Origin of the sequence: Mycobacterium tuberculosis complex sp. N0072 (assembly GCF_030323725.1) — a bacterium.
GTDB lineage: Bacteria > Actinomycetota > Actinomycetes > Mycobacteriales > Mycobacteriaceae > Mycobacterium > Mycobacterium tuberculosis.
This window is the reverse complement of sequence record NZ_CP040689.1, coordinates 2,414,399-2,642,104: the sequence shown is the minus strand read 5'-3', so window position 1 is coordinate 2,642,104 and position 227,706 is coordinate 2,414,399. Positions and strand designations below refer to the sequence as shown.

The following is a 227,706-nucleotide window of genomic DNA, read 5'->3' as shown; positions in this document are numbered from 1 at the left end:
ACGGCAGCGCGAACGTATTCACCGGGTGGCGCACAGGCTGTACTCGGGGGCGCCGCAGACGCTCGACCCGGTTTATGCCGCTGCGTTCAATACCGCCGCCGACGACGCTGCCCGGTTGCGGGTCGTCGTTGATCAGATCGCCTCCTATACCGAGGGTCGGTTAGAACGCATCGATGCCGATCAGCTTGGCGTCAGCAGGAACGCTTTAGACTGAGCCGATGTCCGGCCGGATCTCCGATCGCGATATCGCGGCAATCCGCGAGGGGGCTCGTATCGAGGATGTCGTCGGCGACTATGTCCAGCTCAGGCGTGCCGGTGCCGATTCGCTGAAGGGGCTGTGCCCGTTTCACAACGAGAAGTCCCCGTCCTTTCACGTGCGGCCCAACCACGGCCACTTCCACTGCTTCGGCTGCGGCGAGGGCGGCGACGTGTATGCGTTCATCCAGAAGATCGAGCACGTCAGCTTCGTCGAGGCGGTTGAGTTGCTTGCCGACCGGATCGGCCACACGATCAGCTACACCGGTGCGGCCACCAGCGTGCAGCGCGACCGCGGCAGTCGCAGCAGGCTGCTGGCCGCCAACGCGGCCGCGGCAGCGTTCTATGCGCAGGCGCTGCAGTCCGACGAGGCGGCACCGGCTCGCCAGTACCTGACCGAACGCAGCTTCGACGCGGCGGCCGCTCGTAAATTCGGCTGTGGGTTCGCCCCGTCGGGCTGGGACTCATTGACAAAACATCTGCAGCGCAAGGGTTTTGAGTTCGAGGAACTGGAGGCCGCGGGACTGTCCCGGCAGGGCCGGCACGGCCCGATGGACCGGTTTCACCGTCGGCTGCTGTGGCCCATCCGCACCTCGGCCGGCGAGGTGGTCGGGTTCGGTGCCCGGCGACTGTTCGACGACGACGCGATGGAGGCCAAGTACGTCAACACGCCCGAGACATTGCTGTACAAGAAGTCATCGGTGATGTTCGGCATCGACTTGGCCAAACGCGACATCGCCAAGGGACATCAGGCCGTCGTCGTCGAGGGCTACACCGATGTCATGGCCATGCATCTGGCCGGGGTCACCACCGCGGTGGCGTCGTGCGGGACCGCATTCGGCGGCGAGCACCTGGCGATGCTGCGCAGACTGATGATGGACGACAGCTTCTTCCGCGGCGAGCTGATCTACGTTTTCGACGGCGACGAGGCCGGCCGCGCCGCCGCGCTCAAGGCCTTCGACGGTGAGCAGAAGCTGGCTGGTCAGTCTTTCGTCGCGGTGGCTCCCGACGGCATGGACCCCTGCGACCTACGACTGAAGTGCGGCGACGCTGCCCTGCGCGACCTCGTGGCACGACGAACCCCATTGTTCGAGTTCGCGATTCGCGCCGCGATTGCCGAGATGGACCTGGATAGCGCCGAGGGCAGGGTGGCCGCGCTGCGCCGTTGCGTACCGATGGTGGGCCAGATCAAAGACCCCACGCTGCGTGACGAATACGCCCGTCAGCTCGCCGGCTGGGTCGGGTGGGCCGACGTCGCACAGGTCATCGGTCGGGTGCGGGGTGAGGCCAAACGAACCAAGCACCCCAGGCTGGGCAGACTGGGATCGACGACCATCGCCCGGGCAGCGCAGCGGCCCACCGCCGGCCCCCCGACCGAACTCGCAGTCCGACCTGATCCGCGTGACCCGACCCTGTGGCCACAGCGTGAGGCACTCAAATCGGCGTTGCAGTACCCGGCGTTGGCCGGCCCGGTGTTCGACGCGCTGACCGTCGAAGGCTTCACGCACCCCGAGTACGCGGCTGTGCGCGCGGCCATCGACACGGCGGGCGGTACCTCGGCTGGCCTTAGCGGTGCGCAGTGGCTGGATATGGTGCGCCAGCAGACGACATCAACCGTGACCTCGGCTTTGATCAGCGAGCTGGGGGTGGAGGCGATTCAGGTCGACGACGACAAGCTGCCGCGCTATATCGCCGGCGTGCTGGCCCGTCTGCAGGAGGTTTGGTTGGGGCGGCAGATCGCCGAGGTGAAGTCCAAACTGCAGCGCATGTCGCCGATCGAGCAAGGCGACGAATACCACGCGCTGTTCGGCGACCTGGTCGCCATGGAGGCCTATCGGCGCAGCCTGTTAGAGCAGGCCAGCGGCGACGATCTCACCGCGTGAGGGTCAGCGCGCGGTTTTCGGCTGCCGCTCGACCCCGCGCTGGACAACGGCGGTCTGGTTGTCGATCTCGGCCAGGGTCACAAACCCAGCATCGGGTGAGATCCGATTGGCGATCTTGCGACGCCCGCCTTCGATCATCGACCTGGCCACGGGGCTGCCGGTGAGTGCGCGATAGGTGCTCGCGATCTGCTCGTAGCGGCGGCGCCCGGCTTTTGCGCCCAGCACGTAACCCAGTCCCAACACGGCGACATACCCGATCAATGCGGTCCCTCCGACTAACGGTGCGGTTGCATCCATCCTGCCTTACACGCCTGGCTACGCGCGCCCGATCCGGTTATGCGGTACCCGATGTCCTATTTGCAGCCTTCGACGCAATCGAGGTTCCACTTGGTCACCCAATTCACGACGCCGAGCAGATACTCCGCGGTTGTTTCGGCGTGATGCGGGCTCGGCTTTGGTATCGGCTTATTGCCCGTCAGGTACGTCTTGGATCACGCGATGGTCACCGCGTCATCGTCATGGTGCCAGAGATGGCGAAGTGGGGCGTGTTGCGATAGCAACCATCGCCGCTTGATAGACCTGATCGACGCTGCCCGAGATCTGGCCTTCGTCGACCGTGAACCGCACTGTGGCGTGGAAGTTGCAGGTGCCACCACACACACCACCGGACTGGGTTGCGGCCGCATCATAGCTGCCGGTCCAGGTCTGGATGCGCGACCCGTTGCCGTTGATCTCAGTGGCCCGCACCACACACGAGGGGTCCGGTGTTGTCGAGCTGTCGGCCGCATCGATCGGCTCCGTGGGGCAGGTCGGTTCGCTGGTCTTGCCGGCGCTGCGGCCGCAGGCACTCAATCCAAGGAGCATGAGCGGCGCGGCGACCAAGCCCAGGATGCTGGCCAGCTTCTCGAAAACGTGCTGCCGACCACCTACTGGCATCGTGCCTGCTGCCATCAGCCTGCTCCCATCGGTAAGGAATCTCCCTAGTTGGGCGCCGTCACACCAGTACGCTAGAGTCGTCCCGCGACTGCGCCAGCGTTCGCACGGACCAGGCGGTCCCCTGTAGCTCAATTGGCAGAGCGTTCGGCTGTTAACCGAAGGGTTGGAGGTTCGAGTCCTCCCGGGGGAGCAGGGCGTTCGGCTTGAACTCGGCTTGTCCCGCCTCTTGTGTTGGGTTCTGATGAGCTAAGGTTCGGTTTTCCGACCGCGTGGCTGCGCAAGGCGTGTCACACCAGTCTCTGCAGGGCTTTTCCTTTTTCTCCCGGCAGACTCTTCCACCGGCCCGGCAATACACGTTCGGCGCGACGAGATCTGATCGTTCGGCCACGCCAAACAGCAGAACGTGTCCGACGAGAGTCGGGGCGGGTTCGGCTACGTCGACGTATGGGCCCGAACAGCTCTGTGCGCCGACACCAAGCTGGTGCCGAGCTGGCCGCGGTTGGTGAGTGCATGCCACTCGCCTGATGATGCCGGGACTCCGCCGACCTCGACACTTCAGTGTGAGGCGCAGTAGGCATGCCTGAATGCTGGGATGTTCCTGGTCGATCGCGATAGGATTCGCGGTGACAACGCGGGTCGACCAGCGATCCGGTCACAGCGAGTTGGCAACACGGGCAGGTGCTCGCTTATGTCGCACGTTACCGCGGCCCCGAACGTTCTGGCGGCGTCGGCCGGGGAGCTAGCCGCGATCGGCTCCACTATGCGCGCGGCCAACGCCGCTGCGGCCGCCCCGACGGCAGGAGTGCTGGCTGCCGGCGGCGATGACGTGTCGGCTGGCATCGCGGCGTTGTTTGGCGCGCGGGCGCAGGCCTATCAGGCCATTAGCGCTCAAGCGGCGCTGTTTCACGACCGGTTTGTACAGATCCTGCAAGAGGGCGCGGCGGCGTATGCCATGGCTGAGGCCGCCAACGCCTTGCCGCTGCAGAAAGCGCAGGGCGTGGTCAGCGAACTCGCCCAAGATCGCACTGGGGGGACGGGCACCGGGCAATCTCGCGGTGCCGGCGGGTTTGGCGGTGTCGGCCAGGCTGGCGGAAAGGGCTGGGACGGCGGACCGATCGGCAACGGTCAGGTCGGCGAGCAGCATGGGGCCGGCCAGCTCGGCAGCACCGACGGTAACCCCGGAGTGGCTGGCGCCGCGCACGGCAGCGGCGTTTCTGCTTCGCACGGCAGCGGCGCAACAGGTGCCGCCGGTGTCGCGGACCCGGGTGGCAGTGGTGCTGGGGTCGGTAGCGCAGCCGGCAATGGGACTGGGGCCGGCAGCGCAGACGCAGTCGGTGGTGCCGGGACTGGCAGGGACATCGTCGGGTCTGTTCGCGGGGACGGCGGAGTCGGCATGGCCAGCGGTGACGGCGGTCTGAGCACCGGCGCTGCGGGCGCTTCTGCTGAGGGCGGGTTGATGCCCGGCTTCGGTGGGGCTCCGTGGGTTGGCGGGCACTGGGGGCTCGGCGGTGAAGGCCATTCCGGTGCTATCGGCGGAGTGGGTGAACAGGTGGCACCTGCGGTAGCCACGGCACCTGCGGTGTCGCCGGCTACCACGTCTGCGGTGGCAGCCGAATCCGGCTCGACGCCGGCGACCAAGGCGCAGGCGATGCACGCGACGACCAACCCCGGCAACGCGGCACACCAGGGCAACCCGGCCGACCCGGGCAACTCGGCGCGCCGGGCTGATGGCGGGCGCGATGAGCAGCTACTGCTTCTTCCGTTGACGAGTCTTCGGGGGTTGCGCCACACGCTAAAGAAGTTGTCCGGGCTTCGAGCTCGAAATGGGCTGCTGACAGCATCCGGCGACAATGCTAGTGGCAGCGGCCGGCCGTGGGACCGCGACCAACTGCTGCGCGCTCTTGGTCTTCGACCGCCCGGGCACGAATGAGCGATCGCGCCTGTGCGCAAGGCCGCGTTGCCGGTCGCATGGTCGACGAACACCCCGGGCGCCGATCACGGCACCGAAGTGCATATCAACCCCGGTGCAGATGCGGCTGAATTCGGCGAGCGCCCTGGCGTGTGTGCGCCTCCGGGACGGTGGGTCTCGAGTGGATCATGTTCGGCCACCAGAACCAGCGACCTAGCAGCGCTGCGATGGATGGCGTCATGAACGATCGGACCACCAGGGTATCGAAAAGTAGACCGAGCCCGATGGTGGTGCCGACCTGTCCGATAACGCGGAGTTCGCTGACGGCCATGGACGCCATGGTGAACGCGAATACCAGACCGGCCGACGTGACAACTGCGCCGGTGCCGGCCATCGCCCGGATGATCCCGGTCTTTAATCCAGCGCCGACCTCCTCCTTGAACCGGGACACCAAAAGGAGGTTGTAGTCAGAACCGACGGCCAGCAAGACGATGACAGACATCGCGACGATCGTCCAATGCACCTGGAGACCGACAAAGTGCTGCCAGATGAGCACGGACAGTCCGAACGCAGTACCCAATGACAGAAGTACCGTGCCAACAATGACGAGTGACGCAATCAGGCTCTGGGTAATCATGAGCATGACAATAAATACCAGGCATACCGCGGCTATACCAACGATGAGGATATCGTACTTGGTACCGTCTCGAATGTCTTGGTAGGTCGCAGCCGTGCCACCGATATAGATTTTAGCGCCTTGCAATGGTGTCGCCTTGATGGCATCTTTGGTCGCGGCCCTTATCGCTTCGATGCGATCGATACCTTCAGTACTTGCTGGATCGCTCTCGTGGGAAATTACGAAGCGCACCGCCTTACCATTCGGCGACAAAAACAACTTCATGCCTTGCTGGAATTCTGCATTATCGAAGGCTTCCGGAGGAAGATAGAATGAATCGCCGCTTTTTGCGGTGTCGAAGGCCTGCCCCATCGCAGTCGCATGGTCTTGCATATCGGCCATTTGATCTTGTACGCCACTTATTGTTGATCGCATGGTCAACATCATGGTCCGCATGGTCTTCATGGTCGTGATCATTGGCGGCAGCAGTGCGAGAAATTGCGGTGTGAGCGCCTCCATCTTATTCATGTCGTCGGTAAGGGCCCGCAATTGGTCAGTCAGCGTGTCGACGCCGTCTAGGGTGTCAAACAGTGATCGCGTCGCCGAGCACAACGGAATGTCGAAGCAATGGTGCTCCCAGTAGAAATAGCTACGCAACGGCCTGACGAAATCGTCGATGTCCGCAAGGTGATCTCGCAGTTCGCTGGTAGTAGCTTTGATCTCGCGCGTCGTGGCTGCCATCTCATGGGTAACGTCGTTGAGCTGCTGCACCAAGTCGAGCATCTGTTCCATGGAATTGATCGCAACCAGCATTTCGTCGCTCATGGTCAACATATCGGCCATGCGTTCGCGCATGTAGGGCAGGCTCATCGTCTGGGTGGCACCCATCATGCTGATCTGAAAGGGAATCGACGCATGCTCAAGGGGCACCCCCTGCGGCCGGGTGATCGCTTGCACCCGCTCGACCCCGGACACGTGCAGGACCTCCTTGGCGATCTTGTCGATGACGAGCATCCCGGCCGGATTTCGCATGTCTTGATCGCTCTCGACCAGCAGCATCTCGGGGTTCATCCGGGCTGGGCCAAAGTGCCGGTCGGCGGCCGCATACCCGCGGTTGACAGGCGTGCCAGCGCGCAGGTAGTAGCGATCGTTATAGCCGGGCCGGTAGCCCGGTAGTGCGAGCAATCCCACCAGGGCAAGCGCGACCGACGTGGCCAGAATTGGCCCGGGCCAGCGCACGACTGCGGTACCCACACGACGCCAGCCCCTGGTCTTCAGTCTTCGCTTGGGGTCGAGCAAGCCGAAGCGGCCGGCGATGGCAATGATGGCGGGCGCCAGGGTCAGCGCGGCCGCGACCGAAACCAGCATGCCTATTGCCAACGGAGGCCCCATGGTGTGAAACAGCGTCAGCCGGGCGAAACTCAGACAATATGTTGCGCCGGCGATGGTCAGTCCCGATCCGAGAATGACGTTAGCGGTGCCCCTGTACATCGTGTAGAAAGAGGCTTCGCGATTCTGGCCGATATGGCGGGCTTCTTGATAGCGGCCGACCAGGAAGATCGCGTAGTCTGTACCGGCAGCAATGGCAAGTGCCGTGAGGATATTGACCACAAAAGTCGAAAGGCCGACCATTCCGTGGTATCCAAGAAAGGCAATGGTGCCACGCGTCGCGCCGAGTCCAATAAACACCATGGGAAGAATCAGCAGCGTGGTGGCGATCGAGCGATAGACGAGCAGCAGCAACACGGTGATTACCGCGAACGTTAATCCGGTGATCAGCTTCATGCTTCGGTCACCGGCGGCGATTTGGTCGGCAAACAAGGCCGCCGGTCCGGTGACATAGGTTCTGATGCCTTCCGGCGGTGTACTATTCGCCACAATTTTCCGGACGGCTTCAACGGATTCGTTTGCGAGTGCTTCACCCATGTTGCCGGCGAGGTAAAGTTGAACGTACGCCGCCTTACCATCTGCGCTGACCGCACCCGCCGCCGTCAGGGGATCACGCCAAAAGTCTTGAATGTGCTGGATATGGCTCTGGTCCAGTACGAGCGTATCGACCAGGTGGTCGTAATACCTATGGGCCTTCTCGCCTAGTGGTTGATCGCTTTCCAGGACGACCATCGCGATGCTATTGGAATCGAATTCGTTGAACACCTTTCCGGCACGTCGCATCGCACGCATCGATTGCGCATCGTCGGGGGCAACTGCCACGGCCCGGGTTTCACCGATCGCCTCCAACGGAGGAACGGCGACGCTGACGAAAACGGTAAATCCCAGCCAACACAGCAAGATGGGAATCGCGGCCAGGCGAATCGTCCGCGGGATGATTGGGTGCGGGCCTGACGGCGTATCACTCATGTGGACTTCGCCCGGCACCATGTAGGGTCCGGGACCCCCTCGCGGTTCCTTGTGACATCAGCACTGTGGCATCAGCACCTGCTTCGCACGCGGTGGTTGGCGCGGAGGCGCGCTCGCATCACAGGAGAAGACCAACCTGCCGGCACCCGATCGCCACCGGTGTTCAACGTACCTGACAACAGCCGCCGCACCGCTCATATGGAGATTGAATCGTACCGGTCTCCTTAGCGGCTCCGTCCCGTGAATGCCCATATCACGCACGGCCATGTTCTGGCTGTCGACCTTCGCCCCATGCCCGGAAGTTGGTAAACCCAGGGTTTGATCAGTAATTCCGGGGGACGGTTGCGGGAAGGCGGCCAGGATGTGCGTGAGCCGCGGCGGAATGCTCGAGCGTGCAAAGTTTCCGCGGCGCTTGTTTTGTCGTAATGAATACATCTTGTTTTCCAAGGTCAGCAGCCTCCATGCAACCCGGTGCGATTCCGCTATCGATGCGAAACCGGGTTTGCGACGGTTGATCAGAGCCCATCTCGACACTATTCACCGTGTGACACCGTGTTTGAATCGTCGCAGTGGCCTACCCGCAGCGCGGGGTATCAAGTACATTGAAATGGCCCAAGCTGATGAGCGGCCCGTCGTGGGAGGATGATGCGATGCGAGCCGGTGCGGATGCCCCCGACTCTGGACGGGTGAAAGAAAGCGCACCATGGTCTTATGACGAAGCTTTCTGTCGCAACCTTGGATTGATTAGCCCAACCGAACAACAACGGCTTCGGAATAGTCGCGTTGCAATCGCTGGGAGGCCAAGGCCAGGGACGTGGTGTACGAGTGAAGGTTCCTCGCGTGATCCTTCGGGTGGCAGTCTAGGTGGTCAGTGCTGGGGTGTTGGTGGTTTGCTGCTTGGCGGGTTCTTCGGTGCTGGTCAGTGCTGCTCGGGCTCGGGTGAGGACCTCGAGGCCCAGGTAGCGCCGTCCTTCGATCCATTCGTCGTGTTGTTCGGCGAGGACGGCTCCGACGAGGCGGATGATCGAGGCGCGGTCGGGGAAGATGCCCACGACGTCGGTTCGGCGTCGTACCTCTCGGTTGAGGCGTTCCTGGGGGTTGTTGGACCAGATTTGGCGCCAGATCTGCTTGGGGAAGGCGGTGAACGCCAGCAGGTCGGTGCGGGCGGTGTCGAGGTGCTCGGCCACCGCGGGGAGTTTGTCGGTCAGAGCGTCGAGTACCCGATCATATTGGGCAACAACTGATTCGGCGTCGGGCTGGTCGTAGATGGAGTGCAGCAGGGTGCGCACCCACGGCCAGGAGGGCTTCGGGGTGGCTGCCATCAGATTGGCTGCGTAGTGGGTTCTGCAGCGCTGCCAGGCCGCTGCGGGCAGGGTGGCGCCGATCGCGGCCACCAGGCCGGCGTGGGCGTCGCTGGTGACCAGCGCGACCCCGGACAGGCCGCGGGCGACCAGGTCGCGGAAGAACGCCAGCCAGCCGGCCCCGTCCTCGGCGGAGGTGACCTGGATGCCCAGGATTTCTCGGTAGCCCTCGGCGTTGACGCCGGTGGCGATCAAGGTGTGCACTCCGACGACGCGGCCTGCCTCGCGCACCTTGAGCACCAGGGCGTCGGCGGCGAGGAAGGTATACGGGCCGGCATCGAGCGGGCGGGTCCGAAACGCCTCTACGGCTTCGTCGAGCTCTTTGGCCATGATCGACACTTGCGACTTGGAAAGCTTTGTCACACCAAGTGTTTCGACCAGGCGCTCCATCCGGCGAGTGGATACTCCCAGCAGGTAGCAGGTCGCCACCACGCTGGTCAGTGCGCGTTCAGCTCGCTTGCGGCGCTGCAGCAGCCAGTCCGGGAAATAGCTGCCCTGGCGCAGCTTGGGGATCGCGACGTCGATGGTTGCGGCACGGGTGTCGAAATCACGGTGGCGGTAGCCGTTGCGCTGATTGGACCGCTCATCGCTGCGTTCGCGGTAGCCCGCTCCGCACAGGGCGTCGGCTTCAGCCCCCATCAAGGCGGCGATGAACGTCGAGAGCAGCCCGCGCAGCAGATCCGGGCTCGCCTGTGCGAGTTGGTCAGCCAGAAGCTGCTCGGTGTCGATAAGATGAGAAGAGGTCATTGCGTCATTTCCTTCGATTGACTTTTGCTGGTCGTTTCGAAGGATCACGCGATGACCGCCCACTACTGGGCTACGACACGCCCACCGGCCTTACCTGCCCGTACACCACACCCCTGGACGTAACTCGCTGGGATGGGTGGGGTTGGGGGAATTGACATGGTCGCCCTCGCAAGGATGGGAATAGGAAAGTTCACCATTGCAGACCCGGACGTCTTCGAAATACGCAACTCGAATCGGCAGTACGGCGCTATGCGCTCGACCAACGGCCAGGCCAAGGCAGAGGTCATGCGCAATATCGTTCATGATATTAACCCTGAAGCAGAAATCCGTGCTTTCTGCGAACCTATTGGGAAAGAGAATGCAGCTACCTTTCTAGAGGGAGCAGATGTTTTGGTGGACGGCATCGACGCGTTCGAAATCGATTTGCGTCGCCTGCTCTATCGTGAAGCACAGCAGCGGGGAATCTACGCGCTAGGCGCTGGCCCGCTCGGGTTCAGTACGGCCTGGGTCGTTTTCGATCCTAAGGGTATGACGTTCGATCGGTATTTCGATCTGTCTGATGCGATGAACACGGTGGATAAGTTCGTCGCATTTATAGCTGGAATAGCACCATCCGCGACGCATCGGCGCTCCATAGATCTGTCCTACGTCGACATCGAAAATCGCACGGGTCCATCGGTTGGCCTCGCCTGTCATCTGGCTTCCGGTGTGGTGGCGGCCGAGGTGTTGAAGATTCTGCTCGGACATGGGCGCGTTTACGCTGCTCCCTACTTTCATCAGTTCGATGCTTACCGCAGCATCTATGTTCGGAAGCGTTTACGGTGCGGAAATCGCCACCCTCTACAGAGAGTCAAGCGGCGATTGCTGGCCCGCTACATAAATCGACGATCGGCGGGGGTAATACCGGGACTGCGGTATCACAGGACGGAACCGAGCTACTAGTTGGGAGCTGCACCTAGAATGGTGTACTCAGATACTGCCAGCGCACCGCTGTTTGAGCGAACATGGGATAGACATATCGCTTCCGCACTGTTCGTCGGCGCGACCACTCTGCCACGGCAATGCGTGCCGGCCGCTGGGGCCCGGGTATGACGGGTCTGGATCCTGCTGAATTCCTGTCGCTCGTCGAGGCGGCGGCGCTGGCGCCATCCGCGGACAACCGGCGCGAAGTCCAGCTCGAACATGCCGGTAGGCGGGTGCGGTTGTGGGGCGATCAGACTTGGAGGTCCGCCCCCGAGCACCGCCGCATCATGAGTTTGGTCGCGATCGGTGCGGCTGTCGAAAACGTGAAGCTGCGCGCTGGACGCCTTGGTTTTGAAACGAAGGTGTGCTGGTTTCCGGATAGCGGGAATCCGGGGCTGGTGGCGGAGATCGACGTGGATCGCCTGCCACAAACCAGGGTGGATCCAATCGAGGTCGCGATCGAGCGAAGGCGCACCAACCGGCGTGTTCGCTTTCGTGGACCGCCACTTTCGCAGGGCGAATTGGGTGCACTCTCGGCGGAGGCCACCGGCATTGACGGGATCCAACTGCATTGGTTTGACTCGCCAGAGACCAGGAAACAGATCCTTCGGTTGGTCAGATTGGCCGAAACTGAGCGCTTTCGATCTCGTGAACTACACGAAGAACTCTTTTCGGCCGTCCGCTTCGACATTGGCTGGACCGCGAGCAGCGACGATGGGTTGCCGCCCGGGTCTCTTGAGGTTGAAGCGTGGATGCGCCCGATGTTTCGTGGGCTTCGGCATTGGCGGGTGCTGCGCCTCCTGCGGACCGTGGGCATGCACCACGCGCTCGGGTTGCGCGCGGCCTACCTGCCGTGCCGATTGGCACCCCATGTGGGCGCGCTGACGACGTCTCTCGACCTCGCGTCGGGTGCGCTGACTGCCGGCGCGGTTTTCGAGCGCATCTGGTTGCGGACGACACTATTGGGCGCGGAACTGCAGCCCTTTGCGGCTTCCGCGGTGCTTTCCCTGCCGGCCTGCGAATGGGTTGCACCGCATGTTCGAGCGGCACTGGTGGGGGGCTGGAACCTGTTAGCGCCCGGCCACTGGCCAATGATGGTCTTCCGGATTGGCCATGCGCGGGCGCCGTCAGTTCGCACAATGCGTCAATCGGTTGAAGCTTATTGCTATGCCCCTGCCGAGCGGTCTGGTTCGGATAGTGAATCCCGCTTCGCGTAAAAGCTCCAAGCTGTTTGTTGCCGGAGTTGCGCACGCCCGACCGCCCATTACCGCTTCCAGAACTCAGATGTCTTGGATTCCTTCGCTAAGGACCTGCCGAGTCAACGGCATGAAATAGTCATCAAGGCCGTCGGTCATATAGCATAGGGTGGCGAATCGCCTTCGCGCGGTCGGGCCGTCATCCGCTGTCACGACCCCGCGGGAAATATTCTCGAGAAAATTCGATGGCTCGACTATTGAGGGAACCAGCAAGAGATCATTCGATGTCCTAGGGTCATTATTTCTGTGCGCATAGAACGGTTCGCCCACTTGAGGCATCGCAAATCGACCAAAATTCATCACCATCTTGGCGTATGCTGGCATGGCAAATGTGATTATCAATTTTTCGCCGGTTCGGTGGTACAAGCGCAAAACCTCCCGGATGAGCGAATACGACACCGTGGGAGGGGCATCGGCCGTAACCGATAATGCCGCAATCTCCTTGACCCCGCCGTGACCCAGGTCTTCGATCGCGTCATAAAGCTTGCGTTGATGCGCCAGGCCCATCGACGGTTTGGCGGCCTTAAATGCACTGAGGTCGTCAATTGACCCCACAGCGGAAATGCCGACTATTCGCAGGCCTCCTTCGCCTTGGCTGCCGGAGAGGGGCTCCGCGGGAACCGCATGCAGGTATATGACCTCGGTTTCTCGGGTGCTACCGCGTGCCTTGTCGAGGATGAACTCGGCGTTGGAATTGTCCAGCCGGCCCAATTCATCGAGCGCAGATTCGTACACATGGCCGGCGGCGACATACGCTTCACCGTGGATCTGCTCCACACGGACCGCCCTGTCGGGATCCTGCTCACGGGTAAAGGAACTTACGTGGCACTCGGTGCCGAAAGCTTTAGCCTCAGTGATGTGGCGGGACGCGGGAGATAACCGCGGTTCGAGCCGTTCAACAGTGGTGGTTCCCACACCAGTTGTTTGCCTTTGCGAAGTAAAGCGATTCGATTTGCTCGAAGAGAGGGCTGGCTGCTCGTGAGGGACATCCATGGCCGATACCTCAGCGATCTCAACGGTCAAGCGACTGCATGTTTGGCGCAAGGTATCGCTAAGCATAGGTTCGTGACGGATTTGACAGCAAGAGCTTTCCAAAGATTGCTGTCCACATAGTGATTCGCATCTCTACACCTCTTCGCCGGTGCTGTCAAGAGCCAATTCGAATCAGTAATCTCGCTCGTGCTTGGAGAAGTTTTCCAAGCCTGCGTTGGACAAACCGCGTCGCAAAGCGGTCGTATCCGCAACCCACGTTTGTATCGCCCCGGTTTCGGCTGCCGAAGCCCAAGCAGCTCAACCTCCGGCCCGAGGTGAATTCGGCGAGGACGGAACCCGGTGCGGGGGCTAGCAGCCGATGATGCGCGTCGGTGGGCGGCGCCGAAGAAGGCATTGTCGGCGGCCGGGTATTGCCTCAGATCGAGAAGTCCTCGCCGTGCCATATCCCGGCTTCGGGTGGCCGGATGACTCCTGCTGCTTGCGGGCCGCCGCCGAGGGCCTCCAGCCTGGCCACCCTGGTGAGCAGCGAATCGAGGCTGGCTCCCACGAGATCGGGCAGCCTCCAATCAAACGGGCCGCCGGGACTGGGCTGGCTTTGGCCGATGACCTGCCCGGGCACCCCGACCACCACCGCGCTCGGCGGGACGGGCTTGACCACGACGGCATTGGCGCCGATCCGGCTGTCCTCGCCGATCTTGATCGGACCGAGGACCTTGGCCCCGGCGCCGATGATCACGCGGTCACCGACGGTGGGATGGCGTTTCCCGCCAACCATGCCACTGCCGCCGAGAGTGACGCCGTGATAGATCGTGACGTCGTCGCCGACCTCCGCGGTTTCTCCGATCACCACGCCGGTCGCGTGGTCGATGAACACGCGAGCACCGATGACGGCACCGGGGTGGATATCTACACCGGTCAGGATGCGAGTGAATTCGGCAGCTGCCCGCGCGAGCAGCCTGGCGCCACGCTGCCACAGCCAGTGGGCGAGGCGGTGGCCCCACACGGCGTGCACGCCCGGGTAGCAGAAGATGACTTCCAGCGCGGTAGGGGCCGCCGGATCCCGCTCCCGGGCTGCTCGGATGTCGCCCCGCATGGCCGTCAGCATGGCTTAGTCAGCCACGTCGGCGAACAACGGTGTGCTCAGATATCGTTCGCCGAAGTCGGGGAGCACTACGACGATTAGCTTCCCGGCGTTCTCTGGCCGGCGGGCCACCTGAAGAGCGGCCACTGTGGCGGCGCCCGAGGAGATGCCGACCAGCAAGCCCTCTTCCCGGGCCAGCCGGCGCGCCACGTTGAGCGCGTCTTCGTTACCGACGGTAATGATCTCGTCGACTAGGTCCTGGTCGAGTACCGGCGGGACGAACCCGGCGCCGATGCCCTGGATCGGGTGCGGTCCCTTCTGGCCACCAGAAAGGACCGGCGACGCGGCCGGCTCTACGGCCACGAACCGGGCCGACGGCTTGCGTTCCTTGATGACCTGCGCGACGCCGGTGATGGTGCCACCGGTGCCGACTCCCGCGACGACGATGTCGACCTTGCCGTCGGTGTCACGCCAGACCTCCTCGGCGGTCGTGACGCGATGGATGGCCGGGTTCGCCGGGTTCTCGAATTGCTGGGGCACGAAGTAGCGTTGATCGGTCTTGGCCAGCTCCTCAGCCTTGGCGATGGCACCTGACATGCCGTCCGCACCCGGAGTGAGGATGAGTTCAGCACCGTATGCGCGCAGCAACATCCGGCGCTCCAGACTCATCGTCTCGGGCATGGTCAGCACGCACCGGTAGCCGCGTGCCGCGCAAACCATGGCCAGGGCGATGCCGGTGTTACCGCTCGTGGGTTCGAGAATGATCGTGTCCGGCTTGATCAAACCTGCCTGCTCGGCCGCTTGGAGCATGGCAACCCCGATACGGTCTTTTACGCTGTTGGCCGGGTTGAAGAATTCCAGCTTGGCGACGATGTCGGCAACGGCGCCGTCGGTGACTCGGCGCAGTCGGACCAGCGGTGTGCGCCCGATGAGTTGGGTGATGTCCTCGGCGATGCTCATCTGCTACGCCCAACAGTGTCGGTCCAGGCCCAGTTGGCCTCCCAGCTGACGTCGAAGTCGATGGCTGCATCCGTGGGCACGGTCATGGCTGTTGATCTTTCTGAACGACTCGTGAGTGCGCGGCGGCTGTACGCCGCGGGCGAACACCGATTTCCACCCGTTTGCGGGCAAGAGCGCGAGGATTGCTGTGGACGCCAGGAATCAACAACAACAACAGCCCACGGCGAGGCGGCGCGGGAGGATAAAGCGCAGCTGTATGGCCTGTTGCATGGGCCCACTATAGGCCATGGGCCAGCGGGATCGGTTCGCCTAGCTGGCTTACACCCGCGGTGAACCTTTTGCCCCAGTTTTGCGGTCGGTTCCGCAGCCGTCGACCATTCGGCTCGAATCGACCGAAGCGGCTGACGCCGTCGCTGGCGCAGCCTAGTGTCTGGTCACAGATCGCCACCGAAATCCATGTAGATCGGGGCCCGCATGAACCGCACGCAGCTCCTCACGCTCATCGCCACTGGCCTGGGCCTGTTCATGATCTTTCTCGATGCACTGATCGTGAACGTGGCGCTGCCCGACATCCAGCGCAGTTTCGCGGTGGGGGAGGACGGCCTGCAGTGGGTGGTGGCGTCCTACAGCCTCGGAATGGCGGTCTTCATCATGTCGGCGGCGACGCTTGCCGACCTCTACGGTCGGCGCCGCTGGTACTTGATAGGTGTTTCGTTGTTCACGCTGGGATCTATCGCCTGCGGGTTGGCGCCCTCAATCGCGGTGCTCACCACCGCGCGGGGCGCGCAGGGCCTAGGTGCGGCGGCCGTCAGCGTAACCTCGCTCGCCCTGGTCAGCGCGGCCTTTCCGGAGGCGAAGGAGAAGGCGCGCGCCATCGGGATCTGGACCGCCATCGCGAGCATCGGTACGACGACGGGCCCGACACTGGGCGGTCTGCTGGTGGACCAGTGGGGGTGGCGCAGCATCTTCTATGTCAACCTGCCCATGGGCGCACTCGTCCTCTTCCTGACTTTGTGCTACGTCGAGGAGTCGTGTAACGAGCGGGCACGCCGCTTCGATCTGTCCGGGCAGCTGCTGTTCATCGTTGCCGTGGGTGCCCTGGTGTATGCGGTCATCGAAGGCCCCCAGATCGGCTGGACGTCTGTCCAGACCATCGTGATGCTCTGGACAGCCGCCGTCGGCTGCGCCCTGTTCGTCTGGCTTGAGCGCAGATCATCGAATCCGATGATGGATCTGACCCTGTTCCGCGACACCTCATACGCCCTGGCCATCGCGACCATCTGCACGGTGTTCTTCGCCGTCTATGGGATGCTGCTGCTCACCACCCAGTTCCTGCAGAACGTGCGCGGCTATACCCCGAGCGTGACCGGCCTGATGATCCTTCCGTTCAGTGCGGCCGTGGCCATCGTGTCGCCACTTGTTGGGCACCTGGTTGGCCGGATCGGAGCACGCGTTCCCATCCTGGCGGGGCTGTGCATGTTGATGCTGGGTCTGCTCATGCTCATCTTCAGCGAGCACCGGAGCTCGGCCCTGGTCCTGGTCGGGCTGGGCTTGTGCGGGAGCGGCGTCGCGTTGTGCCTGACGCCGATCACGACCGTCGCCATGACCGCGGTCCCCGCCGAGCGTGCGGGCATGGCGTCCGGCATCATGAGTGCTCAGCGGGCGATCGGCTCGACGATCGGGTTCGCGGTTTTGGGCTCCGTCCTTGCCGCCTGGCTTTCGGCCACACTCGAGCCCCATCTGGAGCGCGCGGTGCCCGACCCGGTCCAGCGCCACGTCCTTGCCGAGATCATTATCGACAGTGCCAATCCGCGAGCGCATGTGGGCGGAATCGTCCCCCGGCGGCACATTGAGCATCGCGACCCCGTCGCGATTGCGGAGGAGGATTTCATCGAAGGCATTCGGGTGGCGTTGCTCGTCGCCACTGCAACACTGGCTGTCGTGTTTCTCGCCGGCTGGCGATGGTTTCCGCGTGACGTGCACACCGCGGGCAGCGACGCTAAGCGAGAGGCTGCCTACAGCGATGACCGTCGAGTGCGCGGTTAGTCATATGCCGGGAGCCACATGGTGTCGACTATGGCCTGCCTGACGTCGTCGTGCGTCCTGGAAGCCACCCCGTCTTGGACGGCGGCCCGATAGACAGCTTCGGCGACCGTTGTCGAGATGGCCCGCAGATTTTGGACATCCGGCAACAGCGAGTCTCCGGGATTTGTCGGATTGGCCTGGTGCGCAATGGCCTTCGCTGCTGCATGCAGCATGCGCCTGGTTATCAACCGGGCACCAGCGACAATGACGCCCAGTCCGATGCCGGGAAACGCCAACACGTTGTTGGCCTGACCGATGACGTAGGTGGTTTCGTCGAATTCCACTGGGGCGACTGGGCTGCCGGTGGCAAGCAGCGCCCTGCCATTCGACCACGCCAGCACGTCGGCGGGGATGGCTTCCATGCGCGACGTCGGGTTGGACAGCGGAAAGATCATCGGGTGTTTGCAGGACGCCGTCATCGCCTCGACCACCTCTTTGGTGAACGCTCCGTAGACCGTTGAGCAGCCGAGCAGGATAGTGGGCGATGCGATCTTGATCGCGTCGCTCAGCCCGACCCGATCCCCGACGGCCACACCGAGCTGGTGGCGGTTTTTCGCGTACGGCACTTGGAAGTCGCGCAGGTCATCCATGTCGTCGAACAACAGGCCCGGCCTGTCGATCGGCCAGATCTGGGACACCGCCTGCTCGAGCGTGGCACCGTCTGCCACCATCGCGTCCCGGATCTGATCGGCGATCCCCATCCCTGCGGTGCCTGCGCCGAAGACGACTATTGTCTGATCGCGCAGCGGGATACCGGTAACCTTCAGACCGCTGTATACGGCGGCCAAGACCACCGCGCCGGTTCCTTGCATGTCATCGTTGAACACGCAGTAATCCGTGCCGTATGTGTCTAGGATCTTCCGCGCGTTCGCCGGCCCGAAGTCCTCGAAATGCAGAATGGCACGCGGAAATAACCGTTGAGCCGTTTCGATATAGCGACTGACGAACTCGTCGTATTCCCGACCGCGCCGCCGGGCGTGGCGATTGCCCAGATAGAACGGATCGGCCAGCAGCTGCTCATTGTCGGTGCCGACATCCAGAGACACCGCGAGGCAGCGGCGCGGATCGACGCCGCCGCCGGCGGTGTAGAGGGCCAATTTGCCCACAGCGATCTGGATGCCACCCACACCCCAGTCACCGATACCCAGGATCGCCTCGGCATCGGTGCACACGATCAGGTCGACGTCCTCGGGCCCCAGCCCCAACGTGTTGAAGGCTTCCTCGATTTCGTCGGGTTCGTCGATGCTCAGAAACAGTCCGCGTTGCCCGCGGTATTCGTCGGAGAAGCGTTGGATTGCCTCGCCAACGGTGGGCGTGTACACCACCGGCATCAGTTCGGGCAAATGGTCGGCCAGCACCTTGAAGTACAGCACCTCGTGGCGGTAGTGCAGCTGTTCGAGAAGCAGGTTGCGGCCCAGATCGGTGGCCAAGCTCTGCAACTGATGCCATACGCGTTCGGCCTGTTGGTCGAGCGTGAGCACGGCCGACGGAAGCCGGCCGGTCAGCCCCAGCCGCCGCCGCTGCGCGTGGGTGAAGCCGACTCCACGGTTGAGACTTGGTGCGGACAACGCGGCCGGGATCCGTGGCACGCGGGCGTCGCTCATCACAACCTCCGTTCGTGACCGTGCTGGGTTTAATGGACGTCGCGATGGTAACGCTGGTTGGCGAGCGCCGACCGGACTTGGGCTTTGGCCAGGTCCAGGTCCAGTTGCCGGCGTTCGGCCACGATTTCGCAGAGCGCACGATCGACGCCCTTGGCCATCGGGTCGGCGTTTGCCGCGAACGTACAGCGCTGCCCTGGCCGCAGAAGAGTGCCAGATCCAGTGCGGCGAGGAATCCTTCGGCATGCATCGCCTCGATCTCGTCCGGCTCCAGCAGGAAGCCGGTAGGGGGATCCCGGTTCCCGACTCAACCATGATCCTCGGTATGTCGGAAGCGCTGGGTGGCCGAATGTTGCTAGATGTCCTTTCATAGATGGCGACCCGATTGTCGGGGGCGCTCGGCGAGGCAGGTCGAGCACACCCCGAACTACGGCACACCGCGAAAGTTGTAACCGGTGACCGTCAGGTACACCTCCCCGGGGCGGCCCTTAAAGATGAATGAGATTGAATGCAGGCGCGGCCGAACTGGTTTGAGCACCGACAGCCGTTCGTCGACGGACGCGATGACCGGCAATCGGGAGCAGGTGGATCGACTGGCGCCCATGACCAATCGATCAACGCACCGCTGACCCGCTAGACCTGGTCCCAGGTAACCCATTTCGTCGCCCATCGTGTTGGGCTGGCCGATGAGCGAGCATGGTCGGCTGCCGATCCAGCGTGCCGCCATCGGGATGTCGTCGGCCGCGATGCCGATGGCTTCGCCGACCGCATCGGGTGTCAACCGACCGATTTGGGGCAAGAATACCGGCGGCACCCGCGCTTTAGGATCGACACCTGAGGCGTTGATGAAACGTAGGGGAAATTCCCAGTTTTCGCTAAGCTCGTGACGTGCGTCGTCAGCGTAGCGCCGTCCCGATTCTGGCACTGTTGGCACTGTTGGCACTGATTGTGGGGCTGGGCGCCTCCGGTTGCGCCTGGAAGCCGCCGACAACACGACCGTCACCACCGAACACCTGCAAGGATTCCGACGGGCCGACCGCTGACACGGTACGGCAGGCCATCGCTGCGGTCCCGATCGTGGTACCGGGCTCCAAATGGGTCGAAATCACCCGAGGACATACCCGCAACTGCCGCTTGCATTGGGTGCAAATCATCCCGACAATTGCCTCCCAGTCGACTCCCCAACAGCTGTTGTTCTTCGACCGCAACATCCCGCTGGGCTCGCCGACTCGGAATCCGAAGCCCTACATCACCGTATTGCCTGCAGGCGATGACACCGTGACGGTTCAGTACCAATGGCAGATCGGCAGCGACCAGGAGTGCTGTCCCACCGGCATCGGCACGGTGCGATTCCACATCGGATCAGATGGCAAGCTCGAGGCGCTCGGCTCGATCCCCCATCAGTAGTACTCGAGCACAATAGCTTTCGCTGTTTTCTTGCTGCGAGGACAACAGCGCAGCTTTACATGTAGGGTTTAGGTCTTCTCGGCTCAAGGGCGAGCCCAATTGTGTATTGCCTTCAGCACTTTTACAGGAGTTCTACAGGAGTTTCAGGCTGCCAGGAAACAACTTCGTACACGCAAGGCTGGCACCCTGGTAGGCCGGCCCGCATTCGCACCAGGGTGGGAACAAGGAGGGTGATGGAACAGCACACGCTGCTGCAACGCGAGGAGTCGCCGCGCAGTCCCGCGGCCCCTTCGCTCAGGCGCCTGGGTGGCTCACGTCACATCACGCATTGGGATCCCGAGGATCTAGGAGCGTGGGAGGCAGGCAACAAGGGCATTGCCCGACGCAATCTGCTTTGGTCGGTCGTGACGGTTCACCTGGGTTACTCGGTGTGGACGCTCTGGCCGGTGCTGGAGTTGCTGATGCCCCAGGACGTCTACGGCTTTTCAACCAGTGACAAGTTTCTGCTCGGCACCATCGCGACGCTGTTTGGCGCGTTCCTGCGGATGCCCTACGCGTTGGCCAGCGCGATCTTTGGCGGTCGCAACTGGGCGACTTTTTCGGCAATCGTGTTGCTAATTCCGGCCATTGGCACAACGGTGTTGTTGACCCATCCGGGGCTACCGCTGTGGCCGTATCTGGTGTGTGCGGCCCTGACCGGCTTAGGCGGCGGCAACTTCGCGTCGTCAATGAGCAACGCCAATGCTTTCTATCCACATCGGCTCAAGGGTTCGGCGCTCGGAATTGCCGGTGGGGTAGGCAATCTCGGGGTGCCGGCGATCCAGCTAGTTGGGTTGTTGGCAATCGCCACTGTCGGTGAGCGGAAGCCTTACCTGGTCTGCGCACTGTATGTGGTTCTGGTGGCAATCGCGGTAATCGGAGTGTCGCTGTTCATGAACAATGTCGAACAGCACCGGGTGCAGGTGAACCGGCTTCGGCCGATCGTTTCCGCGGTTCTGTCGACCCGCGACACGTGGTTGCTCTCGCTGCTCTACCTCGGCACTTTCGGCTCATTCATCGGCTTCTCCTTCGTGTTTGGCCAGGTGTTGCAGACCAACTTCCTGGCGTGCGGACAAAGCCTGGCGCGCGCGACGCTGCATGCCGTCGAGTTGGCGTTTGTCGGGCCGTTGCTGGCGGCGGTGGCCCGGATTTACGGTGGCCGGCTGGCCGATCGAGTCGGTGGAAGCCGCTTGACCCTTATAGTCTTTGTGGCGATGACGCTCGCCGCTGGGCTGCTGATCAGTGCCAGCACCCTCGAAGGCCGACATGTCGGCCAGCATCGGGGCGCTACCATGGTCGGCTACTTCGTCTGCTTCGTCGCGTTGTTCGTCCTATCCGGGTTGGGCAACGGGTCTGTGTACAAGATGATTCCGACGATTTTTGAGGCGTGCAGCCGCTCCCTGGATCTCAGTGAAGCCGAACGCCGCGACTGGTCACGCATCATCTCAGGAGTAGTCATCGGGTTTGTGGCCGCCTTCGGCGCGCTCGGCGGGGTCGGAATCAATATGGCGCTGCGTGAGTCCTACCTCAGCACCGGCAGTGGGACCGATGCGTTCTGGATCTTCATGATGTGCTACGCCGCTGCCGCCGTTCTGACTTGGAAAGTGTACGACCGCCGAACGGTCACCGACATGGGGATGTTGCAGGCGGCCTTGGTGCGGCAGCCGGCATCGACGCCAGCCGAACTTATCGGTCCCAGAACTCAATCGGACCGATTCTCCGGGTGCAGCATCTCGGCGTAACGTAGCGGCTCCGGGATGAAGCTCGACCGCCCGGCTAGGAGATCAGCACCGTGACAGCGGCATTGCCAGCCGTCGTCAGGTGGCCAATGCCTTGAGCAAAATGGCCACCGGCGGTCTGTAAGACAGCTATCCCAGGGGCACCGAGCTGAGCGGCCAGCATCGTGTGGTTAACACCCTGGGCAAACTGGGCACCGGCGGTCTGCAGTGCAGCGATCCCGGCAACAACGTTCGGCACAACCAACGACAGGTGTTGGACGCCTTGCACAAGCTGAACTACTGCGATCGCGAGCGAGCCAACTCCACCCAACGCGGTGGGCACAGCCAGTAAAAAGGCAGGACTGAACAGTTGCACACCGGCACTGCCCAGCAGACCAAGTCCGGTCGCGGCGGTCCCTGAAGCCAGCGCAAGGTTGCCAACGCCTTGACTGAACTCAACACCAGCAAGTGTGAGCAGACCCAGTCCGGTAGCAGCGCTCGTTCCGGCGGTCAAGAACGTACCGCCCGCCTGAACAACGCCGACCACGGCAGGTTGCAGCAAAGCAACACCGGTCAGCGCGCTCTGCCCAGCCACGATGAACTCGCCGCCGCTCTTGGCCAGCCAGGGCGCGGCGCTCTGCAGCGCGGTGGCAAGTTTGGCGGCGGAACCCTGTCCGGCGGTCACGACGCCGTTGACAACCTGAGCCAGTCCGGCGCCGGCGCTTGGCAACGGGGCAACCGCAGCCGCAGCCTGTTGTTCGACCGTCGCGACGGCACGACCGGCCTGTGCGGCAAGCCCAGCGGTCACGGTGCTGTGGCCACCGCCTAGCGTTGGGGCCGAGTTCTGCACGCTCTCAGCCGCGCTCGGGTGCCCCAACAGCGATCGGGCCGGTGCGTTCACTGCATTCAGCACGTTGCTTTGGGCGTTGGCGAATTCGGTGTTGCGGTATGCAGTCGCGCCAGTTTTCAACAGGTTGACGAACTCGTCATGAAACGCGGAGGCCTGGGCGCTGAGAACCTGGCACTGTCGACCGTAGGCGCCGAATATCGACGCAATCGCGGTCGACACCTCGTCCTCGGCAGCGGAAACCACCGCTGTTGTGGGTCCCGCTGCGGCCGCGTAAGACGCGCTCAGCGCTGAGCGAATGCCCGCCAAATCTTGAGCCGCGGACTCGACCTGCTCTGGAATCACGCTCAGGAACTGCATACTGGTTCCTCTCGACTCACTACGGTTGTTATCCAACGACGATCGAGGCACATTGATAGTAGTGAAATGCCGGTCTTTTCGGGCCAAGTTGGCGTTCGCCGTCAATCAGCCGGCTCGCATTGGCCTTTCGGAGTAGTCGGGATGGTCCGGACAACTCCAGCAGCAGGAGCCGCCAAGCGATTCCCTTTGCGTTTTCGGGCGCATCGATCCGACCCACACCGCCAACGGCGCGGCGTTCGACATCTCGATGCCTATTGCCGCGTCGCCCGGCCCGGCGTGGTGGCGGCATGGTCGAGCAGCCGGCGCAACACGTCTACCGCATCCGCCAACACCCGGCGGTCCGCCGGTGGGAGCAGGGCCAGCTGAGGCTCGATCGCAGCCGCGCGGTCTGCCCGCACCGCGGTCAACGTGCGGATGCCTTCCGGCGTGATGCGGATGCGGACCGCCCGGGCGTCTCCCGGGTCGGCGGTTCGGGTAACCAGTCCAGCGTCCTCGAGTCGTCGTACCTGCGTGGTCATCGTTGGTTGCGAGCAGTGATCGACGGCGGCCAAGTCGCCGATCCGGGCTTCCCCCTGGGCTTCGATGGTGGCCAGCAGTCTGGCTTGAGCCGCGGGCAGTGGCATCTGGATGCGCTGCGTGGCTAGGCGGTTGAGCCGCGCGACCACTGCCAACAGATCCGCTCCCAGGCCCGGTAGTGGCCCGCCGACCTCGCTGCGGTTGGCGGCGGCGGGGGAGGGACTCATCCCCCCATCGTTGCATAGCTTTGCTATGCGAGGCTAATCGATGTGCTGCGCCGTGTGCGGGCCTGAGCCTGGCAGAATCGGTGAAGTGACCCCGCTCGGCCCTTGCCCCGCGCAACATCGGGGCGGGCCGCTGCGGCCGAGTGAATTGGCGCAGGCGTCGGTGATGGCGGCGCTGTGCGCGGTGACCGCGATCATCTCCGTCGTCGTTCCGTTCGCGGCCGGTCTGGCGCTGTTGGGCACCGTGCCCACCGGCCTGCTGGCCTACCGCTACCGTCTCCGCGTGCTGGCGGCCGCGACGGTTGCGGCCGGGATGATCGCCTTCCTGATCGCGGGGCTGGGCGGTTTCATGGGGGTGGTCCACAGTGCCTACATCGGTGGGCTGACCGGAATCGTCAAACGCAGGGGCCGGGGCACCCCGACGGTGGTCGTCTCGTCGCTGATCGGCGGATTCGTGTTCGGCGCGGCGATGGTCGGGATGTTGGCCGCCATGGTCCGACTGCGGCATCTGATTTTCAAGGTCATGACCGCAAACGTGGACGGTATCGCCGCCACCTTGGCCCGGATGCACATGCAGGGGGCAGCCGCCGACGTCAAGCGGTATTTCGCCGAGGGACTGCAGTACTGGCCGTGGGTGCTGCTGGGCTATTTCAACATTGGGATCATGATCGTGTCGCTGATTGGGTGGTGGGCGTTGTCGCGCCTGCTGGAGCGGATGCGCGGAATCCCCGATGTACACAAACTTGACCCACCGCCAGGAGATGACGTGGACGCTCTGATCGGGCCGGTGCCGGTGCGGTTGGACAAGGTCCGCTTCCGTTACCCCCGCGCCGGCCAAGATGCGCTGCGGGAGGTCAGCCTCGACGTCCGGGCCGGCGAGCACCTAGCGATCATCGGGGCCAACGGATCAGGGAAGACCACCTTGATGCTGATACTGGCCGGCCGGGCACCGACGTCGGGCACCGTGGATCGTCCGGGCACGGTGGGTTTGGGAAAGCTGGGCGGCACCGCTGTCGTCTTGCAGCATCCGGAAAGCCAGGTCCTGGGCACCCGGGTTGCCGACGACGTGGTGTGGGGGCTGCCGCTGGGTACCACCGCTGACGTTGGCCGGTTGCTGAGCGAGGTCGGCTTGGAAGCGCTTGCCGAACGCGACACCGGAAGCCTGTCCGGTGGTGAGCTGCAGCGCCTGGCGCTGGCGGCAGCGCTGGCCCGGGAGCCGGCGATGCTCATCGCCGACGAGGTCACCACCATGGTTGACCAGCAGGGCAGGGACGCTTTGCTGGCCGTGCTGTCGGGTCTGACGCAGCGGCACCGGACCGCCTTGGTGCACATCACGCACTACGACAACGAAGCCGATTCCGCCGACCGCACGCTCAGCCTGAGCGATTCGCCGGATAACACCGATATGGTCCACACCGCCGCGATGCCGGCCCCGGTCATCGGGGTGGATCAGCCCCAGCACGCGCCGGCGCTCGAACTGGTGGGCGTCGGCCACGAATACGCTAGCGGCACCCCGTGGGCAAAGACCGCGTTGCGCGATATCAACTTCGTTGTTGAGCAGGGAGACGGGGTGCTGATCCACGGCGGCAACGGCTCGGGGAAGTCGACGCTGGCGTGGATCATGGCCGGGCTGACGATCCCCACGACCGGAGCCTGCCTACTTGACGGTCGGCCCACCCACGAGCAGGTCGGCGCGGTGGCGTTGTCTTTTCAGGCGGCCCGGCTGCAGCTGATGCGCAGCCGTGTAGACCTGGAAGTTGCTTCCGCAGCAGGTTTTTCGGCTAGCGAGCAGGACCGGGTGGCTGCGGCGCTGACTGTCGTTGGGTTGGACCCCGCGCTGGGCGCGCGACGAATCGACCAGCTCAGCGGGGGCCAGATGCGTCGGGTGGTGCTGGCCGGGCTGCTTGCGCGTGCACCCCGGGCGTTGATCCTCGATGAGCCGTTGGCGGGGTTGGACGCGGCCAGCCAGCGCGGCCTGCTGCGGCTGCTGGAAGACTTGCGTCGGGCGCGCGGCCTGACGGTGGTCGTAGTTTCGCACGACTTCGCGGGGATGGAGGAGCTTTGCCCGCGTACCCTGCATCTGCGCGACGGTGTGCTGGAATCGGCGGCGGCGTCGGAGGCGGGGGGAATGTCATGACCACAACTTCGGCCCCGGCACGCAACGGGACTCGTCGCCCGTCACGTCCGATTGTGCTGTTGATTCCGGTGCCGGGTAGCTCGGTCATCCACGACCTGTGGGCCGGCACCAAATTATTGGTGGTTTTCGGCATTTCGGTGTTGCTGACGTTCTACCCGGGATGGGTGACGATCGGGATGATGGCGGCTTTGGTGCTGGCCGCGGCCCGAATCGCGCACATTCCGCGCGGCGCGCTGCCGTCGGTACCTCGCTGGCTGTGGATCGTCCTCGCGATCGGCTTTCTGACCGCTGCGCTAGCCGGTGGCACTCCAGTGGTCGCCGTGGGCGGAGTGCAGCTCGGATTGGGCGGCGCACTGCACTTCCTGCGGATCACCGCGCTGTCGGTTGTGCTCCTGGCGCTGGGGGCGATGGTGTCCTGGACCACCAATGTTGCCGAAATCAGCCCTGCGGTAGCCACTTTGGGTCGGCCGTTTCGGGTGTTGCGGATCCCGGTCGACGAATGGGCGGTGGCGTTGGCGCTCGCGCTGCGCGCCTTCCCGATGTTGATCGACGAATTCCAGGTGCTCTACGCCGCGCGCCGGCTGCGGCCCAAGCGGATGCCGCCAAGCCGCAAGGCTCGGCGCCAGCGGCATGCGCGCGAGCTGATCGACCTGCTTGCCGCTGCCATCACGGTGACCCTGCGCCGTGCCGACGAGATGGGCGACGCGATCACCGCCCGTGGCGGCACCGGCCAGCTGTCAGCGCATCCTGGGCGACCCAAACTTGCCGACTGGGTGACGCTTGCGATCACTGCCATGGCCAGCGGGACAGCGGTGGCGATAGAGAGCCTGATATTGCACTCCTAGGTGGCGGCGCGGGCGGCGCGCGGACCGGCCAGCCGCTATAGCCCCGATGTTGGCCGCCACCGCCGCCGCCCAACGCGATGGTGAGCTTGGGCGATAGCTGGGCGTGGGCGCGCGCCCTAACGGCGTGTCGGTGTACAGACGCGCCGTTTCGCGGGTTGGCGGCGCGAGGACCTGCTCATGCTGCGTCTACGTAGCTCAGCAGGCCTTTTCTAGCATTGGCGCGGAACACTAGGGCGGCATGCGGTCGATGAGGTTTGACAGCACGACGGTGCTTTCGCTGCGTTCGACGTCAGCGCTGGACCGGATGCGCTCGAGGGCGGCCTCCAGATGCCGCATGTCATGAGCGAGCACGTGCAGGATCGCGTCGGACGTGCCAGTCACCGTTGCCGCGCTGACCACCTCGGGGATATTCACCCAGGCGGCACGCAGCTGATCAGGCGCAATCCTGCCGTGGCAGAAGATCTGCACGTAAGCCTCGGTGTTCCAGCCGAGCGCGTTGCGGTCGACCACCGTGGTGAAGCCCTTGATGACGCCGCTCTCGAGCATCCGGTCGACGCGGCGCTTCACCGCCGGAGCGGACAAACTCACCTTGTGACCGATCTCGGCGAAGGTGGCCCGTGCATGCTCGGCCAGCTCGGCGAGGATGCGTTCGTCGGTGTCATCCAGGCGGTCCATCGGCCCTCCTCCGTTCTAAGCACGCAACGAATCACCACAGATTCGAGGTTAACGCAATGTATCAATGGAAAATACGCAACGACCATCGTTTGATTGTGAAATCAGAGCCAAATATCGTTGGTTTATGACGGATTCCTACGTCGCTGCTGCCCGTCTAGGGTCACCTGCACGCCGCACCCCCCGGACGCGGCGGTATGCAATGACCCCGCCGGCCTTCTTTGCCGTCGCATACGCGATCAACCCCTGGATGGACGTCACCGCGCCAGTCGACGTCCAAGTCGCGCAAGCACAGTGGGAGCACCTCCACCAGACCTATCTTCGGCTAGGCCACAGCGTGGATCTGATCGAGCCCATTTCCGGGTTACCGGACATGGTGTACACCGCCAACGGTGGGTTCATCGCGCACGACATCGCCGTGGTCGCCCGGTTCCGGTTCCCCGAACGAGCTGGTGAGTCTAGAGCCTATGCCAGCTGGATGTCCTCGGTCGGATATCGCCCGGTGACCACCCGCCACGTCAACGAGGGACAGGGCGACCTGCTGATGGTTGGCGAAAGGGTGTTGGCGGGCTACGGCTTTCGCACAGACCAGCGCGCACACGCCGAAATCGCCGCGGTGCTTGGTCTGCCGGTGGTCTCCCTCGAGTTGGTCGACCCACGGTTCTATCACCTGGACACCGCGCTGGCCGTGCTCGACGACCACACGATCGCCTACTACCCGCCGGCGTTCAGTACGGCAGCGCAGGAACAGTTGTCGGCGCTGTTCCCCGACGCGATTGTGGTCGGCAGTGCCGACGCGTTCGTGTTCGGACTCAACGCCGTCTCTGACGGTCTGAACGTAGTGCTTCCGGTCGCGGCCATGGGTTTTGCGGCGCAGTTACGCGCAGCCGGCTTCGAGCCGGTCGGTGTCGATCTGTCCGAGCTGCTCAAGGGCGGCGGTTCCGTCAAGTGCTGCACGCTGGAGATACACCCATGACAAATCTCGCGGATGCCACTCAGGCCACTATGGCACTGGTCGAAAGGCATGCAGCGCACAATTATTCGCCGCTGCCTGTGGTGGCGGCCAGCGCTGAGGGTGCGTGGATCGCCGATATCGACGGCCTGCGCTACCTGGACTGGCTGGCTGCGTACTCGGCGGTCAACCTTGGCCATCGCAACCCCGCGAGCACCGCCACGGCTCATGCCCAAGTCGACACCGTCACCCTGCTGAATCGGGCCTTGCATGCCGACCGACTCGGGCCGTTGGGCGCCGCGCTTGCCCAGCTGTGCGGCAAAGACGTGGTGTTGCCAATGAACTCTGATGCTGAAGCGGTGGAGAGCGGTCTTAGGGTCGCCCGCAAGTGGGGAGCCGACGTCAACGGCCTCCCCGCGGGCCGGCACGATATCATTTTGGCAAACAACAACTTTCATGGCCACACCAGCAGTGTCGTCAGCTTCTCGTCGGACCCGGCTGCGGGCAGCGGCGTCGAACCTTCTACCCCGGGACTCCGCTCGGTACCGTTTGGCGATGCTGCGGCACCGGCGCAGACAATCGACGACAACACCGTCGCTGACCTGCTCGAGCCGATTCCCGGCCAGGCGGGCATCATCGTCCCGGCCGACGACTACCTGCCGGCTGCGTCGAGCACAACGTGCTGATGATCGCCGACGAAATCCAATCGGGGCTGGCCTGTACGGGTTACCCGTTCGCCTGCGACCACGGGGGTGTGCTGCCAGACATTTACCTGCTCGGCAAGACACTTGGTGGCGGTGCGGTTCCGTTGTCGGCGATGGTCGCGGACCGCGAAATCTTCGGCGTGGTGCATCCCGGCGAACACGGGTCGACGTTCGGCGGCAATCCGTTGGCCGCCGCGATCGGTACCCCCGTGGTTTCCATGGTCGTCTGGGGAGAATGTCAAGCTCGCTCCGCTAAATTGGGTGCGCATCTGCATCAGCGCCTGGCGGACCTGATCGGCGATGGTGCGGTGGCCCTGCGCGGCCTCGGATGGTGGGCTGACGTCGACATCGAACGGGCGCTTGCCATTGGCACAGACATGAGCATGCGGTTGGCCGATCGCGGTGTGCTGTTAAAAGACACCTACGGCGCCGCCCTGCGGTTCGCGCCGCCGTTAGTGATCACCGCGCAGGAGATCGACTGCGCGGTTCGCCGGTTCGCCGACGCGCTATGGGAGGCGGGTTCATAATTGCCGACAACGTCGATGAGCCTTCGAGAACTGATGCTGCGGCGCCGCCCGGTGAGCGGCGCCCCGGTCGCATCCGGGGCATCGGGGAACCTCAAGCGGAGTTTCGGCACCTTCCAGCTGACCATGTTCGGGGTTGGCGCGACGATAGGTACCGGCATCTTTTTCGTGCTTGCCCAGGCAGTTCCAGAGGCCGGCCCGGGCGTGATTGTTTCGTTCATCATCGCCGGCATCGCCGCTGGGCTCGCGGCTATCTGCTACGCGGAACTGGCTTCCGCCGTGCCGATTTCCGGGTCGGCGTACTCCTACGCGTACACGACGCTGGGCGAGGCGGTCGCGATGGTGGTGGCGGCCTGCCTACTGCTGGAATACGGGGTAGCCACCGCAGCGGTCGCGGTCGGCTGGAGTGGCTACGTGAACAAGCTGCTGAGTAATCTGTTCGGATTTCAGATGCCGCACGTATTGTCGGCGGCGCCGTGGGACACCCATCCCGGTTGGGTGAACCTGCCCGCCGTCATCCTGATCGGGCTATGCGCGCTGCTGTTGATTCGAGGGGCCAGCGAGTCGGCGAGGGTCAACGCGATCATGGTGCTGATCAAGCTCGGCGTGCTGGGCATGTTCATGATCATCGCGTTCAGCGCGTACAGCGCCGACCACCTCAAGGATTTCGTCCCATTCGGCGTCGCCGGCATCGGCTCCGCGGCGGGCACGATCTTCTTCTCATACATCGGCCTTGACGCGGTGTCGACCGCCGGCGACGAGGTGAAGGACCCGCAGAAGACCATGCCGCGTGCGCTGATCGCAGCGCTGGTGGTCGTCACCGGTGTCTACGTGCTGGTCGCACTGGCCGCGCTGGGCACCCAACCGTGGCAGGACTTCGCAGAGCAGGAAACCGCCGGGCTGGCCATCATCTTGGACAACGTCACGCATGGCGAATGGGCCAGCACGATTCTGGCCGCCGGTGCGGTGGTCTCGATTTTCACCGTCACGCTGGTCACCATGTACGGCCAGACCCGGATCCTGTTCGCGATGGGGCGCGACGGGCTGCTGCCGGCGCGGTTCGCGAAGGTGAATCCGCGCACCATGACGCCGGTGCACAACACGGTGATCGTCGCGATCTTCGCATCGACGCTGGCCGCCTTCATACCGCTGGATAGCTTGGCGGACATGGTGTCCATCGGCACGCTCACCGCGTTCAGCGTGGTGGCTGTGGGTGTGATCGTTCTACGGGTGCGCGAGCCCGACTTACCCCGAGGGTTCAAGGTACCCGGTTACCCTGTGACGCCTGTTCTTTCGGTGCTGGCCTGCGGGTATATCCTGGCCAGCTTGCACTGGTACACCTGGCTGGCGTTCAGCGGATGGGTGGCGGTGGCAGTGATCTTTTACCTGATGTGGGGTCGGCACCACAGTGCGCTCAACGAGGAAGTGCCGTGACCATCGTCGTCGGGTATTTGGCTGGCAAGGTCGGTCCGTCCGCATTACATCTAGCCGTCCGCGTCGCGCGGATGCACAAGACGTCGCTCACAGTGGCCACCATCGTGCGCAGGCACTGGCCGACACCGTCGCTCGCCCGCGTCGACGCCGAGTACGAGCTCTGGTCTGAGCAGCTGGCTGCCGCCTCCGCGCGAGAGGCCCAGCGCTACCTGCGCAGACTGGCCGACGGGATCGAGGTCAGCTACCACCACCGCGCACACCGATCGGTGTCGGCTGGTCTGCTCGACGTCGTCGAGGAACTCGAAGCCGAGGTGCTGGTGCTGGGGTCGTTTCCCAGCGGGCGGCGCGCGCGGGTGTTGATCGGCTCGACCGCCGACCGGCTGCTGCATTCGTCGCCGGTACCGGTGGCGATCACCCCCCGCCGCTACCGTTGCTACACCGACCGGTTGACACGGCTCAGCTGCGGCTACTCCGCGACGTCGGGTTCGGTCGACGTGGTGAGGCGATGCGGCCACCTGGCCAGCCGGTATGGCGTGCCGATGCGGGTGATCACATTCGCGGTCCGCGGCCGGACCATGTATCCGCCCGAAGTGGGGCTGCATGCCGAGGCTTCGGTTCTGGAGGCATGGGCGGCGCAAGCGCGAGAACTGTTGGAAAACTAAGAATTAACGGCGTCGTGAGTGAAGACGTTGTGCTGCAAGTGGTCACCGGGAACGGCTGGGCGCAGGCGCTGGACGCTGCGGACTGGCAGGACGGGGAGATCCTGGCCTTGGGCACCTCGCCGTTCGGTGATGTCGCGAGAGTATTCCTCGGCTCCTGGAGTGGCAAGATCATTCGCTACAGCCCGGTCCCCGTGCTAGTACTACCGGGCTAGATCGCAACTAGCGCTGTGTGGCAGCATTGGCCGCCGCCTGTGCCTGCCTCAGGGTTGTCGTGACATCGCCACGGCCGAGGAACATTTCGTCGAAGTAGGGTTCGAGGGCCTGCTGTCCGGCGGCGAAGCCGGCGCCGCCGGGGGCCGCAATGCGCGGACCGTTCAACACCGCGAAGAACGGCGTGACATCGACGCCCCTAGCAGACCAGTAGTCGAAGTAGACCGGTTGCGCAGACAACACCGCGGGGATGGCCGCACCGTGGCGGCCCAGGTAGGAGTTGCCCTCCGTGCTGCCCATCCAGGCCAGCACCTGACGCACCGCATCCGGATGTTTGGACGCCGAATTACCAGCTGCAGCAATACCATTGGTGACGCTTACCCGGCCTGCGGGGCCGGCGGGAAGCATCGCCACACCCCAGTGGAAGAGGGCGTCACGGGCTACCGGCGCCAAACTGTAGGTGCCGGACTGGAATAGCGCCATCTTGCCAGCCAGAAACTGGTTACGGGAGAAATCGCCGTTGTCGTTGGTGTCCGAGGCCGGCGGTGCGACGTGGTCGTCGTTGATCAGGCCGACCAGATAGCGGAAGGCTTCGATGGCGCCGGGGTTATCGAACGCGAACTTGCCGTCGCGCTGGAACACACCGCCGGCCGAGCCGATGTAGTTAAGGTAGATGGCCTGAGGATCGTTGGCGGCGTTGTATCCCCACTGGCGGACCCGCCGAGCATCGAATCCTGGCGTGTTGGCGGTGCGTCCATCGGCGTCGACGGTGAGCCTAGCCAGCATCGGGCGCAAGGTGTCGTCATCGCCGCGACTCCATCGCAAGTTGTCCACCTGCGTGGGGTCGACACCGGCGGCAGCCAGCAGATCGGCGTTGTAGAACACGGCAATTCCGGCGTCCGTCAGTTGCGGCACACCCCACAAGACGCCGGACCGAGTGAACTGGTCAACCACCGCCGGCTCCCAGTCGGCGGCATCGGTCTGAATCTTCATTAGCCGGCCACTGTCAGCGTAGGCGGCGAAGTAGGCGTTGGATAGCCAGAAGATGTCGTCCGCGCTGCCGCCAGCCACGTCGGTGCGCAGGGTTTCGAAGTAGGTCGAATAGGCCACCAGATTGGTGCGCACCTCGATATCGGGATGGCTGCGGGTGAATGCCGCAAACGACTGTCGATACGCCGCAGCAATCGGCTCGTCCCAGAGTCGCACCGTTACGACGATCTTTCCGCCACGCGGTTCGGCGGAGAGCCCCAATAGCACCGCCGTCACACCCAGCAGGATCGCCACCAGCACAAGGGCGGTGGCGACCAGCGTGGACTGGCGGGGCCGGGTCACTTGAGCCCCGAGACCACAATCGATGCGACGATGTGCCGCTGGAAGGTCACGAAGAGCGCAATCAGCGGCACGATTGCCACCGTGGTCGCCGCCATCACCAGCGTCCACTGGTCGTTGAACCGCGACTGCAGGTCAGCCGTCGCCACCGTTAGGACACGCCATTTGTGGCCGCTGGTGATCACCAACGGCCACATGAAGTTGTTCCACTGCGAGACCACGGTGATCATCGCCAAGGCGGCCAGGACCGGCCGGCTGCTTGGGATCACCACATGCACGATCACGTCCAAAGTGTTGGCACCGTCGAGGCGCGCGGCATTGATCAAGTCATCTGGGATGAGGCGAAAGTGCTCGCGTAGCAGGAAAATCGCGTACGGCGAACCGAACATAAACGGGAGCACCAACGCCCAGAACGTGTTGCGCAGGCCTAGCTGGGCCATCATCAGATACAGCGGCACCACGGTCACCGTCCCCGGCACCATCAAGGTTGCGACGTAGACCCAGAACAACGCATCACGTCCCCGAAATTGCAACCGCGCGAACGCGTAGGCGGCCAGCACCGAAAATGTCAGCTGGCCCAGCAGGATCACCGCCGTCATCAACGCGGTCACCACCGCCGCGCGGCGAAATCCGGCATCGGCGATATCGGCGTAGTTGGCCAGCGTGGGCGGTCGCGGCAACTGCAGCGGAGTACCCGTCGCGAACTGGTGTGCGGAAGTGAACGAGGTCAACAGGCCAAGCAAGAAGGGGGACAGCGTGATTACCGCGCCGATCGTCAGCACCGCGTAGACCGCAGTGTTGGAGACGCGACTAGGTGAGCTCATAGCTGATCCGCCGCCGGAAATACAGATGCTGCACCACGGTGGCACCGACCAGGATGACGAACAGCACCACCGCCATCACCGATGCCCGCCCGATTGCCGCGGCCCCAAACGCCTCGGCGTAGATGCGGTGGGCCACCAGGTCGGTGCTGCCCTGCGGCCCACCGCCAGTCAGCGCGTAGACGGTGTCGAAAACCTGTGCGGCGCTGATGATTCCGGTAACCAGGACGAAGAACATGGTGGGCCGCAACATGGGCAGGGTGATGCGCCAGAAGCGCTGCCAGGCACTGGCGCCGTCGGTGCGTGCGGCGTTGTGAATGTCCTGCGGAATCGCCATTAATCCGGCTAGGAAGAACAACGAGACATATCCGACGTTGGTCCACACCACGACGGCCGAAACCACAGGAAGCGCGAGGCCTGGATCGGTGAGCCATTCGATGCGGTGTCCGAGCACAGTGCTGATCGCGCCGTCGGTGGGCGCCAGAATCCAGCGCCACATCACCGCGATCGCCAGCGGTGCACAGATCCAGGGCAGCACGTACAGCGTGCGGAACAGGCCGGTGCCCGGCAGTCGCCGGGCCAGCAGGGACGCGGCCAGCAGTCCCAGTACTGTCTGCGCCGGGACCACGATCGCCACGAAGACGGCGGTGACCACCAATGAGTCTGCGAAGCCGGAATCGGTCAGCACCGACCGCCAGTTGGTCAGGCCGACGTAGCGCAGTGGGCCCAGCAAGTCCCACCGGTGCAGGCTCAGCCATACCACCACCAGGATGGGCAGCAACAAGAAGGCGACCACGCCCACCAGGCTGGGCGCCAGCAGGGCATATGCCAGTGCCGTCCTCCGACGTGGCGCGTCGCGCATGGGTGTATTAAAGCTGGTCGTTACGGTGGAGTCGTGACACCGAACCGGGGGATCGATGAAGACTTCCTGGACCTGCCGCGCCAGCAGTTGGCCGACGCCGCATTGTCGGCGGCCGCCACGGCCGGGGCCAGCCACGCCGACCTGCGGGTTCACCGCATTAGCACCGAGATCATCCAACTGCGTGACGGTGAGCTGGAGACCGCGGTGATCAGCCGTGAGCTCGGCCTGGCCGTCCGGGTAATCGTCGCGGGCACGTGGGGATTCGCCTCCCATGCTGAGTTGGCACCCGACGTCGCGGCCGCGACCGCTCGCCATGCGGTACACGTGGCTACCGTGCTGGCGGCGCTGAACACCGAGCGGGTCAGATTGGCGCCCGAGCCCGTATACACCGACGCGGAGTGGGTCTCGAACTACCGGATCGATCCGTTCGGCGTTCCCGCCTCCGAGAAGATCGCCGTGCTGCGCGACTACTCCGGGCGGTTACTGGACGCCGACGGCATCGACCACGTATCGGCCAGCTTGAACGCCGTCAAGGAGCAGACCTTCTACGCCGACACCTTCGGGTCATCGATTACCCAACAGCGGGTGCGGCTGCTGCCGTGCCTGGATGCGGTTGCTGTTGATTCCGCGGCGGGCAACTTCGAATCGATGCGGACGTTGGCTCCGCCGACCGCCCGGGGCTGGGAAGTGGTGGCCGGCGACGAGATCTGGAACTGGACCGACGAGCTCGCGCAGCTGCCATCGCTGTTGGCCGAGAAGGTCCGAGCGCCTAGCGTGATGCCGGGGCCCACCGACCTGGTGATCGACCCCACTAACCTATGGCTGACTATTCACGAATCCATCGGCCACGCAACCGAATACGACCGTGCCATCGGCTACGAGGCTGCCTATGCCGGGACATCGTTTGCCACCCCAGACAAACTCGGCACCCTGCGCTACGGCTCGCCGGTGATGAACGTGACCGCCGACCGTACCGCCGAATTCGGCTTGGCCACCGTCGGTTACGACGACGAGGGAGTGGCCGCGCAGAGCTGGGATCTAGTGCGTGACGGGGTGTTCGTTGGTTACCAGCTCGACCGGGCGTTCGCCCCACGGTTGGGGGAGCCACGTTCCAACGGCTGCTCGTATGCCGACTCGCCACATCACGTGCCGATCCAGCGGATGGCCAACATATCGCTGCAGCCGGGCATCGAAGACCTCAGCACCGCGGACCTGATCGGCCGGGTCGACGACGGGATCTATATTGTCGGCGACAAGTCATGGTCGATCGACATGCAGCGCTACAACTTTCAGTTCACCGGCCAGCGTTTCTTCCGCATCCGAGGTGGCCAGCTGTACGGGCAGCTGCGTGATGTCGCCTATCAATCGAGCACCACCGATTTCTGGAATGCCATGGAAGCCGTGGGCGGGCCGTCGACCTGGCGAATGGGCGGAGCCATCAACTGCGGCAAGGCCCAGCCCGGCCAGGTTGCCGCGGTCAGCCATGGCTGTCCGTCGGCGTTGTTCCGGGGCGTCAATGTGCTCAATACTCGTACTGAAGGTGGTCGATGATCGAGCCGCAGCACGCCGTCAACATCGTTTTAAAGGAAGCGGCCAGGTCTGGCCGGGCGGACGAGACCATGGTGCTGGTCACCGAAAAGGTCGAGGCGACACTGCGTTGGGCGGGCAATTCGATGACCACCAACGGCGTTTCCCACAGCCGAAACGTCACCGTGATTTCGATCGTCCGACGGGGAGATAGCGCCTTCGTCGGCTCCGTGGTCTCCGCCGAAGTGGACCCGTCGGTGCTGCCCGGTCTGGTGGTGTCCTCCCAGGACGCGGCCCGCTCCGCGCCGGAGGCCGGTGATGCCGCGCCGCTGCTTGCCGATACCGGAGAGCCCGACGACTGGGATGCCCCGGTTCCGGGCACCGGGGCAGGGGTTTTCACCGGTATCGCCGGCTCACTGAGCAGGGGCTTCCGCGGGGCCGACCGCTTGTACGGCTACGCGCACCGCAGTGTGTCCACGACGTTTCTGGCATCGTCGACGGGTCTGCGCCGCCGCTACACCCAGCCCACCGGGGCGATCGAGATCAACGCCAAACGCGGCGACGCCAGCGCTTGGGTGGGGATCGGCACACCCGATTTCGTCGAGGTGCCCATCGATCTGATGCTCGAGCGGCTGTCGACGCGGCTGCGGTGGGCGCAACGCACCGTCGAGCTGCCGGCCGGGCGCTACCAGACCATCATGCCTCCGTCGACGGTGGCCGACATGATGATCTACCTGGGTTGGTCGATGGCCGGGCGCGGCGCGCAGGAGGGCCGAACCGCTTTCTCGGCTCCTGGCGGTGGAACCCGGGTGGGAGAGCGGTTGACCGAGCTGCCGCTGACGTTGTTCACCGATCCGGCTGCGCCGGGTCTGGCGTGTACGCCGTTTGTGGCGGTGAGCAACTCCTCGGAGACGCAATCGGTGTTCGACAACGGCATGGAAATCAGCCAGGTGGACTGGATCCGCAGCGGTGTGATCAATGCGCTGGCGTATCCACGGGCCACTGCCGCCAAATTCGACGCCCCAGTTGCGGTCGCCGCCGACAACTTGATCATGACCGGCGGGTCGGCCGATCTCGCCGACATGATCGCGGGCACCGAGCGCGGACTGTTGCTGACCACGCTGTGGTACATCCGCGAGGTCGACCCGACCACGCTGCTGCTCACCGGGCTGACCCGCGACGGCGTCTACCTGGTCGAAGACGGCGAGGTCAGCGCGGCGGTCAACAACTTCCGGTTTAACGAAAGCCCACTGGACCTGCTGCGACGGGCCACCGAAGCAGGTGTCAGCGAGCCGACACTGCCGCGCGAATGGTCAGATTGGGTTACCCGTACCGCGATGCCGCCGCTGCGGATTCCCGACTTCCACATGTCCTCGGTGAGCCAGGCGCAGTAGCGTGTGAAGGGTGCCGGCCCCGGTTTCGGTTCGTGACGATCTGTGTCGGTTGGTGGCGCTATCGCCGGGCGACGGCCGGATTGCGGGGCTGGTGAGGCAGGTGTGCGCGCGGGCGCTGTCGCTACCGTCGTTGCCGTGTGAGGTTGCGGTGAACGAGCCGGAGTCGCCGGCCGAGGCCGTCGTTGCCGAGTTCGCCGAGCAGTTCAGCGTCGATGTCTCAGCGATCACCGGCGAGCAGCGATCCCTGCTGTGGACGCATTTGGGGGAAGACGCTTTCGGTGCGGTTGTGGCGATGTACATCGCCGACTTTGTGCCGCGGGTGCGCGCCGGGTTGGAAGCATTGGGCGTCGGCAAGGAGTATCTGGGCTGGGTAACCGGGCCGATCTCCTGGGATCACAACACCGATCTGTCCGCTGCGGTGTTCAACGGATTTCTGCCGGCGGTGGCCCGGATGCGGGCACTGGACCCGGTCACCTCTGAGCTGGTGCGGCTGCGTGGAGCTGCGCAGCACAATTGCCGGGTGTGCAAGTCGTTGCGGGAGGTCTCCGCGCTTGATGCGGGCGGTTCGGAGACGTTGTATGGCGAGATCGAGCGTTTCGATACCTCGGTCTTGCTCGACGTTCGCGCAAAAGCCGCCCTGAGGTATGCAGATGCGTTAATTTGGACCCCTGCGCACCTCGCCGTCGACGTTGCCGTCGAGGTGCGCTCCCGGTTCTCGGACGACGAGGCCGTCGAGCTGACCTTTGACATCATGCGCAACGCCAGCAACAAGGTTGCAGTGTCGTTGGGTGCTGATGCGCCCAGGGTGCAGCAGGGCACCGAACGGTATCGCATTGGGCTTGACGGTCAGACGGTGTTCGGTTGACGGCGGTCTGGCAGCTCCGCGACGCTGTGGTTCGTATACGTTGACTGATGTAGGGCCAGGTCAGCGCGCCAGGTACCGTCGAGGCGTGTCGTTTCGGGCGGGTAAGGCTCGATTCGAGGGCGCCGGCTGATTCCATGAGGCGCTATTGGAGCGTGCTGTGATGACTCCGGCCAGCCAGGCGGCGACCGAACGGCAGAAGTGCCACGGCGTCTGGGCGCGGCAGCCGAGGTCACGCGAGTCGGTGTCTTAGATCAGGCTGAAGACGTCGGTGTCGACCACCGTCGCCGCTACTTGATTCACGAACGCGCCGCCTGAAGAAACGCCTGGAATTCATCGTCAGTTAGGTCGATCCCGCCGTCGATGTCTGGCCCGGGGGCGCTGGCCAGTTGCGAGAGCTCTTCCATAAACTGTTTTGTGCGACCAGGCCCGGGCGTGTTGATTGGGTCGCGGCTGATTCGAGTCGTCAATTCCTGCAGAGCAGTCGCGAGGGCGGCTAGGTCCTTGATCGCAATCTCGCCGCTGGGGGCGGCAGCGTCAACCAGATGGAGCTCGATCTCCTTCATCATCGCAGCTACCTCCTTAGTCCATGCTTCGGCGAGTCGTCACCACGGTATAGCGCACGACGTGCACAACAATTCTGCCCTCACCAGCAGGAACGCTTTCCCCGATGATCGCACCGAGCTCCGACACGGCACCAAACTGGCGATGCGGATTTCTCGTCACTCATTGCCTCAGCTTTCCCACTCACCCAAAGGTCCCATCCGGCGAGATCCACTCGCGCGCCTTCGCCCGCCGTTCGCTCGCATAGGTAAGCGGTGTTCGACTCGCGTGCCGGCGTCATTGCCACGTACAGCGTTGCTCGGCTGGTGTTGTCGCCCAGCACAGCGTGGGTGGAGTGAGCCGTGGTGCCCTGGCTGGCGTGGACGGTGATGGCATATCCGTGGGTGATGTGCTCGTGCAGGTAGTCGCCGCTGAAGGCGGCGCGTGCGCCGTCGCCCAGGCGGCGGGCGGCGATCCGGTGGTGTTCGGTGTCGACCGCGATGACCCGCCAGCGGTTGCCGTTGCGCACCGGATCGTCGGCCGGAAGATTCTCTCGCTCGACGCTGTAGCCGACATCGCCGGCGCCTTCACGTACCGCGACGTCGACGGCCTGGCCTGTCGGCGCCACCACCACCCGCCCGTCGTAGTTCGCGGCGACGTCGCCAACGACAACAGAAAGTCGCGCTGCCGGCTTGACCACAGCAGCGACGTGTCGAGCATGCAGCGATGGTCTCAGGCGCGCCGCCGCTCAGTTCTACGGCGCGCGGCGACAACACGCCGCGCCTCACGCAACTGCTCGCAAATCACCTCGGGATCCTCGTCGGCGTCGATGTCCATTGCGCTCTCGGCAAGCGCGTCGTACTGGCGCTGCCGGCGGGCCTCCCGGTAGGCCAACACGTCGTCGAGCACGAGCCGGTGGCGATTCCCGATGCGCTCGGCGGCCAGCTCGCCGCTCTTGATCAGACGCACCACGGTCGGACGACTCACCCCGAGAAGGTCGGCGGCCTGCTGGGTGGTCAGCGTCATGCTCTGCGGCGCGATGGTCACCGCCTTGCCGGCGTGCAGCGCAGCCACCACCTGCCTTAGCGCCTGATGAACCTCGCGCGGCAGCTCGACGCGGTCGTGCTCGTGGCGCCCACCAGCGCGTAGCTGGGGGCCAGCGTGCGGCCGCGCCGCCGCTCATGGGCCGACAGGAAGCTCAGCACCGGCGCTAGGTCCACTGTCCGCTCGGGCATAAACGTCTTCGACTCGATACCCTGAGCCCCGATACCGCACCTTCTCGATATATCCGAATGAATCGAACTGGCTTTCGTAACGTTCGAATAATGCCCCAGCTTGCCTCTCTCTTAGGCCGTTGGCGAGTAGGCCCCGGCGCAGCGGAGACCGTCGGCTTTCGTCGTGGCGATTTACGGCGCAATTCAACGGAGGGTGTCGATTTATGGTGATGTCGTCGCTACTGGTGGCCAAAGCACATGATGGAAGACAACGAAAGCCACGCGGAGATGCTTACCACCATCTAGGTGCGGGAGATCACCGGTGTGCCAGTGTCGACCCTGCACGGCTGGGCTGCAAAGCGAGAGCGCGGAATTGACGCACCGGGACCCCATTATGTGCGCCTCGGCGGGCGGGATCGGCGCTGGACGCGGCGCGACATGTACGACTGGCTCGAATCAGCCCGAGTGTGACCGCCGTTCCTGCTACGGCAAACATCGGGATCTTGGTGTCGACTTCTCGGCGTTCTTCGGTTGTTAGATGCCATCGGGCTAATGGTTACTGTGCGGTCAATGGAAAGGATTTTGCGGTCGGCCCTGGGACTGCCAAAGGGATTGGGACATAAGCGCGTTGAGCGACGACAGGAAGTAGAGCGATGACGGCGACATCTGTGGTTCGGCTGGGCACCAAGGCCGCAGCCGAATACCTCGGCGGCCTACCTGAGTCGACGCTGAGGTACTGGCGTTACTGGGCACCAGTCCGCGCAGCTATCGCCTTGGCCGACACACGTTTTGCGATATCGCCGACCTGGATGCGTGGGTAGAGGCGGAAGCTGCCAAGACCGAGCGCGGGGGAGTGGGTGAGTAACGGATTCGTACCACGGATTGTTGCGGTACTGACGCTGACCCTGGTTCTCGGCTACTGCGGACTGCGCTTCGGCGAGGCAGCGGCCCTGCGTCGCAAGAACGTGGGGACTGGGAGTTGACGATTCGCTCATCTGTGTGACCGGCGCCGGGATTGTCGAGACGACGACCAACCGGGTGCGTCACGTGCCTGTCCCCGAGCCGGTATCGGAGCGCCTGCGTGATGAACTGCCAACCGAGCCCAATGCCCTCGTGTTCCCAAGCTACCGCGGCGGGCACCTACCTATCGAGGAGTACCGCAGAGCCTTCGACAAGGGATGCAAGGCGGTTGGCATTGCCGACCTGGTCCCGCACGGGCTGAGGCACACCACGGCGTCGCTGGCGATCAGTGCGGGCGCTAATGTCAAAGTCGTGCAGAGGCTTCTCGGACACGCCACAGCGGCCATGACCTTGGACCGCCATGGCCACCTGCTCAGCGACGACCTGGCGGGCGTGGCAGGTTTGCTTGTGCAGGCCATCAAGAGTGCTGCGGCATCACTGCGGTATTCCGACCCTGATTCAGTCGCGGTGGAGAACATATCTGCAGCTAGTTAGCACAAGGGGCGGTAGCTCAGTTGGTTAGAGCCGCGGACTCATAATCCGTTGGTCGCGGGTTCGAGCCCCGCCCGCCCCACATTTCGGACACGTTGATGCGCTTACTCGAAATCCTGTCATGCCCAAAGTCGCGCTCGATGCGGCGGCATTGCCTTCGATCGGGTCGCTGTCGTCCTACCACTGCGAGGTGGTCACCTTTCGGCCATCACCTCGAGGTCTTCACAGCCGTATCGTGGACATTTTGGGCAGCCATGTTGTCCGACGCTATGGTGTCGACGGCGCCGGGCGCGAACTCCATTACGGCGGTCCTGCTCCTCCGCACCGACAACCACCAAGGCCCTTCCGGTGCCTTCTCATATTGGTGCTCAATGGCCGGCCACCGCGCAGCCAGCCGCGTCAGCTGTGCCCACGCGGACTAGTCCGCCCACACGGCCATGCAAGTGCACGACTTTGAGCTTGTGGGCGACCGCCAGCTCGGCCTCCACTGGCCGCGTCCGGAGATGCCTGTCGTTGCTGATGACCACCCACCCGACCCCCGACGATGGGGATCCAGTCGGTGTCGAGGATGCCTTGCGGTAGCAGGTCGTCGACGGGCGGGCGGCCAAACCGGGCCGTGTCTTTTCTGACGGCGACAAGGCCACACCAAGCCGAAGCAGGTTTTCATCGACAACATGGGTGACTTTGTCGACTTCGAGCATCGCCGGGCCTTATGCCGCCACCAGTCGGGCCAGCCTGTACTTCTTGGTGTAGTCGATTGCGTCTTGAATCTGCTTCAGGCTGAGACCGTAGTCGGCGGCCAGGTCCTCGCGTTCCTCACCGCCGTCTACCATTTGGGCGATCGTCACCGGCGACACACGACGCCCAACGAACGTGGGCTGCCCGCTATATCGGCTTGGGTTGATGACGATTTCGGGAAAGGCCTTGTCGACGGGCAGTTCGACGATCACGGCTTCGCCAACCTCATCCCGACCGGGTGTCGCGATGCTGGCGAGCCACCGGGCATCACCAAGCAACGCTTGCCCAGTACGGATCGTCACTTCCGCATCCGGCAGACCAATCTCCTCGCCGCCCATCGTCAGATCCCGCTCGTGCGTTGACAAGAACGGCCGCAGATGTGCCAGCGGGTATCGGAGATTGAACCGCGCACGCAGTTCTTCAATCGCTGCGCGCTGCCGCACTATTGGCACTTTCCGGCGGTCGCGGTATTCAGCAAGCATGCGAGTCTCGACGAACTCGCCCCACGTAACCCACGGCGTAGCTCCCGGCGTGACGCGGAGGATCGGCGGGTGATCTTTGCCGCCACGCTCGTAGCCGTTGATCCACCGCTTCGCGGTGCCGGCGGGGAGGCCGATCAGCTTATCGACCTCGGCGTATACGTAGACCTCTCGGTCGAGCATCGAGGTGACGGACATGTCCGCACGCATGACACAACGTTATCGGCGGTAGCCGACAGTTCCGCTGTCTGTCGACGTTGCTGCTGTTTCGTTGCCCCGCGTCATGGTACTTTCAGCAGTAGCCAGGTCCACGGTTTACGCGACTGACCAGCCAGTCACAACCAAAGCCGTCTGGTACTACACGTAGGGCTCATCATGCAGCGTCCACCGGTCCTCGCAGCTGTGATCGCGGTCGGCGATGTGGCGCCACCTGTGGCTCATGCAGCCCCAACGCCGATACCCGCGTGGTTCCGGTACTACCAGAACTGCAAGGCGGGACGCGGGGGTGGCCCCGCTCTATGGGGTGAGCCGGGTTACCGTCTTGGCCTCGACCACGGCGACGACGGCACCGCCTGTGAAGAGTTTCCCTGACTTGTTGTAGCGCTGAGGGACAACGATGACAGCCCGTCCACGCCATTATGCGAAGCCGTCAGCCGCCCGCTCGCACAACCAACGCGCAATGATCTTCCGGCCGTGGAAGAAGTCCCTACTGGCCCGCCAGCGATGGGACACCGGGCATGTGGGGGCCAAAAGGCTGCATTCCCCACACGAACGAATTCAGGTGTTGAGAAAATGTATAAAAATAGTATTGCTATCGCAATCGGTACATTGACTATGGCAGTTGAATTTTCTATGGTTTCTGCCAACGCCGAACCCGCGCCACCGCCGGGACAAGATCCGCACATGCCGAATAGTGCGATGGGATATTGCCCTGGCGGTGGCTTTGGTGGGATTACCGGGTGGGGATATTGTGACGGAATCAGATATCCAGACGGCAGCTATTGGCATCAAGTGCGGGTACCAGCGCCGTTTGTTGGTACGACGCTTACCTTGTCGTGTGTTATTGACGATGGTAGCCCGGTGCCACCATTAGCCGCTCCCGGCTCTTGCGGAGGGGGCGCATGAATGCGAGTTGAAAAATATCGCCAGAACGGATGCAACGATAGGTAAGTATCGCGACGGTGGCTTCCTTGGTGCGCCCGAACGTGGGTGGCATTTGTTGATCTTCGCTATCCGTGGTGTCGTGGTGACGGTTGGATTTCTCCTCCCGTGGTGGCAGTGGCGCTGGGCTGGGCGATGCGCCGCAAGCCTTTCTCAAGGTTCAACGAATATGTTGGATCGGCGAGCAATACGTGTTGGTTTGCCAGAGCACTGGAACTGCGCACTCTGCTGATCCGCTAGTCGCGGGACCATATCCCTTCCCGGCTGGCGATGTACTCGGTACGCTTTGCTGGGACGCGGAGTCGTAAGCGTGATGATCGAAGGCTAGCAGTGTCTGCTCGGAGGCGGTTTGCCGTCGGCGTTGTTGCGGCGGCAGTTGGTTTCGGCTTCGTCCCGGCCATTTCTCCGTCGACGCCGACTTCGGTGTTTGCCTGTCCTAGCGGCTACTACGAGAACGTGGACGGTCAGTGCATACCTGCTCCCCGGCAAGTGCCGCCAGGTTCGGGGGCGCCACCCGGCGCCACCGCAATTTGTAGGGACGGGTCGTACTCGTTCAGCACACACCGGTCAGGCACGTGTTCGCGCCACGGCGGTGTACTGAGCTGGTTGGCGTGATGATTGGGGCGGTTGCTGGTTGTGGGTGTCTCGTGGCCATCGCCGGCCCGCCGCGTCGTTGAATTTCGTGTCGATTTTCTGTTTGGAACGGTGGTTTCGGTAATCCACTGGTCGCGGGGACCCCGCTTTCGATGCGTCGCACCGGTGCGGGGCTAGATGTCGCTAAAGAGGTGTCGCGCGTTGCCGGTGGTCGCTATCGTCGCGCTGGTGGCATCGGGCGTGATTACGTTCATCTGGTCGCAGCAGCGTCGGCTAATCTACTTCCCGTCTGCGGGTCCGGTGCCATCGGCTTCCTCCGTTTTGCCCGCCGGCCGCGATGTCGTGGTCGAAACACAAGATGGAATGCGCTTGGGTGGCTGGTACTTCCCGCATACTTCGGGCGGTAGTGGGCCCGCGGTGCTGGTGTGCAATGGCAACGCCGGCGACCGGTCGATGCGTGCGGAGCTGGCTGTCGCGCTGCATGGCCTGGGCCTGTCGGTGTTGCTGTTTGACTATCGCGGCTACGGCGGTAACCCGGGTCGGCCGTCTGAGCAGGGCCTGGCCGCCGACGCTCGGGCCGCGCAGGAGTGGCTGTCCGGCCAGTCCGACGTCGACCCCGCGCGCATTGCCTATTTCGGCGAATCCCTCGGCGCGGCGGTGGCGGTCGGGCTGGCCGTGCAACGGCCGCCGGCGGCACTCGTGCTGAGATCTCCGTTCACGTCGCTGGCCGAGGTCGGCGCGGTGCACTACCCGTGGCTGCCGCTGCGCCGGTTGCTGCTGGACCACTACCCGTCGATCGAGCGCATCGCCTCTGTACACGCGCCGGTGCTGGTCATCGCGGGCGGCAGCGACGACATCGTCCCCGCTACGCTTAGTGAGCGGCTGGTCGCAGCGGCCGCCGAGCCTAAGCGATACGTGGTGGTTCCCGGTGTGGGTCACAACGACCCGGAACTACTCGATGGGCGGGTGATGCTCGATGCGATCCGGCGCTTCTTGACGGAGACGGCGGTGCTCGGACAGTGAACCGGGCATGACGACGCCCGCCGGTGTCCGGTGACTCGTGTGGCGTTGCTGACTACCGGTCGTGAGCTGAGCCAGGCCGCACCGCCGGCGCGGGCGCGCACGCCACTTCCGGTACCAACGCCGCGCGGCGAACGCCCCGATGATGGCGGTCACGCACCACACCGCGATCGCCGAGTAAACCAGCGGCGACGACAGGTTGGTGATCGACGCGCCCAGCGCGGTGTAGACGAACACCCGTGGCGCCGACCCGATGAACGACCCAACGACCATCTGCCACAACGGAACTCCGAACGCCCCGAAGGTGTACGAGGCCAGCGCATCCGAGATGCCGGGGACGAAGCGCTGACCGACCACCGCCCACAATCCGCGCCGTTCGATCTGTGCATCGAGGCGATGGGCGCGATCGACACCCAGCAGCGCCTGGGCGTCATTCCGGCCTGCGCGCCGGCCGAGAAAGCTGGCAGGGTCACAAAGGTGTCTAGTAGCGGCCCGAACAGCACCCCGCTGCCGGCGGCGAGGATCGGGCCCGGGACGAACAACGCGCCGAGTGCGGCCGACACCACAACGTACGCCAGGGGTGCGATCGGACCCGTCGCCACCACGACCGCGCTACGGACCCCGTCGACGTGGATGACTCGTGCCACCGCAACCAGGTAGAACAGCCCCAGCAAAATCCCGGCGAACAGGGCGAGCCGCAGGACATGGCGCCGTCGGCTGTCGGCCGGGCACTCGTTGTCGGTCATGCCGGGCCCTCAGGTCAGCAGTGTGTCGCGATACAGTGCGGCGAAGCGGCCCAGCGCCTCGCCGCCGATGGTTCGCCCGTCGCCGCGGAACATGGCGCGCAGCGTTCCTCCGAAGCCGACGAGGCCAACCCCGATCGGCATGACGCTCATGGCCGCCGTCGGACTGAACCACACCTCAGTGGTGTCCCCGGCCTCGCCCCCGAAAGCGGGGACGTCGACGCGGCCCAGGTTGGACAGACAGACGCTTTCGACGAACCGATCTTCGACCAAGGGGAGAAGCAGCTGAAGTTGGCGCTTGAGCATCGCCGGCAACACCTTTCCCCCTTCGAGCAGATCCACGACCCACCCGGCGGCGCCGGATTGCTTCAATGGTCCGGTGATCCCGGCGACGATGGCGGTCGCCTTCTCGAGATCGGTCACCTCGTCGACCCGCAGCACGATCGCCAGGTAGCTGGCAAAGTTCGAGATGACCTCGGTCGACCACGCGGTCGGCCGGAAGTTCACCGGCATGTTCACCGACACGGAATCGGCGGCTGGGACATCGTGTGTGCGGTTCCACTGCAGGATCGTCAACGCCAGCGCGGCCATCGCCAGGTCGTTCACCGTCGCCCCCTCGGGTCGACGAGCAACCGCGGTTGCCATCTCGTCGCTCTCGATGGTGAGTGGGGCGAACACGAAGCGCGGCCCGTCGGGCGAGCCGCCATCCGGGGCGACCCGGGTGGTCCGCTTCCGGTCGATGGCCGGTTTTGCCAGGCCGCGGGCGCGGATCAGGACGTCGAACAGGTCGCGGGAGCCGGCGACGCCTTTAAGGTTGCGGGCTTCCTCGATCGGAGGGCCACCGACCTCGTCAGGCTCGCCCGCATAGGCCCGGGCCAGTGAGAGCAACAGACGCAGCCCGCCCATGCCGTCGAAGGCCGCGTGGTGGAAGTTGAGCAGGAGGCGGTCGCCCACGGTCTCGCGTACCACCGCGACGGCAAAGACCGGGCTTCGGTGCAGTTCGGGAGCCCGCGCATAAAAGCGACTGCGAACTTCACCGACGGGTTCATCGGTGATCTCCACGGCGAGGTGATCCGCGCGGTCGGGTACCTCCCAATACAGCGTCCGTGCGGTTAGGCTGGCGCGGCCAAGCCGCGCCCGAGCCAGGGCGTGCTTGGCGACGGCGGCGCGCAGGGCAGCGGCAAGCCGGTCGAGGTCGAAACGACCGGACACCCGCGCCTCGATCTGCACCGAAGGAACGATGTCAATGTCATCGGTGATGAACATCTCGTCCAGCGCGGTAAGGCGCAGCGTTTGGGTCATGGGGCTATCTTCCTCCAGCCGGTGCGGCGTTCGCTGGGGCCGCCTGGCCTGGGCATCGTTGCCCGATCAGCGCCCTCGCCGACCATCCGTTGCCGGCGCTTGGATCCGCTCTTACCAACGCGCAGTGGCTTGCTGCTCAACCGGTTCTACGGCCGCGGTGAGTCGCCACGTGTGCTGCCGCCGCGGCGGTCGTGGCGATAACCTAGGTCCAGCGCCGGACGACAAACCGTGAGGTCTGCGATGAGGCATTTTCTACGACGCTGCGCGCTTTGCGCGTTCACTGCGGTGTTGACGGTGTTGGCGGTGACCGGACTTGTCGAGCCGGCGAACAGCCGGGCCGACGATGATTGCGCGCCCGGCTGGGTGTGGAGCCCCGACTTGAATCAATGCGTGTTCTGGCTCCCCGCCGTAAACCGACCAGGCGGACCCGGGGGTCCGGGCGGACCAGGCGGGCCGGGAGGTCCGGGCGGGCCAGGTGGCCCTGGCCGACACTAGGTATGCGAAGCGTCGGCGGGGTCAGTTGACTTGGCGTAATCGCATAAGAGCGCATGCTCAGCTGGTCGACACAGTCAACGGAGGAGCGATGAGCCACGACATTGCTACCGAGGAAGCCGACGACGGCGCGCTGGACCGTTGTGTCCTGTGCGACCTCACCGGGAAGCGAGTCGATGTCAAGGAGGCGACGTGCACCGGCCGCCCCGCCACGACGTTCGAGCAGGCATTCGCCGTGGAGCGCGATGCCGGATTCGATGACTTCCTGCACGGTCCGGTTGGCCCGCGGAGCACCCCATGACCGCGCCCGAACCGCGGGTGCCGGTCATCGATATGTGGGCACCGTTCGTTCCGTCCGCCGAGGTCATTGACGATCTTCGGGAAGGATTTCCCGTCGAGCTGCTGTCGTATTTCGAGGTCTTCACCAAGACGACGATCAGCGCCGAGCAGTTCGGTGCCTACGCGGAGTCGCTACGCAGGACAGACGACCAAATACTGGACTCCCTGGACGACGCCGGGATTACCCGCAGTCTGATCACGGGATTCGATGAACGGTCCACGTGTGGTGTCACCTTTGTCCACAATGCCTCGGTGGCCGCCGTCGCGGCCCGCTATCCAGATCGGTTCCTACCCTTCGCCGGTGCCGACATCCTGGCCGGCGACTCGGCAGTCGACGAGTTCGAGCGCTGGGTGGTCGAGCACGGTTTCCGCGGGTTGAACTTGCGTCCGTTCATGATTGGACGGCCCGCATCCGACCCCGCCTACTTCCCTTGCTACGCCAAATGCGTCGAGCTTGGTGTGCCCGTTTCCATCCACACCTCCGCCGATTGGACTCGGACACGGCTCAGCGATCTCGGCCATCCCCGCCACATCGACGACGTTGCCTGCCGCTTCCCTGAGTTAACGATCCTGATGAGCCACGGCGGCTACCCGTGGGTGCTGCAGGCATGCCTGATCGCCTGGAAACACCCGAACGTCTACCTGGAATTGGCCGCGCACCGTCCCAAGTACTTCGCTTCACCGGGCGCTGGATGGGAGCCGCTGATGCGGTTTGGGCAGACAACAATCCGCAACAAGATCGTTTACGGTACCGGCGGATTTCTCATCAACCGCCCTTACCTGCAATTGTGCGACGAGATGCGTGCGCTGCCGGTCCCCCGGGAAGTCCTGGAGGACTGGCTATGGCGTAACGCCACACGTGTGCTGCGGCTCGACACGTGAGACCTGTAGGCCCCACATCGCCAGCAGAGCTTTTCACCGGCTATGTCGCCGCGTGCCCGGCCCGCGCGGCAGCGCGCTTTTCGGCCTCCGCGTGCTCGGTGGCGGTGACGACGACCGCGTCCGACCCGGGGTACACCGTTGTCTCGTGCCCGTTTACCAGCCAACGCACCACGTATGGCGGCGAGCCGTCTGCGGAGCGCACCTCGATGATCTCAGCATGTTGATCATGCCGTTCCGTGGTTGTGCCCTTCACCACGAGGTAGTCGCCGACTTTTGCGTGCATCGCCTACTCCCTTCTTGTCTTGATATGACCACGGACCCCTCCATCGTGCGCGCGTTTGTCGGTTAGCGAAAGCGTGAAGCAAAGACTCGCGCACGGGCTAGGTGGCTATTGCAGCTTTCCGGCAACGAAGTCAGCCGCCTGGTTGACCATGCCCGACGAGACATAGGCCCCGGCGAGGTGCTGGGGCCAGTTGGCCTCCCAGGTGTTGGGGTCGGCAGGGTGGCAGACGGGGTCGTCGCCGTGACACAACTCGATGGTCCGATCGTTGTAGGCGGGGCTGAAGTTGGTGATGGGGCCGACCCACTGACTGCCATTGCCGAACAGCGCGACCGCGGCGATGTGCTCATCACTGCCGGGAGGCAGGGGATTGGTGAAGCCACACATCTGGGTGGGCACCGCGAGTACCACGTCGGTGACGGCCGCGCCCAGCGAGTAACCGCCGGGCACCAGGCGGGTATTCGGACAGCTGTTGGCCATGCTCTGAATGTGGGCGCTCATGTCGTTGGCGCCCACATCGATCTGATTGTCGGCGGGGTATTTCACCGCGTAGACCCCGACATTCTTGTTGACCTTCGAGCGCAGCGCGCTGACGAATGCGTTGCCGACCGTGCCAATCCCGGGCGGTTCGAAGCGGCCGCGGGCGAACACCACTTCGGCGTCGGGGCAGGCTGCAGTGGCCGGTGCAACGGCACCGGGGTAGCCGGCGGGAACGGTGATGGGAGTAAGCAGAAGCACCGCGGCCAGCATTGCGGCGGCCGCGCCCATGGTGAGCAGTCGGCGGGTCAGTAAATCATTCACAGTGGGATGGTAGCGACCCGCGGCCGCCCGTGCCCGACCAATTTTTCCAGGCCGCAGCGGCCCCGAGTGGCCGGCAATGGCACAAAGTCCCAGCGGTGTCGCGGTAGGTTGACGACCAGTATGTTAGGTGTCGCCCCCGAAGCGAAGGGACCGCCGGTGAAGGTCCACCACCTCAACTGCGGCACCATGAATGCATTTGGCATCGCTCTGTTATGCCACGTTCTGCTCGTCGAGACCGACGATGGATTGGTGCTGGTGGACACCGGCTTCGGTATCCAGGACTGCCTTGACCCCGGCCGGGTAGGTCTATTCCGTCATGTCCTGCGGCCGGCATTCTTGCAGGCCGAAACCGCGGCCCGCCAGATCGAACAGCTCGGCTACCGCACGTCCGACGTTCGACACATTGTGCTCACCCACTTCGACTTCGACCACATCGGCGGGATCGCCGACTTCCCCGAGGCTCACCTCCACGTCACCGCCGCCGAAGCCCGCGGTGCCATCCACGCCCCTTCGCTCCGCGAGCGACTGCGATATCGACGCGGACAGTGGGCCCACGGCCCGAAGCTGGTGGAGCACGGTCCCGACGGGGAACCCTGGCGCGGATTCGCATCGGCCAAACCCCTCGATTCCATCGGCACCGGTGTCGTTCTGGTGCCGATGCCCGGTCACACCCGCGGGCACGCCGCGGTAGCTGTCGATGCCGGTCACCGCTGGGTTTTGCACTGCGGCGACGCCTTCTATCATCGCGGCACCCTCGATGGCCGGTTCCGGGTGCCCTTCGTGATGCGGGCCGAGGAAAAGCTGTTGTCGTATAACCGCAACCAACTGCGCGACAACCAGGCCCGAATCGTCGAACTCCATCGACGCCACGACCCGGATCTACTCATCGTCTGCGCACACGATCCCGACCTCTATCAGCTTGCTCGCGATACGGCCTAGCCAGGCCACCCCCAGCTCGGCGCCGGATCGCAGCTCGCTAAATTCGAGTCGCTATGTCGTCGGAAGGAATCTCATGAACGCCCATGTCGAGCAGTTGGAGTTTCAGGCGGAGGCCCGGCAACTGCTGGATTTGATGGTCCACTCGGTCTACTCCAATAAGGACGCGTTTCTGCGGGAGTTGATCTCGAATGCCTCCGATGCGCTAGACAAGCTGCGGATTGAGGCGCTGCGGAACAAGGACCTGGAGGTCGACACCTCCGATCTGCACATCGAGATCGACGCAGACAAAGCTGCAAGGACTCTTACCGTTCGTGACAACGGCATCGGGATGGCGCGCGAGGAGGTGGTGGATCTGATTGGCACGCTGGCCAAGTCGGGCACCGCCGAGCTGCGCGCACAGCTGCGTGAGGCCAAGAACGCGGCCGCCTCCGAGGAACTGATCGGTCAGTTCGGCATCGGCTTCTACTCGTCGTTCATGGTGGCCGACAAGGTCCAACTGCTTACCCGCAAGGCTGGCGAGAGCGCGGCCACCAGATGGGAGTCCAGCGGTGAGGGCACCTACACCATCGAGTCCGTCGAGGATGCCCCCCAGGGCACGTCGGTCACCCTGCACCTCAAGCCGGAAGACGCCGAGGACGACCTGCACGACTACACCTCGGAATGGAAGATCCGTAACCTGGTCAAGAAATACTCCGACTTCATCGCCTGGCCCATCCGGATGGACGTCGAGCGCCGCACCCCAGCCTCCCAGGAAGAAGGGGGGGAAGGCGGCGAGGAGACCGTCACCATCGAAACCGAAACCCTCAACTCGATGAAGGCGCTGTGGGCGAGGCCCAAAGAAGAGGTGTCTGAGCAGGAGTACAAGGAGTTCTACAAACACGTCGCGCACGCCTGGGACGACCCGCTCGAGATCATCGCGATGAAGGCCGAGGGCACCTTCGAGTACCAGGCCCTGCTGTTCATCCCGTCTCATGCCCCGTTCGATCTGTTCGACCGGGACGCCCACGTCGGTATCCAGCTCTACGTCAAGCGGGTGTTCATCATGGGCGACTGCGACCAGCTCATGCCCGAGTACTTGCGTTTTGTCAAGGGTGTGGTCGACGCGCAGGACATGTCGCTCAACGTTTCTCGCGAAATCCTGCAGCAGGACCGGCAGATCAAGGCCATCCGCCGGCGGCTGACCAAGAAGGTGCTGTCCACGATCAAGGACGTGCAGTCCAGCCGGCCGGAGGACTACCGCACGTTCTGGACACAGTTCGGCAGGGTCCTCAAAGAGGGACTGCTGTCAGACATCGATAACCGGGAGACCCTGCTCGGTATTTCTTCGTTTGTCTCCACGTACAGCGAGGAGGAACCCACCACGCTGGCCGAATACGTCGAGCGCATGAAGGACGGTCAGCAACAGATCTTCTACGCCACCGGCGAGACGCGCCAACAACTGCTGAAGTCACCGCACCTGGAGGCGTTTAAGGCCAAGGGGTACGAAGTGCTGCTGCTCACCGACCCGGTCGACGAGGTCTGGGTGGGAATGGTGCCGGAGTTCGACGGCAAACCGCTGCAGTCGGTTGCCAAGGGCGAGGTGGACTTGAGTTCCGAAGAGGACACCAGCGAGGCCGAGCGCGAGGAGCGGCAGAAGGAATTTGCCGACCTGCTGACCTGGTTGCAGGAGACGTTGAGCGATCACGTCAAGGAGGTGCGGCTGTCCACCCGCCTGACCGAGTCACCGGCCTGTCTGATCACCGATGCCTTCGGGATGACACCCGCGCTCGCGCGCATCTACCGGGCTTCCGGCCAGGAGGTTCCGGTCGGCAAGCGGATACTTGAGCTCAACCCGAGCCATCCGTTGGTGACCGGCCTGCGCCAAGCCCACCAGGACCGCGCAGACGATGCCGAGAAATCATTGGCCGAAACCGCGGAATTACTTTACGGCACAGCGCTTCTCGCCGAAGGCGGCGCACTCGAGGATCCGGCGAGGTTCGCCGAGCTGCTGGCCGAACGTCTCGCGCGTACCTTGTAGCGAGCTCAACGACGGCTGACCTTCTCACGCACCATGTCGGTGAGGAAGCGGCCGGTGGAAACCGGGCGAAACGCCCGGGCGGCGTCGGTGAGCGCGTCGCGGGATTGCGCGCTGAGCTCGATGTCAGCGGCCGCGACGTTGAACTCGAGTTGCTCGACACTGGACGCTCCGGGAATGGCGACCACCCCCGGCAGGCTAATCAGCCAGGCCAGTGCCACCTGGGCGGGCTTGGCGTCGACGTCGACGGCGATGGCGCGCAACGTAGCCAGCAGCGGCTCTATCCGGCGCAGGTTCTCGGTGCCGAACAGCGGGTTCAACGCGCGCACGCCACCGGGACGATTCTCGAGTCCGTACTTGCCACCCAATAGTCCTTGCGCCAGCGGGCTGTAGGCGATCACGATGCGGTTCTCGAGCTCGGCGAACGGCACCAGATCTTCGAGCGCATCAGGGTGGGCGAGCGAGAAACGTACCTGGTTGCTGACGACTGGGCGCCCAAGCGCGGCGTCGGCCTTCCGCCATCGCGCCAGTGAGTAGTTGGAGACACCGGCCGCGCCAATGTCGCCGCTGTCCAGCAGGTCACGCATCCCCGGCATGATCACCGAATCGGGGACCACCGGGTTGGGCTGGTGGATCTGATACAGCGGGATACGGTTCAGCTGCAGCCGCCGCGCACTGGCGCGCTCGCGGTTCTTGATCACCGCCGGAAACGGCGCGACCGGGAAGACCTTGCTAGCCACCACCACCTCGGTGCGGTCGTCGCCGAGGGCCTCCCCGAGAATACGCTCGCTTTTGCCCAGGCCGTAGATCTCGGCGGTATCGAACAGCGTGACACCCAAGGCGCGTGCGCGTTTGACAATGTCGCGGGCGGCGCCGGTGGCGTACCGGTCCCCATATCCCCATTCACGCGAGCCGAACTGCCAAGTGCCCAACCCGATCCGGCTGACCTGTCCGATTCCGTCGACGTCCAGATATTTCATGTCTGCCACCGTACCGAGGGGCTCGGCGCGGCGGCGACCGCGTCGCTCGACGGTGTAGCCGACCCCGAGCCGGTAATTTCGCAGACCGTTGGTCACTCGCGCTTTTGCTGCAGAAATTCAGTGTCACCGAATGTGGGCAGCTTGTCGGCGCCGCACCAGCCGGGTGCGCTACCAACCGCGAGTCTTCGCAGTCATCCCCGGTGCTTTGGTGTCCGGCCGCTCGCCTCCACCATCCATTCCTTCTCGATACGGCCAATCTCAAGCGAAAGCACCATGAGAGTTGGGTTATCGCAACGGACTTCGTAAGCGGTACGGAACTTCGCTGCCTCCCCAGTGGTGGGCAGGTGCGGCCGCAAACCTTCGAACCACTCGTCGCCGACGACGTTGGGCGCATGGGTGTCCCGAGACCCGGCCTCCCATTGCCGGTAGGCGTTGCTGGCACTGCACAACCCAGACCGCCACACTCGCACCGCCTCGTAGCGCCGTGCTTGCAGATCGACGTTCATCTGCTGCCTACGGTCCTTGGCAGCCGCGACCCCCGGGACATACGCTTCCGCGATCGACTTCGCAATCCCCCCGATGCCCATGGCCGAGGCACCCACCACGGTGCCGAGCAGGCCCATCATCGCCATCTCCATCGCCATTCTGCCGATCCTTCGTCCGCAGCCGTCGCGGTTACGTTGCCTGCTGCCAGGAGAGCATGCGTTCGGCGAGTTCGGTTCCGCTGTCCTCCTGGATGAAGTGGCTGGCCTTGATGCGGGCGTGCGGCTGACCCGCCGCGCCGGGAATGTGCTTGATCAGCGGACCGTCCGCTTGCCCGAGTATCGGGTCGCGATAACCGAAGATGGCAAGGAACGGTTTGTCCCACCGGCCCAGGGCTTCCCATGCCGCGCGGTTGGCCGGTACCGCCGGATCGTCGGGTGAGGTCGGCACCAACCGTGGGAACGCCCGGGCGCCGGCTTGATACGTTTTGTCGGGGAAAGGTGCATCGTAGCCGGCTCGGACCCCGGCGGGAACCCTGTGGACGGTGCCGAAGTTCACCAGACGGCCAGCGGGAAGCACCGGAGAATAGCGCGCAAACGCCCGCCACACGTAGAAGGGGAGTGGGGTGCGCCCCTGCGCGGCGGGGAGAAACCCGTTGGCGACCACCAGCCGCGCGATCCGGTCACCGTGCTCGGCAGCGATGCGCAGACCGATCAATGACCCCCAGTCCTGCACGAAGAGCGTAACGTCGTGCAGGTCGAGATTCTCGAACCAGGACGTCACCCACTCGACGTGCCGCAGGTAGGTGTAGTCCTCGATGCGAGTCGGCTTGTCGGAGCGGCCGAAGCCGATCAGGTCGGGCGCGAGCACACGGTGCCCGGCGGCGGAGAGCGGCGGAATCATGGTTCGGTACAGATAACTCCAGGTGGGCTCGCCGTGCAGCAAGACGATCGGCGGACCGTCGCCCGGGCCCTCGTCGACGTAGTGCATTCGCAACGGCTGGGTGTCGCCGGCCGTCACATCGACATAGTGCGGTGCAAACGGGTAGCCCACCAGGTGTTCGAACCGGGAGTCTGGGGTGCGTAGGACATCCATGATCTGCTCCTCTCTGAGCTGTGCCACGTCGGAACCATTGTTGTGCAAAAGCGTCCGATATCCGCGCTCGCGTCGACTCAGTCGCCGCCGAGGTTAAGCGAAATCGGCGTAGGCCAAGTGGACGCCGCAGCTCAGGCACCTGAAGAGGTAGGCGGTCGCCAGCCCGTTTCGATCGAGCGTCAGGATGAATTCCTCGATTTTGTCGGCGGGCCAGTCGTAGCCGCGGTACTCATTGCGCAGCGCATCCAGGGCGTCAGGGAGGTCGGCCACCTCGCTGGCGCCCACCGGGCCAAGGAAGGCGGCGGCGTCCCCGCAGTGATGCAACCATTCCTCCTGCAGCCAGCCCGTGAACCCGGGTGTTCGGCACAGCACTTCCTCGGTCACGTCCTCTGGAACGTCGTCGGGCACCGCCCACATGGCGTCGGTGAACGTGGCATCGAAGCGACTCGCCGCACTGCCATCTGCGATACACCAAGGACAGATGGCCTCGTTAAGCTCCTCCTCCGCATACACCGGGCCGGTGTAGGTGTAGGGCCGACGTTGCTCGCAGCTCACGCAGCTCACCTCGTCGGCGACTATCGAGCCGGTGCCGACGGGATCGGGGTGATAACGAAATTGGGGCAGCTTCTGGGGGGTGGAGGTCTCTTCGACAGGCATCTCATGATCTTGCCCGCGCCCTGTTGTGCTCGCCAGCGGGGTGGGCAGACACGCATGGTTGGCCGACTGGTCCATGTGGCCGCCTTGATCGTAGCTGATCCGCACGGGCGGGCAAACGGCCTTCACGTTTCTCGGCGAAAACGCGATCAACGAGGCGCCTACGGTGTCAGACTTCCTTTGTCTACCGAATGCGGCCGCCGCGGGGTCGGCCGCATTGGCTGGGCACTGAAGGGCCGCCGAGCGGACAAGACCGTCACCCGAGGTGATCGTGTTGGCGCTAGCGGTTCTCTGGACGCGCTACCGGCGCTCGAGTAGTGACCGGCTCATCCGCGATACCGCCTCGATGAGAATGGCTCGGGAGGTCGCGAAGTTGATGCGCACATGCCCGGCACCGCCAATCCCGAAGACGTGACCAGAACTGAGCGCAACCCGCGCGTGGTCGAGGAACCAGCGGGCTGGCCCGGACAGATCTGACACCACCGCCAGGCCTTCGGTCATCTCGTCGCTAGCCGCGTCATCGAAGCCGAGTTCTCGGCAATCCAGCCACGCCAGGTAAGTACCCTGCGGCCATCGGTATTGCACCCCGGGAAGATGCTCGTCGACCAGAGCGCCTAGCAACGTTCGATTGTGGTCCAGACCGCGCAGCAGCGCGTCGAGCCAGTTGCCACCAGTCCTGAACGCCGCGGTGTGCGCGATGACACCCAGGTGGCTGGGGCCGTGACCGACCTCCTCGGGCATCCGAGCGAGGTCGGCCGCCGCCTCGCGACCGGCAATGGCCAGGGCTGCCTTGAGTCCGCCGAGATTCCACGCCTTGGAAGCCGACATTAGTGCGAATGCGTTTTCCGCACCGGGGACGCTCAGATAGGGCGTAAACCGTGCCCCGGACGGGATAAGAGGGGCATGAATCTCGTCGGACACCACCCGGACACCGAACCGTTGGGCGCGTTCCGCGATGCCGCGCAGTTCGTCGGCGGTGTGCACCGACCCCGTCGGGTTGTGCGGATTGCACAGGAGGTAGGCGACGTTGCCGCTCGAGCCGCTTGAAGCACGCGCGCTCGAGAACGCTTCCTGCAGCGCGTCCAAATCGATCCGGCCGTCTCCCCGCAGCGGCGCTGGGATCACTCGGCGGCCGTCATGCGACACGAAAGCGTAGAACGGCGCATATACCGGGGAGTTGACGATCACAGGGTCACCGCGGTCGGTGATCAGACGCAGCACTTCGACGATGCCGAGCATGACGTCGGGAACGATGGCCGTGCGGCTCACTTCCAGGTCGTGCCATTGCCAACGTTGGCAAGCGAATTCGCGGACGGCTTCGGCATACTCCGTTCCATAGGGATATCCGGTGTCGCCGTCGTCGATAGCTCTACGGAGGGCATCGGCCACCGTCGGCGGAAGCTTCACGTCCATCTCCGCGACCCACAACGGCAAGACGTCGGCTGGGTGCGCACGCCACTTCATGCTCGTGCGTTGGCTTCGCAGTTGCTCGAGCGTTAGCTCCTCGAGTGGGTTAGGTATCACTCCGGCAGACTAGCCGTATCCGCGTCCCGCACCGGTCAACTGGTCTAGCCACACCGGGGAACATAGCCCGACCGGGGCTATCGACCAATCACGCTTGCACAGTTGGTCATAGGGCGGCTCGTTCCGCCGCGATGAAATAACGCCGAGGAATCGCTAGACGAAAAAAACGATAACAAATATTCGTCCGTCGCCGATGGTGCGCGAAAATCAGGGCCAAGCCCCAAATCGGCCACGGCTAAATGACAGAGAGTTCCGGCATCCATGTCAAATCACGATTTTTGGGGATAAGGGATTGTGGGCGCGCCTTTGCGGCACTGTCTTTTGGTGGCGGCCGCGTTGTCGCTGGGCTGTGGCGTGGCGGCGGCCGATCCCGGATACGTGGCAAATGTGATCCCGTGCGAACAGCGCACGCTGGTCTTGTCGGCGTTTCCGGCTGAGGCCGACGCGGTGCTGGCGCACACCGCGCTGGACGCCAACCCGGTGGTGGTCGCCGACCGTCGTCGCTACTACCTGGGCTCGATCAGCGGCAAGAAGGTGATTGTGGCGATGACCGGCATCGGCCTAGTGAACGCTACCAACACCACCGAGACCGCCTTCGCACGCTTTACCTGTGCTTCTTCCATTGCCATTGCCGCCGTGATGTTCTCGGGCGTCGCCGGTGGTGCCGGCCGCACCAGCATTGGGGACGTGGCAATACCAGCACGGTGGACCCTGGACAACGGGGCAACATTCCGTGGGGTCGATCCCGGCATGCTGGCTACTGCCCAGACGCTTTCTGTTGTACTGGACAACATCAACACGCTCGGCAATCCTGTCTGTCTGTGCAGGAACGTTCCGGTCGTCCGGTTGAACCACCTGGGGCGCCAGCCGCAACTGTTCGTCGGCGGTGACGGGTCTAGCTCCGACAAGAACAACGGCCAGGCTTTTCCTTGCATCCCGAACGGCGGCAGCGTTTTTGGCTGCCAACCCTGTAGTGCACCCGATCGCTCACTTGGCTATACCGGTAACTTTTTCCAGGCGGCGGGACCCTGGCTGAAGAACGCTCTGATCAGCAACCTGAACATCGTATCGACGGTGAACCCCGGCTTCGACGCGGTTGACCAGGAGACGGCAGCCGCGCAGGCGGTCGCCGATGCACACGGCGTCCCGTTCCTGGGAATTCGCGGTATGTCCGACGGGCCCGGCGACCCGCTGCATCTGCCGGGCTTCCCCGTCCAGTTCTTCGTTTACAAGCAGATTGCGGCCAACAACGCCGCCCGGGTCACCGAAGCCTTCCTGCAGAACTGGGCCGGCGTCTGACTATGCAGTGCCACGGCCGACGGGACGGGTCGGATCCGAACTCCACTCCGACCATGACCCTGGAAACAGCGCCGCATCCTGGCCGATCACTGCCAGTGCCGCGACGATGACAGCTGCGCTGACACCCGAGCCGCAGTAGACACCCACGCGGCCACCGTGATCGATGCCGTGGTCGGACAGCAGTGCGTTAAGGGCGCCATTGCCAAGGAACGTGCCGTCGTCGGCCAGGACACTACCGCTGGGAACGTTGATGGCGCCGGGGATGTGACCGGCAACCGCATCCACGGGCTCGACATCGCCGCGGAAACGTTCCGGTACGCGCGCATCGAGCAGCGTCACACCACCCGCACCGGCTTGCTGCGCCGTTAGGGTTAGCCGCTGTCCGGCATACAAATCATCGTGCAGCACAGTCACATTCCCGAGCTGCGGGCTGACCTGGCCGGTCTCGATGCTGCCGCCTGCGGACCGCCACGCGGGCAAGCCGCCGTCTAGAATGCGTACATTCGCGATCCCAGCCGCAGTTAACACCCACCACGCTCGCGCGGAACCGGCTCGATTCCAGTCGTCGTAGACCACGACCGGCACATCGTGTCGGATTCCGCATCGGCGGACGGTGGCTTGCAGACTAGCCCCCGACGGCAGCGGGTGCCGGCCCCGGCCGGCGATCGTATGATCGCTCAGTTCGTCCTCGAGTGACACAAATACCGCTCCCGGCAGGTGACCCTGTAGGTAGGCCGCATGCCCGTCAGGTTCATCAAGCCGCCAGCGCACATCCAGGATCGACACCGGATCGCCGGCCTGGATCATGCCAGCCAGTTCCGCGGCGGTGATCAGGACCTGACCACGGGCTTGCACCGGTCACCTCCGTGTTGCCTGCCAACGCGGCTAATTCCCTTGTCGCGCAATCAGTGTAGTTACGGACAGGTTACATGTACCCCGAACGGCAGCTCACGCATGCCGGTTTGGCCCGGGATCACCGCGTGACCCGTCCCGGTCAGTGTGTAACTCTTGCCCTGCCTGGTCGCTTCGACCTGAGTTGGGGACTGAACCGGCTGGTAGGGCATCTGGTAGTCGACGCTTCCGATTTTAAGGGAGATACCAAAACCATTGACGTCTGGGGGCGTGGAGTCGGACAGGGACAGTGTCACCGAGGCCGAATCGTCGTGTGCGTTAACCCGTGTAGTTTGAGTCCCCGACTCCGACGGCGTCGCCGTCCTTACCGCTGGCGAGGTGCGGCACTCGACCGCTCCGGAAATTGTGTGCGTATGTCCCTCTACCATGACGGTCGCGGCCGCGGGAGCTGACGGCGCACTGGGGGGAGAACCCGGCCCGCTGTGTGCGGAGCAGGCCGGCAGAGTTGCCCCGAGTGCCGACACGCCGAGCGCGGTAGCTCCGACAGCGATTCGAACGGTGTGGCGCGGATCAGTCAAGCCCGGCTCCCTCACTGGTAGGCGAGGAGAAATATAGGCGGATTGCCGCTCCGACACTAGCAAAATGCCATCAACGGCCCGCCGTGGCGGGGTCAGGTTCGCACACTGCGCCCTGTCGTGTGGCCCGCTGGCATCGTGCTATCAGGACTTGGTGATGGAGCAGTCGTGGTCTTGGAGAGTCTCGGCTGCAACGGGCTGGTCCTCAGTTCCCTCTGCCAAGAGCAGCAGGAATTGGTCCTGCGCTACGTTGGCAACCGCAATCGATGCATTTTCCATTTTCTTGCCGTCAGCGGTTACCTTCAGGTAGATGTCCCGGAACAGGTTCCTGGATTCGAACGCCTTCGTGTCAACCGCCAATCCTTGAAACCTGCGACCACCGAGGTCGATGGGGAGCTGCTTCCAGCCAACGTACTCTGAGGTATCCACGTTCCTCAGGGCTGCCGATGTTGTTGGTGACGAACACGATATGTGGATGTGCAGCTGATCCTGAGTGCGCGCGTTCTTCGGGTTGATGGTGAGGACTACGTCTGACTCTGGAAGTGAGTTGTTCAGGCGCGCGGTAACGAGGAACCGTGCGGCCCAAGCGTCGTAGAGGTAATTGCGACCCGCTGACTCCCGTAGGGCGGGATCCTCGATTCCGGTGATACGAGCAAGCGGGATCAAAAGGAACTGGTACGGATCAAAATCCGCTTTGTACAACGCCGTTCCAGACTGTTCATCCACGAATGTGCAGGGAGCGTACGCACCGGTACGCCGATAGCCGAATTCGCAACGGTCGTGCACGATTTTCCACAGTGCTTCACGGTCGGCCTCAGGGCGATTCGGCCGCGCCGGTACGGTTACCGCAATCAGCGCCCCGGCAAGAGCTGCTATCACCGCACCTATCAAGACACTTAGACTGACTGCCCGTCGGCTTTTGGGCACCTTGCGCCCGAGGGCTCGTGCAGCCAACCGAACGGCGCCCAGCCCGGTTCGCGTTGTTCCTGCCATGGCGCTATGCCCTTCCGATCACGCAGGATGTCGCCGGTCGTGTAGACCCTGGGTGCGGCGGGCCTGATCCTCCTCTGTTGGGTGCCAGTGCGGCGTGCCGGTGGCAGTAACTTTCGCCCGTCCACATCACCATCGCACCACCTTCGCATAGGCGCCAAGATCGCTGTGCGGCAGCCCTGCTCGCGCTGCGGCCAGTGCAATGAAACGCTGAATGAGTCTGTGAAAGCAATGGCCAAAACCTGAACCGTTGCTGGTTCGATCAGCGGGCGGCGCCGGCTCACTCGGCGTCGGCGGGGTCCAAGAGTTGCACTTCCTCTAGATCCATCGCCGCCTGCAGCTCGCGCAGCACGATGTCGTCGATGAGGTTTTGGTTGCGCAACGTGGTGACGGCCTGCCGCTGGTGTTGCAGCACGCCTAGACGCACGCGCCGGACCAGATCGTTGCGCTCGGCCAGATCGCTGGTCGCGGAGTCGGCGCCATCGGCCATGACGAGCACCGCGCGTTCTTCGTATTCCTTTTCCAGGTGTTTGACGAGATCGGGGGCGACCCCGAGTTCGTCGGCGACCGTCGGCAAAGCGTCGAGGGCGGCTTGGGCGCTACGGGTGCGGGCCAGCTGCAATTCGTTGGCGTGCGCGACGTCTTCGGGCATCCTCGCCCACCGAACGACGGTGGGCAAGGAAGTCCCTTGGACCAGCACGGTGACCAGAATGACGACCGAGACGACGAAGATGATCAGGTTGCGGTCTGGGAATGGAGCGCCGCTATTGGTGGTCATCGGCACCGCCAGCGCTGCGGCAAGCGATACCGCGCCGCGGAAACCGGCCCAGCTTGTGACGCAACGCTGACGGAAGCCGACGTGGCGGGTGGGCTTCTTCAGGACCCGGTCCACGGTGTGACCCAGGACCGTGGTTGCCTGTACCCAGGCGATCCGGGTGGCGATAACGACACCCGTCACCGCCAGGGCCAGGACTGTGGCCCGTGGTAGTCCCCCGTCCTCGCCGGCGATGTGGTCTATCGCGCCCGGGATCTGGACGCCGACAAACACCCACAACGAGCCGTTGATCAGGAACGTGGCGATGTCCCAAAACGCATGCGCCTGCAGGCGGGAACGAGCGCGTATCACCGTCGGACCAACGTAGGTGAGGACCAGGGCCGAAACCAGCACCGCAACCACACCGCTGCACTTCAGAGATTGAGCGAGCAAGAACGCTGCGAACGGCGTCAGCAAGCTCAGGGCTCCCTCCTCCAATGGTGCGTCGATTCTGCGGCGTAGCAATGTCACCAGGCCGCCGACCAGCAGCCCGGCCATGATTCCGCCGAGATAGGAGACGACGAACCGGCCGACCAGCGCGGCCGGGCCGATCCCAGCGGCACCTTCCGCGACCGCCACGGTGACGGCGAACAGCACGAGCGCGGTCCCGTCGTTGATGAGGCTCTCGCCGCGTAGCACTGTCAGCGCCCGGCGCGGCAACCGTTTCGCCAGGCCGGCCACCGCCGCGGCATCGGTGGGGGAGAGCACGGCACCGAGGACAGCCGCGGCGTGGGACTCCATGCCCAGCGCTCGTGCCGTCCACGACACCGCGACCGCGGTGGCAATCACCAGCCCGATACTGAACATGACGATGACGCGCAGGTTCCAGCGGATCTCGCGAAAGCTGGTGTTCATGCTCTCCCAATAAAGGATCGCCGGCAGGAACAGCAGCAGCACCACCTCGCCATCGATCTGAACGTCACCGAAACGGGGAATCAGACCCAGCAGGGAACCGGACAGGATGAGCAACACTGGAGGGCCCACGCGATAGCGGTGGCCCAGGACGGTCCCCACGACCACGGCGGCGACCAGCGCAACGATAACGACGAGCCCGAACACCAGCCCATCCTCGCCTATGGTGCGTCGACCATTCATACCGCCGCGTTGACCTGTTTCGGCACCCTGGCGAACACCGCGAGATGTTGGGTCGACTCAGTCCGCTGACAACGTGGCGCACGGCACAATGTCATCGAGGTGTCGACTCGATCAGCTGGAGGACTCAGGTCTGATGACCACCGTGGATTTCCACTTTGACCCTTTGTGCCCGTTCGCCTATCAGACCTCGGTGTGGATCCGTGATGTGCGCGCGCAATTGGGAATCACGATCAACTGGCGGTTTTTCAGCCTCGAGGAGATCAACCTGGTAGCGGGCAAGAAGCACCCGTGGGAGCGAGACTGGTCCTATGGCTGGTCGTTGATGCGGATCGGTGCGCTGCTGCGTCGAACGAACATGTCGTTGCTTGATCGGTGGTATGCAGCGATCGGTCATGAGCTGCACACCCTGGGCGGCAAACCGCATGATCCCGCGGTGGCGCGACGCCTACTGTGCGACGTCGGCGTCAATGCGGCGATTTTGGACGCGGCGCTGGATGATCCGACGACCCACGACGACGTCCGCGCCGACCACCAACGGGTTGTCGCCGCGGGCGGATACGGCGTGCCGACGCTCTTTTTGGACGGACAATGCCTTTTTGGGCCGGTGCTGGTGGACCCGCCTGCTGGACCGGCCGCCCTGAACCTGTGGAGCGTCGTCACGGGCATGGCGGGGCTGCCGCACGTCTACGAACTTCAGCGACCGAAGTCACCAGCCGATGTTGAACTCATTGCCCAGCAGCTACGCCCCTACCTCGATGGGCGCGATTGGGTGAGCATCAATCGCGGGGAGATCGTTGATATCGACCGGCTGGCGGGCCGCTCCTGAGCGGCTACACCGTGGTGATTGGCGGGTACTGCCGGCGATGGGCGGAGCGTTGTCGTCGTTTGGTCGCTATGGCAAGGCGGCGGTCTCGAGTTCCTCGAATGCCGCGCCGGTGTACTGCGCTAGCCGCTGCAGATGCGGCAAGGTGTCACGGCAGCCCAGAAAGCCGAGGACGACCTTGTCCGTGTAGCCGACCAGCGTCACGTTGAGGCCATAGCCGTCACACAGGAACGACATCGGAACAATCACATCCAGCTTGGCGCCCGAAAGATACAACGGGTCCTTCGAGAGCACCACATTGGAGACGGTGAAGTTGAACAGCGGTGGAATCACCCCGAGTGCGCCGGTCTTCTGCCCCACCGCGATCGGCAGCAAGCCGAATACGGAGTAGTGCTGCAAGGCATTTGGTGACATCGCCAGCAGTTCGGCCTTGCCGCGGGTGGTCGACGCCGAGATTGTGGTCAGCCGCGCAACCGGGTCTTCGATCGAGGTGCCCAGCGGCGCGACGAAACCCGAGGCGGCGTTGACCGTGTCTGCGTCGCGCTCGAAGCCGACCGGCACCGAGGCGGTCAGGGTGTTCGTCGGCAGGTCGCCCAGCTCCTGCAGGTAGCGTCGGCAAGCCCCGCCGACAGACGCCAGGATCACGTCGTTGACGGTGCAGTCGGTGGCGTGGGCCACTGCCTTGAGGCGCGGCAGTTTCAGCACTTGCACCGCTAGCCGTCGATGCCGGTTGACGCGGGTGTTAAACGGGGTACGCGGGGTGGTGAGGGCCGCCCGCACCGAGCTGTTGGCGCCCAGCACCATGCTGGATAGCCTTCCGGCCAGTTCGCTGACCGCGGAAACGCCCTCGACCGCCCGCTTCGTCGTGGCGGCGGCCAACACGCTGGCCAAGTCGTAGTCATCGCCGAACGGCTCGGGCTTGCCCGAGCCTGGGGGTGCCTCGGGATCGGTGGTGAGCCAGCTCTTGATCAGGTTCACCCCACCCAATCCGTCGACCGCGCAGTGGTGGGCCTTGAAGTACATGGCGAACTGACGGCCGGTTAGCCCCTCGATGAGGTGCAACTCCCATAGCGGCTTGGCCATGTCAAGTGGGGTCGAATGCAGCCGCTCGACCAACGCGCCGAGATCGCGGCCGGTCCCCGGATAAGGTAGGGCGGACAAGCGGACGTGGTAGCTCGGATCGGGCTGCACCTGCCTCCAGTACGCCATCGACGCGCCGCCGGCGATCACGCTGTCGAACGGGAAGGGCAGGAACGCCAGTTGTGAGATCGCCTCGTACAGGTCGCGGATGAACCTGCGCGGTGCTCCCTTAGGCAGGTCGAAGACCGCAAACGCGCCGATGTGCATTGGCGTGCGCGGCGCCTCCATGCGCGCGAACATCTGATCCAGCGGGCTGAGCAGCTTCACAAGGCCAACCCTAGCGACCTCAACCCCAAAAGCTATGGGATCGCAACCGCGGGGCCCGGCTCACTGCCCGCGTGTTGCGTTGCGTAGACCTCGGCCAGGAATTGCTCCACGGCGATCGCCGTGTGTGCCGCACGTGCCGAGCCGAGCAGGTCGAAAGCGTGCTGGGTAAAGGGCAATTCGGCGTATACCACCGGCTGCTTGCTGACTTGCCGCAGCTGATCGACGAAGCCACGCGCCTGCTGTACGGGAACCAGCGAGTCGTTGCGGCCGTGTAGCACAAAGAATGGGGGAGCGTCGGCGGAAATGTGGGTGACCGGTGAGGCGTCGAGGTAGGACTGCATGTTCGCCGTGCGCGGTTGTTTGACCACCATTCGCTCCAGCAGCGGCAGCATCATCGGGTGCATCGCGTCCTGCAGACGAGTGAAGTCATAGACGCCGTAGAACGGCACGGCTGCCTGCACCCGGGTGTCCGCCTCTTCGAATCCCGGTTGGAATCGTGGGTCATTCGGCGTTAGCGCGGCCAGTGACGACAGGTGGCCGCCGGCCGAACCACCGGTGATGGCGATGAAGTCCGGATCGCCGCCGTATTCGCTGATGTGCGCCTTGACCCACGCCAGGGCGCGCTTGACGTCGATGATGTGATCCGGCCAGGTGTTGCGCGGGCTGTGTCGGTAGTTGATCGCCACGCAGATCCAGCCTAGCTCGGCGAGGTGGCTCATCAGTGGATGCGCCTGTCCGCGTTTGTTTCCGGTGGTCCATGCACCGCCGGGGATCTGAAACAGCACGGGCGCTGTTCCGGTCAGATCTAGATCGGGACGTCGCCAGATATCGAGGTGGTTGGCCCTGCCGTATTCGCCGTAGCTGATGTCGCCATCGTGTGCGTAATCGCGGTAGATCCGCAGCATGCGCAGCGGCCCGGGGGTCTTGGCGGTACCACCGCCGGCTGGGCGGCGCCACAGACCGGCCGAGGCGGTGCGGCGATCGGGCCCCAGGCCGCTGTCTAATGCGGCGGTGAGCTGGGCATCGGCCTGACGGCCTGCGCGACTGAGGTTCAGCAGCCCCAGCGCCGAGAAGGCCGCTACCAGCCAGGAGACCGCCCGCACTGGCCGGGTCAGGCGTTGGGCTGTCAACACCAGCCCGCCGAGCTGGCTCGCCAGCGTCGGTAACGGAAACTCGGTAACCACCAGGCCAATAAACCACGACCACAGCGATGCGAATCCGTTGCGCGCCAGCGGCCTATATGCGTTGATCGTGGCGGCGGCGGTCACTGCCGCTACCACCAAGGCCCCGATTTGCCGGATGACGTGGATGAGTCGAGGAGCGCCCATGTGGTTACCTTACGAGGCCACCCCGCCGTACGAACGGTGGCCAGCGCGTGATGTGGACCCTAAGGGCCCGGCCGCGTGCTCGATCGGCGGCTTGCGAATTGTGCTCGCCAGCCTGCGGTTGGTGGCGGTCGCGGGGTCGTTGTCGGTGATGCCGATTTTCGAGGCACCGCAGTCGACGCTCGCGTGGGGGCATTTTTCGAGCATGGGCCGTCGTCACTAGGGGTCTGAATGTTGTTGGGAACAACCATTGGTTGTGATTTGATCAGGCATGCCGCTCAGCTCTCGTATGCCCGGACTCACCTGCTTCGAAATCTTTCTGGCCATCGCTGAGGCCGGCAGTCTTGGCGGCGCCGCACGCGAACTCGGGTTGACTCAACAAGCTGTGTCAAGGCGGCTCGCATCGATGGAGGCCCAGATCGGGGTGCGATTGGCCATCCGGACGACACGTGGCTCCCAACTCACGCCTGCCGGCATCGTCGTCGCCGAATGGGCGGCCCGCTTGCTCGAAGTCGCCGACGAGATCGATGCCGGCCTCGGCTCGCTGCGCACCGAAGGCCGCCAGCGCATCAGAGTGGTGGCCAGCCAGACGATAGCCGAACAGCTGATGCCGCATTGGATGCTGTCCTTGCGGGCCGCCGACATGCGCCGCGGTGGTACTGTCCCTGAGGTAATCCTGACCGCCACCAATAGCGAGCATGCGATCGCAGCCGTTCGTGACGGCATCGCAGATCTTGGATTCATCGAAAACCCCTGTCCTCCCACGGGATTAGGCAGCGTTGTGGTTGCACGCGACGAACTGGTCGTCGTCGTGCCGCCGGGTCACAAGTGGGCCCGACGGTCACGAGTAGTGAGCGCCCGGGAGCTCGCTCAGACGCCTTTGGTGACTCGCGAACCGAACTCTGGCATCCGCGATTCACTCACCGCGGCGTTACGTGACACGCTCGGGGAGGACATGCAGCAAGCGCCACCGGTGCTGGAATTATCATCGGCTGCGGCCGTGCGGGCCGCGGTCTTGGCCGGCGCTGGACCGGCTGCGATGAGCCGGCTAGCGATAGCCGATGACCTGGCGTTCGGTCGATTACTCGCGGTCGACATCCCCGCGTTGAACCTGCGGCGCCAGCTTCGAGCCATCTGGGTCGGTGGGCGCACCCCGCCGGCGGGTGCGATACGAGACCTGCTCAGCCACATCACTTCCCGCAGCACGTAGGACCTCCGTCCGGCGAGCAGTCGCATAAGCCCCCGCACGCACGGCGTGTCGGGGGCTTTAGCGACTGCTCGCGGAGGTTGCGCTGGGGTTGATGGACCCGGCGTCGTCAGAAAATCGCGCGTAGCGCGACAAGACCGACCGAGGCGAGGATCGCCGCCGAAGGCAGCGTGATGACCCACGCTAGCACGATCGGTTTCATCAGTCCCCAGTTGGTGGACCGGTTTACGATGCCGACGCCGAGGACGGCGCCGATAAGAATGTGCGTGCTGGAAACCGGAAGACCCAGGACCGTGGCTCCCATGACCACCCCGGCGGCCGACAATTCGGCAGCAAACCCCGATGCCGGGTGCATCGTGGTGAGGTTGTGTCCAACGGTGGCGATCACCCGTCGTCCAATGAACCACAACCCCGCGCACAACGCGACGCCGAACGTTACCATGGCCGCGGCAGGCACCGCTGCGTTGCCTTCAATGGCGCCCGTGCGCAGCACATCCAGGATTGCCGCGAACGGCCCGATGGCGTTGGCAATGTCATTGCTGCCGTGGCTGAAGGCGAAGCCCGAGGCCGTAAAGACCTGCATCCAGCTGAACATCAAAAACGTTGACCGTGAAAGTGATTCGCCCCGAAGTGTCTTGGCGAAAATAAAGGTGGCCATCCACACCGCTGCACCGACCATCGCGATGATGAAGTAGTTATTCATCGTGGTAAGGCCCAAGTGCATGTGCTTGAACCCCTTGAACAGCAGCATCGCGACAATGATCATGGATCCGGCGGCGGCGACCAGCGGAACCCAGTTCTGCAGGGCCCGGAACGCGTCGACCGACGATGTCTTGGCGTCGATTTCGTGTAGCTCGCGGTAGTAATCGGATTCCAGTTCGTCGGGATCAAAGTCCTTGCGGTTTGCCGCGACGGCGTCGCGCGCCAGGGCGCCGGTATAGGCGATCTGCTGGATCTCGGTGAGCCGGTCGAACGCCGCCTTGTGGCGCTCGCGGTGTGCGATGCGCTCTTTCTTAATTTCTGTTAGCCGTCGTTCGGCCTGTTCGTTGTACAGCAGGATGTGCCGTTTGATGACGCCGTAGAGCAGGTACGACACCAAGCCGCCCAACACCGGCGACAGCACCCAGGACACCACGATCTGGCCGATTTGATCCCACTGGACCATCCTGAGTGCGGCACCGCCCTGGCCGCTCACCATCCCCAGCGCGATCGCCGCGCCGACGATGCCGCCGATGATCGAGTGTGTGGTCGACACCGGATACCCCATACGGTTAGCAAACAGCAGCCAGAGCGCGGCTGCCGATAGCGCCGACAGCATGATGTTCATGAAGTCGCGTGGGTCGACGGACACCCCGGACAGATCAACGATGCCGCTGCGGATGGTCTCGGTGACGTCGCCGCCGGCGATCACCGCGCCGCTGACCTCGAAGATCGCCGCGACCAGAAGCGCCTGTTTCATGGTCAACGTGCCCGCGCCGACGCTGGTGCCAAACGAGTTGGCGACATCATTGCCGCCGACGTTGAAGGCCATGAACATGCCGACGACGGTGGCGAGCACCAGGATGACTTTGTTCGCGCCGGACCCTGCGTAGTCGAATGCCCACCACGAGAACAGCACGAAAGAACCCGCCAGCAGCAGACTGAACGACAGGTGCCATGGTCGGTCCGGCCCGAGGAAGCCCTCGTGTTGCGGTGTGCGCGCTGCGCGATCCTGAAGTCCGCTAGCCACCAAATGCCCATCCCTGTGGTGTTTGGCATTGTCGCTCATGTCGGCTTGTGTTGGCGATCGAGCGTCAGCAGGCTACGTCATGGCGGCTAGCAACGGGTAAACGCCGGATGAATAACGGTGACCGACGCTGCATCGGACTGACCGGACAGATGCGGGGAAATCGGCTTTGACGACCGGCGGACCGAGCTGTCCACGAAGATGTTGCGCTCGAGACTTGCAGGCCTGTTGGCCGGCCGATGACCGGCCTTGGTCCGGCCGGCTCTTGTCCGTGCTCAGGTGTCTCCGAAGACAACGCCTGGGTTGAGGATGCCCGCCGGATCGAAGCTCTGCTTGATACGGCGCATGAGGCTGATCTTGACCGGGTCTTCCAGCTCGAGGAAATAGCCGGTTTTGGCCCGGCCGACGCCGTGTTCGCCAGAGATCGCGCCACCCAATTCCATTGCGAGAGCAAAGATGTCGGTCATGAGCTTCTTCTTTTTCTCCGGATCCTTGCACGCGATGGCCATGTGTACGTTGCCGTCGCCGGCGTGCCCGCAACCGACCGCGGCACCGTCCGCTGCCGCCGCCAGACCGCGCGCGGTGCTCAGGAATTTTGGCATCGACGCGCGTGGGACGACGGGGTCGATGATGTCGTCGGCGCCGAGTGCTTTTGCCGCCCAGAATGCCTTCTCGCGGGCCTCGATCAGCTTGCGCGCCGAGCCTCCTTCGAGCACGTAGGCGTCCACCGCTCCCAATTCCATGAGCATTTCACCCACCGTCTGAATGTCCTCGAACAGTCGGTCGGCGATGCGGTTCTCAAGCGCCACAAGGAGATAAGCTTCGCAGCTGTCGCGGATCTGGTCCGGAATACCTAGCTCCAGGTTCTGAGTGGAGATGAGTGCGGCCATCGAAGTGTTGTCAATGTACTCCAGGATGTCAGGTGCCAGGCCGCTGGCGAGGATCTTGGGCACCGCCGCCATGACTTGGTCGAAGTCGGCGAACGGGGCGAGCACGCTGGCGTTGTGGTCGAGCCGCGGATGCAGCTTGACGATCACCTCGGTGACCAAGGCCAGGGTGCCCTCCGAGCCGATGATCAGCTGGGTGAGGTCGTAGCCGGTGGACACCTTGGCCATCCTGCCGCCGGTTCGGATGATCTCGCCGGTGGGCAATACCGCTTGCAACCCGAGCACGTTATGGCGGGCCACTCCGTACTTGACCGCGCGCATCCCGCCGGCGTTGGTTCCGACATTCCCGCCGACGCTGGAGGACAGCTCGCCCGGGTAAACCGTGTACCGCAGCCCGGTATCGGCGGTAGCGGCGTCCAGGTCGGTCAACGCCACCCCGGGCTGCACGACGGCGACTTGGTTGGCGGTGTCGACCTCGAGGACCTTGTTCATCCGGTCGAACGAGATCAGCAGCCCACCCTCGACTGGTCGTGCGGCCCCCGACAAGCCGCACCCGGACCCGCGGGCCGTCACCGGCACACCGTTTTCAGAGGCGGCCTTCAGCAGTTGGGCAACCTCTTCGGGGGTGGCCGGCTTGGCGGCATAGGCTGGCTTCTGCGGCGGCCCCGTCAACTCTTCGTCGTGTGCGTAGTCCTCGGGGATTGCGTCGCCGGTCAGCAAATTGGCGTTCCCGACGATTTCGGAAAACCGAGCTGTCATTTCACTCATCGGAGGCCTCACTTTCCAACGCTGCGCTGCGTGCCCGACCGCGACTTACTTTATCGCTGCCGGTGCGGGCAAATCATCGTGGTTGGCTCTCAGCGGTACGGTTCGATACTGTGCGCCGCGCATTGCGCACGTTTCTACGGTGGGGAAAGCCTGAAGGGGACCGATGGTGAAGACGGCTATGTTGGGCGCGGTGGCGCTGGTGATCGCCTTGGGAGGGACTTGCGGTGTGGCGGATGCTTTGCCGCTGGGCCAGACTGACGACCCGATGATTGTCGCGCATCGCGCGGGTACGCGCGATTTTCCCGAGAACACCGTTCTGGCGATTACCAACGCAGTCGCAGCTGGTGTGGATGGCATGTGGCTGACCGTCCAGGTCAGCAGCGATGGCGTGCCGGTGCTGTATCGTCCGTCCGATCTGGCAACGTTGACCGACGGCGCCGGCCCGGTGAATTCGAAGACGGTTCAGCAACTCCAGCAGCTCAACGCGGGATGGAATTTCACCACGCCGGGCGTCGAGGGCCATCCCTACCGGCAACGGGCGACCCCGATACCGACACTGGAGCAAGCCATTGGCGCGACTCCGCCCGATATGACTCTGTTTCTAGACCTCAAGCAGACTCCGCCACAGCCGCTGGTCTCAGCGGTCGCGCAGGTGTTGACCAGGACTGGTGCTGCCGGGCGGTCGATCGTATATTCCACCAACGCTGACATCACGGCTGCAGCCTCGCGGCAGGAGGGACTGCAGGTCGCCGAAAGTCGTGACGTGACCCGCCAGCGCCTTTTCAACATGGCATTGAACCATCACTGTGATCCGCAGCCGGATCCTGGGAAGTGGGCCGGATTCGAGTTGCATCGCGATGTCACCGTCACCGAAGAATTCACGTTGGGGTCCGGTATCTCCGCGGTGAATGCCGAGTTGTGGGACGAGGCCTCGGTCGACTGTTTCAGATCGCAGTCCGGCATGAAGGTCATGGGTTTCGCGGTGAAAACTGTCGACGACTACCGCCTGGCTCACAAAATCGGACTCGATGCGGTACTTGTGGACTCGCCGCTGGCGGCCCAACAATGGCGTCATTAACGTCGCTCGCTGTCAGGGTGCGGTTCATTTGAATTGCGTGCGGTACTGACGATTTCGGAGTTTGGGGGAGGCCCGTACTTTTATTCGGTAGAAGGCAGCGCCTTCGGCCGGTGCAAGGTCGAAATTGTTCTGTCCCAACGCTTGCCAAATCTTGCGGTGATGGCTCGGGTGAGTTTCCGGAAGCCTACCAGAGCACCGGAAGGCGTTCGGGGATGCGTCTTTGGAATCGGGTGCGCCAGACCAATTGGTCGATGGGCACAGCCAGGTCGACGCCGGGCATCTTTTTCAACAGCGCTTCGATGCCGATCTGTGCGTGGCGGCGACCGAGAGCTGATCCAGGACAGAAGTGTTGGCCGCGGCCGAACGCGAGGTGCGAGGTGGGGTTGGGCCGGTCGAGTTCGATGCTGCCCGGGTTAGGGAAGTGCTCGGGATCGAAGTTGGCGCCCTCGAGCAGCACCAGCACCAGCTCCCCCTTGCGGACCAGCACGTCGCCGACCTGGATGTCGGCGGTGGCCAGGCGCGGTAACCCGTCGGCGAAGGAGAGATTGATCCGCAGCAGTTCCTCTACACCGGCCGGGATCAGTTCCGGCTTCTCGTGCAACAAGTTCCGAAGTTGCGGGCGTTGTATCAGCGATATCAGCGCGGTGGTGAGGAAGCTGCCGGTTGAGATGACGCCGGCACCGAAGAAAGTGACGCCGATGGTCGCGAATAGTTCGTCGGAGACGTGCGAGTAGGCGGGATCTTTCCGGAGGCGGCTGAGCTCACCCATGAGGCCGGTCGTGATGTTTGGGTTTTCCAGAATTCCGGCCATGTATTCGATGTCGCGATCCCAGTTGATCTTCGCGGCGGGGATCGGGTCGGCCGAACTCATGAAAGCGATACTCAAGCTACGGAACAGCTTCGGGCCGTCTTCTTGCGGGATGCCCAGAACCTTGCAGTGCAGGGCAGTGGCCAGCGGGTCGGCGAAGTCATTGCGCAGATCGGCTGGTGCGCCCTCGGTAATCAGGTTGTCCAGCAGCGAGTTCGCGGTGTCTCGTAGGAATTGCTCCAACCCGGGTGCCTTGGGTGTGATCGCTTTCATCACCGCCTTGCGCAGTCCCGCGTCGGCGATGTTTCCCATGTTGTTGACCACTTCGGGTGGAACAGTCAGCGCGTTCAGGCGGGGGGCGCCGGCAGCGGCGGTTTCCTTCATGGAAAAACGCCGATCCTCGAGCACCTGTGTGCACAGTGCATACGAGGAGACGAGCCAGGCTTCGGCGCCGGTAATGGTCCGTACCTTGCGGATAGGCTCGCGGGTTCGTAATTCTGCGACGGCGTCAGGAATCCGATCCCCACGTGCAGAGAACGGGACCTCGAGCAGAACGGTCGCGGTCATTCGGCGGGGCTCCCATCAGGGGTAACAATGGCGTGGCCTTGATTGCGCGATGCCCGTAGTCCCGATCCTCGGGCGTAGAGCATTTCGGCGAGGGGCAGTGATTGGTGGTAGCAATTCAACGACGACGGCACTCCGAGAATCGCAGGTGTGTCGAGGAATAGCGGGGCCTCGGCGCAAATGTAGTCCATGCACACCTGCTCTTGAGTAGCCGTCGCCCCCCTGCCGCGGACCCACTTTCGTGGACAGGAAGCGCCGCACTAGGTCCTGGCAGACGGCGCGCAAGTCCTCGTCGTCTTTCAGGCGCGTGAGCAGGTCCGCATGCAGCTCCCGGTATGCCTCGTTGGACTGGAACTCCGACATCGGACGAACGCACAGCCGGGCCCCGGCCGGATCGAGTTCGTTCACCGTGGTGGTGATCTTGGCGCGGACGCCGCGGATGTTTTTGACCGCCTTGCGCCGGGCTTCGATTGCGGAACCGCCTAGCGCTTCGTAACTCTCGGCGACATGGACATCGGTGTAGACGAAGTCCACACGATCAAAATTCGTGAGACCCCAAAGCCCGAGATCCCGTAGGCGCTGGCGGGAGAAGTAACTGTTCCCCGGGGATACCCCGATAACAGCATGATCTCCTTCGGTGTGGATGATCTGACATTGTTGGGTGAATGGCCGAACCAGAAACCCTTCCTGGGCGGTGGCTTCCGGAATGCGCCTGCCTAGCTGAAACCGTGAGTTGGGAGCAGAGTCGTCTCTGGTCCCGCCTGTTATGCCGTCCGCATTTTCGTCATGCGCTGCCGGGGCTGACCGGGGGCTCTGCAAGTCGTCCGTCGGCGAGATCAGCACGCCTGGTTCGGCAGCCACGTATGACATTGTTTTCCTTGGACCATAGGGACGGGGTCGACGCTCGGTGTTGAGGTCAGTGATCAGGGTGCCGGCACGAACTGACAATGTCTATCGCCCGATCGGCCCAGCCTATTGGGTGGATCTCGTGTCCACCAAAAGGGGGATCCAGCTGCTGCCGCTGTGGCGGCGGGTACACTCACATATTTTGCGTATCAGCCTGGACCGGTCTTGTGGTTGACTTGCAGGCTGAGCAGGTCAGATCCGTTGTGACCGAACGGCTGCGCCGGCGGATCGGCCGAGGCGCTCCTATCCTCGCAGGCACGCTGGCTCCCGGCGTTGGTCTAGCCGCACAAAATCGTGAATTCCGGCAATTTACAGGAAGGTCCGCGCCGCCATCGGCCACGATCGCATTTGGCGAGTAGACGCAAAAGCCCCCGACACTCCGTGCGTGCGGGGGCTTTTGCGTCTGTTCGCCGCGCTAGAGCAGTTGAGCAAAGGCGGTGACGACCATAAGCACCAGCACCGCTGTCGCGAGGATGTGGACCTGGCCGCGGGGAGTGATTCGTGCCGGTAGCGGGCGGTGCGAAAGTGCTCGTTGGCGTTGTAGAGCGATCACATAGCAGCACGAGGCCGCAGCACCAGCTAGGCCGGCCGGGATCAGCCCAGCCGGCCCGTCGGCGCCTTGCGTGTCCTTGAGCGTCAGCAACACGCCGTTGACCAGCAACGCAAAGGCCGTCCGGGTCCAGGCCAGCGTCGTCCGTTCGGCCTGCAGCCCGCGATCGCTCGCTGCCGTCGAGTGACGGTTCACCCGGTGATCGCCTTGGCTACCACCAATGCGAGCGCGACGACCCCGACCACGCAGAGCCCCACCGCGAGGTAGCCCGGTGTGGGGTGACGGGGCAATGGCAGGTGCCGGCGCATGGCGCGATCCGCCTGCTGCCAGCGCAGCAGACCCATTCCGCTGGTGAGGATTGCCAAAATCGCGAGCACCACACCGAGCACCTGGCGTGCGCCGGGGATCGTCAGTTCCGGGACGAGCTGCACCAGGGCGACCGCCGCGGCCAGCAGGCCTAGAGCGGTGCGCTGCCAGGCCAGGAAGGTCCGCTCGTTGGCAAGGGTGAACCGGTAGTCGGGTTCGACATCGGTCGCGGTGTCGTTTGAGTCATCAGCCACGAGGCAACCTCGCAGGGCATATCGGGGACAGGCGGTTTGACGTCGGCTGAGTTTAGTCAAGCGCGTGGCTTGCCATGTCGTTATGAGAACATCGCCGGCAGAGGACTAGCCGAAGATCGCCTCAGGTTCGACATTCATTACGATCTCACAATCGCAGTAGCCACCAAACTCTTGTAGGCCCTCGGCCAGCGTCTCCCATTCGATGCGGTGTGATTGGGCCCATCGTTGCGCATGCCGGGCGGTGTGGTCACAAGGCTGTTCGCCGAGTCTCTCGTCGACGTAGTCGAGCAGCTGCTCAAGCTGGTCCTGGTCGATTGTGAGCAAAGCGGTTCGTGCGACGCGCTCAGCGTTCTTGTAGGCGTCGCGAAGAAACCGGCGCCGCGCCTTGTCGGGTGGGGTAGTCATCAGCGAGAACCGTCGCTTTTGGTATTCGGAGCAATCGGAGAAGTCACGGCAACAGACGATACCGGTTGGTGTCGTGTGCCACGCACCCGAACAACGGGTCGTCCGGTCAGCGACGGGCCGACCCGGTGAGCAACTGACCGTTGGCGGGCTGCAGCAAACAGATGACGGTGCTCGGGGTGGGATCGGCCCCGGTTCTATCCTGATGCGAGTCGATGAGATACGCCACCGAGTATGGGCTGGTGTCGACGGATTGGCCTGTGTAGGGCGCAAATCCGGCAGCACAATCACGATTGGCCATGGAAACGACGGCGGCATCGACGGCCACCGGAGCACGCAGGTATACCTCGGCCGATTGCGCTGTCGCGCAATCGACAATCGTGACGGTTATCCGGCTCAGATCCGCCGGCGGCAGGTCGGCCAGGCAGTCGCCGACTTGAAGGTTAATCCAGGTCTCGGTTCGCGCGCTCTGCGGAGCCGGTGTCGGTGAGACGGTAGCGGTCTCCGCAGTTGCGGGTGGGTTTGTCGGATTCATGTTCGTCGACGCAATGCCGCCACGAGCACCGTTGCTGGAGCAGGCCGCCAGCATGGTGACCGCCGACAGGGCGTATAACACATGACGGCCTGGAAGCCGCATCGCAGTCTCCTCGAAAACATAAAGTTAGGCATCGCGATGCCGGCGAGAAAGCACATTCGCGCAAGTCGCGCCTGTTGTGGCCAACGATGCGCGACCCTTAGCGCGGCTAGCGAATTGCCGGGTCGGCGACCAATCAAGTGCGACGCATGCCTACACAGTCGGCCCAGTTTTGGGCGTTCCGCCAACAGGTGGGGTTGACCTCCGCTATGGTGGCCGGGCCGGTATCGGCCGGTCGGAAACGGTTACCGATCACGGCGCCGTTGGTCGGCGCTATCACCAGCCTTGCGCTGGGCAGATTCGCCTGTCCGAACTCCGGGTAACCATCTTATTGCGTTGCGAAACGCTTTGCGAAACTGCGCAATTATTGCGATGCCCGCCGTTACCCTGTGACTGTTCTACGCCTCTCTGAGTTCGGAGGGTCATGACCGCGACACAGTCCCCTCCCGAGCCCGCGCCGGACCGAGTGCGGCTGGCCGGGTGCCCGTTAGCGGGCACGCCCGACGTTGGTCTGACCGCGCAGGACGCGACCACGGCTCTGGGCGTTCCCACGCGCCGGCGCGCGTCATCTGGTGGCATCCCGGTAGCCACCAGCATGTGGCGCGACGCGCAAACTGTGCGAACCTACGGGCCCGCGGTCGCGAAAGCACTTGCGCTGAGGGTCGCCGGGAAGGCTCGGTCCAGGTTGACCGGCCGGCATTGCCGGAAATTTATGCAGCTCACCGACTTTGACCCGTTCGATCCCGCGATTGCCGCTGATCCTTACCCGCATTATCGAGAGCTGTTGGCCGGCGAGCGGGTGCAGTACAACCCCAAGCGCGACGTCTACATTTTGAGCCGATACGCCGACGTCCGCGAGGCTGCGCGTAACCACGACACGTTGTCCAGCGCCCGTGGGGTCACCTTCTCACGGGGGTGGCTGCCGTTTCTGCCGACGTCCGATCCGCCGGCGCACACCCGGATGCGCAAGCAACTGGCACCAGGTATGGCGCGTGGCGCGTTGGAGACGTGGCGCCCGATGGTCGACCAGCTTGCCCGAGAACTGGTCGGCGGGTTACTGACCCAGACGCCCGCGGACGTCGTCTCCACCGTGGCCGCACCGATGCCGATGCGCGCTATCACCAGTGTGCTCGGCGTAGATGGACCGGACGAGGCCGCCTTCTGCCGTTTGTCCAACCAGGCGGTACGGATCACCGACGTTGCCTTGTCAGCCTCCGGGTTGATTTCGCTTGTGCAGGGCTTTGCCGGATTCCGGCGATTGCGTGCACTCTTCACTCATCGGCGTGACAACGGGCTGCTTAGGGAATGCACTGTTCTCGGGAAGCTTGCCACCCATGCCGAGCAAGGTCGACTCAGCGATGACGAATTGTTCTTCTTCGCGGTGTTGCTGCTGGTTGCGGGCTATGAGAGCACTGCTCATATGATTAGCACATTGTTTCTGACGCTGGCCGACTATCCAGATCAGCTGACACTCCTTGCGCAGCAACCAGACCTGATCCCGTCGGCGATCGAGGAGCACCTCCGCTTTATATCGCCAATCCAAAACATCTGCCGCACAACGCGCGTCGACTATTCGGTCGGTCAAGCGGTCATCCCGGCAGGCTCACTGGTGCTGCTGGCATGGGGTGCAGCCAACCGTGACCCGCGCCAGTACGAAGACCCGGATGTCTTTCGCGCCGACCGCAACCCGGTCGGGCATCTCGCGTTCGGCTCCGGCATCCACCTGTGTCCGGGGACCCAGCTGGCGCGCATGGAGGGTCAGGCGATCTTGCGCGAGATCGTCGCCAATATCGACCGAATAGAGGTGGTCGAGCCGCCGACGTGGACGACAAACGCCAACCTTCGCGGCTTGACCCGGTTACGGGTCGCCGTTACCCCCCGCGTCGCACCATGAAGGCTCTCCGTTCGTCGTCTCGACTTTCCCGGTGGCGCGAGTGGGCCGCACCGCTGTGGGTCGGCTGCAACTTCTCGGCCTGGATGCGGCTTTTGATCCGTAACCGCTTCGCCGTGCATCACAGCCGCTGGCACTTCGCGGTCCTCTATACGTTTCTCAGCATGGTCAATTCCTGTCTGGGGTTGTGGCAGAAGATCGTTTTCGGTAGGCGAGTGGCCGAAACGGTGATCGCCGATCCGCCAATCTTCATTGTTGGGCATTGGCGTACCGGCACCACCTTGCTGCATGAACTGTTGGTCGTCGATGATCGCCACACCGGTCCCACCGGCTACGAATGCCTTGCGCCACACCATTTTCTACTGACCGAGTGGTTTGCGCCATATGTGGAATTCCTGGTATCGAAGCATCGGGCAATGGACAACATGGATTTGAGCTTGCATCACCCGCAGGAAGACGAGTTCGTGTGGTGTATGCAGGGCCTGCCGTCGCCGTATCTGACCATCGCATTCCCGAACCGGCCGCCCCAGTATGAGGAGTACCTGGATCTAGAGCAGGTGGCACCGCGAGAACTAGAAATCTGGAAACGGACCCTGTTCCGGTTCGTTCAGCAGGTGTACTTCCGCCGTCGCAAGACGGTGATCCTCAAGAATCCAACGCATAGTTTTCGAATCAAGGTGCTGCTGGAGGTATTCCCGCAAGCGAAGTTCATCCACATCGTCCGAGATCCCTATGTGGTCTATCCATCAACCATCCATCTTCATAAGGCGCTGTACCGCATACATGGCTTGCAACAACCGACGTTCGACGGGTTGGACGACAAGGTCGTGTCGACCTACGTCGACCTATACCGAAAGTTGGACGAAGGCCGAGAACTCGTTGACCCCACACGCTTTTACGAATTGCGTTATGAGGATTTGATCGGTGATCCCGAGGGACAGCTGCGCCGGCTATACCAGCACCTGGGACTGGGCGACTTCGAGTGTTACCTGCCGCGTCTGCGGCAATACCTAGCTGACCATGCGGACTACAAAACCAACAGCTATCAACTGACCGTCGAGCAGCGTGCGATTGTCGATGAGCACTGGGGCGAGATCATCGACCGCTACGGCTACGATCGTCACACACCTGAGCCGGCACGTCTTCGGCCTGCGGTTGGCGGCTGATCAAGCCGCCTTTGGCTCTCGACCGCACTCGAACGCGTCGGCAGCGGTCATGCCAGACGGGGCGTCTCGCCAACATCATCCTGTTCGGCCACCGCGAGTCGTTTGTGCGCTTGATCCGCTACCCAAAACAGGCCGGCACCGATCGGTGCCTACCGGTCCGCCAGTGGGTGGGCGACAACGCTTCCTGTGTAGTGCAAATCCCACAGCCACCGGGAATGGCGCACCATATACCCGCCGAGCCACGTTCGGCCTTTCAGGACCACGTAACTGGCAGCGTCTTGATTCCGTGAATGAACTGCGACAACAGCCGTGCGGGCTCCTCGGTCGCGACGACGTCGGGCATCTGCCTGCGTAGTTCGTCGAACGCGACCCTGATCTCCCGACGCGCTAGGTTGGCGCCCAGGCAGAAATGGGCGCCACCGCCACCGAAACCGAGATGCGGATTGGGGTTGCGTGCTAGGTCGAATGTCCAGGGATCGGCGAACTTTGACTCGTCCCGGTTGGCCGAGCAATACCACAGGGAGACCTTGTCACCGGCGGCCATCTTGGTGCCGCGCAACTCAATGTCTTGGGTCAGGGTGCGGCGCATGTAGACCACCGGGGAGGCCCACCGCACGATCTCCTCGACCGCGGTGGGCGCCAGGCCGTCGAAGTCAGACCACCACCTGTCCCGTTGCTCGGGATAGCGGGACAGTGCCAGCACGCCGTGAGTGATCGCGTTGCGCGTCGTCTCGTTGCCGGCCACCACCAGCAGGATGAAGAACGACGCGATCTCCCTCGACGACAGCCGCTCGCCGTCGACCTCGGCTTCGACCAGGCTGCTGGTCAGATCGTCGTGGTGGTTGACCCGGCGGTCTTCGGCCAGCGCGGTGGCGTAGGCGCCGATGTCCGCCGAAACCTGCATGAACTCGTCGAAATCGGTGGCCAGATCGGGATCGCCGAAGCCGAGAATGACGTTGGTCCAGTGAAAAATGCGCTGATGGTCCGCCTTGGGAATCCCCATCATGTCACAGATAATCTGCAGCGGCAGTGGACCTGCGAGTTCGCTGACCAGATCGGCCTGCCGGTCGGGATTATTGGCGATCATCGATGAGACCAACCGATGGGCCCGGTCACGCACGGCTGCTTCGATGCGGGCTACCACCTTCGGGGTGAAGGCTCGGCTGACAATCGAGCGCAGCCGCTGATGGCGCGGATCGTCGAGCACGATCATCGAGCCGAAGTATTCGGCTAACTCTGGTGTCTGGTCGTTGATCGTGATGTTGGGGTACGAACTGAAAATGTCCGGATGACGGCTGGCGTAGAAGACATCGTCGTACTTGGTGAGCGCCCAATGCCCATTGCCCGCGACAAACCCGGGCAGCTCGATCGTGGGCCAGAACGAGATCGGCGCCTCGCGGCGCAAGGTGGCGAAGGCGCCATCGCGAACGTCGTCATCGAGTGCCCAGAAATCCAGGGAACCCAGTTCAATATCGGCGATCGGCACCTCCGGCGGCGGCGTGCCATTCACCCGAGTCGCGATCGCCGTGTTGAGGCCCATCGAGATCCTCCTGCCCCCTTCGCCCTTGAAGGGGTAATACTGGCGAGCCTAGACCGGTTGACCGTCCTTGGCCGCCACTTACCTGGATCGGTGGCAGTCGTGCTTGTTGGCGTGCCGGTCAAGCATGTTGTCGCATACCAACCTGCTGTTCCGTTGGGCCGCCTGATCGCTTCTTTAGCTCGGTGCTACGCGGGGTAGTCGGATCGCGAACATCATCACCAGGGCCATCAGTTCAAGTGCGATCACCACCACAACGAGCGTGCCGATGGAGATGTCGTACAGCCAGCCGATGAGGGCGCCGCCCCCGGCGGTCGCAGCGCCCAGCCCTGCGGCGAACACGCCGTAGGCGCTGGCCCGCCGTGGGCTGGCGACCAGGTCGGCCACCACGCCGCGCAGCGTGGACTCTTGTATTCCGACCGCTGCGCCCCACACCAACGTGCCAATGACCACCATTGTGACGTTGTCCGTGAAGGCGAATAGCACCACCAGAATCGACAGAATCGGCAGAACGGCAAGGGTTTTCGCGCCATATCTGTCATAGCTGAAGCCTGAGGCCAAGGCCGTCAGCGCATCTGCGGCCATTGCGGCCGCATAGACCACCGGGACCATGGCGGCGGCCAGCACGCCGTGGCTGACCATGTGAAACGACAGCAACCCGAACGTGCCAAACCCCAGCATGGTGATCGCGGTGAACCCGCAGTACAGCCAGAACTGCGCCGGCAGCGCCCAGGGTCGCGGCGCCGAAGGATTACCGAGGACAACCGGACAGTCCTCGTAGGACTCCGGGCGGGGCACCCGACGCTGCAGCCACAGCAACAGAGCAAGGGCGGCACCGCCGGGCAGGGTCAGCACGCCGAGCGCGGGCGCATAGGCATTCCCGGTGATCGCGAGCATCCCGGCAACGGTGAGAGGGCCGATCATCGCACCGACCTGGTCCAGCGCCTCGTGCACGGCGAAACCGCGGCCTCGGCCGGTCACACTGGCCGCGTGCGACAGCAGGGTGTCTTTGGCGGGGCCGCGCACAGCTTTCCCGACTCGCTCGGCGATGACCAACGCGCACGCCACCCACAGGGCGCCCGCGATGCCGAGCAGCGGAACCGTTACCACCGTCAGGGTGTAGCCGGCGATGGTCCAGGCCCAAAACCGTCGGCTTCGATCGGCCAATGGCCCCGACACCAGCCGCAAGCCCAAGGCGGCGGCCTCACCGACGCCGGTGACGACTCCGACCACCAGTCCGGTCGCTCCCAACGAAGCCAGCAGCGGGCCGGTGATCGAACGGGCCCCTTCATACACGACGTCGGCGAGCAGGCTGACCACCCCGAACACTGTGACGAATCGCCACGCGCTCAATGCCGGACGGGTGGCGCCGATGCGGCTCAACGCGACATCACCGTTCGCACCCACCAGATGCTAGGTGGCGTACGAACGCCAGGTTTAGGGTGAAGCTGGGATTGCTGAGTGGGGAGGTTGCTGCCGACGGCCGAACTCATTTCTCAACACGGCTCCAAGCCGGTAGGCATCGTCGCCACCGACGACATCGAGGCCTTGGCCTAGCCGCTGGGATTACTGGAGCCCGGCTGCCTTACCGCGCCGGAGGTCCCGTTGGTCGCCAGCATGGGCACCATTTGCTGACCAACCGGGCGTTGCGGCAATGTCGCTATCCAGATCACCGGCGCCCACATTGGCTATAGGTATGACGGAAAATTCGAGGTAGGCGGTTGCGACGAGCCGCCGGACACGGGGATTGGGCCATATGGCAACAGGGGCGAGACCGGCATTAGGCTTGTCGATCGGTGTCACCAACCTAGCGGCTGTGGCTGCCGATCACTCCATCACACGTAAACCCGTGCTGACGCTGTATCGACAGCGCCCGCCCGAGGTCGGTGTGCCATCGGAGAACCCGAGGCTGGACGAGCCAGGCCTGGTGATCACCGACTTCGTAGACCGGGTGGGAGATTCGGTCGGCATCGTGGCTGCCGACGGCTCGGTGTACCGCAGCGAGGCGCTAGTGGCTGACGCACTGCTGGCGCTGGCCTACACCGCTACCGGCGGTCGTGCTCTTCCCGGAAGTGTCACGGTGACCTATCCCGCCCACTGGGGGCCGGCTGCGGTAGCAGCGTTGGATAGCGCGCTGCGTCGGGCCTCGGAATGGTCGCACGGGACTTCGAGTACGGCCCAGCCACTGTCACTGCTCCCTGACGCCGCGGCAGCGCTGTACGCGATACGGGCCGACCCGGGCATACCGGCCCGTGGGATCGTCGCGGTATGCGACTTCGGTGGCAGCGGGACCGGCATCACGCTCGTCGACGCCGCAGACGAGTATCGGCCGGTGGCCGCGACGGTGCGCCATCAGGCTTTCTCCGGCGATCTGATCGATCAGTCGCTGTTGAGCTACGTCATGTCCGAACTACCGGGCACGGGCGCGTTCGATCCAGCCGGCACCTCGGCGATCGGCTCACTGACTAAGCTGCGGATCGAATGTCGCAAAGCCAAGGAACGGCTTTCGTCAAGCACGGTGACCACGCTGACCGACGCGTTGGGCGGGGATATCCGGTTGACCCGCAACGAGCTCGAGGACACAATCCGTGACTCGCTGGACAGCGTGGGCAGGGCCTTGGAACAAACCCTGGCCCGCAGCGGAATTCGCACGGCCGAGCTGGTAGCGATCGTTTCGGTGGGTGGTGGTGCAAATATCCCGGCAGTCACCACGACGCTGTCCGGACGTTTCTGCGTGCCGGTGGTCAGGACGCCTCGTCCGCAATTGACGGCCGCTTTCGGCGGCGCGTTGTGGGCGGCACGCAGACCCGGCGACACCAGCGCAACGGTGCTGACCGCGGTCACCTCGGCGACGGCGACGGCGCCGGCCGATGCGCCGGCGTCGGTCCTGCAGCCGGCTTTGGCCTGGTCGGAGGCCGACGAGGACTCCCACATCGGGCCGGCCCCTGGCTACACAGCGGCCCGCCCGTCGCTGAGCTTCGACCACGATGCCCATGCGGAGCCCGAGCCCAAGTCCCCGCCAATCCCGTGGTATCGCCTGCCGGCCGTGATCATCACCGGCACGACGGTGGCGGTGTTGCTGGTGGGTGCCGCCGTGGCGATCGGGTTGTCCACCGGCGACCAGCCGACGGCGCCGGGGACCCCGCAGAGGCCGGGTGTGACCACGACCGCCGCACCGCCCCCGTCCCCAGCGCCGGCATCCGATGGCCCCACTACCGAGCCCGCACCTCCCGTACAGGCGCCAGCCACCGGTGGGCCCGCGCCGCCGCTGCAGCAGCCGTTGCCGCCTCCGCCGACAACGACGAATACGCAACCGGCGGTGACCACCGATGTCATCACTCCGGCACCGACGACCCCCGCTTCCGCGCCGCCGGCGACCACGCAGCCGCCGGCGACCACGCAGCCGCCGGCGACCACGTCCCCCAGCCCTCCACCGATCCCGCCGATCCCACCGATTCCGGAGATTCCGCAGCTCCCCCCCGGAATACCTCAGGTTCCCGGGATCGGGCAGTTCAGCGCGATTTCGGGTAGCTGACACCGGTGAGCTGCTCGGAGACCTCCCAAAGTCGCTTGCTATCGGCGTCGTTGCGGGCGGCTGCGGGAACCTTGGCCTCTCGCACACCACCGCCGGCGACCTCGTAGCGGCCGCGGGGGCCATAGAACGCGCCACCGTCGGCTTGCGGGGTGGCGGCTGCATACAGCGCGGGCAAGATCCCCTCTTCGATCTCCTGCCAGAGGAACGGTGCGAAACGCCAGGACGTCTTGTACAAGCGTTCCATCAGCGCCGGCTTGTCGCGGCCATGGGACGGTCCCGCGATCTGCAGGTTGGTCTTGGTCAAGCCAGGATGCGCGGCATTGGAGATGATGCCCCAGCCGGCCGCGCGGCTGCGGCGGTCCAGCTCGCGGGCGAACATCAAGACCGCCAGCTTCGACTGGCCATAGGCCGTCATCGGGGCGTACGACCTCTCGAACTGTAGGTCGTCGAAGTGGATGCGGCCGCGGCGGGCCGCCAAGCTGCTCAACGAGACGACCCTCGCGCGCTGTGCCGCGCGCAACAGCGGCAGCAGGTGTGCGGTTAGCGCGAAGTGTCCGAGATGGTTGCTGCCGAACTGCAATTCGAAGCCGTCGGCAGTGGTAACGCGTTCCGGTGGGGTCATGACGCCGGCGTTGTTGATCAGCAGGTCGATCGGCCGCCCGTCAGCCATGAGCTGTTCCCCCAACGCGGCGACGGACGCCAACGATGACAGGTCGAGGGCCTTGATGGTCAGCTTCGCATCCGGAACCGCGGTCCGGATTTCCTCGACCGCCGCCTCGCCCTTGGCGCGATTGCGGATCGCCATGATTACGTCGGCGCCAGCCGCCGACAGCCGCCGGGCCAGCCCGAAGCCTAGACCGCTGTTGGCGCCGGTGATGATTGCCAGCTTCCCGGAAAGATCGGGCACCGTGGCGACCAGATCCTTGGCCATGCAAATCACTCCCTTTCTGGCGGGGACTGCCGGTCTTAGTCTGCTCTTTTCCTCGACGCAGGCGAATGTGGCCGGCATGCTGATCGGCATGGCGTTGCGCGCGGGAGCCCGGCGACAACCGGTCATTGGTTGTGCGGCAGCGTTGGTGTTCGGCGGGTTACCCGCGCTGGCCTTTCCCGCGCCGTCTTGGTGGTGGCTGGCCTGGTTCGGCTTGGTCCCACTGCTGTTAGTGGTGCGGGCCGCGCCGACGTCGTGGGAGGGCGCGCTGCGGGCGTGGACGGGTATGGGCGGATTTGTGCTGGCAACCCAGTACTGGCTGGTGACCAGTGCTGGTCCGATGCTGGTGCTGTTGGCCGCCGGCCTGGGTGTGCTGTGGCTGCCGGCCGGGTGGTTGGCGCACCGGCTGTTGTCGGTACCGGTGACCACATGCCGCGTCGGTGCCGCCCTGGTCGTGGTGCCCAGCGCGTGGGTGGCAGCCGAAGCGGTGCGGTCCTGGCAATCGCTGGGCGGTCCGTGGGCGTTGCTGGGTGCATCGCAATGGAGCCAGCCCGTGACGCTAGCGTCGGCGTCGCTGGGTGGGGTGTGGCTGACAAGTTTTCTTCTGGTTGCGACCAATACCGCCATCGCGAGCGTGCTCGTGTGCCGGGCAACGGGCGGCCGGCTGGTCGCGCTGGGATGCGTGATTGGGTGTGCGGGACTCGGCCCGGCTTCCTACCTGCTGGGCTCGGTGCCGGTCGGCGGTCCGACGGTGCGCGTGGCGCTGGTACAGGCCGGCGACATAGCCGATGCGGCGGCTCGACTGGCGGCCGGTGAAGAGTTCACCGCGGCCGTTGCGGACCAGCGGCCGGACTTGGTGGTCTGGGGGGAAAGCAGCGTCGGACAAGACCTCACCCGCCATCCTGACGTCCTGGCTCGCCTGGCCGAGCTGTCACAGCGGGTGGGCGCGGATTTGTTGGTCAACGTCGACGCCCCGGCACCGGACGGGGGAATCTACAAGTCGGCGGTGCTTGTCGGCGCGCACGAAGCTGTGGGCAGCTACCGGAAGACCCGGTTGGTTCCGTTTGGCGAATATGTGCCGCTGCGCCCGCTTTTCGGCTGGATCACCCGCTACAGCAAGGCCGCCGCAAAGGATCGGCAGCGCGGCGCCGGGCCGGTGGTGTTGGCGGTGAACTCCTTGCATATCGCCCCGTTGATCAGCTACGAGATGACCTTCTCCGATCTGACCCGGCACGCCGCGCGGCTCGGGGCGGCGCTGCTGGTGTATCAGAGTTCCACCTCGACGTTCCAAGGGAGTTGGGCGCAGCCGCAGTTGGCCGCCCAGCCCGCGGTGCGCGCCGTCGAAGCCGGCATCCCAGCGGTGCACGCCAGCTTGTCGGGCGACAGCTCGGCCTTTGATACCCGGGGCCGTCGGCTGGCCTGGTGCTCGGCGGAATTCAACGGTGCCATCGTGGTGAACGTTCCGTTGGCATCGAATGTCACGCTCTACCTTCGGTTGGGTGACTGGGTGCCAGTGACGGCATTTGTGGTCATGGGTGCCGGCTTTGCGGTGTTTCTGCGCCGCAGCTTGGCTCGAGTGTCAGATTGCGCGGATAAGTAGCGCTCGGCTCATGGACCGCGCGGTGCTTGTACACCGACACGCCGCTACGACCGGCATTCTGCGCGCGCCCGCGGGATCAATGCCCACGGGCCACCCATTCCTCGTAGTGGACGATCTCGTCGCCGATGGTGGTGCTGTCGCCGTGGCCGGTGTGCACGACGGTGTCGCCCGGTAATGCGCCGAGCCGTCCGGATATCGACCGCAGGATCGTGGGGAAGTCGGAATACGAGCGGCCGGTTGCACCCGGCCCGCCAGCGAACAGCGTGTCTCCGCTGAACACGGTGCCTGTTCCGGGACCCAGCTCTGGCGCATACCAGCACACCGATCCAGGGGAGTGCCCCGGGGTGTGCAGCGCACGCAACTCCGTCCCGCCAACCCGCACCGCATCACCGTCTGAAACGGCGCGAAAGCTTTTGTCCGGGTGAGTCATTCGCCACAGCACGGCGTCGCCGGGATGCATCAGCACCGGTGCGTCAAGCGCCGTGCCCAGTTCGGGGGCCACCGTCACGTGGTCGTTGTGGCCGTGCGTGCAGATCACCGCAACCACCTTGCGGCCGCCGACGGCGTCGATGATAGGAGCCGCGTGGTGGGCGGCGTCGAAAACCACCACCTCGGAGTCGTCGCCGACCAGCCAGATGTTGTTGTCGACTTCCCAACTGCCGCCATCGAGTTCGAAGGTGCCGTGGGTGATGACGCGCTCGATGGCGGCCATCACAACATCACCACCGAACGCAATACCTTGCCGCCATGCATCTTGTGGAACGCCTCCTCGACGTCTTCGAGCCCGATGCGTTCGGAAACGAACCGCTGCAGCGGCAGCCGGCCCTGCAGGTAAAGGTCGATCAGCGTGGGGAAGTCGCTTTCGGGCAGGCAATCGCCGTACCACGACGACTTCAGCGCACCGCCGTGAGAGAAGAAGTCGACCAGCGGCATGTCCAGGCGCATGTCGGGCGTCGGAACACCCACCAGCACAACGGTTCCGGCGAGATCGCGGGCGTAGAAGGCCTGCTGGTAGGTTTCCGGTCGGCCGACGGCGTCGATCACCACGTCCGCGCCGAATCCATCCGTGAGGCCGCCGATGGCCTGGACGACGTCGACTTCGCGGGCGTTGACGGTGTGGGTGGCGCCGAAGGTGCGGGCCCAGTCAAGCTTCGTGTCATCGGTGTCGACCGCGATGATCCGTTTGGCGCCGACCAGCGCGGCACCGGCGATCGCGGCATCGCCAACGCCGCCGCAGCCGATCACCGCGACGGTGTCGTCGCGGGTTACCCCGCCGGTGTTGATCGCGGCGCCCAGGCCGGCCATGACCCCGCAACCCAGCAGGCCGGCCACCGCGGGATCGGCAGCCGGATCGACCTTCGTGCACTGGCCAGAGTGCACCAGCGTCTTATCGGCAAAGGCCCCGATGCCCAACGCCGCAGTGAGCTCGGTGCCGTCGGTCAGCGTCATCTTCTGTTCGGCGTTAAAGGTGTCGAAGCAGTAGCGGGGCCGTCCGCGTTTGCAGGCCCGGCACTGGCCGCACACGGCACGCCAGTTCAGGATCACGAAGTCGCCGGGCTCGACTGCGGTTACACCCGGCCCGACGGCCTCGATGATGCCCGCGGCCTCGTGTCCGAGCAGAAAAGGGTATTCGTCGTTGATGCCGCCCTCGCGGTAGGTCAGGTCGGTATGGCATACCCCGCAGGCGGTGACGTCGACCACGGCCTCGCCGGGTCCGGGATCCGGGACGACAATGTTCACCAGCTCAACGGGTTCGCCCTTTTGTCGTGCGATCACACCGCGCACCGTCTGACTCATGGTGTCCAACCTACGGTGTAGCGTCGCTGACCATGCGCGCCGGTGACGATGCAGAGCGAAGCGATGAGGAGGAGCGGCGCAGATGAGTCGCGCCGGTGACGATGCAGAGCGAAGCGATGAGGAGGAGCGGCGCAGATGAGTCGCGCCGGTGACGATGCAGAGCGAAGCGATGAGGAGGAGCGGCGCAGATGAGTCGCGCCGGTGACGATGCAGAGCGAAGCGATGAGCAGGAGCGGCGCAGATGAGTCGCGCCGGTGACGATGCAGAGCGAAGCGATGAGGAGGAGCGGCGCAGATGAGTCGCGCCGGTGACGATGCAGAGCGAAGCGATGAGGAGGAGCGGCGCAGATGAGCGGAGCACTCGAGACCACCGAAGAATTCGGCAACCGTTTTGTTGCGGCCATCGACAGCGCCGGTTTGGCGATCCTGGTGAGCGTTGGACACCAGACCGGGCTGCTGGACACCATGGCCGGACTTCCGCCAGCCACCAGCATGGAGATCGCCGAGGCTGCGGGGTTGGAAGAGCGCTACGTTCGGGAGTGGCTAGGCGGCATGACCACCGGGCAGATCGTCGAATACGACGCGGGGAGCTCGACCTACTCGCTGCCTGCCCACCGCGCCGGCATGCTGACCCGTGCGGCCGGGCCGGACAACCTCGCCGTGATAGCACAGTTCGTTTCGCTGCTCGGCGAGGTCGAACAAAAGGTCATTCGCTGCTTCCGGGAAGGCGGCGGTGTGCCCTACAGCGAATACCCGCGCTTCCACAAGCTGATGGCCGAGATGAGCGGCATGGTGTTCGATGCCGCCTTGATCGACGTGGTGCTCCCGCTGGTCGACGGCCTTCCGGACCGCTTGCGGTCCGGAGCCGACGTGGCCGATTTCGGTTGCGGCAGTGGTCGCGCGGTCAAGCTGATGGCGCAGGCGTTCGGCGCGAGCCGATTCACCGGCATCGACTTTTCCGACGAGGCCGTTGCGGCGGGGACCGAGGAGGCGGCTCGGTTGGGCCTGGCAAACGCGACCTTCGAGCGCCATGACCTGGCAGAGCTGGACAAGGTGGGGGCCTACGACGTGATCACCGTGTTCGACGCGATTCACGACCAGGCGCAGCCGGCGCGCGTCCTGCAGAACATCTATCGTGCGCTGCGACCCGGTGGTGTGCTGCTGTTGGTCGACATCAAGGCATCGAGTCAACTGGAAGACAATGTCGGCGTTCCGCTGAGCACCTACCTGTACACGACCTCGCTAATGCACTGCATGACGGTGTCGCTGGCGCTTGACGGGGCCGGGTTGGGGACGGTGTGGGGCAGGCAGTTGGCCACCTCGATGCTCGCCGACGCCGGTTTTACCGACGTGACGGTGGCCGAGATCGAGTCGGACGTGTTGAACAACTACTACATCGCCCGGAAGTGACGCGCCGGAGTCGATGACCGCTCTCGAAGTGCTTGGTGGCTGGCCGGTCCCGGCTGCGGCCGCCGCGGTGATCGGACCCGCAGGGGTGCTAGCCACCCACGGCGATACCGCGCGGGTGTTCGCGCTGGCGTCGGTCACCAAGCCGCTGGTGGCCCGAGCCGCACAGGTCGCCGTTGAGGAGGGGGTGGTGAATCTCGACACCCCGGCAGGCCCGCCCGGCTCCACGGTCCGTCACCTGCTGGCGCACACATCGGGGTTGGCGATGCATTCCGATCAGGCGCTGGCCCGCCCCGGCACCCGCCGGATGTATTCGAACTACGGTTTCACCGTGCTGGCCGAGAGCGTGCAGCGGGAGTCGGGGATCGAGTTCGGGCGCTACCTGACCGAGGCGGTGTGCGAACACCTGGGCATGGTGACCACCCGGCTGGACGGGGGCCCCGCTGCCGCCGGGTTCGGGGCGACCTCGACGGTCGCGGACTTGGCGGTGTTCGCGGGTGATCTGCTGCGTCCATCGACGGTCTCGGCGCAGATGCATGCCGACGCGACCACGGTGCAGTTTCCCGGCCTGGACGGTGTACTGCCCGGGTACGGTGTGCAGCGGCCCAATGACTGGGGGCTGGGCTTTGAGATCAGGAATTCGAAATCGCCCCACTGGACCGGCGAGTGCAACTCGACGCGGACATTCGGCCATTTCGGCCAATCAGGCGGTTTCATCTGGGTGGATCCCAAGGCGGACCTGGCTCTGGTGGTCCTCACGGCCCGCGATTTCGGCGACTGGGCGTTGGACTTGTGGCCCGCGATTTCCGACGCGGTTCTAGCCGAGTACACCTAGGCAGAACCGCACACTAGCGCAACACGGGTATCACAAGGCACAATAGAAACGCACGACACAAAAATTCGAAATTTCACAGCAGGCATCCTGCTTGTCGGGTTCACCAGGTCGTTGGGGAAGACGTCCCTCGTGGAACCGAAGGAGCAGCAGATGCGAGCGTCGAACCAATTCGCCGACGTGACGTCCGGTGTGGTGTACATCCACGCCTCGCCCGCGGCGGTGTGCCCGCATGTCGAGTGGGCGTTGTCGTCGACCCTACAGGCCAAGGCGAACCTGGTCTGGACGCCGCAACCGGCCCTGCCGCCGCAGTTGCGTGCGGTCACCAATTGGGTCGGGCCGGTGGGCACCGGGGCGCGACTAGCCAACGCCTTGCGTTCCTGGTCGGTGCTGCGGTTCGAGGTCACCGAAGACCCTAGCCCTGGAGTCGACGGCCAGCGATTCAGTCACACCCCGCAACTGGGTCTGTGGAGCGGGGCGATGAGCGCCAACGGCGACATCATGGTGGGGGAGATGCGGCTGCGGGCGATGATGGCCCAAGGTGCGGACACACTGGCCGCCGAACTGGATTCGGTGCTGGGAACGGCCTGGGACCAGGCGCTCGAGGTGTATCGTGACGGCGGCGACGCCGGCGAGGTGACTTGGCTGAGTCGGGGAGTTGGCTAAGGGTTTGGTGGCGCCTGCTGGCGCGGTGTCAACGCCGGGACCTGAGCGCAATGCGCGTTTGGGTTTGCGCAGCTTCCGCGGAGGTCTTGAGCCTGCGTAACAGGCGGTCCAGGTCCGCTGTGTCGCAGACCCGAATGTGTAGCAGGTAGTCGTAGGGTCCGGTGACGTGGACGGCATCGTCGATCGTGGTGTCCGTGCTCGACCATGCCAGAAAGTCGTCGCTGTCCTCCGCCGGTCGAAGTCGCACATCGACAAACGCCTCGATGCCGCCACCGGGAACGCTTTCCTCGGCAAGCAGGTGTTGAGCGCGGCTGGCGTCGTGGAATACCGGCCGCCGCGGCGGTCGCCCTTGTCGACGTAGCGTATTGCGCTACCGCGATTTGGAGACAGTTGCGGCACCGACGATCAATGTGTTGAGGGTTTGGCCCGAAATCGTCGGTGCGATCGTGCTGCTGGTCATCGCTGCGATGGGAATCGGGCACGGGTTGCGTCCATCGCCGGAGCCGGTTCCGGCCCCACAAAAACAGCTGGGCTGTGTTCGGTTTGCGTTGATCTTCGGCCTAACGGCGATCAACCCGGCCACGTTCGTGTACTTCACCGCAGTAGCCGTGACGCTGGCGCGCGCGTTGCGCGCAACGACCGCGATCGCTGTTGTGGTCGGGGTAGCGCTCGCGTCGTTGCTCTGGCAGTTGCTGCTTGTCTCGGCGGGAGCGTTTCTCAGGTCCCGGGCGACCGCCCGCGTCCGTCGGATGACAGTCCTTGCCGGCAACGCCGTTATCGCCGCATTCGGGGCTGTGCTGGTCGTCCATGCGTTTGCGTGATGTGCCGCCCATGCTCGGCAGGGCTGGCAACGTCAGCCAACGATCGGTTTGGCCGACACTGGCATGTCGACATTGCCTTTACACGTGCCGCTGGCGATATCGGTATGAAAGACGCCGGTGAGGATTCCGTACTGACCGGGCGTGTAGGCCGTGATCGATTTGGCTGGGGCATATTCGATTGTGCCGTCGGGTAGCAGGCAGTCCCATTGCCAGCTGATCTCCCGTACCCATTGAGTCCCATTCCAGGTGTATTCGATTGGCCGCGGGATGAACTCGTTTTTTGGTGGCGGAGCGTCGACCACGGTGGCAATGCAGACATCGGACGCGCAGCGCGAGCTGAACGTGTAGTTCGCTTTGTGTGGATACTCTGGCCGGTTGGCCGCCATGCTGGTGCCGGTTTTCGCGTTGGCAGACAACGTCACGAGGTACTGCCCGTTCCACGACGGTTCTGCGGCCGCGACTGCGTTCGGGGCCAGCGTCGCTGCCAGCGACGCAGCCGCCAAGGCGAGCATTGCCTTCTTGCGGTGTCCGGACATCTGTTCCTCCCGTACAGCGGGTTTGGAAGGATGTCGCGCTTTACGACCGAGTCGTTACCACCCGCTTATCCGTGGCGGGGGCGAAGAACCTGAAGGGCGGCCGGCACCGCGGAGATCTCGGCTGGTAACGGGCAGGCGAAGTCGCCGTCGGCATAGACGTTGATACCGGGGCACTCGACGTGGACTGTCTTGGCTCGTGTGGTGCTCACCTCGTCAAGCTCGACATGGGCGCCTTTGAAAATGGTGGGGAACAGGCGGAGCAACTTGGTACGGGAATCCGACTGGGCCATGGTGATGTCGAGCAGGCCGTCCGAGTGGTCGGCGTTGGGGCAGATCAATAATCCGCCGCCGTAGCTGCGGGTATTGCCGAAGTCGGCAAGTGTGAGGTCGGCGACGATCTCTTCGGTGCCGTCGAGCACCAGCCGGAACGGCAACGGCCGCAGCCGCGACAGTTCGGCGAGCATCGCGATGTAATAGCGCATCCGCCCGTGTGGCCAGCGCATTCGGTTGGCGCGATCGTTGACCAGGGAGTCGAATCCGGTAGCCGCCACGGTACCGAACCACTTTTCGATACCGTTGTCGTCTTGAATCCGGCCCAGGTCAATGGTTTCCGTCCAGCCGTCAACAACGATATCTGCGGCTGCCTTGGGATTCTTTGTGGGAAGCCCGAATTCGCGTGCGTGGTCGTTACCAGTGCCGGCCGGAATGATTCCTAACGGAATGTCGGTGCCCGCCAAGACCTGTAGCGCGTTGGAGACGACTCCGTCACCGCCGGTCACCATCACCGCGTCAGTGCCTTTTGCGACTGCCGCGGCGAGCAGATGGCGTGCGTCGTGGGCGTCCCCGCCGACGATCTCGACGACGTCCACCCCCCGATGCTTCAGCCGGGCGATCGCGCCGTGTGCAGCCTTTACGGCGGCGCCATGGCCTGACAGGGGATTGGTCAGCGCGGTGACCTTGCCGATCTCATGCCGGCGCAGCTGCCCGGCGCTCATGGAATCAGCTTGCCGGGGTTGAGAATTCCGGCCGGATCCAGCGTCGCCTTGATCGTGCGCAACAATGTCACGCCCAGATCACCCACCTCCGCGCGCATCCAGGGGCGGTGGTCGGAACCAACCGCATGGTGGTGCGTGATCGTTCCTCCGGTGGCCATGATCGCATCCGACGCCGCCTTCTTGGCGGCCAGCCACTGCTCGATCGGATCGCCTCGCTGCCCGGCGACAACGGTGAAGTACAACGACGCGCCGGTGGGATACACGTGCGACACGTGGCACATCACCAGCGCCGGTGTACCCGATGCGGCCAGCGAGGTGGTGAGCGCTTCGGTCACGGCGGCCTTCAGCACGGGGGTGTTGGACCACACCGTGGCGGTCTCGAGGGTCTCGCAGAGCGCTCCCGCGGCCAACAGGGAGTCACGCAGATACGGCGCGGCGAACCTGCCGCGTTCCCAGGCCCGCGCCGGTCCTTCGCCCAACGAGGTGCCGCCTCGGGCCGCCAGCAACGCGCGCGTCTCGGCGTGCCTGCTCTCGGTGTGTTCCTGGGTGCCCTCGAACACGGTGATCCCCAAACAGCCGCCGGTGATTTGGGTTTCCCCGATCGCCTCGGTGGTGGCGAGGTTGACGCCGGTTTCGGCCTCGTCAGAGAGCCGAACGACGGTGGGGCCGGTGCCGGTTTGGGTGATGGTGCGCAGCGCCGCAACCCCGGTCGCGAAATCGGGAAACGACCACGCCTCGTAACGCGTCGATTCCGGAATCCGGTGCACCCGCAGCCGCACCCGGGTGATGACGCCGAAGACGCCTTCGGAGCCGATCGCCAGCTGGCGCAGGTCCGGGCCGGCCGCCGACGCCGGCACTCGACCCAGATCCAGCACCCCCACCGGAGTGATCATGCGCAGCCCAAGAATCATGTCGTTGAACCGGCCATAGCCAGCCGAGTCCTGGCCTGACGAGCGGGTGGCCGCGAACCCCCCGATGGTGGCGAACTCGAAGCTCTGCGGGAAGTGCCCGAGCGAGAAGCCATGTTCGCCGAGCAGACGTTCGGCTTCCGGCCCGGTGACACCGGCCTCCAGTTCGGCCTCGCCGGACACCTCATCGATCCGGTGCAGCCGGTCGAAGCGCCGCATATCCAGGGAGATCACCGCGCGAAAGTCGTTGCGAACGGGGTCAAGCCCACCAACGACGCTGGTGCCGCCACCAAACGGGACCACGGCAATGCCGTGGTCGGAGCAGTAGTGCAAGATGTCGGCGACGGCGTCCTCCCCGTTGGGGCCGCCGGGCAGCAACACCGCGTCGGGCGCATCCTGGACACCGGTGTCTTTGCGCCGCAGCAGGTCTGGGGTGGACTTGCCGCCGGCGTGCAGCAGCCGGTCGCGATCGGCGGTGCGGAAATACTCGGTGCCGACGATGCGCGCCAGCGCATCGTGGTCTGCCCCCGACAGGGCGGACGGGCGCAGCTGCACCTGCGCGGGGTCGAGTTCGGGCTGCTCCGAGTCCGCTAGGCCCACAACCTGCTTCAGCAACGACCGGACGCCATCAGAAAGTGGCTTGGCCGCGGCGGGATCTCCCCACGCGTCCCATTTCATCGGTGGAAGGAGTTCCTCGCGGTGAGTCACGCGTTACAGTATTACACATGCTGTCAATGAGTAATGACCGCGCGGATACCGGTGGTCGTATCCTGCGGGCAGCGGCGAGCTGCGTCGTCGATTACGGCGTGGACCGGGTGACACTTGCCGAGATCGCCCGGCGCGCGGGCGTGAGCCGCCCGACCGTATACCGTCGCTGGCCGGACACCCGGTCGATCATGGCGTCCATGCTGACCAGCCATATCGCCGACGTGCTGCGGGAGGTGCCCCTCGACGGGGACGACCGGGAAGCGTTGGTAAAGCAGATTGTCGCGGTGGCCGACCGGTTGCGGGGTGACGATCTGATCATGTCGGTCATGCACTCGGAGCTGGCCAGGGTGTACATCACCGAGCGCCTCGGCACCAGCCAGCAGGTCCTGATCGAGGGGTTGGCCGCCCGGCTGACAGTGGCGCAGCGGTCGGGCAGTGTGCGCTCCGGCGACGCTCGTCGACTGGCGACCATGGTGTTGCTGATCGCCCAGTCGACCATCCAGTCCGCGGACATCGTCGATTCGATCCTCGATTCCGCCGCGCTGGCCACCGAACTTACCCACGCACTGAACGGATATTTGTGCTGATGCCCCACTCGGCTGCACTCAACGCGGCGCGTCGCTCCGCCGACCTGACCGCACTGGCCGACGGTGGCGCACTCGACGTCATCGTGATAGGCGGCGGCATTACCGGTGTTGGCATTGCCTTAGATGCTGCCACCCGCGGTCTGACGGTGGCCTTGGTGGAAAAGCATGATCTGGCGTTCGGCACCAGCCGCTGGAGCTCGAAGTTGGTGCACGGCGGTCTGCGCTATCTGGCCAGCGGCAACGTGGGCATCGCCCGGCGCAGCGCCGTCGAACGCGGAATCCTGATGACACGCAACGCTCCTCATCTCGTGCATGCCATGCCGCAACTGGTCCCGTTGTTGCCGTCGATGGGTCACACCAAGCGGGCGTTGGTGCGTGCCGGTTTCCTGGCCGGCGACGCTTTGCGGGTGCTAGCGGGTACGCCGGCGGCGACGTTGCCCCGATCGCGCCGAATCCCGGCGTCACGGGTGGTGGAGATTGCTCCCACCGTTCGGCGGGACGGCCTCGACGGTGGTCTGCTCGCGTACGACGGGCAATTGATCGACGACGCCCGGCTGGTCATGGCCGTCGCGCGCACCGCGGCCCAGCACGGCGCCCGCATCCTCACTTACGTGGGCGCGTCGAATGTCACCGGCACTTCGGTGGAGTTGACCGACCGGCGCACCCGGCAGTCGTTCGCGCTGTCGGCGCGTGCCGTCATCAACGCGGCGGGCGTGTGGGCGGGTGAGATCGACCCGTCCCTGAGGCTACGCCCCAGCCGCGGCACACATCTGGTCTTCGACGCGAAGTCGTTTGCCAATCCGACTGCCGCGCTGACCATTCCGATCCCCGGTGAGCTGAACCGCTTCGTGTTCGCCATGCCCGAGCAGCTGGGCCGGATCTATCTCGGGCTGACCGACGAAGACGCACCCGGCCCGATTCCCGATGTGCCACAACCGTCTTCGGAAGAGATCACGTTCCTGCTGGATACGGTGAACACCGCATTGGGGACGGCGGTCGGCACCAAGGATGTCATCGGTGCCTATGCGGGATTGCGGCCGCTAATCGACACCGGCGGTGCTGGTGTCCAGGGCCGCACCGCCGACGTTTCGCGTGACCACGCTGTTTTTGAATCGCCGTCGGGCGTGATCAGTGTGGTCGGCGGCAAGCTGACGGAATACCGCTACATGGCAGAGGATGTGCTGAATCGCGCCATCACGCTGCGACACCTGCGAGCCGCGAAGTGCCGCACTCGCAACCTGCCGCTGATCGGCGCACCGGCGAACCCTGGGCCGGCCCCCGGATCGGGCGCCGGATTGCCCGAGTCGCTGGTGGCGCGGTACGGGGCCGAGGCGGCCAACGTCGCTGCCGCCGCCACATGTGAGCGGCCCACCGAGCCGGTCGCCGACGGCATCGACGTGACCCGGGCGGAGTTCGAATACGCGGTGACCCATGAGGGGGCGCTGGATGTGGACGATATCCTCGACCGCCGGACCCGGATCGGTCTGGTGCCACGGGATCGCGAGCGCGTAGTCGCCGTGGCTAAGGAGTTCCTCAGCCGTTGAGCGCGAGCAGACGCAGAGTCGCACTGCGCCGGCCGGCGCAGTGCGACTCTGCGTCTGCTCACCAGCGGTCAGCCGGCCATACGCGCGCGGTCGAGGTGGCGGGCGATGCGGGCCGCCAGGCGGCCGGGTTCGCGTCTGACATCGTCGACGACAATCGGGACAATCGTCCACCCGAGCTCTTGGAGCTTGGCCCAGCGTGTCTTGTCGCGCAGCATCTCCGCCGGTCCCGCGTGCCACTCGATGCTTTCGTATTCGGCCGCGAGACGCATGTCGGGCCAGGCGAAGTCGACTCGCCACATTTCACCACCGTGGCCGTGTATCGGGTATTGAAGTTCGGGCAACGGCAGCCCGTGGTCGATCATGACGAGCCGAGCCTCGCTCTCCATGGCCGATTCCGCGCGTCCGTCGGCGAAGGGTAAGAGTTCGCGCGCCGCGACGATGCCTCGGCGGCCTCGCTGCTCAGCAACGGCGTTTTCAATTTCACTGCGAGCGCAGCGCATTGACCGTAGTGCGGCGTCGAGGGTGGCCAGCGCCCGCGGGCGGCGCAACTGTCGTGCGACCTCCACGGCAGTCCATGCGGGCGCGGTCGCGAGACGACCTGACACCCGTTGGAGCCGGGCACCGACGCGTTGGTGGACCATCAGACCGACCGTGGGCCGCATCCTTACTCCGGGATCGAGCATATGGATAGCGACGGTGTTTTCCGTGTCGAATCCATACAACGCGGCGGCGGTGCCCAGACACGCGACGGCGTGCCCCCCCATGAACACATCGAGAGCCGCCAAGCGGCCCAACAGGTCCGGCTCTTGTGCCGCGTAGACCCCGTACCAAACGCGAACGAGGCCGCCGTTTTTCACTTGGACGTCGAGCTGTTGGCGGGTCATGACCGTGAGCAATTGCGCGGTGGTGGCGAACCCGCCGGCCTTCTCGAGAATTGTTAGCGCGTCGGTAGGCACCGTCCGAGCATGCGAGGAGCGCCTCGCGTTGACCAGCCACCGCTGGGGATAACTGGCGAGCAGACGCAGAATCGCACGGCGCGGACCTCGCGCGTGCGATTCTGCGTCTGCTCGCGGTCAGAACTACAGCGGGATGTTCTTGTGGCGGCCGCGCCGTGCCGGAGCCTGCGCCAGCGCCTCGGTGAGCTTGCTGCGAGTATGCGCCGGGTCGATCTTCTCGTCGACCACACCGATGTCCAGCGCACTGTCGACCCCGCCGGCGATGCGCTCATGCTCGGCGGCCAACTGGTCGTGCAGCGCTTCGCGTTCGTGCTCCGGAGCGGCGGCCAACTTCTTCTTGTGCAGGATGCCGACGGCCGCCTTAGCGCCCATCACCGCGACCTCGGCGTCCGGCCAGGCGAACACCTTGGTCGCGTTCAACGACCGGGAGTTCATCGCAATGTATGCCCCGCCGTAGGTCTTTCGGGTGACCAGCGTGACCCGCGGAACGGTGCACTCGCCGAACGCGTGCAGCAACTTGGCGCCACGGCGCACCACGCCACCCCACTCCTGGTCGACACCGGGCAGATAGCCCGGCACATCGACCACCACCACCAGCGGAATCCCGAACGCGTCGCACAGCCGCACGAAACGCGCTGCCTTCTCTGCGCTTTCGGAGTTCAGGCAGCCGCCCAGGCGTAGCGGGTTGTTGGCCAGTACACCCACCGTGCGACCCGACAGCCGACCCAGCCCGACCACCATCGACGGCGCCCAATTGGCCTGGAACTCGTCGAACGGTGTGTCCGCATCGAGGATCGCCGTCACGATCGGACGCACGTCGTAGGCACGTCGCGAGGATTCCGGCAGCAGCGCGTGGATGTCGGTGTCACCGGCCTCGGCCTTGCTGCGATCGAAATGCCCCTGCTGGCAGAACAATCCGACCAACCGGCGCCCACGGTCGTAGGCGTCGAGTTCGTCGTCGGCGACGATGTGGCACACCCCGGACTTCTTGTGGTGGGTCTCCGGCCCACCGAGCGAGGCCATGTCGACGTCCTCGCCGGTGACGCTGCGCACCACGTCGGGCCCGGTGACGAACACCCGGCTTTCCGGCGCCATGACGACGACGTCGGTCAACGCCGGTCCGTAGGCGGCGCCGCCGGCGGCGAAACCGACGACCACCGAGATCTGCGGGATGTAGCCGGACGCGCGGATCATGGCTTCGAACACCTGGCCTACCGCGTGCAGCGCCCGCACACCTTCAGCCAGCCGGGCACCACCCGAATGCCAGATGCCCACGATGGGACTCTGGTCTTCGATGGCAGTGTCGTAGGCGTTGACGATGTGCGTGCACCCCTCGACGCCCATGGCGCCGCCCATCACGGTGCCGTCGGTGCAGAACGCGATGGTGCGCACACCGTTGACGGTGCCCGCCGCGGCCAGCACTCCGGAGCGGTCACGCTCGTGCAGCAATTCCACGCTGCCGTCGTCGAAGAAGTTGCTCAGCCGCAACAGCGGATCGCGGGGGTCGAGCGACTCGCCAACCGCCTCGGGGGCCATGATTGTCATCGCAGGTCTCCTGTCGCGTAACGCTGGGGTTTAGTACCGTCCGAAGGCGATTGCCACGTTGTGGCCGCCGAATCCGAACGAGTTATTGATCGCATACCGGTAATTGCCCGGTCGCGGTTCACCCGCCACCACGTCCAAATCGATCTCGGGATCGAGGTTTACCAGATTCAGTGTCGGCGGGATCACCTGATCGCGCAACGCGAGCACCGTCAAGATCGATTCGACCGCGCCGACCGCGCCCACCGAGTGGCCGAGGGCAGACTTGGGGGCGTACACCGCCGGTCGGTTGCCGCCCAAGGCGTTGTTGATGGCCCTGCCTTCGGCCAGGTCGCCGACCTGGGTGCCGGTGGCGTGCGCATTGACGTGGTCGATGTCGCCGGGGGCGAGGCCCGCCAGCTGAATCGCCCGCGTAATCGCATGCCCGGCGCGTTCCCCGTTGGGGTCCGGGGCCACCATGTGGAAGCCATCGGAGGTGATGCTGGCGCCCATGATCCGGGCCAGGATGTTGGCGCCACGTGCCTTGGCGTGCTCCTCGGTCTCGATCAACAGAAGGGCGCCGCCCTCGCCGAACACAAAGCCGTCGCGGTCCCTGTCGAATGGGCGGCATGCACCGGCGGGGTCGTCGTTGTTGGTGGACATCACGATGCGCATCTGAGCGAACCCGGCGATGGGCACCGCTTCGATCCTGGTCTCCACGCCGCCGCAGATGGCGGCATCGGCCTCTCCCAGCACAATCTGCTGCCACGCACGGGCGATGGCCTCGGCGCCGGATGCGCACGCCGATACCGGCGTCATCACCCCGGCCTTGGCGTGCCGTTCCAACCCGACCGCCGCGGCGGCCCCGTTGGGCATGTACTTCTGCACGGTCAGCGGCGAGACCGCCTTCATTCCGCGAGCGCGCATATCGTCGTAACTGAAGACCAGTTCCTCGGCCGAACCCAGGCCGGTGCCGATGGACACCATCAATCGATTGGTGTCCACCTCGGGTGAGCCGGCATTTTCCCACAGGCGCCGGCTCAGCACGGTGGACATCCGCTGCAGGTATCCCATCCGGCGCAGTTCGATCCGCGTCAGCTGGTGGTCGAATTCCTCAAGCAGATGTCCGCCGATGCGAACTGGCAGGTCGAACTCCTCGACGAATGGGTCATCGAGCGTACGGATCCCGCTTTGGCGGTCCAGCAACAACTTCCACGTAGTCTCCGCGTCGGTCGCGAGCGCGGTCGTCATGGCGATGCCGGTGACGACTACGTAGGGAAAGGCTTTCCCGGTAACCAGCTCCGTCATTGGTCTTGCGAACGTTCCTTCCATATCGGTCCGACTCGCCCCCGCAAGCGGGGGGACCCCCACCTCGGGCCTCGCGACCCGCGATGTCGTGCTTCAGTAACGCCCGAAGGCAAGCGCCACATTGTGGCCGCCGAACCCGAACGAGTTGTTGACTGCGTAGCGGTAATCGCCATAGCGCGGTTCGCCGGCGACGACGTCAAGGTCGATCTCGGGATCGGGTGTCTCGTAGTTCAGGGTCGGCGGGATGACGCCGTCGCGCAGCGTCAGCACCGTGAGCACCGACTCGAGCGCACCGACCGCGCCGATCGAGTGGCCCAGCGCAGACTTCGGCGCGTACACCGCGGCCTGATCACAACCGGCGACGCGGATGGCGTTGGCCTCCGCGGCGTCGCCGATAGGCGTCGCCGTGCCGTGCGCGTTGACGTGGTCGATGTCCGCCGGCGACAACCCGGCCAGCTCCAGCGAGCGAGTCATCGCCCTACCGGCACGAACACCATCGGCCGCGGGCGCCACCATATGAAAGGCGTCCGAGGTGATACCGGCACCCAGCAATCGGGCCAACGGCTTGGCGCCACGGGCTTTGGCGTGCTCCTCCGTCTCGATGAGCATCAGCGCACCGGCCTCGCCGAACACAAAGCCGTCGCGGTCCTTGTCGAACGGCCGGGAGGCCCGCTCAGGCTCGTCGTTGCGGGTCGACATGGCCCGCATCATGGAGAACGCCGCGATGGGCAGCGCCTCGATGGGTCCTTCGACACCGCCGCAGACGGCGACGTCGGCGTCGCCCATCACGATCTGACGCCACGCGTGGGCGATCGCTTCCGAGCCCGACGAACAGGCCGACACCGGGGTCATCACCCCGGCGCGGGCCCCAAGCTGCAGACCGATCACCGCCGCGGCACCGTTGGGCATGATCATCTGAACGGCCAGCGGGGACACCTTCCGGGGGCCGCCCGCATTCATCAGGTCGTAGCTCTCGACAATCCTCTCGGCTCCACCTAGACCGGTGCCGACAACAACGGCGAACCGGTCTGGATCGACCTCCGGGCTGCCGGCGGACTCCCATAGCTGTCCGCCCAGCAACTTGCCCATCCGCTGGACGTACGACATGCGTCGCATGTCGAGTCGGCCCATGTGGCTGTCGACCGGATCCTTGAGGTGACCGCCGATCTTGACCGCTAGATCCCACTTGGTGACGAACTCGTCTTCGAGTGCGTGGATGCCGCTCTCGCCGGCCAACAGACCCTTCCACGTGCTCTCGATGTCCGGCGAGATCGACGTCGTCGCTGTGACGGCGGTCACCACAACGCTGGGGAAACCGCCATTAGCAGTGGAAGGCTGACTCACTTGGACTCGGCCTCAAGCCTCGCCTGAACGTTGGCAACGGCATCGGGGTTCTCCGACTCAATCTTCGCGCGCAACGCCTGAGCCGCCTCCGGGTTTTCTTCCTCGAGCTTCTGGATGTAGGCGACAACGTCACCGACGGTACGCAGACCGGCGAGGTCCTCGTCGGGGATCTTGACGCCGTACTTGTCCTCGGTCTGCACGGCGATCTCGACCATCGACAGCGAGTCGATGTCCAGGTCGTCGACGAACGACTTCTCCGGGGTGATCTCGGACGGCTCGATACCGGTTACCTCTTCGATGATCTCGGCGATACCGGCAATGATTTCTTCCTGAGTGACAGGCACAGCATGCTTCCCTTCGTAATATGTTGTGTACAAATCGAACTGACGGGTATGTGGTTGTTCTGGCCGAGTCCGCGGTTATAGGTTTGCCAGCTCGTCCAGGTCTGCGGGTGACTTGACGGCGCGTGCCGGAACCCCCCGAAGTTCGCGTTTGGCGATACCGTTAAGCGTGCCCGCGGGGGGGAACTCCACGATCGCCGTGACTGTGTGTTCGCGCAGCGTCGCGGTGCACAGGTCCCATCGCACCGGTTGGGTGAGCTGGGAGACCAGGGTGTCCATCGCCGCGGCCGCGGATGTCACCGGCTTCCCGTCGCGGTTGGACAGCAGCGTGGCGGTGGGGTCGGCGGTTGCGATGTTGGCCGCGGCCGCCGCAAAGCCGTCAAGTGCGGGCGCCATGAACTCGGTGTGGAACGCTCCGGCGACACCCAGTGCACGCACCCGCGCCTTGGCCGGCGGGTCTTCGGCGAGCTTCTCCAACGCGGTCAACCGGCCGGCAGCGACGATCTGGCCGGCGGCGTTGCGGTTTGCCGGGACCAAGTCGAGCTGCTCGAGGCGACTCAGCACCTCGGTCTCGTCGCCGCCGAGCACCGCAGACATGCCGGTCGGCTCGGTGGCGCAGGCCTTGGCCATCTCGGCGCCGCGGGTGGCGGCCAGCGCGACGGCGTCGTCGGCGGCTATCACACCGGCGATTGCGTAGGCCGCGATTTCGCCGACGGAGTGGCCGGCCACGATGACGTCCTTGCCGGCGAGCACGCATCGGCGCGCCAGTTCCTGGTGGGCCAGCAGAGTCGCGGCGACGATCAATGGCTGGGCGACCGCGGTGTCGGTGATCTCCTCGGTCGAGGCGGTGGTGCCCAGCCGGGCAAGATCTAGATCAGCGGCTTTCGACCACGCCGCGATCTGGTCCGCTGCGCCGGGCAGCTGAAGCCACGGCGACAACATTCCCTCGGTTTGCGAACCCTGTCCGGGTGCGAGCAACGCAATCACGTGTCTAAGAGAACACTGTGAAGACGGTTTTGCGCGGTGTAACAGATTATGAACCTCGTCTTAGGTTTTTGTATATAACCAACAAAACGGGCCTGTAAGCTATGTTTTTGAGATCGTCCCGCGACCTGTTGTCTGGATCACTTTCCGTCCGACGGCGCCCCTGGTATCTTTCCGGGGCCCCTGCTGGACCCCCTCTGACCGGCGAGGGAATCTATGACAGGGCATTGCTGTCGATGCTTCAGTGCGGCGTCGGATAGTTGAGTTGACCCACGGTGGCCGCCACCCGAAGGACATAGGCATCGCGTGGCTGGGTGGGATCGCGCCCGGTGAAGTCGGTGATCCGCTTGAGCCGGTACCGCACTGTGTTTGGATGAACGAACAACTTTCTGGCACAAGCTTCAATCGCGCCGCCACAATCCAGATATGCGTCTAGCGTCTCGATGAGCGTCGGTCCGGCATCGGCTAGGGGCCGCATCACGTCGGTATGCAGGGCCACGATCGCCGAGGCGTCGCCCATCAGGGCGCGTTCGGGCAAAAGTTCCCTAGCCAGCACGGGCCGCGGCGCTCCGCGCCAGCCGGCGACGGCGTTCATCCCGGAGATCGCCTCGCTAGCGCTGCGGTGCGCCGCGGTCAGCATGGGCGCCGTGGGGCCGATGACCACCGGGGCGTCGGCGAATGCTGCCAGCAGGTCTTTGAGGAACTTCTCGGTTGGCGACAGCTGGCCGGAGACGATCGCCACCAGCCAGGTGCCGTGCACGTCGGTCAGCGCAGCGCGGCCGTGGCGAGCCGCGGTGTCGCGGACATCCTGGCTGGCCCGCTCGCTGTCGCCGTCGCTGTTGGAGCCATTTGGACCGGGCGCCGGAGTTCCCACCAGTACGGTCGCCGGCGCGGTGGTGTCCCAATTCAGCGCGGCCGCCCGGGACAGCAGCTCGGGACCGGTGTCGCCGCGTACCACCGCGTCCACCACGCTGGCCTCCATCCGGCTGTCCCAGGTGCCTCGTGCCTCGGCCGCATCGGCGTAGGCCGTGGCGGCGGTGAATGCCAGGTCGCGGCTGTATTTCAAAATGCCCACCGTGAGGGCGGTCAACTGCTCTTCGGAACGGGCGAGCAGGGGCACGACTTCTTCGAAGAACTCCATGGTGACCCGCACCATGTCCACGGTCTGGCGCAGCGCGATCCGTCGCGTCAGATCCTGGGGCACCAGCTCGAATGCCTGCGCGGTATAGCCGACGTCACTGTGCGGGTCGTGCATCCATTCGACGAAGTTGACCACGGCCGTCTGCACCACCAGCGCCACGCTGGCGCGCTGGGACGCTTCTAGGTCGGCGAAGAACGGCAACCGTTCTTGCATGGCCGAAACTGCCTCGGTGGCCAGCCGGCCCGAGTACTGCTTCAACCGCCGCAGCAGCGAATCGGGCACAGTGTCCAGCAGTTCGAGCGGCGACCTCGGGCGGGCAACTGGAGCCAACTGATTGTCGTTCACTCCTAAAAGCTACGCCAGATTTCTGGAAGATTCGGCCAAAGGCGGTCGGCTCGCCGGCGTTAGGCCCCGGGACCGGGATCCGTGGTCTGCTCGGGCGCAGCCGCCACGTCGTCGATCCGGTACTGGCGGGCGGCCGCGACCGGCACCGATGGGTCGATCTCGCCGTCGCCCGCCAACGCCTCCAAAACCGCGACCACCTGGGATTCGGCGTCGGTGTTGAAGTAGCGGCGAGCGGCGGGCCGAGTGTCGGAAAAGCCGAACCCGTCGGTGCCCAACGTGAGGTATGTGCCCGGCACCCACGGTCGGATCTGCTCGGGGACCGCGCGCATCCAGTCCGACACCGCGATCACCGGGCCCCGAGCATTCTCCAGCGCTCTCGTCACGTAGGGCACGCCCGCCGGCCGATCGGGGTGGCGGAGCTTCTCGGTCTCGATGGCCACCCCGTCGCGGTTTAGCTCGCCCCAACTGGTCACCGACCACACGTCGGCGGCGACATCCCACTCGGCGGCCAGCATCTGTGCTGCCCGCAGCGCCGCGGGCATCGCTACTCCGGAGGCCAGGATCTGCGCCTTGTTGGTGCGTTGCTCGGTGGCCGCGTGATAGCGGTAGATACCCCGCAGCACGCCCTCGGGATCGAAGTTCTCCGGCTCCGGCGGCTGCACGTACGGCTCGTTGTAGACGGTGATGTAGAAGAAGATGTTCTCCGGGTTCTCCCCGCACATCCTGGCCAGTCCGCTTTCCACGATGTAGGCGATTTCGTAGGCGAAGGCCGGGTCGTAGGCAACCACCGCCGGGTTGGTGGCGGCCAGCAGCAACGAGTGACCGTCGGCGTGTTGCAGGCCCTCACCGGTCAGGGTGGTGCGCCCGGCGGTGGCCCCGAGCACGAACCCTCGAGCCATCTGGTCGGCCGCGGCCCAGAAGCTATCGCCGGTGCGCTGGAAGCCGAACATCGAGTAGAAGATGTAAATGGGGATCATCGGTTCGTTGTGCGTCGCATACGAGGTGCCGGCCGCGATGAACGAGCCCACCGACCCGGCTTCGTTGATGCCCTCGTGCAGGATCTGCCCGACTTCGCTCTCCTTGTAGGCCAGCATCAGGTCGGCGTCAACCGCGGTATACAGCTGGCCATTGCGGTTATAGATCTTTAGCGACGGGAACCAGGAGTCCATCCCGAAGGTGCGGGCCTCGTCGGGAATGATCGGGACTATCCGCGGCCCGATCTGCTTGTCGCGCAACACTTCTTTGAACGTGCGCACCGTCGCCATGGTGGTGGCCACCTCCTGGTGCCCAGAGCCCTTTTTCAGCGGCGCGTAGATGTCGCGACCCGGCAGGGTCAGCGCTTTGGACTTGGTCCTGCGCTCGGGAACAAAGCCCCCGAGGGCCCGGCGCCGGTCGAGCATGTAACGAATCTCCGGGGCGTTGAGGCCGGGGTGGTAGTAGGGCGGCAGGTACGGATTCTCTTCAAGCTGGGCGTCGCTGACCGGAATCCGCTGCGTGTCACGAAACTCCTTAAGGTCTTCCAGGGTCAGTTTTTTCATCTGGTGGGTGGCATTGCGTCCTTCGAAATGCTTGCCCAGCGCGTAGCCTTTGATGGTCTTGGCCAGGATCACCGTCGGCTGTCCCTTGTGGTCGACGGCGGCGCGGTAGGCGGCGTAAACCTTGCGGTAATCGTGGCCGCCCCGTTTGAGGTTCCAGATATCCTGGTCGCTCATGTTCTCCACCAGCGCCTTGGTGCGTGGGTCGCGGCCGAAGAAGTGGTCACGCACGTAGCCGCCGTCGTTGGCCTTATAGGTCTGGTAATCGCCATCGGGTGTTGTATTCATTAAATTCACCAGCGCACCGTCGCGGTCGGCGTGCAGCAGGGCATCCCATTCGCGGCCCCACACCACCTTGATGACGTTCCAGCCGGCACCGCGGAAGAACGACTCCAGCTCCTGGATGATCTTGCCGTTGCCGCGCACCGGGCCGTCGAGTCGCTGCAGATTGCAGTTGATCACGAAGGTCAAGTTGTCCAAGCCTTCCAGCGCGCCGACGTGGGCCAGCCCACGGCTCTCGGGTTCGTCCATCTCGCCGTCGCCCAAAAAACACCACACGTGTTGATCGGAGGTGTCTTTGATACCGCGGTCATGCAGATAGTGGTTGAACCGTGCCTGGTAGATGGCGTTGAGCGGGCCCAAACCCATCGACACGGTGGGGAATTCCCAGAAGTCGGGCATGAGCCGCGGGTGCGGATAGGACGGCAACCCGCCGCCGACATGGCTGTGTTCCTGGCGGAATCCGTCGAGTTGCTCGGCGGTCAACCGCCCTTCGAGGAAGGCGCGCGCGTAGATTCCCGGGGAAGCGTGGCCCTGGATGAACACCTGATCGCCGCCGCCCGGGTGCGACTTGCCGCGGAAGAAGTGGTTGAAACCGACCTCATAGAGCGCCGCGGACGACGCGTAGGTCGAGATATGGCCACCCACGCCCACACCCGGTCGTTGCGCACGGTGCACCATGATGGCCGCATTCCATCTGATCCACGCTCGATAACGACGTTCGACGTCTTCGTCGCCGGGGAACCACGGCTCCAGCTCGGTCGGGATGGTGTTGACATAGTCGGTAGACGTCAATGCCGGGATGGCCACCCGCTGCTCGCCGGCCCGCTCTAGCAGCCGCAACATCAGGTAGCGGGCCCGCGACGGGCCGCAGCGTTGCAGCAGCGTGTCAAAGGACTCCAGCCACTCCGAGGTCTCCTCGGGATCAATGTCGGGCAAATACGACGCCACACCCTCGCGGATCACCCGAACTCGGTCGGGTTCGCTTGCGCTGTTTGAGTTTTGGGCCAGATCGTGGCGGGCGAAATCGGTGGTCAACGCACTACTCCTGTAGGTGGCGGGCTTCCGCTTGCGTGCTGTTTAGATGGTCGTCCCCCTATCGTGCCGCACCGGCGTCGGCGGCGGATAGCCGCACTCCGCTCGGTTCTGCGGATGCGCGACACACCACGGCCAGCGCGGTCGCGCTGCGACCAGGTAACCTCACATGCCGTGCTCATCGGATGGCGCGCCGTGCCTCGCAGGCACGGGGGGGAGCTCCCCAGGCGAGGCGCCCTGGCGCTCGGCTGCATCGCGCTGCTGCTGATGGGGATCGTCGGATGTACCACTGTCACCGACGGTACGGCCATGCCCGACACCAACGTCGCACCGGCCTACCGCTCGTCGGTGTCCGCGTCGGTGTCGGCTTCGGCGGCGACGTCGAGCATCCGGGAGTCGCAGCGCCAACAATCGCTGACGACCAAGGCGATTCGCACCTCGTGTGACGCGCTGGCGGCCACCAGCAAGGACGCCATCGACAAGGTGAACGCCTACGTGGCCGCGTTCAATCAGGGCCGCAACACCGGGCCGACCGAAGGTCCGGCCATCGACGCGCTCAACAACAGTGCCTCGACGGTCTCAGGCAGTCTGAGCGCCGCGCTGTCCGCGCAACTGGGGGATGCGCTCAACGCATATGTCGACGCGGCCCGCGCGGTGGCAAATGCCATCGGTGCGCACGCGTCGACAGCGGAATTCAACCGGCGGGTTGATCGGCTCAACGACACCAAGACAAAGGCATTGAAAATGTGCGTGGCCGCCTTCTGAGGCGGGCGGGTGGACCGGTTCTGGCTGTGCGACGATAATGCCCATCGCGACGGTGTGCACATGGCCCGCGGAGACTGAAGGAGGTTCCACGGTGGTCGCGGCGGATCACGCCTCGAACTACGCCCGCAAATTGGGCATCCAACGAGACCAACTTATCCAGGAATGGGGCTGGGACGAAGACACCGACGACGACATCCGCGCGGCCATCGAAGAAGCGTGCGGGGGAGAGTTGCTCGATGAAGACACCGACGAGGTCATCGATGTCGTCCTGTTGTGGTGGCGTGATGGCGACGGCGATTTGGTGGACACCCTGATGGATGCGATCGGCCCGCTCGCCGAGGACGGTGTGATTTGGGTGGTGACGCCCAAGACCGGCCAGCCCGGCCATGTATTGCCCGCCGAGATTGCCGAGGCGGCGCCCACAGCTGGGCTGATGCCGACCTCGTCGGTCAATCTGGGCAACTGGAGCGCCAGCAGATTGGTACAGCCGAAATCGCGGGCTGGCAAGCGCTGATGCTGAACGTCGGAGCCACCGCCCCTGACTTCACGTTGCGCGACCAGAATCAGCAGCTTGTCACCCTGCGCGGCTACCGGGGTGCAAAGAACGTGCTGTTGGTGTTCTTTCCGTTGGCGTTCACGGGCATCTGCCAGGGCGAGCTGGACCAGTTGCGTGATCACCTGCCCGAGTTTGAGAACGACGACAGCGCCGCGCTAGCGATTTCGGTGGGCCCGCCACCCACTCACAAGATCTGGGCGACGCAGAGCGGATTCACGTTTCCGCTGTTGTCGGACTTCTGGCCACACGGCGCGGTCAGTCAGGCCTACGGCGTCTTCAACGAGCAGGCCGGCATCGCTAACCGGGGCACCTTTGTGGTCGATCGGTCAGGGATCATTCGGTTCGCCGAGATGAAGCAGCCGGGTGAAGTTCGCGATCAGCGGCTGTGGACCGACGCTCTGGCGGCGCTTACGGCCTAAGGTTTTGGGTGCTTGGCCGCAAGGCGTGTAGCCTGCGGCGGTCATGGGCGCGTAGCTCAGCGGTAGAGCTCTGGTTTTACACACCAGCGGTCGGCGGTTCGATCCCGTCCGCGCCCACCGGCTAGCTGTGCTTCGTTGTCGGCGGGGCGCCGGATATGGCAGTGTCGTGGTCGTGGGTGAGCGACCTGGGTTTCAAAGCGACAGCGCGGCGCGACAGACAGCACCGCCGGTGCGGCCAATGACGTCGGACCAGCTGCCGGCGACCAAGGCCGACCTGTATGCCGCGGTGGATGCGATGCGCGCCGATATGCGTGAGCTGCTCGAGCAGATCAGCACGTTGATTCGGGAGGCAACCCAGAAGTAGGTTTTCGGCGGCTCTAGATCGCCGAGCGTGAACCTGGCGACGCGACACACGCCGCCGGTGTCGGGCTGTCAGGCTCACACTCGGCCGGGCTCTATCAGACGATTCGGCGGCCGTGTCGGGCGCGAAACCGCATGTCCCACAAGTAAAGCTGGTAAACGAAGATCCAGGCCCGATGCGGAATCAGCCGGTCGGCTAACCGTAGCACGGAAAGTAACCACTCGAAGCGACGCTGCTGGGCCTGTGACCACTCCAGCTGCATCATCGCGCGGAACTCCGGTGCCAAGAATCCCGTCGTCGCAAACAGGTTGAACGGCCCGGCCACCGCGCGCAACGGCCACGGGAGAAACGCTACCGAGGCCACCCCGCGAAGATGCTCGCGCACCGGCGCGTCGATCTGCAGCCCATCAAGCGAGCGCTTCCAGTACTCGTCGAACGCGACCCGGTCCGGCGGCCACATCCCCTCCGGCACCTGCAGCGTGGTCCCTAACCGTTTGGCGTCTTGGTAGACGGCGTCGGCGGTGGCATCTTCGAGTGGGCCGTACAGAAACTCGTGCTGGTCCACGAAGTAGCGGTACAGACACGCCGCCACCCACAGCTGCAACTTCGGGTCGAAGGCGTTATAGGACACCGGGCTCGAGGCCGTCGACCGAACCTGCCGGTGCGCGACGTCCACGGCACCCCGGATCAGCGCTCGGTCGGATTCCGTCCCGATGGTCGCCACCGCCAGGTAGGTGCCGGTGGTCCGGGCCCGCTTGAACGGATGCTTGTAGACGTTGCCGCTGTCCACCGGGCTTTCCAGCACGCCATACCCGACACCCGGCACTGCCAGCTGCATGATGACATTCGCTGCCGGCAACAACATTGCCGCCGGGTTCAACAGGTCGGCAACCCGGGTAGCTGGCCGCTTCATCGTGGATAGCTGCCGTATGAGGTCATAAATAGCTGAGCGTAGACCACGTGTGCGACGCTGCCGGAGTGTTTGCATCGACCTGGCAGACCAGGGCCGTCGGCGTGCTGATCGGCTGCCTGCTCGACGTCGTGTTCGGCGACCCCAAACGAGGTCATCCGGTGGCCCTGTTCGGTCGGGCGGCCGCCAAGCTGGAGCAGATCACCTACCGTGACGGCCGGGTCGCCGGTGCGGTACACGTCGGCCTGCTGGTCGGCGCGGTCGGCTTGCTCGGCGCGGCACTGCAGCGGCTACCCGGCAGGTGCTGGCCCGTGGCGGCCACCGCGACGGCCACCTGGGCAGCGCTGGGCGGAACTTCGCTGGCGCGCACCGGCCGCCAGATATCGGACCTGTTGGAGCGCGACGATGTCGAGGCGGCGCGACGGCTGCTGCCGTCGCTGTGCGGGCGTGACCCGGCCCAGCTGGGCGGCCCGGGCCTGACGCGTGCCGCGCTGGAGTCGGTGGCCGAAAACACCGCCGACGCCCAGGTGGTGCCGCTGCTGTGGGCGGCTTCGAGCGGCGTGCCTGCGGTGCTGGGATATCGTGCCATCAACACCCTGGACTCGATGATCGGCTACCGCTCGCCGCGTTATCTCCGATTCGGTTGGGCTGCAGCACGATTGGATGACTGGGCCAACTATGTTGGCGCACGGGCGACGGCGGTGCTGGTGGTGATCTGCGCGCCGGTGGTCGGTGGGTCGCCCCGCGGTGCGGTACGGGCCTGGCGGCGCGACGCCGCCCGCCATCCCAGCCCCAACGCCGGTGTCGTCGAGGCGGCGTTTGCTGGGGCGCTTGACGTGCGGCTGGGTGGGCCCACCCGGTACCACCATGAGTTGCAGATCCGGCCCACCTTGGGCGACGGCCGGTCGCCCAAGGTGGCCGATCTGCGCCGCGCCGTGGTGCTGTCGCGGGTGGTCCAGGCGGGGGCTGCGGTATTGGCCGTGATGTTGGTTTACCGCCGGCGGCCGTAGCGGTCAGCGAGTTTCTGCTCGACCGTCATTGGCTTGTCTGGTGGTGGCGACCCCGCTTTTTCCCGGCGGCGCGCCCGGATCTCGGCGTAGGCGAAATAGCCCAAGCCGATCGGTGCCAGAATGCCGAACGAGATCCATTGGATGCCATAGGACAGGAACGGCCCGGGATCTAGATGCGGAACGCCGAGCACGCCGAGCCCGCCGGGTTGGTCTTCGATCAACTGCAGATAGGACCCAGCCAGCTGGACTCCGGTCAGCGCGGCGACCTGTCCGGTATTGATCGAATACACCTGCTGGAAGCCGTCTCTGACGAATGGGTCTTTGCCCGCCACGCTCGGTTCGGAGTCACGCAGCCGCGCGGTGATGGTCACCGTCTGCACCGGCAGGCGGGGGATCGGTGGTACGTGCGAGCCCACCTGGGGCCGCACGTATCCACGGTCGACCAGGACGGTTGGTCCGCCGTCGACCACGAATGGGGCCAACACCTCAAACGCCTGGTCCCCCTCCACCACGCGCAGTCGGGCCAGCACCTGCACGTCCGGAAGGTACTGTCCGGTTGCCGTCACCCGGCGCCACTGCGCGTCCGGCGCCGACGAATCCTGCTGTGGTAGAAGGGTTTTCAGCGGAACCGGCGGGGTGTCGAGGGAATACCTGATCTGCTGGTTCTCTCGTGACGTTTTGGCATTCTTGCCCAGCTGCCACGGCGCGAGCACCGTAAAGCACAGGTAGGTGAACGCGACCACGACCAGGGCCAACGCCAGCCAGCCGGGCCGCAGCAGGAACGCTAGGCGGGGCATCAACTCGGTCCGTTCCGCGCGAGACGTTCGTCGACCCAGTCGTGCAGGCCGGGCAGGGCGGATTCGATGACGGCGAAGACCTCCTCGAAGTCGGAGTGATCGCCATAGTAGGGATCCTCGACATCGAGCGCATGGGTTCCCGAGCGTGGGTCGAATGACCGCAGCATCCGTACCCGGGCGGCTTCGACGCCGAGCTGCCGCAACAGCCGAGCGTGGTTGCGGTCCAAGGCCACCAACAGGTCTGCCGCCAGGTGTTCGGTGCCGACTTGTGCGGCCCGGTGGTCGGTAGGGTAGCCGTGGGCTCGCAACACCCCGGCCGCCCGCTCGTCGGCGCAACTGCCTACATGCCAGTTCCCGGTGCCCGCACTGGTCACTCGCACCGCGTCACCCAGGCCACGGTGGCGAAGCTGTTGGGCGAACATCTTCTCGGCCATTGGCGACCGGCAGATGTTGCCCGTACAAACGAATGTGACGTGCAGCGGATCAGACACCTAGCGCCTCCCTCAGCTCGTCAATCGTGGCGGCATGCGTCACGACGGTGGTGGAGGTCTTGTCGATAAAGTCGGCGCGCCCGTAGCCCCAGCCGACCACCACCGTGTCGATGCCGTGCGCGGCCGCCCCGTCGACGTCGTGGCTGCGGTCGCCGACCATCACCAACCGCTCGGGTAGCGGCCGCAGCTGCGCGAGCGCGTGGGCCAGCACGTCGACCTTGCTGCCTCGCGAGCCATCGGTGCTCGCGCCCGCGATGACCTCGAAGTGCTGCTCAATTCCGAAGTGGCGCAGGATTCGCCGTGCGGTCGGCTCTGCCTTGGAGGTGGCGACGGCCAGCCGGACACCGGCGGTGCGCAGGTCGGCCAGCAGCGGCCCGATCCCGTCGAACAAGCTGTTCATCGCCCAACCGCGGGCGCTGTAGTCGGCCCGGTAGGCTACGATCGCCTCCTCGGCGGATTCGCCGAGCCCCATGGCGCGCAGCGTCTCATGCATGGGCGGGCCGACGATGTGAGTGGCCAGGTCGCCTTCGGGTACTGGGGCACCGATGTGGTTGAGCGCGTGTCGGAAGCTGGATACGATTCCGCGCGCCGAGTCGGTCAGCGTGCCGTCCAGATCGAAGATCACCAGCTGCGGCGATTCACCCGGCGACGATGCGCGCCGTGCGGCGGCGCGTGGAGGAGGCGGGCAATTGGTCCCGCTCGCGGTCGTGTCGGTCACGATCCCATTGTCGTTGACGAAGCGGTTGGACAAACCGCTACCCGTTGGCGCTGTGGTATCAGGCGATGATCGCGAAGTTTGGTGAGCAGGTGGTCGACGCGAAAGTCTGGGCGCCTGCGAAGCGGGTCGGCGTTCACGAGGCGAAGACACGCCTGTCCGAGCTGCTGCGGCTCGTCTACGGCGGGCAGAGGTTGAGATTGCCCGCCGCGGCGAGCCGGTAGCAAAGCTTGTGCCGCTGCATCCTCATGAGACTCGGCGGTTAGGCATTGACCATGGCGTGTACCGCGTGCCCGACGATTTGGACGCTCCGTTGTCAGACGACGTGCTCGAACGCTTTCACCGGTGAAGCGCTACCTCATCGACACCCACGTTTGGCTGCGGATGCCGTCAACGAAACACGGGCGATTGTTCAGGACGTCCGCAACAGCATTCTCTTGTCGGCCGCCAGTGCCTGGGAGATCGCGATCAACTACCGCCTCGGCAAGCTCCCGCCGCCCGAGCCATCGGCCTCTTACGTGCCCGATCGAATGCGCCGCTGCGGCACGTCGCCGCTGTCAGTTGACCACGCACACACTGCGCACCGCAGAGCTTCCGGATCACCATCGACATCCATTCGACCGTGTGCTCATCGCCCAGGCACAGCTGCTTGGCCTGACGATCATCACCGCCGACGCCCTGTTAGCTGCCTGTGATGTCGCGGTTGTCGCCGCGTAGACAACGCGTCGGCGGTGCTCTGGATTCTTGGCCCGCACACCGGCCCACTACTGTTTGACGCTGTGGCGAGTCTAGACACTAGCCCGCTTGCCGCGGCGCGCTACCACGGTGATCAGGATGTCGCGCCCGGCGTGCTGGACTTCGCCGTCAACGTCCGCCATGACCGGCCCCCGGAATGGTTGGTCCGGCAGCTCGCCGCGCTGCTGCCGGAGCTGGCCCGCTATCCGAGCACCGACGATGTGCACCGGGCGCAAGACGCGGTCGCTGAACGTCATGGCAGAACCCGTGACGAAGTGCTCCCGCTCGTCGGGGCGGCGGAGGGATTCGCATTGCTGCACAACCTAAGTCCGGTGCGGGCAGCAATCGTCGTGCCCGCGTTCACCGAGCCGGCCATAGCCTTGAGCGCTGCCGGAATCACGGCGCACCATGTTGTCCTAAAGCCGCCGTTCGTGCTGGACACCGCGCACGTGCCTGACGACGCCGACCTTGTCGTCGTGGGTAATCCGACCAACCCCACCTCGGTGCTGCACCTCCGCGAGCAGCTGCTCGAGTTACGCCGGCCGGGACGCATCCTGGTGGTCGACGAGGCGTTCGCTGATTGGGTTCCCGGCGAGCCGCAATCGTTGGCCGATGACTCGCTGCCCGATGTGCTGGTGCTCCGTAGCTTGACGAAAACGTGGTCGCTGGCCGGATTGCGGGTGGGCTACGCGCTCGGCTCGCCAGACGTGCTGGCTCGGTTGACCGTGCAGCGAGCGCACTGGCCGTTGGGAACATTGCAACTGACGGCCATCGCTGCTTGCTGCGCCCCCCGGGCGGTCGCCGCTGCCGCAGCCGATGCGGTGCGGTTGACGGCGCTGCGCGCGGAGATGGTGGCCGGACTGAGATCGGTGGGTGCCGAGGTGGTCGATGGTGCGGCCCCTTTCGTACTGTTCAACATCGCCGATGCTGACGGATTACGAAACTATTTGCAGAGCAAAGGAATTGCGGTGCGCCGCGGTGACACCTTCGTCGGCCTGGACGCGCGGTACCTGCGGGCGGCGGTGCGCCCGGAGTGGCCCGTGCTGGTGGCGGCGATCGCCGAGTGGGCAAAGCGTGGAGGACGCCGATGAGTGTGCGGCTGGCCGATGTCATCGACGTGCTGGACCAGGCCTACCCGCCGCGGCTTGCCCAGTCGTGGGATTCGGTGGGTCTGGTGTGCGGCGACCCCGACGACGTGGTGGATTCGGTGACCGTTGCGGTGGACGCGACGCCGGCGGTGGTGGACCAGGTTCCCCAGGCCGGACTGCTATTGGTGCACCACCCGTTGTTACTGCGTGGGGTCGATACGGTCGCGGCCAACACGCCAAAGGGTGTGCTGGTGCACCGCCTGATCCGGACCGGTCGCTCGTTGTTTACCGCGCACACCAACGCCGACTCGGCGTCGCCGGGTGTGTCCGACGCGCTGGCACACGCTGTTGGTCTGACCGTCGACGCCGTTCTCGACCCGGTGCCCGGAGCGGCCGATCTCGACAAGTGGGTCATCTATGTGCCGCGCGAGAACTCAGAGGCGGTGCGGGCAGCGGTCTTTGAGGCCGGTGCCGGCCATATCGGCGACTACTCGCACTGCAGCTGGAGTGTCGCGGGTACCGGGCAGTTCCTGGCGCACGACGGGGCGTCGCCCGCCATAGGCAGCGTCGGTACCGTCGAACGGGTGGCCGAGGACCGGGTCGAGGTCGTCGCACCCGCACGAGCGCGCGCCGAGGTGTTGGCGGCGATGCGCGCCGCGCACCCTTACGAGGAGCCGGCATTCGACATCTTCGCGCTGGTACCACCGCCGGTCGGCAGCGGGTTAGGCCGGATTGGCAGACTGCCAAAACCCGAACCGCTGCGCACCTTTGTTGCCCGTCTGGAGGCCGCGTTGCCGCCGACTGCGACCGGTGTGCGCGCCGCCGGGGATCCCGACCTGCTGGTGTCGCGGGTCGCGGTCTGCGGCGGCGCCGGGGACTCGTTGCTTGCCACCGTGGCCGCCGCGGACGTGCAAGCGTACGTTACGGCCGATCTGCGACATCATCCAGCCGACGAGCATTGCCGAGCTTCGCAAGTGGCCCTGATCGACGTCGCGCATTGGGCAAGCGAATTCCCGTGGTGCGGCCAGGCCGCCGAAGTGTTGCGGTCTCATTTCGGCTCGTCGCTGCCGGTGCGTGTGTGCACCATCTGCACCGACCCGTGGAACCTCGATCACGAAACTGGGAGAGATCAGGCATGAAAGCCGGAGTGGCACAGCAACGGTCGCTACTGGAATTGGCGAAGCTGGATGCTGAGCTGACCCGGATCGCGCATCGGGCTACCCATCTGCCGCAGCGGGCGGCTTACCAGCAGGTGCAGGCCGAGCACAACGCCGCCAACGACAGGATGGCGGCCCTGCGAATCGCGGCGGAGGACTTGGACGGCCAGGTGTCGCGTTTTGAGTCGGAGATCGATGCGGTGCGTAAGCGTGGCGACCGGGACCGGTCGTTGCTCACTTCGGGTGCAACGGACGCCAAGCAATTGGCTGATCTGCAGCACGAGCTCGACAGCTTGCAACGCCGTCAAGCCAGTTTGGAAGATGCCCTGCTGGAGGTGCTGGAACGCCGCGAGGAGCTGCAGGCTCAACAGACCGCCGAGTCGCGGGCGCTCCAAGCGTTGCGGGCCGACCTGGCCGCCGCCCAGCAGGCTTTGGACGAGGCACTTGCCGAAATCGACCAAGCCCGGCACCAACATTCATCGCAACGCGACATGCTGACGGCGACACTTGATCCCGAGCTTGCGGGGCTCTACGAAAGACAGCGGGCCGGAGGCGGGCCAGGGGCCGGGCGGTTGCAAGGTCATCGATGTGGTGCCTGCCGGATCGAGATCGGCCGCGGCGAGCTGGCCCAGATCTCGGCGGCCGCCGAGGATGAAGTGGTGCGCTGCCCGGAATGCGGAGCGATCTTGTTGCGGCTCGAAGGATTTGAGGAGTGAAAGTTGTCATCGAAGCCGACGGCGGATCGCGGGGCAATCCCGGACCGGCCGGATACGGCGCGGTGGTGTGGACCGCCGATCACTCCACCGTGCTGGCCGAGTCCAAGCAGGCGATCGGCCGGGCGACGAACAACGTCGCCGAATACCGCGGCCTGATAGCCGGTTTGGACGACGCCGTGAAACTAGGTGCCACCGAGGCCGCGGTGCTGATGGACTCCAAGCTGGTGGTGGAGCAGATGTCCGGGCGGTGGAAGGTCAAGCACCCGGATCTGCTGAAGCTCTATGTCCAGGCTCAGGCGTTGGCGTCCCAGTTTCGCAGGATCAACTACGAGTGGGTTCCGCGTGCCCGGAACACGTATGCAGACCGGTTGGCCAATGACGCGATGGACGCCGCCGCGCAATCGGCTGCGGCGGATGCGGATCCTGCCAAAATCGTTGCGACCGAGTCACCGACATCTCCCGGCTGGACCGGCGCCCGCGGTACACCCACCCGACTACTTTTGTTGCGCCACGGGCAGACGGAGCTGTCGGAGCAACGCCGCTATTCGGGGCGCGGCAACCCGGGGTTGAACGAGGTGGGGTGGCGCCAGGTTGGTGCGGCGGCCGGGTATCTGGCGCGGCGCGGCGGGATCGCTGCGGTGGTCTCCTCGCCGCTACAGCGGGCTTACGACACCGCGGTGACCGCCGCCAGAGCCCTGGCCCTGGACGTGGTCGTCGATGACGACCTGGTCGAGACCGACTTCGGCGCCTGGGAGGGGCTGACGTTCGCGGAGGCCGCAGAACGCGATCCCGAGCTGCACCGTCGCTGGCTGCAGGACACCAGCATCACGCCCCCGGGTGGGGAAAGCTTCGACGACGTGCTGCGGCGGGTTCGGCGGGGACGTGATCGGATCATCGTTGGCTACGAAGGCGCGACGGTGCTGGTGGTGTCACATGTCACGCCGATCAAAATGTTGTTGCGGCTGGCGTTGGATGCCGGGTCGGGCGTCCTATATCGGTTGCATCTTGATCTGGCATCGCTGAGCATCGCCGAGTTCTACGCCGATGGGGCATCGTCGGTGCGATTGGTGAATCAGACAGGCTATCTATAGATGGCGTGCAATCAGGCTGCGTCGTGAAAGATCAGCCCCATGGCATAGCGTTCGCCGGAACGAATAGTCGAAAGCCCATGGCGCACTGGAGATGCCGACCAGCCACGGCTAGTCCGCACCGGCCGATCACGGGTCGTGAACACATAACCATGTCCCTGCGGAAGTTGCATTGCGGTACCCCGGGATTGGGCGCGAGGCCGCTGTTCGACAAGCAGGAACTCGCCGCCGGTGTAGTCGGTTTCCGGATCGCTCAGGTTGATCACCACCTGCAGCGGAAACACCAACTCGCCGTAGAGATCCTGGTGTAGGGCGTTCCAGTCGTTGGTGCCGTACTTCAACATCAGCGCTGTGGATCGGGTTTGGCCGGCGGCATGACAGCTCGCCAACCAGTCATCAAGGCTGTCTGGCCAGGGCGCCTCCCGGCCCAGTTTGGCCCACCAGTTGCGCGCTATCGGCAGCAGTTTGGGATACAGCGCCTGCTTGAGACGCTCGATCGGCTCGGGATAGGGGGCATGGAAATATCGATACTGCCCGGCGCCGTACCGCTTGGATGCCATATCGACCGTCGAGCGAAACAGGCCGTCGTCGGCGTACAGCTTGCGCAGCCGGGCGGCCTCGCCGGGGGTGATCAGCCGAGGTAGCAGTGCGCCACCGTACTCGCTGACCTCGGCAGCGATGGCGTCCCAGTCGCCGGAGTCGACGCGTTTGTCCCACCGTGTCACCAGTCCACGATAAGGACTGCCCGCCGGATCAGCTGTCCGACTAGCCGTGTCGTCCAGCGGTCACACTGGCCGCGACACCGCCCAGCGGGGTAGCGTGGTCGTCGCGGATGAGTTGGCTGGGCGGCCGCGGCTCGCGTAGGGCTTGTGTGGATTCACGAGGTTCAGCGTCGAGTCGAGGAAAGTCCGGACTTCACAGAGCAGGGTGATTGCTAACGGCAATCCGAGGTGACTCGCGGGAAAGTGCCACAGAAAACAGACCGCCATCCTCGTGGTGGCAAGGGTGAAACGGTGCGGTAAGAGCGCACCAGCATTCCGGGTGACCGGGGTGGCTAGGCAAACCCCACCCGAAGCAAGGCCAAGAAGGCCGCACCGAAAGTGCGGCCGCGCAGGCGCTTGAGGGTTGCTCGCCCGAGCCTGCGGGTAGGCCGCTCGAGGCACCCGGTAACGGTGTGTCCAGATGGATGGTCGCCGCCGTGCCGCCGTTAGCTTGGCTGTGGCGGCGCGGAACAGAATCCGGCTTACAGGCCAACTCGTCCGCCCCTGGCGGGCTCAATCCCGTGCTTTGCGGACCGCCTTGTCGAGTTTGCGCAGCGCGGCTTCAAGCTGCTCCCGGCAGCGCTCGGCCAAGTCGGCTTCCTGTTGGTAGAGCAGACCGTAGGTGAAGGTGTCCTCGCCGGCGGTGTTCGCGGCTATGGCCTGCTGGATCAGATGTTCCCGGCTGACCACGCTGTCTTGATGATCGCCTAGCAACGTCTGGATGACCTTGGCTTCTTGTGACACATTGTCCGCCCCAGTAGCCGCCGCGGTGTAGCGTAATCGCTTCGCGCGCTTGCGGATCAGGTGCAATGCCTCGTCGCGGTGGTGGTCGCCCGCCTGGTCGCCGGCGGTCTTTGCGGCTTTTGCGGCTTTGCGGACTCGCCGGTAGGCCGCATCGATGGTTACCGGTGCCGATTCCTCCCCAGAAGTGGCATGGGCGCGTTCGGACACAAGCGCGTCTAGAGCGTCGAGCAGACGGAAGTACCGCTGCGACCGCAATGCGATCAGTGATCGCCGCAGCCCGGTCTGGTATCGCCGCCGCGCCCCGTCTACCAGGCGCTCGCGCACCCGGCCGCGTACCAGCTCCGGCGCCAGCGCGTCCAGTTCGCGCTGGTAGCGGTCACCGAGTACCTCGGCGTCCCGGGCTACGCCCAGGACATTGGCCAGCTCACGCAGTTCATCGATGACCCACGCACTTTCCTTCAGGCCAAACGACTCCTGGGAATCCGTCAGCAAGCTGCGGATCTTGCGGGTCGTCACTCGCATCTGGTGCACGGCGTCATAGGCGTCGGCCCGCACGGCCCGATCCCACAGCAGCAGCTGCTCGACTTGCTCGGACACCGCGCGGTGTACTGGATCCGCCGGCGGCTGCGGGCCGTTGGGCAGCTCACCGGGAGAGGTCGCACCGAGCACCCGCGCCAGTTTGGAGCCGTGGCCGGCAGGTGCGGCACCGGCATCGAGCAGCCGGTTGGCTAGCCGGTCCAGTAGCTTGGTATCGGCGGTCCCATCCGTGGTGACCAGTTCCAGTTCCCATTCGCGCCACTGCTGTTCGGCAGGGCCGTTGTCCGCTGCACCAGCGGCGTGGAATGCCCCGGCCGACCATGCGGTGACGTCGTCGTTGCAGAATTCCGCCAGCGCGTCGCCCCCGGCGCCGTACAGGATCTGGCTTTCGCGGTGAGTGCTGATCCGCGCGACCGGCTGAACCGGCTGGTCGCGGACGATCGCCAGCACCACATCCAACAACTCGGCCGGCACAGCGTCGCCTGATGCGGACAGCGGTGCTCGCATCTCGGTGCGCTTGTCGGGTCCGGCCGGCAGCTTCAGATGCCAGCCGGCGTCGGCGCCGCCGGTGCGGCGCCGCAAGGTGATCTGGTTGCGCGCCAGGTCGTGCGACGGTGTGTCGAAGTACACCGCGTCGAGCTGCTGGGTCGGCGACTGCTCGACGCGAACCACCGCGGCGATGCCCTCGAACGACGGCGACACCGTCGACTCGATCACGTCGAACTTGCGCTCGACCTCCAGATGGCGCGCTGGTCTGGGCGCCTCTACTGGCATCTTCGCCTCCGGTCATGATGCGTCGCCGCGGTGGTGGTTGGTCGGGGATAGGCATGCATAGAGTGCCACATCAATTGGGCTGTGGCGGATGGTGTTGGGCACATCGAATGTCTGGGCTCACCCCGGGCTCAACCGGCGAACGCGACGCCGATGGGTCCCGCTGGCGCGTCCGCGCCGGCAATCCGGCGTCGACGGCATCCAGGGCGCCACCGCAATGCCCGCGCATCGGGCTGATTCGGCTTGGTCAGAAACTGTGTTCGTCAGCGGGGAATACCCCGCCGGCCACCTCTTGGGCGTATTGCATTGCAGCACGGCGTAGTTCACCACCGACATCGGCATACCGTTTGACGAAGCGGGCGGTCTTGGCGCCGCTGAACCCGGCCATGTCCTGCCATACCAGGACCTGGCCGTCGCAGTTGGGCCCAGCGCCGATCCCGACCGTCGGAATGGTAAGCTTGCCGGTGATCTGGGTGGCCAACTCGGCGGGCACCATCTCCATCACGACGGCAAACGCTCCGGCTTCGGCGACGGCGATCGCGTCGGCGATGGTTTGTTCGGCGGCGTCGCCGCGGCCCTGCACCCGGAAGCCGCCCAAGGTGTTGACGCTTTGCGGGGTGAAGCCGATGTGTGCCATCACCGGGATGCCCGCCGCGGTCAGACAGGCGATTTGCTCGGCCACCCGCTCACCGCCCTCGAGCTTGACCGCATGTGCGCCGCCGTCCTTGAGGAACCGGGTGGCGGCGGCCAACGCGGCGGTGGGCCCCGCCTCGTAGCTGCCGAACGGCAGGTCGGCGACGACCAGTGCGTGCGGGGCACCCCGCACCACGCCACGGACCAGCGGGATCAGCTCGTCGATGGAGATCGGCACGGTGGTGTCGTAGCCGTACACGACGTTGGCCGCCGAATCACCGACCAGCAGCACCGGGATGCCGGCCTCGTCGAAGATCCGGGCCGTCGAATAGTCGTAGGCCGTCAGCATGGCCCACTTGTGGCCGTCGGCCTTCCATCTCTGTAGGTGGTGGGTGCGGATCTTGGTCCGCGGCCCGGAGCCTCCGGGGGTATTGGCCCCATAGATAGTCTGCTCAGACATCACTGTCCCTAATGGTGGTCGGGTCGATCCTCGTGGCCCGTTAGGGTCCCCGGGTTCGTCGGACCCTGACAGTCTGCCACTTCTTCCCCTCAGACGCGCCCGGGGCCCCCATCGGCATACCATCGCGCATGCAGCGGCTCAGTGGCCTGGACGCCAGTTGCTGTGTCTGGAAACGTCCACTCAGCCCATGCATGTTTGCTCGAGCATGGGTTACGCCTTTGACCGGCTGCGTGACGCGTTCTGACTCCAGATCAAGGCGAGGCCGCGGTTTCGGAAAAAGCTTGCCAGCAGTGCGCTGAACCTTGAACCTCACATCGATCGTCACTTGCACGGCATCGGGTTGCCGTCGCCGGGCGGGCGGGCCGAACTCTCGGAGATCTGCGGCCACATCGCGTCGCTGCCGGCGACCGCCGTGGGAGATGGGTTCGTCGAAGGGGTGGACGGCATCGGGGATCGCCCTCGGGCGATGGCCAAGGTGCACCATGCCGGCGTGGACGGGGTGCCAGCGCCAACCTGATGTCGCAGTTGTGCACCGCCGAGGCCGACGCGCCCGTGCCGGATCCGGTCGACGGGTCGGTGTCTTGCCCGGATCTGTTACCGGACGTATGGGGGATGGCCGACGAGTTCGCCATCGGCGATGGCAGGACTGCTGGCAGCGGCCGGTTAGTCGGCCGACGGTGGCCGCTGGCCAGGATCTCGGGTCTGCTCTGGCAGCATTGTGGGCATGAGGCTGTCTCGCCGCGACAAGATCGCGCGCATGCTGTTGATCTGGGCCGCGCTCGCCGCCGTGGCGTTGGTTCTTGTGGGCTGCATCCGCGTGGTCGGGGGACGCGCTCGTATGGCGGAGCCGAAGCTGGGCCAGCCGGTGGAGTGGACACCGTGCCGGTCGTCAAACCCGCAAGTAAAGATCCCCGGCGGCGCGTTATGCGGCAAGCTCGCTGTACCGGTCGACTACGACCGCCCCGATGGTGACGTGGCGGCGCTGGCGCTGATTCGCTTTCCGGCGACGGGAGACAAGATCGGTTCGCTGGTCATAAATCCCGGTGGACCCGGCGAATCCGGTATCGAGGCCGCCTTGGGCGTCTTCCAGACATTGCCGAAGCGGGTGCACGAAAGGTTCGACCTGGTTGGGTTCGACCCCCGCGGGGTGGCGTCGTCCCGGCCGGCGATCTGGTGCAACTCCGATGCCGACAACGACCGGCTGCGGGCCGAGCCGCAGGTTGACTACAGCCGGGAGGGTGTGGCGCACATCGAGAACGAGACCAAGCAATTCGTCGGTCGCTGTGTGGACAAGATGGGCAAGAACTTTCTGGCCCATGTCGGGACGGTCAACGTCGCCAAGGACCTGGATGCCATTCGCGCGGCGTTGGGCGACGACAAGCTGACCTACCTGGGCTACTCGTACGGCACCCGGATCGGCTCCGCGTATGCCGAGGAATTTCCGCAGCGGGTGCGGGCAATGATTCTCGACGGTGCCGTCGACCCCAATGCCGATCCCATCGAGGCGGAGCTGCGCCAGGCCAAGGGCTTCCAGGACGCGTTCAACAACTATGCCGCCGACTGCGCCAAGAACGCGGGCTGCCCGCTGGGCGCCGACCCGGCCAAAGCCGTCGAGGTCTACCACAGCCTGGTCGATCCGTTGGTCGACCCGGACAACCCGAGGATCAGCAGGCCGGCGCGCACGAAGGATCCGCGCGGGCTGAGTTATAGCGACGCCATCGTGGGCACCATTATGGCGCTGTACTCACCGAATCTGTGGCAACACTTGACCGACGGGCTGTCGGAGCTGGTCGACAATCGCGGAGACACCCTGCTGGCTCTGGCCGACATGTACATGCGTCGGGACTCGCACGGCCGCTACAACAATTCCGGTGACGCGCGGGTGGCGATCAATTGCGTCGATCAGCCCCCGGTTACCGATCGCGACAAGGTCATCGACGAAGACCGCCGCGCCCGGGAGATCGCACCGTTCATGAGCTACGGGAAGTTCACCGGTGATGCGCCGCTGGGCACCTGCGCGTTCTGGCCGGTGCCACCCACAAGTCAGCCCCATGCCGTCTCGGCGCCCGGCCTAGTGCCGACGGTGGTGGTATCCACCACCCATGACCCGGCGACGCCGTACAAGGCCGGGGTCGACCTGGCGAACCAGCTTCGCGGTTCGTTGCTGACCTTCGACGGAACCCAGCACACGGTGGTATTCCAGGGCGACAGCTGCATTGACGAGTACGTGACGGCGTATTTGATCGGCGGCACCACGCCGCCCAGCGGCGCCAAGTGCTAGCGGGGCGAAGAAACGAAGGTGTGATCATTTCGCGCCGTCACAGGTATTCGCCGGTGAGACGATGGCGGCCATGTGGCGCCGCAGACCGTTGAGCTCGGCGCTGCTGTCCTTCGGGTTGCTGCTCGGCGGACTGCCCCTAGCAGCGCCCCCGTTGGCCGGCGCGACTGAAGAACCCGGCGCCGGCCAAACCCCGGGTGCGCCGGTCGTGGCGCCGCAACAGAGTTGGAACAGCTGCCGCGAGTTCATCGCCGACACCAGCGAAATTCGCACTGCACGCTGCGCGACGGTGTCCGTCCCCGTCGACTACGACCAACCCGGTGGGACACAAGCGAAGTTGGCGGTGATCCGCGTCCCCGCGACGGGACAGCGATTCGGAGCACTGCTGGTCAATCCTGGGGGACCCGGGGCGTCGGCGGTCGACATGGTCGCCGCTATGGCACCCGCGATCGCCGACACCGACATTCTCCGCCACTTCGACCTGGTGGGCTTCGACCCGAGAGGGGTCGGCCACTCGACCCCTGCGTTGCGGTGTCGCACCGACGCCGAGTTCGACGCGTACCGGCGCGATCCGATGGCCGACTACAGTCCGGCCGGTGTCACCCACGTCGAACAGGTCTACCGGCAGTTGGCCCAGGACTGTGTTGACCGGATGGGCTTCAGCTTCTTGGCCAATATCGGTACCGCGTCCGTCGCACGGGACATGGACATGGTTCGCCAAGCGTTAGGTGACGATCAGATCAACTACCTCGGATACAGCTACGGCACCGAGTTGGGCACCGCTTACCTGGAACGGTTCGGTACTCATGTGCGGGCGATGGTCCTCGACGGCGCTATCGATCCAGCCGTTAGCCCAATCGAGGAAAGCATCAGCCAAATGGCGGGATTTCAGACCGCTTTCAATGACTACGCCGCCGACTGCGCCCGCTCGCCGGCCTGCCCTCTGGGCACCGACTCGGCCCAGTGGGTCAACCGCTACCACGCCCTGGTTGACCCGCTGGTGCAGAAGCCGGGTAAGACGTCGGATCCACGTGGCCTGAGCTACGCCGACGCGACGACGGGCACCATCAACGCGCTGTACAGCCCTCAGCGCTGGAAGTACCTGACCAGTGGTCTGCTGGGGCTGCAGCGCGGCAGCGACGCCGGCGACTTGCTGGTGCTTGCCGACGACTATGACGGCCGGGATGCAGACGGGCACTACAGCAACGACCAGGACGCGTTCAACGCGGTTCGGTGCGTCGATGCGCCCACACCGGCCGATCCAGCGGCCTGGGTGGCCGCCGACCAACGGATCCGTCAGGTCGCCCCGTTCCTTAGCTACGGGCAGTTCACCGGATCCGCCCCCCGCGATCTGTGCGCGCTGTGGCCGGTGCCGGCAACGTCGACGCCGCACCCCGCGGCGCCGGCCGGGGCTGGCAAGGTCGTCGTGGTGTCCACCACCCACGACCCGGCCACTCCGTATCAGTCCGGGGTAGACCTGGCCCGCCAGCTGGGCGCACCGCTGATCACCTTCGACGGCACCCAACACACTGCGGTGTTCGATGGCAACCAGTGTGTGGACTCTGCGGTGATGCACTATTTTCTCGACGGGACCTTGCCGCCGACGAGTCTGCGGTGCGCGCCCTGAACTCACCGCGCACTCCCCTTGCGGGCCGCCCCGCAACGCTTCTGGCCGGGCATCGGTAACACGGTTTTAACAGACAGTGCATACTGTTCGAGGTATGGACCGACAGAAGGAATTCGTTCTTCGTACCCTGGAAGAACGCGACATCCGCTTCGTCCGGCTGTGGTTCACAGACGTGCTCGGTTTCCTCAAGTCGGTCGCCATCGCCCCAGCCGAACTCGAGGGCGCCTTCGAGGAAGGCATCGGCTTCGACGGATCCTCGATCGAGGGCTTTGCGCGGGTCTCGGAATCCGATACGGTGGCGCACCCGGACCCGTCGACCTTCCAGGTGCTGCCCTGGGCCACCAGTTCCGGCCACCACCACTCAGCGCGGATGTTTTGCGACATCACCATGCCGGACGGCTCGCCGTCGTGGGCGGACCCGCGGCACGTGTTGCGGCGGCAGCTGACGAAGGCCGGCGAACTCGGCTTCTCCTGCTACGTGCATCCCGAAATCGAGTTCTTCCTGCTCAAGCCCGGACCCGAGGACGGGTCGGTGCCCGTCCCGGTCGACAACGCCGGCTATTTCGACCAAGCGGTGCACGACTCCGCCTTGAACTTTCGCCGCCACGCGATCGATGCCCTGGAATTCATGGGCATCTCGGTGGAGTTCAGCCATCACGAAGGCGCACCCGGCCAGCAGGAGATCGACCTGCGGTTTGCCGACGCTCTGTCGATGGCTGACAACGTGATGACCTTCCGCTACGTCATCAAAGAAGTCGCGCTGGAAGAGGGCGCCCGGGCGTCGTTCATGCCCAAGCCATTCGGCCAGCACCCGGGCTCGGCGATGCACACCCACATGAGCCTGTTCGAGGGTGATGTCAACGCGTTCCACAGCGCTGATGATCCGCTGCAGCTGTCGGAAGTGGGTAAATCGTTCATCGCCGGGATCCTGGAGCACGCTTGCGAGATCAGCGCGGTCACAAATCAGTGGGTCAACTCTTACAAGCGGCTGGTGCAGGGCGGCGAAGCGCCCACGGCCGCGTCGTGGGGGGCCGCCAACCGATCCGCCCTAGTGCGGGTGCCGATGTACACGCCGCACAAGACCTCGTCGCGGCGGGTCGAAGTACGCAGCCCTGATTCGGCGTGCAATCCCTATCTGACATTCGCCGTGCTGCTGGCCGCGGGATTGCGGGGTGTAGAGAAGGGTTACGTGCTGGGCCCGCAGGCCGAGGACAACGTATGGGACCTCACACCCGAGGAACGCCGAGCGATGGGGTACCGAGAATTGCCGTCCAGTTTGGATAGTGCGCTGCGCGCCATGGAGGCCTCCGAACTCGTCGCGGAGGCCTTGGGGGAGCACGTTTTTGACTTTTTCTTGCGCAACAAGCGCACGGAGTGGGCGAACTACCGCAGCCACGTCACGCCATACGAGCTGCGCACCTACCTGTCGCTGTAGCCCAGATCTACCGGTTGATCCGACGCCGACGCGCTTTGCGCTACCGTCGTGGTCGTGACCAAACTCGCCACGCAGCGGCCGAAGTTGCCCAGCGTTGGCCGGCTCGGATTAGTTGACCCCCCTGCTGGTGAGCGTCTGGCTCAGCTGGGGTGGGATCGGCACGAGGATCAGGCGCACGTCGACCTGCTGTGGTCGCTGTCACGCGCTCCGGACGCCGATGCCGCGCTGCGCGCCTTGATCCGGCTGTCGGAGAATCCAGACACCGGATGGGACGAGCTCAACGCGGCTCTGCTGCGCGAACGCAGTCTGCGCGGGCGGCTGTTCTCGGTGCTGGGCTCGTCGCTGGCGTTGGGCGATCACCTGGTCGCCCATCCGCAGTCCTGGAAATTGCTGCGGGGCAAGGTCACACTGCCGTCCCATGACCAGCTGCAGCGGTCGTTCGTCGAGTGCGTCGAGGAATCGGAGGGTATGCCGGGCTCGCTCGTGCACCGATTGCGAACCCAGTACCGCGACTACGTGCTAATGCTGGCCGCTCTCGACCTGGCCGCGACGGTCGAGGACGAACCGGTGCTGCCATTCACCGTGGTGGCCGCACGCCTGGCGGACGCCGCGGACGCCGCTCTGGCGGCGGCGCTGCGCGTGGCCGAGGCGAGCGTGTGCGGCGAGCACCCGCCACCGCGCCTGGCGGTCATCGCGATGGGCAAGTGCGGTGCGCGCGAACTGAACTACGTCAGCGACGTCGATGTCATATTCGTTGCCGAGCGCTCCGACCCGCGCAACGCGCGCGTGGCCAGCGAGATGATGCGGGTGGCCTCGGCGGCCTTTTTCGAGGTGGACGCCGCCCTGCGTCCGGAGGGGCGCAACGGGGAGCTGGTCCGTACGCTCGAGTCGCACATCGCCTACTACCAGCGCTGGGCCAAGACCTGGGAGTTTCAGGCGTTGCTGAAAGCACGGCCAGTCGTTGGCGACGCGGAACTTGGCGAGCGTTACCTGACCGCCTTGATGCCGATGGTGTGGCGAGCCTGCGAGCGCGAAGACTTTGTGGTCGAGGTGCAGGCCATGCGGCGGCGGGTGGAGCAGCTGGTGCCCGCCGATGTCCGCGGCCGCGAGCTCAAACTCGGCAGCGGCGGATTGCGCGACGTGGAGTTCGCCGTACAGCTACTGCAGCTGGTTCATGCCCGTAGCGACGAGTCGTTACGGGTGGCGTCCACGGTGGACGCATTGGCGGCGTTGGGCGAAGGCGGCTACATCGGGCGTGAGGACGCGGCGAACATGACCGCGTCGTATGAGTTCCTCAGGCTGCTCGAGCACCGACTGCAGTTGCAGCGGCTCAAGCGCACCCACCTGCTTCCCGATCCCGAAGACGAGGAGGCAGTGCGCTGGCTGGCGCGCGCGGCCCACATCCGGCCCGATGGCCGAAACGATGCGGCCGGGGTGCTGCGGGAGGAACTCAAGAAGCAGAACGTGCGGGTGTCGAAGTTACACACCAAACTCTTCTATCAACCGCTGCTGGAATCGATCGGCCCGACCGGGTTGGAGATCGCCCACGGCATGACGTTGGAGGCCGCGGGGCGCCGGCTGGCCGCGCTGGGCTACGAGGGACCGCAGACCGCGTTGAAACACATGTCGGCGTTGGTCAATCAAAGCGGCCGGCGCGGACGGGTGCAGTCGGTGCTGCTGCCCAGGCTGCTGGACTGGATGTCGTATGCCCCCGATCCCGACGGCGGACTGCTGGCCTACCGGCGGCTCAGTGAGGCGCTGGCCACCGAAAGCTGGTACCTGGCCACGCTGCGGGACAAGCCCGCGGTGGCCAAGCGGCTCATGCATGTCTTGGGTACCTCGGCGTATGTGCCGGATCTGTTGATGCGCGCGCCGCGGGTCATCCAGCAGTACGAGGACGGGCCTGCGGGCCCGAAGCTGCTCGAGACCGAGCCCGCCGCCGTGGCTCGGGCGCTGATCGCCTCGGCGAGCCGCTACCCCGACCCGGAGCGGGCCATCGCCGGCGCGCGCACGCTGCGTCGTCGAGAGCTGGCCCGCATCGGTTCGGCGGACCTGCTCGGCCTGCTCGAGGTCACCGAGGTGTGCCGGGCGTTGACGTCGGTGTGGGTGGCGGTGCTGCAGGCCGCGCTGGACGTCATGATCCGGGCCAGCCTTCCCGACGACGATCGCGCCCCGGCGGCCATCGCGGTCATCGGCATGGGTCGGCTGGGTGGTGCCGAGTTGGGCTACGGGTCGGATGCCGACGTGATGTTCGTCTGTGAGCCGGCCACCGGCGTCGACGATGCACGGGCGGTGAAATGGTCGACATCGATCGCCGAGCGGGTTCGGGCGCTGCTGGGGACACCCAGCGTCGATCCGCCGCTGGAGCTCGACGCCAATTTGCGACCCGAGGGCCGCAACGGTCCGCTGGTCCGCACCCTGGGGTCCTACGCCGCATACTACGAGCAGTGGGCACAGCCATGGGAGATCCAGGCCCTGCTACGCGCACACGCGGTTGCCGGCGATGCCGAGTTGGGTCAGCGATTCCTACGGATGGTCGACAAAACGCGGTATCCGCCCGACGGTGTGTCCGCTGACTCGGTGCGCGAGATTCGCCGCATCAAGGCCCGTATCGAGTCCGAGCGGTTGCCGCGCGGTGCCGACCCCAACACACACACCAAACTGGGCCGCGGCGGACTGGCCGACATCGAATGGACCGTGCAGTTGCTGCAGCTACAGCATGCGCACCAGGTTCCCGCCCTGCACAACACCTCGACGCTGCAATCCCTGGATGTCATCGCGGCCGCCGATCTGGTTCCCGCAGCCGACGTGGAGCTGCTCCGTCAGGCCTGGCTGACCGCCACCCGGGCCCGCAACGCGCTGGTGTTGGTGCGCGGCAAGCCCACCGACCAGCTGCCGGGACCCGGGCGCCAGCTCAATGCGGTCGCGGTCGCGGCCGGCTGGCGAAACGACGACGGTGGGGAATTCCTGGACAACTACCTACGGGTGACGCGGCGGGCAAAGGCGGTAGTGCGCAAAGTGTTCGGGAGTTGACTGCCCCGTTGGTCAGCGTGGACGCCCGCCCGCACGACGAATCCCCGACACTTAACCTGAACCGGCCGCGACGACACGCCTGGGCGACGACGTGGCTTGAGTTTCGGCGCATGTGAAAGACAACCCGCTCGGCGGTCGGGAGATGATTGCCAAGCGGGTTGTGGCACCCGGCTGAAACGTCCTTGAACGTTCTTAAACGGGCTCTTCGCAGCGGTGGTCGGCGCGCCGTTGCCGGCCACCGTCACCCATCGAAAAACCTCGACGCCCGCCCTGGCAACGACACGCCGCTCCCTCTACACCCGGACTGCGAAGAGTCCTTAAACGTCGTAGTACAGCGCGAATTCGTAGGGATGCGGCCGGATGTTGACCGGCTCGATCTCGTTTTCGCGCTTGAAACTGATCCACGTCTCGATCAGGTCGTTTGTGAACACCCCTCCTTCGGTGAGGTATTCGTGGTCGGCCTCGAGACGGTCGATCACATCTGACAGCTGGGTCGGAGTCTGCGGGATACTCGCGGCCTCTTCCGGCGGCAGCTCGTAGAGATCCTTGTCGACGGGCGCCTGCGGCTCGATCTTGTTCTTGATACCGTCCAGGCCTGCCATCAGCATGGCCGAGAACGCCAGATACGGGTTGCCCGACGAGTCGGGGCTTCGGAACTCCAGCCGCTTGGCCTTCGGGTTGCTGCCGGTGATCGGGATGCGCACGCATGCCGACCGGTTGCGCTGGCTATAGACCAGGTTGATCGGGGCCTCGTAACCGGGAACCAGCCGCTTGTAGGAGTTCACCGTCGGGTTGGTGAAGGCCAGCAGCGACGGCGCGTGGTGTAACAGGCCGCCGATGTAATGACGGGCCGTGTCCGACAGACCGGCATAACCCGTCTCGTCGTACATCAGCGGGGCCCCGTCCTTCCACAGCGACTGATGACAGTGCATGCCGGACCCGTTGTCGCCGAACAGCGGCTTGGGCATGAACGTGACCGTTTTGCCGTTCTGCCAGGCGGTGTTCTTGATGATGTACTTGTACAACTGCATGTCGTCGGCGGCGTGCAGCAGCGAATTGAACTGGTAGTTGATCTCGGCCTGTCCGCCGCTGCCCACCTCGTGGTGGCCCTTCTCCAGGATGAAGCCGGAGTTGATCAGGTTGGTCAGCATCTTGTCGCGCAGGTCGACGTATTGGTCGTTGGGGGCCACTGGGAAATACCCGCCCTTGTGGCGGACCTTGTAGCCCCGGTTGGGACTGCCGTCGGCCTCGGTCGCCGCGCCGGTGTTCCACCACCCCGAGATGGCGTCCACCTCGTAGAAGGAGCCGTTGGCGCGCGAGTCGAAGCTCACCGAATCGAAAATGTAGAACTCGGCCTCGGCGCCGAAGTATGCGGTGTCGGCGATGCCAGTGCTGATCAGGTAGTTCTCGGCCTTGCGGGCGATGTTGCGCGGGTCGCGGGAGTACGGCTCCAGGGTGAACGGGTCGTGCACAAAGAAGTTGATATTCAGCGTCTTGGCCGCGCGGAACGGGTCGATGCGCGCCGTCTCGGGATCGGGAAGAAGCAACATGTCGGATTCGTGGATCGACTGGAACCCGCGAATCGACGAGCCGTCAAAGGCCAAGCCGTCGTCAAACACGCTCTTGTCAAAGGCCGAAGCCGGAATCGTGAAGTGCTGCATGATGCCAGGCAGGTCACAGAACCGGACGTCGACATATTCGACCTTCTCGTCCTTGGCAAGTTTGAAGACGTCGTCGGGCGTCTTTTCCGTCACAGAATGCTCCTTTACTGTATCCGCGGCCGACGCTATGGAGCCGATATTGCCCGTCAGTCAACCCCGTGTTGCGCAGACGTTACTGACCGTGCCGCCCACCACTGACGCCGGGTCTCCCCGGCCCTATTGTGGGGCCATGGTCGGCAAGATCGTAACCGGTGGCATGCCGAACGGGAACCTGGTTATCGGGTCTGCCCGATGACGGCGAAATCGCCGCCCGACTATCCCGGCAAGACGCTGGGCTTGCCGGACACCGGACCGGGTTCGCTGGCTCCGATGGGGCGCCGGCTGGCGGCTCTGCTGATCGACTGGCTGATCGCCTACGGTCTGGCGTTGCTGGGCGTGGAATTCGGTGTTTGGTCGACCCCGATGCTGTCGACGGTTGTCCTGGTGATTTGGCTGCTGCTCGGGGTGGCGGCGGTCCGCTTGTTCGGATTCACACCCGGGCAGTTGATGCTGGGTCTGGTCGTGGTGGCAGTGGGTGGCCGGCGGCCGGTGGGGATCGGCCGTCTGGTGGTGCGTGGCCTGCTGATCGGGCTGGTGGTTCCGCCGCTGTTCACCGACTCGGACGGGCGTGGGCTGCACGATCGGCTCACTGCTACGGCGGTGGTGCGACGCTGAGCCGCGTTACTTACGGCGGACCGTGCGCTGGACGCTGCGCATCTTGGCCGTGGTGGGTAGCGGTCCCTTGGGCATGACGCCCGCACCGGCACGCGAACCCAGCGCCGCCAGTCGCGACTCCACCGTGTCCATCTGCTTGACCGTGATGTTGGCCGGAAGGCGGGTGAGGTGGCGCTCCAACTTGGCCAGCGGAACCTCGCCATCGCCGTTGCCGACGATAATGTCGTAGATCGGCACGTCCCCGACCAGTCGCGCGGTGCGCTTTTTCTCCTGAGCCAGCAGTGGTTTGACGCGGGCCGCTGATCCCTCGCCGACGAAGATGACACCGGGCCGGCCGATCACCCGGTGCACGGCGTCGAGGTTGCCGGTGGCGGCCACCCCGGGCGTCACCCGCCACTTGCCCCGCAGGTTGTCCAGCGCCCAGGCGGCTGCGCCGGTTTGGCCTTCGGCTTTGCGGTAAACCGTTCGCTGGGCTCGCCGGCCGAAGATGACGAACGCCACCAGTGCACCCAGCAGCACCCCCAGCGGGATCATCGTGAACATGGTGAACCCGCCAGCCCACACCCCGACCCCCACCGATGCGCCCACGATCAGCAAGAAAGCACCAATCATGTACGGCAGCAGGCGCTTATCCTCCTTGCGCTGCAGGGTGAACGCTTGCCACAGCTGAGCGCGGCGCTGGCGGGCGGCAGCCTTACGAGCAGCGTTTGCCTGAGCTTTGGCGGCCTTGCTTTCAGCGGCATTTCGGGGTTTCGCCATAATCGTCCAGAATACGTAAACGCTGGCTAGCGGGATGCCAAGGCCCGTGAGTTACGTGCCTGTTCGTAGAGCCGGCCCGCCCGATATGACGACCTAACCAGGGGTCCCGCCAATACCCCGGCGAAGCCCAGCCCTTCGGCGAATCGCGCGAACTGGACGAACTCCTCGGGCTTCACCCAGCGCTCGACCGGATGGTGGCGCGCCGACGGCCGCAGGTATTGGGTGATGGTAACGATGTCGCAGCCGGCGTCGCGCAGATCGCCCAGGGCGGTGCGCACCTCGTCGGAGGTTTCGCCCAGGCCGAGGATGAGGTTGCTCTTGGTGACCAGGCCGGCGTCGCGCGCAGCGGTAAGCACACCCAGGCTGCGCCGGTACGTGAACGCCGGCCGGATCCGCTTGAAGATACGGGGCACGGTTTCGACATTGTGTGCCAGGACTTCCGGGCCGGACTCGAAGACCTCGGCCAGCCGGGTTGGTTCGCCGTTGAAGTCGGGAATCAGCAGTTCGACGCCGGTCGACGGATTGAGTTCCTTGATGGCGCGCACGGTCGCGGCGTACAGCCAGGCCCCGCCGTCAGGCAGGTCGTCGCGAGCCACGCCGGTGACGGTGGCATAGCGCAGGCCCATCGTGCGCACGCTGTCGGCGACTCGGCGTGGCTCGTCGCGGTCCAGCTCGGCGGGCTTTCCGGTGTCGATCTGGCAGAAATCGCATCGGCGGGTGCACTGGTCACCGCCGATCAGGAAGGTGGCTTCTCGGTCCTCCCAGCATTCGAAGATGTTGGGGCAGCCGGCCTCCTCGCAGACCGTGTGCAGCCCCTCGCGGCGGACCAGGTTCTTCAGCTCGGTGTACTCCGGCCCGATGCGGGCTCGTGTCTTGATCCACGGCGGTTTGCGCTCGATTGGGGTCTGCGCGTTGCGCACCTCCAGGCGTAACAGGCGCCGGCCCTCGGCAGCGACACTCATAACGGCGATGGTACGGCGTGTGAGGGCACGCGGTCACCGACCGGTAGGACGCCGTCCAGAGCGGCGCAGACAGCGGCGGCGACCGTCGCGCGGACCTCGTCGACGGTGACCGTACGGCCGAGTTCGGCGGACAGCGATGTCACTGCGGCGTCACTGATTCCGCATGGCACGATGGCGGTGAAGGCAGCCAAATCACAATCGCAGTTGAGCGCAAACCCGTGCAGTGTCGTCGCCCGCGACACCCGGACACCGATGGCCGCGACCTTGCGCGCCGGCCTGCCGGGCAGCCAGACCCCGGACCGGCCGTCGACGCGGCCGGCGTGCAGGCCCAGATCGGCGCAGACTTGGATCAGCGATTCTTCAAGGCGCCGAACGTAATTGACCACGTCGAGGGGTTCGGCCAGCCCGATGATCGGGTAGCCGACCAATTGCCCCGGACCGTGCCAGGTGATCTTGCCGCCGCGGTCGGTGTCGACGACCGGAGTGCCGTCAATGGGTCGCTCGTGTGTCTCGGTACGCCGTCCGGCGGTGTAGACCGCGGGGTGTTCCAACAGCAGCAGCGTGTCGGCGCCGCCGGCGACCCGGGCGTCGGCTAGCTCTCGCTGTAGCTGCCACGCGGTCCGGTAGTCGACGGTCCCCAGCTGGCGGACGTCGATCGCGGACAGCTTCGACCGGATAGAACCCGTCACGATAGCTAGGCTACTCGGCCGCCAGCGCACGGCTGGGCAGACGGGGTCAAGCCTAGCCGGGCCGGGTGGTGGCGTAGCCGAGCGCCTCGCCAATGGTGTTGTGGTGGAACTGAAATCCGGCTCGCTCCAGCGCGGAGGGGATGGCGCGCTGACCAATGAGCAACCCCTCGTCGGCGAACTCACCAAACGCCGCGCGTACCGCGACGCTAGGCAACATCAGCGGGGTAGGGCGGTTGACGGCGCGGCCAAACGCGGTGGTGAATTCGGCGTTGGTAACGGGGGCCGGCCCGGTCAAGTTCACCGGGCCGGACAGGTTGGGCTGCGCGATAGCGAACTGCAGCGCCCGCACCTCGTCCTCCAGGCTGATCCATGACATATATTGCCGGCCGCTGCCCAGCCGCGCGCCCAGGCCCACCGAAAACAGTGGCCGCATGCGTCGCAGCATGCCCCCCGCCGGAGACAGCACCACTCCGGTCCGGGCCAGCACCACGCGGGCACCGCTCTGCTGCGCCGGCCGCGTGGCGGTTTCCCAGTCAACGCACAGCTGGGCCAGAAAACCTGTTCCCGCCGAGTCGTTTTCGTCGACCACCCGGTCCTTGGTGTTTCCGTAGTAGCCCACCGCGCTGGCGTTGATCAAGGTAGCGACGCCGGCGTCGGCGACTGCGGCGGATAGCACCTCGGTGGGTGTGATCCGGCTGTCGCGCAGGCTCTGTTTGAAAGCCCCCGACCACCGACGCTGGGCGATGTTGACGCCGCAGAGGTTGACCACGGCGTCGACATCGGTGAGCGCGTGCGGATCGAATTCGCCGCTTTCGGGATTCCAGTGCAGTTCTTCGGAATTCGCAGGTGCCCGGCGCACGATCCGCAGCACCGTGTGGTCGGCCGCGCGCAGCGCCGCGGTCAGGGCAGAGCCGATCAAGCCAGACGAACCCGCGATCGCGACAACGGCGTTGGCCATCACAGTCCTAAATCGGCCTCGAACGCTCCCTCTTCGAGGCGGTGCTTGATCGTGGTGAGGAAACGTCCGGCGTCGGCGCCGTCGATGAGCCGATGGTCATAGGTCAACGGGAGGTAGCAGACCGAGCGCACCCCGATCGACTCGTTGCCGCTGGCATCGACGACCACCCGCGGCCGCTTGACGATCGCCCCGGTGCCCAGCATGGCGGCCTGCGGCGGAACCAGGATCGGGGTGTCGAACAACGCGCCCTGGCTACCGATGTTGGTGATGGTGAAGGTGCCGCCGGACAACTCGTCGGGTTTCAGGTTGCCCGACCGGGCACGGGCCGCGATATCGGCGATCGCCCGCGCCAGACCGGCCAGTGACAGATCGCCGGCGTCGTGGATGACCGGGGAGAGCAGGCCCTGCTCGGTGTCGACAGCGAATCCTAGGTGCTCGGCGTCGTAGTAGGTGATCTCCTTGGTGTCCTCGTTGTAGCTAGCGTTGATGTTCGGGTGAATCTTGAGGGCATCGATCACGGCCTTGGCGAAGAACGGCAGGAAGGTCAGGTTCACGCCCTCACGCTCGGCGAACGCCGCCTTGGCCCGGGCCCGTAGCCCCACGATCTTGGTCATGTCGACCTCATGGGTTTGTGTCAGCTGTGCCGTTGCCTGCAAAGATTCGCGGGTCTTGTTGGCGGTGATCTGACGAATCCGGCTGGCCTTCTGGGTGGTGCCCCGTAGATGTGCCAACGCCGGCGCAGGGGCAGGCGGCGCTTTCGGGGCCGGCGCGGCGGCGGCCTGGGCGGCCGGCGCCGGTGCTTTCGCCCGCTTCTTTTGCTCAGCCGCGGCCAGCACATCCTGTTTGCGGATGCGACCACCCACTCCGGTGCCGGTCACCCCGGCGAGGTCGATGTTGTTTTCCGACGCCAGCTTTCGCACCAGCGGCGTCACGTACGGTGCGCCCTCGGCCGCACCGGCTGGCTGGGCCGCCGGCGGCGATGGTGCGGGTTCGGCCTTCGGCGTCGGCGCTGGCTCGGGGACGGGCTTGGGTGCGGGCTTGGGGGCGGGCGCGGCGCCGATGTCGGCAGCGACACCGATCCGGGCCAACTCGCCGCCGACGGGCACCGTGGCGTCCTCGTCGGCGCTGATACTGACCAAGACCCCAGCCACCGGGGACGGGATCTCGGTGTCCACCTTGTCGGTGGACACCTCCACGAGTGGCTCGTCAACCTGAACCGAATCCCCGATCTTCTTCAGCCAACGAATGACGGTCCCCTCGGTCACCGATTCGCCGAGCTCGGGCATCAGCACCGGCTTGGCATCGCCACCAGCAGGCGCTCCGGACGTCGGTTGGACCGGTGGTGGTTCGGGTGCCGGCTTGGACTCGGGTTGGGCCGCAGGGACTTTCTCGGGTGCCGGGGCCGCGGCCTCGCCGGCATCCTTGGCGTCGCCAATGACAGCGAGCTCGCCGCCGACCTCGACCGTGTCATCCTCCTGGGCGATGATCTTGGTCAGCACACCCGCGGCCGGCGAGGGGATTTCGGTGTCGACCTTGTCGGTCGACACCTCCACGAGGGGCTCGTCGAGTTCGACCGTGTCGCCTTCCTGTTTGAGCCAGCGGGTAACCGTCCCCTCGGTGACGCTCTCACCGAGTGCCGGCATCTGGACGGAGAAGGCCATTTCTGTTGACTCCTCGATCGATCGTCGGTCGGCGCAGGTCCACCTCTGGCCTATCACACGGTCGCGCACCGGGTGCGGAACCCAGGTGGATGTCGAAACCTATCCTGTCACTGCGCCCGGAGCGACACACATCCAGGGCGCGGCGAGTTGGTGGCCCCGGCGGCCGTTGCCGACACCTCGGCGGGGACATCGGTGCAGTCGGCCGTCCTTGCTACGGTTTGGGCGACTGGTTGCAACAGCAAGTCCCGGTGGGCGGAGGTGCGATGCCGGCAACACAACAGATGTCCCGTCTGGTCGACAGCCCGGATGGCGTTCGCATCGCGGTCTACCACGAAGGCAATCCCGACGGCCCGACCGTCGTGCTGGTGCATGGCTTTCCGGACTCGCACGTGCTGTGGGACGGTGTCGTTCCGCTGCTGGCCGAACGGTTCCGGATCGTTCGCTACGACAACCGTGGTGTCGGTCGCTCATCGGTGCCCAAACCCATTTCGGCCTACACCATGGCCCATTTCGCCGACGATTTCGACGCCGTCATCGGCGAGCTGAGCCCCGGTGAGCCGGTGCACGTGCTGGCCCATGACTGGGGTTCGGTGGGGGTGTGGGAGTACCTGCGCCGGCCCGGAGCCAGTGATCGGGTCGCCTCGTTCACGTCGGTGTCCGGCCCCAGTCAAGACCACCTGGTCAACTACGTTTATGGCGGTCTGCGGCGGCCTTGGCGTCCGCGAACCTTTCTACGGGCGATCAGCCAGACACTGCGGTTGAGCTACATGGCCTTGTTCTCGGTACCGGTGGTCGCACCGCTGCTGCTTCGGGTTGCGCTGTCGAGTGCGGCCGTCCGCCGCAACATGGTCGGCGACATTCCCGTCGACCAGATTCATCACTCGGAGACGCTGGCCCGTGATGCCGCCCACTCGGTCAAGACTTACCCCGCAAACTACTTTCGGTCGTTTTCCAGCAGCCGCCGCGGCCGGGCCATTCCGATAGTTGATGTGCCGGTGCAGCTGATCGTCAATTCCCAGGACCCCTACGTGCGGCCCTACGGATACGACCAGACGGCGCGCTGGGTGCCGCGGCTCTGGCGGCGTGACATCAAAGCTGGTCACTTTTCGCCGATGTCGCACCCGCAGGTGATGGCGGCCGCCGTGCACGACTTCGCCGACCTGGCCGACGGCAAGCAGCCGAGCCGCGCGCTGTTACGCGCCCAGGTCGGACGGCCCCGCGGGTACTTCGGTGACACGCTGGTGTCGGTTACCGGGGCGGGCAGCGGAATCGGCCGCGAGACCGCGCTCGCCTTTGCTCGTGAGGGTGCAGAGATCGTTATCAGCGACATCGACGAGGCCACCGTCAAGGACACCGCCGCCGAGATCGCCGCACGTGGTGGCATCGCGTACCCCTATGTGCTCGACGTGTCCGACGCCGAGGCGGTCGAGGCATTCGCCGAGCGGGTCAGCGCCGAACACGGGGTCCCCGACATTGTCGTCAACAACGCCGGCATCGGCCAGGCGGGTCGGTTCCTGGACACCCCGGCTGAGCAGTTCGACCGGGTGCTGGCCGTCAACCTGGGCGGCGTGGTGAACGGTTGCCGCGCTTTTGGGCAGCGTCTGGTCGAGCGGGGGACTGGCGGGCACATCGTCAACGTGTCGTCGATGGCCGCCTATGCGCCGCTGCAGTCGCTCAGCGCGTACTGCACCTCCAAAGCGGCGACCTACATGTTCTCCGACTGTTTGCGGGCCGAACTCGATGCCGCCGGTGTCGGACTGACCACCATCTGCCCCGGTGTCATTGACACCAACATCGTCGCTACCACCGGTTTCCACGCGCCCGGAACCGACGAGGAGAAGATCGACGGCCGGCGGGGGCAGATCGACAAGATGTTTGCGCTGCGCAGCTACGGGCCGGACAAGGTAGCCGACGCGATCGTGTCCGCGGTCAAGAAGAAGAAGCCGATCAGACCGGTCGCGCCGGAAGCCTATGCGCTATACGGCATCTCCCGGGTGCTGCCGCAGGCGCTGCGCAGTACCGCGCGGCTGCGGGTGATCTAACCGCTACTCGTGAAGTGCTTTGGGTCCGGGCGGCCGCCTACCCGTTCTTCGCGATGTCCTCGAGCACCGCGAACATGGTGCGGGTGGGCACACCGGTGGCGCCCTTGGGCGTGTAACCCCAGGCGCTGCCGGTGTTGTAGGCCGGGCCGGCCACGTCGATGTGCGCCCAATCCACCGATTCGGCGACGAACTCACGCAGGAAAACCCCGGCCACCAGCATGCCTGCGAAACGCTGGCCACTCACATTGGCCAGGTCGGCCACCGTGGATTTCAAGTCATCCTTGAGGTCATCGGGCAGCGGCATCGGCCAGCCGTTCTCGCCCACCCGCTGCGAGATCGCGGCGACCCGGTCGCGGAACTCGTCGCTGCCCATCACACCCGGTATGCGCGTCCCCAGCGCCACCGTTTGCGCACCGGTCAACGTGGATGTCTCGATCAGATAGTCCGGCTTGTCCTCACATGCCCGGACGATGGCGTCGGCCAGGATCAACCGGCCCTCCGCGTCGGTGTTGAGCACCTCGACGGTGGTCCCACCGTATTGGGTCAGCACGTCGCCCGGGCGCTGCGCCGTCGCCGACGGCATGTTCTCGGCCATCGGCACCGTGGCGATCACGTCAATCGGCAGTCGCAGCCGGGCAGCCAGCGTGACAGTGGCGATCACCGCGGCCGCTCCGCCCATGTCCGAGGTCATGTGGTGCATCGACGCTGCCGGCTTGATCGAGATGCCGCCGGTATCGAAGGTGATCCCCTTGCCAACCAAGGCCACCTTCTTGGCCTTTTGGGGGTTCTTGGCCAGCCGCGATCCCCGATGAATCAACCGCACCAGTCGCGGCGGCCGCGACGAGCCCTGGCCGACACCAATCACCCCGCCATAGCCGGCCTTCTTCAGCGCCTTTTCGTCGATAACTTCCACGTCGAGGCCGACAGATTCGCTCAAAGTCTTTGCGCGCTTAGCGAACTCGGCGGGAAACAGGTGGCTTGGGGGAGTGTTGACCAAGTCCCGGGCGGTGGCCACCGCGGTCGCGACGGCCGCACCGTGCAACGCGCGCTTCTTGGCGTCCTTTGCACAGCAGAGCACGGTGATTTTGCGGAGTCCGGCGTCTTTGGGCGCGGTCTTGTCGCTGCGGAAGGCGCTGAATCGGTAGCTGCCCAGGATCAGCCCCTCGACGGTGGCCGAGCAGATGCCGTCGCCAGGTAATTCGGCTAGCGTGGTGATCACTGCCTCCGAACTGTTGAGCGCACGCGCGGCCACGCCGGCGGCGCAGCGGATGGTATCGGCCGGCCATTCGCGCCGCGGTTTGCCCAGGCCGACCGTCAGGACGCTGCCCACCGGCAACGACGGCACCGCCAGCCGGTGCACCTGGTCACTGGCGCCGGTGGCGTCCAGCGCTCGCAGGCCCGCCTCGATTTCGGCAACCGTGTCGGCGCGCAGGAAGGGCTCGGCCGAGGCAACGACCGCGCCGGGCCGATCCTCTTCGCCGGTCGAGACGACCGGCACGATCAACACCGCAGCGCCGACACCACGTTTCGGCATCGAGGTCGCGACGGCGACGGAGGGGGATAGGTAACCCGGTTCGGTGGTCACGGGCAACCACCCTAATCACTGGCGGCGGGGCTTGGCGTGTCAGCATCCCTCGCACGAGGGTTGTCGTGCAGTTCGAAGGCCATCACCGGGGCGTCAAACCCCTTGAGCGTCAATGGGCCATGGGCGAGGGCAGGCCAGTCTGGCAACATGTCGCGGAGTTGCGCTGCGGCCAGGATCTGCCCTGGCGCTGCGGCCGCCACCAGGCGCGCAGCCAGGTTGACCGGGTTGCCGAAGTAGTCACCGTTAAGGGCCAGCACCGTGCCATAGGCAAGACCGGCACGGACCTGCAGTTCGGCCGCGCGCGCACCCGGATGATCGACGAGATCCACCGCCGCCCGCACCAGTCGTTCGGGCGACGAGCTCACCCACATCACGGCGTCGCCGATGAACTTCACCAACCGGCCACCGTCGGCATGCACCACGTCGGTGACGGCGGCGTCGAATTCGGTGAGCAGGTCCTGCAACTGCGCGGGGGTGAGCGCCTGGGTCAACGCGGTGAAGCTGGACAGATCCGCAAAGCCGATACCGCACGTCACGCTTGCCGACGTGTCGCCAATGACGCCTTCAAAGTAGGTTCGTGCGCTGGCCAGGTGGTGACGGTGGACGGTGTCGATCAGCGCACCGATCCGGGGGACGAACTCCGCAGCCGCGCGATAGGCCCGTGCCGTGGCAAGTTCGTCGTGGGTGTGCGTCATTTGGATGTTCGGTGACCCGGCGCGGATCATGGTCGACTCGGCCTCGGCGAGTCGGGCCATGGCAGTGCCGAGCACTCGCAGCAGGCCGAATGCGCCGTCCTCACCCACCAGCGCCTTCAGTGCGACCCAGGTCGCCAGGGCGTCGACGTCGGCCTGGCTCAGCGTGGGAACGTCGGGACCCGCGACGGTGAGGCCGAGCAAACTCCACGCGCGTGCGACGTCGTCGGCTGACAACCCCAGTTCGTCAGCCGCGGTCGCCAGGGTGTAGATCGGGGGCCCGGACCATAGCAGGACGTCACCGGCCAGCCCGAACAACCGGCCGCGGCGTTCGGCTTGCACCATCTCTTCGACCGTGAAGCCAAGCTCATCCAGGTAGGTGAGCAAGCCGGCCCGCTCGCGTGGGTTGGCAATTCCGGCGGCCTCGAGGGCGTCGAAGTCCAAGGAATCGTACACCTGCCTAAGTGTGCCAGCAGGGACGCCCATTAGGGTGGGACGCCGTGAGCGATGTGCCAGAGCTGATACACGGACCGCTGGAAGACCGCCATCGCGAGCTGGGTGCGAGTTTCGCCGAGTTCGGCGGCTGGCTGATGCCGGTCTCGTATGCCGGAACCGTCAGCGAGCACAACGCCACCCGCACCGCCGTCGGCCTTTTCGACGTCAGCCACCTGGGCAAGGCACTGGTCCGTGGACCGGGTGCGGCGCAGTTCGTCAACTCCGCGCTCACCAACGACCTGGGTCGTATCGGGCCCGGCAAGGCGCAATACACCTTGTGCTGCACCGAATCCGGCGGTGTGATCGACGACCTGATCGCCTACTACGTCAGCGACGACGAGATCTTTCTGGTGCCCAACGCCGCCAATACCGCCGCGGTGGTCGGCGCGCTACAAGCTGCCGCACCGGGCGGTCTGAGCATCACCAATCTGCATCGGTCCTACGCGGTGCTGGCCGTACAGGGGCCGTGTTCGACCGACGTGCTCACCGCGTTGGGGCTGCCAACCGAGATGGACTACATGGGCTACGCCGACGCTTCGTACTCGGGGGTGCCGGTGCGTGTCTGTCGCACCGGCTACACCGGTGAGCACGGTTACGAACTGCTGCCGCCATGGGAGTCGGCGGGTGTGGTGTTCGACGCACTGTTGGCGGCGGTATCAGCCGCGGGCGGCGAGCCCGCCGGCCTCGGTGCTCGCGACACACTGCGCACTGAAATGGGCTATCCGCTGCACGGGCACGAGCTTTCGCTGGACATCTCGCCGCTGCAGGCCCGATGCGGCTGGGCGGTCGGCTGGCGGAAGGACGCCTTCTTTGGTCGTGCGGCGTTGTTGGCCGAGAAAGCGGCCGGGCCGCGGCGGCTGCTGCGGGGGCTGCGCATGGTCGGTCGCGGTGTGCTGCGCCCCGGGCTGGCTGTGCTTGTCGGGGATGAGACGGTTGGGGTCACCACGTCGGGAACGTTTTCTCCCACGTTGCAGGTCGGCATCGGGCTGGCGCTGATCGACAGTGATGCCGGCATCGAAGACGGCCAGCAAATCAATGTCGACGTCCGCGGCCGTGCTGTCGAATGTCAAGTGGTGTGTCCGCCGTTCGTTGCCGTGAAAACGCGCTGAGTCACCACTTGGTGGCAGCGGAGTGGCCTCCGGGCCGTCAATAACCGTTCGCCCACGGATAGAATCGGCCCATGACCAGCGGCTCCCTTCAATTCACGGTGTTACGTGCGGTCAATCCGGCCACCGACGCGCAGCGTGAATCGATGCTGCGGGAGCCGGGTTTCGGCAAATACCACACCGACCATATGGTGTCGATCGACTATGCCGAGGGCCGTGGTTGGCACAACGCGCGGGTAATCCCTTATGGCCCGATCGAGCTGGATCCCTCGGCGATCGTGCTGCACTATGCGCAGGAGGTGTTCGAAGGGCTCAAAGCCTACCGCTGGGCCGACGGGTCCATCGTGTCGTTTCGCGCCGACGCCAACGCCGCCAGGTTGCGTTCGTCGGCGCGGCGGTTGGCGATTCCCGAACTGCCCGACGCGGTGTTCATCGAATCCCTGCGCCAGCTAATCGCTGTCGACAAAGCTTGGGTGCCCGGTGCCGGCGGTGAGGAGGCGCTGTATCTGCGGCCGTTCATCTTCGCCACCGAGCCGGGACTGGGCGTGCGGCCTGCCACCCAATACCGTTACCTGTTGATCGCCTCGCCGGCCGGTGCGTACTTCAAGGGCGGCATCGCCCCTGTCAGCGTCTGGGTTTCGACGGAGTATGTACGGGCCTGTCCGGGCGGCACCGGTGCGGCCAAGTTCGGCGGCAACTACGCCGCCTCGTTGCTGGCGCAGGCCGAAGCCGCCGAGAACGGATGCGACCAGGTGGTGTGGCTGGACGCTGTGGAACGCCGCTATATCGAAGAGATGGGTGGCATGAACATCTTCTTCGTGCTCGGCAGCGGCGGATCGGCGCGGCTGGTCACCCCGGAGCTGTCCGGTTCCCTGCTGCCCGGGATCACACGGGATTCGTTGTTGCAGTTGGCTATTGATGCCGGATTCGCGGTCGAGGAACGCAGGATTGATATCGACGAGTGGCAGAAGAAAGCCGCCGCCGGCGAGATCACCGAGGTGTTTGCGTGCGGCACCGCCGCTGTCATCACCCCGGTCGCGCGGGTGCGGCACGGTGCCAGCGAGTTCAGAATCGCCGACGGTCAGCCGGGTGAGGTGACCATGGCACTACGCGATACGCTGACCGGCATCCAGCGGGGCACCTTCGCGGACACCCACGGCTGGATGGCGCGGCTGGGGTAGTGCGGCAGCGGGTTTGCCGGGCGCTGGACGGCGGGCCGCGCGGCGACAGCTTGGCCGGTTCAGGGGTGGCGCGGGCCGGCGACTGTCCCATACGTGTCGTAACTGCCCGCGGCGGACTGAGAGATGGTCGGGCGGCGTCGAACGTTCATCGCTATGGATGGGGTTAGGAGTGGCCGGGCGGTAGGCTTGCAAGGTCGCTGCTTGCGGGCTCGTGTCCGCCGTCACCCCGATTCGTGTCGGTGCGCGCAGACTCGCCACCGCGGCGATTACGGCCAGTGTCAGCACGACGACAACCGGCCAGATGGTGGCATGCTTTTGGGCAATTCCGCCGAGCGCAACTCCCAGCACGGTGGCTTCGACGGCGGCCAAGGTCGACCCAACGCAGATCAGGGTGGCGCGGTACCGCTCGGGCGCGAGGACGCTGATCCACGATATCGATGCGGCGACCACCGTTTGAGCGGCCACCGTAGCCAGCAGGAACGCCGTGCCGTACGCCCAGGCGTGAACCCACTGCCCACACGACTCGGCCACCATGCACAGCAGCGCAGCAGCGGCGTTGAGCAGTGCGCTGCCCAGCAGCAGGCCACGCACCCCGAACAGGCGGTTTATCTGTCGCCACAGCATCGAACCGACGACCAATCCAATGCTGGAAAGGATCACCAGCACGTGCAGACTGCCGTTGGACTGGGCGGCGCGCAGGCTGAAGAACGTGGTGCCCAGGCTGATCGGAACGAACAGCAGGTAAGTCGTCATATACCGGCGAAACCACGGCTGGGAGCGGGCGATCGCGAAGCCCATCCAATAGATTTCCCGCAGTGGCATTCGGGTGGCGGTTGTGACGGACACAGACCGCATCGGGCCGACGAACAGCGCCGCGATGCCGGAGCAAACCAGACCTGCGGCGCCCAGCCACAGCAGATCGTGATAGCGCGCCATCTCGTTGCCATGGGCCAGCATCGGCACAATCACCAATGTGACGCCGGTGGCCAGCACCGACCCCGCGGCACCTTGGGTGAGCAGTAGCTCGCCCCGCCGTACCGCGGGCAACATGCTGGAGATCATGTCGGTGTAGGCGACGCTGGAGACTCCGGTGACGACACCACCGGCCCCCGTGGTCGCCAAAAAAACCGCGGCGACGCCAACGCCAGTCCAGGGGACCGCAGCGTTGCACACAACCAGCGCCGCCGCCGTCGCCGATATCGCCGCCATCAGCAGGTGCCGGAGCTGGCCGGCGCGCTGCAGAATCAGCGGCGACAGCGAATTTCCCAGAATGGCGCCAATGCAGAACGCCGGATACAACAGCCCAGCCGCCCAGGTGAGGCCCTGATGTGCGCAGATGACCGGCAGTACCACCGCACCGCTGCCCAACTGCAGCCCGGCCGTGTAGAAGCCCCCCTGGGCAACCAGCCGCCCGAACAGGTTCCGTGGCGCAGACACTTGTCTGACCAGTCGTGATGCGGGCATGATTAACGACGCTATATATGCCGCGCGGCCAAAACGATCCGCCAATCGGACACCGTCGGTTGAATTTCATGTCCCCTAATCTGGGGACACGGAGGGGAGCCCTGTGTTGGAAGGGACGGCGGACATGAGTCTACTGCAGCGTCCCGCTCGCCGCCTGCTAAAGCCGGGCCAAGCCCGCAAGCGTCACGGCGCTGACCGTCGTGCTCAGCTCGATCGCGCTGCCCAGCACGTCACCGGTGACACCGCCGAACCGGTGCACGCAATGCGCCGCCAGGGCCGCGCCGGCCGTCACCGCTACCAGAACCGCTATCGGTCCTTGCCAAGGCCGGGGACCGGCCGGCACCGAAACGGCGAGCAGGACGGCGAGCCAGGCCGCCACCACCGGCGCGGGTTGCGTACCGGCGACCCGCGAGCCCAGGGTGCTGCCGTGGGCTGCCGGCACCGACCGGCGACAGACCAGTACGGCGGTGACCCGGCCGGATAAGACCGCCAGCGTGATCCCAGCGATCCCGACCGTGGTGAGGGTCGCGAAGGCCAGGCCCTGCAAGGCGATGACCAAGACCACGGCCGCCACCCCGAACGGTCCGGTCGACCCGTCGCGCATCACCGCAAGCGCACGCTGCGGCGGCCCATAGCAGCCCAGTCCGTCAGCGGTATCGGCAACGCCATCGATGTGCAGGCCTCGAGTGACGACCAGCAGTACCGCCACCGTGAGCATGCCGGACAGCGGGCTGGACGGGCCGAACACTTGCGCGCCAGCCCATGCGATCGCCGCCGCCAGTGCACCCAGCGCCGCGCCCACCACCGGCAGCGCGGTCATCGGGCCACGGCCCATCGGGGTGGTCGCTGAGCCCGGTGTGGGTATCACCGTTGCGAATGCGAAAGCTGTTGCCAGCGAACGCATCACGGTGAGACTGCCGGGGGTGCGGTCCGGTCGACACCGTCGACGGACCGGGTGGACACGCCGGCCTCGGTGAAGGTCGCCATCGACGACAGCGCCGCGACCGCGGCGCGCAACACCATCAACGCCACCGCGGCGCCGGTTCCCTCGCCCAGCCGCATGTGAAGGTCCACGATCGGGTCCAGCCCGAGGGCTGCCAGCGCCAGCCCGTGGCCCGGTTCGCTGGATCGATGACCCGCCTGCCACCACCGGTGAGCGCCGGGCGCAAGACGCTCAGCGACCAGGGCGGCGGCTGTCACCGCCACCCCGTCAAGCAGCAGCGGGGTGCGTCGGACCGCGGCCTGCGCGCAGAAGCCAGCTATCGCGGCCAAGTCAGCGCCGCCGGCGCAGCGCAGCAACCCGACCGGGTCGGGCAACACTGGGCGCACCCGAAACAGGGCGTCGCGCACCGCGGCCGTCTTACGCGCCCAACCGGCGTCGTCGATACCGGTCCCGAACCCGACCACCGCGACCGGCTCGGCATCGGTCAGCGCCGCCACAAGAACCGCGGCCGCGGTAGTGTTTCCGATTCCCATATCGCCGGCTATGAGCAAGTCGGCGCCGGCATCAACCTCTTCGTCGGCGATCTGCTGGCCGGCTGTGATCGCGGCGGCGGTCTCGTCGTTGGTCAACGCGTCCTCGGTGGCGATATTGCCGCTGCCGCGGCGCACCTTGTGCGCGCCGATGCGCTCAGACAGCGGGTCCGCGTCCACGGCCAGGTCCGCGACCCGCACGGTCGCGCCCGCGACATCGGCCAGCGCGTTGATCGCCGCCCCGCCAGCGTCGATGTTGGCGACCATCTGGGCGGTGACTTCCGGCGGGTACGCCGACACCCCGGACCGGGCCACACCATGGTCACCGGCGAACACCACCACCCGGGCGCGCTCGAATTGCCGCGGCGGACAGCGCTGCTGGCACGACGCGACCCAGACAGACAGGTCCTCGAGACTGCCCAGCGCTCCCCGCGGCTTGGTCAAGCTGTCTTGTCGGGCGCGGGCGGCTGCTTCGGCAGCCGCATCGGGCGTCGACACCGGCGCGAAGCCGATCATCCTTTCGCCGGCTTGATCGGTTCGGTCCGCCCGCTGAGCACTAGGGTGTACACCGGGTGAGATGACTTCCGGCGTCCGTTAGCCAACATCGCCGCCGCGCTCGACTTGGGGTCGGGGCGCCCGCAACCGGCGTATCTGGGAAGCTCGGCCGGCGGCGTAAAGACCCAGCCTCCACCGGCTTTCGGTGTTAGACGGGAACTTCGTGTCAACCAGCCGGCCAACTTTGCGACCCAAGATGATCGCGTCGATCGTCATCAAGGCCAGCAGTATCAACATCGCCGGAGACAAGTAAAACTGCACCTGCGGCACGGCAAACATGACGAACAGCAGGGTCAACGCCGAGGGCATGAACAGCCCGAGCAGGTTGCGCCGGGAGTCCACCACATCGCGCACGTAGCGGCGTACCGGGCCCCGGTCGCGCGGGAGCAGGTAGGCCTCTTCGCCGGCCATCATGCGTTCCCGGCGTTCCGTCATCCGGGCCCGGTTTGCGGCCTTTTCGGCTCTCCGTTCCTCGCGGCTAAGTTTGGGGCCGGCAAGCGACTTGCGCCGGGCCCGTGCCTGGGCCGCAGTCATTGGTGCCGGTGCGACCGGGCCCTTCTTGGTGTGGCGACGGGATTGGTTGCGCTTGGGCGTGGGCCGGCCCTTGGGGCCGGTGGTTTGCGACCCGCGCGATGTGTCCGACCCGGACGTGCGTCCGGAATCAGGCCGGCAACCATCTTTCGACCCGGCATCGGGTGATGCGTCGGCCCTTTGGTGTCCATGGCTCTTCCGGTGGCCCAGCAGCTTCACAGTCGCCAGGCTACTTCGCGGCGGGGCCCGGTTGGAATTTGCGTGCGTTTAGGTACGCGTGTGGGTGCGCAGACCTACTCTGGCCAGTGATGAAAGGCTCGCAGGCCTCGGATGACGCGACCGGTAGCTTGGGGCCAGGCCGACTCCAGCTGCCCGCCATGCGGGTGTTGGTGGCACCGGACTGCTACGGCGACAGCCTGTCTGCGGTGGAGGCCGCCGCGGCCATTGCGACCGGCTGGACGCGGTCGCGACCAGGCGATTCGTTCATCGTCGCCCCCCAATCCGATGGCGGTCCGGGTTTTGTTGAGGTGCTGGGCAGCCGGCTAGGAGAGACCCGCCGGCTGCGTGTTTGCGGGCCACTGAACACCGTCGTGAACGCGGCGTGGGTGTTCGATCCGGGCTCGGCAACCGCGTATTTGGAGTGTGCGCAGGCTTGTGGTCTGGGGTTGCTTGGCGGCCCGCCCACGCCCGAGACCGCGCTGGCGGCCCACAGCAAGGGCGTCGGCCAGCTCATCGCCGCGGCACTGCGGGCCGGGGCGGCTCGGATCGTGGTGGGGTTGGGGGGCAGCGCATGTACCGACGGGGGGAAGGGGATGATTGCCGAGCTTGGCGGCCTGGACGCGGCCCGCCGACAGTTGGCCGACGTCGAGGTGATCGCCGCCTCGGATGTCGAATACCCATTGCTGGGACCATGGGGCACGGCCAGGGTGTTCGCGCCGCAGAAGGGCGCGGACATGGCCACCGTCGCAGTGTTGGAAGGCCGTCTGGCGGCATGGGCGATTGAACTGGACGCGGCCGCCGGGCGCGGGGTGAGCGCCGAGCCGGGCGCGGGCGCCGCCGGTGGTATCGGGGCTGGGCTGCTCGCGGTTGGCGGCCGGTACCAGTCGGGTGCGGCAATCATCGCAGAGCACACGCATTTTGCCGACGACCTTGCCGATGCGGAGCTGATCGTCACCGGTGAGGGCCGATTCGACGAGCAATCCCTGCACGGGAAGGTGGTTGGTGCGATCGCGGCTGCGGCCCGCCCGCTCGCAATTCCGGTGATAGTGTTGGCCGGCCAGGTGTCGCTGGACAAGTCCGCGTTGCGGTCGGCGGGCATTATGGCCGCATTGTCCATCGCTGAGTACGCCGGTTCGGTGCGGTTGGCGCTGGCCGATGCGGCCAATCAGCTCATGGGCTTGGCGTCTCAGGTAGCGGCGCGACTCGGGAATAGCGGTCCTTCAGGGTACCGTTGAGGAAGTGGGATTTTCCCCAAGCAGACCCCAGACTGGATTCCGCAGGCTGAAACGCTAGTGGGCGGGGCCCACCCAACGATGAGACATCTAGGAGAAGTCATGACGGTGCAGAACGAGCCGAGCGCCAAGACCCACGGCGTGATCCTGACCGAAGCGGCCGCCGCCAAGGCGAAGTCGCTGTTGGACCAGGAGGGACGGGACGATCTGGCGCTGCGGATCGCGGTTCAGCCGGGGGGGTGCGCTGGATTGCGCTATAACCTTTTCTTCGACGACCGGACGCTGGATGGTGACCAAACCGCGGAGTTCGGTGGTGTCAGGTTGATCGTGGACCGGATGAGCGCGCCGTATGTGGAAGGCGCGTCGATCGATTTCGTCGACACTATTGAGAAGCAAGGCTTCACCATCGACAATCCCAACGCCACCGGCTCCTGCGCGTGCGGGGATTCGTTCAACTGATAAAACGCTAGTACGACCCCGCGGTGCGCAACACGTACGAGCACACCAAGACCTGACCGCGCTGGAAAAGCAACTGAGCGATGCCTTGCACCTGACCGCGTGGCGGGCCGCCGGCGGCAGGTGTCACCTGCATGGTGAACAGCACCTGGGCCTGATATTGCGACCAGTACACGATTTTGTCGATCGAGGTCACTTCGACCTGGGAGAACTGCTTGCGGAACGCGTCGCTGCTCAGCTTGGCCAAGGCCTGATCGGAGCGCTTGTCGCGCACGCCGTCGTGGATACCGCACAGCGCATTGCGAACGATGGTGTCCACATCGCGGTTCTCCAGCGCGTTGAGGTATCCCTGAATCGCGGTTTTGGCCGGTCCCTCCGAGAATGTGCCTGCCGTGTTGGCTCCGTTGGTGCGGACCCCGTATATGATCGCCGCCGTCATAGCCGACACCAGCGCGAGGGCTACCACAATGCCGATCAGCAGCCGCTTGTGCCGTCGCTTCGGGTAGGACACCTGCGGCGGCACGCCGGGATATGCGGCGGGCGGCAGCGCCGCGTCGTCTGCCGGTCCCGGGGCGAAGGCCGGTTCGGCGGCGCCGAGGTCGTGGGGGTAGTCCAGGGCTTGGGGTTCGTGGGATGAGGGCTCGGGGTACGGCGCCGGTCCGTTGGTGCCGACACCGGGGTTCGGCGAGTGGGGACCGGGCATTGTGGTTCTCCTAGGGTGGTGGACGGGACCAGCTGCTAGGGCGACAACCGCCCGTCGCGTCAGCCGGCAGCATCGGCAATCAGGTGAGCTCCCTAGGCAGGCTAGCGCAACAGCTGCCGTCAGCTCTCAACGCGACGGGGCGGGCCGCGGCGCCGATAATGTTGAAAGACTAGGCAACCTTAGGAACGAAGGACGGAGATTTTGTGACGATCGCGGTAACCGGTTCGATTGCGACCGACCATTTGATGCGGTTTCCAGGCCGATTTTCCGAGCAGCTACTGCCCGAACACCTGCACAAGGTGTCGCTTAGCTTCCTAGTCGATGACTTGGTGATGCACCGCGGCGGCGTGGCCGGAAACATGGCCTTCGCCATCGGTGTGCTAGGTGGCGAGGTCGCGCTAGTTGGGGCGGCAGGCGCCGACTTCGCCGATTATCGCGACTGGCTGAAAGCCCGCGGTGTCAACTGCGACCACGTTCTGATCTCCGAGACCGCGCACACGGCGCGGTTTACCTGTACCACCGATGTCGACATGGCCCAGATCGCATCGTTCTACCCCGGGGCTATGTCGGAGGCACGTAACATCAAGCTTGCCGACGTGGTGTCGGCCATCGGCAAGCCGGAGTTGGTGATCATCGGCGCCAACGACCCCGAGGCGATGTTCTTGCACACCGAGGAGTGTCGCAAGCTGGGGCTGGCCTTCGCCGCCGATCCGTCTCAGCAGCTGGCGAGGCTGTCGGGTGAGGAAATTCGCAGGCTCGTCAACGGTGCTGCTTACTTGTTCACCAACGACTACGAATGGGATCTGCTGCTGTCCAAGACCGGCTGGTCAGAGGCCGATGTGATGGCGCAGATCGACCTGCGGGTGACCACATTGGGTCCTAAGGGTGTCGATTTGGTAGAACCTGACGGCACCACCATCCACGTCGGCGTGGTCCCCGAAACCAGCCAGACCGACCCCACCGGCGTCGGCGACGCGTTCCGCGCCGGTTTCCTGACTGGCCGCAGTGCCGGACTAGGCCTGGAGCGTTCGGCGCAGCTGGGCTCGCTGGTTGCCGTGCTGGTGCTGGAGTCGACCGGAACTCAGGAGTGGCAGTGGGACTACGAGGCCGCGGCCAGCAGGCTGGCTGGTGCTTACGGCGAGCACGCGGCCGCCGAGATCGTCGCCGTGCTGGCCTAGCCGCGGCTTGGCCTAGCCGCGGCACCGCCGAGCAGACGCGGAATCGCACCGTGTGGGCCCCGCCGATGCGATTCCGCGTCTGCTCGCGAAGGGGCGGTTACAACTGGACGGGGTACTGCGGCTCGCTGATCTGGGGCACCACGCTGTGCTCGACGAAGATCGCGTGCCACAGCATAAAGATCAGCATGGTCCACAGCCGGCGGCTGTGGTCGCTGCTGCCGCACCGGTGCTCGTCGAGCATGCGATACACGGCGGCGATGTCAACCAAGTGACCGGCCTGCGACGAGCCCACCGTCGCATACGCCCACTCCAGCAGCTCGCCGGCACGCAGCCAATGCCGGATCGGGACCGGGAACCCGAGCTTGGGCCGGTGCAGCACGTGTGCGGGCACAATAGGCTCCAGCGCGCGCCGCAGCGCGTACTTGGTGGTGGTACGGGTGATCTTGGCGCCCGCCGGCAACCGGGAGGCCACCGCGAAAACCTCCGGGTCCAGGAACGGCACCCGCAGCTCCAGGGAGTTGGCCATCGTTATCTTGTCGGCCTTGACCAGAATGTCGCCGCGCAGCCAGGTGAACAGGTCGATGTGCTGCATTCGCGCCACCGGATCCCAGCCGGCCGATTCGGCGTAGACCGGCGCCGTGACATCTGTGTGGGTCCAGTCCGGCCGGAACCCGGGCAGTACTTCGCGCAGCTGCGCGCCGGAGAAACTGCGGGCATTGCCGTAGTAGCGCTCTTCGAGTGTCAGCGATCCGCGGTGCAGCAGACTCTTGCCGCGCATGCCCTCCGGCAGTGGCTTGGAAACTTTTCCCATCGACCGGCGCAGTGGCTTGGGCAGGTAGTCAAACGGCCTCAACGACAGCGGTTCTCGATAGATTGTGTAGCCGCCGAACAGTTCGTCGGCGCCTTCGCCCGACAACACCACTTTGACGTGCTTTCGGGCCTCGCGGGCGACGAAGAACAACGGTACCAGCGCTGGGTCAGCGACCGGCTCGTCGAGGTACCAGACGATCTCGGGCAGGGCGGCGACGAACTCGTCGGCGCTGACCACCTTGGCGATGTGACGGGCACCGATGGCCTCTGCCGAAGCCACCGCGACGTCGATCTCGGAGAAGCCCTCGCGCTCGAAACCGGTGGTGAAGGTGATCAGCCGCGGATTGTGCCGGATGGCCAGCGCCGCGATGGCCGTGGAGTCGATACCCCCGGACAGAAACGCGCCGACGGTGACATCGGCGCGCATATGCTTGGCCACCGAGTCCTCAAGCACTGCCGTGATCTCGTCATAGCGGGCCTGGTCGTTGTCGTTGGTGATCGGACTGGCCGCAAATCGCGGCACGAAATAACGGGTGATCACCGGCGCGAGCTGGTCGGCACGGATCCGGGCGAAGCAGCCTGATTCCAGCCGACGTACCCCACGGTGCAGTGTCTCGGGTTCCGGCACGTACTGCAGGACGGTGTAGTGCTGCAACGCCCGATGGTCGATCTCGGTGTCGAACCCCACCAACTCGACGAGGTCCAGCAGGCATTTCTTCTCACTGGCCACCGCCGTGCCGCCGGCTCCGGTGGCGATAAACAACGGCTTGATGCCGAACGGATCTCGCGCGCAGAACAATTCGCGGGTGACGGTGTCCCACAGCGCGAATGCGAACATGCCGCGCAACCGCTGCAGCACCTCGGTGCCCCAGTGGTGATAGCCGGCGAGGATCGCCTCACCGTCGCCGTCGGTGGCGAACACAGCGCCGTGCTGGGTGCGCAGCTCGTCACGCAGCTCCAAGTAGTTGTAGATCTCGCCGTTGAACACCAGCACGTAGCGGTCCGGAGCCTCCGGCGGCCCCCACCGCAGCGGCTGATGCGAGTGCGCGATGTCGATGATGGACAGTCGGTTGAACCCGAACACGACGCCTCCGGAGGCGCCATCGACGGCGTGCCAGGTGCCCGATTCATCGGGCCCGCGGTGGCGCATCAAATGCGATGCGCGGGCGATGGCGCTGGCAGCGTCGGCACCTTCGGGCCCCGCAGCACCGGCCGGGGCCGCGACGAAGGCCAGCAGTCCACACACGGCGCCCCAGTATGCCCCACTTGGCGACTCTTGTGGATGCCTCGTCCGGCGGGTCGCGACGACCAGGCAGTCGCCCGCGGGGCTGATGGCGCGGCTCCTCAGCGGGCCGTTTCGGCCCGCATCGTCGCCCGCGCGGGCGGCGTGGTCTACGCTGCGTAGTATTCGATGTCTGAGTTAGCCGATGGTTCTCGCCGCAGCCGGTGCTATCCCAGTCGGCCCAGCTTGTGATACAGGAGGCGCCAACAGTGACACCTCGCGGGCCAGGTCGTTTGCAACGCTTGTCGCAGTGCAGGCCTCAGCGCGGCTCCGGAGGGCCTGCCCGTGGTCTTCGACAGCTGGCGCTCGCAGCAATGCTGGGGGCATTGGCCGTCACCGTCAGTGGATGCAGCTGGTCGGAAGCCCTGGGCATCGGTTGGCCGGAGGGCATTACCCCGGAGGCACACCTCAATCGAGAACTGTGGATCGGGGCGGTGATCGCCTCCCTGGCGGTTGGGGTAATCGTGTGGGGTCTCATCTTCTGGTCCGCGGTATTTCACCGGAAGAAGAACACCGACACTGAGTTGCCCCGCCAGTTCGGCTACAACATGCCGCTAGAGCTGGTTCTCACCGTCATACCGTTCCTCATCATCTCGGTGCTGTTTTATTTCACCGTCGTGGTGCAGGAGAAGATGCTGCAGATAGCCAAGGATCCCGAGGTCGTGATTGATATCACGTCTTTCCAGTGGAATTGGAAGTTTGGCTATCAAAGGGTGAACTTCAAAGACGGCACACTGACCTATGATGGTGCCGATCCGGAGCGCAAGCGCGCCATGGTTTCCAAGCCAGAGGGCAAGGACAAGTACGGCGAAGAGCTGGTCGGGCCGGTGCGCGGGCTCAACACCGAGGACCGGACCTACCTGAATTTCGACAAGGTCGAGACGTTGGGCACCAGCACCGAAATTCCGGTGCTGGTGCTGCCGTCCGGCAAGCGTATCGAATTCCAAATGGCCTCAGCCGATGTGATACACGCATTCTGGGTGCCGGAGTTCTTGTTCAAGCGTGACGTGATGCCTAACCCGGTGGCAAACAACTCGGTCAACGTCTTCCAGATCGAAGAAATCACCAAGACCGGAGCATTCGTGGGCCACTGCGCCGAGATGTGTGGCACGTATCACTCGATGATGAACTTCGAGGTCCGCGTCGTGACCCCCAACGATTTCAAGGCCTACCTGCAGCAACGCATCGACGGGAAGACAAACGCCGAGGCCCTGCGGGCGATCAACCAGCCGCCCCTTGCGGTGACCACCCACCCGTTTGATACTCGCCGCGGTGAATTGGCCCCGCAGCCCGTAGGTTAGGACGCTCATGCATATCGAAGCCCGACTGTTTGAGTTTGTCGCCGCGTTCTTCGTGGTGACGGCGGTGCTGTACGGCGTGTTGACCTCGATGTTCGCCACCGGTGGTGTCGAGTGGGCTGGCACCACTGCGCTGGCGCTTACCGGCGGCATGGCGTTGATCGTCGCCACCTTCTTCCGGTTTGTGGCCCGCCGGTTAGATTCCCGGCCCGAGGACTACGAAGGCGCTGAAATCAGCGACGGCGCAGGAGAACTTGGATTCTTCAGTCCGCATAGCTGGTGGCCGATCATGGTCGCGTTGTCCGGCTCGGTGGCAGCGGTCGGCATCGCGTTGTGGCTCCCGTGGCTGATCGCCGCCGGTGTGGCATTCATCCTCGCCTCGGCGGCCGGATTGGTCTTCGAATATTACGTCGGTCCTGAGAAGCACTGATCCGGCGCCGGGAAGGTCACAATCAGGGCATCAGTTGACCAGTAGCACGGTTGCCCAGACTTCTCGGTCCTGCCCGGTTGGGTAGGGTTTCCGTGGCACCAATGAAGAATGCGCCGAGCGCGCGGGCAAGGATGCAGGCGGAAAGCCACGCGTGTTGGTGAGGCAGTTGGACAGGGTAGGCAAACATGAGCGGGCCGAATCCCCCGGGACGGGAACCTGACGAACCCGAATCGGAACCCGTCAGCGACACGGGCGACGAACGGGCTTCCGGCAACCACTTGCCGCCCGTCGCCGGGGGCGGCGACAAACTGCCCAGTGACCAGACGGGCGAGACCGACGCATATTCTCGGGCATACTCTGCTCCGGAATCCGAGCACGTCACCGGCGGCCCGTATGTGCCAGCCGATCTCAGGCTCTATGACTACGACGACTATGAGGAGTCGTCCGACCTGGACGACGAACTGGCCGCTCCGCGCTGGCCGTGGGTGGTCGGTGTCGCCGCCATAATTGCCGCCGTTGCGCTCGTGGTTTCGGTGTCGTTGCTCGTCACGCGACCACATACCAGCAAACTCGCCACCGGCGACACTACGTCCTCTGCACCGCCCGTGCAGGACGAAATCACGACCACCAAGCCGGCGCCGCCACCGCCGCCACCAGCCCCACCGCCCACCACCGAGATCCCGACAGCGACGGAGACACAGACGGTCACTGTGACGCCGCCACCACCGCCCCCACCGGCGACAACCACGGCGCCGCCGCCGGCGACCACCACAACGGCGGCGGCACCGCCGCCCACGACCACCACGCCGACCGGTCCGCGGCAAGTCACCTATTCGGTGACCGGTACCAAGGCGCCGGGTGACATTATCTCGGTGACTTACGTCGATGCCGCCGGGCGCCGACGGACACAGCACAATGTGTACATCCCGTGGTCCATGACGGTCACCCCGATCTCGCAATCCGACGTTGGCTCGGTGGAGGCCTCCAGCCTTTTCCGGGTCAGCAAACTCAACTGCTCGATCACCACGAGCGACGGAACGGTGCTCTCATCGAACTCCAACGATGGACCGCAAACGAGCTGCTGATGGTGAGCAGATATTCCGCATACCGGCGTGGGCCGGATGTAATCTCGCCGGACGTCATCGATCGCATCCTGGTTGGGGCATGTGCCGCGGTGTGGCTGGTGTTCACCGGCGTGTCGGTGGCCGCCGCTGTCGCCCTGATGGACCTGGGTAGGGGCTTCCACGAGATGGCCGGAAACCCGCACACCACGTGGGTGCTGTACGCCGTAATTGTGGTCTCCGCACTGGTCATCGTGGGCGCGATACCGGTGCTGTTGCGAGCTCGCCGCATGGCTGAGGCCGAGCCCGCGACGAGGCCGACGGGTGCATCCGTGCGGGGCGGGCGATCGATCGGATCCGGGCATCCGGCGAAACGCGCTGTGGCCGAGTCGGCACCCGTACAGCACGCGGATGCATTCGAGGTGGCCGCCGAGTGGTCCAGTGAGGCGGTGGACCGGATCTGGTTGCGCGGGACAGTCGTGTTGACCAGTGCGATTGGCATTGCGTTGATTGCCGTGGCGGCGGCGACCTACCTCATGGCGGTCGGTCACGACGGGCCATCTTGGATCAGCTACGGGTTGGCCGGGGTGGTCACCGCGGGCATGCCGGTGATCGAGTGGCTATACGCTCGGCAGCTGCGCCGGGTGGTGGCGCCCCAGTCCAGTTAGCCGGGCTGTGCTTGATTTGCCCGGTTCCTTCCCGGGTCGTGCCGACCCGGGTCGTCGCCGGGCTAGTGCTCGCCGTCTGGCGAACCCATGATGCTGTCCTGGTGTTCGCGCAGTGCGGCAAGGGCACGTTGTTCGGCGGCGTGCCCTGCCTCGCGCAGCGCCGCATCCTCTGCCGCGGAGTCGGCGAACAGAAAACTGCCACTACCCGGCGATCCGGCCGAGCCCAGCTTGTTCATTCGCTTGGGCAGCGGCGCTCCCTGATACTGAAGCGGTATCGGGTGGCCATGCTCGTCGACCGGGCCGAGGGGCTGATGCAGCTCGATGTAGGCGCCATGGGGCAGCCGCTTGATGATGCCGGTCTCGACGCCGTGCTCGAGCACCGACCGATCGCTGCGCTGCAATCCGATACACCACCGATATGTGATGAAGTAGACGAACGGCGGCAGAATCACCATGCCGATGCGGCCAATCCACGTGGTTGCATTCAGCGAAATATGGAACTTCAACGCGATGATGTCGTTCATCGCCGCGAGAGTGAGCACCATATAGAAGGCGATCGCCATGGCGCCGATCGCGGTGCGCACCGGAACGTCCCGTGGCCGCTGCAACAGGTTGTGATGCGCGTAGTCGCCGGTAAACCGCTTCTCCAGGAATGGGTAGGCGGGTAGCAGGACGAAAACCAGGCCCATGATCACGGCGACCCAGACCGGGGCGGGAATGGTGTGATGCCAGAAGTAGAACTCCCACGGCGGCCAGATCCGGGCCAGACCCTCGGTCCACATCATGTAGAAGTCTGGCTGCGAGCCCGCCGACACCTGTGATGGCTTGTAGGGCCCCAGATTCCAGATCGGGTTGATCTGCAGCAGGCCGCCCATCAGGCCCAGAACACCGACGATAGCCGCGAAAAATGCGCCGGACTTGAACGCGAACACCGGCATCACCCGCACGCCGACGACGTTGTGCTCGGTGCGGCCCGGGCCGGGGAACTGGGTGTGCTTCTGGAACCACACCAACGCCAGATGCAGCCCGATCAGCGCCAAGATGATCCCCGGCAACAGTAAAATGTGCAGGGCGTAGAGCCTGGGGATCAAGATGGTGCCGGGGAAGTCACCGCCAAACAGCGCCCAGTGCAGCCAGGTCCCGATTACCGGCATACCCAGCGTGATCGACGAGAGTGCCGCGCGCAGACCGAGTCCCGACAGCAGGTCGTCAGGCAGTGAGTAGCCGAAATAGCCCTCGAACATCGCCAGGATCAACAACAGCGAACCGATCACCCAGTTGGTCTCGCGGGGCCGCCGGAACGCTCCGGTGAAAAAGATGCGTGCCAGGTGCACCATGATTGCCGCCGCGAACATCAAAGCGGCCCAGTGATGGATCTGGCGCACGAACAGGCCACCGCGCACCTCGAAGGAAATGTCCAGCGCGGACTGGTAGGCACGCGACATCTCGACGCCCCGCAGCGGTTGATAGACACCGTTGTAGGTGACGTCGACCATGGACGGATCGAAAAACAGCGTCAAATACACGCCGGTGATCAGCAGGACCACGAAGCTGTACAGAGCGATCTCGCCGAGCAAGAACGACCAGTGGGTCGGGAAGACCTTGTTGAGCTGACGACGCAGCGCCGCCGAGGGGTGATACCGGGTGTCGATGTCTTCGGCTTGGCGGGCCAGGACCTCACCAATGTTCGGCGGACTCAGTTTCGGACTCATGTTGTTGTTCGCTCCCAGAATGCTGGTCCGACGGGCTCGACAAAGTCACCGTTGGCGACCAGATACCCGTCCGTGTCGATCGTGATCGGCAGTTGCGCCAAGGCGCGGGCCGCTGGACCGAAGATCGGCTTAGCGAAATGCAATGCGTCGAACTGCGACTGGTGACAAGGGCACAGGATTCGGTAGCTCTGCTGCTCGTACAGCGATGACGGGCAACCCAAATGAGAGCAGACCTTGGTGAACGCGAAGAATTCGCCGAAGTTGAAACTCTCCTGGCCCTTGCGCTTGACCACGCGGCCCAGGTCACTGGGTTTGATCCGGATGAGCATCACCGGGTTACGGATACCCATCGCGATTTCCTGCAGCTTATGGTGTGATTCGACGGTGGTGCCGTCGCCGTCGGACTCCCGCCAGGGAAAAACGGTCTCCATTCCACCGGCGTCCATATCCTCCGGGCGCATTTTGATGAACGGTGGTCCGTCCTCCGTGCCGGTGGCGCGCGCCAGATAGATCGTCTCGCCCTGGTAGCGGGGGGTCCAACCCGACGTCCAGAGCACCGCCTTTTTGCCCTCGGCGGTGGGGACAACCGGCTTCCAGGGGTTCTTGATGAGGCCACCAGCAAACGCGACCAAGGTGCCTAGCCCGAACGCACCCATGCCCACGCCGAAGGACAGCCCGATCAGCTTGCGCCGTCGGATCGTCGAGCCCTCGAACGCGTCGGTCAGGTTCGCCACCACCGTCTTGCGGTCGATCTCCCGCGAAGCGCCATCGTGACGTTCCTGGATTGAAATCTCTTCGGGAATAAACCTTTTCTGATACAACACGGCGCCGATGGCGATCGACAGGATGGACAATCCGAAAGTCAGGCCGTAGAGCGGGGTAGTCAGCGAGTAGATGAAGTCGCTTTCGCCATCCGCCGCCTTGAACTCCCACGGCCAGAACAGGAAGATCAGCAACAGCGCCAGTCCGAACACGCCACCTAGCAAAAGCCACACCGCCACTGAACGCTCGGCGCGCTTCTCGGCTTTGGTGCCCTCGACCGGCCAGCGGGGCTCTTTGTAGGCGATCCGGACACCATCCAGCTTGCCGCCCAATGCGAGCAGCTCCTGGTTGGACATCGCGGCCAGCGCGGCTTCGTCCGGTTCACGGGGGACGGCGGTTGCCTTAGCCCCGTCTTTGGCCCCGTCTTGCGGGTTAGGTCCGGGCACTATGCGCCGCTCCTCCTCATCGCTTCGTCCCCCGCAAGTGGGTGGTACCCCCACTGCATCGTCGTCGGCGCGGCTCATGATCGCGCCCCAATCCACAGTGCCAGCCCGATCGCGGCGACCATTCCGATGATCCACATGGCCATGCCTTCGGGTGCGGGTCCGAATCCGCCGAGTAGGTAACCACCGGGCTGCCGCGCCTCGGTGGCGACCTTCACGTAGGCAATGATGTCCTTTTTCGCTTCGAAGGAGAGCTGGCGGTTGGAGAACTTCGGCATGTTCTGTGGACCCGTCAGCATCGCGGTGAGGATTTGCTGTTCATTGGCGGGCGCAAGGTCGGGTGCGTATTTGCCGGACGACAATGCTCCGCCCTTGCCGGTGAAGTTGTGACACGAGGCGCAGTTGAGCCGGAACAAGTCGCCGCCGCGGCCCAGGTCGTTGCCACGTAGCGACTGCGTTGCAATGCTGCCATCGGGGTTACGTACCACCGTCGGCCCACCGCCATTGGCTTGCACGTAGGCGCCGATCGCGTCGATCTGTGCTTCGTCGAAGATCGGATCTTTGCGCGGCGCCTGTGCCTCGCCGCGCATGGCCGGCATCCGGCCGGTCGACACCTGGAAGTAGACGGCGGCCTCGCCGACCCCGATCAGACTCGGCCCGTGGTCGGGCACGCCCTGCAGGTTGGCGCCATGGCAGGACACACACGAGGTGTCGAAAAGTTGTTTGCCGGTGCGCAGCAACGCCGAGGAGGATTCGTCGGCGACGGCCACCTGTGGGGTAGGGGTCAGCACAGCTGCCAATCCACCGGCGATGGTCAGCGCTATCAGCAGCAACACTCCGCCGGACAATCGGCGGCGCAGGCGCCGTCGCGTGCGACCACTCTTACTGCCACCGGATCGGGTGAACCCCAGTTTCGTCAACCGAGCACTCCTGTTCGTGGGATGTTCGTCGGACGCCGGCTCATCGGATGAAATAGATCACGGTGAATAGCGCGATCCACACGATGTCGACGAAATGCCAGTAGTAAGAGACGACGATGCTGGCTGTGGCCTGCGCCGGAGTAAATTTGCTCATCCCAGTGCGTACCAGCAGGAAGATGAAGGCGATGAGGCCGCCGGTGACGTGCAGTCCATGGAATCCGGTGGCCAGATAGAACACGCTGCCGTATGCGCTGCTGGGGATGCTCGTCCCGTGCGACATCAGGTTGCGATACTCGTAGGCCTGGCCCAGAACGAAGAACAGGCCCATCAGGAATGTGATCACATACCAGCGGCGCAGCCCGAAGATGTCGCCGCGTTCGGCCGCGAACACGCCCATCTGGCAGGTGAACGACGAGGCAATCAGGACCAGCGTGACCGGGACGGCCTGGTACAGATTCAGTTCTGTCGGTGGCGGCGGCCAATTCCCGCCGGCCTGAGCTCGTGCCGAGAAATAGAACGCGAACAGCCCAGCAAAGAACATTAATTCACTGGATAGCCACACTATGGTGCCGACACTGACCATGTTGGGCCGATTCAGCGAATGCACGCGCGATGTGATGGCAGTACCCGAGGTCCCAACAGCACTCGTCACATCCGCAAGTATGACGCTTTGTAGTTGTCGAACTCTACCCGGGTCGGAAATTTCGGTAAGTCAGTTCCGCGTGTCGCCCGGCCGTTTGGTTAGCGCAAGTCGTCGACGTGTTCAGGGCGCGGTTGGGGTTGGTTGATCCTCATGGGACCATCAGCGCGTGGCGCTGTCAGCTGAGGGTTCTTCGGGGGGATCTCGCGGGGGCTCGCCGAAAGCAGAAGCCGCATCGGTGCCGTCCTGGCCGCAGATTTTGGGGCGGTTGACCGACAACCGCGATCTGGCGCGGGGCCAGGCTGCCTGGGCCATGGACCAGATCATGACCGGCAATGCGCGGCCGGCGCAGATCGCCGCCTTCGCGGTGGCGATGACGATGAAGGCTCCGACCGCCGACGAAGTCGGTGAGCTCGCTGGCGTCATGCTCAGCCACGCGCATCCGTTGCCCGCCGATACGGTCCCCGACGACGCCGTCGACGTCGTCGGCACCGGTGGCGACGGAGTCAACACGGTGAACCTATCCACCATGGCGGCGATTGTGGTGGCGGCTGCGGGTGTGCCGGTGGTCAAGCACGGCAACCGAGCGGCGTCCTCGTTGTCCGGTGGCGCCGACACGCTGGAGGCGCTGGGGGTGCGCATCGACCTGGGACCCGACCTGGTCGCGCGCAGCCTCGCGGAGGTTGGGATCGGGTTCTGCTTCGCGCCGCGGTTCCATCCCTCCTACCGGCACGCGGCCGCGGTACGCCGCGAGATCGGTGTGCCCACCGTGTTCAATCTTCTCGGGCCGCTGACCAATCCGGCCCGGCCCCGGGCTGGACTGATCGGATGCGCGTTCGCCGACCTCGCCGAAGTGATGGCCGGGGTGTTTGCTGCGCGCCGGTCCAGTGTGCTGGTGGTACACGGCGACGATGGGCTGGACGAGTTGACCACCACCACCACGAGCACGATCTGGCGCGTTGCGGCGGGCAGCGTGGATAAGTTGACGTTTGATCCCGCCGGATTCGGGTTTGCGCGCGCCCAGCTTGACCAGCTGGCTGGAGGCGATGCGCAAGCCAACGCGGCCGCGGTGCGCGCGGTGTTGGGCGGTGCCAGGGGCCCGGTCCGGGACGCTGTGGTGCTCAACGCCGCCGGTGCGATCGTCGCCCACGCCGGATTATCCAGCCGTGCTGAATGGCTGCCGGCCTGGGAGGAGGGGTTGCGGCGGGCCAGTGCGGCAATCGACACCGGTGCGGCCGAACAGTTGCTCGCGCGATGGGTGCGGTTCGGTCGGCAGATCTGACTGCCAACCTCTGCTGAGCTGCTCGCCGGCCAACTGGGCCGAGCGCGCCGTTGCCGCCCACGCTGCCCACGGGCCGGCCGAGCGCACTGGGGAGGCCAACCCTGCGGCGTCGTTCGAGACCCCGACGATGCGCACTCCCGGCTCGGCCAGCCAGCGGGCGATGAGCGCGATCTCCTCCACCAGTGCCCCGCCGAGCGGTGCCGGCGTAGGCAGGATCGCCTGAGCGCCGCGGCGGATGGCGTCGACCACAGGCATCGGAGGAACCCCGCGCGGTGCCCTGCCGGCAGCGGCGAGTTGGCCGTGGCGAATGACGGCCAGTTGGTAGCCGCCCTCCCTGGGGCCGTCCGGCTTGGCGGCGATCAACTCGGGCAGCGCGGCCAGTGCTCGCAATCGTTGGCCATGCCACAACGCCTCGATGGCGGTGGCGAGGTGGTCACGCAGTCGGGCAGCGCTCTCATAGCGACGGCGCTCGGCGAGCTCAGTGACCTGTTGAACGGCCGCGGCCAGCGCGGCGTTGTCCAATCCGCCGATCAAGGCCGCCGCGCGCAGTACCGCCTCGGCGTATTGCGCGGCCGTGACGTCGCGGGCGGCCGGGCAGGCCGACACTTCCAGCTCGGGGCAGGCGGGTCCGTGCCGGGCGGAACGTGTCAGCCGAGTGGTGCAGGTTCGCAGTCCCGTGCAGCGTGCCAGCAGCGCTGCCGTCTCGGCGGCCTTGGAGCGGGATCGGAACGGGCCGACGACGCGGTCGTGTCGCGGGGCCCGGATGACCGACAGGCGTGGAAATGCTTCATCGGTGAGCGCCACCCACCACCACCGGTATGGGAACTTCGACCTGCGGTTATACGGCGGGGCATGCGTCGACAGCATCCGCAGCTCACGGACACCGGCCTCCAGGGGGTGCGCGCATTCGACATGATCGATCGAGCTGGCCAGCATGACCATCTCCGTCATCCGCTTGCGGCGGTCGGTGCCGTTGAAGTACTGGCTTACCCGGCGGCGCAAGTCCGCCGCGGTGCCGACATAGAGCACCTCGCCCGACGGTCCGCGGAACAGGTACACCCCCGGCCGGTGCGGCAGTGTTTCCGCCAGTACCCGTTTGCAGCGCTGCGCCTGGGTCACGTTGGGCAGATACGAGCGCAGCTCGGCATAGGTGTGCACGCCCTGGTTGCCCACTCGCTCGATGAGTGCGTGCAGCACGTCGACGGTGGCGCGAGCGTCGTCGAGGGCGCGGTGGGTGGGGTTGCTGGCGACGGCGAACAGCCGCGCTAGCGCGGCCAGACGCACGCTAGGGGCTTCGTCTCGGCTCAGCACCCGCCGGGCCAGCCGCATCGTGCACAACACCTGTGGTTGGGGCCAGGTGATATCGCACCGCCTCGCGGCGGCGCGCAGGAATCCGATATCGAACCCAGCGTTGTGGGCCACGAGCACCGAGTCGCCGGCGAACTCGAAGAACATCGGCAGGACGGCGTCGATCGTCGGGGCATTACCCACCATCGCCGTAGTGATACCGGTGAGCCGCACGATCTGGGGCGGAATGCTGTGTTGCGGGTTTACCAGGGTGGCGAATTCACCGAGCACCGCGCCGCCGCATACCTTGACCGCCCCGATTTCGGTGATCGCGTCCGGCGGTGTTGCGTCGTTACCCGTCGTGCGCCCACCTGTGGTTTCCAGGTCGACCACGACGAAGGTGGTCTCGCGCAGGGACATCTCGTCGGCTGGGGTCCAGGCTGCCCCCTGGGCGTGTGCCAGGTCGGCGAAACTCAGCTGAGTCCCACCGGTTGCACCCATGGCCGCGACGTTAGGCCCCTGCACTGACACGCAAACGCTCCCTACGCCGAGCGCGCACGCGGCGGCAACGGATGTCGGTGCTCGCGATTAGCGTTCGGACGACCTCATGAGCCAAGCCGAGAGGAACGACCCCATGGCACGCAGCGGACCAGACACTAGCGGCGGCACAGCCCCCGGGCCGGGGGCGCCGGTGGTAATCGACTGTGACGATTGCGCGGCGCGCGGATCTGGATGCCGCGACTGTGTGGTCAGCGTGCTCATCGGGGTACCGGAAAGCCTGTCGCATGACGAGCGTGCTGCGTTGGAAGTGCTCGCCGATGTCGGATTGGCCCCTCGGTTGCGCCTGGTGCCGGTCCGCCGCCAGCGCGGATCCGGTGTCGCGTAAGGTCGTTGCGTGTCGATGCCCCTGGAGCCCTATAGCAGAAGTACGATCGTCCACAGCGAAATGGTAGAAATCTATCCATTTTCTTAACTTCCCCTTTTGGACAATTCCGAGATCGTTTCGTAACCTGTTTGAGACCTAAACCAGCTCGACGTCATCCGTCGATGGCCCGTTTAAGGAAGCAAATTTTGAGGCTCGACCAGAGGTGGTTGATCGCGCGTGTAATCATGCGGTCCGCCATAGGTTTCTTTGCGAGCTTCACCGTCTCCTCCGGCGTCCTGGCCGCGAATGTGCTGGCTGATCCGGCCGACGACGCGCTGGCCAAGCTCAACGAGTTATCCCGGCAGGCCGAGCAGACCACCGAGGCGCTGCACAGTGCGCAGCTGGATCTCAACGAAAAGCTCGCTGCCCAGCGGGCCGCCGACCAGAAGCTTGCGGACAACAGAACGGCCTTGGATGCTGCGAGAGCACGCTTGGCGACTTTTCAGACGGCGGTGAACAAGGTCGCGGCCGCTACCTACATGGGTGGTCGTACCCACGGCATGGATGCGATCCTGACGGCGGAGTCCCCGCAACTGTTGATCGATCGGCTATCGGTACAGCGGGTGATGGCGCATCAAATGTCCACGCAGATGGCCCGTTTCAAGGCCGCTGGAGAACAGGCCGTCAAGGCCGAGCAGGCTGCAGCCAAATCGGCGGCCGATGCCAGGTCCGCGGCCGAGCAAGCTGCCGCGGTACGAGCGAATCTGCAGCACAAACAGAGCCAGCTGCAGGTGCAGATTGCCGTCGTCAAGTCGCAATACGTCGCGTTGACGCCGGAGGAGCGCACGGCCCTCGCTGATCCAGGACCGGTCCCGGCGGTTGCTGCGATCGCCCCCGGGGCCCCACCTGCGGCGTTGCCGCCCGGTGCGCCGCCTGGCGACGGCCCGGCGCCTGGCGTGGCGCCGCCGCCTGGTGGGATGCCCGGATTGCCTTTCGTGCAGCCCGACGGCGCTGGCGGCGACCGTACGGCCGTTGTCCAAGCGGCGTTGACGCAGGTCGGCGCGCCCTACGCGTGGGGTGGTGCCGCGCCCGGCGGGTTCGACTGCTCAGGCTTGGTGATGTGGGCGTTCCAGCAGGCTGGTATCGCGTTACCGCACTCCAGCCAGGCGCTGGCTCACGGTGGTCAGCCGGTCGCGTTGTCGGATCTGCAGCCCGGCGACGTGTTGACCTTCTATTCCGACGCGTCACACGCAGGCATCTACATCGGTGATGGTCTTATGGTTCATTCCTCCACCTACGGTGTTCCGGTGCGGGTGGTGCCGATGGACTCGTCGGGGCCGATCTACGACGCCCGCCGTTACTGACCGGCTCGTCGCGCGGCGGCTTTGCCCTCGGATCTTGCTGGCCTGTCTGTTTGTTGCGGAGCTGATTGGCGCGGCGGCCCTGTCTGGTAATCCGGTGCGCGATGGACCTGCAGCACCGGCACAGGTGGTCGCGCCAGCCGATGGGTTTGTCGCGCTGCGGGTCGCCGACGACCGCACGGTGCGGCTGGCTGCTCAGCCTTGGTGGCGCGGCCACCGACCGCTTGCTGTCGCGCATCGCGGCGGGCATCGACGCCGCGGTCGACGAGGTGGTGGCATTCTGGGGCACCGATTGGTCGCACGACATCTTTGTGGTTGCCGCCGGTAGCGACGAGCAGTTTCATGCCGCCGCAGGCGGGGGTTTGGCGTCGCAATGGGCGGACATCGCCGCGATCACGGTGGTCGACCGTGTCGATCCTGCTCGTCGCACGGTGGTCGGCCAACGGATTGTGTTCGCGCCGGGCGCGGCACACATGAGCCCAGCGGCGCTACGAATAGTGTTGGGCCACGAGCTTTTTCACTATGCGGCCCGGGCCGACACGGCCCTGGATGCACCTCGATGGCTGGCCGAGGGGGTGGCCGATTTCGTTGCCAGGCCCAAGACCCCGCCGCCCGCGGATGCGGTGTCTGTGGCGCTGTCGTTACCGTCGGACACCGACCTGGACACTCCGGGGCCACAGCGCTCGCTGGCATATGACCGCGCGTGGTGGTTCGCTCGGTTCGTCGCGGCCGCCTACGGTACCGCCAAGCTGCGTGAGCTTTATCTGGCCACTTGTGGTGTCGGACACTTCGACCTGGCTACCGCCGCCCACGACGTCCTCGGCATTGACGCCGCTGGCCTGCTCGCGCGCTGGCAGCGGTGGCTAATGGGCTAGCTTCCGCCGCGAGCAGACGCAAAATCACCCGGAAACCGGCGATTTTGGGCGACTTTGCGTCTGCTCACGCAAGGTGGACCCGCTAGCCTGACCCAGGTGAGCCGGGTCCTGTTGGTAACTAACGACTTTCCACCCCGACGCGGGGGCATCCAGTCCTATCTGGGGCAGTTCGTCGGTCGGCTGGTCGGCTCCCGAGCGCATGCGATGACAGTGTATGCACCGCAGTGGAAAGGCGCCGACGCCTTCGACGACGCAGCCCGTGCTGCCGGTTACCGGGTGGTGCGCCATCCCAGCACGGTGATGCTGCCGGGTCCAACGGTCGATGTCCGGATGCGCCGGCTGATCGCCGAGCACGACATCGAAACCGTCTGGTTCGGTGCGGCCGCACCGCTGGCCCTGCTGGCCCCGCGTGCCCGGCTGGCTGGAGCTAGCCGGGTGTTGGCCAGCACGCACGGCCACGAAGTGGGCTGGTCGATGCTTCCGGTCGCTCGATCGGTGCTACGCCGCATCGGCGACGGCACCGACGTGGTGACTTTCGTCAGCAGCTACACGCGGTCCCGGTTTGCTTCTGCGTTCGGGCCCGCGGCTTCGTTGGAATACCTACCGCCGGGAGTGGACACCGACCGGTTCCGCCCCGATCCGGCCGCACGCGCCGAGTTGCGGAAGCGCTATCGGCTAGGCGAGCGGCCCACGGTAGTGTGTCTGTCGCGGTTGGTGCCGCGCAAAGGCCAGGACACCCTGGTCACGGCGCTCCCGTCGATCCGGCGTCGCGTTGATGGAGCCGCGTTGGTGATTGTCGGCGGCGGTCCATATCTAGAGACGTTGCGCAAGCTGGCTCACGACTGTGGGGTGGCCGACCACGTGACGTTCACCGGCGGCGTGGCAACCGACGAACTTCCCGCCCACCACGCACTGGCCGACGTGTTCGCCATGCCATGCCGCACCCGCGGCGCCGGGATGGACGTCGAGGGCTTGGGCATCGTGTTCCTCGAAGCCTCCGCCGCCGGCGTGCCGGTAATCGCCGGCAATTCTGGCGGAGCGCCGGAAACGGTGCAGCACAACAAGACTGGGCTAGTGGTCGACGGTAGGTCGGTGGACCGGGTGGCCGACGCCGTGGCCGAGTTGCTGATCGATCGGGATCGGGCCGTCGCGATGGGCGCCGCCGGCCGAGAATGGGTCACGGCGCAGTGGCGTTGGGACATGCTGGCCGCCAAGCTAGCAGATTTTCTGCGCGGCGACGATGCGGCCCGTTGAGCGGGCCGGGGAGGAGCCGGGCACAGTCGGCTATTCCTTGTTGTAGATCGCCTCGATATCGGAAGCGAACTTCTCGGCCACCACCTTGCGTTTGACCTTCATTGTCGGGGTCAGCTCGCCGGTGTCCTCGGTGAAGTCGACGGGCAGTATTCGGAACTTGCGGATCGACTCGGCATGTGACACCGCAAGATTGGCCTGTTTGACGGCCGCGTCGATCTCGGCAATCAGATCGGGGTCGGTGGCCAAATCGCCCACCGACGCGCCAGCTGTCTTGCTGTTGCGTTGCTTCCAGCCCTCGAATGCCTCAGGGTCGATGGTGATTAACGCGCCGATGAAGGGCTTGGCGTCCCCAACCACCACCGCCTGGCTGATCAGTGGGTGGGCCCGCAGCTGGTCTTCCAGCACAGCGGGGGCGACATTTTTACCGCCCGCGGTGACGATAATTTCTTTCTTGCGGCCGGTGATCGTCAAGAACCCGTCTTCGTCCACCGCACCGAGATCACCGGTCTTGAACCAGCCGTCGGTGAATGCCTCGGTGGTAGCCTGCTCGTTGCGCCAGTAGCCGCTGAATACCACGCCACCGCGCACCAGCAGCTCGCCATCGTCGGCGATGCGTAGACTGTTGCCGGGCACCGGCTTTCCGACAGTTCCGATCTTTAGATCATTGAACTGGCTGATGGCGACGCCCCCACTGGTCTCGCTCAGGCCGTATCCCTCGTAGATGGTGAGACCGGCGCCGCGATAGAAGTGACCAAGCCGCGCACCCAGCGGCGCGCCGCCGGAGACGGCGGCGCGGCAGTTGCCACCCAGTGCCGCACGCAGCTTGCGGTAGACCAGCCGGTCGAACACCGCGTGCTTGGCGCGCAGTAGCAGCCCCGGTCCGCCGCGGTCGCAAGCTTCGCTCCAGTCGACCGCGGTCTGCGCGGCGATCGCGAAGATTCGCCCTTTGCCGGCGTTGGCGGCGTTCTGCTCGGCGGTGTTGTACACCTTCTCGAACACCCTCGGCACCGACACCACCACCGTCGGCTTGAACACCGCCAACATCGGCAGCAGATTCTTGATGTCGCTGGTGAATCCCACGGTGACTTTGGAGTGGAAGGCGGCCATACTGATCGCGCGCGCCAGCACATGAGCTAGCGGCAGGAAAACCAGCAGCCGCTCACCCTTGCGCAGCAGCGTCGGGTGATATGCCCTGGCGCCCTTAATCTCGTGAACCAGGTTGGATTGGGTCAACTGGCAGCCCTTGGGTCGTCCGGTGGTGCCCGAGGTGTAGATAAGCGTCGCCGGGTCCGTCGACCGTAGTGCGGCGAGGCGGGCGGTTAGCTCGGCCGGGTCGACCGAGGCGCCCGCCTCCGTGAGCCGATCGAGCGCGTTGGGACCCGAACCGGCGATCTGCAGTACCTCCCGCAGGGCGGGCACGCTGCCGGAGAGTTCGGCGACCATTGTCGCGTGTGAGTCGGTTTCGGCGAACAACACCACCGCTTCGGAGTCTTGTAAAACCCAGCGCACCTGCTCCGCTGACGAGGTCTCGTAGATCGGTACGGTGACCGCACCCACAGCCAGAATCGCGAAATCGAGGATCGCCCACTCGTAGCGGGTGGCAGAGAAGATGACTACCCGATCGCCGGCCTGCACCCCCAGTGAAATCAAACCGAGAGCCGCGGCACGAATCTGGTTGGCTGCCTCCGCACACGTGACATCGGTTCAGACGCCGTCGATCAGGCGTTGATAGATGACGTAGTCGGGATCGTCACGTTCATGCTCGAACACCATGGCCGCGACGTTGTCGTGCTCGCCGACAGTGAATGGGGCGGGGACGCTAATCTCACGCACGATCAACACCTCACTTGACCTGTTGCCGTCTTCCGGGTCCGGTTTGCTGTCGTCAAGCCTAGAGGGGTTGATGCCGGTGCGGAATAGACCGATATCGCGTGTCCGTTGGTTGGTGCCCTTCGGGGTCCGGCTTGCCCACGGCCTCGGGTATGTGAAGCTGAGGCGATGAACAGCATCCAGATCGCTGACGAGACCTATGTCGCAGCCGACGCCGCGCGGGTTTCAGCCGCGGTCGCGGATCGATGCAGCTGGCGTCGGTGGTGGCCTGACCTACGGCTACAGGTCACCGAGGATCGTGCCGACAAGGGAATCAGGTGGACGGTTACCGGCGCCCTGACCGGCACCATGGAGATCTGGCTGGAACCGTCGATGGATGGGGTGCTACTGCACTATTTCCTGCACGCCGAACCGACCGGGGTAGCAGCCTGGCAGCTGGCCCGGATGAACCTGGCCAGAATGACGCACCACCGACGGGTCGCGGGCAAAAAAATGGCCTTCGAGGTCAAGACAGTGCTAGAACGGTCACGCCCCATCGGGGTTTCTCCGGTAACTTAACCGGGTCAAGGTTGGCACGAGGGAGTACCGTTTCTCCCCGGGAGATCGGGAGCTCCCGCAGATGACCGGGGCCGACCCGCTTGCGGGGAAAGGGAAGTAGCCAGGTGGCGGACAAGACGACACAGACGATTTACATCGACGCGGATCCAGGCGAGGTGATGAAGGCGATCGCCGACATCGAAGCCTACCCGCAATGGATTTCGGAGTATAAGGAAGTCGAGATCCTAGAGGCCGACGACGAGGGCTACCCGAAACGAGCGCGAATGTTGATGGACGCAGCCATCTTCAAAGACACCTTGATCATGTCCTACGAGTGGCCGGAAGACCGCCAATCGCTTAGCTGGACTCTCGAATCCAGCTCGCTGCTAAAGTCCCTCGAAGGCACGTATCGCTTGGCGCCCAAGGGTTCTGGCACTGAGGTCACCTACGAGCTTGCCGTCGACCTTGCTGTCCCCATGATCGGGATGCTCAAGCGTAAGGCGGAACGCAGGTTGATAGACGGCGCGTTGAAGGATCTGAAGAAACGAGTCGAGGGCTGAGTGATTCCGGTACGCCGGCTCAGGCCCGGATCAGTCTCTTTGTCGGCAAGGGCGGGGTAGGAAAGTCCACTCTGGCGTCCGCCACCGCGGTATGTGATGCCGGGGCCGGCCAGCGAGTGTTGGTGGTATCCACCGACCAGGCGCACTCGCTGGGCGACGTGCTGGGCATCGCGGTCCCGCCTACCGGTCAGGGCGATCCTGTTCGCGTGCTCGCCTACGACCCCGAAGCCGGGGGCGGATTTCTCGACGCGCTGGCGCTGGATACCCTGGCCCTGCTCGAGGGCCGGTGGTTGCACGTGGTCGAGACCCTGGACCGCAGATTTCCGGGCTCCGAGTTGAGCAGCATTGCGCCCGAAGAACTCTGCGCGCTGCCCGGGATCCAGGAGGTGCTGGGGCTGCACGCCGTCGGCGAGCTTGCGGCAGCCCGACGATGGGATCGGATTGTGGTCGACTGCGCCTCGACGGCGGACGCCTTGCGGATGTTGACGCTACCCGCCACCTTCGGGCTGTACGTCGAACGTGCCTGGCCGCGGCATCGCAGGTTGTCCATCGGCGCCGACGACGGCAGGTCAGCCGTGCTGGCGGAACTGCTGGAGCGCATCCGCGCCAGCGTCGAGCGGCTAAGCACATTGCTGACCGACGGTGCCCTGGTCAGTGCCCACCTGGTGCTGACTCCGGAGCGGGTGGTCGCCGCTGAGGCGGTCCGGACGCTGGGGTCGTTGGCGCTCATGGGGGTCCGGGTCGAAGAGCTGCTCGTCAATCAGCTTCTGGTGCAAGACGAGAACTATGAGTATCGCAGTCTGCCCGACCATCCGGCTTTCCACTGGTATGCCGAACGCATCGGTGAGCAGCGTGCCGTCCTCGACGACCTCGATGCCACCATCGGTGACGTGGCACTGGTGCTGGTGCCGCACTTGGCCGGCGAACCGATCGGCCCCAAGGCCCTGGGCGGGTTGCTCGATAGTGCCCGTCGTCGCCAAGGAAGCGCGCCGCCAGGCCCGCTACAGCCTATTGTGGACCTGGAATCCGGGTCGGGATTGGCGTCGATATACCGACTGCGGCTAGCGTTGCCCCAGCTCGATCCCGGGACGCTGACGTTGGGCCGGGCCGACGACGACTTGATCGTCAGTGCTGGGGGGATGCGGCGCCGAGTTCGGTTGGCGTCCGTATTGCGGAGGTGCACGGTGCTGGACGCGCATCTGCGGGGTGGTGAGTTAACAGTTCGTTTCCGACCAAATCCGGAGGTGTGGCCGACGTGAGCGGGGCCCATACCGACGTTCGTCCCGAGCTGCGCAAGCTGGCGCAGGCAATCCTCGATGGGATCGACCCCGCGGTGCGGGTGGCGGCGGCGATGGCTTCGGGTGGAGGTCCCGGGACCGGCAAGTGCCAGCAAGTGTGGTGTCCGTTGTGCGCGTTGGCAGCGTTGGTAACCGGCGAGCAGCATCCGCTGCTGACGGTCATCGCGGATCACAGTCTGGCTCTGCTGGAGGTGATCCGCGCCATAGTCGACGACATTGACCGGTCGGCGAAACCGCCACCCGAAGGCCCGCCGGGCGGCGGCCAGACCGGTGCGTCAGGCGGCGAGAATACCAACGGCGAGGGCAGCATGAAATCCCACTACCAGGCCATCCCGGTTACCATCGAGGAGTGAGCCGCTGCCCGCGCAGGTAGTCGCAGCCATCGCGGATGGGTACAGTTGGCGCAGACACCATCCGGTGTGGGCGAGAGGGAGGGCCATGTGGTACTACCTGTTCAAGTACATTTTCATGGGTCCGCTCTTTACGTTGCTTGGTCGCCCGAAAGTTGAAGGACTGGAATACATCCCGAGTTCGGGTCCGGCCATCCTCGCCAGTAACCATCTTGCGGTGGCGGATAGCTTCTACCTTCCGTTGGTAGTTCGCCGTCGTATCTGGTTCCTGGCGAAATCGGAATACTTCACCGGCACCGGACTGAAAGGCTGGATCAACCGCTGGTTCTACAGCGTCTCCGGCCAGGTTCCCATCGACCGCACCAATGCCGACTCCGCGCAGGGCGCACTGCAGACGGCAGTGGTGTTGCTGGGTCAGGGCAAGCTGCTGGGCATGTATCCAGAAGGCACTCGCTCGCCGGACGGTCGGCTCTACAAAGGCAAGACCGGCCTAGCCCGGTTGGCATTGCACACCGGGGTTCCGGTGATTCCGGTGGCGATGATCGGTACCAACGTCGTCAACCCGCCGGGCAGGAAGATGCTGAGGTTCGGCAGGGTCACCGTTCGGTTTGGCAAGCCGATGGACTTCTCCCGGTTCGAGGGGTTGGCCGGTAACCATTTCATCGAGCGGGCCGTTACCGACGAAGTGATCTATGAGCTGATGGGGCTCTCGGGTCAGGAGTACGTCGACATCTATGCCGCCAGTGTCAAAGACGGCCGCAACGCGGGCGGTGCCGGTGCAAATCCCAATTCAACGGACGCCGCACGAATCCCCGAGACAGCCGCTGGCTAGTCAGCTGGCCGTCGGCGCCGGGGTCAGTCCGCGCGTAAGCGAGCGCTGCGGCGTCATCCTGGCGGTAACGGTGAGTCCGGCAACGACGATGACCGCCAGCGCCCACCACACGTAGGACATCCCCGCGAGTTGACGCCACCAGACCGCAGTCGTCTCCCGGTGTTGGGGAAGCAGGTCGATCGGTGTCCACCTCATCAGCACCACCCCGGCCAGGCTGAGCATGGCCAACGCGACGTTGCGGCGACGCCAACCCAGTAGCCCAATCACCAGCACGGCCGGCAGCATCCACACCCAATGGTGTGACCACGAGACCGGCGAAACTACCAACCCGAACAGGGCGACGCAGATCACAGCCAGGGTCGGCTCGCCGGCCCGCAACACTCGCCGCATCGCCCATATGGTCGCTGCCAACACGAGCAGGGATCCGGCCACCCACAGTGCGAAGCGTTCGTCATCGCCAATCGTCAACCGCGCGAGTGCGCCCGCGATGTTCTGGTCTGTGTTCAAGGCGGCAGCGCCGATCCGGTCCGTGTGGTGAAGGGTATGCGTCCAGTACTCCCAGGAGTCGCGCCACGCCAGGACGAAACCGAGCAGCGTGGCGACCGCGAACGACGCCAGCGCCGTCAGCGCGGCCCGACCGTCCCGACGTAGCAGGAAGTAGAGGAGAAACACCGCGGGGGTGAGTTTGAGGGCTATCCCCAGCCCCAACATCAGCCCGCGTGGCCATGGCGTTCGGCGTGGGAAGCAGTCGACGATCACCAGGGTCATCAGCACCACATTGATCTGACCGAAAGCGAAGTTCGAGCTGATCGGCTCCAGCCAAATCGTTGCCGGAGCCACGATGAGCACGGCCAACCACAACCGGCGTAACCGAGCCGGCGCGGGTACCAGTCGGGAGGTTGGCCATGCGTCGAGGCCGGTCAGCACGATCGCCGTCGACGCGATCAGCAGCACCAGGGTTAGCACCGTGATCGCGACGCTGGCAGCCGGCATCTGCAACCAGGCGAATGGGCTGAACAGGACGGCCGCCAGTGGAGGATAGGTGAACGGGAGGTTCAGCCCGATGGGTGTGTGGAACAACACACCACCGCCATACAGCGGACGCCCGTCCAGCCAAGCTCGAGCGCCCATCTGATAGATGTCGATATCGATGCGATACGGCGTGTGGCCGAACAACCGCCAGGCCACGTAGCCCAACGCCACGCCGGCCAGCAGCCACAGCAGGCACCACAACACCCTCCGCCCGAGTCGACTGCCCACCTCGGGCGCCCGCCATGCACTCATGTCGCAGAACAGCCTAGTAGTTTCGCGTAGGCGCGCATGGTGGCGCTGTACGGCGCCTGCATATGCAGTCAAGGTGGGCGTAGCTTTTTGGAGGTGTTCCACTGGCTGCAGCACGACATCGTCGACCGTGGCCGGCTGCCGTTGTTGTGCTGCTTGGTCGCCTTTGTCCTGACCTTCCTCGTCACGCGTAGTTTTGTACGGTTTATCCACCGTCGCGCCGCGGACGGTCGGCCGGCCAGGTGGTGGCAGCCGCGAAATGTCCACATCGGGTCGGTGCACATCCACCACGTCGCGTTTGGGGTGGTGCTGGTGATGATCTCCGGGCTGACGCTGGTCACCTTGTCAGTCGACGGTCGAGAACCCGAATTCACCATAGCGGCGAGCATTTTCGGAGTCGGGGCCGCCTTGGTGCTCGACGAGTACGCACTGATCCTGCATCTGTCCGATGTCTACTGGGAGGAAGACGGACGCACGTCGGTAGACGCCGTCTTTGCCGCAGTGGCCGTCGCGGGGCTGTTGATCATGGGCCTACACCCGCTGATCTTCTTCCTGCCGGTTCGGCAAGGCGCCAACTGGGTGGTGCTGCAAACCACCCTGATCGCAGGATTGGTCTTGACGTTGCCGTTGGCGGTGGTGGTGCTGCTCAAGGGCAAGGTTTGGACCGGGTTGCTTGGCATGTTCGTTGTCGTGCTGTTGGTCGTCGGCGCAGTCCGGCTGTCGCGTCCGCACGCTCCGTGGGCCCGGTGGCGCTACACCCGCCACCCGGAAAAGATGCGCCGTGCGCTACAGCGGGAACGGACATGGCGCCGCCCGGTGGTGCGGATCAAGCTGTGGCTGCAATACGTGATCGCCGGGACGCCACGGATGCCCGACGAGCGCGCGGTCGACGCCCAGCTCGACCAGGACGTGCGCCCCGCACCACCGCCGGAGAGAACCGCGCCCATTCTGATCAGCGGCTCGGTCTGGTCGGATTAGGCTGCGGCGGTGCGGTACTTCTACGACACCGAATTCATCGAGGATGGGCACACCATCGAGTTGATCTCGATCGGGGTGGTCGCAGAAGACGGCCGCGAATACTACGCAGTATCCACGGAATTCGATCCCGAGCGGGCCGGCAGCTGGGTGCGCACCCATGTGCTGCCCAAGCTGCCGCCGCCCGCCTCGCAACTGTGGCGCTCGCGCCAGCAGATTCGTCTTGACCTGGAAGAATTCCTCCGCATCGACGGCACGGATTCGATCGAGTTGTGGGCCTGGGTGGGGGCCTACGACCATGTAGCGCTGTGTCAATTGTGGGGCCCGATGACTGCCTTGCCACCCACAGTGCCCCGTTTCACCCGGGAACTGCGGCAGTTGTGGGAGGACCGGGGATGCCCCCGGATGCCGCCGCGGCCACGCGACGTCCACGACGCGCTGGTCGATGCCCGAGATCAGCTGCGCCGGTTTCGTCTCATCACGTCCACAGACGATGCGGGCCGCGGCGCGGCCCGCTGAGGAGACGGACAGTCAGATCCCGCCGGCGAGGACCTCCGAGCGAACCTCGCCCTGAGCAGCCGTCAGGAAATCCCCGGTTACCATGGACCGATGAACTGGACCGTCGACATACCGATCGACCAGCTCCCGTCGCTTCCGCCGCTGCCGACTGACCTGCGAACACGACTGGACGCCGCGCTGGCCAAGCCGGCGGCCCAGCAACCCACCTGGCCGGCCGACCAGGCGTTGGCGATGCGCACGGTGTTGGAGAGCGTGCCACCCGTGACGGTGCCGTCCGAGATCGTCCGGCTGCAAGAGCAGCTGGCCCAGGTGGCAAAGGGTGAGGCTTTCCTGCTGCAGGGCGGCGACTGCGCTGAGACATTCATGGACAACACCGAACCCCATATTCGGGGCAATGTCCGTGCCTTGTTGCAGATGGCCGTGGTGCTGACCTACGGCGCCAGCATGCCAGTGGTGAAGGTGGCCCGCATCGCCGGTCAGTACGCGAAGCCTCGGTCAGCCGACATTGACGCGCTGGGTCTGCGGTCTTACCGCGGCGACATGATCAACGGCTTCGCCCCGGACGCCGCGGCGCGCGAGCACGACCCGTCGCGGCTGGTCCGGGCTTACGCTAACGCCAGTGCGGCGATGAACTTGGTGCGTGCGCTGACTTCGTCGGGCCTGGCGTCGCTGCATCTGGTTCACGACTGGAACCGGGAATTCGTCCGGACCTCGCCGGCCGGCGCGCGCTATGAGGCGCTGGCCACCGAGATCGATCGTGGGCTGCGGTTCATGAGTGCCTGTGGGGTGGCCGACCGCAATCTACAGACCGCCGAAATCTATGCCAGCCATGAAGCTTTGGTGCTCGACTACGAGCGCGCCATGTTGAGGTTGTCCGACGGTGAAGACGGTGAACCACAACTGTTTGACCTGTCCGCACACACCGTGTGGATCGGCGAGCGGACCCGACAAATCGATGGCGCGCACATCGCGTTTGCCCAGGTGATTGCTAATCCGGTCGGGGTCAAGTTGGGCCCCAACATGACCCCGGAACTGGCCGTGGAGTACGTCGAGCGGCTCGACCCGCACAATAAGCCGGGCCGGCTGACGTTGGTGAGCAGGATGGGCAACCACAAGGTCCGCGATCTGTTGCCACCGATCGTGGAGAAGGTCCAGGCCACCGGGCATCAGGTGATCTGGCAATGCGACCCGATGCACGGCAACACCCACGAGTCGTCCACGGGGTTCAAGACCCGTCACTTCGATCGCATTGTCGATGAAGTGCAGGGTTTTTTCGAGGTGCATCGTGCCCTCGGAACCCATCCGGGCGGCATCCATGTCGAGATTACCGGCGAGAACGTCACCGAATGTCTTGGTGGCGCGCAAGACATTTCGGAGACGGACTTGGCCGGCCGCTATGAGACGGCATGTGATCCGCGGCTGAACACCCAGCAGTCGCTGGAGTTGGCGTTCCTGGTCGCGGAGATGCTGCGGGACTAGCTCGGCGAGCAGTCGTAAAAGAACATGATGGGCGCTGGTGCGCCCGCTCATGGTGAATGAGAATCGGTGCGTGCGTTGCGGTGTCGACGTCGTAGGGGCTTGGCTGTGTGTGGCCGTGCAAGAGACTGACGTTGGAGCCCCCCCACTTTCGGGTGTGTCCCGGTTGCTGCTACGAGCGCGAGTACCAGTCTCTTTAGTTCATGTTTGGGGGCTCCCTTCGCAGCGCGCGTTGTTGGTTGCGACGCTGAGCCGGAAAGGGGCTGGTGGGATGCATATTCTGTACGAGCGGTGCGCCTTTGTTGATGTGGGCCAGGACATCATCGCGGTGGCGGTGTGGGTGCCGGGCGAGGGTCCTGACGGGCGCAAGACGATCAAGCGCACCTTATGCGCTCGAAGATCCCCGATCTGCAGCGGGCGCTGGAAGGGCGCTTCGATGATCACCATGCCCTGATGTGTAGGTTGCACCTGGCTCATCTGGATCAGCTCGATGCGATGATCGGTGCTCTCGACGAGCAGATCGAGCAGCTGATGCATCCCTTTTGTGCCCGACGCGAGCTGATTGCATCGATCCCGGGGATCGGGGTGGGTGCCTCGGCGACGGTCATCTCTGAAATCGGCGCCGACCCGGCGGCCTGGTTCCCCTCGGCTGAGCATCTGGCCTCGTGGGTGCGGCTGTGCCCGGGCAACCACGAATCGGCCGGCAAACGCCATCACGGTGCCCGCCGCACAGGCAACCAGCACCTGCAGCCGGTCCTGGTCGAGTGCGCGTGGGCCGCCGTGCGCACCGATGGCTACCTGCGCGAGTACTACCGTCGCCAGGTCCGCAAGTTCGGTGGCTTCCGCAGTCCCGCTGCCAACAAGAAGGCGATCATCGCCGTCGCCCACAAGCTGATCGTCATCATTTGGCACGTGCTGGCCACCGGCCGGCCTTACCAGGATCTCGGCGCCGACTACTTCACCACCCGCATGGATCCCGACAAAGAACGACGTCGCCTCGTCGCCAAACTCGAAGCCCAAGGATTGGGGGTCACCCTCGAACCTGCCGCCTGAAACCCCGACATACACACTGTCACCAACAGACCCGGCTTCGCTGCAGTCGCCGGCGGGTCACGCTTGCCGTGGTCACCTTAATTCACGTACCAGCCCCCATTTTCGTGCCGAAATGGGGGCTTTTGCGACTGCTCGCCTGCCTTAGAGCAGGCCGCTCAGGTTGCTCCCGATCGTCCATGCCGCGGACGCCACTAGCCCGGTGATCGCCAGCACCACCGACACCCAGACAAGCACCATTCGACGGGCGTGCTGTCGCGCCCAGATGAATTCCTCGATTGCGATGCCGGCGAATTGGCCGGTGATCGGCTCGTGTTCGGGCTCCGACCCTGAAGCCGGCTCGGAGCAGTCGCCGGGTTGGCGAGTCAGCTGGCGAGTAGGGTGGTGAACCGGTTTGGCACCCAGCTGCCCTTGCTGGGTAATCCGGCTGCGGTACAACGCGGCCGACCGGTGTTGAGCGGAGTTGCGCGGCGCCGGTACCCGGAATTCAGGCAGGGCCAGCTCCTCGGCGATCGCCTCCAGATCGGCGCCCATCGCGATCGCATCGGCGTATCGGTCGGCAGGGTTGCGGGCAGTTGCACATGCCACCAACTCATCGAATTGTGGCGGTACACCGTCGATTACAGCACTGGCACGCGGCACGTCAGCATCAAGCCGTTGGTAGGCAATCGACAAGGCCGAGTCGCCGGTGAACGGTGTGTGCCCCGTTAGCAGCTCGTAGACCAGAACGCCGACAGAGTAGACGTCGCTTCGAGGATCGGCGTTTCCATCACGGACCTGCTCAGGGGACAGGTAGGCCGCGGTACCCAGGATGACGCCGGTAGACGTGATTGAAGCGGCGGCGACCGCGCGGACCAACCCGAAATCGGCGAGTTTGACGTCGCCGTCGTCGGAGATCAAGATGTTCTCGGGCTTGACATCGCGATGCACCAGACCGGCTCGATGGGCGGCAGCCAGCCCGCCAAGCACTGGGCGCAGCACCGCCACAACGGCATGTGGCGGCATGGGACCACGTTCTATCAGCAGCTCGCGCAGGGTACCGCCCTCGATGAGCTCCATCACCAGAAACGGGTGCCTGCCGTCTTTGCCCTGGTCGTAGACCGCGACCAGCGCGCGGTTATTTAGCCGGGCAACCGCACGGGCCTCCAGTCGAAAGCGGGTCAGAAACTGTTCATCGCCCGCGTAGCGAGAATCCATCACTTTCAGCGCGACGGGCCGGTCGAGTCGGACATCCAGGCCCCGGTAGACCGTCGAGGTGCCGCCGCTGGCGATCTTGGCCTGGACCAGATAGCGGCTGTCCAGCAGCGCGCTCTCCAACGGGTCCCTCGTGCCAGCTTCGACCACGGGGTCATCGTAGGTGGCCGCCGCGATTGGATGCAGAACGGAAGCCTAACGCGCATGCCTGGCCGCGCACCAGGCTCTACACTTGCGCGGGTGGGCAGCATTCCCGCTGGCGATGACGTTTTGGACCCTGACGAACCGACGTACGACCTGCCCCGGGTCGCCGAGCTGCTCGGCGTTCCGGTCAGCAAGGTGGCCCAGCAGCTGCGGGAAGGTCATCTGGTGGCCGTGCGGCGCGCTGGTGGCGTGGTGATCCCTCAGGTCTTCTTCACCAACTCCGGTCAGGTGGTCAAGAGCCTGCCGGGGCTGTTGACCATCCTGCACGACGGGGGCTATCGCGACACCGAGATTATGCGCTGGCTGTTTACCCCCGATCCGTCGCTGACCATCACCCGCGACGGCTCGCGTGACGCCGTCAGCAACGCCCGTCCCGTCGATGCATTGCATGCCCACCAGGCTCGCGAGGTGGTGCGCCGGGCCCAGGCTATGGCGTATTGACCACCGGGGTTGCAGCCTGCACTCCGCGCCGGTCCGGTGACCGATACAGGACATACCACGCAGTCAGTGCGCAGGCGGTGGCGATCCAGAAGTGCAGCCACGAATACATCCCGTGCGATCCGTCGGGTTTGAAGATCACCATCACCCAAGTCGAGAGCCCGGCGATGGCCGCGATCGCCCGTCGTGACTGGGCCAACGGGGCAGCGACCGCCAGCGGCCAGGAGTAGTACCACGGCAGGGCGGCGGGTACGAACAGCACCACGATCAGCATCGACCATGCGACCCCGGTCAGCGCGGCCCGGTCGTCGCGCCGGAACCGCCACCACAACAGCGGCAGCGACACCGCGATGATCACGATTCCGATCAGCCGGGTGATCCGCAGCAAGGTGTAGAAGTCGACCGTGAAGAGCCCTCTGCCCAGCGCGTGGATCACGTTGGCCGCCCCGGTGGGCACCGTCAGCCAGTTGATGATTTTCACCGAGCCGGCCAGCGCGGTCAGCCACCCTAGGCCAACGCCGGCTACCGCAGACAGCACCGCGAACACCGCGACGAAGATCAGCAGCGATATCGCGGCGGCTGCCAGGAACGCCTGGACCGGCCGGTACCCCCGTCGCTCACGCAGATGACGCAGCCAAACCCAGACCAAGAAGGGCAACGCGATTCCGGCGGTGGCCTTCACCGCGATCGCAACGGTGATCAGGATGATCCCCGCGACATTACGGCCCTGGACGGTCAACGCGATACCGGCGGTCATCAGACCCACCATCAGCATCTCGTTGTGCACCCCGCCCATCAGATGGATGAGGACCAGTGGGTTCAGCACGCAGATCCACAGCGCGGTCGGGCCGTGGGTGCCGAGATGGCTGGCCAAGCGTGGAGTGGCCCAGACCAGCAACGCCAGCCCGGGCAGCATGCACAAACGCAACAGCATGGTTCCGGCGACGACATTGTTGCCGACGATTACCGTGACGAACTTCGCAACCAGAATGAACGCAGGACCGTAGGGCGCGGTGGTGATCGTCCAGATCGGGCTTACGTCGTCCAGCAGCGCATTGGGATTACCGACCGGGCCAACAGCGTAAGGATCCAGACCGTCGCGCAGAAGCGCCCCTTGGGCCAGATACGAGTAAGTGTCCCGGCTGAAGACGGGCACCGACAGCAGTAGCGGCGCCAGCCAGATAACGGTGGTTGCCCGCATGGTGAACTCGGTGGCTTCGCCGGCGAGGACCCGTCGGCCTAGACCCAGCCACGCAAGCAGCATCACACCCACACCTGTCCACAACAGAATCGACGACAGCACGAGTCCGTGGCCGAAGCGCAGCCAGGACATGTGAATCGACTCCAGCAGCGGGTCATGTTGGCGGACGCTGCCGGCTCCCAGCCCGCCTGCGGTGATCAGCACCGCGCCGGCGAAGCCCAGCCGCGCCGGTCCGCCCTGCGGACCGGTAGTGAACTCGAAAAGTCGCGAAAGGTGTTGGACAACAGCATCTTTCGCTGTAGCCAAATCAACCGCTGGAGCATGGCTCGGAGTAGTCATCGGTTAGGCGGACCGGTTCGCAGCCATCATGGCCAGTTCGGACAGCCCGGCCTTGGCTGTTGCGTTGATGGGTGCGGACGCCAGGGTGGCCAGTGCTCGCTGGGTGAGCGCGGCGATGCGGCTCTCCGCGGCGGCGCGCGCGCCCACTGCCTCGATGACCGTGCGCAGTTCACGTACCTGCGCATCAGTCAATCGGGTGCCAATCGAGGTCCGTAATAGTTTGGCCGCCAAGGGGTCTGACCTGTCCGCCAATTCCACCGCTTCGGCTACCAGCACGGTACGCTTGCCCGACTTTAGGTCGTCACCGGACGGCTTGCCCGTCACGGCTGGGTCGCCAAACACGCCAAGCACGTCGTCGCGCAACTGAAACGCTACGCCGAGGTCCGCTCCGAAATGCTCGAAGATGGCCGCTACGTCGGATCTGTCGGCCGCGGCGGCCGTCCCAAGCTGTAGCGGTCGCGATACCGTGTAGCAGGCGGTCTTGAGCGTCGCGACGTTCATCGCCGACTCGATCGACTCGGCGGCACTGGCCTCTGCGACGATGTCGAGGTATTGCCCGCCCAGCACCTCGTTGCGGATATCGGCCCACACCCGATGCACTCGCCGCTGGGCATCGGGTGCCAGGGCGGACTGGCAGACCTTCGAGACGATGTCGTCAGCCCAGACCTGTGCGAGGTCGCCGAGCAGGATGGCCGCCGACATGCCGAACTGGTCCGGTGACCCCCGCCAGTCCCGATCGCGGTGCAGCGCCGCGTAGCGCAGCTGGGCGGTCGGGCGGCCCCGGCGGGTGGCGGAACGGTCGATCAGGTCGTCGTGGACCAGCGCCCAGGCGTGCAGCAGTTCCAGCGCGGAAAACAGCAGCAGCACATCAGGATCGGGTTCCCGACTGGCAACGGCGTGCCAGCCCCAATAGGCGAAGAGCGGTCGTAGGCGCTTGCCCCCGCCGAGAACGAAATCCTCCAGGTCGGCGATCAGGCCGTCGTAGTCACTGCCCATGTGGGCGGCCGCACGGCGGCGGCCGTGCAAATACCTCCGCAGCTGGTCGGTGATGGCGCCGGCCAACTGGACCGCTGCCGGTGCTGCCGGTGCATTCAGGCTCAGCGCGGCGCCCCTTTCTCATTTGGCGTGCCTATGGCCCGACAGTGTATTCCGCGCCGGCGCGAGTGGCCGCTATCGATGATTCGGCGGGTGGGCTCGCGGAAACCACACAAGTTGCTTCGACTAACTGACTATTTCGTGTTTATGCTGTCTTCAGCGCCCTTGGGTTGGCTGGTCCGGCCCGGCCCAGGATGGCGATTTGCGCGACGCGGCGCGGCCCACCGGTGGCCCCATTGGCGGCCATGGAGGTACTCGTTTGACGAAGAGGAGCCGTGTGACCCTCAACACGATCGCGCTGGAGCTGGTGCCACCGAACCTCGAGGGTGGCAAGGAGCGGGCAATCGAAGATGCTCGCAAGGTGGTGCAGTACTCGGCTGCATCCGGGCTTGACGGCCGGATACGGCACGTAATGATGCCGGGGATGATCGCCGAGGATGACGATAGGCCCATCCCGATGCAGCCGAAGCTGGATGTACTCGATTTCTGGTCGATCATCAAACCGGAGTTGGCGGGAGTCCATGGCCTGTGTACGCAGGTAACCGCGTTCATGGACGAGCCATCGTTGCACCGGCGGCTGGTCGATCTGTCCGATGCCGGCATGGAGGGCATCGTATTCGTCGGTGTACCGCGCACGATGCAGGACGGCGAGGGCTCCGGAGTCGCGCCGACGGATGCCCTGTCGCTGTATCGCCAGCTGGTGGCCAACCGTGGTGTGATCGTGATCCCCACCCGAGACGGCGAGCAGGGCCGGCTCAATTTCAAGTGCAGTCGGGGCGCAACCTACGGCATGACCCAGCTGTTGTATTCCGACGCGATCGTGGGCTTCCTGCGCGAGTTCGCCAGGACCACCGAACACCGACCCGAGATTCTGCTGTCGTTCGGCTTTGTCCCGAAGGTCGAGACCCGCATCGGCCTGATCAACTGGCTGATCCAGGACCCGGGAAACGCCGCGGTGGCCGACGAGCAGGCGTTCGTGCAGAAGTTGGCCGGCAGTGAACCCGCACGGCGGCGCCGGCTCATGGTCGACTTGTACAAGCGTGTGCTAGACGGCGTCGCCGATCTGGGTTTTCCGCTAAGCATCCATCTCGAGGCGACGTATGGCGTTTCGGCCGCGGCTTTCGAGACCTTCGCGGAAATGCTTGCCTACTGGTCACCTGCCGAGCCGGGCAAGCCGGACTAGCTGGTTGGCGGGTCGCCCGAAGCGGTCAACCGTGGGGAGCGGTCCCGGTCGATCCACGCCAGCACGGCCACCACACCGGCGGCCGCGAACGCGGCGATGCCCAGCCAGATGCCGGCTCCGGTGAACGACCGGGTGTTGGGATCGGTATAACGAGCCTGTGCGCTCATCGTGCTCACCACGCCCGGCTTGAGCTTCCACTGCACTACCTCGGGCTCGATGCGGTCGCCGTTGGTGGAAGTCACTGCTGCGGGGAAGGCGACGGTCAACTCGACGTCGGCGTCGGGATCGGATACCGATGTCAGATCCGCTCGGCCTTCCAGGATCACGATGTTGCCGTTTCGGCGCAGTGACAGGTTCACTCCGGCGGCGTCGGAGTTCATATTGGCCAACTGGGGCAGCTCGGCAAAGGTCAAATCGGAAAACACTGCTTGCGACCCCACGTAGCCGTCGCTGTCGTAGTTCGAGACCGCAACCTTCTGGCTGAACGGCACATCGCCATCGAGCGCAGGGCCGGTGTCTTTGCTGTTTTTCGGCTTGGCCGCGGCGATGATCTCCCCGGACACCAGGTCATCCGGCGAGATGGTGATCGAGGCTCGGACCCGCAGGCATCCGGTAGCCAGAGGCACCAGCATCAGCAACATCGCGATGGCCAGCATGCCGCGCCGTCGGGTCCTTGCCACTCGCGATCCTTGGGATGACGGTGGGGCATAGCTAGCGCGCACCAGGTCATCGTGCCAGACCGGGCATGCCGCGTCGGCAAGCTGTCGGGCGCGGGTTAGAGCGGTAGCGTGCGACCCAGGATGGCGAATGCTCGGGGGTCACCGGCGAAGTGGTAGCCGCGGATGATGTCGGTGAAGCCCAACCGGCGGTACAACCGCCACGCCCGATTGTCCTCACCGTTGGTCTCCGGTGTGGAGAGCAGGACGTTGTCCTCGTCGCGACCGGCTAGCAGTCGGCGGGCCAACGCCTCCCCGAGGCCACGGCCTTGAGCGCGGGGAAGGATGTGCAATTCAGTCAACTCGAAGTAGCTGGTCATCAGTCGGGCGATCGCTAGGCGCGGAAAGCCGCTGCGTTGCAAGCCCAGTACCACCTGCTGTTGCCACCACTGGCCGGGCGCCCCGGGATAGCCGTACGCCACTCCGAGCATTGGCGCGTTGCTCAGTTCGGCGGCCGACGGCAGCGCCGTGGTGTCGGCGGCCTCGGCCTGTTCGGCTGCCGTTACCTCGACGGCCGCGACCGCCTGCCAGCCGCGCCGCCGGATGTGCTCCAGCCACATTGGGGCGCGCAAAGTCTCGGTGCCCCTGGGGTAGCGCATCGCGTCGACATACACCGTCAGGGCATCACCGAGGCGGCGCTCCATATCGCTGGGCGGCAGATCGATGAGGAATATCGCCAACGCGCGGTGTCCTCCTCATGTGATGAACCGATGCGTGCTTGCGCACCAGTATCGGACAAGCCGATGAGGCCGCCCGCGCTGGACGGGGCTTGTAGCGTATGGCCGTTTCCGCTCAGCTCGTCGCTGCGGCGCCGCCGGGATAGAATCGCCCGCGAACCAGTGGTACGGCGCAGATTGACCTCGTATCATCTGAGTTAGTTGCCCGCGCAATGGGCATCCGCGTGTTATCGGTATTACGTGACAGTCTGTCGGCAAGGAGGGACGCATGCCACTCTCCGATCATGAGCAGCGGATGCTTGACCAGATCGAGAGCGCTCTCTACGCCGAAGATCCCAAGTTCGCATCGAGTGTCCGTGGCGGGGGCTTCCGCGCACCGACCGCGCGGCGGCGCCTGCAGGGCGCGGCGTTGTTCATCATCGGTCTGGGGATGTTGGTTTCCGGCGTGGCGTTCAAAGAGACCATGATCGGAAGTTTCCCGATACTCAGCGTTTTCGGTTTTGTCGTGATGTTCGGTGGTGTGGTGTATGCCATCACCGGTCCTCGGTTGTCCGGCAGGATGGATCGTGGCGGATCGGCTGCTGGGGCTTCGCGCCAGCGTCGTACCAAGGGGGCCGGGGGCTCATTCACCAGCCGTATGGAAGATCGGTTCCGGCGCCGCTTCGACGAGTAAGCCGAACGCAACCAGCGGCAGCGGGGCAGCCATCGGCGGTCCCGCTTTTTGTTTGGGCGTCATCGTTTGGGAATCGCAGTCTCGGGAAGCCCCAGCCGGGTCGTCACCGGCTGTCGGCGATATTGAGTCCGGTTTGAGCCCCAGTTGTGCCCCACTTGGCCCCACTTGCCACCCATTTGCCCGGCGACATGCGGTTTTCTGAGGTCGTAGCCGGGCTAGCCGCGCGCTTCAGTGGTACAGAGACGGCAAAACGCCGCTTTGATACCCCAGTTATGGGGCAAAGTGGGGGATTGTGGGGTATGGTGGCTGAGGTGTTTGGGTGAGATGGATTTGGCAGGGAGGTGCCCCATGTTTCTCGGCACCTACACGCCCAAACTCGACGACAAGGGGCGGCTGACGCTGCCGGCCAAGTTTCGCGACGCGTTGGCAGGGGGGTTGATGGTCACCAAGAGCCAAGATCACAGCCTGGCCGTTTACCCGCGGGCGGCGTTCGAGCAGCTGGCGCGCCGGGCCAGCAAGGCGCCACGAAGCAACCCCGAGGCGAGAGCGTTCCTACGTAATCTCGCCGCCGGTACCGACGAACAGCATCCCGACAGTCAAGGCCGGATCACCTTGTCGGCCGACCACCGCCGCTACGCAAGCCTTTCCAAGGACTGTGTGGTGATCGGCGCGGTCGACTATCTCGAGATCTGGGATGCGCAAGCCTGGCAGAACTACCAACAAATCCATGAAGAGAACTTCTCCGCGGCCAGCGATGAAGCACTCGGTGACATCTTCTGAGGTGCAAACCCGTGCACCGTGGTCTCTGCCCGAAGCGACCCTGGCGTACTTCCCCAACGCCAGGTTCGTGTCTTCGGACAGGGACCTCGGTGCAGGGGCGGCGCCTGGAATAGCCGCGTCCCGAAGTACGGCTTGCCAGACCTGGGGAGGTATCACGGTGGCTGATCCAGGTTCGGGGCCAACCGGTTTCGGTCATGTGCCGGTATTGGCGCAACGTTGCTTCGAACTGCTTACCCCCGCACTAACCCGCTACTATCCAGACGGCTCGCAGGCGGTCCTTCTCGACGCGACCATCGGCGCGGGCGGGCATGCGGAGCGGTTTTTGGAGGGATTGCCGGGTCTGCGCCTGATCGGGCTCGACCGTGACCCAACCGCTCTGGACGTCGCGCGGTCTCGGCTGGTGCGATTCGCTGACCGACTTACCCTGGTGCACACCCGCTATGACTGTCTGGGCGCAGCGCTGGCTGAATCCGGTTATGCCGCAGTGGGATCAGTCGACGGAATCCTGTTCGATCTCGGCGTCTCATCCATGCAGCTCGACCGCGCCGAGCGGGGCTTCGCCTACGCCACGGACGCGCCATTGGACATGCGGATGGACCCGACGACGCCGTTGACCGCAGCTGACATTGTCAACACTTACGACGAGGCGGCACTAGCCGACATCCTGCGTCGCTACGGAGAGGAGCGGTTTGCTCGGCGCATCGCTGCCGGTATCGTCCGCCGACGCGCAAAAACCCCGTTCACCTCGACCGCCGAACTGGTTGCCCTGCTGTACCAGGCGATTCCAGCTCCGGCCCGGCGTGTCGGCGGGCATCCAGCCAAGCGAACATTCCAGGCGCTGCGCATCGCGGTCAACGATGAGCTGGAATCGCTGCGCACGGCCGTTCCTGCCGCGCTGGATGCCCTCGCTATCGGTGGGCGCATCGCGGTGCTGGCCTACCAGTCGCTAGAGGACAGGATCGTCAAACGGGTGTTCGCCGAGGCAGTCGCGTCGGCCACCCCTGCGGGACTTCCGGTCGAACTTCCCGGCCATGAGCCGCGATTCCGTTCGTTAACGCACGGCGCCGAACGAGCGAGTGTGGCTGAGATCGAACGCAATCCCCGCAGTACTCCAGTGCGGTTGCGGGCCCTGCAACGAGTCGAGCACCGGGCGCAATCGCAGCAATGGGCAACCGAGAAGGGTGATTCATGAGGGCCAAGCGTGAGGCACCGAAAAGCCGCAGCAGCGATCGTCGCAGGAGAGCCGACAGTCCTGCCGCGGCGACGAGGCGAACGACTACGAACTCGGCGCCGTCGCGCCGCATCCGGAGCCGTGCCGGCAAGACCTCGGCACCCGGCCGGCAGGCCCGGGTGTCGCGCCCTGGACCGCAAACCAGCCCGATGCTCAGCCCGTTCGACCGGCCGGCCCCCGCAAAGAACACCAGCCAGGCCAAGGCGCGGGCCAAGGCCCGAAAAGCCAAGGCGCCCAAGCTGGTCCGTCCTACGCCGATGGAGCGTCTCGCCGCCCGGCTCACGTCGATCGACCTGCGGCCGCGCACGTTGGCAAACAAGGTTCCGTTTGTGGTGCTGGTTATCGGTTCGCTCGGCGTCGGACTAGGCCTCACACTGTGGTTGTCCACCGATGCCGCCGAGAGGTCCTACCAGCTGAGCAACGCCCGGGAGCGGACCCGGATGCTGCAGCAGCACAAGGAAGCGCTGGAACGCGACGTACGCGAGGCTGCGTCGGCGCCGGCGCTGGCCGAGGCGGCTCGTCGCCAGGGCATGATCCCGACGAGGGATACCGCCCACCTGGTTCAGGATCCGGACGGCAATTGGGTGGTGGTCGGTACACCCAAGCCGGCTGACGGAGTTCCACCGCCGCCGCTGAACACGAAGTTGCCCGAAGATCCGCCGCCGCCCCCGAAACCCGCGGCGGTGCCCCTCGAGGTGCCGGTCCGGGTGACACCAGGCCCCGATGATCCCGCTCCGCCCGCCCGGTCTGGCCCGGAGGTGCTGGTGCGTACCCCAGACGGCACAGCGACGCTGGGCGGCGCAACCCACCTGCCCACCCAGGCCGGCCCGCAGCTGCCCGGTCCGGTGCCGATACCTGGGGCGCCGGGTCCGATGCCGGCTCCTCCGCTCGGCGCAGTGCCATCCCCGGCACCAGCGGAAAATCCGGTGCCGCTCCAGGTGGGTGCGGCGCCCCCGGCCGGGCTCCCTGGACCAGCACCGGTGGCTGCGACGCCCGGGCTGTCGGGTGGGTCGCAACCCATGGTGGCACCACCCGCTCCAGTGCCGGCCAACGGCGAACAGTTCGGTCCCGTCACGGCGCCGGTGCCAACGGCGCCGGGGGCTCCCAGGTGAGCCGCGCCGCCCCCAGGCGGGCCAGTCAGTCGCAGTCGACGCGACCGGCGCGCGGTTTGCGCCGGCCACCGGGAGCCCAGGAGGTTGGGCAACGCAAACGGCCCGGCAAAACGCAGAAAGCCCGGCAAGCCCAGGAAGCCACGAAATCCCGCCCTGCGACACGGTCAGACGTCGCACCCGCGGGTCGCTCGACTCGTGCGAGGCGCACCCGGCAGGTGGTGGACGTCGGGACGCGCGGTGCGTCGTTCGTCTTTCGGCATCGGACCGGAAACGCGGTCATCTTGGTGTTGATGTTGGTCGCGGCAACACAATTGTTCTTTCTGCAGGTATCACATGCCGCGGGCCTGCGTGCGCAGGCGGCCGGCCAACTCAAGGTCACCGACGTCCAGCCAGCGGCTCGCGGCAGCATCGTCGACCGCAACAATGACCGGCTCGCGTTCACCATCGAGGCGCGTGCCCTGACGTTCCAGCCGAAGCGGATTCGGCGGCAATTGGAAGAGGCCAGGAAGAAGACGTCGGCTGCACCCGACCCGCAGCAGCGCCTGCGCGATATCGCCCAGGAGGTCGCCGGCAAGCTGAACAACAAGCCAGATGCCGCGGCCGTGCTGAAGAAGCTGCAAAGCGACGAGACCTTCGTCTACTTGGCGCGTGCGGTCGACCCGGCTGTCGCCAGCGCGATCTGCGCGAAGTATCCCGAGGTCGGTGCGGAAAGACAGGATCTGCGTCAGTACCCGGGTGGGTCGCTGGCGGCAAACGTCGTCGGTGGCATCGACTGGGATGGTCATGGGCTGCTGGGTCTGGAGGACTCCCTGGATGCGGTGCTGGCCGGAACCGACGGATCGGTCACCTACGACCGTGGGTCAGACGGCGTCGTCATCCCCGGCAGCTACCGGAATCGGCACAAGGCGGTCCACGGTTCCACCGTCGTGCTCACCCTCGACAACGACATCCAGTTCTACGTGCAGCAGCAGGTGCAGCAGGCCAAGAACCTATCGGGGGCTCACAACGTCTCGGCCGTCGTCCTGGACGCCAAGACCGGCGAGGTGCTCGCGATGGCCAACGACAACACCTTCGACCCGTCGCAAGACATCGGGCGCCAGGGCGACAAGCAGTTGGGCAACCCGGCGGTGTCGTCGCCCTTCGAGCCGGGCTCGGTGAACAAGATCGTCGCCGCGTCCGCGGTCATCGAGCACGGGTTGAGCAGCCCCGACGAGGTGCTACAGGTGCCTGGCTCGATCCAGATGGGCGGTGTTACCGTGCATGACGCTTGGGAGCACGGCGTGATGCCCTATACCACCACGGGGGTGTTCGGAAAGTCCTCCAACGTCGGCACGCTGATGCTTTCCCAACGTGTCGGACCGGAACGCTATTACGATATGCTCCGCAAGTTCGGGTTGGGACAGCGCACCGGCGTGGGCCTGCCCGGTGAGAGCGCCGGACTGGTGCCGCCAATCGACCAGTGGTCGGGCAGTACGTTCGCTAATCTTCCTATTGGCCAAGGTCTTTCGATGACTTTGCTGCAGATGACCGGCATGTACCAGGCCATCGCCAACGATGGAGTGCGGGTACCCCCACGCATTATCAAGGCCACCGTCGCACCCGACGGCAGCCGGACCGAAGAACCGCGCCCCGACGACATTCGCGTGGTGTCGGCGCAGACCGCCCAGACCGTGCGCCAGATGCTGCGTGCCGTGGTGCAACGCGATCCGATGGGCTACCAGCAGGGTACCGGGCCGACGGCCGGGGTGCCCGGCTATCAGATGGCCGGCAAGACCGGTACCGCGCAGCAGATCAACCCTGGCTGCGGCTGCTACTTCGACGACGTGTATTGGATCACCTTCGCCGGAATCGCCACTGCCGACAATCCCCGCTACGTGATCGGCATCATGTTGGACAACCCGGCGCGCAACTCCGACGGCGCGCCTGGGCACTCGGCCGCCCCGCTGTTCCACAACATCGCGGGCTGGCTGATGCAGCGCGAAAACGGCCCGCTGTCACCCGATCCCGGGCCTCCTTTGGTCTTGCAGGCCACCTAGGGCGGCGGCGCCGGTAACGGCGCGCGCCGGTTCGTTTCGGCTCCAACAACTTTTGCGCAACATGTGCGCGCTGACGATCGGGTTGGCGGAAGCTCTTTTAAGGAAAGTGCGACATCCTGTTTCCAGATTGTTATAGGATCGAAAGCCCTGCCGACGGTGTCGCAGGTCTGGGATTCGTGAAGTCGTGCTGAGCTGGTCGGAGGTGCGGGATGTCGTTTGTGATTGCGGCGCCGGAGGTGATGGCAGCGGCCGCCACGGATTTGGCGAACATCGGGTCGTCGATCAGCGCCGCCAGTGCGGCGGCGGCAGGCCCCACGATGGGAATCCTGGCGGCCGGCGCCGACGAGGTGTCGGTGGCGATCTCGGCGTTGTTCGGGTCGCACGCCCAGGGCTATCAGACGTTGAGCGCTCAGCTGGCGGCGTATCACAACCAGTTCGTGCGGGCCCTGAACGCCGGCGCGGGCTCGTATGCCAGCGCCGAGGCCGCCAACGTGCAGCAGACCCTGCTCAACGCGATCAACGCGCCCACCCAAACGTTGCTGGGGCGCCCGTTGATCGGCAACGGCGCCGACGGGGGTCCCGGGCAAAACGGTGGGCCCGGCGGCTTGTTGTACGGCAACGGTGGTAACGGCGGGGCCGGTGACACCGCCAATCCCAACGGCGGCAACGGCGGATCGGCGGGGCTGATCGGCAACGGCGGGGCCGGAGGCGCGGGTGCGGCCACCGGAGCGGGAGGTGCGGGCGGCAATGGCGGATGGCTGTACGGCAACGGGGGGCCCGGGGGTGCGGCCGGGCTCGGCACCGCCGGGGGCGTCAGCCCCGCCGGCGGGGCCGGCGGGGCCGCCGGGCTGTGGGGCCATGGCGGGGCCGGCGGGGCCGGCGGCAGCGCATCCGGGGCACCGGGGGCCGGCGGCGCCGGTGGTGACGGAGGGCGCGGCGGGCTGCTGTACGGCGACGGCGGGGCCGGCGGGGCTGGTGGGAACGGAAGCAACGGGGTGACCGGGGTGCACGGCGGAAACGGCGGTGCCGGCGGCGCCGCCGGGCTGATCGGCAACGGTGGCGCCGGCGGTGACGGCGGTAACGGCGGGCTCAGCAACACCGGCGCCAGCGGTGGGGCGGGTGGTGCCGGCGGGGCCGCCCTGATCGGTAATGGCGGCGACGGGGGGCACGGCGGCAACGGTGGCCACGGCAACAGCGGTGGGGCCGGCGGCGCCGGTGGGGCCGGTGGGCACGTCGGGCTGATCAGCAACGGCGGCAACGGCGGTGCCGGCGGCAACGGGGGCAACGACAACAGCTCCACCCTTGCCGATGCGGGGTCCGGCGGCGCCGGCGCGGCCGGCGGCAACGGCGGGCTGTTCTACGGCAACGGCGGCGTCGGCGGGCGCGGCGGCAACGGCGGCTTCTCGTCGGCCGGCACCAGCGGCGGGGACGGCGGCATCGGCGGTGCCGGCGGGATCGGCGGGCTGATCGGCAGCGGCGGCGGCGGCGGGGACGGCGGCAACGGCGGACAGGCTCCCACGCCGGGTAATGCCGGTGACGGCGGCGCCGGCGGCAACGCCAGGCTGATCGGTGACGGCGGGCGCGGCGGCAACGGCGGGGAAGGCGGCGACGGCCCCCCAGGCGTTAAAGGCGACGGTGGTAACAGGGGCAACGGCGGCAACGCCGTGGTGATCGGCAACGGCGGCAACGGCGGGGCCGGCGGCTTCGGCATACCCGTCGGAAGTGGTGGTGCCGGCGGCAGCCGTGGTGTGCTGTTCGGCACCCCTGGAGCAAACGGCGCCGACGGCTGACCCGGGCCCCGAGCGAGCGGTCACGCAATCCGGCATTGACAGCACGCCCCAGGCGGACCATCGTTAAACACGAACGTTCGTGCTTAATGAAAGCCGCCGCCGATGCTCGTCTCGCTCATGCAGTTCGTCACCGACCTGACCCCACCCCCGCAGTTGGTCGCGGTGTGGGCCGAGGAGCGCGGCTTCGCGGGCCTGTATGTGCCGGAGAAGACGCACGTGCCGATCAGCAGGAGCACGCCGTGGCCCGGTGGAGAGCTGCCGGACTGGTATCGCCGCTGCTATGACCCGGTGGTGGCGCTGGCCGCCGCCGCGGCGGTCACGACGCGGCTGCGCGTGGGCACCGGGGCCTGCCTGGTGGCGGTGCATGATCCGATCCTGCTGGCCAAACAGATCGCCTCGCTGTGCGCCATGTCCGGCGAGCGGTTCGTGCTGGGGGTGGGTTTCGGGTGGAACGTGGAGGAGCTCGCCGACCACGGCGTGCCGTTCGCCGACCGGATCGCGGTGACGGTGGACAAGCTCGCCGCCATGCGGGCGCTATGGGCCGCAGAGCCGGTCCACTACGAGGGCACGCACGCGTCGGTGCCGCCGTCGTGGGCGTGGCCGAAACCGGCCGTGGCGCCGCCGGTGCTGTTCGGGTGCCGGCCCAGTGCGCGGGCGTTCGAGGTGATCGCCCGCCACGGCGACGGTTGGCAGCCGATCGAGGGGTACGGCGAGCTCCTGGGCGCGTTGCCGATGCTGCACGCCGCGTTCGAGCGTGCCGGGCGAGATCCGGCGACCGCCCAGGTCTGTGTGTACTCGTCGGCCGGCGACCCGGCGACCCTGCACGAGTACCGCCGGGCCGGTGTCGCGGAGGTGGCGCTCGCGCTGCCCTCGGCGGGCCGCGACCAGGTGCTGGCCGCCCTGGACCGGTCGGCCCCGCTGGTGGATGCGTTCGCCGGAGACGACCGGGAGGTCAAAAGCCATGCCTAGCGCCGACGTCGGCCGCCAAACCCGGGCGCAGATCCTGCGCGCCGCGATGGATATCGCCTCGGTGAAGGGGCTCTCGGGGCTGTCCATCGGCGAGCTTGCCGGGCGGCTGGGCATGAGCAAGTCGGGCCTGTTCCGGCATTTCGGCGCCAAGGAGCAGCTGCAGCTGGCGACCGTCGAGGCCGCCGTGAGCGTGTTCGAAGCCGAGGTCGTGGCTCCCGCGATGGCAGCGCCGCCCGGGGTGGACCGGGTGCGCGCCCTCATGCATGCGTGGGTCGGATACCTGGAACGCGACGTGTTCCCCGGCGGCTGCTTTTTCGCGGCCGCGGCCGCCGACGTGGACTCACAGCCTGGCCCGGTGCGCGACCGCATCGCCGCGACCGGGCGGGCCGGAATCGCCGCCATCACGGCCGACGTCGAAACGGCGCAACGCCGGGGCGAGATCCGGGCGGATATCGAAGCGCGCCAACTCGCGTTCGAGCTGCACGCCTACGCGATGGAGGCCAACTGGGCGCTGCTGCTGCTCGACGACGACGGCGCCGGAGAGCGGGCGCGAACGGCGATCGACGCGGCCCTGGCCAGAGTCGGCACCACCCAGGAGGGAGTCGAATCATGAAATTTGTCAACCATATTGAGCCCGTCGCGCCCCGCCGAGCCGGCGGCGCGGTCGCCGAGGTCTATGCCGAGGCCCGCCGCGAGTTCGGCCGGCTGCCCGAGCCGCTCGCCATGCTGTCCCCGGACGAGGGACTGCTCACCGCCGGCTGGGCGACGTTGCGCGAGACACTGCTGGTGGGCCAGGTGCCGCGTGGCCGCAAGGAAGCCGTCGCCGCCGCCGTCGCGGCCAGCCTGCGCTGCCCCTGGTGCGTCGACGCACACACCACCATGCTGTACGCGGCAGGCCAAACCGACACCGCCGCGGCGATCTTGGCCGGCACAGCACCTGCCGCCGGTGACCCGAACGCGCCGTATGTGGCGTGGGCGGCAGGAACCGGGACACCGGCGGGACCGCCGGCACCGTTCGGCCCGGATGTCGCCGCCGAATACCTGGGCACCGCGGTGCAATTCCACTTCATCGCACGCCTGGTCCTGGTGCTGCTGGACGAAACCTTCCTGCCGGGGGGCCCGCGCGCCCAACAGCTCATGCGCCGCGCCGGTGGACTGGTGTTCGCCCGCAAGGTGCGCGCGGAGCATCGGCCGGGCCGCTCCACCCGCCGGCTCGAGCCGCGAACGCTGCCCGACGATCTGGCATGGGCAACACCGTCCGAGCCCATAGCAACCGCGTTCGCCGCGCTCAGCCACCACCTGGACACCGCGCCGCACCTGCCGCCACCGACTCGTCAGGTGGTCAGGCGGGTCGTGGGGTCGTGGCACGGCGAGCCAATGCCGATGAGCAGTCGCTGGACGAACGAGCACACCGCCGAGCTGCCCGCCGACCTGCACGCGCCCACCCGTCTTGCCCTGCTGACCGGCCTGGCCCCGCATCAGGTGACCGACGACGACGTCGCCGCGGCCCGATCCCTGCTCGACACCGATGCGGCGCTGGTTGGCGCCCTGGCCTGGGCCGCCTTCACCGCCGCGCGGCGCATCGGCACCTGGATCGGCGCCGCCGCCGAGGGCCAGGTGTCGCGGCAAAACCCGACTGGGTGAGTGTGCGCGCCCTGTCGGTAGGGTGTCATCGCTGGCCCGAGGGATCTCGCGGCGGCGAACGGAGGTGGCGACACAGGTGGAGGCTGCGCCCACTGGCTTGCGCCCCAACGCCGTCGTGGGCGTTCGGTTGGCCGCACTGGCCGATCAGGTCGGCGCGGCCCTGGCCGAGGGTCCAGCTCAGCGTGCCGTCACCGAGGACCGGACGGTCACCGGGGTCACGCTGCGCGCCCAGGACGTGTCACCCGGTGACCTGTTCGCCGCCCTGACCGGCTCGACCACCCACGGGGCCCGCCACGTCGGCGACGCGATCGCACGCGGCGCCGTCGCGGTGCTCACCGACCCCGCCGGGGTCGCCGAGATCGCCGGACGAGCGGCCGTGCCCGTGTTGGTGCACCCCGCACCCCGCGGCGTGCTCGGCGGCTTGGCCGCCACCGTGTACGGGCATCCGTCCGAGCGGTTGACGGTTATCGGGATCACCGGAACGTCCGGCAAGACCACCACCACCTATCTGGTCGAGGCCGGGTTACGGGCTGCCGGACGCGTCGCCGGGCTGATCGGCACCATCGGCATCCGCGTCGGCGGCGCCGACCTTCCCAGCGCGCTGACCACCCCGGAGGCCCCCACGCTGCAGGCGATGCTGGCGGCGATGGTCGAACGCGGGGTGGACACCGTGGTCATGGAGGTGTCCAGCCACGCGCTGGCGCTGGGCCGGGTGGACGGCACCCGGTTCGCCGTCGGCGCCTTCACCAATCTCTCCCGTGACCACCTGGATTTCCACCCCAGCATGGCCGACTACTTCGAGGCCAAGGCGTCATTGTTCGATCCGGACTCGGCACTGCGCGCCCGCACCGCCGTGGTGTGCATCGACGACGACGCTGGGCGCGCGATGGCGGCGCGGGCCGCCGACGCGATCACCGTCAGCGCCGCCGACCGGCCCGCACACTGGCGCGCCACGGATGTGGCGCCCACGGACGCGGGCGGGCAACAATTCACCGCCATCGACCCCGCCGGCGTAGGGCATCACATCGGAATCCGGCTACCGGGCCGCTACAACGTCGCCAATTGCCTGGTCGCCCTGGCGATTCTGGACACCGTCGGGGTCTCCCCGGAACAGGCGGTGCCGGGCCTGCGTGAGATCCGGGTCCCGGGGCGGCTCGAGCAGATCGACCGCGGCCAGGGCTTTCTCGCGCTGGTCGACTACGCGCACAAACCGGAAGCGCTGCGGTCGGTGCTGACCACCTTGGCGCACCCGGACCGCCGGCTGGCGGTGGTGTTCGGCGCCGGCGGCGATCGTGACCCGGGCAAGCGGGCCCCGATGGGCCGGATAGCCGCGCAGCTGGCCGACTTGGTGGTCGTCACCGACGACAACCCGCGTGACGAAGATCCCACGGCGATCCGCCGCGAAATCCTGGCTGGGGCGGCCGAAGTCGGCGGTGATGCCCAGGTCGTCGAGATCGCAGACCGGCGGGACGCGATCCGGCACGCGGTCGCCTGGGCGCGCCCCGGCGACGTGGTGCTCATCGCCGGCAAAGGCCACGAGACCGGGCAACGCGGCGGCGGGCGGGTCCGCCCGTTCGACGACCGGGTGGAGCTGGCTGCCGCGCTAGAGGCCCTCGAGCGGCGCGCATGATCGAGCTGACCGTCGCGCAGATCGCCGAGATCGTCGGGGGCGCAGTGGCCGATATCTCCCCGCAAGACGCCGCGCACCGCCGCGTCACCGGGACCGTCGAGTTCGACTCGCGCGCCATCGGCCCGGGCGGGCTGTTCCTCGCCCTGCCGGGGGCGCGCGCCGACGGCCACGACCATGCCGCGTCGGCGGTAGCCGCGGGCGCCGCCGTCGTGCTGGCCGCCCGCCCGGTGGGGGTGCCGGCCATCGTGGTTCCGCCAGTGGCCGCGCCGAACGTATTGGCCGGCGTCCTCGAGCACGACAACGACGGGTCGGGGGCGGCGGTGCTGGCCGCGCTGGCCAAGCTGGCCACCGCGGTGGCCGCGCAGTTGGTGGCCGGCGGGCTCACCATCATCGGGATCACCGGCTCGTCGGGCAAGACGTCGACCAAGGACCTGATGGCCGCCGTGCTGGCCCCGCTGGGGGAGGTGGTGGCCCCGCCCGGATCGTTCAACAACGAGCTGGGTCACCCGTGGACGGTGCTGCGCGCGACGCGGCGCACCGACTACCTGATTTTGGAGATGGCGGCACGCCATCACGGCAACATCGCCGCGCTCGCCGAGATCGCGCCCCCGTCGATCGGAGTCGTGCTCAACGTCGGCACCGCACATTTGGGTGAGTTCGGCTCCCGCGAGGTCATCGCACAGACCAAAGCCGAACTGCCGCAGGCTGTTCCGCATTCCGGAGCGGTCGTCCTCAACGCTGATGACCCCGCGGTGGCGGCGATGGCCAAGCTGACCGCGGCCCGGGTGGTGCGGGTCAGCCGGGACAACACCGGTGACGTTTGGGCGGGGCCGGTGTCGCTGGACGAATTGGCCAGGCCGCGCTTTACGCTGCATGCCCACGATGCCCAAGCCGAGGTCCGACTCGGGGTCTGCGGCGACCACCAGGTCACTAACGCGCTGTGCGCCGCGGCGGTCGCGCTGGAGTGTGGGGCCAGCGTTGAACAGGTCGCGGCCGCGCTGACCGCGGCGCCGCCGGTGTCGCGGCATCGGATGCAGGTGACCACCCGCGGCGACGGGGTGACGGTGATCGACGACGCCTACAACGCCAACCCCGACTCCATGCGGGCCGGGCTGCAGGCGCTGGCCTGGATCGCGCACCAACCCGAGGCCACCCGCCGCAGCTGGGCGGTGCTGGGTGAGATGGCCGAGCTGGGTGAGGACGCGATAGCCGAGCACGATCGCATCGGCCGGCTCGCGGTGCGCTTAGATGTGTCTCGACTCGTTGTCGTGGGAACCGGGAGGTCGATCAGCGCCATGCACCACGGAGCGGTCCTGGAGGGGGCGTGGGGCTCGGGGGAAGCCACTGCTGATCACGGTGCGGATCGCACGGCCGTCAATGTGGCCGACGGTGACGCCGCCCTGGCACTACTGCGCGCCGAGCTGCGACCCGGGGATGTGGTCTTGGTCAAGGCCTCGAACGCGGCCGGGCTGGGTGCGGTGGCCGATGCATTGGTCGCAGACGACACATGCGGGAGTGTGCGCCCATGAGGCAGATCCTTATCGCCGTTGCCGTAGCGGTGACGGTGTCCATCTTGCTGACCCCGGTGCTGATCCGGTTGTTCACTAAGCAGGGCTTCGGCCACCAGATCCGTGAGGATGGCCCGCCCAGCCACCACACCAAGCGCGGTACGCCGTCGATGGGCGGGGTGGCGATTCTGGCCGGCATCTGGGCGGGCTACCTGGGCGCCCACCTAGCGGGCCTGGCGTTTGACGGTGAAGGCATCGGCGCATCGGGTCTGTTGGTGCTGGGCCTAGCCACCGCTTTGGGCGGCGTCGGGTTCATCGACGATCTGATCAAGATCCGCAGGTCGCGCAATCTCGGGTTGAACAAGACGGCCAAGACCGTCGGGCAGATCACCTCCGCCGTGCTGTTTGGCGTGCTGGTGCTGCAGTTCCGGAATGCTGCCGGCCTGACACCGGGCAGCGCGGATCTGTCCTACGTGCGTGAGATCGCCACCGTCACATTGGCGCCGGTGCTGTTCGTGTTGTTCTGCGTGGTCATCGTCAGCGCCTGGTCGAACGCGGTCAACTTCACCGATGGCCTGGACGGGCTGGCCGCCGGCACCATGGCGATGGTCACCGCCGCCTACGTGCTGATCACCTTCTGGCAGTACCGCAACGCGTGCGTGACGGCGCCGGGCCTGGGCTGCTACAACGTGCGCGACCCGCTGGACCTGGCGCTCATCGCGGCCGCAACCGCTGGCGCCTGCATCGGTTTTTTGTGGTGGAACGCCGCGCCCGCCAAGATCTTCATGGGTGACACTGGGTCGCTGGCGTTGGGCGGCGTCATCGCGGGGTTGTCGGTGACCAGCCGCACCGAGATCCTTGCGGTGGTGCTGGGTGCGCTGTTCGTCGCCGAGATCACCTCGGTGGTGTTGCAAATCCTGACCTTCCGGACCACCGGGCGCCGGATGTTTCGGATGGCGCCCTTCCACCACCATTTCGAGTTGGTCGGTTGGGCTGAAACCACGGTCATCATCCGGTTCTGGCTGCTCACCGCGATCACCTGCGGTCTGGGCGTGGCCTTGTTCTACGGTGAGTGGCTTGCCGCGGTCGGTGCCTGACGTGCTTGACCCTCTGGGGCCGGGTGCGCCCGTGTTGGTAGCCGGTGGCCGGGTGACCGGTCAGGCGGTGGCCGCGGTGCTGACTCGGTTTGGTGCGACGCCGACGGTGTGCGACGACGATCCGGTCATGCTGCGACCGCACGCCGAACGTGGGCTGCCGACCGTTAGTTCCTCGGACGCGGTGCAGCAGATAACCGGGTATGCGCTGGTGGTCGCCAGTCCCGGCTTCTCGCCCGCAACCCCGCTACTGGCCGCGGCCGCGGCGGCGGGGGTGCCGATCTGGGGTGACGTGGAGTTAGCCTGGCGGCTAGACGCAGCGGGCTGCTACGGACCGCCGCGCAGCTGGCTGGTGGTGACCGGCACCAACGGCAAGACCACCACGACGTCGATGCTGCACGCCATGCTGATCGCCGGTGGCCGCCGCGCCGTGCTGTGCGGCAATATCGGCAGTGCGGTGCTGGATGTGCTGGACGAGCCGGCCGAGCTGCTGGCCGTGGAGTTGTCCAGTTTCCAGCTGCACTGGGCGCCGTCGCTGCGGCCCGAGGCCGGCGCGGTGCTCAACATTGCCGAAGACCACCTGGACTGGCATGCCACGATGGCCGAATACACCGCGGCCAAGGCCCGGGTGCTGACCGGCGGGGTAGCGGTGGCCGGGCTGGATGACAGCCGAGCGGCCGCACTGCTGGACGGCTCACCGGCGCAGGTGCGGGTCGGCTTCCGGCTCGGCGAGCCGGCCGCGGGGGAACTGGGCGTGCGCGACGCCCACCTGGTCGATCGCGCCTTCTCCGACGACTTGACGCTGCTGCCGGTCGCGTCGATACCGGTGCCAGGTCCGGTCGGCGTGCTTGACGCCCTGGCCGCGGCGGCGCTGGCCCGCTCGGTCGGGGTGCCCGCCGGTGCGATCGCCGACGCGGTCACGTCGTTTCGAGTGGGCCGACACCGCGCCGAGGTGGTGGCCGTTGCCGACGGCATCACCTACGTGGACGACTCCAAGGCCACCAACCCGCACGCCGCGCGGGCTTCGGTGCTTGCATACCCGAGGGTGGTATGGATCGCCGGTGGCCTGCTCAAGGGCGCGTCGCTTCACGCCGAGGTTGCGGCGATGGCGTCGCGGCTGGTCGGTGCGGTGCTGATCGGCCGGGATCGCGCAGCGGTTGCCGAGGCGTTATCACGACACGCGCCCGATGTCCCAGTCGTTCAGGTTGTGGCAGGCGAGGATACTGGTATGCCTGCGACTGTTGAGGTTCCTGTTGCTTGTGTTCTAGATGTGGCAAAAGATGACAAAGCCGGTGAGACCGTTGGCGCTGCCGTGATGACCGCTGCGGTGGCCGCGGCCCGGCGGATGGCCCAACCCGGTGACACCGTGCTGCTGGCACCGGCCGGCGCCTCATTCGACCAGTTCACCGGTTATGCCGACCGGGGCGAGGCATTCGCGACCGCGGTCCGCGCGGTGATCCGGTAGGCGGGGGCAGCGTGCTAACCCGGTTGCTGCGTCGGGGCACCAGCGACACCGACGGCTCCCAGACTCGAGGGGCCGAGCCGGTCGAGGGGCAGCGGACGGGCCCGGAAGAAGCCTCTAACCCGGGTTCGGCGAGGCCCCGCACCCGTTTCGGTGCCTGGCTGGGCCGTCCGATGACCTCGTTTCACCTCATCATCGCCGTTGCCGCATTGCTGACCACCCTTGGACTGATCATGGTGCTGTCGGCATCGGCGGTGCGGTCCTACGACGACGACGGATCGGCTTGGGTGATCTTCGGCAAGCAGGTCTTGTGGACGCTTGTGGGTCTTATCGGCGGCTATGTCTGTCTGCGGATGTCGGTGCGGTTCATGCGGCGCATCGCCTTCTCCGGTTTCGCGATCACCATCGTGATGCTGGTGCTGGTGCTGGTGCCGGGGATCGGCAAGGAGGCCAACGGCTCGCGCGGCTGGTTCGTGGTCGCGGGCTTCTCGATGCAGCCCTCTGAGCTGGCTAAGATGGCGTTCGCCATCTGGGGAGCGCATCTGCTGGCCGCCCGGCGCATGGAACGGGCTTCACTGCGCGAGATGCTGATTCCACTGGTGCCGGCCGCCGTCGTTGCGCTGGCGCTGATCGTGGCCCAGCCCGACCTCGGACAGACCGTGTCGATGGGCATCATCTTGTTGGGCCTGCTGTGGTATGCGGGGCTGCCGCTGCGCGTCTTCCTCAGCTCACTGGCGGCGGTCGTCGTCTCGGCCGCCATCCTGGCGGTGTCCGCGGGCTACCGATCCGACCGGGTGCGGTCGTGGCTCAACCCCGAAAACGATCCGCAAGACTCCGGCTACCAGGCCCGACAGGCAAAGTTCGCGCTGGCTCAAGGTGGCATTTTCGGCGACGGTCTGGGCCAAGGCGTGGCCAAGTGGAACTACTTGCCCAACGCCCACAACGACTTCATTTTCGCCATCATCGGCGAAGAGCTGGGTCTCGTCGGCGCGCTCGGACTGCTGGGGCTATTCGGATTGTTCGCCTACACCGGCATGCGCATCGCTAGCCGGTCCGCCGACCCGTTCCTGCGGCTGCTGACCGCCACCACGACACTGTGGGTGCTGGGACAGGCGTTCATCAACATCGGCTATGTGATCGGGCTGCTGCCCGTCACCGGCCTGCAGCTGCCGCTCATCTCCGCCGGTGGAACCTCCACGGCCGCAACACTTTCGCTGATAGGCATCATCGCCAACGCGGCTCGCCACGAACCGGAGGCGGTGGCCGCGCTGCGGGCTGGGCGCGACGACAAGGTGAACCGGTTGCTGCGGCTGCCGCTGCCCGAGCCGTATCTGCCCCCTCGTCTCGAGGCGTTTCGTGACCGCAAGCGCGCCAACCCGCAACCGGCCCAAACGCAGCCCGCGCGGAAGACCCCCCGCACGGCGCCCGGACAGCCTGCCCGGCAGATGGGCCTGCCCCCGCGACCCGGCTCGCCCCGCACGGCCGATCCGCCGGTTCGTCGATCAGTGCATCATGGAGCTGGCCAGCGGTACGCGGGCCAGCGTCGCACACGGCGCGTTCGGGCATTGGAAGGTCAGCGTTACGGGTGAAGGACACGGTCAGCCAGCCGGTCGGCGGGCGCGGGGCAACGGCGCCCCGGCCCGCCGATGCCGCCTCGCCGTCTTGTGGTTCCTCGCCGTCTGCTGATTCCTTGTCGGTCGTTCTCGCCGGCGGCGGGACCGCCGGGCACGTCGAGCCCGCCATGGCCGTCGCCGACGCCTTGGTCGCGTTGGATCCGCGCGTCCGGATTACCGCGTTGGGCACCCTCCGTGGACTAGAGACCAGGCTGGTGCCCCAGCGCGGCTACCACCTGGAGCTGATCACGGCGGTGCCGATGCCGCGCAAGCCCGGCGGCGACCTGGCCCGGCTGCCGTCGCGGGTGTGGCGCGCCGTCCGGGAGGCCCGGGACGTGCTCGACGATGTCGACGCCGACGTCGTCGTCGGTTTCGGTGGGTACGTCGCGCTACCGGCTTACCTAGCCGCTCGCGGCCTGCCTTTGCCGCCCCGGCGCCGGCGCCGGATCCCGGTGGTGATCCACGAAGCCAACGCCAGGGCGGGACTGGCCAACCGGGTCGGCGCCCATACCGCGGACCGGGTGCTCTCCGCGGTGCCGGATTCCGGGCTGCGGCGCGCCGAGGTGGTTGGGGTCCCGGTCCGTGCGTCGATCGCCGCGCTGGACCGCGCGGTGCTGCGAGCCGAGGCGCGGGCACACTTCGGCTTCCCCGACGACGCGCGGGTGCTGCTGGTGTTCGGGGGTTCGCAGGGCGCGGTCTCGCTCAACCGGGCGGTGTCCGGCGCCGCCGCCGACCTGGCCGCCGCCGGTGTTTGCGTGCTGCATGCCCATGGACCCCAGAACGTGCTGGAGTTGCGCCGTCGGGCTCAAGGTGACCCACCGTACGTGGCGGTGCCCTATTTGGACCGGATGGAGCTGGCCTACGCCGCCGCCGATCTGGTGATCTGCCGGGCCGGGGCGATGACGGTCGCCGAAGTATCCGCCGTCGGTCTGCCGGCCATCTACGTGCCGCTGCCGATCGGCAACGGTGAACAGCGGCTGAATGCGTTGCCGGTAGTCAATGCCGGCGGCGGCATGGTGGTCGCCGACGCCGCCCTGACCCCCGAGTTGGTGGCCCGCCAGGTTGCCGGGCTGCTCACCGACCCCGCGCGGCTGGCCGCGATGACCGCGGCCGCAGCCAGGGTGGGACATCGCGATGCCGCGGGCCAGGTGGCCCGGGCCGCGCTGGCCGTCGCCACCGGGGCCGGTGCCAGGACAACGACGTGAGCACCGAGCAGTTGCCGCCCGATCTGCGGCGGGTGCACATGGTCGGCATCGGCGGAGCTGGCATGTCGGGCATCGCCCGAATCCTGCTGGACCGCGGCGGGCTGGTCTCCGGGTCAGACGCCAAGGAGTCGCGCGGTGTGCATGCGCTGCGGGCGCGGGGCGCGTTGATCCGGATCGGACACGACGCGTCGTCGCTGGACCTGTTGCCCGGTGGCGCCACGGCGGTCGTCACTACCCATGCCGCCATCCCCAAAACCAACCCCGAGCTCGTCGAAGCGAGGCGCCGCGGCATTCCCGTGGTGCTGCGGCCGGCCGTGCTGGCCAAGTTGATGGCCGGGCGCACCACATTGATGGTCACCGGCACGCACGGCAAGACAACGACGACGTCCATGCTGATCGTCGCCCTGCAGCACTGCGGGCTTGACCCGTCCTTTGCGGTCGGCGGTGAGCTGGGGGAGGCCGGTACCAACGCCCATCACGGCAGTGGCGACTGTTTCGTCGCCGAAGCCGACGAAAGCGATGGCTCGCTGTTGCAGTACACACCCCACGTCGCGGTGATCACCAACATCGAGTCCGATCACCTGGACTTCTACGGCAGCGTCGAGGCGTATGTTGCGGTGTTCGACTCCTTCGTGGAGCGCATTGTCCCCGGGGGTGCGCTGGTGGTGTGCACTGACGACCCCGGAGGGGCCGCGCTGGCTCAGCGCGCGACTGAGCTGGGAATTCGAGTGCTGCGATACGGGTCGGTGCCGGGTGAGACCATGGCAGCCACGTTGGTCTCGTGGCAGCAACAGGGGGTCGGCGCGGTCGCACATATCCGGTTGGCCTCAGAACTAGCCACAGCACAGGGTCCCCGCGTGATGCGGCTGTCGGTGCCCGGGCGACACATGGCGCTCAACGCGCTGGGAGCGCTGCTGGCCGCGGTGCAGATCGGCGCCCCGGCCGACGAGGTGCTCGACGGGCTGGCCGGCTTCGAAGGAGTGCGGCGACGATTCGAACTGGTTGGGACCTGCGGCGTCGGAAAGGCGTCGGTGCGCGTGTTCGATGACTACGCCCACCACCCGACGGAGATCAGCGCGACACTGGCGGCGGCGCGCATGGTGCTCGAACAGGGCGACGGTGGCCGCTGCATGGTTGTGTTTCAACCCCATTTGTATTCGCGGACAAAGGCATTCGCTGCTGAGTTTGGGCGTGCGCTGAATGCCGCTGACGAGGTGTTCGTACTCGACGTCTACGGAGCTCGTGAACAACCGCTGGCCGGTGTCAGCGGAGCCAGCGTCGCTGAGCACGTCACTGTGCCGATGCGCTACGTCCCGGATTTTTCGGCGGTCGCACAGCAAGTGGCCGCCGCCGCTAGTCCGGGCGACGTCATCGTCACGATGGGTGCCGGAGACGTGACCTTGCTGGGCCCGGAAATCCTGACCGCCCTTCGGGTCCGGGCCAACCGAAGCGCCCCCGGCCGTCCGGGGGTGCTGGGATGACGGAACACAACGAGGACCCACAGATCGAGCGCGTGGCCGACGACGCCGCCGACGAGGAGGCGGTTACGGAGCCGTTGGCCACCGAATCGAAGGACGAACCGGCCGAGCACCCAGAATTCGAAGGGCCGCGTCGGCGCGCCCGCCGCGAACGTGCCGAACGTCGCGCCGCGCAGGCTCGAGCTACCGCGATCGAGCAGGCTCGCCGCGCGGCCAAACGGCGAGCCCGCGGGCAGATCGTCAGTGAGCAGAACCCCGCCAAACCGGCCGCCCGAGGTGTTGTTCGAGGGCTGAAGGCGCTGCTCGCGACGGTCGTGCTGGCCGTCGTCGGGATCGGGCTTGGGCTCGCGCTGTACTTCACGCCGGCGATGTCGGCCCGCGAGATCGTGATCATCGGGATCGGGGCGGTGAGCCGCGAGGAGGTTCTCGACGCCGCCAGAGTGCGGCCGGCAACGCCGTTGCTGCAGATCGACACCCAACAGGTTGCTGACCGAGTGGCCACGATCCGGCGGGTGGCCAGTGCGCGGGTGCAGCGGCAGTACCCGTCGGCCTTGCGGATCACCATCGTCGAGCGGGTCCCGGTGGTGGTCAAGGATTTTTCGGACGGCCCGCACCTTTTTGACCGCGACGGCGTCGACTTCGCGACCGATCCGCCACCGCCGGCGTTGCCTTATTTCGATGTGGACAATCCCGGTCCTAGCGATCCGACGACCAAGGCGGCGCTGCAGGTGTTGACCGCGCTGCATCCTGAAGTTGCAAGCCAGGTGGGGCGGATCGCGGCCCCGTCGGTGGCCTCGATCACCCTGACGTTGGCCGATGGCCGCGTGGTGATCTGGGGAACCACCGACCGCTGCGAAGAGAAGGCCGAAAAGCTGGCGGCGCTGTTGACCCAGCCAGGCAGAACGTACGACGTGTCCAGCCCCGACCTGCCGACCGTGAAATAGCCGAAAAAATGCCCGCCGCGTATCGGCGCGCCTGCACGGTTAGCAACCGTCGTAGCCATACGGTTCTGACTACGAGCAACTACTTGACATAACTCTAAGCCTATGGTTGAGGTTGAGAGTTTGCCAGCAGACACACCGAAGAACCGAGCCCCACCAGGGAGGAAGCCGAACGATGACCCCCCCGCACAACTACCTGGCCGTCATCAAGGTCGTGGGTATCGGTGGTGGCGGTGTCAACGCCGTCAACCGAATGATCGAGCAGGGCCTCAAAGGCGTGGAATTCATCGCGATCAACACCGACGCCCAGGCGTTGTTGATGAGCGATGCCGACGTCAAACTCGACGTCGGCCGCGACTCCACCCGCGGGCTGGGCGCCGGCGCCGATCCGGAGGTCGGCCGTAAGGCCGCCGAGGACGCCAAGGACGAGATCGAAGAGCTGCTGCGCGGTGCCGACATGGTGTTTGTCACCGCCGGCGAGGGGGGCGGAACCGGCACCGGGGGGGCACCCGTCGTCGCCAGCATCGCCCGCAAGCTGGGCGCGTTGACCGTCGGTGTGGTCACCCGGCCGTTCTCGTTCGAGGGCAAGCGACGCAGCAATCAGGCCGAAAATGGCATCGCGGCGCTGCGGGAGAGTTGCGACACCCTCATCGTGATTCCCAACGACCGGTTGCTGCAGATGGGAGATGCCGCGGTATCGCTGATGGATGCTTTCCGTAGCGCCGACGAGGTGCTGCTCAACGGCGTGCAGGGCATCACCGACCTGATTACCACCCCGGGTCTAATCAACGTCGACTTCGCCGACGTCAAGGGCATCATGTCCGGTGCCGGCACCGCACTGATGGGCATCGGCTCGGCCCGGGGCGAAGGCCGGTCGCTCAAAGCGGCCGAGATCGCCATCAACTCGCCGTTGCTGGAAGCCTCGATGGAGGGCGCGCAAGGCGTGCTGATGTCGATCGCCGGCGGCAGCGACTTGGGCTTGTTCGAGATCAACGAGGCGGCCTCGTTGGTACAAGACGCCGCTCACCCCGATGCCAACATCATCTTCGGCACCGTCATCGACGATTCGCTCGGTGACGAGGTGCGGGTGACCGTGATCGCGGCCGGCTTCGACGTCAGCGGTCCCGGCCGCAAGCCGGTGATGGGCGAGACCGGCGGCGCCCACCGGATCGAGTCAGCCAAGGCAGGCAAGCTCACCTCGACCTTGTTCGAGCCGGTCGACGCCGTCAGCGTGCCGTTGCACACCAACGGCGCAACCCTGAGCATCGGCGGTGATGACGACGATGTCGACGTGCCGCCCTTCATGCGCCGCTGAGAGCATCGGCTTGCTCGCCAGTACGCGGCACATCGCCCGCGGCGATACTGGGAACGTGAGTGTTCGCATCCGTCGGGTCACCACCACCCGGGCAGGTGGTGTGTCGGCCCCACCGTTCGACACCTTCAACCTCGGCGACCACGTTGGTGACGACCCGGCCGCGGTGGCGGCAAACCGCGCTCGGCTGGCCGCAGCCATCGGACTGCCCGGCAACCGAGTGGTGTGGATGAACCAGGTGCACGGGGATCGGGTCGAGCTGGTCGACCAGCCGCGCAATACGGCACTCGATGACACCGACGGATTGGTGACCGCTACACCCCGATTGGCGCTGGCGGTTGTGACCGCCGACTGCGTGCCGGTGCTGATGGCCGACGCACGGGCCGGTATCGCCGCCGCGGTTCATGCCGGTCGGGCAGGCGCGCAGCGCGGTGTGGTGGTTCGCGCGCTGGAGGTGATGTTGAGCCTGGGTGCCCAGGTCCGCGACATCTCGGCACTGTTGGGTCCCGCGGTCAGTGGTCGCAACTACGAAGTGCCCGCAGCGATGGCCGATGAGGTCGAGGCGGCGTTGCCGGGCAGCCGCACCACCACCGCTGCCGGCACTCCCGGAGTCGACCTGCGCGCCGGAATCGCTTGCCAGCTCCGCGATTTGGGTGTTGAGTCTATCGACGTCGATCCCCGCTGCACGGTGGCCGATCCGACGTTGTTCAGCCACCGCCGCGATGCGCCCACCGGACGGTTCGCGTCGTTGGTGTGGATGGAATGACCGCGATGGCGGCGGATCTTTCGGCGTATCCAGACCGCGAATCGGAATTGACGCATGCGTTGGCGGCAATGCGATCGCGACTTGCGGCGGCCGCGGAGGCGGCGGGTCGCAATGTCGGCGAAATTGAACTTCTACCGATTACCAAATTCTTTCCAGCAACCGATGTTGCGATTTTGTTTCGATTGGGTTGTCGGTCCGTTGGCGAATCGCGCGAACAGGAAGCTTCAGCCAAGATGGCCGAACTTAATCGGTTGTTGGCGGCTGCCGAGTTGGGTCACTCGGGGGGTGTGCACTGGCACATGGTGGGCCGGATTCAACGCAACAAAGCCGGGTCGCTGGCTCGCTGGGCGCACACCGCTCACTCGGTGGACAGCTCGCGGTTGGTGACCGCGCTGGATCGGGCGGTTGTTGCGGCGCTGGCCGAACACCGTCGTGGCGAGCGGCTGCGGGTTTACGTCCAGGTCAGCCTCGACGGTGACGGATCCCGGGGCGGCGTCGACAGCACGACGCCCGGCGCCGTAGACCGGATTTGCGCGCAGGTGCAGGAGTCAGAGGGCCTCGAACTGGTCGGGTTGATGGGCATTCCGCCGCTGGATTGGGACCCGGACGAGGCCTTTGACCGGCTGCAATCGGAGCACAACCGGGTGCGTGCGATGTTCCCGCACGCGATCGGTCTGTCGGCGGGCATGTCCAACGACCTTGAAGTCGCCGTCAAACATGGTTCGACCTGTGTGCGTGTCGGTACCGCGCTATTGGGTCCGCGGCGGTTACGGTCACCGTGAATAGTCACTGTAGTCACACCTTCATCACAGACAACAGATCTCCCAGGGCTAGAAGGGGTCACGCAATGAGCACACTGCACAAGGTCAAGGCCTACTTCGGTATGGCTCCCATGGAGGATTACGACGACGAGTACTACGACGACCGCGCTCCCTCGCGCGGGTATGCGCGGCCCCGATTCGACGACGACTACGGCCGCTACGATGGGCGCGACTACGACGACGCGCGCAGCGATTCACGCGGTGACCTGCGCGGTGAGCCGGCCGACTATCCACCACCGGGATATCGCGGCGGGTACGCGGACGAACCACGTTTCCGGCCCCGGGAGTTCGACCGCGCGGAGATGACACGGCCGCGCTTCGGATCGTGGCTGCGCAACTCCACCCGCGGCGCGCTAGCGATGGACCCCCGCCGGATGGCGATGATGTTCGAGGATGGCCATCCGCTCTCGAAGATCACCACGCTGCGGCCCAAGGACTACAGCGAGGCTCGCACCATCGGTGAGCGGTTCCGCGACGGCAGCCCGGTCATCATGGATCTGGTGTCGATGGACAACGCCGATGCCAAGCGGCTGGTCGATTTCGCGGCCGGCCTGGCCTTCGCGCTGCGCGGCTCGTTCGACAAGGTCGCGACCAAGGTGTTCCTGCTCTCGCCTGCAGACGTCGATGTGTCCCCCGAGGAGCGCCGCAGGATCGCCGAAACCGGGTTCTACGCCTACCAATAGACGCGACGGTCGCCTGTAGACCCATTGGGCATCCACGCTGGGCGGGGCGTGGCCCGCCATGAGATGTGGGCACGCCACCCGAGTCGGTAGGCTGGCGTTGCCGCCCGCATCGGTGGCGACGCAACATTTCTTCATCCTCCTCAGTAAGGTCGGGGCTCTCGTTGGTGGTGTTTTTTCAGATCCTTGGGTTCGCGCTGTTCATCTTCTGGCTGCTGCTGATCGCTCGGGTCGTCGTTGAGTTCATCCGCTCGTTCAGCCGTGACTGGCGTCCCACCGGTGTCACCGTGGTGATCTTGGAGATCATCATGTCGATCACTGATCCGCCGGTGAAGGTGCTGCGCCGGCTGATCCCGCAACTCACGATCGGCGCGGTCCGGTTCGACCTGTCGATCATGGTGCTGCTGCTGGTTGCGTTCATCGGTATGCAACTGGCGTTTGGTGCTGCGGCCTGAGCCGCGGCGCGGTCACACGGCCGGGTGCATGACGAGGATTGAGAGACGGTTCGGCCACGATTTGGGGACAAGTTTGGCGCGCACGATTTCAAATCTAAGGATTGTGATTTATTTGGTCTTAGAGTTTGAAATTGGTCCTTATTTACTTAGTCCAATCGGCAACCGCCGAGTCTGGTGTGACAGGATGGACGGTAGTTGCACCACGGCTACCACTCCGTTCTACACTTCCAGATCGTTTGACCGTCCAGGAACTCGAGGGGACAAACAATGCCGCTTACACCTGCCGACGTCCACAATGTGGCGTTCAGTAAGCCGCCTATCGGCAAACGTGGGTACAACGAAGATGAGGTCGACGCCTTCCTCGACCTGGTGGAAAACGAGCTGACCCGCCTGATCGAAGAGAACTCCGATCTGCGTCAGAGGATCAACGAGCTGGATCAAGAGCTCGCCGCGGGCGGCGGTGCCGGCGTTACGCCGCAGGCCACCCAGGCAATCCCGGCGTATGAGCCCGAACCGGGCAAGCCGGCGCCGGCGGCGGTCTCGGCGGGGATGAACGAGGAACAGGCCCTGAAGGCGGCGCGAGTGCTGAGTCTGGCCCAAGACACCGCCGACCGGCTTACAAACACCGCCAAAGCCGAGTCGGACAAGATGCTGGCCGATGCCCGTGCCAATGCGGAGCAGATCCTCGGTGAGGCCCGACACACCGCCGACGCCACGGTCGCCGAGGCCCGCCAGCGTGCCGATGCCATGCTGGCCGATGCCCAATCCCGATCCGAGGCCCAGTTGCGCCAGGCGCAGGAGAAGGCCGATGCCTTACAGGCCGATGCGGAACGCAAGCACTCCGAGATCATGGGAACCATCAACCAGCAGCGCGCGGTGCTTGAAGGCCGCCTCGAGCAGCTGCGTACCTTCGAACGTGAGTACCGCACCAGGCTCAAGACCTACCTGGAATCGCAGCTGGAGGAACTCGGCCAGCGTGGATCGGCGGCGCCGGTCGATTCCAATGCGGATGCCGGTGGCTTCGATCAATTCAACCGGGGCAAAAACTAGCCACCAGGCGTGCCGGACACGCGCCAGTTTTCGAGGTCGGCAGCCAGATCCTGGTAGGTTGGGCAGTCGCTGCTAGCCGGTTGGAGGATGACCGATGCTGATCATTGCGCTGGTCTTGGCCCTGATTGGGCTCCTGGCCTTGGTGTTCGCGGTGGTCACCAGCAACCAGCTAGTGGCCTGGGTATGCATCGGGGCCAGCGTGCTGGGTGTGGCGTTGCTGATCGTCGATGCGTTGCGAGAACGCCAGCAAGGTGGCGCGGACGAAGCTGATGGGGCTGGGGAAACGGGTGTCGCGGAGGAAGCCGACGTCGACTACCCGGAGGAAGCCCCCGAGGAGAGCCAAGCCGTCGACGCCGGTGTCATCGGCAGTGAGGAGCCATCGGAGGAGGCCAGCGAAGCGACCGAGGAGTCGGCGGTATCGGCGGACCGAAGCGACGACAGCGCCAAGTAGGGTCGTCAGCGACACCGACCTCGGTAGGGGCGTCGTGGGAGGTTATCGGGTGGTTTGTCGCCCAGCTCCGGATCTAGACCCTCGACCACGCATCCTGACCATCCCAGTCACCTCACGAGAATCCTCTCGTTAGGTCGCTGCGCCTGTGGTTGGCGTCGCGAGCAGCTCGCGGACCTCGTCGTCGGTGACCTGATGAAAGTCGTTATAGACCTGGCCGACGGCCTCAAACGCTGCCGGCATGGTTGCGCACACCACGTCGTCGGCTTCCGCCGCGAGCTCGCGGCAGGCTGTGGCCGGACCGACCGGGACCGCGACGACGATCGACTCCGGTCCGGTGGCACGGATGGTGCGCACCGCCGCCAGCATGCTCGCGCCGGTGGCGATGCCGTCGTCAACCAGGATCACGATCCTGGCGCGCGGATCGACGACAGGGCGTCCGCCGCGATACGCCAGCTCGCGCCGCTGCAGCTCTGCCGTCTCGCTGTCGATCGCCGCACGCACCTGCTGGTCGGTGATGCGCAAGCTGGAAACCACGTCGTCGTTCATCACGACCCCGCCCCCACTGGCCAACGCGCCCATCGCCAGCTCGCGCCACTGCGGCACGCCGAGCTTGCGAACCAGAAATACATCCAATTCGGCGCCTAGCGCCGACGCGACTTCCCAGCCGACGGGGACGCCACCGCGGGCAAGGCCGAGGACGAGCAACCGGTCCCTGCCGCGATAGGACGCAAGTTCGTCGGCCAATACGCGACCAGCATCGCGGCGGTCGCGAAACCTGCGGGTCGGCGTCCGCCGGAGAAAACCACTTGGTGGATTCATCGGTCGCATTTCCGGCTGCTGACCTACCAAGCCTACGACCAAGACTGGCTGGTGGCACCCGGGCGGCAGCAGGCCGGGGCACCGCAGATCTCGTCGCCAGGAGGCGTCCGGGCGGTGCCGCCCGTGCGTCGAGCTCCCGGTAACCTCATCCGGATCGGCGAGTGGGACCCAACCGATCACGCGCGCTATCCAATCATGGTGGCGCGCAGTGGCCAACAGAGACTCATTCTCGGCCGGATCGTCCGCCGCCTCGACAGCGATTGTGTAATGCACTCCTGCCGCTTGCAGTTCCGGCAGTAGATCGGCTGGCTGAAACGAGCGCCGCAAACGCTCGAACGTCGGATCGCCGGCATATGGTGGCGCTTCCATTCATGACGTTTGCTAGCTGCCATAGGCCCAGAAGTGGTCATGGCAGGCCTCCCCGGGATACGGCTGCTTACCCTCGAAGTCGTCCGCGGCGTGCCTCGTCTTCGACCCGTCACATGTGGTGTCCGAGGGGGGACTTGGCCACCTGCGACCCGGGTTGAGGTCTTTCAACTGAGCGGATGACACCTGCCAGCTTGAAGTTCAGCCTGGCCTCCGAATGCTGCGCTGCCGGCGTTGGCTGCCTTGGGTATCGTTGAGTGGTGGTCAACCGGGCATTGCTGGCGAGCGTCGACGCACTGTCGCGTGATGAGCAGATTGAGCTCGTCGAGCACATCAACGGAAACCTAGCCGAGGGCATGCATATCAGCGAGGCCAACCAGGCGCTCATCGAAGCGCGGGCCAATGACACCGACGATGCTCATTGGTCCACCATTGATGACTTCGACAAGCGGATCCGCGCCCGGCTCGGATGACGCGCAGGCTGCGCGTCCATAACGGGGTTGAAGACGACCTATTCGAGGCGTTTTCCTACTACGCGGACGCGGCGCCAGATCAGATCGATCGGCTTTACAACTTGTTTGTCGATGCCGTGACGAAGCGGATTCCGCAGGCTCCGAACGCGTTTGCGCCGTTATTCAAGCACTATCGACACATCTACCTCCGGCCCTTCAGGTACTACGTTGCCTATCGGACGACCGACGAGGCTATCGACATACTGGCTGTTCGGCACGGAATGGAGAACCCGAACGCGGTCGAGGCTGAGATCTCTGGCCGCACCTTCGAGTGATCGGTGAGTTCTTAGGTATTAGGACATCAACGAGATGACCATCGTTGGTATGAGCAAACTCATAACGTTAGTCCTTGACGAGGTCAAGGCTTGGTTTTGATCTATAGAGCTAAGAAGTTGTGTCCGAGGGGGGACTTGAACCCCCACGCCCATTAGTAGGGCACTAGCACCTCAAGCTAGCGCGTCTGCCATTCCGCCACTCGGACCAACCAACCACCGGGGCTGGCAGCTAAGGCTATCGGATTGCCCCGCACCGGCCCAACCTAGCTCGGCGACGATGCGCCCCGGGTAACGGGGTGAGGAGGAGCCAGGCAATCAGCCCACGTAAGCAAATCCAGCTCGGCGACGACGCGGGCCCGGCGCGCCAGGGGCGATCGGCTCGCCAGGGTTACGAGTGGTAGGAAAGGTGACTGTGACAGATGAGACCGGGGCTTCAAGCGACCATAGCGATGATGTCGCCCAGGTCGTCAGCAGGCTAATCCGGTTCGATACCACCAACAGTGGCGAACCCGGGACCACCAAGGGTGAGGCCGAGTGCGCACGCTGGGTCGCCGAGCAGCTCGCCGAAGTCGGCTACCAACCTGAATACGTTGAATCCGGTGCGCCCGGCCGCGGCAACGTGTTCGCCCGGCTGGCGGGCGCCGATAGTTCTCGCGGCGCGCTGCTGATCCACGGGCATCTCGATGTGGTGCCGGCTGAACCGGCCGAATGGAGTGTGCACCCGTTTTCCGGCGCCATCGAAGACGGCTACGTCTGGGGTCGTGGCGCGGTCGACATGAAGGACATGGTGGGCATGATGATTGTGGTTGCCCGCCACCTTCGTCAGGCCGCTATCGTGCCGCCACGGGATCTGGTGTTCGCGTTCGTTGCCGACGAGGAGCACGGCGGCAAGTACGGGTCGCACTGGCTGGTCGACAATAGGCCCGATCTGTTCGACGGCATCACCGAGGCAATCGGTGAAGTCGGCGGTTTCTCGCTAACCGTGCCCCGGCACGATGGTGGCGAACGTCGCCTGTACCTGATTGAAACCGCCGAGAAGGGCATCCAGTGGATGCGGCTGACGGCACGCGGCCGGGCTGGGCACGGCTCGATGGTGCACGACCAGAACGCGGTCACCGCCGTTTGTGAGGCGGTCGCTCGCCTAGGGCGCCACCAGTTTCCGCTGGTCTGCACTGACACCGTCGCCCAGTTCTTGGCCGTAGTCGGAGAGGAGACCGGACTGGCCTTCGACCTTGACTCGCCGGACCTGGCCGGGACGATCGACAAGCTTGGCCCGATGGCCCGCATGTTGAAGGCAGTGCTACATGACACCGCGAACCCTACGATGCTCAAGGCCGGATACAAGGCCAACGTCGTCCCGGCGACCGCGGAGGCAGTTGTGGACTGCCGCGTGCTTCCGGGTCGCCGGGCGGCGTTCGAGGCCGAAGTCGACGCGCTGATCGGACCCGACGTGACCCGGGAGTGGGTCAGCGATCTGCCATCATATGAGACCACCTTCGACGGTGATCTGGTCGCCGCCATGAACGCCGCGGTGTTGGCGGTCGACCCAGACGGTCGCACGGTGCCGTACATGCTGTCCGGTGGAACGGACGCGAAGGCGTTCGCGCGCTTGGGTATTCGGTGCTTTGGCTTCAGCCCGCTGCGCTTGCCGCCGGACTTGGATTTCACCTCGTTGTTCCACGGCGTCGACGAGCGGGTACCCATCGATGGGTTGCGGTTCGGCACCGAGGTGCTAACGCACTTGCTGACACACTGCTAGTCGAAAACGAGGCTAGTCGCAACGTCGATCACACGAGAGGACTGACCATGACAACTTCACCCGACCCGTATGCCGCGCTGCCCAAGCTGCCGTCCTTCAGCCTGACGTCAACCTCGATCACCGATGGGCAGCCGCTGGCTACACCCCAGGTCAGCGGGATCATGGGTGCGGGCGGGGCGGATGCCAGTCCGCAGCTGAGGTGGTCGGGATTTCCCAGCGAGACCCGCAGCTTCGCGGTAACCGTCTACGACCCTGATGCCCCCACCCTGTCCGGGTTCTGGCACTGGGCGGTGGCCAACCTGCCTGCCAACGTCACCGAGTTGCCCGAGGGTGTCGGCGATGGCTGCGAACTGCCGGGCGGGGCACTGACATTGGTCAACGACGCCGGTATGCGCCGGTATGTGGGTGCGGCGCCGCCTCCCGGTCATGGGGTGCATCGCTACTACGTCGCGGTACACGCGGTGAAGGTCGAAAAGCTCGACCTCCCCAAGGACGCGAGTCCTGCATATCTGGGATTCAACCTGTTCCAGCACGCGATTGCACGAGCGGTCATCTTCGGCACCTACGAGCAGCGTTAGCGCTTTAGCTGGGTTGCCGACGTCTTGCCGAGCCGACCGCTTCGTGCAGCGAGCCGAACCCGCCGTCATGCAGCCTGCGGGCAATGCCTTCATGGATGTCCTTGGCCCACCGTTCCCCGCCGTAGATGAAGCCGGTATAGCCCTGTAGCAGCGATGCGCCCGCTGTGATGCGCTCCCACGCGTCGTCGGCCGTCTCGATCCCGCCCACGCTGATCAGCGCCAATCGATCACCGACCCGGTCATAGAGCCGACGCAGCACCTGGACCGCGCGCTGAGCCAGCGGTGGCCCCGAGATGCCGCCGGGACCCAACCGGTCGACCCCCGGTGTGGTCAGGCCGTCGCGTGACACCGTGGTGTTGGTTGCCACGATGCCGGCCAGGTCTAGCTCGACGGCCAGGTCCGCGATGTCGTCGAGGTCGGAATCGGACAAGTCCGGCGCGATCTTCACCAGCACCGGCGTCGAAGTCTCGGCGCGGACGGCAGACAGGATGGGCCGCAGCGATTCGACCGCCTGCAGATCGCGTAACCCCGGTGTGTTCGGAGAGCTGACGTTGACCACCAGATACGACGCCAGCGGGCCGACCATCCGGGCGCTGGCCCGGTAGTCGTTGACCGCGTCGCCGGCCGGCGTTTTCTTGGTCTTGCCGATATTCACCCCGATCGGGATCTCGGGTCGGTGCCGCGCGAGTCGGATCGCCAGTGCCCGGGCACCGTGATTGTTGAACCCCATCCGGTTCAGCAGGGCGCGGTCGTCGGCCAGCCGGAACAGGCGGGGGGCCGGGTTGCCGGGCTGCGGATGAGCGGTGACGGTGCCGATCTCGGCGTAGCCGAACCCCATCGCACCCCAACTGGATAGTGCGGTGCCGTCCTTGTCGAACCCCGCGGCCAGCCCGAGCGGTGCCGGGAAGCGCACCCCGAACACCGTGCTGGCCAGCACCGGATCCGTCGGGCCCAGCAGTCGGCGCAAGAGCCGGCGCACTGGCGCCACGGCGGCCACGCCGCGCAGCACGGCGAAAACCAACTTGTGCGCGTGCTCGGGTGGGATCAGGAACAACAGCCGACGCACCAGGGGATACATCCGATAGCGGTCTGCGCGCGGGCTGGCCCCGGCCTTCAGAGCCACAGCTGCGGCTGGTCTGGCCGGCGGTTCGCCTCTGCGTCTGCCCAGCGAGATTTCTTGCGGCGCAACAATACCCGCCTGCTGCCGTCGGTATAGAGGCGTACCCGTGCTAGCTCCCAGCCGCGGTATTCGGCCTCGATGGACAGCCGGGTGGACGCGCTGACCCTGGTCACTTCTGGCGGTAGGCGCAATGGCGCCCACTCGTACTCGTCGGACATCTCGGAATCCCAGCCGGTAGGCAACCAGGTCCGCCGCGCCGCGGGTCGGCTGCTCATCGGGTGCCCGCCGCGTGTTCGATGACCTGGACCCCGGCACCGGATCCCGACACCACGTACAAGGTGTCCGACGTTTCGTCGAAGGCCAACGAGTTGGGTTGTTGCACGGTTGGGTAACGCACCTTCTCTACGGGTATTCCGGTGGTCAGATCGTAACCAATGACGGTGTTGGACGCGGTTTGGGACACCCACGCCAATTCGCGGGATCCGGCCAGCCCGTACGGAGCCTGCCGCACCGGGTAGGCCTGGCGCAAGATCAGCGGGTCGACGCCGTACACCAGTAGTTGGCCACCACGGGTGTCGGCGATCAGCACCCGGCCCAGCGGATCGGCGGCCATGGTCGTCGCACCTTGGCCGGCGCGCAGTGCCTGCTGGGCATGACCGTCGGCGCCGATCGTGGTCACCGAGGTCTGGCCACGATCCAGAACAACGGTTGTATTCCCTTGTGTTACAAGGGCATCCACGCGCGCGAAGATCTTGGTCCGGCTGGCTACGGTGGCGGCGCCGGACGCCGGGTCAACTGCGGGGTTCTTGGCAAGCGTGTAGACGGCGCCATCTGCGCTGCCCAGCACCAGCTTGCCGTCGGAGCGGCGGGCGATCGCGGTGAAATCGGTGTGCGCTGCGTCAGCGACATTCACTCGTCCGGTGTGACCGGAGGACAGGTCGGCCACGAAGTAGCCGCCGCGGGCGGCAAGGAAGGCCGTGCCGTGGTCGTCGCTGGTCAACGCGGCTGCCGGGCCCGGCAGAAAAATGACGCGCGGTGCAACGTGCACGTCATCGAAGACCATGATGCTGGCGGGTGCCGCCGAATCGGCGCCCGGGCGCAGAGCCACCAATTGGCGGGTGCCGTTGTCGAATAGTGCCGCCCGGGGGTGGCCGCTCAGTGGTCGCACTGCACCGGCCGGGTCTTGCGAAGTAGGCGGTGACACCGCCGGTTGGGCGGGTTCGATGGTGGGCGGATACCCGGGTGCGAAGTTAGCCAGCGGGTTCGAAGAACAGCCTGCGACCAGGACTGACAACATCAACAGGCCGATGAAGCGGCGTTGAACTGCTGGTTTATTCCCTGTTAGCAACGGTCAGCCTTCGGATGCGAAACATGAAGTCAACCTCTCACGAATCCGAATCTGGCAAGTTGCTTTCAATCTCGTCATGTCGCCCACGGGAAATGGTACTCCAGAGGTATTCTCTGGGCATGACCGTCACCGCTGACCGGCATCTCGCAGACAAGCGCGAAGAGTTTGCTGTTGAAGATATATCGACGGGAATTTTCGCCAGCGGGTATGGGCAAGTCGGCGATGGACGCAGTTTCTCCTTCCACATCGAGCATCGCTCGCTCGTCGTCGAAATCTATCGACCGCGCGTGGCCGGTCCGGTGCCGCAGGCTGAGGATGTGGTCGCGATGGCGGTCCGTGGCCTGGTCGACATTGACCTGACCGACGAACGCAGCCTTGCTGCGGCCGTGCGCGACTCGGTGGCATCCGCGGCGCCGGTGTCGCGTTAGGCGCATCCGTCTACCGGCCGCCGGTAACCGGGTACCGTCGTCGTCGTGACCGCGGCTCCGGCGATGTCTTGGTGGCAAGTCATCGTGTTGGCCGCGGCCCAGGGTTTGACCGAGTTCCTGCCGGTGTCGTCCTCGGGACATCTGGCGATCGTGTCGCGGATCTTCTTCAGCGGCGACGCCGGTGCCTCGTTCACCGCCGTGAGCCAGTTGGGCACCGAGGCCGCCGTAGTGATCTACTTTGCGCGCGATATTGTGCGCATCCTGAGCGCTTGGTTGCACGGCCTGGTCGTGAAGGCACATCGAAACACCGATTATCGGCTGGGCTGGTATGTCATCATCGGCACAATCCCGATCTGCATTCTGGGCCTGTTCTTCAAAGACGACATCCGGTCGGGCGTCCGCAACCTGTGGGTCGTGGTGACCGCGCTGGTGGTGTTTTCCGGGGTGATCGCACTCGCCGAATACGTGGGGCGCCAGAGTCGTCACATTGAGCGGTTGACCTGGCGGGATGCCGTGGTGGTTGGTATTGCCCAAACCCTGGCGCTGGTCCCCGGGGTATCCAGGTCCGGGTCGACCATCAGCGCTGGACTGTTTCTCGGACTCGACCGTGAACTGGCCGCCCGATTCGGATTCCTGCTGGCCATTCCAGCGGTGTTCGCCTCCGGGTTGTTCTCGTTGCCCGACGCATTCCACCCGGTAACCGAGGGCATGAGCGCTACTGGCCCGCAGTTGCTGGTGGCCACCCTGATCGCGTTCGTCCTCGGTCTGACCGCGGTGGCCTGGCTGCTGCGGTTTCTGGTGCGACACAACATGTACTGGTTCGTCGGCTACCGGGTGCTCGTCGGGACGGGCATGCTCGTGCTGCTGGCTACCGGGACGGTAGCCGCGACATGACCGTCATCTTGCTACGCCATGCCCGTTCCACCTCGAACACCGCGGGCGTGCTGGCCGGCCGGTCCGGCGTCGACCTCGACGAGAAGGGGCGCGAGCAGGCCACCGGGTTGATCGATCGAATTGGTGACCTGCCGATCCGGGCGGTCGCGTCTTCTCCAATGCTGCGGTGTCAACGCACCGTCGAACCGCTGGCCGAGGCGCTGTGCCTGGAGCCGCTCATCGATGACCGGTTCTCCGAAGTCGACTACGGCGAATGGACTGGCAGAAAAATCGGTGACCTGGTCGACGAGCCGTTGTGGCGGGTAGTCCAGGCCCACCCCAGCGCGGCGGTGTTTCCCGGCGGTGAGGGTTTGGCGCAGGTGCAGACTCGCGCTGTGGCAGCCGTCCGCGAACACGACCGGCGGCTGGCCGATCAGCACGGCCACGACGTGCTGTGGCTGGCCTGCACCCATGGCGATGTCATCAAGGCGGTGATCGCAGACGCGTTCGGTATGCATCTGGACAGCTTTCAGCGAATCACCGCCGACCCGGGTTCGGTGAGTGTCGTCCGCTACACCCAGCTGCGCCCGTTCGTGCTGCACGTCAACCACACCGGCGCCCGGCTGGCCCCGGCTTTGCAGGCCGCGGCTTCCGCCCAGGGTGCGTCACCGGAGCCGAACGCGGCGGTGCCACCCGGCGACGCGGTGATCGGCGGTTCCACCGACTAGCGTGTGGGGTGACCGTCGACGAAGAACGCGGCAACGGCGTCTGCGCGGTATTTTGGAGGTGCCATGGCCCGCGCAATTCACGTATTCCGCACACCCGACCGTTTCGTCGCCGGGACTGTTGGCCAGCCCGGAAACCGCACGTTCTACCTACAGGCGGTGCACGACTCCCGGGTGGTGTCGGTGGTCCTGGAGAAGCAGCAGGTTGCGGTGCTCGCCGAGCGCATCGGAGCGCTGCTGTTCGAGGTTAACCGCCGGTTCGGCACCCCGGTGCCCCCGGAACCCACTGAGATCGACGACCTCAGCCCCCTGATCATGCCGGTGGATGCCGAGTTTCGGGTCGGGACGATGGGGCTGGGCTGGGATTCGGAGGCGCAGAGCGTGGTGGTCGAACTGCTGGCCGTCACCGACGCGGAGTTCGACGCTTCCGTGGTGCTCGACGACACCGAGGAAGGGCCCGACGCGGTGCGGGTATTTCTGACGCCGGAGTCCGCCCGACAGTTCGCTACTCGGTCCTACCGCGTCATCTCTGCGGGACGCCCGCCGTGCCCGCTCTGCGATGAACCGCTGGATCCCGAGGGACACATCTGTGCGCGCACCAACGGTTACCGGCGCGATGTGCTGCTCGGGTCTGGCGATGACCCTGCGGGATGACGAGCATGCGGTGTTGGCCGACGGCGAGCTGACAGTCCTCGGGCGGATCCGCTCGGCGAGCAACGCCACCTTTTTGTGTGAGTCCACGCTGGGTCTGCGCAGCCTGCATTGCGTCTACAAGCCGGTCTCGGGCGAGCGGCCGTTGTGGGATTTCCCCGACGGAACGCTGGCCGGCCGCGAACTCAGCGCCTATCTGGTGTCGACACAGTTGGGCTGGAACCTGGTGCCGCACACCATCATCCGAGACGGTCCGGCGGGCATAGGCATGCTACAGCTCTGGGTGCAGCAACCCGGCGACGCGGTCGACTCCGACCCTCTGCCCGGGCCCGACCTGGTCGACCTGTTTCCCGCCCACCGGCCGCGGCCGGGCTATCTGCCGGTGCTGCGGGCCTACGACTACGCCGGTGACGAGGTCGTTTTGATGCACGCGGACGACATCCGGTTGCGCCGGATGGCGGTGTTCGACGTGCTTATCAACAACGCCGACCGCAAGGGCGGTCACATCCTGTGCGGCATCGACGGCCAGGTCTACGGGGTCGACCATGGATTGTGTCTGCACGTCGAGAACAAGCTGCGCACCGTGCTGTGGGGTTGGGCCGGCAAGCCGATTGACGACCAAATTCTGCAGGCGGTTGCCGGGCTCGCCGATGCTCTTGGCGGCCCGCTTGCCGAGGCGTTGGCCGGGCGAATCGCCGCAGCCGAAATCGGCGCGCTGCGCCGACGCGCGCAATCGCTGCTGGACCAACCGGTGATGCCCGGGCCGAATGGGCATCGTCCCATTCCCTGGCCGGCGTTTTAGGTCGACGATGTCGAATGCCGCGGCAGGTGTGAGTGGTCGCGGGAACGCACGTGGATGAGTCCCGATCCGCAGGAAGGCGGCCAGGCTCTGCCACGGCAAGCCGACCCGACGGGAGCCGTTGAGTTGTTCCGAAAGCCAGCCAACCGCGGCGCGGTGCCGCGCGGCACGCTCGTCGACGGCATAGAGCAGGAGGTTTGCGTCAATGAGCATTAGCCGCTTGCCGGGCCGTCCAGTGTTTCGATCGCGTCGCCGATGTTGGAGTAGTCGATTCCCTCGCCCATGTCGTACGTCTGCTGCTGGAACCGATTTGCGACCTGTCGTTTCGTGAGCCCGGCACGGATCAACT

At 65.5% G+C, this 227,706-nt stretch carries 218 protein-coding genes, 4 tRNA genes, 1 other RNA gene and 12 pseudogenes (2 of these 235 only partly in view); 128 read left to right on the top strand and 107 right to left on the bottom strand.

Annotation, left to right across the window (positions count from 1 at the left end; genetic code table 11):
- Both FF952_RS12450 and dnaG read left to right on the top strand, forming a co-directional pair.
- Positions 1-214: the final stretch of a deoxyguanosinetriphosphate triphosphohydrolase gene (locus FF952_RS12450; protein WP_003899281.1), read on the top strand. Its footprint begins 1,082 nt before the window's first position; the window shows 214 of its 1,296 coding nt (coding positions 1,083-1,296); its start codon lies off the left edge, out of view; it ends in the stop codon at positions 212-214.
- Between the two features lie 4 nt (positions 215-218).
- Positions 219-2,138 (top strand): DNA primase, encoded by a 1,920-nt coding sequence (gene dnaG, locus FF952_RS12445; protein WP_003412049.1) that lies wholly within the window; start codon positions 219-221, stop codon positions 2,136-2,138.
- Between the two features lie 3 nt (positions 2,139-2,141).
- On the opposite strand, the gene FF952_RS12440 is transcribed toward dnaG, so the two are convergent.
- Positions 2,142-2,399, bottom strand: a complete 258-nt coding sequence (locus tag FF952_RS12440) for a hypothetical protein (RefSeq protein ID WP_003412045.1) — start codon at positions 2,397-2,399, stop codon at positions 2,142-2,144.
- A 255-nt stretch (positions 2,400-2,654) separates the two neighbouring features.
- Positions 2,655-3,074, bottom strand: a complete 420-nt coding sequence (locus FF952_RS12435) for a hypothetical protein (RefSeq protein WP_003412042.1) — start codon at positions 3,072-3,074, stop codon at positions 2,655-2,657.
- A gap of 117 nt (positions 3,075-3,191) precedes the next feature.
- Here FF952_RS12435 and FF952_RS12430 point away from each other — a divergent pair.
- A tRNA-Asn gene (locus FF952_RS12430) sits at positions 3,192-3,264 on the top strand.
- A gap of 498 nt (positions 3,265-3,762) precedes the next feature.
- Positions 3,763-5,004, top strand: a complete 1,242-nt coding sequence (locus FF952_RS12425) for a PE family protein (RefSeq protein ID WP_003412039.1) — start codon at positions 3,763-3,765, stop codon at positions 5,002-5,004.
- A gap of 29 nt (positions 5,005-5,033) precedes the next feature.
- On the opposite strand, the pseudogene FF952_RS12420 reads toward FF952_RS12425, so the two are convergent.
- Together FF952_RS12420 and mmpL9 are read right to left on the bottom strand one after the other, a co-directional pair.
- Positions 5,034-5,142, bottom strand: a pseudogene (locus tag FF952_RS12420) (serine O-acetyltransferase); the annotation flags it as partial.
- Positions 5,090-7,978, bottom strand: coding sequence for an RND transporter MmpL9 (mmpL9, locus tag FF952_RS12415; protein ID WP_003899278.1), 2,889 nt, complete (start codon positions 7,976-7,978; stop codon positions 5,090-5,092). The gene mmpL9 and the pseudogene FF952_RS12420, both read right to left, overlap by 53 nt.
- A 599-nt stretch (positions 7,979-8,577) precedes the next feature.
- On the opposite strand from mmpL9, the pseudogene FF952_RS12410 reads away from it, so the two are divergent.
- Positions 8,578-8,754: pseudogene (locus FF952_RS12410) on the top strand (ThiF family adenylyltransferase); the annotation flags it as partial.
- Positions 8,755-8,817: 63 nt separating this feature from the next.
- Here the strand turns inward: FF952_RS12410 and FF952_RS12405 are convergent.
- Positions 8,818-10,065, bottom strand: a complete 1,248-nt coding sequence (locus tag FF952_RS12405; protein WP_003904572.1) for an IS256-like element IS1081 family transposase — start codon at positions 10,063-10,065, stop codon at positions 8,818-8,820.
- 123 nt (positions 10,066-10,188) lie between these two features.
- Here FF952_RS12405 and FF952_RS12400 point away from each other — a divergent pair.
- Together FF952_RS12400 and FF952_RS12395 are read left to right on the top strand one after the other, a co-directional pair.
- Positions 10,189-11,007 (top strand): annotated as a pseudogene (locus FF952_RS12400) (ThiF family adenylyltransferase); the annotation flags it as partial.
- Between the two features lie 119 nt (positions 11,008-11,126).
- Positions 11,127-12,245: a nitroreductase family protein gene (locus FF952_RS12395; protein WP_003412001.1), complete on the top strand. Its 1,119-nt coding sequence runs from the start codon at positions 11,127-11,129 to the stop codon at positions 12,243-12,245.
- A 63-nt stretch (positions 12,246-12,308) separates the two neighbouring features.
- Here FF952_RS12395 and FF952_RS12390 read toward each other — a convergent pair whose 3' ends face one another.
- From FF952_RS12390 to FF952_RS20815, 4 genes are all read right to left on the bottom strand, one after another.
- Complete coding sequence (locus FF952_RS12390; RefSeq protein WP_003411992.1) at positions 12,309-13,277, bottom strand: hypothetical protein; 969 nt, start codon at positions 13,275-13,277, stop codon at positions 12,309-12,311.
- Positions 13,278-13,692: 415 nt separating this feature from the next.
- The gene (gene cysE, locus FF952_RS12385) at positions 13,693-14,382 is read right to left on the bottom strand and encodes a serine O-acetyltransferase (protein WP_003411985.1); all 690 of its coding nucleotides are present in this window, start codon (positions 14,380-14,382) and stop codon (positions 13,693-13,695) included.
- Positions 14,383-14,385: 3 nt separating this feature from the next.
- Positions 14,386-15,318, bottom strand: coding sequence for an O-acetylserine sulfhydrylase (gene cysK, locus FF952_RS12380; protein ID WP_003899275.1), 933 nt, complete (start codon positions 15,316-15,318; stop codon positions 14,386-14,388).
- 201 nt (positions 15,319-15,519) lie between these two features.
- A complete protein-coding gene (locus FF952_RS20815; protein ID WP_306921051.1) occupies positions 15,520-15,588 on the bottom strand; it encodes an Rv2334A family Cys-rich leader peptide in 69 nt (22 codons plus the stop codon).
- A gap of 204 nt (positions 15,589-15,792) precedes the next feature.
- On the opposite strand from FF952_RS20815, the pseudogene stp reads away from it, so the two are divergent.
- Positions 15,793-17,407: pseudogene (gene stp, locus FF952_RS12375) on the top strand (multidrug resistance protein Stp).
- On the opposite strand, the gene FF952_RS12370 reads toward stp, so the two are convergent.
- The 3 genes from FF952_RS12370 to FF952_RS12360 all read right to left on the bottom strand — a co-directional run bounded on the left by FF952_RS12370 (position 17,361) and on the right by FF952_RS12360 (position 19,818).
- Positions 17,361-19,007, bottom strand: a complete 1,647-nt coding sequence (locus FF952_RS12370) for an NAD-dependent malic enzyme (RefSeq protein ID WP_003411979.1) — start codon at positions 19,005-19,007, stop codon at positions 17,361-17,363. The pseudogene stp and the gene FF952_RS12370 sit on opposite strands and share 47 nt — an antisense overlap.
- Before the next feature lie 29 nt (positions 19,008-19,036).
- Complete coding sequence (locus FF952_RS12365; RefSeq protein ID WP_003916988.1) at positions 19,037-19,165, bottom strand: hypothetical protein; 129 nt, start codon at positions 19,163-19,165, stop codon at positions 19,037-19,039.
- Between the two features lie 266 nt (positions 19,166-19,431).
- Positions 19,432-19,818 (bottom strand): hypothetical protein, encoded by a 387-nt coding sequence (locus FF952_RS12360; RefSeq protein WP_003411975.1) that lies wholly within the window; start codon positions 19,816-19,818, stop codon positions 19,432-19,434.
- A gap of 74 nt (positions 19,819-19,892) precedes the next feature.
- Between FF952_RS12360 and FF952_RS12355 the strand changes: the two genes are divergently transcribed.
- Together FF952_RS12355 and FF952_RS12350 are read left to right on the top strand one after the other, a co-directional pair.
- Positions 19,893-20,411 (top strand): LppP/LprE family lipoprotein, encoded by a 519-nt coding sequence (locus tag FF952_RS12355; RefSeq protein ID WP_003904820.1) that lies wholly within the window; start codon positions 19,893-19,895, stop codon positions 20,409-20,411.
- A gap of 233 nt (positions 20,412-20,644) precedes the next feature.
- Positions 20,645-22,192 carry a nitrate/nitrite transporter gene (locus FF952_RS12350; protein ID WP_003903850.1) on the top strand — a complete coding sequence of 516 codons (1,548 nt, stop codon included), beginning with the start codon at positions 20,645-20,647 and terminating at the stop codon, positions 22,190-22,192.
- 34 nt (positions 22,193-22,226) lie between these two features.
- Here FF952_RS12350 and FF952_RS12345 read toward each other — a convergent pair whose 3' ends face one another.
- From FF952_RS12345 to FF952_RS12340, 3 genes are read right to left on the bottom strand one after another with little or no spacing between them, the layout of a single operon-like run.
- Positions 22,227-23,375 (bottom strand): PE family protein, encoded by a 1,149-nt coding sequence (locus FF952_RS12345; protein WP_003411972.1) that lies wholly within the window; start codon positions 23,373-23,375, stop codon positions 22,227-22,229.
- 28 nt (positions 23,376-23,403) lie between these two features.
- The gene (locus FF952_RS20810) at positions 23,404-23,592 is read right to left on the bottom strand and encodes a hypothetical protein (RefSeq protein WP_003411971.1); all 189 of its coding nucleotides are present in this window, start codon (positions 23,590-23,592) and stop codon (positions 23,404-23,406) included.
- Positions 23,593-23,626: 34 nt separating this feature from the next.
- Positions 23,627-24,118 carry a MarR family winged helix-turn-helix transcriptional regulator gene (locus FF952_RS12340; protein WP_003411970.1) on the bottom strand — a complete coding sequence of 164 codons (492 nt, stop codon included), beginning with the start codon at positions 24,116-24,118 and terminating at the stop codon, positions 23,627-23,629.
- A gap of 85 nt (positions 24,119-24,203) precedes the next feature.
- On the opposite strand from FF952_RS12340, the gene FF952_RS12335 reads away from it, so the two are divergent.
- Both FF952_RS12335 and FF952_RS12330 read left to right on the top strand, forming a co-directional pair.
- The gene (locus FF952_RS12335) at positions 24,204-26,252 is read left to right on the top strand and encodes an ABC transporter ATP-binding protein (RefSeq protein ID WP_369810405.1); all 2,049 of its coding nucleotides are present in this window, start codon (positions 24,204-24,206) and stop codon (positions 26,250-26,252) included.
- A complete protein-coding gene (locus tag FF952_RS12330; protein ID WP_003411966.1) occupies positions 26,249-27,097 on the top strand; it encodes an energy-coupling factor transporter transmembrane component T family protein in 849 nt (282 codons plus the stop codon). Before FF952_RS12335 ends, FF952_RS12330 begins: the two co-directional genes overlap by 4 nt.
- A gap of 228 nt (positions 27,098-27,325) precedes the next feature.
- On the opposite strand, the gene FF952_RS12325 is transcribed toward FF952_RS12330, so the two are convergent.
- Positions 27,326-27,772, bottom strand: coding sequence for an Rv2324 family transcriptional regulator (locus FF952_RS12325; RefSeq protein WP_003411963.1), 447 nt, complete (start codon positions 27,770-27,772; stop codon positions 27,326-27,328).
- A 124-nt stretch (positions 27,773-27,896) separates the two neighbouring features.
- Here FF952_RS12325 and ddaH point away from each other — a divergent pair, with 124 nt between their 5' ends.
- From ddaH to FF952_RS12300, 4 genes and pseudogenes are all read left to right on the top strand, one after another.
- A complete protein-coding gene (gene ddaH, locus FF952_RS12320; protein WP_003914884.1) occupies positions 27,897-28,745 on the top strand; it encodes a dimethylargininase in 849 nt (282 codons plus the stop codon).
- A pseudogene (locus FF952_RS20805) lies at positions 28,742-29,952 on the top strand (aminotransferase class III-fold pyridoxal phosphate-dependent enzyme). The gene ddaH and the pseudogene FF952_RS20805 overlap by 4 nt, the downstream one beginning before the upstream one ends.
- Positions 29,953-31,383 carry an amino acid permease gene (locus FF952_RS12305; protein WP_003411955.1) on the top strand — a complete coding sequence of 477 codons (1,431 nt, stop codon included), beginning with the start codon at positions 29,953-29,955 and terminating at the stop codon, positions 31,381-31,383.
- Positions 31,380-32,257: pseudogene (locus FF952_RS12300) on the top strand (universal stress protein). The gene FF952_RS12305 and the pseudogene FF952_RS12300 overlap by 4 nt, the downstream one beginning before the upstream one ends.
- A 7-nt stretch (positions 32,258-32,264) precedes the next feature.
- On the opposite strand, the gene FF952_RS12295 reads toward FF952_RS12300, so the two are convergent.
- Genes FF952_RS12295 through FF952_RS12285 form a run of 3 tightly spaced genes read right to left on the bottom strand, consistent with a single transcriptional unit; the run spans position 32,265 to position 35,267 of the window.
- Positions 32,265-33,587 carry an ABC transporter substrate-binding protein gene (locus FF952_RS12295; RefSeq protein ID WP_003411947.1) on the bottom strand — a complete coding sequence of 441 codons (1,323 nt, stop codon included), beginning with the start codon at positions 33,585-33,587 and terminating at the stop codon, positions 32,265-32,267.
- The gene (locus FF952_RS12290) at positions 33,584-34,408 is read right to left on the bottom strand and encodes a carbohydrate ABC transporter permease (protein ID WP_003411946.1); all 825 of its coding nucleotides are present in this window, start codon (positions 34,406-34,408) and stop codon (positions 33,584-33,586) included. Before FF952_RS12290 ends, FF952_RS12295 begins: the two co-directional genes overlap by 4 nt.
- Entirely contained in the window at positions 34,395-35,267 is an 873-nt protein-coding gene (locus FF952_RS12285) for a carbohydrate ABC transporter permease (RefSeq protein WP_003411940.1), read from the bottom strand. Before FF952_RS12285 ends, FF952_RS12290 begins: the two co-directional genes overlap by 14 nt.
- A gap of 33 nt (positions 35,268-35,300) precedes the next feature.
- Here FF952_RS12285 and FF952_RS12280 point away from each other — a divergent pair, with 33 nt between their 5' ends.
- The 3 genes from FF952_RS12280 to FF952_RS12270 are packed head-to-tail and all read left to right on the top strand — an operon-like array spanning position 35,301 to position 39,053.
- Complete coding sequence (locus FF952_RS12280; protein ID WP_003411929.1) at positions 35,301-36,818, top strand: TldD/PmbA family protein; 1,518 nt, start codon at positions 35,301-35,303, stop codon at positions 36,816-36,818.
- Complete coding sequence (locus FF952_RS12275; protein ID WP_003899270.1) at positions 36,815-38,188, top strand: TldD/PmbA family protein; 1,374 nt, start codon at positions 36,815-36,817, stop codon at positions 38,186-38,188. The genes FF952_RS12280 and FF952_RS12275 overlap by 4 nt, the downstream gene beginning before the upstream one ends.
- A gap of 10 nt (positions 38,189-38,198) precedes the next feature.
- On the top strand, positions 38,199-39,053 hold the full coding sequence (locus FF952_RS12270; RefSeq protein WP_003411924.1) for a carboxymuconolactone decarboxylase family protein: 855 nt from the start codon (positions 38,199-38,201) through the stop codon (positions 39,051-39,053).
- A gap of 296 nt (positions 39,054-39,349) precedes the next feature.
- On the opposite strand, the gene FF952_RS12265 is transcribed toward FF952_RS12270, so the two are convergent.
- The 4 genes from FF952_RS12265 to FF952_RS12250 all read right to left on the bottom strand — a co-directional run bounded on the left by FF952_RS12265 (position 39,350) and on the right by FF952_RS12250 (position 41,060).
- Positions 39,350-39,619, bottom strand: coding sequence for a hypothetical protein (locus FF952_RS12265; protein WP_003411919.1), 270 nt, complete (start codon positions 39,617-39,619; stop codon positions 39,350-39,352).
- A gap of 77 nt (positions 39,620-39,696) precedes the next feature.
- On the bottom strand, positions 39,697-40,293 hold the full coding sequence (locus tag FF952_RS12260) for a hypothetical protein (RefSeq protein WP_003899268.1): 597 nt from the start codon (positions 40,291-40,293) through the stop codon (positions 39,697-39,699).
- Between the two features lie 32 nt (positions 40,294-40,325).
- Positions 40,326-40,667, bottom strand: a complete 342-nt coding sequence (locus tag FF952_RS12255; RefSeq protein WP_003901374.1) for a helix-turn-helix domain-containing protein — start codon at positions 40,665-40,667, stop codon at positions 40,326-40,328.
- 105 nt (positions 40,668-40,772) lie between these two features.
- Positions 40,773-41,060 (bottom strand): hypothetical protein, encoded by a 288-nt coding sequence (locus tag FF952_RS12250; protein WP_003902168.1) that lies wholly within the window; start codon positions 41,058-41,060, stop codon positions 40,773-40,775.
- A gap of 400 nt (positions 41,061-41,460) precedes the next feature.
- On the opposite strand from FF952_RS12250, the gene FF952_RS12245 reads away from it, so the two are divergent.
- The 3 genes from FF952_RS12245 (at position 41,461) to FF952_RS12235 (ending at position 42,341) form a co-directional block, all read left to right on the top strand.
- Entirely contained in the window at positions 41,461-41,628 is a 168-nt protein-coding gene (locus tag FF952_RS12245) for a hypothetical protein (RefSeq protein WP_003907913.1), read from the top strand.
- Between the two features lie 178 nt (positions 41,629-41,806).
- Entirely contained in the window at positions 41,807-42,262 is a 456-nt protein-coding gene (locus FF952_RS12240; protein WP_003899267.1) for a site-specific integrase, read from the top strand.
- A 5-nt stretch (positions 42,263-42,267) separates the two neighbouring features.
- A tRNA-Ile gene (locus FF952_RS12235) sits at positions 42,268-42,341 on the top strand.
- Between the two features lie 286 nt (positions 42,342-42,627).
- Here the strand turns inward: FF952_RS12235 and FF952_RS12230 are convergent.
- The gene (locus tag FF952_RS12230; RefSeq protein ID WP_003411888.1) at positions 42,628-42,960 is read right to left on the bottom strand and encodes a hypothetical protein; all 333 of its coding nucleotides are present in this window, start codon (positions 42,958-42,960) and stop codon (positions 42,628-42,630) included.
- Positions 42,961-42,969: 9 nt separating this feature from the next.
- The gene (locus FF952_RS12225) at positions 42,970-43,686 is read right to left on the bottom strand and encodes a DUF433 domain-containing protein (protein WP_003411885.1); all 717 of its coding nucleotides are present in this window, start codon (positions 43,684-43,686) and stop codon (positions 42,970-42,972) included.
- A 208-nt stretch (positions 43,687-43,894) separates the two neighbouring features.
- On the opposite strand from FF952_RS12225, the gene FF952_RS12220 reads away from it, so the two are divergent.
- The 5 genes from FF952_RS12220 to FF952_RS12200 all read left to right on the top strand — a co-directional run bounded on the left by FF952_RS12220 (position 43,895) and on the right by FF952_RS12200 (position 46,254).
- The gene (locus FF952_RS12220) at positions 43,895-44,077 is read left to right on the top strand and encodes a hypothetical protein (protein ID WP_003902166.1); all 183 of its coding nucleotides are present in this window, start codon (positions 43,895-43,897) and stop codon (positions 44,075-44,077) included.
- A gap of 92 nt (positions 44,078-44,169) precedes the next feature.
- A complete protein-coding gene (locus FF952_RS12215) occupies positions 44,170-44,601 on the top strand; it encodes a hypothetical protein (RefSeq protein ID WP_003904818.1) in 432 nt (143 codons plus the stop codon).
- A gap of 84 nt (positions 44,602-44,685) precedes the next feature.
- Complete coding sequence (locus FF952_RS12210) at positions 44,686-44,877, top strand: hypothetical protein (protein ID WP_003899264.1); 192 nt, start codon at positions 44,686-44,688, stop codon at positions 44,875-44,877.
- 30 nt (positions 44,878-44,907) lie between these two features.
- Positions 44,908-45,252 carry a DUF3761 domain-containing protein gene (locus tag FF952_RS12205; RefSeq protein ID WP_071854221.1) on the top strand — a complete coding sequence of 115 codons (345 nt, stop codon included), beginning with the start codon at positions 44,908-44,910 and terminating at the stop codon, positions 45,250-45,252.
- 156 nt (positions 45,253-45,408) lie between these two features.
- Positions 45,409-46,254: an alpha/beta hydrolase gene (locus FF952_RS12200; protein WP_003902165.1), complete on the top strand. Its 846-nt coding sequence runs from the start codon at positions 45,409-45,411 to the stop codon at positions 46,252-46,254.
- Between the two features lie 87 nt (positions 46,255-46,341).
- Here FF952_RS12200 and FF952_RS12195 read toward each other — a convergent pair.
- Together FF952_RS12195 and FF952_RS12190 are read right to left on the bottom strand one after the other, a co-directional pair.
- Positions 46,342-46,997 (bottom strand): annotated as a pseudogene (locus FF952_RS12195) (TVP38/TMEM64 family protein); the annotation flags it as partial.
- Between the two features lie 9 nt (positions 46,998-47,006).
- Positions 47,007-48,296 (bottom strand): hypothetical protein, encoded by a 1,290-nt coding sequence (locus FF952_RS12190; RefSeq protein WP_003899261.1) that lies wholly within the window; start codon positions 48,294-48,296, stop codon positions 47,007-47,009.
- 583 nt (positions 48,297-48,879) lie between these two features.
- Here FF952_RS12190 and FF952_RS12185 point away from each other — a divergent pair.
- The gene (locus FF952_RS12185) at positions 48,880-49,089 is read left to right on the top strand and encodes a hypothetical protein (protein WP_003411870.1); all 210 of its coding nucleotides are present in this window, start codon (positions 48,880-48,882) and stop codon (positions 49,087-49,089) included.
- Positions 49,086-50,009: an amidohydrolase family protein gene (locus tag FF952_RS12180; protein WP_003903842.1), complete on the top strand. Its 924-nt coding sequence runs from the start codon at positions 49,086-49,088 to the stop codon at positions 50,007-50,009. Before FF952_RS12185 ends, FF952_RS12180 begins: the two co-directional genes overlap by 4 nt.
- A gap of 40 nt (positions 50,010-50,049) precedes the next feature.
- Here the strand turns inward: FF952_RS12180 and FF952_RS12175 are convergent, their stop codons facing one another.
- Both FF952_RS12175 and FF952_RS12170 read right to left on the bottom strand, forming a co-directional pair.
- Positions 50,050-50,292 (bottom strand): DUF1918 domain-containing protein, encoded by a 243-nt coding sequence (locus tag FF952_RS12175; RefSeq protein ID WP_003411866.1) that lies wholly within the window; start codon positions 50,290-50,292, stop codon positions 50,050-50,052.
- A 105-nt stretch (positions 50,293-50,397) separates the two neighbouring features.
- The gene (locus FF952_RS12170; protein WP_003903841.1) at positions 50,398-51,090 is read right to left on the bottom strand and encodes a cutinase family protein; all 693 of its coding nucleotides are present in this window, start codon (positions 51,088-51,090) and stop codon (positions 50,398-50,400) included.
- A gap of 156 nt (positions 51,091-51,246) precedes the next feature.
- On the opposite strand from FF952_RS12170, the gene FF952_RS12165 reads away from it, so the two are divergent.
- Both FF952_RS12165 and htpG read left to right on the top strand, forming a co-directional pair.
- Positions 51,247-52,029 carry an MBL fold metallo-hydrolase gene (locus FF952_RS12165; RefSeq protein ID WP_003911838.1) on the top strand — a complete coding sequence of 261 codons (783 nt, stop codon included), beginning with the start codon at positions 51,247-51,249 and terminating at the stop codon, positions 52,027-52,029.
- 73 nt (positions 52,030-52,102) lie between these two features.
- Complete coding sequence (htpG, locus tag FF952_RS12160) at positions 52,103-54,046, top strand: molecular chaperone HtpG (RefSeq protein WP_003411855.1); 1,944 nt, start codon at positions 52,103-52,105, stop codon at positions 54,044-54,046.
- A 5-nt stretch (positions 54,047-54,051) separates the two neighbouring features.
- On the opposite strand, the gene FF952_RS12155 is transcribed toward htpG, so the two are convergent.
- The 5 genes from FF952_RS12155 to FF952_RS12135 all read right to left on the bottom strand — a co-directional run bounded on the left by FF952_RS12155 (position 54,052) and on the right by FF952_RS12135 (position 58,779).
- Positions 54,052-55,023, bottom strand: coding sequence for an aldo/keto reductase (locus tag FF952_RS12155; protein ID WP_003904815.1), 972 nt, complete (start codon positions 55,021-55,023; stop codon positions 54,052-54,054).
- Positions 55,024-55,214: 191 nt separating this feature from the next.
- Positions 55,215-55,667, bottom strand: a complete 453-nt coding sequence (locus FF952_RS12150; RefSeq protein ID WP_003411851.1) for a hypothetical protein — start codon at positions 55,665-55,667, stop codon at positions 55,215-55,217.
- A 31-nt stretch (positions 55,668-55,698) separates the two neighbouring features.
- Entirely contained in the window at positions 55,699-56,601 is a 903-nt protein-coding gene (locus FF952_RS12145) for a haloalkane dehalogenase (RefSeq protein WP_003411849.1), read from the bottom strand.
- A gap of 93 nt (positions 56,602-56,694) precedes the next feature.
- A complete protein-coding gene (locus FF952_RS12140; RefSeq protein WP_003899256.1) occupies positions 56,695-57,333 on the bottom strand; it encodes a CbrC family protein in 639 nt (212 codons plus the stop codon).
- Positions 57,334-57,555: 222 nt separating this feature from the next.
- Positions 57,556-58,779, bottom strand: coding sequence for a MalY/PatB family protein (locus tag FF952_RS12135; protein WP_003899255.1), 1,224 nt, complete (start codon positions 58,777-58,779; stop codon positions 57,556-57,558).
- A 324-nt stretch (positions 58,780-59,103) separates the two neighbouring features.
- On the opposite strand from FF952_RS12135, the gene FF952_RS12130 reads away from it, so the two are divergent.
- Positions 59,104-60,078, top strand: coding sequence for a 5'-methylthioadenosine/S-adenosylhomocysteine nucleosidase family protein (locus FF952_RS12130; RefSeq protein WP_003901369.1), 975 nt, complete (start codon positions 59,104-59,106; stop codon positions 60,076-60,078).
- Here FF952_RS12130 and FF952_RS12125 read toward each other — a convergent pair whose 3' ends face one another.
- From FF952_RS12125 to FF952_RS12105, 5 genes are all read right to left on the bottom strand, one after another.
- Positions 60,079-60,933 carry a sulfurtransferase gene (locus tag FF952_RS12125; protein ID WP_003411722.1) on the bottom strand — a complete coding sequence of 285 codons (855 nt, stop codon included), beginning with the start codon at positions 60,931-60,933 and terminating at the stop codon, positions 60,079-60,081.
- Positions 60,934-60,992: 59 nt separating this feature from the next.
- Positions 60,993-61,508, bottom strand: coding sequence for a lipoprotein LpqH (locus FF952_RS12120; RefSeq protein WP_003903835.1), 516 nt, complete (start codon positions 61,506-61,508; stop codon positions 60,993-60,995).
- Between the two features lie 141 nt (positions 61,509-61,649).
- Positions 61,650-62,432, bottom strand: coding sequence for a CDP-diacylglycerol diphosphatase (locus FF952_RS12115; RefSeq protein ID WP_003411717.1), 783 nt, complete (start codon positions 62,430-62,432; stop codon positions 61,650-61,652).
- Entirely contained in the window at positions 62,402-62,779 is a 378-nt protein-coding gene (locus FF952_RS12110) for a hypothetical protein (RefSeq protein ID WP_003900492.1), read from the bottom strand. The genes FF952_RS12115 and FF952_RS12110 overlap by 31 nt, the downstream gene beginning before the upstream one ends.
- Positions 62,776-64,368 (bottom strand): Na+/H+ antiporter, encoded by a 1,593-nt coding sequence (locus tag FF952_RS12105; RefSeq protein WP_003916985.1) that lies wholly within the window; start codon positions 64,366-64,368, stop codon positions 62,776-62,778. The genes FF952_RS12110 and FF952_RS12105 overlap by 4 nt, the downstream gene beginning before the upstream one ends.
- Before the next feature lie 169 nt (positions 64,369-64,537).
- Here FF952_RS12105 and FF952_RS12100 point away from each other — a divergent pair, with 169 nt between their 5' ends.
- Positions 64,538-65,230, top strand: a complete 693-nt coding sequence (locus FF952_RS12100) for a mycothiol-dependent nitroreductase Rv2466c family protein (protein ID WP_003411707.1) — start codon at positions 64,538-64,540, stop codon at positions 65,228-65,230.
- Between the two features lie 66 nt (positions 65,231-65,296).
- Here FF952_RS12100 and FF952_RS12095 read toward each other — a convergent pair whose 3' ends face one another.
- Both FF952_RS12095 and FF952_RS12090 read right to left on the bottom strand, forming a co-directional pair.
- Complete coding sequence (locus tag FF952_RS12095; protein WP_003411704.1) at positions 65,297-66,634, bottom strand: WS/DGAT/MGAT family O-acyltransferase; 1,338 nt, start codon at positions 66,632-66,634, stop codon at positions 65,297-65,299.
- Positions 66,635-66,666: 32 nt separating this feature from the next.
- Complete coding sequence (locus FF952_RS12090; RefSeq protein ID WP_003899248.1) at positions 66,667-67,962, bottom strand: alpha/beta hydrolase; 1,296 nt, start codon at positions 67,960-67,962, stop codon at positions 66,667-66,669.
- On the opposite strand from FF952_RS12090, the gene FF952_RS20990 reads away from it, so the two are divergent.
- Together FF952_RS20990 and FF952_RS12080 are read left to right on the top strand one after the other, a co-directional pair.
- Positions 67,961-68,182 (top strand): hypothetical protein, encoded by a 222-nt coding sequence (locus FF952_RS20990; protein ID WP_015385286.1) that lies wholly within the window; start codon positions 67,961-67,963, stop codon positions 68,180-68,182. The genes FF952_RS12090 and FF952_RS20990 overlap by 2 nt on opposite strands.
- A gap of 48 nt (positions 68,183-68,230) precedes the next feature.
- Positions 68,231-69,169, top strand: a complete 939-nt coding sequence (locus FF952_RS12080; protein WP_003411696.1) for a LysR family transcriptional regulator — start codon at positions 68,231-68,233, stop codon at positions 69,167-69,169.
- 106 nt (positions 69,170-69,275) lie between these two features.
- Here the strand turns inward: FF952_RS12080 and FF952_RS12075 are convergent, their stop codons facing one another.
- Both FF952_RS12075 and FF952_RS12070 read right to left on the bottom strand, forming a co-directional pair.
- Positions 69,276-70,934, bottom strand: coding sequence for an inorganic phosphate transporter (locus tag FF952_RS12075; RefSeq protein WP_003411694.1), 1,659 nt, complete (start codon positions 70,932-70,934; stop codon positions 69,276-69,278).
- Positions 70,935-71,167: 233 nt separating this feature from the next.
- Positions 71,168-72,547 (bottom strand): FAD-binding oxidoreductase, encoded by a 1,380-nt coding sequence (locus tag FF952_RS12070; protein ID WP_003904814.1) that lies wholly within the window; start codon positions 72,545-72,547, stop codon positions 71,168-71,170.
- A 178-nt stretch (positions 72,548-72,725) separates the two neighbouring features.
- Here FF952_RS12070 and FF952_RS12065 point away from each other — a divergent pair, with 178 nt between their 5' ends.
- Positions 72,726-73,625, top strand: a complete 900-nt coding sequence (locus FF952_RS12065) for a glycerophosphodiester phosphodiesterase family protein (RefSeq protein WP_003411688.1) — start codon at positions 72,726-72,728, stop codon at positions 73,623-73,625.
- Between the two features lie 184 nt (positions 73,626-73,809).
- Here FF952_RS12065 and cyp121 read toward each other — a convergent pair whose 3' ends face one another.
- The 3 genes and pseudogenes from cyp121 to FF952_RS12050 all read right to left on the bottom strand — a co-directional run.
- Positions 73,810-75,000, bottom strand: a complete 1,191-nt coding sequence (gene cyp121 / locus FF952_RS12060) for a mycocyclosin synthase Cyp121 (RefSeq protein ID WP_003411685.1) — start codon at positions 74,998-75,000, stop codon at positions 73,810-73,812.
- The gene (locus FF952_RS12055) at positions 74,997-75,188 is read right to left on the bottom strand and encodes a tRNA-dependent cyclodipeptide synthase (protein ID WP_250575614.1); all 192 of its coding nucleotides are present in this window, start codon (positions 75,186-75,188) and stop codon (positions 74,997-74,999) included. Before FF952_RS12055 ends, cyp121 begins: the two co-directional genes overlap by 4 nt.
- Before the next feature lie 100 nt (positions 75,189-75,288).
- Positions 75,289-75,642, bottom strand: a pseudogene (locus tag FF952_RS12050) (tRNA-dependent cyclodipeptide synthase); the annotation flags it as partial.
- 20 nt (positions 75,643-75,662) lie between these two features.
- On the opposite strand from FF952_RS12050, the gene mazE8 reads away from it, so the two are divergent.
- Entirely contained in the window at positions 75,663-75,911 is a 249-nt protein-coding gene (mazE8, locus tag FF952_RS12045) for a type II toxin-antitoxin system antitoxin MazE8 (protein ID WP_003903832.1), read from the top strand.
- Between the two features lie 33 nt (positions 75,912-75,944).
- On the top strand, positions 75,945-76,262 hold the full coding sequence (locus FF952_RS12040) for a toxin MazF8 (protein ID WP_003903830.1): 318 nt from the start codon (positions 75,945-75,947) through the stop codon (positions 76,260-76,262).
- Between the two features lie 56 nt (positions 76,263-76,318).
- Here FF952_RS12040 and FF952_RS12035 read toward each other — a convergent pair whose 3' ends face one another.
- The 4 genes from FF952_RS12035 to FF952_RS12020 all read right to left on the bottom strand — a co-directional run bounded on the left by FF952_RS12035 (position 76,319) and on the right by FF952_RS12020 (position 78,052).
- Entirely contained in the window at positions 76,319-76,648 is a 330-nt protein-coding gene (locus FF952_RS12035) for a DUF202 domain-containing protein (protein WP_003411678.1), read from the bottom strand.
- A complete protein-coding gene (locus FF952_RS12030; RefSeq protein WP_003411674.1) occupies positions 76,645-77,013 on the bottom strand; it encodes a YidH family protein in 369 nt (122 codons plus the stop codon). The genes FF952_RS12035 and FF952_RS12030 overlap by 4 nt, the downstream gene beginning before the upstream one ends.
- A 105-nt stretch (positions 77,014-77,118) precedes the next feature.
- Positions 77,119-77,418, bottom strand: coding sequence for a DUF2695 domain-containing protein (locus FF952_RS12025; RefSeq protein ID WP_003899242.1), 300 nt, complete (start codon positions 77,416-77,418; stop codon positions 77,119-77,121).
- A 106-nt stretch (positions 77,419-77,524) separates the two neighbouring features.
- Positions 77,525-78,052 (bottom strand): hypothetical protein, encoded by a 528-nt coding sequence (locus tag FF952_RS12020; protein ID WP_003903829.1) that lies wholly within the window; start codon positions 78,050-78,052, stop codon positions 77,525-77,527.
- 76 nt (positions 78,053-78,128) lie between these two features.
- Here FF952_RS12020 and FF952_RS12015 point away from each other — a divergent pair, with 76 nt between their 5' ends.
- From FF952_RS12015 to FF952_RS12005, 3 genes are read left to right on the top strand one after another with little or no spacing between them, the layout of a single operon-like run.
- The gene (locus tag FF952_RS12015) at positions 78,129-78,461 is read left to right on the top strand and encodes a hypothetical protein (RefSeq protein ID WP_003902155.1); all 333 of its coding nucleotides are present in this window, start codon (positions 78,129-78,131) and stop codon (positions 78,459-78,461) included.
- A gap of 12 nt (positions 78,462-78,473) precedes the next feature.
- Entirely contained in the window at positions 78,474-79,943 is a 1,470-nt protein-coding gene (locus FF952_RS12010; protein WP_003411663.1) for a cytochrome P450, read from the top strand.
- Positions 79,940-81,106, top strand: a complete 1,167-nt coding sequence (locus FF952_RS12005) for a sulfotransferase family protein (RefSeq protein WP_003411661.1) — start codon at positions 79,940-79,942, stop codon at positions 81,104-81,106. The genes FF952_RS12010 and FF952_RS12005 overlap by 4 nt, the downstream gene beginning before the upstream one ends.
- A gap of 253 nt (positions 81,107-81,359) precedes the next feature.
- Here FF952_RS12005 and cyp124 read toward each other — a convergent pair whose 3' ends face one another.
- Positions 81,360-82,646 (bottom strand): methyl-branched lipid omega-hydroxylase Cyp124, encoded by a 1,287-nt coding sequence (gene cyp124, locus FF952_RS12000; protein ID WP_003411654.1) that lies wholly within the window; start codon positions 82,644-82,646, stop codon positions 81,360-81,362.
- 174 nt (positions 82,647-82,820) lie between these two features.
- A complete protein-coding gene (locus tag FF952_RS11995) occupies positions 82,821-84,050 on the bottom strand; it encodes an MFS transporter (RefSeq protein WP_003904812.1) in 1,230 nt (409 codons plus the stop codon).
- Positions 84,051-84,399: 349 nt separating this feature from the next.
- Here FF952_RS11995 and FF952_RS11990 point away from each other — a divergent pair, with 349 nt between their 5' ends.
- Positions 84,400-86,178, top strand: a complete 1,779-nt coding sequence (locus tag FF952_RS11990) for an Hsp70 family protein (RefSeq protein ID WP_003899240.1) — start codon at positions 84,400-84,402, stop codon at positions 86,176-86,178.
- Here FF952_RS11990 and FF952_RS11985 read toward each other — a convergent pair.
- Positions 86,156-87,109, bottom strand: a complete 954-nt coding sequence (locus tag FF952_RS11985; protein ID WP_003899238.1) for an SDR family oxidoreductase — start codon at positions 87,107-87,109, stop codon at positions 86,156-86,158. The genes FF952_RS11990 and FF952_RS11985 overlap by 23 nt on opposite strands.
- Positions 87,110-87,197: 88 nt before the next feature.
- On the opposite strand from FF952_RS11985, the gene lnt reads away from it, so the two are divergent.
- Positions 87,198-88,706 carry an apolipoprotein N-acyltransferase gene (gene lnt / locus FF952_RS11980; RefSeq protein WP_003901363.1) on the top strand — a complete coding sequence of 503 codons (1,509 nt, stop codon included), beginning with the start codon at positions 87,198-87,200 and terminating at the stop codon, positions 88,704-88,706.
- A 76-nt stretch (positions 88,707-88,782) separates the two neighbouring features.
- On the opposite strand, the gene FF952_RS11975 is transcribed toward lnt, so the two are convergent.
- Together FF952_RS11975 and FF952_RS11970 are read right to left on the bottom strand one after the other, a co-directional pair.
- Positions 88,783-89,418: an MBL fold metallo-hydrolase gene (locus FF952_RS11975; protein WP_003411632.1), complete on the bottom strand. Its 636-nt coding sequence runs from the start codon at positions 89,416-89,418 to the stop codon at positions 88,783-88,785.
- Positions 89,418-90,503: an S-(hydroxymethyl)mycothiol dehydrogenase gene (locus tag FF952_RS11970; protein ID WP_003899236.1), complete on the bottom strand. Its 1,086-nt coding sequence runs from the start codon at positions 90,501-90,503 to the stop codon at positions 89,418-89,420. The genes FF952_RS11975 and FF952_RS11970 overlap by 1 nt, the downstream gene beginning before the upstream one ends.
- Before the next feature lie 347 nt (positions 90,504-90,850).
- Here FF952_RS11970 and FF952_RS11965 point away from each other — a divergent pair, with 347 nt between their 5' ends.
- The 3 genes from FF952_RS11965 (at position 90,851) to FF952_RS11955 (ending at position 93,407) form a co-directional block, all read left to right on the top strand.
- Positions 90,851-91,912: a class I SAM-dependent methyltransferase gene (locus FF952_RS11965; RefSeq protein WP_015631413.1), complete on the top strand. Its 1,062-nt coding sequence runs from the start codon at positions 90,851-90,853 to the stop codon at positions 91,910-91,912.
- A gap of 13 nt (positions 91,913-91,925) precedes the next feature.
- Positions 91,926-92,744, top strand: coding sequence for a serine hydrolase domain-containing protein (locus FF952_RS11960; RefSeq protein WP_003903820.1), 819 nt, complete (start codon positions 91,926-91,928; stop codon positions 92,742-92,744).
- A gap of 150 nt (positions 92,745-92,894) precedes the next feature.
- Positions 92,895-93,407, top strand: coding sequence for a DUF3145 domain-containing protein (locus FF952_RS11955; RefSeq protein WP_003411615.1), 513 nt, complete (start codon positions 92,895-92,897; stop codon positions 93,405-93,407).
- 28 nt (positions 93,408-93,435) lie between these two features.
- On the opposite strand, the gene FF952_RS11950 is transcribed toward FF952_RS11955, so the two are convergent.
- The gene (locus FF952_RS11950; RefSeq protein ID WP_003411612.1) at positions 93,436-93,654 is read right to left on the bottom strand and encodes an Lrp/AsnC ligand binding domain-containing protein; all 219 of its coding nucleotides are present in this window, start codon (positions 93,652-93,654) and stop codon (positions 93,436-93,438) included.
- Between FF952_RS11950 and FF952_RS11945 the strand changes: the two genes are divergently transcribed.
- Together FF952_RS11945 and FF952_RS11940 are read left to right on the top strand one after the other, a co-directional pair.
- Complete coding sequence (locus tag FF952_RS11945; RefSeq protein ID WP_003902152.1) at positions 93,574-93,768, top strand: hypothetical protein; 195 nt, start codon at positions 93,574-93,576, stop codon at positions 93,766-93,768. The genes FF952_RS11950 and FF952_RS11945 overlap by 81 nt on opposite strands.
- A gap of 4 nt (positions 93,769-93,772) precedes the next feature.
- Entirely contained in the window at positions 93,773-94,228 is a 456-nt protein-coding gene (locus FF952_RS11940) for a LysE family transporter (protein ID WP_003411611.1), read from the top strand.
- Between the two features lie 32 nt (positions 94,229-94,260).
- On the opposite strand, the gene FF952_RS11935 is transcribed toward FF952_RS11940, so the two are convergent.
- From FF952_RS11935 to FF952_RS11925, 3 genes are all read right to left on the bottom strand, one after another.
- Complete coding sequence (locus FF952_RS11935) at positions 94,261-94,764, bottom strand: Rv2253 family sensor-like surface protein (RefSeq protein WP_003411608.1); 504 nt, start codon at positions 94,762-94,764, stop codon at positions 94,261-94,263.
- Positions 94,765-94,829: 65 nt separating this feature from the next.
- On the bottom strand, positions 94,830-95,759 hold the full coding sequence (locus tag FF952_RS11930; RefSeq protein ID WP_003411603.1) for a diacylglycerol kinase: 930 nt from the start codon (positions 95,757-95,759) through the stop codon (positions 94,830-94,832).
- Positions 95,756-97,345, bottom strand: a complete 1,590-nt coding sequence (locus FF952_RS11925; RefSeq protein WP_003411596.1) for an FAD-binding oxidoreductase — start codon at positions 97,343-97,345, stop codon at positions 95,756-95,758. Before FF952_RS11925 ends, FF952_RS11930 begins: the two co-directional genes overlap by 4 nt.
- 47 nt (positions 97,346-97,392) lie before the next feature.
- Here FF952_RS11925 and FF952_RS11920 point away from each other — a divergent pair, with 47 nt between their 5' ends.
- Both FF952_RS11920 and FF952_RS11915 read left to right on the top strand, forming a co-directional pair.
- Positions 97,393-97,962, top strand: coding sequence for a TetR/AcrR family transcriptional regulator (locus tag FF952_RS11920; RefSeq protein WP_003411595.1), 570 nt, complete (start codon positions 97,393-97,395; stop codon positions 97,960-97,962).
- Positions 97,956-99,506 carry a glycerol-3-phosphate dehydrogenase/oxidase gene (locus FF952_RS11915; protein WP_003411591.1) on the top strand — a complete coding sequence of 517 codons (1,551 nt, stop codon included), beginning with the start codon at positions 97,956-97,958 and terminating at the stop codon, positions 99,504-99,506. Before FF952_RS11920 ends, FF952_RS11915 begins: the two co-directional genes overlap by 7 nt.
- A 68-nt stretch (positions 99,507-99,574) precedes the next feature.
- On the opposite strand, the gene FF952_RS11910 is transcribed toward FF952_RS11915, so the two are convergent.
- The 8 genes from FF952_RS11910 to aceE all read right to left on the bottom strand — a co-directional run bounded on the left by FF952_RS11910 (position 99,575) and on the right by aceE (position 110,298).
- Entirely contained in the window at positions 99,575-100,462 is an 888-nt protein-coding gene (locus FF952_RS11910) for a type IV toxin-antitoxin system AbiEi family antitoxin (RefSeq protein ID WP_003900488.1), read from the bottom strand.
- A 123-nt stretch (positions 100,463-100,585) separates the two neighbouring features.
- On the bottom strand, positions 100,586-102,007 hold the full coding sequence (locus FF952_RS11905) for an acyl-CoA carboxylase subunit beta (protein ID WP_003900487.1): 1,422 nt from the start codon (positions 102,005-102,007) through the stop codon (positions 100,586-100,588).
- 30 nt (positions 102,008-102,037) lie between these two features.
- Complete coding sequence (kasB, locus tag FF952_RS11900) at positions 102,038-103,291, bottom strand: 3-oxoacyl-ACP synthase KasB (protein ID WP_003411576.1); 1,254 nt, start codon at positions 103,289-103,291, stop codon at positions 102,038-102,040.
- 93 nt (positions 103,292-103,384) lie between these two features.
- A complete protein-coding gene (kasA, locus tag FF952_RS11895) occupies positions 103,385-104,635 on the bottom strand; it encodes a 3-oxoacyl-ACP synthase KasA (RefSeq protein ID WP_003411571.1) in 1,251 nt (416 codons plus the stop codon).
- On the bottom strand, positions 104,632-104,979 hold the full coding sequence (acpM, locus tag FF952_RS11890) for a meromycolate extension acyl carrier protein AcpM (RefSeq protein WP_003411565.1): 348 nt from the start codon (positions 104,977-104,979) through the stop codon (positions 104,632-104,634). Before acpM ends, kasA begins: the two co-directional genes overlap by 4 nt.
- Before the next feature lie 75 nt (positions 104,980-105,054).
- Entirely contained in the window at positions 105,055-105,963 is a 909-nt protein-coding gene (gene fabD / locus FF952_RS11885; protein ID WP_003904808.1) for a malonyl CoA-acyl carrier protein transacylase, read from the bottom strand.
- A 238-nt stretch (positions 105,964-106,201) separates the two neighbouring features.
- A complete protein-coding gene (locus FF952_RS11880) occupies positions 106,202-107,446 on the bottom strand; it encodes a PucR family transcriptional regulator (RefSeq protein WP_003411543.1) in 1,245 nt (414 codons plus the stop codon).
- Positions 107,447-107,505: 59 nt separating this feature from the next.
- Positions 107,506-110,298, bottom strand: coding sequence for a pyruvate dehydrogenase (acetyl-transferring), homodimeric type (gene aceE / locus FF952_RS11875; protein ID WP_003911788.1), 2,793 nt, complete (start codon positions 110,296-110,298; stop codon positions 107,506-107,508).
- A gap of 171 nt (positions 110,299-110,469) precedes the next feature.
- Here aceE and FF952_RS11870 point away from each other — a divergent pair, with 171 nt between their 5' ends.
- The 5 genes from FF952_RS11870 to FF952_RS11850 all read left to right on the top strand — a co-directional run bounded on the left by FF952_RS11870 (position 110,470) and on the right by FF952_RS11850 (position 112,399).
- The gene (locus FF952_RS11870) at positions 110,470-111,060 is read left to right on the top strand and encodes an Rv2240c family protein (protein WP_031652337.1); all 591 of its coding nucleotides are present in this window, start codon (positions 110,470-110,472) and stop codon (positions 111,058-111,060) included.
- A 91-nt stretch (positions 111,061-111,151) separates the two neighbouring features.
- Positions 111,152-111,574: a DUF3052 domain-containing protein gene (locus tag FF952_RS11865; RefSeq protein WP_003911787.1), complete on the top strand. Its 423-nt coding sequence runs from the start codon at positions 111,152-111,154 to the stop codon at positions 111,572-111,574.
- On the top strand, positions 111,574-112,035 hold the full coding sequence (gene ahpE / locus FF952_RS11860; protein WP_003411527.1) for a peroxiredoxin AhpE: 462 nt from the start codon (positions 111,574-111,576) through the stop codon (positions 112,033-112,035). The genes FF952_RS11865 and ahpE overlap by 1 nt, the downstream gene beginning before the upstream one ends.
- A gap of 45 nt (positions 112,036-112,080) precedes the next feature.
- A tRNA-Val gene (locus FF952_RS11855) sits at positions 112,081-112,152 on the top strand.
- Positions 112,153-112,273: 121 nt separating this feature from the next.
- A complete protein-coding gene (locus FF952_RS11850) occupies positions 112,274-112,399 on the top strand; it encodes a hypothetical protein (protein WP_009936466.1) in 126 nt (41 codons plus the stop codon).
- Between the two features lie 94 nt (positions 112,400-112,493).
- Here the strand turns inward: FF952_RS11850 and FF952_RS11845 are convergent, their stop codons facing one another.
- Complete coding sequence (locus FF952_RS11845; RefSeq protein ID WP_003411520.1) at positions 112,494-113,309, bottom strand: oxygenase MpaB family protein; 816 nt, start codon at positions 113,307-113,309, stop codon at positions 112,494-112,496.
- A 65-nt stretch (positions 113,310-113,374) separates the two neighbouring features.
- On the opposite strand from FF952_RS11845, the gene FF952_RS11840 reads away from it, so the two are divergent.
- A complete protein-coding gene (locus FF952_RS11840; RefSeq protein WP_003901355.1) occupies positions 113,375-114,316 on the top strand; it encodes a cobalamin biosynthesis protein in 942 nt (313 codons plus the stop codon).
- Here FF952_RS11840 and FF952_RS11835 read toward each other — a convergent pair.
- From FF952_RS11835 to ptkA, 3 genes are read right to left on the bottom strand one after another with little or no spacing between them, the layout of a single operon-like run.
- Positions 114,298-115,113, bottom strand: a complete 816-nt coding sequence (locus tag FF952_RS11835) for an SURF1 family cytochrome oxidase biogenesis protein (protein ID WP_003411514.1) — start codon at positions 115,111-115,113, stop codon at positions 114,298-114,300. The two genes, FF952_RS11840 and FF952_RS11835, sit on opposite strands and share 19 nt — an antisense overlap.
- The gene (gene ptpA, locus FF952_RS11830) at positions 115,113-115,604 is read right to left on the bottom strand and encodes a protein-tyrosine-phosphatase (protein ID WP_003411510.1); all 492 of its coding nucleotides are present in this window, start codon (positions 115,602-115,604) and stop codon (positions 115,113-115,115) included. The genes FF952_RS11835 and ptpA overlap by 1 nt, the downstream gene beginning before the upstream one ends.
- The gene (gene ptkA, locus FF952_RS11825; RefSeq protein WP_015288273.1) at positions 115,597-116,322 is read right to left on the bottom strand and encodes an Rv2232 family HAD-type protein-tyrosine kinase; all 726 of its coding nucleotides are present in this window, start codon (positions 116,320-116,322) and stop codon (positions 115,597-115,599) included. Before ptkA ends, ptpA begins: the two co-directional genes overlap by 8 nt.
- A gap of 44 nt (positions 116,323-116,366) precedes the next feature.
- On the opposite strand from ptkA, the gene FF952_RS11820 reads away from it, so the two are divergent.
- The 6 genes from FF952_RS11820 (at position 116,367) to FF952_RS11795 (ending at position 121,106) form a co-directional block, all read left to right on the top strand.
- The gene (locus FF952_RS11820) at positions 116,367-116,543 is read left to right on the top strand and encodes an antitoxin VapB16 (protein ID WP_003903810.1); all 177 of its coding nucleotides are present in this window, start codon (positions 116,367-116,369) and stop codon (positions 116,541-116,543) included.
- Between the two features lie 45 nt (positions 116,544-116,588).
- On the top strand, positions 116,589-117,014 hold the full coding sequence (locus tag FF952_RS11815; protein ID WP_010886140.1) for a PIN domain-containing protein: 426 nt from the start codon (positions 116,589-116,591) through the stop codon (positions 117,012-117,014).
- A gap of 84 nt (positions 117,015-117,098) precedes the next feature.
- Positions 117,099-118,145: an Rv2231c family histidinol phosphate aminotransferase CobC gene (cobC, locus tag FF952_RS11810; RefSeq protein WP_003912753.1), complete on the top strand. Its 1,047-nt coding sequence runs from the start codon at positions 117,099-117,101 to the stop codon at positions 118,143-118,145.
- Entirely contained in the window at positions 118,142-119,281 is a 1,140-nt protein-coding gene (locus FF952_RS11805) for a Nif3-like dinuclear metal center hexameric protein (RefSeq protein WP_003903809.1), read from the top strand. The genes cobC and FF952_RS11805 overlap by 4 nt, the downstream gene beginning before the upstream one ends.
- Complete coding sequence (locus tag FF952_RS11800) at positions 119,278-120,015, top strand: zinc ribbon domain-containing protein (RefSeq protein WP_003411501.1); 738 nt, start codon at positions 119,278-119,280, stop codon at positions 120,013-120,015. The genes FF952_RS11805 and FF952_RS11800 overlap by 4 nt, the downstream gene beginning before the upstream one ends.
- Complete coding sequence (locus tag FF952_RS11795; RefSeq protein WP_003899226.1) at positions 120,012-121,106, top strand: bifunctional RNase H/acid phosphatase; 1,095 nt, start codon at positions 120,012-120,014, stop codon at positions 121,104-121,106. The genes FF952_RS11800 and FF952_RS11795 overlap by 4 nt, the downstream gene beginning before the upstream one ends.
- An 11-nt stretch (positions 121,107-121,117) precedes the next feature.
- On the opposite strand, the gene FF952_RS11790 is transcribed toward FF952_RS11795, so the two are convergent.
- Positions 121,118-121,828 carry a 2OG-Fe(II) oxygenase gene (locus tag FF952_RS11790; protein WP_003411499.1) on the bottom strand — a complete coding sequence of 237 codons (711 nt, stop codon included), beginning with the start codon at positions 121,826-121,828 and terminating at the stop codon, positions 121,118-121,120.
- A 108-nt stretch (positions 121,829-121,936) separates the two neighbouring features.
- On the opposite strand from FF952_RS11790, the gene rnpB reads away from it, so the two are divergent.
- Positions 121,937-122,365: RNase P RNA component class A (gene rnpB / locus FF952_RS11785), an RNA gene on the top strand.
- Positions 122,366-122,377: 12 nt separating this feature from the next.
- On the opposite strand, the gene FF952_RS11780 is transcribed toward rnpB, so the two are convergent.
- Together FF952_RS11780 and panB are read right to left on the bottom strand one after the other, a co-directional pair.
- Positions 122,378-123,919 (bottom strand): CYTH and CHAD domain-containing protein, encoded by a 1,542-nt coding sequence (locus FF952_RS11780; protein ID WP_003899224.1) that lies wholly within the window; start codon positions 123,917-123,919, stop codon positions 122,378-122,380.
- A 244-nt stretch (positions 123,920-124,163) separates the two neighbouring features.
- The gene (gene panB, locus FF952_RS11775) at positions 124,164-125,009 is read right to left on the bottom strand and encodes a 3-methyl-2-oxobutanoate hydroxymethyltransferase (protein WP_003411489.1); all 846 of its coding nucleotides are present in this window, start codon (positions 125,007-125,009) and stop codon (positions 124,164-124,166) included.
- A gap of 295 nt (positions 125,010-125,304) precedes the next feature.
- Here panB and FF952_RS11770 point away from each other — a divergent pair, with 295 nt between their 5' ends.
- From FF952_RS11770 to FF952_RS11750, 5 genes are all read left to right on the top strand, one after another.
- Positions 125,305-125,526 carry a hypothetical protein gene (locus tag FF952_RS11770; RefSeq protein WP_012054189.1) on the top strand — a complete coding sequence of 74 codons (222 nt, stop codon included), beginning with the start codon at positions 125,305-125,307 and terminating at the stop codon, positions 125,524-125,526.
- A 201-nt stretch (positions 125,527-125,727) separates the two neighbouring features.
- Entirely contained in the window at positions 125,728-127,290 is a 1,563-nt protein-coding gene (caeA, locus tag FF952_RS11765) for a carboxylesterase CaeA (protein WP_003411486.1), read from the top strand.
- Positions 127,291-127,351: 61 nt separating this feature from the next.
- Positions 127,352-128,914 carry a carboxylesterase CaeB gene (gene caeB / locus FF952_RS11760; RefSeq protein WP_003411484.1) on the top strand — a complete coding sequence of 521 codons (1,563 nt, stop codon included), beginning with the start codon at positions 127,352-127,354 and terminating at the stop codon, positions 128,912-128,914.
- A gap of 94 nt (positions 128,915-129,008) precedes the next feature.
- A complete protein-coding gene (locus tag FF952_RS11755) occupies positions 129,009-130,349 on the top strand; it encodes a glutamine synthetase family protein (protein ID WP_003411482.1) in 1,341 nt (446 codons plus the stop codon).
- A 48-nt stretch (positions 130,350-130,397) separates the two neighbouring features.
- Complete coding sequence (locus FF952_RS11750) at positions 130,398-133,382, top strand: bifunctional [glutamine synthetase] adenylyltransferase/[glutamine synthetase]-adenylyl-L-tyrosine phosphorylase (RefSeq protein ID WP_003411478.1); 2,985 nt, start codon at positions 130,398-130,400, stop codon at positions 133,380-133,382.
- A 317-nt stretch (positions 133,383-133,699) separates the two neighbouring features.
- Here FF952_RS11750 and glnA read toward each other — a convergent pair whose 3' ends face one another.
- On the bottom strand, positions 133,700-135,136 hold the full coding sequence (glnA, locus tag FF952_RS11745; protein WP_003411475.1) for a type I glutamate--ammonia ligase: 1,437 nt from the start codon (positions 135,134-135,136) through the stop codon (positions 133,700-133,702).
- A gap of 198 nt (positions 135,137-135,334) precedes the next feature.
- On the opposite strand from glnA, the gene FF952_RS11740 reads away from it, so the two are divergent.
- Entirely contained in the window at positions 135,335-135,757 is a 423-nt protein-coding gene (locus tag FF952_RS11740) for an RDD family protein (protein WP_003411466.1), read from the top strand.
- A 6-nt stretch (positions 135,758-135,763) separates the two neighbouring features.
- Here the strand turns inward: FF952_RS11740 and FF952_RS11735 are convergent, their stop codons facing one another.
- The 5 genes from FF952_RS11735 to sucB are packed head-to-tail and all read right to left on the bottom strand — an operon-like array spanning position 135,764 to position 140,786.
- The gene (locus FF952_RS11735; protein ID WP_003411463.1) at positions 135,764-136,516 is read right to left on the bottom strand and encodes a DUF4191 domain-containing protein; all 753 of its coding nucleotides are present in this window, start codon (positions 136,514-136,516) and stop codon (positions 135,764-135,766) included.
- A 26-nt stretch (positions 136,517-136,542) separates the two neighbouring features.
- Positions 136,543-137,478, bottom strand: coding sequence for a lipoyl synthase (lipA, locus tag FF952_RS11730; protein WP_003411460.1), 936 nt, complete (start codon positions 137,476-137,478; stop codon positions 136,543-136,545).
- A complete protein-coding gene (gene lipB, locus FF952_RS11725; RefSeq protein WP_003411458.1) occupies positions 137,475-138,167 on the bottom strand; it encodes a lipoyl(octanoyl) transferase LipB in 693 nt (230 codons plus the stop codon). Before lipB ends, lipA begins: the two co-directional genes overlap by 4 nt.
- 52 nt (positions 138,168-138,219) lie before the next feature.
- Positions 138,220-139,125: a TIGR01777 family oxidoreductase gene (locus FF952_RS11720; protein ID WP_003411454.1), complete on the bottom strand. Its 906-nt coding sequence runs from the start codon at positions 139,123-139,125 to the stop codon at positions 138,220-138,222.
- Positions 139,125-140,786, bottom strand: a complete 1,662-nt coding sequence (gene sucB, locus FF952_RS11715; RefSeq protein WP_003411450.1) for a 2-oxoglutarate dehydrogenase, E2 component, dihydrolipoamide succinyltransferase — start codon at positions 140,784-140,786, stop codon at positions 139,125-139,127. The genes FF952_RS11720 and sucB overlap by 1 nt, the downstream gene beginning before the upstream one ends.
- 263 nt (positions 140,787-141,049) lie before the next feature.
- On the opposite strand from sucB, the gene FF952_RS11710 reads away from it, so the two are divergent.
- Positions 141,050-142,828 (top strand): SDR family oxidoreductase, encoded by a 1,779-nt coding sequence (locus FF952_RS11710; RefSeq protein ID WP_003411445.1) that lies wholly within the window; start codon positions 141,050-141,052, stop codon positions 142,826-142,828.
- 37 nt (positions 142,829-142,865) lie between these two features.
- On the opposite strand, the gene FF952_RS11705 is transcribed toward FF952_RS11710, so the two are convergent.
- The gene (locus tag FF952_RS11705; RefSeq protein WP_003899220.1) at positions 142,866-144,413 is read right to left on the bottom strand and encodes a leucyl aminopeptidase; all 1,548 of its coding nucleotides are present in this window, start codon (positions 144,411-144,413) and stop codon (positions 142,866-142,868) included.
- 11 nt (positions 144,414-144,424) lie between these two features.
- A complete protein-coding gene (locus FF952_RS11700; protein WP_003411442.1) occupies positions 144,425-145,561 on the bottom strand; it encodes an adenylyl cyclase in 1,137 nt (378 codons plus the stop codon).
- 44 nt (positions 145,562-145,605) lie between these two features.
- On the opposite strand from FF952_RS11700, the gene gcvT reads away from it, so the two are divergent.
- Positions 145,606-146,709: a glycine cleavage system aminomethyltransferase GcvT gene (gene gcvT / locus FF952_RS11695; protein ID WP_003899219.1), complete on the top strand. Its 1,104-nt coding sequence runs from the start codon at positions 145,606-145,608 to the stop codon at positions 146,707-146,709.
- 71 nt (positions 146,710-146,780) lie between these two features.
- Positions 146,781-147,887 carry a branched-chain amino acid aminotransferase gene (locus FF952_RS11690; RefSeq protein ID WP_003411438.1) on the top strand — a complete coding sequence of 369 codons (1,107 nt, stop codon included), beginning with the start codon at positions 146,781-146,783 and terminating at the stop codon, positions 147,885-147,887.
- On the opposite strand, the gene FF952_RS11685 is transcribed toward FF952_RS11690, so the two are convergent.
- From FF952_RS11685 to FF952_RS11670, 4 genes are all read right to left on the bottom strand, one after another.
- Positions 147,813-149,351, bottom strand: coding sequence for a hypothetical protein (locus tag FF952_RS11685; protein WP_003899218.1), 1,539 nt, complete (start codon positions 149,349-149,351; stop codon positions 147,813-147,815). The two genes, FF952_RS11690 and FF952_RS11685, sit on opposite strands and share 75 nt — an antisense overlap.
- A gap of 157 nt (positions 149,352-149,508) precedes the next feature.
- Positions 149,509-150,258, bottom strand: a complete 750-nt coding sequence (locus tag FF952_RS11680; protein WP_003411433.1) for an adenosylcobinamide-GDP ribazoletransferase — start codon at positions 150,256-150,258, stop codon at positions 149,509-149,511.
- Positions 150,255-151,340 carry a nicotinate-nucleotide--dimethylbenzimidazole phosphoribosyltransferase gene (gene cobT, locus FF952_RS11675; RefSeq protein ID WP_003411429.1) on the bottom strand — a complete coding sequence of 362 codons (1,086 nt, stop codon included), beginning with the start codon at positions 151,338-151,340 and terminating at the stop codon, positions 150,255-150,257. The genes FF952_RS11680 and cobT overlap by 4 nt, the downstream gene beginning before the upstream one ends.
- A gap of 78 nt (positions 151,341-151,418) precedes the next feature.
- Positions 151,419-152,129, bottom strand: coding sequence for a DUF3043 domain-containing protein (locus FF952_RS11670; protein ID WP_003411425.1), 711 nt, complete (start codon positions 152,127-152,129; stop codon positions 151,419-151,421).
- Between the two features lie 158 nt (positions 152,130-152,287).
- Here FF952_RS11670 and FF952_RS11665 point away from each other — a divergent pair, with 158 nt between their 5' ends.
- Together FF952_RS11665 and FF952_RS11660 are read left to right on the top strand one after the other, a co-directional pair.
- Entirely contained in the window at positions 152,288-153,364 is a 1,077-nt protein-coding gene (locus FF952_RS11665) for a glycerate kinase family protein (protein WP_003411420.1), read from the top strand.
- A 99-nt stretch (positions 153,365-153,463) separates the two neighbouring features.
- On the top strand, positions 153,464-153,820 hold the full coding sequence (locus tag FF952_RS11660; RefSeq protein ID WP_003411418.1) for a HesB/IscA family protein: 357 nt from the start codon (positions 153,464-153,466) through the stop codon (positions 153,818-153,820).
- 7 nt (positions 153,821-153,827) lie between these two features.
- On the opposite strand, the gene FF952_RS11655 is transcribed toward FF952_RS11660, so the two are convergent.
- Positions 153,828-154,520, bottom strand: a complete 693-nt coding sequence (locus FF952_RS11655) for an Rv0361 family membrane protein (protein WP_003411415.1) — start codon at positions 154,518-154,520, stop codon at positions 153,828-153,830.
- 203 nt (positions 154,521-154,723) lie between these two features.
- On the opposite strand from FF952_RS11655, the gene FF952_RS11650 reads away from it, so the two are divergent.
- Complete coding sequence (locus FF952_RS11650; RefSeq protein WP_003411414.1) at positions 154,724-155,698, top strand: carbohydrate kinase family protein; 975 nt, start codon at positions 154,724-154,726, stop codon at positions 155,696-155,698.
- A gap of 97 nt (positions 155,699-155,795) precedes the next feature.
- On the opposite strand, the gene asnB is transcribed toward FF952_RS11650, so the two are convergent.
- Positions 155,796-157,754 (bottom strand): asparagine synthase (glutamine-hydrolyzing), encoded by a 1,959-nt coding sequence (asnB, locus tag FF952_RS11645; protein ID WP_003411413.1) that lies wholly within the window; start codon positions 157,752-157,754, stop codon positions 155,796-155,798.
- 245 nt (positions 157,755-157,999) lie between these two features.
- Between asnB and ctaC the strand changes: the two genes are divergently transcribed.
- From ctaC to FF952_RS11625, 4 genes are all read left to right on the top strand, one after another.
- Entirely contained in the window at positions 158,000-159,091 is a 1,092-nt protein-coding gene (ctaC, locus tag FF952_RS11640; protein ID WP_003899214.1) for an aa3-type cytochrome oxidase subunit II, read from the top strand.
- 7 nt (positions 159,092-159,098) lie between these two features.
- Entirely contained in the window at positions 159,099-159,518 is a 420-nt protein-coding gene (locus FF952_RS11635) for a cytochrome c oxidase subunit 4 (RefSeq protein ID WP_003411408.1), read from the top strand.
- A gap of 185 nt (positions 159,519-159,703) precedes the next feature.
- Positions 159,704-160,603, top strand: a complete 900-nt coding sequence (locus tag FF952_RS11630) for an MmpS family transport accessory protein (protein ID WP_003411405.1) — start codon at positions 159,704-159,706, stop codon at positions 160,601-160,603.
- Positions 160,603-161,247, top strand: coding sequence for a DUF2561 family protein (locus tag FF952_RS11625; protein ID WP_003899213.1), 645 nt, complete (start codon positions 160,603-160,605; stop codon positions 161,245-161,247). The genes FF952_RS11630 and FF952_RS11625 overlap by 1 nt, the downstream gene beginning before the upstream one ends.
- Before the next feature lie 62 nt (positions 161,248-161,309).
- Here FF952_RS11625 and qcrB read toward each other — a convergent pair whose 3' ends face one another.
- The 5 genes and pseudogenes from qcrB to ctaE all read right to left on the bottom strand — a co-directional run bounded on the left by qcrB (position 161,310) and on the right by ctaE (position 165,736).
- On the bottom strand, positions 161,310-162,959 hold the full coding sequence (gene qcrB / locus FF952_RS11620; protein ID WP_003899212.1) for a cytochrome bc1 complex cytochrome b subunit: 1,650 nt from the start codon (positions 162,957-162,959) through the stop codon (positions 161,310-161,312).
- A complete protein-coding gene (qcrA, locus tag FF952_RS11615; RefSeq protein WP_501591868.1) occupies positions 162,956-164,170 on the bottom strand; it encodes a cytochrome bc1 complex Rieske iron-sulfur subunit in 1,215 nt (404 codons plus the stop codon). Before qcrA ends, qcrB begins: the two co-directional genes overlap by 4 nt.
- Positions 164,168-164,239 (bottom strand): annotated as a pseudogene (locus FF952_RS20800) (16S rRNA (guanine(966)-N(2))-methyltransferase RsmD); the annotation flags it as partial. The gene qcrA and the pseudogene FF952_RS20800, both read right to left, overlap by 3 nt.
- A gap of 2 nt (positions 164,240-164,241) precedes the next feature.
- Entirely contained in the window at positions 164,242-165,084 is an 843-nt protein-coding gene (qcrC, locus tag FF952_RS11610) for a cytochrome bc1 complex diheme cytochrome c subunit (protein ID WP_003411392.1), read from the bottom strand.
- A gap of 40 nt (positions 165,085-165,124) precedes the next feature.
- Entirely contained in the window at positions 165,125-165,736 is a 612-nt protein-coding gene (gene ctaE, locus FF952_RS11605; RefSeq protein WP_003411389.1) for an aa3-type cytochrome oxidase subunit III, read from the bottom strand.
- Between the two features lie 157 nt (positions 165,737-165,893).
- Between ctaE and trpD the strand changes: the two genes are divergently transcribed.
- On the top strand, positions 165,894-167,006 hold the full coding sequence (trpD, locus tag FF952_RS11600) for an anthranilate phosphoribosyltransferase (RefSeq protein WP_003411387.1): 1,113 nt from the start codon (positions 165,894-165,896) through the stop codon (positions 167,004-167,006).
- On the opposite strand, the pseudogene FF952_RS11595 reads toward trpD, so the two are convergent.
- A pseudogene (locus tag FF952_RS11595) lies at positions 166,944-168,794 on the bottom strand (DEDD exonuclease domain-containing protein); the annotation flags it as partial. The gene trpD and the pseudogene FF952_RS11595 overlap by 63 nt on opposite strands.
- Positions 168,795-168,900: 106 nt before the next feature.
- On the opposite strand from FF952_RS11595, the gene FF952_RS11590 reads away from it, so the two are divergent.
- The 4 genes and pseudogenes from FF952_RS11590 (at position 168,901) to pimB (ending at position 172,648) form a co-directional block, all read left to right on the top strand.
- The gene (locus FF952_RS11590; RefSeq protein ID WP_003908818.1) at positions 168,901-169,179 is read left to right on the top strand and encodes a hypothetical protein; all 279 of its coding nucleotides are present in this window, start codon (positions 168,901-168,903) and stop codon (positions 169,177-169,179) included.
- A gap of 185 nt (positions 169,180-169,364) precedes the next feature.
- On the top strand, positions 169,365-170,522 hold the full coding sequence (gene ripC / locus FF952_RS11585; RefSeq protein ID WP_003411373.1) for a peptidoglycan hydrolase RipC: 1,158 nt from the start codon (positions 169,365-169,367) through the stop codon (positions 170,520-170,522).
- A 94-nt stretch (positions 170,523-170,616) separates the two neighbouring features.
- Positions 170,617-171,394 (top strand): annotated as a pseudogene (locus tag FF952_RS11580) (hypothetical protein).
- 96 nt (positions 171,395-171,490) lie between these two features.
- Complete coding sequence (pimB, locus tag FF952_RS11575) at positions 171,491-172,648, top strand: GDP-mannose-dependent alpha-(1-6)-phosphatidylinositol monomannoside mannosyltransferase (protein WP_003903788.1); 1,158 nt, start codon at positions 171,491-171,493, stop codon at positions 172,646-172,648.
- A gap of 30 nt (positions 172,649-172,678) precedes the next feature.
- On the opposite strand, the pseudogene FF952_RS11570 reads toward pimB, so the two are convergent.
- A pseudogene (locus FF952_RS11570) lies at positions 172,679-174,481 on the bottom strand (AMP-dependent synthetase/ligase).
- 165 nt (positions 174,482-174,646) lie between these two features.
- On the opposite strand from FF952_RS11570, the gene FF952_RS11565 reads away from it, so the two are divergent.
- From FF952_RS11565 to FF952_RS11545, 5 genes are all read left to right on the top strand, one after another.
- The gene (locus tag FF952_RS11565) at positions 174,647-175,036 is read left to right on the top strand and encodes a hypothetical protein (protein WP_003411357.1); all 390 of its coding nucleotides are present in this window, start codon (positions 174,647-174,649) and stop codon (positions 175,034-175,036) included.
- 104 nt (positions 175,037-175,140) lie between these two features.
- The gene (locus FF952_RS11560; protein ID WP_003411354.1) at positions 175,141-175,575 is read left to right on the top strand and encodes an SRPBCC family protein; all 435 of its coding nucleotides are present in this window, start codon (positions 175,141-175,143) and stop codon (positions 175,573-175,575) included.
- Positions 175,572-176,834: an ArsA family ATPase gene (locus FF952_RS11555; protein ID WP_003914048.1), complete on the top strand. Its 1,263-nt coding sequence runs from the start codon at positions 175,572-175,574 to the stop codon at positions 176,832-176,834. Before FF952_RS11560 ends, FF952_RS11555 begins: the two co-directional genes overlap by 4 nt.
- Entirely contained in the window at positions 176,831-177,226 is a 396-nt protein-coding gene (locus FF952_RS11550; RefSeq protein WP_003411344.1) for a DEAD/DEAH box helicase family protein, read from the top strand. Before FF952_RS11555 ends, FF952_RS11550 begins: the two co-directional genes overlap by 4 nt.
- An 85-nt stretch (positions 177,227-177,311) precedes the next feature.
- Entirely contained in the window at positions 177,312-178,055 is a 744-nt protein-coding gene (locus FF952_RS11545; protein ID WP_003411341.1) for a lysophospholipid acyltransferase family protein, read from the top strand.
- Here the strand turns inward: FF952_RS11545 and FF952_RS11540 are convergent, their stop codons facing one another.
- On the bottom strand, positions 178,056-179,339 hold the full coding sequence (locus FF952_RS11540) for an alpha-(1-2)-phosphatidylinositol mannoside mannosyltransferase (protein ID WP_003411339.1): 1,284 nt from the start codon (positions 179,337-179,339) through the stop codon (positions 178,056-178,058).
- An 87-nt stretch (positions 179,340-179,426) separates the two neighbouring features.
- Between FF952_RS11540 and FF952_RS11535 the strand changes: the two genes are divergently transcribed.
- The 4 genes from FF952_RS11535 (at position 179,427) to FF952_RS11520 (ending at position 183,359) form a co-directional block, all read left to right on the top strand.
- Positions 179,427-180,314, top strand: a complete 888-nt coding sequence (locus FF952_RS11535) for an integral membrane protein (RefSeq protein WP_003411335.1) — start codon at positions 179,427-179,429, stop codon at positions 180,312-180,314.
- Between the two features lie 9 nt (positions 180,315-180,323).
- Positions 180,324-180,830 (top strand): polyadenylate-specific 3'-exoribonuclease AS, encoded by a 507-nt coding sequence (locus tag FF952_RS11530; protein ID WP_003411331.1) that lies wholly within the window; start codon positions 180,324-180,326, stop codon positions 180,828-180,830.
- A gap of 90 nt (positions 180,831-180,920) precedes the next feature.
- Positions 180,921-182,309: a class II 3-deoxy-7-phosphoheptulonate synthase gene (locus tag FF952_RS11525; RefSeq protein ID WP_003411323.1), complete on the top strand. Its 1,389-nt coding sequence runs from the start codon at positions 180,921-180,923 to the stop codon at positions 182,307-182,309.
- 384 nt (positions 182,310-182,693) lie between these two features.
- On the top strand, positions 182,694-183,359 hold the full coding sequence (locus FF952_RS11520) for an IS110 family transposase (protein WP_003899203.1): 666 nt from the start codon (positions 182,694-182,696) through the stop codon (positions 183,357-183,359).
- Between the two features lie 141 nt (positions 183,360-183,500).
- Here FF952_RS11520 and FF952_RS11515 read toward each other — a convergent pair whose 3' ends face one another.
- Positions 183,501-184,700, bottom strand: a complete 1,200-nt coding sequence (locus tag FF952_RS11515; RefSeq protein WP_003899202.1) for a protein kinase domain-containing protein — start codon at positions 184,698-184,700, stop codon at positions 183,501-183,503.
- A 90-nt stretch (positions 184,701-184,790) separates the two neighbouring features.
- Here FF952_RS11515 and FF952_RS11510 point away from each other — a divergent pair, with 90 nt between their 5' ends.
- Complete coding sequence (locus tag FF952_RS11510) at positions 184,791-185,195, top strand: Rv2175c family DNA-binding protein (RefSeq protein WP_003911781.1); 405 nt, start codon at positions 184,791-184,793, stop codon at positions 185,193-185,195.
- Here the strand turns inward: FF952_RS11510 and FF952_RS11505 are convergent.
- Both FF952_RS11505 and idsA2 read right to left on the bottom strand, forming a co-directional pair.
- Positions 185,182-186,732, bottom strand: a complete 1,551-nt coding sequence (locus tag FF952_RS11505) for an alpha-(1->6)-mannopyranosyltransferase A (RefSeq protein ID WP_003903784.1) — start codon at positions 186,730-186,732, stop codon at positions 185,182-185,184. The two genes, FF952_RS11510 and FF952_RS11505, sit on opposite strands and share 14 nt — an antisense overlap.
- Positions 186,733-186,735: 3 nt before the next feature.
- Positions 186,736-187,794, bottom strand: a complete 1,059-nt coding sequence (gene idsA2 / locus FF952_RS11500; protein WP_003411245.1) for a bifunctional (2E,6E)-farnesyl/geranyl diphosphate synthase — start codon at positions 187,792-187,794, stop codon at positions 186,736-186,738.
- Positions 187,795-188,104: 310 nt separating this feature from the next.
- On the opposite strand from idsA2, the gene FF952_RS11495 reads away from it, so the two are divergent.
- Entirely contained in the window at positions 188,105-189,010 is a 906-nt protein-coding gene (locus FF952_RS11495; RefSeq protein WP_003411241.1) for a mycobacterial-type methylenetetrahydrofolate reductase, read from the top strand.
- Here the strand turns inward: FF952_RS11495 and lppM are convergent.
- Both lppM and FF952_RS11485 read right to left on the bottom strand, forming a co-directional pair.
- The gene (gene lppM, locus FF952_RS11490) at positions 189,007-189,690 is read right to left on the bottom strand and encodes a lipoprotein LppM (RefSeq protein ID WP_003411238.1); all 684 of its coding nucleotides are present in this window, start codon (positions 189,688-189,690) and stop codon (positions 189,007-189,009) included. The two genes, FF952_RS11495 and lppM, sit on opposite strands and share 4 nt — an antisense overlap.
- A 95-nt stretch (positions 189,691-189,785) precedes the next feature.
- On the bottom strand, positions 189,786-190,406 hold the full coding sequence (locus FF952_RS11485; RefSeq protein ID WP_003411235.1) for a GNAT family N-acetyltransferase: 621 nt from the start codon (positions 190,404-190,406) through the stop codon (positions 189,786-189,788).
- Positions 190,407-190,671: 265 nt separating this feature from the next.
- Between FF952_RS11485 and FF952_RS11480 the strand changes: the two genes are divergently transcribed.
- The 24 genes from FF952_RS11480 (at position 190,672) to FF952_RS11365 (ending at position 217,104) form a co-directional block, all read left to right on the top strand.
- Positions 190,672-191,076 carry an SCO2097 family morphological protein gene (locus FF952_RS11480; RefSeq protein WP_003411231.1) on the top strand — a complete coding sequence of 135 codons (405 nt, stop codon included), beginning with the start codon at positions 190,672-190,674 and terminating at the stop codon, positions 191,074-191,076.
- A 348-nt stretch (positions 191,077-191,424) separates the two neighbouring features.
- The gene (gene mraZ, locus FF952_RS11475; RefSeq protein ID WP_003411225.1) at positions 191,425-191,856 is read left to right on the top strand and encodes a division/cell wall cluster transcriptional repressor MraZ; all 432 of its coding nucleotides are present in this window, start codon (positions 191,425-191,427) and stop codon (positions 191,854-191,856) included.
- A gap of 1 nt (position 191,857) precedes the next feature.
- A complete protein-coding gene (rsmH, locus tag FF952_RS11470) occupies positions 191,858-193,048 on the top strand; it encodes a 16S rRNA (cytosine(1402)-N(4))-methyltransferase RsmH (RefSeq protein ID WP_003411221.1) in 1,191 nt (396 codons plus the stop codon).
- The gene (ftsL, locus tag FF952_RS11465) at positions 193,045-194,199 is read left to right on the top strand and encodes a cell division protein FtsL (protein WP_003899197.1); all 1,155 of its coding nucleotides are present in this window, start codon (positions 193,045-193,047) and stop codon (positions 194,197-194,199) included. The genes rsmH and ftsL overlap by 4 nt, the downstream gene beginning before the upstream one ends.
- Positions 194,196-196,235: a D,D-transpeptidase PbpB gene (gene pbpB / locus FF952_RS11460; protein WP_003904798.1), complete on the top strand. Its 2,040-nt coding sequence runs from the start codon at positions 194,196-194,198 to the stop codon at positions 196,233-196,235. The genes ftsL and pbpB overlap by 4 nt, the downstream gene beginning before the upstream one ends.
- A 209-nt stretch (positions 196,236-196,444) precedes the next feature.
- A complete protein-coding gene (locus FF952_RS11455; protein ID WP_031653889.1) occupies positions 196,445-198,025 on the top strand; it encodes a PE family protein in 1,581 nt (526 codons plus the stop codon).
- Positions 198,026-198,127: 102 nt separating this feature from the next.
- A complete protein-coding gene (locus FF952_RS11450) occupies positions 198,128-198,994 on the top strand; it encodes a TIGR03619 family F420-dependent LLM class oxidoreductase (protein WP_003411201.1) in 867 nt (288 codons plus the stop codon).
- A complete protein-coding gene (locus FF952_RS11445; RefSeq protein WP_003411199.1) occupies positions 198,987-199,607 on the top strand; it encodes a TetR/AcrR family transcriptional regulator in 621 nt (206 codons plus the stop codon). The genes FF952_RS11450 and FF952_RS11445 overlap by 8 nt, the downstream gene beginning before the upstream one ends.
- Positions 199,604-200,638, top strand: a complete 1,035-nt coding sequence (locus FF952_RS11440) for an alkyl hydroperoxide reductase (protein ID WP_003899194.1) — start codon at positions 199,604-199,606, stop codon at positions 200,636-200,638. The genes FF952_RS11445 and FF952_RS11440 overlap by 4 nt, the downstream gene beginning before the upstream one ends.
- A 22-nt stretch (positions 200,639-200,660) precedes the next feature.
- Positions 200,661-202,268, top strand: coding sequence for a UDP-N-acetylmuramoyl-L-alanyl-D-glutamate--2,6-diaminopimelate ligase (locus tag FF952_RS11435; RefSeq protein ID WP_003411189.1), 1,608 nt, complete (start codon positions 200,661-200,663; stop codon positions 202,266-202,268).
- Positions 202,265-203,797: a UDP-N-acetylmuramoyl-tripeptide--D-alanyl-D-alanine ligase gene (locus FF952_RS11430; protein WP_003411187.1), complete on the top strand. Its 1,533-nt coding sequence runs from the start codon at positions 202,265-202,267 to the stop codon at positions 203,795-203,797. Before FF952_RS11435 ends, FF952_RS11430 begins: the two co-directional genes overlap by 4 nt.
- Entirely contained in the window at positions 203,794-204,873 is a 1,080-nt protein-coding gene (gene mraY, locus FF952_RS11425; protein WP_003411171.1) for a phospho-N-acetylmuramoyl-pentapeptide-transferase, read from the top strand. Before FF952_RS11430 ends, mraY begins: the two co-directional genes overlap by 4 nt.
- A 1-nt stretch (position 204,874) precedes the next feature.
- Positions 204,875-206,335: a UDP-N-acetylmuramoyl-L-alanine--D-glutamate ligase gene (murD, locus tag FF952_RS11420; protein WP_003901342.1), complete on the top strand. Its 1,461-nt coding sequence runs from the start codon at positions 204,875-204,877 to the stop codon at positions 206,333-206,335.
- A gap of 11 nt (positions 206,336-206,346) precedes the next feature.
- Entirely contained in the window at positions 206,347-207,921 is a 1,575-nt protein-coding gene (gene ftsW, locus FF952_RS11415; protein ID WP_003411165.1) for a putative lipid II flippase FtsW, read from the top strand.
- Positions 207,918-209,150, top strand: a complete 1,233-nt coding sequence (murG, locus tag FF952_RS11410) for an undecaprenyldiphospho-muramoylpentapeptide beta-N-acetylglucosaminyltransferase (protein WP_031653888.1) — start codon at positions 207,918-207,920, stop codon at positions 209,148-209,150. The genes ftsW and murG overlap by 4 nt, the downstream gene beginning before the upstream one ends.
- Complete coding sequence (gene murC, locus FF952_RS11405) at positions 209,147-210,631, top strand: UDP-N-acetylmuramate--L-alanine ligase (RefSeq protein ID WP_003411159.1); 1,485 nt, start codon at positions 209,147-209,149, stop codon at positions 210,629-210,631. Before murG ends, murC begins: the two co-directional genes overlap by 4 nt.
- Positions 210,628-211,572 carry a cell division protein FtsQ gene (ftsQ, locus tag FF952_RS11400; protein ID WP_003411157.1) on the top strand — a complete coding sequence of 315 codons (945 nt, stop codon included), beginning with the start codon at positions 210,628-210,630 and terminating at the stop codon, positions 211,570-211,572. Before murC ends, ftsQ begins: the two co-directional genes overlap by 4 nt.
- 172 nt (positions 211,573-211,744) lie before the next feature.
- Positions 211,745-212,884: a cell division protein FtsZ gene (gene ftsZ / locus FF952_RS11395; RefSeq protein WP_003411144.1), complete on the top strand. Its 1,140-nt coding sequence runs from the start codon at positions 211,745-211,747 to the stop codon at positions 212,882-212,884.
- 55 nt (positions 212,885-212,939) lie between these two features.
- Positions 212,940-213,647: a peptidoglycan editing factor PgeF gene (pgeF, locus tag FF952_RS11390; protein ID WP_003911777.1), complete on the top strand. Its 708-nt coding sequence runs from the start codon at positions 212,940-212,942 to the stop codon at positions 213,645-213,647.
- Positions 213,648-213,652: 5 nt separating this feature from the next.
- A complete protein-coding gene (locus FF952_RS11385; protein ID WP_003411137.1) occupies positions 213,653-214,429 on the top strand; it encodes a YggS family pyridoxal phosphate-dependent enzyme in 777 nt (258 codons plus the stop codon).
- Between the two features lie 65 nt (positions 214,430-214,494).
- Positions 214,495-215,151, top strand: coding sequence for a cell division protein SepF (sepF, locus tag FF952_RS11380; protein ID WP_003411133.1), 657 nt, complete (start codon positions 214,495-214,497; stop codon positions 215,149-215,151).
- A 161-nt stretch (positions 215,152-215,312) separates the two neighbouring features.
- Complete coding sequence (locus FF952_RS11375; protein ID WP_003900476.1) at positions 215,313-215,603, top strand: YggT family protein; 291 nt, start codon at positions 215,313-215,315, stop codon at positions 215,601-215,603.
- A gap of 267 nt (positions 215,604-215,870) precedes the next feature.
- Positions 215,871-216,653: a DivIVA-like cell division protein Wag31 gene (wag31, locus tag FF952_RS11370; protein WP_003411131.1), complete on the top strand. Its 783-nt coding sequence runs from the start codon at positions 215,871-215,873 to the stop codon at positions 216,651-216,653.
- Between the two features lie 94 nt (positions 216,654-216,747).
- The gene (locus tag FF952_RS11365) at positions 216,748-217,104 is read left to right on the top strand and encodes a hypothetical protein (protein ID WP_003411130.1); all 357 of its coding nucleotides are present in this window, start codon (positions 216,748-216,750) and stop codon (positions 217,102-217,104) included.
- A gap of 129 nt (positions 217,105-217,233) precedes the next feature.
- Here the strand turns inward: FF952_RS11365 and FF952_RS11360 are convergent, their stop codons facing one another.
- A complete protein-coding gene (locus FF952_RS11360) occupies positions 217,234-218,292 on the bottom strand; it encodes a phosphoribosyltransferase (RefSeq protein WP_003904791.1) in 1,059 nt (352 codons plus the stop codon).
- 254 nt (positions 218,293-218,546) lie between these two features.
- Here FF952_RS11360 and FF952_RS11355 point away from each other — a divergent pair, with 254 nt between their 5' ends.
- Positions 218,547-218,762, top strand: a complete 216-nt coding sequence (locus tag FF952_RS11355) for an antitoxin ParD2 (RefSeq protein ID WP_003411127.1) — start codon at positions 218,547-218,549, stop codon at positions 218,760-218,762.
- Complete coding sequence (locus FF952_RS11350; RefSeq protein ID WP_003411124.1) at positions 218,759-219,076, top strand: type II toxin-antitoxin system RelE/ParE family toxin; 318 nt, start codon at positions 218,759-218,761, stop codon at positions 219,074-219,076. Before FF952_RS11355 ends, FF952_RS11350 begins: the two co-directional genes overlap by 4 nt.
- Positions 219,077-219,196: 120 nt before the next feature.
- On the opposite strand, the gene FF952_RS11345 is transcribed toward FF952_RS11350, so the two are convergent.
- Positions 219,197-219,282 (bottom strand) — tRNA-Leu (locus FF952_RS11345).
- Between the two features lie 206 nt (positions 219,283-219,488).
- On the opposite strand from FF952_RS11345, the gene FF952_RS11340 reads away from it, so the two are divergent.
- Both FF952_RS11340 and FF952_RS11335 read left to right on the top strand, forming a co-directional pair.
- Positions 219,489-220,835 (top strand): M20/M25/M40 family metallo-hydrolase, encoded by a 1,347-nt coding sequence (locus tag FF952_RS11340; protein ID WP_003411121.1) that lies wholly within the window; start codon positions 219,489-219,491, stop codon positions 220,833-220,835.
- A gap of 47 nt (positions 220,836-220,882) precedes the next feature.
- A complete protein-coding gene (locus tag FF952_RS11335; protein WP_003904790.1) occupies positions 220,883-221,413 on the top strand; it encodes a YbhB/YbcL family Raf kinase inhibitor-like protein in 531 nt (176 codons plus the stop codon).
- A 4-nt stretch (positions 221,414-221,417) separates the two neighbouring features.
- Here FF952_RS11335 and FF952_RS11330 read toward each other — a convergent pair whose 3' ends face one another.
- Genes FF952_RS11330 through FF952_RS11320 form a run of 3 tightly spaced genes read right to left on the bottom strand, consistent with a single transcriptional unit; the run spans position 221,418 to position 223,881 of the window.
- Complete coding sequence (locus FF952_RS11330) at positions 221,418-222,491, bottom strand: quinone-dependent dihydroorotate dehydrogenase (protein WP_003411116.1); 1,074 nt, start codon at positions 222,489-222,491, stop codon at positions 221,418-221,420.
- A gap of 35 nt (positions 222,492-222,526) precedes the next feature.
- The gene (locus tag FF952_RS11325) at positions 222,527-222,808 is read right to left on the bottom strand and encodes a DUF5703 family protein (protein WP_003411112.1); all 282 of its coding nucleotides are present in this window, start codon (positions 222,806-222,808) and stop codon (positions 222,527-222,529) included.
- On the bottom strand, positions 222,805-223,881 hold the full coding sequence (locus tag FF952_RS11320; RefSeq protein WP_003904789.1) for a YncE family protein: 1,077 nt from the start codon (positions 223,879-223,881) through the stop codon (positions 222,805-222,807). Before FF952_RS11320 ends, FF952_RS11325 begins: the two co-directional genes overlap by 4 nt.
- Before the next feature lie 119 nt (positions 223,882-224,000).
- Here FF952_RS11320 and FF952_RS11315 point away from each other — a divergent pair, with 119 nt between their 5' ends.
- The 5 genes from FF952_RS11315 to FF952_RS11295 all read left to right on the top strand — a co-directional run bounded on the left by FF952_RS11315 (position 224,001) and on the right by FF952_RS11295 (position 227,360).
- Positions 224,001-224,309: a hypothetical protein gene (locus FF952_RS11315; protein WP_003899184.1), complete on the top strand. Its 309-nt coding sequence runs from the start codon at positions 224,001-224,003 to the stop codon at positions 224,307-224,309.
- Between the two features lie 63 nt (positions 224,310-224,372).
- On the top strand, positions 224,373-225,203 hold the full coding sequence (locus tag FF952_RS11310) for an undecaprenyl-diphosphate phosphatase (RefSeq protein ID WP_003411105.1): 831 nt from the start codon (positions 224,373-224,375) through the stop codon (positions 225,201-225,203).
- The gene (locus FF952_RS11305) at positions 225,200-225,910 is read left to right on the top strand and encodes a histidine phosphatase family protein (protein WP_003411103.1); all 711 of its coding nucleotides are present in this window, start codon (positions 225,200-225,202) and stop codon (positions 225,908-225,910) included. The genes FF952_RS11310 and FF952_RS11305 overlap by 4 nt, the downstream gene beginning before the upstream one ends.
- Positions 225,911-225,973: 63 nt before the next feature.
- Complete coding sequence (locus tag FF952_RS11300; protein ID WP_003411102.1) at positions 225,974-226,561, top strand: DUF3090 domain-containing protein; 588 nt, start codon at positions 225,974-225,976, stop codon at positions 226,559-226,561.
- Positions 226,545-227,360, top strand: coding sequence for an SCO1664 family protein (locus FF952_RS11295; protein WP_003900473.1), 816 nt, complete (start codon positions 226,545-226,547; stop codon positions 227,358-227,360). Before FF952_RS11300 ends, FF952_RS11295 begins: the two co-directional genes overlap by 17 nt.
- Before the next feature lie 209 nt (positions 227,361-227,569).
- Here the strand turns inward: FF952_RS11295 and FF952_RS11290 are convergent, their stop codons facing one another.
- Positions 227,570-227,706, bottom strand: the 3' portion of a protein-coding gene (locus tag FF952_RS11290; RefSeq protein WP_003411099.1) for a ribbon-helix-helix protein, CopG family. Its footprint extends 94 nt past the window's final position; 137 of the gene's 231 nt are visible here — the last part of the coding sequence; the start codon falls outside the window, past its right edge — the gene reads right to left on this strand; it ends in the stop codon at positions 227,570-227,572.

Excerpts from the sequence above, each read along its gene's own strand:
- FF952_RS11635 (WP_003411408.1), top strand. The coding sequence starts at position 159,099 with ATGCATATCGAAGCCCGACTGTTTGAGTTTGTCGCCGCGTTCTTCGTG.
- FF952_RS12025 (WP_003899242.1), bottom strand. The coding sequence starts at position 77,418 with ATGACTACCCCACCCGACAAGGCGCGGCGCCGGTTTCTTCGCGACGCC.
- FF952_RS20990 (WP_015385286.1), top strand. The coding sequence starts at position 67,961 with ATGTGGTTACCTTACGAGGCCACCCCGCCGTACGAACGGTGGCCAGCG.
- FF952_RS11625 (WP_003899213.1), top strand. The coding sequence starts at position 160,603 with ATGGTGAGCAGATATTCCGCATACCGGCGTGGGCCGGATGTAATCTCG.
- FF952_RS11685 (WP_003899218.1), bottom strand. The coding sequence starts at position 149,351 with ATGCCCGCATCACGACTGGTCAGACAAGTGTCTGCGCCACGGAACCTG.
- FF952_RS11845 (WP_003411520.1), bottom strand. The coding sequence starts at position 113,309 with ATGAAGCGGCCAGCTACCCGGGTTGCCGACCTGTTGAACCCGGCGGCA.
- FF952_RS12140 (WP_003899256.1), bottom strand. The coding sequence starts at position 57,333 with ATGGACCAGTCGGCCAACCATGCGTGTCTGCCCACCCCGCTGGCGAGC.
- FF952_RS11300 (WP_003411102.1), top strand. The coding sequence starts at position 225,974 with ATGGCCCGCGCAATTCACGTATTCCGCACACCCGACCGTTTCGTCGCC.
- FF952_RS11960 (WP_003903820.1), top strand. The coding sequence starts at position 91,926 with ATGACCGCTCTCGAAGTGCTTGGTGGCTGGCCGGTCCCGGCTGCGGCC.
- cyp124 (WP_003411654.1), bottom strand. The coding sequence starts at position 82,646 with ATGGGCCTCAACACGGCGATCGCGACTCGGGTGAATGGCACGCCGCCG.
- dnaG (WP_003412049.1), top strand. The coding sequence starts at position 219 with ATGTCCGGCCGGATCTCCGATCGCGATATCGCGGCAATCCGCGAGGGG.
- FF952_RS12395 (WP_003412001.1), top strand. The coding sequence starts at position 11,127 with ATGCGTGCCGGCCGCTGGGGCCCGGGTATGACGGGTCTGGATCCTGCT.
- FF952_RS12065 (WP_003411688.1), top strand. The coding sequence starts at position 72,726 with ATGTTGGGCGCGGTGGCGCTGGTGATCGCCTTGGGAGGGACTTGCGGT.
- panB (WP_003411489.1), bottom strand. The coding sequence starts at position 125,009 with ATGTCTGAGCAGACTATCTATGGGGCCAATACCCCCGGAGGCTCCGGG.
- lnt (WP_003901363.1), top strand. The coding sequence starts at position 87,198 with ATGGCGTTGCGCGCGGGAGCCCGGCGACAACCGGTCATTGGTTGTGCG.
- FF952_RS12435 (WP_003412042.1), bottom strand. The coding sequence starts at position 3,074 with ATGCCAGTAGGTGGTCGGCAGCACGTTTTCGAGAAGCTGGCCAGCATC.
- FF952_RS11925 (WP_003411596.1), bottom strand. The coding sequence starts at position 97,345 with ATGAAATGGGACGCGTGGGGAGATCCCGCCGCGGCCAAGCCACTTTCT.
- FF952_RS11365 (WP_003411130.1), top strand. The coding sequence starts at position 216,748 with ATGCTGATCATTGCGCTGGTCTTGGCCCTGATTGGGCTCCTGGCCTTG.
- FF952_RS12220 (WP_003902166.1), top strand. The coding sequence starts at position 43,895 with ATGTGGCGCCACCTGTGGCTCATGCAGCCCCAACGCCGATACCCGCGT.
- cobT (WP_003411429.1), bottom strand. The coding sequence starts at position 151,340 with ATGATCGGCTTCGCGCCGGTGTCGACGCCCGATGCGGCTGCCGAAGCA.
- FF952_RS11930 (WP_003411603.1), bottom strand. The coding sequence starts at position 95,759 with ATGAGCGCCGGGCAGCTGCGCCGGCATGAGATCGGCAAGGTCACCGCG.
- FF952_RS11545 (WP_003411341.1), top strand. The coding sequence starts at position 177,312 with ATGTGGTACTACCTGTTCAAGTACATTTTCATGGGTCCGCTCTTTACG.
- FF952_RS11325 (WP_003411112.1), bottom strand. The coding sequence starts at position 222,808 with ATGAGCAGCCGACCCGCGGCGCGGCGGACCTGGTTGCCTACCGGCTGG.
- FF952_RS11315 (WP_003899184.1), top strand. The coding sequence starts at position 224,001 with ATGACCGTCACCGCTGACCGGCATCTCGCAGACAAGCGCGAAGAGTTT.
- FF952_RS12175 (WP_003411866.1), bottom strand. The coding sequence starts at position 50,292 with ATGCACGCAAAAGTCGGCGACTACCTCGTGGTGAAGGGCACAACCACG.
- FF952_RS12325 (WP_003411963.1), bottom strand. The coding sequence starts at position 27,772 with ATGGACCGCCTGGATGACACCGACGAACGCATCCTCGCCGAGCTGGCC.
- wag31 (WP_003411131.1), top strand. The coding sequence starts at position 215,871 with ATGCCGCTTACACCTGCCGACGTCCACAATGTGGCGTTCAGTAAGCCG.
- FF952_RS12040 (WP_003903830.1), top strand. The coding sequence starts at position 75,945 with ATGTCTATCGCCCGATCGGCCCAGCCTATTGGGTGGATCTCGTGTCCA.
- lipA (WP_003411460.1), bottom strand. The coding sequence starts at position 137,478 with ATGAGTGTCGCTGCCGAGGGCCGGCGCCTGTTACGCCTGGAGGTGCGC.
- caeB (WP_003411484.1), top strand. The coding sequence starts at position 127,352 with ATGGCGGCCATGTGGCGCCGCAGACCGTTGAGCTCGGCGCTGCTGTCC.
- FF952_RS11360 (WP_003904791.1), bottom strand. The coding sequence starts at position 218,292 with ATGGAAGCGCCACCATATGCCGGCGATCCGACGTTCGAGCGTTTGCGG.
- FF952_RS11330 (WP_003411116.1), bottom strand. The coding sequence starts at position 222,491 with ATGTATCCCCTGGTGCGTCGGCTGTTGTTCCTGATCCCACCCGAGCAC.
- mazE8 (WP_003903832.1), top strand. The coding sequence starts at position 75,663 with ATGGCCGAACCAGAAACCCTTCCTGGGCGGTGGCTTCCGGAATGCGCC.
- sepF (WP_003411133.1), top strand. The coding sequence starts at position 214,495 with ATGAGCACACTGCACAAGGTCAAGGCCTACTTCGGTATGGCTCCCATG.
- cyp121 (WP_003411685.1), bottom strand. The coding sequence starts at position 75,000 with ATGACCGCGACCGTTCTGCTCGAGGTCCCGTTCTCTGCACGTGGGGAT.
- FF952_RS11540 (WP_003411339.1), bottom strand. The coding sequence starts at position 179,339 with ATGAGTGCATGGCGGGCGCCCGAGGTGGGCAGTCGACTCGGGCGGAGG.
- FF952_RS12010 (WP_003411663.1), top strand. The coding sequence starts at position 78,474 with ATGACCGCGACACAGTCCCCTCCCGAGCCCGCGCCGGACCGAGTGCGG.
- mmpL9 (WP_003899278.1), bottom strand. The coding sequence starts at position 7,978 with ATGGTGCCGGGCGAAGTCCACATGAGTGATACGCCGTCAGGCCCGCAC.
- FF952_RS11800 (WP_003411501.1), top strand. The coding sequence starts at position 119,278 with ATGAAAGCCGGAGTGGCACAGCAACGGTCGCTACTGGAATTGGCGAAG.
- FF952_RS11905 (WP_003900487.1), bottom strand. The coding sequence starts at position 102,007 with ATGACAATCATGGCCCCCGAGGCGGTTGGCGAGTCGCTCGACCCCCGC.
- FF952_RS12285 (WP_003411940.1), bottom strand. The coding sequence starts at position 35,267 with ATGCGCGACGCGCCACGTCGGAGGACGGCACTGGCATATGCCCTGCTG.
- FF952_RS12145 (WP_003411849.1), bottom strand. The coding sequence starts at position 56,601 with ATGGATGTCCTACGCACCCCAGACTCCCGGTTCGAACACCTGGTGGGC.
- FF952_RS11665 (WP_003411420.1), top strand. The coding sequence starts at position 152,288 with ATGCGGGTGTTGGTGGCACCGGACTGCTACGGCGACAGCCTGTCTGCG.
- FF952_RS11970 (WP_003899236.1), bottom strand. The coding sequence starts at position 90,503 with ATGAGTCAGACGGTGCGCGGTGTGATCGCACGACAAAAGGGCGAACCC.
- FF952_RS12185 (WP_003411870.1), top strand. The coding sequence starts at position 48,880 with ATGAGCCACGACATTGCTACCGAGGAAGCCGACGACGGCGCGCTGGAC.
- FF952_RS11305 (WP_003411103.1), top strand. The coding sequence starts at position 225,200 with ATGACCGTCATCTTGCTACGCCATGCCCGTTCCACCTCGAACACCGCG.
- FF952_RS12275 (WP_003899270.1), top strand. The coding sequence starts at position 36,815 with ATGATCGAGCCGCAGCACGCCGTCAACATCGTTTTAAAGGAAGCGGCC.
- FF952_RS11310 (WP_003411105.1), top strand. The coding sequence starts at position 224,373 with ATGTCTTGGTGGCAAGTCATCGTGTTGGCCGCGGCCCAGGGTTTGACC.
- FF952_RS11525 (WP_003411323.1), top strand. The coding sequence starts at position 180,921 with ATGAACTGGACCGTCGACATACCGATCGACCAGCTCCCGTCGCTTCCG.
- FF952_RS12100 (WP_003411707.1), top strand. The coding sequence starts at position 64,538 with ATGACCACCGTGGATTTCCACTTTGACCCTTTGTGCCCGTTCGCCTAT.
- FF952_RS11450 (WP_003411201.1), top strand. The coding sequence starts at position 198,128 with ATGCTCGTCTCGCTCATGCAGTTCGTCACCGACCTGACCCCACCCCCG.
- FF952_RS12190 (WP_003899261.1), bottom strand. The coding sequence starts at position 48,296 with ATGACCCAAACGCTGCGCCTTACCGCGCTGGACGAGATGTTCATCACC.
- htpG (WP_003411855.1), top strand. The coding sequence starts at position 52,103 with ATGAACGCCCATGTCGAGCAGTTGGAGTTTCAGGCGGAGGCCCGGCAA.
- FF952_RS12155 (WP_003904815.1), bottom strand. The coding sequence starts at position 55,023 with ATGAAATATCTGGACGTCGACGGAATCGGACAGGTCAGCCGGATCGGG.
- FF952_RS11660 (WP_003411418.1), top strand. The coding sequence starts at position 153,464 with ATGACGGTGCAGAACGAGCCGAGCGCCAAGACCCACGGCGTGATCCTG.
- cysE (WP_003411985.1), bottom strand. The coding sequence starts at position 14,382 with ATGCTGACGGCCATGCGGGGCGACATCCGAGCAGCCCGGGAGCGGGAT.
- FF952_RS11955 (WP_003411615.1), top strand. The coding sequence starts at position 92,895 with ATGCGAGCGTCGAACCAATTCGCCGACGTGACGTCCGGTGTGGTGTAC.
- FF952_RS11350 (WP_003411124.1), top strand. The coding sequence starts at position 218,759 with ATGACGCGCAGGCTGCGCGTCCATAACGGGGTTGAAGACGACCTATTC.
- ftsZ (WP_003411144.1), top strand. The coding sequence starts at position 211,745 with ATGACCCCCCCGCACAACTACCTGGCCGTCATCAAGGTCGTGGGTATC.
- FF952_RS12150 (WP_003411851.1), bottom strand. The coding sequence starts at position 55,667 with ATGGCGATGGAGATGGCGATGATGGGCCTGCTCGGCACCGTGGTGGGT.
- FF952_RS12345 (WP_003411972.1), bottom strand. The coding sequence starts at position 23,375 with ATGCAGTTCCTGAGCGTGATTCCAGAGCAGGTCGAGTCCGCGGCTCAA.
- FF952_RS12090 (WP_003899248.1), bottom strand. The coding sequence starts at position 67,962 with ATGGGCGCTCCTCGACTCATCCACGTCATCCGGCAAATCGGGGCCTTG.
- FF952_RS12055 (WP_250575614.1), bottom strand. The coding sequence starts at position 75,188 with ATGGACTACATTTGCGCCGAGGCCCCGCTATTCCTCGACACACCTGCG.
- FF952_RS11850 (WP_009936466.1), top strand. The coding sequence starts at position 112,274 with ATGACGTCGGACCAGCTGCCGGCGACCAAGGCCGACCTGTATGCCGCG.
- FF952_RS11920 (WP_003411595.1), top strand. The coding sequence starts at position 97,393 with ATGCTGTCAATGAGTAATGACCGCGCGGATACCGGTGGTCGTATCCTG.
- FF952_RS12225 (WP_003411885.1), bottom strand. The coding sequence starts at position 43,686 with ATGCGTGCGGACATGTCCGTCACCTCGATGCTCGACCGAGAGGTCTAC.
- FF952_RS12340 (WP_003411970.1), bottom strand. The coding sequence starts at position 24,118 with ATGAGTCCCTCCCCCGCCGCCGCCAACCGCAGCGAGGTCGGCGGGCCA.
- FF952_RS11985 (WP_003899238.1), bottom strand. The coding sequence starts at position 87,109 with ATGGCCAAGGATCTGGTCGCCACGGTGCCCGATCTTTCCGGGAAGCTG.
- FF952_RS12405 (WP_003904572.1), bottom strand. The coding sequence starts at position 10,065 with ATGACCTCTTCTCATCTTATCGACACCGAGCAGCTTCTGGCTGACCAA.
- FF952_RS11655 (WP_003411415.1), bottom strand. The coding sequence starts at position 154,520 with ATGCCCGGTCCCCACTCGCCGAACCCCGGTGTCGGCACCAACGGACCG.
- FF952_RS12205 (WP_071854221.1), top strand. The coding sequence starts at position 44,908 with ATGTACTCGGTACGCTTTGCTGGGACGCGGAGTCGTAAGCGTGATGAT.
- FF952_RS12080 (WP_003411696.1), top strand. The coding sequence starts at position 68,231 with ATGCCGCTCAGCTCTCGTATGCCCGGACTCACCTGCTTCGAAATCTTT.
- FF952_RS11445 (WP_003411199.1), top strand. The coding sequence starts at position 198,987 with ATGCCTAGCGCCGACGTCGGCCGCCAAACCCGGGCGCAGATCCTGCGC.
- FF952_RS11740 (WP_003411466.1), top strand. The coding sequence starts at position 135,335 with ATGACGGCGAAATCGCCGCCCGACTATCCCGGCAAGACGCTGGGCTTG.
- FF952_RS12245 (WP_003907913.1), top strand. The coding sequence starts at position 41,461 with ATGACGGCGACATCTGTGGTTCGGCTGGGCACCAAGGCCGCAGCCGAA.
- FF952_RS11335 (WP_003904790.1), top strand. The coding sequence starts at position 220,883 with ATGACAACTTCACCCGACCCGTATGCCGCGCTGCCCAAGCTGCCGTCC.
- FF952_RS11805 (WP_003903809.1), top strand. The coding sequence starts at position 118,142 with ATGAGTGTGCGGCTGGCCGATGTCATCGACGTGCTGGACCAGGCCTAC.
- FF952_RS12075 (WP_003411694.1), bottom strand. The coding sequence starts at position 70,934 with ATGAGCGACAATGCCAAACACCACAGGGATGGGCATTTGGTGGCTAGC.
- FF952_RS12005 (WP_003411661.1), top strand. The coding sequence starts at position 79,940 with ATGAAGGCTCTCCGTTCGTCGTCTCGACTTTCCCGGTGGCGCGAGTGG.
- FF952_RS12290 (WP_003411946.1), bottom strand. The coding sequence starts at position 34,408 with ATGAGCTCACCTAGTCGCGTCTCCAACACTGCGGTCTACGCGGTGCTG.
- FF952_RS11295 (WP_003900473.1), top strand. The coding sequence starts at position 226,545 with ATGACCCTGCGGGATGACGAGCATGCGGTGTTGGCCGACGGCGAGCTG.
- qcrB (WP_003899212.1), bottom strand. The coding sequence starts at position 162,959 with ATGAGTCCGAAACTGAGTCCGCCGAACATTGGTGAGGTCCTGGCCCGC.
- FF952_RS11720 (WP_003411454.1), bottom strand. The coding sequence starts at position 139,125 with ATGGCCAACGCCGTTGTCGCGATCGCGGGTTCGTCTGGCTTGATCGGC.
- FF952_RS11780 (WP_003899224.1), bottom strand. The coding sequence starts at position 123,919 with ATGCCAGTAGAGGCGCCCAGACCAGCGCGCCATCTGGAGGTCGAGCGC.
- ddaH (WP_003914884.1), top strand. The coding sequence starts at position 27,897 with ATGACGGATTCCTACGTCGCTGCTGCCCGTCTAGGGTCACCTGCACGC.
- FF952_RS12425 (WP_003412039.1), top strand. The coding sequence starts at position 3,763 with ATGTCGCACGTTACCGCGGCCCCGAACGTTCTGGCGGCGTCGGCCGGG.
- ahpE (WP_003411527.1), top strand. The coding sequence starts at position 111,574 with ATGCTGAACGTCGGAGCCACCGCCCCTGACTTCACGTTGCGCGACCAG.
- FF952_RS12390 (WP_003411992.1), bottom strand. The coding sequence starts at position 13,277 with ATGGATGTCCCTCACGAGCAGCCAGCCCTCTCTTCGAGCAAATCGAAT.
- FF952_RS11630 (WP_003411405.1), top strand. The coding sequence starts at position 159,704 with ATGAGCGGGCCGAATCCCCCGGGACGGGAACCTGACGAACCCGAATCG.
- FF952_RS12230 (WP_003411888.1), bottom strand. The coding sequence starts at position 42,960 with ATGCTCGAAGTCGACAAAGTCACCCATGTTGTCGATGAAAACCTGCTT.
- FF952_RS11710 (WP_003411445.1), top strand. The coding sequence starts at position 141,050 with ATGCCGGCAACACAACAGATGTCCCGTCTGGTCGACAGCCCGGATGGC.
- FF952_RS12180 (WP_003903842.1), top strand. The coding sequence starts at position 49,086 with ATGACCGCGCCCGAACCGCGGGTGCCGGTCATCGATATGTGGGCACCG.
- FF952_RS11520 (WP_003899203.1), top strand. The coding sequence starts at position 182,694 with ATGCGCTCGAAGATCCCCGATCTGCAGCGGGCGCTGGAAGGGCGCTTC.
- FF952_RS11835 (WP_003411514.1), bottom strand. The coding sequence starts at position 115,113 with ATGCCCCGCCTAGCGTTCCTGCTGCGGCCCGGCTGGCTGGCGTTGGCC.
- FF952_RS11455 (WP_031653889.1), top strand. The coding sequence starts at position 196,445 with ATGTCGTTTGTGATTGCGGCGCCGGAGGTGATGGCAGCGGCCGCCACG.
- FF952_RS12370 (WP_003411979.1), bottom strand. The coding sequence starts at position 19,007 with ATGAGCGACGCCCGCGTGCCACGGATCCCGGCCGCGTTGTCCGCACCA.
- FF952_RS12020 (WP_003903829.1), bottom strand. The coding sequence starts at position 78,052 with ATGCGGCTTCCAGGCCGTCATGTGTTATACGCCCTGTCGGCGGTCACC.
- FF952_RS11505 (WP_003903784.1), bottom strand. The coding sequence starts at position 186,732 with ATGACTACTCCGAGCCATGCTCCAGCGGTTGATTTGGCTACAGCGAAA.
- FF952_RS12200 (WP_003902165.1), top strand. The coding sequence starts at position 45,409 with ATGTCGCTAAAGAGGTGTCGCGCGTTGCCGGTGGTCGCTATCGTCGCG.
- FF952_RS11565 (WP_003411357.1), top strand. The coding sequence starts at position 174,647 with ATGAACAGCATCCAGATCGCTGACGAGACCTATGTCGCAGCCGACGCC.
- FF952_RS11590 (WP_003908818.1), top strand. The coding sequence starts at position 168,901 with ATGAGCCAAGCCGAGAGGAACGACCCCATGGCACGCAGCGGACCAGAC.
- ftsL (WP_003899197.1), top strand. The coding sequence starts at position 193,045 with ATGAGGGCCAAGCGTGAGGCACCGAAAAGCCGCAGCAGCGATCGTCGC.
- FF952_RS11440 (WP_003899194.1), top strand. The coding sequence starts at position 199,604 with ATGAAATTTGTCAACCATATTGAGCCCGTCGCGCCCCGCCGAGCCGGC.
- mraY (WP_003411171.1), top strand. The coding sequence starts at position 203,794 with ATGAGGCAGATCCTTATCGCCGTTGCCGTAGCGGTGACGGTGTCCATC.
- FF952_RS11690 (WP_003411438.1), top strand. The coding sequence starts at position 146,781 with ATGACCAGCGGCTCCCTTCAATTCACGGTGTTACGTGCGGTCAATCCG.
- FF952_RS12330 (WP_003411966.1), top strand. The coding sequence starts at position 26,249 with ATGACCACAACTTCGGCCCCGGCACGCAACGGGACTCGTCGCCCGTCA.
- FF952_RS11935 (WP_003411608.1), bottom strand. The coding sequence starts at position 94,764 with ATGTCCGGACACCGCAAGAAGGCAATGCTCGCCTTGGCGGCTGCGTCG.
- kasB (WP_003411576.1), bottom strand. The coding sequence starts at position 103,291 with ATGACGGAGCTGGTTACCGGGAAAGCCTTTCCCTACGTAGTCGTCACC.
- FF952_RS11975 (WP_003411632.1), bottom strand. The coding sequence starts at position 89,418 with ATGGCCGCCATCGAGCGCGTCATCACCCACGGCACCTTCGAACTCGAT.
- FF952_RS12365 (WP_003916988.1), bottom strand. The coding sequence starts at position 19,165 with ATGGCCAAGGGCGTCGATCGTGCGCTCTGCGAAATCGTGGCCGAACGC.
- FF952_RS11990 (WP_003899240.1), top strand. The coding sequence starts at position 84,400 with ATGGCAACAGGGGCGAGACCGGCATTAGGCTTGTCGATCGGTGTCACC.
- FF952_RS11430 (WP_003411187.1), top strand. The coding sequence starts at position 202,265 with ATGATCGAGCTGACCGTCGCGCAGATCGCCGAGATCGTCGGGGGCGCA.
- ftsQ (WP_003411157.1), top strand. The coding sequence starts at position 210,628 with ATGACGGAACACAACGAGGACCCACAGATCGAGCGCGTGGCCGACGAC.
- FF952_RS11735 (WP_003411463.1), bottom strand. The coding sequence starts at position 136,516 with ATGGCGAAACCCCGAAATGCCGCTGAAAGCAAGGCCGCCAAAGCTCAG.
- sucB (WP_003411450.1), bottom strand. The coding sequence starts at position 140,786 with ATGGCCTTCTCCGTCCAGATGCCGGCACTCGGTGAGAGCGTCACCGAG.
- cysK (WP_003899275.1), bottom strand. The coding sequence starts at position 15,318 with ATGAGCATCGCCGAGGACATCACCCAACTCATCGGGCGCACACCGCTG.
- mraZ (WP_003411225.1), top strand. The coding sequence starts at position 191,425 with ATGTTTCTCGGCACCTACACGCCCAAACTCGACGACAAGGGGCGGCTG.
- FF952_RS12265 (WP_003411919.1), bottom strand. The coding sequence starts at position 39,619 with ATGATGAAGGAGATCGAGCTCCATCTGGTTGACGCTGCCGCCCCCAGC.
- FF952_RS11480 (WP_003411231.1), top strand. The coding sequence starts at position 190,672 with ATGCCACTCTCCGATCATGAGCAGCGGATGCTTGACCAGATCGAGAGC.
- FF952_RS11755 (WP_003411482.1), top strand. The coding sequence starts at position 129,009 with ATGGACCGACAGAAGGAATTCGTTCTTCGTACCCTGGAAGAACGCGAC.
- FF952_RS12350 (WP_003903850.1), top strand. The coding sequence starts at position 20,645 with ATGGAACAGCACACGCTGCTGCAACGCGAGGAGTCGCCGCGCAGTCCC.
- FF952_RS11385 (WP_003411137.1), top strand. The coding sequence starts at position 213,653 with ATGGCGGCGGATCTTTCGGCGTATCCAGACCGCGAATCGGAATTGACG.
- FF952_RS11965 (WP_015631413.1), top strand. The coding sequence starts at position 90,851 with ATGAGCGGAGCACTCGAGACCACCGAAGAATTCGGCAACCGTTTTGTT.
- FF952_RS12070 (WP_003904814.1), bottom strand. The coding sequence starts at position 72,547 with ATGAGTGAAATGACAGCTCGGTTTTCCGAAATCGTCGGGAACGCCAAT.